The following is a 230,686-nucleotide window of genomic DNA, read 5'->3' on the forward strand; positions in this document are numbered from 1 at the left end:
AAGTTCTAAACTAACTACGTTATAACAAGTAGGGCTATTCACATTCTCAACACGGACAAACACCATGTCTAAACCAGCCACCTGGTTGGTATAGGCGTTGTCTGGCATAATTGGAAAAGCACCAGCCTGCGCCTGTAAAAAAGTCTCATGATACGTGACAACTGCTTCTGGATTCCCACCATCAATTTCAAAATTCTTAGAAGTCAAATCAAAAACAGCAAAGCCATCATACGGTAGATCGTCACATATAGTATATTTTGTAGGAGGTGTTGCTGCAGGAGCAACCCAAAGACTTACATCAAAACTTGATGTTTCGTAGCAGGTACCTTGTGCCAGACTCTCCACACGAACCCAAATCGTTTCACCAGGAGCAGTCACATCATATGGCATGGTAAGAGCACCGACATCACCATCTGCATCTGCAAAACTGTTGTGATATGTCACTACAAATTGCCCCGGGGATTGTCCATTAAGAGCTTCAGCATCTTTTAAAATATTGAAGTTAAAAGAAACCATACCATCACCATCCTGGTCACAAACATCATCAATATTAGTCATAGGGCCGGCGGCAACAGGTCCAAATGTGATGGTAAAATCTTCTAAAGCATAACAAGAACCCGAATTATCCTCAATACGCACATAAATGATTTGCGTAGGAAGAGTCATAATTGGATACGCAGCATCTAATGGAGGTAGAATTTGATTCATATCCATCTGACTATCAACAAATGATTCATAATATTTAACCACAAACATGGTAGGGTCTTGAGCCCCAAGTATATCATCATCATTCTGAGTTAAGTCAAATTCACCCACATTTGTTCCATCATCACATATAAAAAAATCTTCAGGTTGATTGGCGATAATTGGTTGTGGATAATAATTTATTATGATTTCATCAGAAACTACACACGTAGGATCTGCTGGGTCGAAAACTTCCACACGGTAAGTTCCCGAATTAGGAGCTACAACATTGAAGGTGTCGTCATTTATCGTAGAAGGCCCTTGTGATCCACCATTTAAAAACCATTCATAAGAAAGACCAGCAACACCTGGATTTGCATCCAGTAAAATAGGATCTGTATTACATGTATCTATATCTGGCCCTAAATCAACAGTAAAAGGAGCAACAGCAGTCACAGTTACATCATCGGTTAAAACAACAACATCACCATTACAAACATTTGTATAAGTCACGCGAGCCGTGTAAACCTCAGAGCCAACAGGGCATACCGTTATGTTTGGATTGGTTCCAATAACAGATCCCGTTGAATCAAGCCATTCAAAAACATAAGTTGGAGGCCCAACTGGGCTAATACTCCAAGCTTCATTATTTGTGGTCCAAGGCGAATCAGATGTATTTCTTCCAGGTGGAACATACGCAGTAGTACCATCGTTATTTTGAATACCTAAAGTGGCATTCCCTCCATTCCAACCAGGACATGACGGTTTATCTTTAATATAAAATTCTATAACATTAGAAAACTCATAGAATACAACCATATGAGTCGCCAATAAACTATTACAGGCAGCTGAAAACATAGGAACTTCAAAATACGAAACCACTAATACACGATTCGGAAAAGTACCTAAAACTTCATAACCTATTTCCTCAGAACCTGACACAGAAGGATCAATATCATGACCAGGGGTGAAAACATTCGCTTCCCCAAGAGCATCATCTGTATTGTTTGGCAAATCATCAGTAAAACTCCAATCGTTACTCGCAGCCCCAACATCGGTTGGATCTACATCAAAACGTATAACACCGTTCGAACCTACTTGAAATTGTGTTTCTTGGTTTCCAAAAAAACAAAAATCGAATGGCAACACATCTACTGGAGACCAAGCATCATCAATATTGGGGTTCAACGGATTCGCAAGACCATTAAAAGGAAAAGGCGGAGCATATGGTATTGCATTAATTACATAGTTTGAACCCGAAGTATCAAAGGTTTCAAGAAAATCGGCGGAAAGGTTAGCACAACCACCCGTTCCACAAGGTATCGATTGATCTGATCCAGCATCCACGAACAAGGCGCCTGGCCCTTGTGCCTGAGCACTAAACACAATAGATAACAATAAAATAATAACAACTGGGTAGTTGGGGACAATAGTTTTCATGTTGGTATGGGTATAATCCGCGAAAATTAAGAAAATTTTGTGATATTTTCTCCATTCTTGGAGTAAAAATAATAAGAGTCAATTTTTTCTGAGAAAAGTCGAATCCCTATCTTTGCCCTCTGTATTATAAAAGATACTACATACTTTATGTCCACAGATTTAGATAAGCAACTACAAGCAATCCAAGAAGCGGGAGATGATCACATTAGTGGATCAACAGACACACCCTTGCGGAAGGATGCTTTTGAGTTAAGTGATATGGAAAAAATCGCAGCCATTAAAGGTGATGTTAAGAATATTTTGGAAACACTTGGTCTCGATTTGTCAGATGACAGCCTCAAAGGAACACCTACTCGGGTTGCCAAGATGTTTGTGCAAGAGATCTTCGGCGGACTCCATCCAGACCGAAAACCGAAGGCATCAACTTTTGACAATAAGTACAAATACGGGGAAATGCTCGTAGAAAAAAATATTACACTCTATTCAACCTGCGAACATCATTTACTTCCTATCGTTGGAAGAGCTCATATTGCCTATATTTCTAACGGGAGCGTTGTGGGCCTTTCCAAAATGAATCGCATCGTTGATTATTACGCTAAGCGTCCCCAAGTCCAGGAACGTCTTACCATGCAAATTGTAAAAGAACTACAATTGGTTCTCAACACAGATGATGTTGCCTGTGTAATCGACGCGAAACACCTTTGTGTAAATTCAAGAGGCATCCGCGATATCGACAGTAGCACGGTAACTTCAGAATTTGGCGGCGCATTTAAAAATGCTGAAAAGAGAAGAGAGTTTTTAGACTATATTAAGCTTGAAACAGAGTTTTAAGGAAGGATGTATCAATTTCTTAGAGAAATGCTATGCTTTATCCGAAAATAAATGTAAATAATTACGTGATGAAGGCATTTGCAATAGACTCAGGTAACATTTTAATAACCTAGCTAATTTATTTCCGAAAGTAAGCAGTATTTAACTTGAATTCTCAACTAGACACCTCCCTGCTTCTATTGCATGGTAACTTTCAAAAGATAGTATTGACCAATTGAATTTAAAGTAGAAATTTTTTTAGCATATACCATTCAATAGATAACAGAAGTTGTTATGGGCCTAAACAATTCAAAAAGAAGAAAATATATTACCTTCGAAGCGTTCAATACATAACACGACAAATCATTCCGTTTGATGAACACAGCCGTTACCTTTAGTAAAAACGTAAAATAAAAACTTTGGTCTCCGTCATCGGTCATCAATATTTAAAACCATTATGAAATTATACGAAACCCAAACTGTAAAACTGTACAACTCACTCTCTAAAGAGAAGGAGATCTTCACTCCTATTCATGAAGGCGCGGTAGGCATGTATGTTTGTGGACCAACAGTCTACAGCAATGTACATTTGGGAAATTGTAGAACGTTTCTGTCGTTTGACATGATCTTCAGATACTTAAAACATTTGGGCTATAAAGTGCGTTATGTACGTAACATAACTGATGCTGGACATCTTGAAAATGATGGCGAGAGCGGCGATGACCCCATACTAAAGAAAGCGCGTCTTGAACAAATAGAACCAATGGAAGTGGTTCAAAAATACACGGTAGATTTTCACGAAACCATGGCAAAATTCAATGCATTGCCACCAAGTATTGAACCAACCGCTACAGGGCACATTATCGAGCAGATCGATATCATAAAGAGCATTATATCAAAAGGCTACGCCTATGAAACCAACGGATCTGTTTACTTTGATGTTTACAAATTCAATAAAGACTACGATTATGGTGTTTTAAGCGGAAGGAACCTGGAAGACATGATCGCCAATACGCGTGAACTCGCAGCCCAATCTGAAAAGAAGAATCCGCAGGATTTTGCGCTTTGGAAGAAAGCCGAACCCCAGCATATTATGCGCTGGCCTTCACCATGGAGTGATGGATTTCCAGGTTGGCATCTGGAATGTACTGCAATGAGCACCAAATATCTTGGAAAGTCTTTTGACATCCACGGCGGGGGAATGGACTTAAAGTTTCCGCACCACGAATGTGAAATTGCACAAGCCGAAGCATATAACGGTAAAGCGCCGGTTCATTATTGGCTACACGCCAATATGCTTACCCTAAATGGGAAAAAGATGTCAAAATCTACAGGTAATAATATTTTACCTAATGAAATTATTTCGGGTGAGAACAACATCTTAAGCAAGCCATTTTCGGCTACGGTGACCAAATTTTTTATGTATCAGGCACATTACCGAAGCATTTTAGATTTTAGTAATGATGCATTGGAAGCTTCTGAAAAAGGATTTAATCGTTTAATGGATAGCTTCCGAAGTCTTTCAGAAATAAAAACTTCAGCAAACAGTAGTTTCGATATTCAGACTTGGAAGCAGTCTTGTTACGATGCTATGAACGACGATTTTAATAGTCCTATTTTGATCGCTCAACTTTTTGAAGCCACTAAGTTTATCAATGGTCTAAAAGACGGAAGCGCGACCATTTCCGAAGAGGACTTAAAGACACTTCACGAGACAATGCGGGCGTTTATTTTTGATGTCTTGGGACTTGTTGACGAGGTTGCTGCGGGTTCTAACAACGGAAATAAACTAGATGGCGCTGTTCATTTGCTGATAGAGCTAAGAAATCAGGCGCGAGCCAATAAAGATTTTGCTATGAGTGATCATATTCGGGATGAATTGCAAGAAGTGGGCATTCAGCTAAAAGACGGAAAAGACGGAACTACTTTTTCAATAAATTAACCAGCCTTCTACTGTGAAGAAGCTCCTTACATATCCTTTTATTTTTCTTATAAGAGTGTATCAGCGTGCTATTTCGCCTATATTTCCATCAACCTGCAGATATACCCCTACCTGTTCTCATTACGCGGTTGAGGCGCTGCAAGTACACGGATTAATAAAAGGGAGTTGGCTAGCTATAAAACGAATAGGAAGTTGTCATCCTTGGGGTGGTCAAGGATTTGATCCCGTACCTCCCAAAAAGAAATAAGTTTGCTGTGTTACAATGTAGCTTTTAGTATCTTTAACACGCCTTACGGCAAACCAAGTAATATTTCAATTAATAAAAAAATATGCACTATTTAAGTATCGTCTGGGATCCATCAGCGGGTATAGACCTCGGTTTCTTTGTGATCCGTTACTACAGTTTGATGTTTGTCACAGCCTTTGTATTGGGCTGGTTCATCATGAAGAAGGTCTTCAAAAATGAAAACGAACCCATTGAGCGCTTAGACAGCCTTTTTATTTATATGGTATTGGCAATCCTTATTGGGATGCGCCTAGGCCATGTTTTTTTCTACCAAACCGAACTTCTTTGGCAGGATCCCCTATCGGTGATCTTACCCTTTAGCTTTGTACCTGAATTCAGATATACTGGTTTTCAAGGTCTTGCCAGTCATGGTGCGGCAATTGGCGGTATCATCGCTATGTACTTTTACAGCAAGCGTGTTTCTAAAAAACCAATTCTTTGGATCTTAGACCGCGTGGTTCTTGCCGTAGCCAGTGGCGCCGTCTTTGTACGAATTGGAAATTTCATTAATTCTGAGATCATCGGAAAACCAACAGGAAGTGACTTTGGTGTGATCTTTAAACAACTAGGCGAGACCTTTCCACGCCATCCGGCGCAATTATACGAGGCTGCTGGCTATGTATTGGTCTTTCTCGTTCTGTGGTATTTTTATTGGAAAACCAATAAAAGCGAGTATTTAGGTTTCCTTTTTGGTCTGTTTTTTGTCCTTTTATTCACTGTGCGTTTTATCGTCGAATTTGTTAAGGAAAGTCAGGGTGGATTTGAAGACAAGCTTGGTAATATTCTTACTACAGGGCAATGGCTAAGTATTCCATTTGTTATTATCGGCGCCTATTTTATGTGGCGATCCTCATCAAAAAAGTATGACAACCCTTCCGCGAAAGCGTAACAAAATATATCATTGCGAATGAAAAATTTATATATTATAACGCTTTTGCTAGCGTTCTTGGTTTTCTTCGGAAGTTGCAAGGAAGCGGTTAAAGACGAAAAAGTACTCACAAAAGAAGTTGTTTTCACCAAAGAAGGCGAGCTCCAATTAAAAAAGGCGGTGACAGATTCGGTGATCGCAACTATCGAAATTGAAATAGCCGACGACGATTACGAGACGCAAACAGGCCTTATGTATCGTAAAAATATGATGAACAACCGCGGGATGCTATTTGTATTTGATGCCTTGCAGACCCGTTCGTTTTATATGAAAAATACCGAATTCGCACTCGACATTATTTATATTGATGATACCAAGCGAGTGGTTAGCATTCAAAAAAATGCCAAACCATTAGACCCAACTTCTTTGCCTTCTGAAGGAGCTTGTCAATATGTACTGGAAGTAAATGCCGGTCTCAGTGATACTTGGGGCCTTGAAAAAGGTGATCAGATCTTTTGGACGCGCATTTCGGAATAATTATTGATTCTACAGAATTAACACTACCTAAGTGAAAACACCAAATGACATATTGCATGGTATAATTCCCTCAATAGTAGTTTGGTAATTCACTTTTAGCGCGTAGTTTTAATCAAAATTCTGTACGATGAATAAAACACTAACCACACTCGCATTACTTGTTATTTTTCAAATATCGTTCGCGCAAAATTGCATGAACATTGAGTACAAACGGAGCGGCTACTTCAGAGCAGGCTCTAGTCTACAGGACACAGTATCTCCAGGAGGATATGCTTCTTCCGAGAATCATCCAAAATCTATAAATAAGAAAGTTGCTCGACGATCAAAAAAAGACATTTTTCAAATTATAGCATTGCCAAAAAGCGACGCTAATTTTGTAGAAAACACTAAAGGTTTCCATGTATGGGTTGTCAACAAAACAGACTCAGTTATTAGCCTATCGGCTCAGGATAGTAGAATTGACATGATACGTCAGGTATTTTATAACGGCTCCTGGCAAGATATTGAATACTTACCGAGCAGTTGGTGTGGTAATAGCTATCACCAGGTGTATATCAACCCGAATGAATATTGGGACTTTGTAGCGCCTTGCATGGAAGGAAGCACCGAAGGGAACTTTAGGTTTACATTGTTTCTCGATGAGGACACGGTGTTGTATTCTAATGAGTTTTCAGGTACGTTTAACCCGAAGCAGCTAATACAGGAGGAAGGACACACGCCCAATAATCTTATGGATCCGTACGAGAATTAAAACATTACTTCGGAAGAAATATCCAGTTAAATACAAAAGCCGCATCCATTGGATGCGGCTTTTATGCTATTGAAACTAAAACTAATTAGTCATTGCCAAGTCCAGCATGGCACGTCATGCACCTCGCTAAACATATACACTGAACATTTTATTCTAGCTCAGCTTCTTCTTCTTCTTTTTTCACTGTTAAATCAATACCCTTTTTCTTTACAGTATCAAAGAATACCGGAGTAGCAATAAACAAAGATGAATACGTACCTACAATCACACCTACCATTAAGGCGAAGATCAATCCACGGATCGATTCTGCACCAATAAAGAAGATACATAACAATACGATCAAGGTAGTAAGCGATGTATTTAATGTTCTACTCAATGTACTATTTAAGGCAGAATTTATAATACGATTCATTTTCCAAGAAGTATGTTCATTAAAGAATTCACGTATACGGTCAAACACAACCACAGTATCATTCAACGAGTAACCAATTACGGTTAGAATCGCCGCAATAAACGCTTGGTCAATTTCCATACTAAAAGGCATGATATTGTATGTAAGTGAGAATACACCCAGTACGATCAAAACATCATGGAATACAGCCGCAACCGCACCCAAACTAAACTGCCATCTTCTAAAACGCAATAAGATGTATAAGAACACAACTACTAACGAACCTAAAACGGCCCAGAAAGAGGCTTTCTTGATGTCATCGGCAATTGTTGGACTTACCTTATAATACTCCATTCTACCTGCTACCTTACCTTGGTCATCTTCCGTAAAGTTTGCAAGTGTCATTCCTGCTGGTAAGTTTGGTTTTAGACCTTCAAAAAGCATGCTTTCGATCTCCGCATCTACTCCTTCGCCGCTATCATCAACCTTATACTTTGTTGTAATTTTTAGTTGATTATCACTACCATAGGTTTTTGCTTCGACACTTTCGAACACAGAAACCAGATCATTCTCGATCAGCTTAGCATCTACATCTTTATCAAAACGAACAGTATATGTACGTCCCCCTACAAAGTCAACCCCTTGGTTTAATCCGTTGGTGAATAATGAAAATACACTCACTAGAATTAAAAGACCTGAAATCACATAAGCGATCTTACGTTTTTGAAGGAAGTTAATGTTTACATTTTTAAACAAGTTTTTGGTCATTGGCGTTGAAAAAGGAAGTGGTTTTCCATTCTTCGTGTAACGGTCAATAAACAAACGTGTGATAAAGATTGCAGTAAATAACGAAGTTAAAATACCGATCAATAATGTTGTTGCGAAACCTTGAATTGGTCCTGTTCCGAAGACCAATAAAATAAGACCTGTAAGTCCCGTAGTTATATTCGCATCTAAAATAGAAGACAATGCATTACTGAAACCATCTTTAATAGCGTCCTTTTGCGCTTTTCCTTTAGCAAGCTCTTCTCGAATCCTCTCAAAGATAAGTACGTTTGCATCTACCGACATACCAATGGTCAATACAATACCTGCAATCCCAGGAAGTGTCAATACAGCACCAAGCCCTGCTAGGATACCAAGAATGAAAATAATGTTTACTATCAATGCAACATCGGCAAACGCTCCTGCTTTTCCGTAGTAAAAGATCATCCAAAGCAATACAATTAAAAGTGCAATACCAAAAGATAACATACCACTATCAATAGCTTCTTGTCCTAAGGTTGGTCCAACAACTTCCGCCTGAATGATATCTGCTGAAGCTGGTAATTTACCCGCACGTAAAACATTTGCTAAATCTTGACCTTCAGTAATATCAAAATCACCTGTGATCTGGCTACGTCCTCCAGCAATAGGACCTGTAGTTACACCTGGAGCTGAATAAACTGTGTTATCTAAAACAATTGCTATCTGGCTTTGTGTATTAAAAGCTTTTCCGGTCATTTCTTCCCAGATCTTCGCTCCTGTTCCGTTCATTTGCATGTCTACAGAAACGGCTCCTCCTTGCGTATAAGACTGTTGCGCATCTGTTACAACGCCACCAGCCAATGGAGGCACATTATCACGACCCGCCTTAATAGCGTACAATCCAGTGATGTTTGTGATCTCACCTGTTTCAGGATTTTTACTTTCCTTCGGAAGTTCCCACATAAATTTGACATAACGCTGCTCACCTTGTAGCAATGCTCTAACCTGAGGTGCATTTAAATAGCCCTCAATTTCTTCAGTATCCTTTACGTTAAAGTACGCAAGTACCGGACTTCCTTGACTTCCACCAATAACGATTTTATCGAGAATCGGACTTAATTCGGCTGCTTCTTCTACATCATCACCTCCTAAAAGATCACTAATATCGTCATCTTCGGCAGTTTCGGTTGTATCAGTTACTTGTTCAGCTTCCACTACTTCTGGAGTTACAGTCTTTTTAAGGTCTTTAATCACCTCATCAGCCTGACGAATAAAGTCGGCCATCTCTTCCGCCTTATAAACTTCCCAAAACTCTAATTGAGCTGTACTTGATAATAACTTTCTGATACGCCCAACATCTTTCGCTCCTGGTAACTCGACCAAAATACGAGCCGATTTCCCTAAACGCTGAATGTTTGGTTGTGTTACACCAAATTTATCAATACGCTTTCTCAATACTTCAAAAGCCGAAGTAATAGATTCATCAATCTTACGCTCAATGATAGGCTTTACCTGCTCATTGGTCATACCATCTTCGATATCTTCTTCTAAATTTTTATTAAAAAAGATACTCGGAGAAGCCAAGGTATTTTCACCTGGAAGCGCTTCAAAAGCCTCAAAGAAAGACTCTAAATACGTATCTTGACTCTGTGTTTGCAATACATCGGCATTAGCCAATGCTTGTCTAAAAGCAGGGTCTTTAGAGTTGTTTGCCAACCCACCTAAGATATCTTTTACAGAAACTTGTAAGATCACGTTGATACCACCTTTTAAATCGAGACCTTTATTTAGCTCTTTCTCCTTGGCAGTATTATAGTCGATCCCCATAAAAACTGGAGCCTCTCCTAATGAATCTAAATAACGCGCTTCCGCGATATCACGTTCCTTATGTTGTGTTTCGTCAAATTTACTATTGGCGAAATCCTTCGCATCCTGCTCTACAGAGCCAGAAATGAATGTAAACGATAATTGGTACAAACTCACCAATCCGAATAGTATCGCAAACACTGTTATTAATCCTTTATTTTGCATTGTTATATTTTTTGGTCAAATTTTTAAACGGGCAAATATAGAATTTACCGTATGATCTGACAATTATATTTAGTGATTTATAGCTTTGTTTTCTACTGAATTAAAGCCTTATTTTAAAGAACGAGTGCTTCTTAAAGAAATAAAACCTTAAGCAATCATCGCTTTAAAAGAACGGTTATATGGGAAGTAATCTGAAAAGAATTAAGCCATCCCAACAAGATTGGGGCCAGCCCTAACTTCAGGAATGCAATGTGTGTTGTGATCGATGCCAAGCGCTACCTGACTATAAAACGAATACGCAATAACATCAAACACGTTTTGTGAAAAACCATCAATTCGAACAGCAGAGAAAAACAGATCTGGGATCACTAGACGATCGTTGGTTGGAAGTAGCTCGGCTAGCATCCCATCTACGTCGTATCCGGCATCAAAACTGCTTTGAATCTCACATATATTTAAGGTATATGTATCTGAACTGCTTAAAGGAATGTCCTTAGACTTTTGGTCACCTTGAGCGGTATAGTCTATTTTGAGTTTTTCTTCGGAAGAAAGTATTTCTTTGATACGAGAAATATCAAAGTCACTGTAATAGGTGATTTTTACATTTCCCCCAACAGATGCCTGTACATGAATATTGTCAACACCAGCGCTTTCTAATTGTCTTTTAACCAATGACACAGCGTGTTGAACAAAATCAACCGCTGCTTCATCGTCGTTAAATTGAACAACAATTTCCTGATTAGGAGAGGTAACTTGGTACCTACTAACGCCAAATACTGCAAGAATAAAAAATAAAGTACTTACGTACCATTTTGTTTTCATGCGTCAAATATAAAAAATTAAGGCTGATTAATGCTTTTCTGAAAGCTTATATCCTGCAAAATACCGAATTATATAGGCTATTTCGTAAAGACCAAAGCAAATAGCTGCGTTTAGAGTTTAATGGTATGGTGTAAGATCTTAAACTTTGAATCTTCAAACATGCTGCGAAAAAAAGTCGATTACATTGATGGTTTCAGATTTATTAAAAAAAGAGCGACTAAAAAGCCGCTCTCATATATTTATATAAAATATCTTTCTATAATTCTAAAAGACCATTAGTCTTTTTAACCCCTTCAGCACTTTGTTGCATATGAGCTTTTTCGGCATCGTTGAGTTCAATCTCTACAATACTTTCAATACCATTTCGTCCTAAAACCACAGGAACACCAATACAAAGATCGTTTAATCCGTATTCACCTTCAAGCATGGTTGAACATGGGTAAATTTTCTTTTGATCACAAGCAATCGCCTGAACTAGCCCCGAAACGGCTGCTCCTGGTGCGTACCAAGCTGAAGTACCTAATAATTTAGTAAGCGTTGCGCCTCCCACTTTGGTATCTTCCAACACTTGACCAAGTCGTTCTTCCGAAATAAACGCAGAAACAGGAACACTATTACGAGTTGCCAAACGTGTTAAAGGTACCATTCCCGTATCACTATGACCACCAATCACCATTCCGTCAACATCACTAATAGGAGCTCCTAAAGCTTCAGCTAGACGATATTTAAAACGGGCACTATCTAATGCTCCACCCATACCGATGATACGACTCTTTGGAAGACCCGTAGTTTTATGCACCAAATATGTCATTGTATCCATTGGGTTACTTACCACAATAATGATAGTATTTGGAGAGTGTTTGATCAGGTTTGATGAAACTGTTTTTACAATACCTGCATTAATACCAATAAGTTCTTCACGAGTCATTCCTGGCTTACGCGGTATACCACTTGTGATCACACAGATATCGCTATTCGCGGTCTTACCATAATCATTTGTAGACCCAACAATTCGGGTGTCAAAACCATTCAAAGAAGCGGTCTGCATCAAATCCATGGCCTTACCTTCGGCGTAGCCTTCTTTGATGTCTAATAATACTACTTCACTTGCAAAATCTTTAATGGCAATATACTCGGCACAACTTGCACCTACAGCACCTGCTCCAACAACTGTTACTTTCATCTTATTGTTTTAATGGGTTATTTTTTCTGAAATTGTTAGTAATCGTCTAACGCGACGCAAAAATACAATTATCTGTTAATTAATGCCGTACAATTTTTTATAATCTATTGCTAAAATTCTAATGAGCTTGAAGCTTCAGGATCGAAGCAGAAAGCACGCAGCGTGAGGTTAATTGTTAGTTATTAGGTGCTGGATGCTGGACGTTGGAAGTAAAAGCCTAAAACTTTAAACTTTGAACTGTAAACTTTGAACTATAAACTTTGAACTTTGAACTACAATCGATAATGCGCTCCTACGTTAAGATTAGCAAACTTTCCAAGAGTTACGTTGGAAGACAGATAAAAATTTCCGAAGTAATAGTTAACCCCCAGATCTCCTTTAACGCCACTTCTTGTTTCCTCAAGAACAACTAAGGTTCTATTAAAAAGATCAATAAAAGTACTACCATCACCTAGGATGGTATAATCAATGGCACTTGATGTATAGCCAATAGCACCTTGAACTTCTAGGTTATTCCATCGTTTTGACGCAATACCTTGAAATAATAAAGCATCGGCGTGAACCATTAGTCCTTTTATCACTGCCAAAGGCTCTTCATTTCCATTGGTAGGTGTTAGTTCAAGGGCGTCAAACAAAAGATTGGAATCAAATGCAGAATATGATGCTAATACAGCAAATTCAATAGGACTCACAGTTTCTTCTTTTCGGAAATACTGACTCACACTATGCTTTAGCGCTACTCCAAATATGCTATAATCTGAAACATCAATTTTAATTTTTGGAGAATATCGTACAGTAAAATCGGTTTCTTTCCACAAACCTACCGATGCCTGAATATAAGGATGATATACTACAGATTCTTTGACACCTTCAAAAGCCTGCATTTCGTAGGTTTCACCATCAATAACAAAGTCATAGAATTGCTCAGTATCTCCACCTACTGCCGTGGGAACTTCAGCAGTTGACGCATCGCGAATATCGAGGTTAGTGAATTCAGAATCTCGCACTGTAAACACTTTTTTTCCTTCGGAAATAGGCAAGGCATTAAAATGCAATGAAACATCAAATTCGAATTTATCTAGAGATTTCGCAGAACTATACCAAGCTGCTGTTGACTGATAAATAGAGGCGTCAGCAGCTGGTGTGATATAACGTTCGGAGACGATCAAAAGGTCGCCCAACACGTTTTCAATGTCAACAATAGCTTGACCAAATGAAAATTGCGAGCAAAGGCAGAAGACAATTCCGAAGAAAAATCCTAAAGATTTACGCATCGATGTTTGCGTAAACTGCATTCTTTTCAATAAACTCACGACGTGGTGGCACCTCATCTCCCATAAGCATTGAGAAGATACGATCTGCTTCGGTACCATTATCAATAGTCACTTGTCTTAAAGTTCTAAAATTAGGATTCATTGTAGTATCCCACAATTGTTCCGCATTCATTTCCCCTAGACCTTTGTAACGTTGAATTGCCGCACTTCCACCAAATTTCTCATTCAGATCATCACGCTCCTTGTCATTCCATGCGTATTCTTTCTTAGCTCCTTTTTTCACCAAATACAAAGGTGGCGTTGCGATATAAACATACCCAGACTCAACTAATTCTCGCATATAACGGAAAAAGAACGTCAATATCAAGGTAGAAATATGACTACCATCTACATCGGCATCACACATGATCACTACTTTATGGTAGCGCAGTTTTGCCAAGTTAAGTGCTTTACTATCTTCTTCAGTACCAATAGTAACTCCTAAGGCCGTAAAAATATTACGGATCTCTTCATTTTCAAAGACCTTGTGTTGCATGGCCTTTTCTACGTTTAAGATCTTACCTCGTAAAGGCAAAATTGCTTGGAAATTACGATCCCGACCTTGTTTGGCCGTTCCACCTGCCGAATCTCCCTCGACAAGGAATACTTCACATTTTTCAGGATCTTGTTCAGAGCAATCAGACAGTTTACCTGGTAATCCACCACCACTCATCACCGTTTTACGTTGCACCATTTCACGGGCTTTACGCGCTGCGTGTCGTGCTGTTGCCGCCAAAATAACTTTTTGAACAATGATCTTAGCATCATTTGGATTTTCCTCCAAATAATTTTCAAGCATTTCAGAAACAGCTTGGCTTACTGCCGCTGTAACCTCACGGTTACCAAGTTTTGTCTTAGTTTGCCCTTCAAATTGTGGCTCCTGAACTTTTACTGATATAATCGCGGTTAGACCTTCTCGGAAATCATCTCCAGAAATATCAAATTTCAGTTTATCAAGCATTCCTGAAGCATCTGCATACTTCTTTAAGGTAGAGGTAAGTCCACGTCTAAAACCAGACAAGTGAGTTCCCCCTTCATGGGTATTGATATTATTTACGTAAGAATGAAGGTTTTCGTTAAAAGAAGTGTTATAAACCATGGCAACTTCCACAGGTATATCATTCTTTTCCCCTTCCATAGAGATCACATCACCGATAAGCATTTCACGATTACTATCTAAGAATCGGATAAATTCCTTTAATCCTTCTTCACTGTGAAATGTCTCTCCAAGAAACTCTCCTTTTTCGTCGGTATGACGGCGATCTTCCAAATGGATTGTGATTCCTTTATTTAAGAAAGAAAGTTCGCGTAAACGACTCGCTAACGTATCGTAGTTGTATTCTAAGGTTTGTTGAAAGATCTGCGGATCTGGCTTAAACATCACTAATGTTCCGCGTTCATCTGTAGTACCTACCGATTTTACTGGGTACATAGACTTACCACGTTCATATTCCTGCTCATAGACAGTGCCGTTGCGATATACAGTAGCCTTCAAATTCATAGAAAGCGCATTCACCACAGAAACACCTACTCCGTGCAGTCCACCTGACACCTTATAAGAATCTTTGTCGAATTTACCCCCTGCTCCAATCTTGGTCATCACAACTTCAAGTGCCGAAACACCCTCTTTTTTGTGCATATCAACCGGAATTCCACGCCCGTTATCTTTTACGGTAACCGAATTATCTTCATTAATCCAAACATGAATGGTATCACAGTGTCCCGCTAGCGCTTCGTCAATGGAGTTATCTACAACTTCATAAACCAAGTGGTGTAACCCACGCACACCAACATCTCCAATGTACATGGAAGGACGCATGCGTACATGTTCCATTCCTTCCAATGCCTGAATACTATCAGCACCGTAACTACCTTTTTTCTGTTCTTCGCTCATATATTTTATATTCTATTACTTCTTTCGTTTTAATCAAAGCAACCCTAGAAGCGGGTTTCTTTACACAATCTTTTTCCGATTGTCTAACAAGACTTTTTCAGATAAAAAATTTAACAAACAAATATAACAAAACACCTTATAAAACATAGGGATTCGGACGTTCCATAGCGGTAAGTTATTAACAAATGATTGTGAAAAAAAGATACTTTAAACTTGCGTTTAGACTTTCACTTAAAAGGCCTATTAGTTCCTCGAACGAAAACAAACCAAGAGTAAACAACTCAGCATTAAAACTTTCACAATATTTTTAGATTTTTTTGGTTTCTGAAGGTGTATATTTAAACAAAAAATAAAATTGCTATGAAAAATACCCGCTTATTATTCGTTTTTATCTTTATGTGCTTTGCTTTTTCGGAATCAAATGCTCAAGAATTTCCGAAGATGGATGCGAGCCCTATGGATCTTACTATGGCACGTCCAGACAGAAACACCCCTCCAATGGCTCGTGTGATCTATAGCAGACCATCAAAAAAGGGAAGAGATATTTTTGGCGACCTTGTACCCTACGGAAAGGTTTGGCGCACAGGAGCTAATGAAGCAACCGAACTTACCTTATACACCCCTATGCTATTTGGAAAAACCAAATTAGCCGCGGGAACTTATACACTGTACACTATTCCAAATAAAGATACTTGGACCATTATAATTAATGGAGACACTAATGTCTGGGGATCTTACAGTTATAAAATTGAAAAAGACGTTGCGCGATTAACAGTTCCTGTTCGTGACGCAGCAGCTCCGGCTGAAATACTTTCTATGGTATTTAGACCCGAAGATGACGGCACTACGCTTATGATTGGCTGGGATAGTACGTACGTCGAAATTCCGTTTAAAAAGATCTAAGGTATATTCAGATATTTATGGGTTTGCAATGAAACTTTCCATTGTGGATTGCGCATTACGTAATCTACAATAAGCGGAATAACAGTTTCTCTTTTGCTCCATTCAGGCTGCAAATATAAGATACAATCACTGTTAACTTGAGTTGCTTGTTCTTCAGCAAATCGAAAGTCATCTTTATTATAAATGATCACCTTCAATTCATGAGCTTTTTTATACACTTCTGACGTAGGTAATTTGATTTTTTTAGGAGACAAACAGATCCAATCCCATATTCCCGTGAGTGGATAGGCTCCAGATGTTTCAATATGTATCTGCATCCCCTTCTCCTTTAAAATACCCGTGAGTGGTCCCATATCCCAAGTCAAGGGCTCTCCTCCTGTTACCACAACAGTTTTGGAGCTCAAAGCTGCATTATTTGCTATTGTTTCGATCTCAGTAGGTGGATGTAGCGCCGCATTCCAGCTTTCTTTAACATCACACCAATGACATCCAACATCACAGCCTCCAATACGTATAAAATACGCGGCCGTTCCTTTGTGAAAACCTTCTCCTTGAATGGTGTAAAATTCTTCCATTAAGGGAAGCATTTTACCTTCATCAACTCGCTTTTTAGTTGTTTCTAACATGCTGCAAAAATAGGGATATTATACCTAGAAAACATCTTAAAAATTAGGATTGATGCCATACAAATAAAAGTCTCTTAAAATTACGTTAAGACCCATGGTAGTTCATCGGTAAAAAGCCAATGTCAACGAAAACACGTATTTTAAAAAGAGAATTGCCCTACAAAACTTGGAATCACTACGTAGTAGCAATTACCTTTGGGATGTTAATCTCCCCTCTAATGAAAATTACGTATTATTTTATTTGCTTTTTGTTATTTCCCTTAATGGCTTCAGCCCAAGTAGGGATTGGCACTACAAGCCCTCAAGCTCAATTAGATGTCGATGGAGGCACCGTTCGATTTTCCGCCTACGGAACAGGTAGTATTAGAGGTTCTCAAACTTATTTATTAGGTGTTGAAGCCGACGGAGATATTATTGAAGTAACTAATTTACAAGGCACGCAAGGAGCTCAATATTACGCATGGGACACGGCAAGTGTTTCACAGCCCAATATTGATAACCCTCGTACTTTACGTGTACCTACAACTGCCGGAAGATACGCTGGCCCTCTAAACGATGCAGCGCGCGCAGCGGCAGATCCTTCCTCTAATGACGAAGGCTATATTTTACGTTTTGTAGCCACACTAAGTGTTCAAAATACCTGGAGTTTTACATTTAATTCAGATTCTGATGACGGATCGAGAATTTATATTGACAACATGCTAATTTTGGAAGATTGGATAGATCAGGGCCCCGGATCAATTGCATCTGCCTCCGTAAATTTATCTGCTGGAAATCACAGTATTGAGTTTTGGTATTACGAAAACTCTGGTGGTGATTTTATGAATTTTACTTGGGGAACGAATCCAGATGGCTATACAGTAAATAGTTCTATAAACACCAATGATCTGTTGGTGCAGTAGTAAATTGAGAGTACCTTGCTCTCAATTTAAAATACTAATACAAGATAGAAAGTATTGACAATTTTATTAACGAGTTAAACTGTAAGCTCCATAAAAAATAACGATCTCAAAAAAACTAAAGACAAAATTTCTTTCCCCTCATGAAACATACATATCACATTATCTGCCTTTTATTATTCCCATTACTGGCTTCGGCCCAAGTTGGAATTGGAACATCCTCACCAGATGTATCAACCGTACTAGATGTTAGCGCTACAGACAAAGGTGTACTTATACCCCGAATGACTACCACAGAAAGAGACGCGATTCTGAGCCCTGCTAACGGACTCATAATTTATAATACAGATACCGATCGGATTCAATTAAACACGAACACTCCTGCAACACCTATCTGGCAAGCCCTTAGCGCGGCTCCCGTTGCTGCCGCAATAATTGGTGACTCAATGAAATATTCTAATAACGACGTGACAACAAATGTAAATCCTGCCTCCTCAATAGATCTACCGCTCTTCGGAACAAATAACTGGAATGATAATACAGCGCTCTATGTTGTTAGCGGAAACCAAGTAGTCATCACTCAAACTGGACGCTACGAGGTCATTGTAAATGCATCTTTACAAAATGCAACCACAACAGATAGAAATGCTCCCGAAATTAGAATAGAATTGAATGGCGCAGGCATTGGATCTTATGGATCTACAGGTTATATGCGAAGTGCCAATAGTCACGAAGAATCTTCTTTGCATATTCGGGAAATTATTGAGGTAAGCGCAAATCAAATTTTAACAGTGGGTATTGTTCGATCTGCTAACTCAGGCGCTGTAAATCTACGCTCGGCAGGAACATCCAATATCTATATAGAAAAAATATTATAATGAAATTATTCTTAGCCTATTTTGCCCCGGTATTCCTAATCAGCTTGAGCACATTTGCTCAAGTTGGTGTAGGAACCACAGTAGTTGACGACTCAGCTATTTTAGAGATAGAATCAAATAATACCGGTGTATTATTACCGCGACTTGACAATAGTGATCGTGCCTCGCTTCTTACTCCTGCAAATGCTTTGATCATATTTAATAGCGACTCGCAGACGCTAGAATATAATAGAGGTACGACTATAACGCCTGCCTGGGTTGCAATCCAAACTGGCGCAACTGTCACTTCCAATACGCTACAATCTGCAAAATATACCTACGATGCATTAGCTATCGCAAATCTCAATACAACGGGGGGAGTGAATGCCCCCTTATTTACAACTGAACTTTGGAACGACAACACATCTTTATATGTCCCCAATACTGATGAAATAACAATTTCAGAAACTGGTCGGTATAAACTAATTAGCAACATATCTATTCAGAGCTCCAGTAGTGGAAGTAGGAAAGCACCCGAAGCCTATTTTACAGTAAATACGCTGCAAGTAGGAACTTTTGCAAGTACAGGTTATATGCGCGAAACTAATAATCATGATACTAGTTCGCTTCATTTAAACGAAATATTAGAACTCTCTGGGGGTGATGTTGTAAGTGTTCGAGTACGACAGGCGGCAAACGGTAACTTAGTAACTTTTAGAGGAGCCGAAGCATCTAACTTCTATATTGAAAAAATAGATTAATTAGATTTTACGGCTATAACTTCTATTTCAATTTTAGCATTGCGCGCTAAAGATTCAACAGCAAATGTAGTTCTTGCTGGTTTCTGCGGAAAGTAAGTAGTATATATAGCATTAAAACTTGAAAAATCATCTATATCATCTAGAATCACGGTGGCTTTGATCACATCAGTCATTTTGAGATCATGCTGTGCCAATACTTCTTTAATGTTTTCTAAAGCCTGTTTTGTTTCAGTTTTAATACCTCCAGATACTAACTCGCGTGTATCGTGATCCATGCCTATCTGACCCGATAAGAAATATAGATCTCCAACCTGCACAACATCGCTAAAAGGTGATCCTTGTTTTTTTGGCTCATGCGACTTGTGAAAAATCGGATTGTTATTCTGACGAATTGCTTCGGAAGAATGTTGTGCTTCTTCACTCCTGGCAGGTTCGTCGCAGCTTAGCATTCCGAAGAAAAACAAAACAGAGAGAAGTGCGTATAATTTCATAGTTTATTATTAATATGGAAAGGCTGTATTTCTAAAATTTAAAATACGTAATATTTCAATAGCTTGACTACAATTGTTATTTTTAACCAAAATTTCCACTATGGCAAATAAAGACGATTTCTTTAACTACATCAATGAAGGATATAAAACCAAAGGCGATGCAATAGATCTTGGAGCAGCAATGCTCGATGGTGAAACCGTTACCAATGCTATAGTGCGAATTCCTTTAAAAACATTAAACCGTCACGGCTTAATTGCGGGAGCTACAGGAACTGGAAAAACGAAAACTCTTCAGGTCTTAGCCGAGAATCTTTCAGAAAAAGGTATTCCCGTTTTATTGATGGATATGAAAGGAGATCTTAGCGGGATCGCCCAAGCCAGTCCGGGACATGCCAAAATTGACGAACGTCATGAAAAAATTGGCTTTCCATTTACGGCAAAGGCATTCCCCGTGGAAATTTTATCTATCTCAGATCAAGGTGGTGTGCGAATGCGTGCAACGGTAAGTGAATTTGGACCCGTTTTGCTTTCTCGAATTTTAGACCTAAGTGAAACCCAAGCAGGAATCGTCTCCGTGATCTTTAAATATTGTGACGATAATAAGCTGCCTTTACTCGATCTTAAAGATTTTAAAAAGATATTACAATATACAACCCAAGAAGGAAAAGCCGAATTCTCTAAAGACTACGGGAAAATTTCACCGTCATCAACAGGGGCTATTCTACGTAAGATCGTAGCATTAGAACAACAAGGCGGTGATCTCTTTTTTGGAGAAAAATCGTTTGATACCGATGATCTTTTACGTGTAAATGAAGAAGGCATGGGATATATTAACATTCTTCGCCTTACAGATATTCAAGATCGACCCAGCCTGTTTTCAACTTTTATGTTGAGCTTACTTGCAGAGATCTATGCAACCTTCCCTGAACAAGGTGACAGTGGCAGACCCGAATTGGTAATCTTTATTGATGAAGCCCACCTCATCTTTAACGAAGCTAGCAAAGCCTTACTAAACCAGATTGAAAGCATTGTAAAATTGATTCGTTCAAAAGGTGTCGGACTCTATTTCGTAACACAAAATCCAACCGATGTACCAGATGATGTATTGAGTCAATTAGGGCTAAAAATACAACATGCACTTCGTGCTTTTACAGCAAAAGACCGAAAGGCGATCAAACTTACTGCAGAGAACTACCCACTTTCCGATTACTATAAAACCGATGAAGTTCTTACTTCCTTAGGTATTGGTGAAGCTTTGGTTTCAGCATTAAACGAAAAAGGGATTCCTACACCTTTGGCAGCCACCATGCTACGCGCTCCAATGAGTCGTATGGACGTTTTGGAAGATGACGAGCTTAAAGATCTTTTAGATTCATCAAAACTCATTAATAAATACAATGAGGTTGTTGATAGAGAAAGTGCCTATGAAATGCTTAACAAAAAAATTGAAATTGCCGATCAAGAAGAAGTAAAGGCAAAAGCAAAAAAAGAACGCGAAGCTGCCTCTAGTAGTTCATCCAGACGATCAACCTCAAGAAGACGAAGCAGTTCTACCCAAAGCACCTTAGTAAAAACATTAACAAGCCCTACGGTAATACGCAGTGTATTAGGTATTCTAGGAAAAATGTTACGCTAAATACATTTCAATTAAAGTTTAAAAAAATAAAGTAAATTATAAATATGAAAAAGACCCTTTTTATTGCTGCCTTAGCCGGCCTCTTATTTGTACAATGCGGAAAAGATAAAGATCCATTTGCGATCACCAATGGCTCTATTGGACATTTGACCAAAGAGATCAAAATGAAACAACTCGATTCTATTTTTGCTCAAGATTCTATTGTAAAACTAAATCCCAGTGTAGACGCAATAGGTACGCAAGGGGAGGTTGAGATCTACGAAAAAGGAGGTAAAAAGCTTCTTCTGATCTCTCCAGATGATGAACGAGATCCAGAATCACCTATTACCTATATTCAGATCTTTGACGAACGCTTTACTACAGAAAAAGGGCTTAACAAAAACAGTACCTTTAAAGACATTAAAGCAAACTACGAAATTGCGGGCATTGAAAATGCTATCAATAGTGTTGTGGTCTTTTTAAAGAATAGTGATGTTTATATTACGATCGATAAAAAGGAACTTCCTGAGGATATTCGTTATAATTACAGTGCCAAAGTCGAAGCCACACAGATCCCCGAAACGGCTAAGTTTAAATATTTTATGGTTGGCTGGGATTTAGAAGAGCCTGCCGAAACTGAAGAATAACAAAAACTTAAACCCTCCCAAATGTGGAGGGTTTTTTTATACCTTAGTGCGGAAAGTTAATTATTAGAACTTTGCCTTATGCTTAACGCCACTGAAAAAAATACCTACCGCGAAGAACTCTTCCGTCATCTCGATGGAATTGCCGTTGCTCCTATTGCTTTTTCTTTAAAGGAAAATGGATTCTTAGACACTTTACTTGCTAAGAAAACTGCTTCGACACTTCAACTTTCCGAAGCATCTAACACTAATGAAGGATATCTTAATGTTGCGCTACGCGTTATAGCATCACAAGGATGGATCGATTATGAAGTTGACAATAAGCAGGATCTTGTCATGATTTCAACAAATACCAAGAGCGCCATTGCGTTTGAACATATTTCGAGATATGCTGATGTAGTGCACTTTATGAAGATTTCGGAAGCATTTCATCCACGGAAATTTGATCTTGAGCAATTTCAAGTGCTCGATAAAATTTACAAAAAGTACGTTTCAAAAGCCTATGCGCCCACTTCCGAAGAAAAAGAAATTTATACCATAGAAGCGCAAATTGAAAAACATATTGAAGGGGTTCTTGTGGGCCCAATGACGGTCTTTCTTGGCATGGACGGAATGTTCCACAAATATTTTATGGAAGCCTCTTTTAGCGCCGATGAGTTTCACGAAGATCCAGTGAGTTTTAGCAAGATCCTTGACTTTTTCACCTTCCTAGGGTGGTTCAGCAAAAAAAACGATCATTACCGTTTTACTAACAAAGGACTCTTCTTTGCAAGACGATCGTCTGCTTACGGCGTGACCGTATCGTATATTCCTACATTTCGGCGTGTAGATGAATTGGTCTTCGGAAATGCGAACATACTGCGTAGTTCCCTTCCACAAGCGACAGAAATTCATGTAGATCGAGAAATGAACGTTTGGGGAAGCGGTGGTGCACACGCGGCATATTTTAAAAAGATCGATGAAATCGTTATCGCTCTCTTTAATAAACCTATTGACGAACAACCCAAAGGCATTTTAGATATGGGGTGTGGAAATGGTGCATTTCTTATTCATCTATATGAAGTGATCGAACAACGAACCAAACGCGGACAAATACTGGAAGAGCATCCATTATTCCTTGTAGGGGTAGATTATAACAAGACCGCCCTTAAAGTCACGCGGGCTAATTTGGTCAAGGCAGACATTTGGGCAAAGGTAATCTGGGGTGACATTGGCGATCCAAAGCAGTTGGAAGAAGATATTCAGAGCAGCTATGAGATCGATCTTTCTGATCTACTAAATGTACGTACGTTTTTAGATCATAACAGACCATGGAGCGACCCTATAAAGGTTGAAAGCATCCCGCGAAGTACGTCTTCTGGTGCTTTTGTAAGCAGAGGCAAGCGCTTAAGTAACTCTATAGTAGAACAAAACCTCCGTGAACACTTTAGTAAGTGGGTACCCTATATTAATAAATTTGGACTACTCCTAATTGAGCTGCACACCTTAAAACCAGCACTTGTTTCAAAAAATTTGGGTAAAACAGCTGCCACTGCCTATGATGCTACACATGGATTGTCTGATCAATATATTGTTGAATTGGAAGTTTTTGAAAGCGTGATCGAATCAATTGGATTACATTCAAATCCTGATTATTTTTCTAAATTTCCAAATAATGAACTCGCTACAGTTAGCATACATTATTTAACAGGAAAAGCTATTTAAACATTACTTATGAGCACATTAAGACCTTTTCATCTGGCCATTCCTGTAGACGATCTGTCGGCTTGCAGAAAATTTTATCGTGACATCCTAGGGTGTGTCGAAGGCAGAAGCAGCGATCATTGGGCAGATTTTGACTTCTTTGGACATCAACTGGTTCTTCACATAAAAGCCACGACTTCTTCTGAAGAAAGCAGCAACCCTGTAGATGGACATGATGTTCCCATTCCACATTTTGGTGTTGTTTTAGATATGAATACATTTTGGAAACTTTCCGAAGCGCTCAAGGAAAAAAACATTACTTTTATCATTGAGCCCTACCTAAGGTTTAAGGGTCAAACCGGTGAACAGGCGACCATGTTCTTCAAAGATCCCTCGGGAAACGCTTTAGAGTTTAAAGCTTTTAAAAATATTGATCAATTATTCGCAACCTAACTATGTCTAAAGATAGCATTTCGCCAAAAATCATCCGACAACTCTTTATTTTGTTGCTCATCCTCTTTATGGGCATTCTCATATTCAGAGAGCTTCTACCCTATTTATCGGGTGTTTTAGGAGCCATCACCATTTATGTTATAATGAGACCTCTGATGGCTAAATTGCTTCGGAAACGTTGGAAACCTAATCTTGCCGCGACCTTACTCATGCTTCTTTCTTTTATAGGAATCTTAGTTCCAGTAACGGGTATTATTTTTATGCTCGGAAATAAGATAGGTGAGGCAACTCAAAACAGTGAACGTGTATTAACGGCTTTAAAGTCACAAATATCAACACTTGAACAAAAAGTAAACTACGATCTTAGCTCCCAGATTGATGTTGGTGCTATCTCAGGCTGGGTTTCTGAAAACCTACAAAGTTTTGCCGGCGGCACTTTCGATGTTTTTATCGCTGTAGGACTAATGTATTTTATGCTCTTTTACATGCTCACTAATCGTAAAATGCTTCGTGAATCTTTATATGAGTATATTCCTATCAACCGTGAAAATCTCAAAACCATTGGGAAAGAGGTTCAAAATATGGTTCGGTCAAATGCATTAGGAATTCCGATGGTTGCCATTGCGCAAGGTATCATTGCCTTAATTGGATTCCTAATCTTTGGCATTGAAGATCCTTTCTTTTGGTTTGTTATTGTAACCATAGGATCTATGATTCCCTTTGTGGGAACACTCATTGGAATACTGCCTGTGTTTATTTTAACCTTGTCTTCAGGCGATAGCTTTCAAGCATGGGGAATTCTTATCTATGGCTTGGTAGTGGTAGGATCAACCGACAATATTATCCGTCTTTATGTGCTTAAAAGAATTGATAACGTACACCCGCTTATTACCTTGATAGGCGTTATTGTTGGCGTACCTTTATTTGGGTTTATCGGACTTATTTTTGGACCCTTGTTAATAAGCCTGTTTATTGTTGTTGTACGTATATATCGCCAGGAATATGGCAAGCCTGTGCCAGTAAAGGAGGAAGAAGAATTATAGAATTTATAACAAAATTTTAAAAGACTTTAAATAAATTCTCTGCTATCTTTACGTAAAACTGCTTATATGCGCTTCGGAAAAAACAAAAAAACAGAAAAAGATAAAACCAAATTAGAACGTCTAATCGACGAAAAATTTGTGGGCGAAAAGGTCTCAAAAGTGGAAGACGGTGATGTTGAGATTCTTCTTGACAACCAAGAAGCTATAGAGAAAAAGCTAGCCGGGGCCAATTCTTTGACCAAGTATCTTGAACTAGGAAAAATCATGTTGGGTATGGTAAAAGATATCAAAAAAGGAGCCTATCAAAACGTTCCTTGGTTTACAATTGCAACCATTGTTATGGCTTTGCTCTATGTTTTAAACCCTATGGATCTTATACCTGATTTTATACCTGGCATCGGTTACTTAGACGATATCGCAATATTGTCTATTGGGGTTGGCTGGATAGAAACTGATCTCCATCGCTATCTCGATTGGAAGATTTCCGAAGGAAAAGGTATCTAATATTATTTAGCGCGTTGCTCTCTAGCAAGTAATGTATTTTTCAATAACATAGCAATAGTCATAGGGCCAACTCCGCCTGGAACGGGTGTGATAAAACTCGCCTTTTTACTTACGTTCTCAAAATCTACATCCCCGGTAATTACATAACCCTTTGGATGTGTGTCATCTTCTACGCGCGTAATACCTACGTCAATGATCACGGCATCATCCTTAACCATTTCAGCCTTTAAGAAATTAGGCACACCTAACGCAGAAATAATAATATCTGCCTGACTCGTAATTTGTGTAATATTTTTTGTATTGCTATGTGTTAAGGTTACCGTACTATTTCCTGGCCAACCTTTTCGGCTCATTAAGATACTCATAGGCCGCCCCACTATATGACTTCGGCCAATTACAACGGTATGCTTTCCTTTAGTATCTACATTATAACGCTCTAGCAATTCTAAGATCCCAAATGGAGTTGCAGGAATAAATGTACTCATATCCAGTGCCATTCTTCCAAAGTTTTCAGGATGAAATCCGTCAACATCTTTACTTGGATCAACCGACATCAATACCTTTTGTGTGTTGATCTGCGGCGGAAGCGGTAACTGAATAATAAAGCCGTCGATCTCATCGTTCTGATTTAAATCTTCAATAGTTTGTATCAATTCAATTTCACTGGTCGTGTGCGGCAACCGAATCATTGTCGATTCAAACCCTACACGTTTGCAGGAACGAACCTTACTTCCAACGTACGTCAAACTTGCACCATCATCACCCACGATAACCGCAGCCAAATGCGGCACTTTCTCTCCGTTCGCTTTCATTTTTGCAACTTCCGCAGCAATTTCATCTTTAATATCGTTGGATATTTTTTTACCGTCGAGAATAGTCATAGTTTCAGTTTTCAGTTTTAGTTGACAGTCAAAAGACAATTATTCAACATTAAACGTATTAGGATTATTTATCATGAAGTGTATTAACGTATCCTTTGCAAACCGTTTACTGCAACCGTTCACTTAGGCGAAACAAACGCTCTTGTTTATTTCATTTTCCCCATCATCTGCATCATCTTACGACCACCGCCGCCTTGCATCATCTTCATCATTTTGCTCATTTGGTCAAATTGCTTCAGTAGTTGGTTTACTTGAGTAACTGAAGTACCGCTTCCTTTTGCGATACGTTTTTTTCTTTGTCCATTGATCACTGAAGGTGTACTGCGCTCATGTGGTGTCATCGAATGAATAATCGCTTCAATATGTACAAAAGCGTCATCATCGATATCAACATCTTTAAGCGCCTTTCCAGCACCAGGGATCATTCCTACAAGATCTTTCATAGACCCCATTTTCTTAACCTGCTGTATTTGTTTTATAAAATCATCAAAGCCAAATTGGTTCTTAGCAATTTTCTTCTGAAGTTTTCTAGCTTCTTCTTCATCAAATTGTTCTTGAGCACGTTCAACTAAGGAAACAACATCTCCCATCCCCAGAATTCGATCTGCCATACGATTTGGATAGAAAACATCGATAGCATCCATCTTCTCACCTGTACCAATAAACTTGATCGGTTTATTTACCACAGATTTAATCGAAATAGCAGCACCACCTCGAGTATCACCATCTAGTTTGGTAAGTACAACTCCATCAAAATCGAGACGTTCGTTAAATGTCTTTGCAGTATTAACAGCATCTTGCCCTGTCATCGAATCGACCACAAAAAGTGTTTCCTGCGGATTGATCGCTTTATAAACATTTTCGATCTCGGTCATCATCTGCTCATCTACAGCCAAACGACCTGCGGTATCGACGATAACCACATTATGTCCGTTGGCCTTGGCATGCGCAATAGCATTGGTTGCAATGGCTACCGGATCCATATTGCCTTCTTCCGAATACACCTCAACTCCAATTTGATCACCAACTACATGCAACTGATTTATCGCTGCTGGTCTGTAGATATCACAGGCTACCAATAATGGTTTTTTTGATTTTTTGGTTTTCAGATAATTAGCCAGCTTCCCAGAAAAAGTAGTTTTACCACTACCTTGAAGACCCGACATTAATATGACCGATGGAGAACCCTGTAAATTAATTCCCGCGGCATCGCCCCCCATAAGCTCCGTAAGCTCGTCTTTTACGATCTTGACCATCAACTGCCCTGGCTGTAAGGTAGTAAGTACATCCTGACCTAGGGCCTTTTCCTTTACACGAGCCGTAAAATCTTTAGCGATCTTAAAGTTAACATCGGCATCAAGTAATGCACGGCGCACTTCTTTGAGTGTTTCGGCTACATTAACTTCTGTTATGCTACCGTGACCTTTAAGAACGTGGAGCGCTTTATCTAACTTATCACTTAAATTATTAAACATGTTGAATGATTTTTATCGGATTGCAAATATAATGATATGCCAAAGGGAAAGCAAGTGGGTTTTAATGAAAGTTATATGAGGAAAGTCTAAACTTTGAAGCATGAATAATCATTTGTATCTTCCTATCATGAAAATAACATTGCTTTTACTTACTACTTCGTTATTTTTATTTGCTTGCAAGCAAGACAAAACATACAATGCAATTGAGAGCCAAGGAATCAGTTTTGCAACAGTTAGACCCATTCAAGATACTATTGGGTTTGCTCAATATTCTTGGCAACTGGACAGTATTATCGACAGAATTGCCGCTGAAGACAAAACACCTATAGCAGCAACATACAAAGCAGCTATTTCTCCGCACGATGATTATGCGTATGCTGGCGGACTTTTCTACAAAACACTTAAAGGTATTAAGGCTAAAACGGTTATATTGATAGGTGTCGCTCATCGCGCTACAAATTTTGACCTACAAGACAAACTTATCTTTGACAGCAACACCTATTGGAATGCTCCCAATGGACATATTAAAATTTCACCCCTTCGCGATTCGTTGATCGCAAAGCTTCATGCCAATACCTTTATCGTTCATGATTCAATGATGGCTTTAGAACATTCATTGGAAGCCATAACACCTTTTCTTCAGAAAATGAATCCGCAAGTGGAAATTGTACCAATACTAGTTCCATTTATGAAATTTGAGGATATGAAGCGATTTTCCGAAGACCTTTCAAACGTTTTGGCGCAACAATTGAAATTGCAGAATCTGGCGTATGGCAAAGACATAGCCATCGTAATTTCTAATGATGCCATCCACTACGGAAATACAGACTGGGGAGGGGGCGATTTGGCTCCTTTTGGAGTTGATGAAGCAGGCAATAAAAAAGCGCTTGAAAAAGACAGACGTATTATTGACTTTTGTTTATTAGATCCCATTTCCGAAGAAAAAATAAGAACTTTCAATCTATTTACTGTGAACCCAAATGATTACAAATCTTACAATTGGACCTGGTGTGGCAGATATTCTGTGCCCTTCGGGCTCCTAACCGCAAATAAATTAAACCAAAAACTTTATGGAGAACCACTCTTTGGAACTCTTGTCGATTACCGTTCGAGTCTTACCGATCCGCACATTGAAGTAATTGATATTGGCATGGGACATACAGCACCAGCCTCAGAAACACATTGGGTGGCGTTTGTAGGTGTTGGTTATGAGTAGAATTGAGATTGAGTAAGACAACACTTTCCGACTTGGCATTTTTGCGAGAAAAAATATTTGAAGGCTGGGTATTAGGCCTTAGTTTTAAATAATATAAACTATCCATATTTCGTTCTCAATAACCAAAGCCTGGATCTTCCGTCATCCGCCTTTTTCCCCTTTCGAATTAGCTGATAAAATTTTAACGATTTTTTTCTAATACGTGATCCGTACTCTTATAAAAATCATATATCCAAAACTTTACGTATCTTAGGTAAGAATTGTACCCGCAAAAAAGATGTTTCGCGCTAAGAACTAAACGCCTTCAATTATAATTTTTGCAATGGGATGCCACATCACTAACTTTTAGGGTGATTCTCACTATTTTAAGTTTGCTTTCTTCGGAAGTCAAATTTACCCGCTACAAACCAAATAACACACTTTTATCATGAAATTTCAATTCACCTCTATGTTGTTGCTCGTTATTGCGGCAAGTTCTCCCCTAGTTCTTTTAGCACAGTCTAATACCGAATCACAGGCATATTGGGTTCATGAGGACCCTGTTTATCCCGCCAAAGTCGCTGAATATGAAGCATACTGTGAATCTTTAGCAGAAAATTGTGCTAAATACAATATTCAAAAAGCCAATTGGTTTACCGTTTCTACTGAAGACCTGCGCTATTTTCACCTATCTCCTATTTCCAACATGGCCGATCTAGATAAGAGTCGGTTTTCGGTCTTAGAAAATAAAATGGGAGCCGAAGAATTTGATGCTCTTTTTGAAAATTTTGACAGTTGTTACGACTCCCACAGTGATTATATTATTCATCTAGACCCAGAGCTTTCATATATGCCAAACGGCCTACAAGTCATTACAGAAGGCCAAGAATTTAGGGAACTTCAATTTTGGTATTCTACAGCTCAAAACTACAACAAACTGTTAGACATGGCCAGACAGTTTAAGGCGCTATACGAAAAGAAAAACTCTCCAGAACACTACCGCGTATATCGCAGCGGATTTGGTGCTCCAGGGCAGTTTATCATCGTTTCAATTTCTGCCAAAAACGCAGCAGAGTATGCACGCATATACGAAGAAAACAAGGTCTTGCTTGGCGCCGAACGCGATCAAATTTACAACAAGCTTTTAAGCTCCATTATTCGAGTTGACAAACTCAATGGTTATATGCGCATGGATTTGTCTTATTCGCCAAAATAAACAGCTGAAATATGCAGTAATCCATACTTAACTGGCTTACTGCATATTTTTTTTTCGCTAAATACCATGAGGTTTAACGCAGTTTTTTTCTAAAAACAAATAACAACCCAATTAGAACTAAAAAGAGTGGCCAAATGTGAATACAAAAAAGGACAATCGTCTCTATTATTTCCCACCCAAATGCAAATCCTTTTTTAGATTTATCGCCAAAGCTTTTCTCGTAACTTGTAGGCTCCTCTTTATATTCTACAGTTTCGAAAAGATCAACTTGAATGGTGCTATACGCAACTTTTCCGCTTAGGTATTTAAGTCGACCTTGTGCAGATTCAATTTCTTCTTGGAGCAAACGCAACTTATCTTCGGTTGCCAAAATATCTTCAACGGTCTTGGCGTTTCGTCTTAAAATATCCTCGTAACGCGCTTTAACTTCAAGCTTCGTTTTTAGGCGGGCTTCTATATCTACATACTCTTCTGTAACATCTTTGGTGCTAATATTTTCGAATTCAACAAAGAACGCTACGCTTTTAATTGAATCTATAACGGCATCGAAATGAGCTTGAGGAATCTTGATAGTAAACCGATTTTGCTTTTCATACAGAGTATTCTCAAAACGCAAGTCGGAAATATAGCCACCATAATCTGTAGCGATATCCTTCACTATTTTTGTAGCATCCTTAACGTTCTCTACTTTATAACGAGCATTGGCAGTTTTAATGATCTTAAGTTCCTTCGGAACAAATTGGGAAGGTTCATCTGTCGTTACATTAGGACTTGGGCTCATTTCGGCTCCCTCGAAAGAATCGGTTATATCAACTTCAGAAATTGCCATAGACTCTTTATAACTTCCCTGTTGATTACATGCGTGTAATGTGATTAACACCAAAATAACCATCCCCATTTTAGCAATTGATTTCATACCATTTGTCTTCATAATTTTATATTTTTAAGAATTATTAAAACAAACCTAGCCAATGCAGCGTGCGACCCTTTGTATAACAATTGCAAAACGATTGTAAACTATTTTACAATTTTTAATCATCTTATTTTCAACACCTTAAATTCATTTGAACGCAGCAGATTCACATCTCTTTTCTTTATTAAAACAGGCTGTTGCGCGTGTTTTTTTGGAGAAAAACCACGCGCCAAAAAACATTAGTGATTGGAAAGGAGAAGATATTATTGCTTTTCAGGAAGACCTGTTTGCAAAAACCAATGGTCGGGTGAGCGAAAAATGGTTCTACACCTATTTTAAAAACAAACCTACCAAGCTTCCGCGTATTGACATGCTCAACTTGCTTTGTACTTATTCCGAAGAACAAAACTGGCATGCCTTTCAGGCAAAACATTCCGAGTCGCAAAAAACCCTTCCGAAGAATAGACGCAGAGCACAATGGCTAATTTTTAGCGGACTCCTAATCGTTTTATTTACAATGTATTTCCTTCGAAAGAAAAATAATACCTTCCAATTTTGTATGATAGATGAGGATCGAAAAGAAGCGATCACCCAAATCCCTATCGATATTAAGATCCTTCAAAAGAACCTATCACCTATTTATATAAAAACCGATAGTTTAGGCTGTTTCACTTATGTTTCTTCGGAAGAGATCATTCATTTTGTAATACAATCACCCTATCATAAAACAGACACAATAATACGTCACATCAACGGGAACGCAAACAGCGTCATACCAGTTAGAACCGATGATTATGCGCTGATGTTACAATACTACAGCAATGGCAACACGGGCGAGGTTCAAAAGCGACAAACGCAACTGCGACAACTGATAGCAGCCGATGCAGAAATTTATCAATTATTCCCGCAGCACAGTGGTGTTGAGCTTTACTCGAAAGATGATTTTATAGCAAAGCTGTTGATCCCAACCAGTAGTTTAAAACATATTAAAATTTTGGATAAGCGCTATACAAATGGTAAGATCACCAAACTTAAATTTATCATTCAATGAAAAAAATAATGCTGTTCGCTTTTCTCCTGATCACCATTTCGTGTAGCAATAACCGTAAAATGGAGGAAACTATGACTATCAATGATGCCGAAAGCGCACCGGCCATTGAAACACTCGATCAAACCGCACGTATGGCCCTTGATTACAACTTTTTAGCAAAGCAAAAATTTCAAGACTATCTCGATCTATTGACACTACAAATAGCGCATCCAGAGTTTAATGAAAGTACTGAGGTCTTGCTGAATAAGATCGCTCCAAACACTTTGACAATACCTGCTTCGGAAGAAATAACACTTCAAAAGTTTGATGTTATACGCTCGGAATCAATAATAGCAAAAGAAAATATTTCACTTCTTTTTGAATACGAAATACAAACACCACAAGGCACTTATTTGGATACTATTGTAGGTGATTTTAAACGCACCCAAATTGTGTTAGATGATAAAACGACGACAAATACGCAATTGACATTACACAATTACAACAAGCAGAAAAATGTTCCTTAAGCAAATATTAGCTTCTATTTCTACTGCGATTGTTTCTACCTTGTCCTTTAGAGCCAGCAGGTTTTTTGTTGCGTGATTGTTGTCTTCCTCGTTGATTTTGAGCTTTGTTTTCAGCCTTTTTCTCTAAAATTTCATGTAGAGATTCGGTTGGTTCAAACCCTGACAGCACTTCACTTTCCAAGCGCTCACCCAAGAGTTTTTCGATCCCGCGAACATATTCATTTTCATCTACACTCACGATAGAAATCGCTTCACCGCTAGCTCCTGCTCTACCTGTACGACCAATTCGGTGTACATAGTCTTCGGGAATATTTGGCAATTCGTAGTTAATTACATGAGGCAATAACGGAATATCGAGTCCGCGTGCAGCAATATCGGTAGCAACTAAAACGTTAACGCGACCACTTTTAAAACCCGCAAGTGCTTTTGTGCGTGCACCCTGACTTTTATTACCGTGGATGGCTGCAGAAGAGATCCCAGCCTTATCGAGTTTTTCTGCCAAACGGTTTGCACCGTGTTTGGTTCTTGTAAAGATGAGCACTTGCTGCCAATTTCCTTCGGAAATAAGCTTGATCACAAGATCTGTTTTCATTGCCTTATTGGTACGATAAACGATCTGATCTATTTTATCTACCGTTGTATTCTCTGGGGTTGCTTCCACTAGCACAGGATTGTGAAGGAAGCTATTTGCCAATTGTTTGATCTCTTTCGAAAAAGTAGCTGAAAACAATAGATTTTGACGTTTTTTTGGCACAAGCGCCAGAATTTTTTTAATATCCCTCAGGAAACCCATATCGAGCATTCGGTCTGCTTCATCCAATACCAGTATCTCAACCTTAGATAAAGACAGGGCATTTTGATTTTCCAGATCTAATAAACGACCGGGAGTCGCTACCAGAATATCAACTCCTTGTCGCAAGGTTTTAATTTGTGGATTGGCGTTAACACCTCCAAAGATCACCATGGATCGAATATCGATAAATTCACTATATGTTTTTACATCTTCTAGAACCTGTGCCGCCAGTTCGCGTGTTGGAGTTAAAATAAGGGCACGGATAGGACGATTGCGAAGTGGTGCTTCACTACTTAATATTTGTAGCATAGGCAAGGTAAACCCAGCAGTTTTACCAGTTCCTGTTTGCGCCGATGCCAAAACATCTTTGCGTTCTAATATTTTTGGGATGGCTTTTTTTTGAATTGGAGATGGGGTAGTGTATCCTTTTTTGCTTACAGCTTTAAGCAGGGCAGCAGACAGGCCCAACGATTGAAATGACATAAAAATTGTTTGTAGCGCGACACCATGTAGGTGGTGCAATGCCTAATTGAAGTGCAAAGATACAGCTAATTTTCTGCGCAAACATTTTAATCAGTTCACAGTCGGATAACTTTACTTATATTTATTGAATGATTTTCCGCTTACGTCTAGCTTCAGAAATCAAAAAACCATACCTATAATTATGAAACAAATTGCATTTTTTAGCTTATTTCTTCTTTCGTTTTCAGTCCTTTTTGGTCAAACAGAAAAACAAAAAGTGATCCAAACAGTAAATAAAAGTACCATTGAAGGTCAAATTTATTTTTTAGCCGATGATCTACTCAAAGGTCGCGAAACGGGAACTCCGGAAAACAAAATCGCCGCCTCATATTTGGCAAATACCTTACGTGGATATGGTGTAAAACCCAGTCCGGTAAATGGGACCTACTATCAGACTTTTCAACTGGAAAAGGTGACTCCGCCACAAAAAATGAGCATGAAAATTAATAATATTACCTACAGCGATTTTGTAGCTATCCAACCGGCCGGATTAAATTTTAAAGGTGATGCGATCTATATGGGTTATGGCCTGGAGGATGATTATGCAAAAGCGAATGTAAAAGGAAAATTGGTTGTTATTGACGCTGGAAGTCCAACTACCAAAGATACCCGTGATGCATTTGACATAAGAGGAAAAAAGGCTGAACTTGCTGAAGCAGCCGGTGCTGCCGGTCTCGTAGAATTTGTAGATACGAATGAAAATATCTGGAACTTTATTCAACATGATTTCAACTCAAGCAAACTCAGTTTGTTAAAAGGTGCGAGTGATCCTTCTCAGAAAATGAATGGCTTTACTCATATTTGGGCGCTAAATCCAAATGGAGGTTTTACTCAAAAGATGAAGCCGCAAACCGATATGCTGGCAACGATACAAGTAGATGCAGCTAAGAAATCGCGTGTCACAACACAAAATGTTATTGGCGTTGTAGAAGGAACAGACCCAACTCTAAAAAATGAATATATCATCTACTCTGCGCATTATGATCATGTGGGTGTTGGTACGCCTGATGAAACTGGCGATACAATTTATAATGGCGCTCGCGATAACGCCATAGGAACAACAACCGTGCTTAGTATGGCCGCAAATCTCGCAAAATACCCTACCAAACGTTCCGCTCTTTTTATATTATTTACGGGGGAAGAAAAAGGATTATTGGGAAGTGAATATTATGTTGAGCATCCTGTATTACCTTTAAAACAAATGGTTTTTTGCTTTAACAGTGATAATGGCGGATACAATGATACTTCTTTGGCAACTATCATTGGGTTGCCACGAACCACCGCTGCTGCCAATATAAAGGCGGGGGTTTCAGCATTTGGCCTCACCGCTATTGATGATCCAGCGCCCGAACAAGGTCTCTTCGATCGAAGTGACAATGTTCATTTTGCAGCCAAAGGAATCCCAGCTCCAACGTTTTCATTAGGATTCACGGCTTTTAATGGCGATGTGACCAAGTATTATCACAGGCCCGGTGATCATGCGGATAATTTGGATTATGACTATTTAGAAAAATTTTTTAGAGCCTACGTGATGACAGGGCGTATGATTGGTAACGATCCGGTTACTCCTGTGTGGACCTCAGGGGATAAATATGAGGCAACGAGTAAAGCACTTTACAAAAACTAAAGTTTGAAAAAGAAACCACAACCCTATATTTTTCTGATCCTTCTCGGATTTCTTATACAATGTACTATGCCTGCTTCGGATTCAATAATTTATTATACTGATCAAAACAACAATAGGTACACGATCAGCCCTGACACCCTAAGCTATCTTCCTATTAAAAAAGAAAACAGTTCTTCCGGCGAATATGATGGTGGTGATTCTGCTACGGTAGCCTTATCGAAAAAGGAGTATAAAACGATCTCAGAAAAAGCATTAGAATTACTCGCCGACACATCAAAACACACTAATAAACGCATGATGATGACTTCTATTATTGCGTTAAAAGAGCCTTCGGAAAGAGCCACTTTAGTGAAATCAAAAAAACGAACCGACTTTGAGAACCTACTAAACGAACTGCTGAAGACAGATTGACTTGCCTTCCTTTTCGATCTTTAATCTAAAACCGCCAACAATTTTGTAAGGCGGTTTTTTTATTCCGAAGAAAAACAAATCCTTGAAATATCCTATACTTCATAAGGCTCAGAGGGCTTTTTATACATCAAAAAAGCCTCTAAGGGTTTTCATACATTTTTAAAACCTCACAGAATTCTTTGATACAGAGATGATTATGTGGTTGTAGTTTAGCACCAGAAATAATAATCAAATTATAATCTTTAAACCTTACATTATGAAATTAAGTATCAAATTAACAATCGTCGCATTCATTTTTGCAGCATTCACATTTCAAACACAAGCACAATCATCTTGCGCCAGAGTATTGAAATCAAAAACAGGAAAAGTATATTCGGCAAATCCTGGAGTTTTATCAGCCGTAGCAACTTCAAATCAAGTAACCGTACGTGTTCGTAAAACGGGAGGTAAAGCTGAAACCCAAATTAACATCTTAGTTAACGGGCAGATGCAACCAAACCCGATGGAATACGATAACGGGAAACTAATTCCTTCAGGCTGGAAAACTAGAACCATTAATAACGCCAACGGAAAAACCATTAAGGTGCAAATAGTAAACCAATCTGTTGCCAACACCTTTAGCTATGAAGCTAAGATTGAAGGTATGAGCGGAAACATCACAACAACTGGAGCTCCCGTAACAGGAACACTTTACGGACAAACAAACAAAACTATTTACACCAATGCTTCTTGTACCGGAAAAGCTCGAATCATTGTTCGTAGAACAAGTGGAAAAGCTAGAGGAAACATTCGTGTGTGGGAAAAAGTAGGGAGCAGTTGGAATTTAAAAAACGGAGCTGGCGAAATGCTAGAGCAAAATGAGGCTAACGACATTTTTGTAGTAAACTCAAGTCGTCCGTTAAAAATTGAATTGCGTAACGTATCAGTTGGAAACAAGGTAGGATACAAAATGAATGCAGTAGCAGCCAACTAATTTAGTTAATGCATTATTAGAAATCGGTTTTCAATGCATCTTGTTGGAAGCCGATTTTTTTCTTCGGAAGTATTTTAGAATAATACCAAAAGAACCTCATTATGAAAAATATACTCACTTTAATCATTTTGCTTTTTGCAATGCAAGCCGTGATCAACGCACAGGAATGTAGTAAAGATCTCGCCCTTGTCAACTCACTTTTTGAAAAGATTTCACTGGAACAAGCCCTTACCGATCCAGATGCCATTATCGCAGAATTTGACAATCTTAAAAGTTCGTTAGGTGGTCTATCGGCTATGAGCCTTAAAAAAGATACTCCTAAAATGCTTTTCCTAAATGGAAAGGAGAAAAAAGGAGCCATTAAAAAAGGTAAAAAACGTGTTTATGTTACTTCCTTAATTCCGAAGGAATCATTACTAATCACAGTTTCAAATCCGCTGCAAATTACGCAGGCCAACATTGTGATCTGCGCACATAGCAAAACTGGAAAGACCGAAAACCTTGAATACTACCAAATCACTGAAGAAACCGTGCTCGAAACGATGGAATTTCCTTTAAATAATATCAAAGGTAAGATCATTAGCATCACCATTAATAATAATCAAAGCGACGAAAAGCTCGCATTCACTATCAAAGCTAACTATATACTGTAAGTTAAAGACTACATGAAAACATGTAGTTTTTACCACTCATAGAATTCTTTGATAATCAATTCAATACCAAACGCTACCTTGTGGTAGCCTATAAATTTTACATTATGAAATATGCAATCATTCTTTTAATGTTTCTCCCTATGTTAACAAATGCACAACCACAGATTTACGCTATTGAACCCGTTCCAAATAATGAAGTTGCTTATACTGGTGATCTTTCTGAAGGAATTGTTTTAGACGATCTATCTTGGGCATGGGATAGCTCAATCGCTTGTTTTCCTGAAACCCAGCGTAGTAAATTTACCGGAAAACATTTGTTCTTTACGGGCATTATTCCAAAATACAGTGAAATGACCGTTACTGTTGTGCCAGATGACCCAACGGCAAATTTCAGTATCTATGCTTACGAAATTGGCGTAAACAACACCGACTTGGTTCCAAATCTGTCTAGTTGTATTCGTTGCGAAGCCGATCATAAACGGGAACGTAATTTTGTTGGAAAGGAACCGCAAAATCACACGAGAACAGTATCCAATTTGGTAGCGATCAATAGGGAATACCGTGTGGTTATTGGTGTAACAGGTGCTGATGGATTGGAAGAAGGAACGTTTACGTTGATCGTAGCAACGAAAAGCAGATAAACACATAACATTTACGACCTAAAAATTCATATCTTTTAAGTATGAATATTTAATGAAAATTTTAAAATCACATATTGCTATTAACTTCGGGTTGGCCCTTTTTTTAGGATGCCAACCCATCGTTTTGTTTGGCCAGCAAGATGCTAAAGCTCATATTGACAGTGTTCTTACCATAGTAAAAAAGCAAAATATAAAAACGCAGGATCAGACCTATGAAGATCTGGGTATTTTTATTCTTCGGAAATACAAACCCGACGACGCAACTCCATTATATCAATACTCGTTACAAAAAGATAGCACTGACCGTGCGAAACTTTGGTTATACGACTCCTATTCTAAAAATCTATCGCGACGAGGTTATCTTGACGAGGCTATTGCCCTAAAAGAACAAGGAATTGCCTTAGCAGAAAAACTTGAAGCAGAACGAGTCTATATATTTTACCATATTTCGTTAGCAAACTCCTATCTCTCAAAAAATAAGCCCGATAAAGCATTACAGCTTCTCAATCTGGTAGAACCTATTGCAGAAAAAGACGTAAATCGAGATCTACTTAGCAACATCTATTACAATAAGGGTATAGCATACAGTAATTTAAACGAACTTGATAAAGCCGAGTCCTTCTATCTAAAGATGTACGAGGTTGTTAAGAATTATGAAAATAATCCACGTAAACGATTTGCCATCTACGTCTTGGTCGATTTTTATGCTCAAATAGACAAACCGTTACAACTTACTAAGTTTACCGAACTGCTGTCACAATTATATCTCGACGCTCATCCCGATATGCCTGCGGGTCATATGCCCATAAAGCAGATCTTTGCCAATAAATTAGATCCTGAAAACATCCCCAGATATCAAAAAGCTATTTGGGTAAGTGATAGTTTAAAGAGCTACAACTCATTTTTACACACAACAGCAGCGCTAACCAATGTTTACAATTATATGGGGCAACCGCAAAAGGCGATCCCCTATCTCAAACATGCCGAAACCGTATTCAAATCTATCAACAAGCCATCACAATTATTAGATGTCTATACGCTGTTAACCACAACAGAAGCAAATGCTAAGAATTTTGAAGAGGCGTATAATTACAAGCTCTTACAGGCTTCCATGCAGGATAGTCTAACTTCGGAAAAAATGCAGCAAAATATTGCCGAGTTGGAAATTAAGTTTGAAACCGAGAAAAAAGAGCGAGAACTTGTTGAGCAAAAAATCGACCTTGATAATAAAACAAGAGAAAGTAATCAATCTCGCTATGCGCTAATTGCTCTGGGTATACTATCGCTGATATTATTGGTCTTCTTTCGGTATCGCTTAAAATCACAAAAGACTATTGCGTCACAGACCGAGGCGCTTCAGTTACAAAAAATAACCGATCTCCAGCAAAAAAATAAGTTACTCGCTATGAGTAGCATGATTGAAGGACAGGAGGCAGAACGTCTTCGTATTGCAAAAGATCTTCACGATAGTCTCGGTGGCTTGCTCAGTACGGTGAAAGCTCATTTTACAACCATACAAAATGAGATCATTCAGCTTGAAAAATTTAACCTAACCGAAAAAACCAATGTACTAATAGACGAAGCTTGCGCCGAAGTTCGCCGAATCTCACACAATATGATGCCGCAGGCCTTAAGCATTTCTGGCTTAAAAGGTGCCATAGAAGATCTAGGAGATCAATTACAAGAGCAAGGGTATATAACCACGGTCGAACTCACCAACCTTCCAGAGAAGATAGATCCCACAAGGGAAGTCATGATCTATCGGTTATTACAAGAGATTTTATCGAATATTCGAAAACATTCAAATGCAAAAACCATCCTGCTACAACTTCTTGGACATCAAAACGAAATAAACATTATTGTAGAAGATGATGGCGAAGGCTTTGACTATTCCGAAGAAATCAAAAAAGGAGGCCTTGGCCTTAAAAGTATTAATAGTAGGGTACAATATCTTGATGGAACAATTAATTGGGATACAAAACTAGACAAGGGCACAACCATTAACATAACCATTCCTGCTGATGTTTCATAAATCCAAATACCGTAGGACGCCCAATTCTTTAATTGCCTTTTATAGCGCAATTGCAATTATGATTTATACTTGCCCTAGCGCGCTTGCACAGACCAATAAAGTGGAAGATAGCTTGCGCATTCTATTAACTAATGCTGAAAGTGATTCGATACGAATAAGTATTTATAACCAACTTCGCAGAGCGACTTATTATAGCGACCCTGTTGCCTCTCAAGAATATACATTTCATTATTTAGAAACCGCAACAAAAGTCGAAGACTCACTGCAAATGGCACTAGCTAATTACTATGTTGGAAATTCATATGTAACTAGCGGTGATTTTGATGATGCATTGACCTATTACTTAAAAGCGGCCGGATATTTTGAAAACAAAGAAGATGCAAGCAGATTAAGTTCGGTTTATAACGGTGTTGCGGCGGCATATGAAAACAATGGGAATGATTCTTTATCGCTCAAATATTTTACGCTGTCTTATGACTTAAGCAGTAAAGCAGGTGACCCAAAACGCATGGGAATTTCTCTTAACAATATTGGTAATATATATAAAAATCGGGGTGAACCAAATAGAGCTATTGAGCATTTTGAAAGAGCCAGAATTCATTTAAACCAACCAAAATTTGAGATCTATTATAAAACGATTTCGCTCAATTTAGCTAATATCTATATTGATGTTAATAGAATTGCCGAAGCGAAGACCATTTTTAATGAGGTCATTGCAAAAACCGATACGCTTCAGGACGTTTACAATTATGCAACCGCCTTACGTGGACTAGGTAATGTGTATTTTAAAGAAGGTGACTCGAAGAACGCGCTTAAATATATGGAAAGTGCTTTCAACAAGTACAGTCAGCATAATTTTAAAGATGAACGTTATGAGACCATGCGTGATCTTATAGATCAATACCATAAAAACAAACAAAACACAAAAGCCGTGACGCTCTTCTATGAGTACAACACGATCAAAGATTCTATCTTTAATGCTGACAAAGACAAAAATTTGACAGAGGCACTTCAAAAATATGAAGCTGCCAAAAAAGACAAGGAGATCTTTGAGCAGAACCTCACTATTGAAAAGAAAAATCAGCAAAAAAATCGTATTCTATTTGGCCTTATAGCCGCCGCAGTAGCCCTGGTTAGTCTTTTTGTTTTCTTTCGGAAACGATTACAATATCAAAAAACCATCGCATTACAGCATGCCGCCCTTCAGAAGCAAAAGATCACAGATCTACAACAAAAAAACAAACTCCTCGCCATGAGTAGTATGATTGAAGGACAAGAAGCAGAGCGTTCGCGAATTGCCAAAGATTTACATGATAGTTTGGGCGGATTATTAAGCACGGTAAAAGCACATTTTACCACTATTCAGAACGAGATCAAACAATTGAGTGAGTTTAACCTTACGGGAAAAACCAACAATCTTATTGATGAAGCCTGTATTGAGGTACGTCGTATTTCGCATAACATGATGCCTCATGCATTAAGTATTTCTGGCCTACAAGGCGCTGTTGAAGATTTGGGAGAACAACTCAGCGAACAGGGTTATAACACCACTGTCGAGATTTCCAATATGCCCAAAAACCTCGATTCTACAAAGGAAGTAATGATCTATCGTTTGATTCAAGAAATTATTTCAAACATAAGAAAACACGCTAAGGCAGAGAATATCTTAATTCAACTTATAGGTCATGGCAATGAGATCAATTTGATCGTGGAAGACGACGGAATTGGATTTGACCATGATAAGGCAACTGCTAAAGGAGGGCTCGGTCTAAAGAGTATCAACAGTCGAGTACAGTACTTAGATGGCGCTATCCACTGGGACACTCAAGCGAATAAAGGAACATCATTAACCATTAATATACCCACATCATGATAAACGTGTACATAGTTGACGATCACAAAATGGTCATTGAAGGCATGCAAATGCTCTTAAAAAATGAAACCGACATCACTGTTGTAGGCAATGCCATAAGTGGTGAGGAGGCGATCGAGAATATCTCTGATCTAAAAATTGATGTCGTTTTGCTAGACATTAATATGCCCGGCATCAACGGAATTGAAACTTGTAAGGAGTTGCTAAAAATAAATGGAGACCTTAAGATCATCGCGATCTCTATGCACAAAGAAAGTAGCTTGATCAAGTTAATGCTTAGCAATGGAGCTAAAGGTTATGTGCTCAAAAATGCAGGACAAGACGAAGTTATTGAAGCGATCAAAACCGTAAATAAAGGAGATATGTATTTAGATGATACTGTGAACAGCATTGTGGTTAATAGCGTTGCAAACGGAAATCGTCAAAAAGTAGAAAGTCCCTTTCCAACACTCTCAAAAAGAGAACGAGAAATTCTTGGGCTCATTTTGGAAGAGCATACTACTCAGGAAATTTCAGAAAAACTTTTTATCAGTTTCGGAACGGTAGAAACCCACCGACGTAATATGCTTATAAAAACAGGGGCTCGTAACACTGCCGGCCTTGTAAGAATTGCTTTAGAATACGAATTAACATAACTAAATAACCATATCATGAAAAACACCATCACAGTATGCCTTGTAGTACTTCTTTTCGCTGCCTGCGCATCAGACTCAGAAAAGAAAAGTCTTGACAAAATCGCAGAGATCTACAATGCTAAAACCTCATATACCAAAAGTTTTAATAGCTCTGTAGGTACAGAAACCATGAAATCTTTTAATGTAAAAGTTTCTGAAAGTGTTATGATAGACAGCTTAGCCGCCACAGTGACTACGGCCAATATCGCCATGCTCGTCTACGAAGGATTAACTTCCGAAGAAAAAGACAACTATACCATCATTGACGTGGAACTTGTCAATGCGAAAAATGATACCGTTGCGTACAATTACCCTCTAGATGTACTTAAAGAAATAAGTGACAAGTCAACCTACTTTAAGACGTTTTCCGAAAGTATCATGAATAAAAGCTACAGTAAGATCGATGAAATTAAAAATGCACAGGACATTCCAGATCCACTGGGTGAAACAATTGCTAAAAAAATGGCCTATTTAGAGCAGGAATATGGAGCGCTGCAAGGATATAAGCCCTTTGGCGTAGCCGAACAAAAAAATGCAGCTGGCCAAACAGCCTTTCAATATCAAGGGATCCTCATGTTTAAAGATAAGGATATCCCATATTTAATTACGGCAGATGCCGACCCGAACGTAAAAGGCTTTGTAGGCGTTCGCTTTTTTAACTAATTACATCCGTTCAGGCACATTGATTCCTAACAGCGAAAATGCTGTTTTTATCACTTCCGCGACTGCCCCACTTAGGCAAACGCGGAAGTTTTTTTCTCTTTCAGAGTCTGCAGTAAATATGGGCACGTTTTGATAGAACGAATTAAATTCTTTAACCAATTCATAGGTGTAATTTGCAATCAACGCCGGACTGTAATTTTCAGCAGCTTGTAGCACCGTTTCTGGAAATAATTTCAAGGTCTTTAGCAACGCCTTTTCCTTTTCATGCAGAACAACTTCCTTCAAATCAGGTTGCACTAAGGTTCCCGCAGTTCGTAAAATAGATCGAATTCTAGCGTAGGTATATTGTATAAATGGTCCCGTATTGCCTTGGAAATCTACACTCTCTTCTGGATCGAATAAAATTCGTTTTTTAGGATCAACCTTTAGGATATAATATTTTAGCGCTCCTAAGCCAATGGTTTTATAGAGCGCGTTCTTTTCTTCTTCGGAAAAATCATCGGTTTTGTCAAATTTTCTTTCTTCGGAAATAGCTTTCGCCGTTTCTGACATTTCAGCGATAAGATCATCGGCATCAACTACGGTCCCTTCTCTACTCTTCATCTTTCCCGAAGGCAGATCAACCATACCGTAGCTCAAATGATATAAGTTTTTTGCCCAATCGAATCCGAGTTTTTTGAGTATTAAAAACAATACCTGAAAGTGATAATCTTGCTCGTTTGCAACGGTATAAATCATTCCGCTAACATCTGGATGATCTTTTGAACGTTGAATAGCAGTACCAATATCTTGGGTCATATAAACAGCTGTCCCGTCGCTTCGAAGCACTAATTTTCTGTCTAGTCCGTCCTCAGTAAGATCACACCAAACAGAGCCATCTGAATCTTGTTCAAAGACTCCTTTTTCCAGTCCAAGTTGTACAAATTCCTTTCCTAATAAATAGGTCTCGCTTTCGTAATAAAGCTTATCAAAATCAACACCCATCGTCTCATAGGTTTTTGCAAAACCTTCATACACCCAACCATTCATTTTTTTCCATAGCGCTACCGTTTCAGGATCACCAGCTTCCCATTTGAGAAGCATTTCTTGAGCTTCCACGATAACCGGAGCGGTTGCTTTTGCTTCTTCTTCGGTTTTACCTTCGGAAACAAGCTGTGCAATTTCTTCTTTATATTTTTTATCAAATTTGACGTAATAATTTCCAACGAGCTTATCTCCTTTTAGTCCGGACGATTGTGGAGTTTCACCATTTCCGAAGTACTTCCAGGCAAGCATACTCTTGCAAATATGAATTCCTCTATCGTTTATGATCTGTGTTTTATAGACTTTTTTCCCTGCTGCGGCTTCAATTTCTGCTACGGAATAGCCCAAAAGAATATTTCGAACATGTCCTAAATGCAAGGGTTTGTTGGTATTTGGCGAAGAATATTCAACCATCACCGCTTGATCGCCAACGGCTACTTTTCCGAAGTTAGAAAAATCGGTTACACTTCCGAAGAAATCTAAATAATAAGCGTCACTCAGGACCAAATTAAGGAACCCTTTAACCACATTAAATTTAGATACCACATCCACATTGGCCACCAAATAGTCACCAATAGTTTCCCCTATTTGCACAGGATTGCCTTTGACCGTACGAAGCATCGGAAATATCACAACGGTAACATCGCCTTCAAAATCTTTACGGGTTGCTTGAAATTCAACAGTTTCTAAAGATACATTGTAACTAGCTTCTACAGCTTTTTTGATGTGTTCTGAAAGGGTCTCTTGCAAATTCATGTGTTCATTTATTGAATAGGCAAAGGTACGTTTTTAACTATTTTAAGCGAAATGATTGCTATCTTTATACAATTACGAATCATACTATAGATTTATATCCTCAAATTTGCTTGTAAACGTTTCATATACTAATAAAGATACCACGCGTAAAGTGGACGCCCTTGTTGGAAAACCCTTTACAATTCGGGAGCGTTTTAAAATGGATGGCATTGGTTCTCCCCGACTCGTCATCGCCGAGGCAAGTATTCAGATCAATAATTTATTGCTATTAGACAATAATCGGAATTACTGTAATATCGAAATGCGCCCTGAAGGGATTATTATTGGTTTTCGTTCGCTCTTGGAATCGTATGCTCTGGTCATCCCATATTACAAACTTGTAATATACAAGGGAGATACTCAAATATATTCCCTTCATATAGACACCTATTTTATAAAGATCGAAACCCGACAAAATGGAAAGGCTATACATAAATTTATGACAAAATTGTTAGCCGCAAAGGCAGAAACATTACCCACACGCTTAGAAGATCTGTAGCTATCTTCTGTTCTTTAAAAAAGTGCCCGCCAATAGCGTGAGTACTCCTAGGCCTATCATCGCCAAAGTTTGATTATTTAAGCCCTCAGTTGCATTGACTTCTAACGGGCCAATATCTAATACTTCTTTTGGTACAAAAGCATTATAGAGGCCGAAAGCTATCAAACCAACACCTACAACTATCAATACTACTTTTAAAATTTTCATGATTGGGTTTCTTTTGTCAATGAAAGATAATGAATAAAATATAGCTTAACTACGTTTTAACGTATGTGCAACTTTTAGATTGTATCTTTAAACAAAATTCAACTTTTGAAAATATTACTTACAGGCGCAAATGGTTATATTGGTATGCGACTTCTACCTTTACTTCTAGAAGAAGGGCATGAAGTGGTGTGCTGTGTACGGAATGCAAATAGACTTTCACTTGACCCAAGCCTAAAGGAACAGATTGAGATCGTTGAGATTGATTTTCTTCAAGAAGCCACGCAAGATGTACTTCCCAAAGATATTGATGCCGCCTATTATCTTATTCACTCCATGAGTGCTTCTACAGATGATTTTGATGAAAAAGAGGAACTCGCGGCAAAAAACTTCAATACATATCTCAATCCAACGCAATGCAAGCAAGTGATCTATGTAAGTGGAATTGTAAATGAGACCAACCTTTCTAAACATCTGCGGTCACGTAAAAATGTTGAAAAGATTTTATACGAAGGCCAAGCACAACTTACCGTATTACGAGCTGCGATCATAGTGGGCTCCGGTAGTGCATCTTTTGAGATCATACGGGATCTATGCGAAAAACTACCTATTATGATCACACCAACCTGGGTTAAAACTCGCTGTCAACCTATTGCAATACGCGATGTATTAAGTTATCTAACCGGCGTATTGGGAAATAAGGCCTGCTATAATGATTCATTTGATATTGGTGGCCCTGACATACTATCTTATAAAGAGATGATGCTAGGTTATGCAAAATTTAGGGAATTAAAACTTTCAATAATTGATGTTCCTTTTCTTTCACCCAAACTTTCTTCGTATTGGCTGTATTTTGTCACATCAACCTCCTATAAACTCGCGTTAAATTTGGTCGATAGTATGCGAATAGAAGTAATTACGAATGATACTCGTTTGCAAAATCTCCTTGGTATTCAGCCCATTTCGTATGTCAAGGCGATCGAATTGGCCTTTAAAAAGATAAAGCAGAATCAAGTTGTTTCAAGTTGGAAAGACTCAATGGTAAGTGGACGTTTCAGACAAGATCTTAAAAAGTATGTACAAGTACCCGACGAAGGCTGTGTAAAAGATAAACAAACCATAAAACTCGATGATCCAAAACTTGCGCTTGAAAACATTTGGTCTATTGGTGGCAATAAAGGTTGGTACTATGGAAATTGGCTCTGGAAAGTACGGGGTTATCTCGATAAACTCTTTGGAGGGGTAGGTTTAAGACGTGGCAGAACCCATCCAGATAAAATTTTTGAAGGTGACGCTTTAGATTTTTGGCGCGTAATTTTAGCTGATAAAGAAAATAAACGCCTGCTCTTATTTGCCGAAATGCGCGTTCCTGGTGAAGCTTGGTTAGAGTTTGAGATCACCGATGACAACATGCTTCATCAAACGGCGACTTTTAGACCCAAGGGTCTTATTGGCCGCTTGTATTGGTATACTATGCTACCTTTTCACTACTTTATTTTTGCTGGAATGATCCGTAATATCGCTAAAACAAAATAGCGTTATTCTTTCTTCGGAAGAAAAACTTCAGCCATCATACATCGTGCACTGCCGCCACCACAAGTTTCAATAGTTTCAAGATCGCTACTTAAAATCCTACAATGTTTTTGAATAGCTTTCACCTGATCACTCTTTAAGCTATTTCTTGCAGCTTCACTCATGACCATAAATTTATCTTCTGCGCCTTGTACCTGTAACATATTACCAGCAAATTGGTGCATTTGAGCCTCGGTGATGGTTATGATCTCCTTTTTTGACTCTTTTAAGTGCCTTATAACATTTTTCTTTTCATGCTTATCATCAATACTATCTAGGCAGATCACCGCAAAATTTTCGGCCAAAGCCATCATCACATTGGTATGATAGATAGGCATTCGCTGCCCATTTACGGTTTGATTGGCAGTAAAAACAACCGGATCACATTCAAAATCTTCGCAAAACTCAATAAACAATCCTTCATCGGCACGCGGTGACAACGCACAATACGCTTTGTTATTAACACGATCCATTAAAATACTTCCAGTACCTTCTAAAAAGTAGCCTTCTTTTTCAGCCTCGGTATAATCTATAATATTTTCTATACGGAAACCTTCTTTCTCCAAACGCATAAAAACTTCTTCACGTCTTTCTCTACGTCTGTTTTCAGCAAACATCGGATAAATTCCAATATCGCCATTTGCGTGAAAACTCACCCAATTATTTGGAAAGATCGAATCTGGCGTGTCCATCAAAAGATCATCATCCTCAACCAATACATTTACCCCAACGGCGCGCAATTTAGACACAAAAGTATCAAATTCGACTTGTGCCTTTTTGTTGATCTCAGAATTTTTTAGGTCCAAATCTTCCTGAAAATAATTGTTTACAGCCGTTTCTTCGTTCATGCGAAATGCAACAGGGCGAATCATTAGGAGCGTGTTGGTAATTTGTTTCATGCTATTGTTCTATATACTTAGGGTAAGTTTGCGTTTTTTTTTCTGAAATAACACCTTCCAACATGCTATCTTCAGCTTGCAAATTTAAACGTTTTTCGCATGTAAACTTCAGCAGAATTGAACTAACTTTGCAGCCCCTAAATAAAACTAAATTTTTAAAGTAAAAGTTATGAATATTCACCCTTGGCACGACGTATCTATTGGCGAAAACACACCTCATTCTGTAAATGGAATTATTGAGATTCCAAAGAATTCAAGAGCCAAATACGAGCTTGACAAAGCTTCTGGAATGCTAATTTTAGACCGCGTGCTCTATTCATCAATCAATTATCCCGCAAATTATGGTTTTATCCCACAAACCTATTGTGATGATAATGACCCGTTAGACATTTTGGTCTTGTCACAAATAGAGGTTGTACCTATGTGTATTGTTGAAGCCAAGGTAATTGGAGTGATGCGTATGATCGATCAAGGAGAAATGGACGATAAGATCATTGCCGTTGCCGCTAACGACATGAGTGTAAATCACTTTAACGAAATTGAAGATCTACCTATTCATTGGATCAAAGAATTGCGTAGCTTTTTCGAAAACTACAAGGAATTAGAACACAAAGAAGTGGTTGTTGAAGAATTTCAAAACCGACAAGTAGCTATGGAAGTTATCAATCAAAGTGTGATTGATTACAAGAATAAGTTCGGCAAGTAATAGCCACTAAATTAATCCCTGATCAAAGGCATCGTGGTGCAGCGAAGTAAACCTTCTTGTTTCGAAATTTCGAAGTAAGGAACTTCCTCTACCGTAAAACCTTCAGAACGCAACCAATTATTTAATCGTGTAAAAGTTTTTTCGGAAATAATCACATCTTCAGAAATAGAAAAAATGTTGCTATTCATGTGGTACATTTCGGTTTTATCAATGTGGAAGCAGTTCTCTTTTCCGAAGAAATCAACCAACCACTGATACTCTTCTTGTTCCAGAAAGCCTTCGCGATGAATGATACATTTCCCTTTGCCAATAGGCTGAAAACAACAATCTAGGTGCAAGGCGTTGTCTTGAGCGACAGTAGCCGATTTACGTAAATTAAACGACTTGATTGTTTTCTGCGGAAAGATCTTCCGAAGATAATCTACTGCGATTTCGTTAGTTCGTGCCGTAATATAACTTGCATAATCTGCCTCTCGATAGGTGCCAACAAAGATATGATCACCATAAGGCATGACGTCGCCACCTTCAATATGAGCTTCTTCAGGAAATGTGATCACCTTTGATGGGTCAACTTGATCGATGACATATTGTATGGCATCGATCTCCTTTTCACGATCAGGCAGAATATTGGACTTAAAAAATTTGTCTTCAATTACAAATGCGATGTCTCGTGCAAATATTTGATTGTAGTCTTCTATGATTTTGGGACGAAATACTTTTACATCATACTTTTCAAATACCGCAGCAACCGCTTCCATTTCTTTGATCATATCGGCTTCCTTCGGATATGTACCAGCAGCGATATGAATAGCCGATTTTGGATCGTAGGCATCTTCCAAAGCAGGTGTTGGACCATTACTCTGTGCAGTGCCCAAAATTACGGCGCGTAATCTGGAGAATTCATTTGTAATATTTAAATCTAACATGGCGTAAATATAAAAAAAAGCACCTCCATTACGGAAGTGCCTCTCAAAATATATTTTAAGATGATCTATCTATTTTCGACAGATTTAAAAGGTCTTAACGTTTCACCAATATATACTTGTCTTGGACGACCAATTGGTTCCTTACGTTGGCGCATTTCTTTCCATTGAGCGATCCAACCTGGCAATCGACCTAATGCAAACATAGGTGTAAACATTTCAACTGGAATACCAAGAGAACGGTAGATAATACCTGAGTAAAAATCTACGTTAGGATACAGTTTTCTATCTACAAAGTAAGGATCTTCCAACGCTTCCTTCTCTAATCCCTTAGCTATGTCTAATACTGGATCGGCAATTCCTAAACTTTCTAACACATCGTCTGCAGATTTCTTGATGATCTTAGCACGTGGGTCAAAATTCTTATAAACACGATGACCAAAGCCCATTAAACGGAATGGATCATTTTTATCTTTGGCTTTTGCCATAAATTTCTTCGTATCTCCTCCATCTGCCTTAATCGCTTCAAGCATTTCAATCACCGCTTGATTTGCACCACCATGTAGTGGTCCCCAAAGGGCGTTGATCCCTGCTGAAATTGAAACAAACAATCCTGCATGTGAAGATCCCACAATACGAACAGTAGAAGTTGAGCAATTTTGCTCATGATCTGCATGCAGAATAAGTAATTTATCGAGTGCATCAACCACCTTTTTCTGAGGCTGGTAAATACTATTTGGCTTATTGAACATCATCTTAAGGAAATTGTCAACATAACCTAAAGAATCATCTCCGTAATGTAATGGCAATCCAGCTTGCTTTCTATATGCCCATGCCGTAAGCACAGGAAACTTTGCCATGATGCGCACGATCGCATTGTACATATCTTCATCACTATCAACATTGACAGAAGACGGATTAAAAGCAACTAGCGCTGATGTCAATGACGACAACACTCCCATAGGATGTGCTGTTTTAGGAAAACCATCTAAGATCTTCTTAACATCTTCATCAACATGAGACTGTGCTTTAATATCATTATGAAATTTATCAAGTTGTTCTTGAGTAGGTAATTCACCAAAAATCAACAAATAAGCGACCTCAAGAAAGTCTGCTTTTTCAGCCAGTTCTTCAATGGCATAGCCACGATAACGCAAAATACCTTCTTCACCATTTAAAAAAGTAATGGCACTTTCGCAAGAGCCTGTATTTTTATATCCTGGATCAAGTGTGGTTACACCACCTGTGACCGCACGGAGCGTTTTAATATCAATGGCAATTTCTTTTTCAGTACCTTCAATTAGCGGAAATTCATACTTTTTACCATCAATTTCTAGTGTAGCTATTCTCGACATATATCTTAATTGGATTGTTATTAAATTAAGGAACGCTAATTTACAAAATAATGACTTAATTTTTTAACATATCCGAACGTTTGTTAGGTTAAATAATCCTTAAAAAAATTGGAACGTCTTATTCCCTTTTTAAAAGTCGCATAAATAGCAAAAGCCCGCTGTATAATATACAACAGGCTCTGTTTTTTAATTTGAAATAAATTATATTTTAAACGCGGTACGACCCGGATAATAAGCTGTTTCTCCCAGTTGTTCTTCAATACGTAAAAGCTGGTTGTATTTTGCCATACGATCACTACGCGATGCAGATCCAGTTTTAATTTGACCACAGTTTAATGCTACTGCTAAATCGGCGATGGTATTATCTTCTGTTTCTCCAGAACGATGCGACATCACTGAAGTATACCCTGCGTTGTGTGCCATATTTACCGCGGCAATTGTTTCTGTAAGAGTTCCTATTTGGTTCACTTTGATCAAGATTGAATTGGCAATATCTTCGGAAATACCTCTTGAAAGTCGTTCAACATTAGTAACAAATAGATCATCTCCAACAAGCTGTACAGTATCTCCAATTTTTTCCGTCAATGATTTCCAACCAGCCCAGTCGTTTTCATCCATACCATCTTCGATCGAAATAATTGGATAATTGGCAGCTAAATCGGCCAAATAACTCGCTTGTTCTTCACTACTTCTGATCTCACCCGAAGCACCTTCAAATTTTGTGTAATCGTATTTTCCATCAACATAAAACTCGGCAGCGGCACAATCTAAAGCAATCATTACATCTTTACCCAACGTATAACCAGCATTAGACACTGCTTTTGAAATTGTATCTAAAGCATCTTCTGTCCCGTCTAAGGTAGGTGCAAACCCTCCTTCGTCTCCTACAGCAGTACTTAAACCGCGCTCGTGAAGTACTTTCTTTAAATTATGAAAGATCTCAGAGCCCATCTGCATCGCATGGGTAAAGCTTTTAGCCAATACTGGCATGACCATAAACTCTTGAAAAGCAATGGGAGCATCACTATGTGAACCACCGTTGATAATATTCATCATTGGAACAGGTAGCGTTTTAGCACTTACACCACCCACATAACGATATAACGGCAAGCCTAGCTCGTTGGCAGCCGCTTTGGCACACGCCAGAGAAACGCCTAGAATGGCATTGGCTCCTAATTTAGATTTGTTCGCCGTTCCATCAAGTTCAATCATGATCTTGTCGATAAGCGCCTGTTCAAAAACCGAAACCCCCATTAAAGTACCAGCGATCTTACCATTTACATTTTCTATAGCTTTTGATACTCCTTTACCCATATAAGCCGTTCCGCCATCACGAAGTTCAACGGCTTCATGTTCACCTGTTGAGGCACCTGAAGGTACCGCGGCGCGTCCCATAAATCCATTTTCAGTAATAACATCAACTTCTACTGTTGGGTTCCCCCGAGAATCAAAAATTTGCCTTGCGTGAATGTCTATAATAATACTCATAATTGAATGATTTAAGGGGTGGATTAAGTTTGTGGATTATAACGCCATCGTTTATTAATGAATCTCTAAGCAATTTGCAATGAATGTTTTTTCATATTGGCAATAAATTCATCAAACAGATAACTTGCGTCATGTGGCCCAGGGCTTGCCTCTGGGTGATACTGCACTGAAAATACAGGCTGATTTTTCATTCTAATTCCAGCTGCAGTATGGTCATTAAGGTGAATATGCGTAATTTCTATTTCAGGGTGCGCTTCTGCTTCCTCTCTATTGATCGCAAACCCGTGGTTTTGTGAAGTGATCTCACCTTTACCGGTAAGCATATTCATGATGGGATGATTGATTCCGCGATGCCCGTGGTGCATTTTATACGTAGAAATACCGTTGGCCAATGCTAATACTTGATGCCCAAGACAGATTCCAAATAATGGCGCCTTCGTTGCTAGAATTTGTTTTGTGGTTTCAATTGCTTCGGAAAGTGGCTCTGGATCACCAGGGCCATTTGAAAGAAAATAACCATCTGGGTCAAACGCTTTCATTTCTGAAAAAGAAGCGTTGTATGGGAATACTTTTATATAGCAATCACGTTCGGCTAAATTCCGAAGTATATTTTTCTTTATACCAATATCAAGGGCTGAGACTTTAAAAGTAGCATTCTCGTTTCCGAAGAAATAAGGCTCTTTGGTTGAAACCTGACTCGCAAGCTCAAGACCGTTCATATTTGGCACAACTGCAAGTTGTTTTTTGAGTCCGTCGATATTGTCAACTTCCGTAGAAATAACCGCATTCATAGCACCATGATCCCGAATATAGTTTACTAAAGCGCGTGTATCTACATCGCTAATGGCCAATAAATTATTTTTTGAAATAAAATTTTCTAAAGAATCGTCGGCTACTGGACGCGAGGTGTGATAACTAAAATTTCGACAGATCAGACCCGCAATTTTTACAGAATCAGATTCGTTTTCGTCGGCATGTGTTCCGTAGTTACCAATATGGGCATTGGTTGTTACCATTAATTGACCGAAATAGGATGGATCAGTAAAAATTTCTTGATATCCTGTCATCCCGGTATTGAAGCAGACTTCACCAAAAGCTGAACCTTCTTTCCCTCCCACAGCCTTTCCGTAGAAAATAGTGCCATCGGCCAAAAGAATGAGCGCCGATTTACGTGTTTGATATTTCATAGTATATATTAATTATGCAAAAATACTTTAATTGAAGCAGGTTTACAATGAAGGGTTTATAACTTTTGAAAAATAATCAAACATTCTATTGGGAATCATTCATCGAAAAATAGAAAATATAAAATGGATCATTTAGTGATTAAATGATCCATTTTATATTAAGGTTATTATCTATTAAGAAGTTTACTCTTTAATAAATTTTCCCTTTTGTATAATTTCATTGCTGTTTTTACTGGTGATCGTATAAAAGTAGATACCTGTTTCTAAGAATGCAATGTTTACATTTTCCTCCAGTGTATTTTTTTCAAGTACTAGATTACCATGAATATTAGCAATTGAGATTTCATAATGATCAATAGCATCGTATTTGAAATTGAGGGAAGTAGTCGCAGGGTTAGGAGATAATATTATTCGGTCGGAATTCAACATCGAATTATTATCTTCCACTAGTGCTGATACACATATCCCGCCAGGATAGTCTTCAAAAACAGCAACTCCGTAGGTTCCATCAATATCACAACGCATTATTAATTTGGCTTTTGTAATTGTGCCTAGACAGTTTCCGTATATTATTGGCGTTCTAACTTGACTATTAAAAGGGGTGCCTCCTTGAAAAGTCCAAAAATAAGAAATATTCGCCGAGTCAGGACTTTCTGGAAGAGCCTCAAATTTGAGATTACCATTACCTACATTTGTCTCTTGAATCCAATATTCAGTAAAATCACAAGCCGGTTCTACCACGGTAACTGTTCTACTACAGCTAGAACAACCGCTTTCGGTTAGCATATTTATTGAGAGGGTAAAAGTACCGGCACTGACTCCCGTAACTTGTAAAGTAGCGACTTGATCATTTGTTATTGATACTACTGAAGACGAAACATCCCAGTCATAACAATTAGAACATTGAGCTCCAGAATGTGAATAGGTTACTGTTTGCCCCACCTCAATCGTACCAGGACCATTAAAAGAACATCCCGGACCTTTATATGCATCATCTTGTGAATACGCATTGAGACTCAGTAGTGTGGAAAGCAAAAAAAATATAAACTTTGTTTTCATAATTAAATAAGTTTTAAATTAATTATTTAAAACTACCGTATATACAAGTTTTGAACAATAGCAAATACATAAGCGCAGTCTTATTTTGTATTACTGCCCCCTACGATGGTATAAACGCAAAAAGAGGAATAAACCTCTATGTTTATTCCCCTTTTATTTATTTTCTAATTACTTGTAATCCAGATCTAGCTTTAAGAAAGCTTACTTTTTGATAAATTTTTGAGTTAGAGTTCCTTCCGAATTTTTTATTTGAATGAAATAAATCCAGCTTTCTAGCTCTGAAACATTCATCGAATTAGAAACTTCTTTAAACTGTTTAACCAATTGTCCTAAACTATTGAAAATTGAAATGTGTAAATCATTTTCCGCTAGGTTTATATTTATTGTGTTAGCAGTTGGATTTGGGAACACTACTTATGGCAAAAAAAACCAGAGGGACTGTAAATCCAGGAACAACCCAAACACCTCCATTCTTAAAAGATGTATTACTTACCAAATTTTGGTATAAGCTATTTGGTGGGCTCAAATTGTACACACTTTGTGCATTGCCTAAATGAGCACAAAATACTAAGATCAGGCTAAGTTTTATTTATTTGATATTTTCGATTTATTAACAATTAAATAAAAGTCTCTAAAAGCTGTTTTAAGTTTAGTTTAATTGTCAATGCAAAATATAAATTGATGGTTATAAATTTCTAAACATCATTCTTGTGAAATTTTCAATAAAAAAAAGGGATAAACTAAACAGCTTATCCCTTTTTTATTTATTTCAGAAAAATTATTTATTCTTCTTCTTTTTTAGCTTCTGCCTTTGCTGGCGCTGCCGCTGCAGGCTTACTTCCACCTCGACGACTACGACGTGTCGTTTTCGTTTTAGTTGCTTTTCCAGCATTGTAGATCTCGTTGTAATCTACCAACTCGATCATTGCCATATCTGCATTATCTCCTAGTCGGTTACCCAACTTGATGATACGCGTATAACCACCTGGACGATCTCCTACCTTTACTGCAACATCTCTAAACAATTCTGTTACTGCATCTTTTTGACGTAAACGCGCCATAACGATACGACGATTGTGCGTAGTATCTTCTTTAGATTTAGTAATCATTGGCTCAACAAAACCTTTAAGGGCTTTTGCTTTGGCAACGGTAGTATTGATTCTTTTGTGCTCAATTAAGGAACAGGCCATGTTAGCCAACATAGACTTTCTGTGCGCTGTTTTTCTTCCTAAGTGATTTACTTTTTTTCCGTGTCTCATGACATTTATTTTAGTGCATCATCTTGCTACAACTCACTTTGAGGAGCAAACTATGATGACATTTGTAATTAATCTTTATCTAATTTATATTTTGAAAGATCCATTCCGAAGTTTAGTCCTTTCACATTAACTAGTTCTTCCAATTCGGTCAATGATTTTTTACCGAAGTTTCTGAATTTCATCAAGTCGTTTTTGTTATAAGATACTAAGTCTCCCAATGTATCTACTTCTGCTGCCTTTAAACAATTTAGTGCTCGAACACTTAAGTCCATATCTACTAATTTAGTTTTAAGCAACTGACGCATATGTAAAGATTCTTCATCATACGTTTCCGTTTGAGCGATCTCATCAGCTTCAAGCGTAATACGCTCGTCACTAAATAACATAAAGTGGTGAATAAGTGTCTTAGCGGCTTCAGTTAAGGCATCTTTCGGGTTGATCGATCCATCGGTAATGATTTCAAAAACCAATTTTTCATAATCCGTTTTTTGCTCAACACGGAAGTTCTCGATGCTATACTTCACATTTTTGATGGGAGTATAGATAGAATCTGTAAAGATAGTTCCAAGAGGCGCATTTGCTTTCTTGTTCTCTTCCGCAGGTACATAACCTCTACCTTTTTCAACAGTGATCTCAAAATTAAGATTCACTTTGCTATCCATATTACAGATAACTAGATCAGGATTCAAAATTTGGAATCCAGAGATAAACTTCTGAAAATCGCCAGCGGTCAGTTGATTACCACTATTCACAGAAACGGTTACCGTTTCATTGTCGATCTCATCAATTTGTCTCTTAAAACGAACCTGTTTTAGGTTTAATATGATCTCAGTTACGTCCTCTACAACACCTGCGATAGTTGAAAACTCGTGATCAACACCTTCAATACGAATCGAAGTAATTGCAAATCCTTCTAAGGAAGAAAGTAAAACGCGTCTTAATGCGTTACCAACAGTCAATCCATAACCAGGTTCCAAAGGGCGAAATTCGAATTTCCCTTCAAAATCGGTTGAATTGATCATGATAACTTTATCAGGCTTCTGAAAATTAAATACTGCCATAGTGTAGCTCCTGTGTTTTTATTATTTAGAATATAATTCAACGATAAATTGCTCGTTGATGTTTTCTGGAATCTGAAGACGTTGCGGCACAGAAACATATGTTCCTTGCTTGGTTTCAGTATTCCATGTGATCCACTCGTATACCTGACTTGCATTAGCCAAAGAATTCTGGATAGCTTCAAGAGATTTTGACTTCTCACGAACAGCTACCACATCACCTGCTTGAAGCTGGTATGATGGGATGTTTACTTTTTCACCATTCACAGTAATATGACGGTGAGAAACTAATTGACGTGCAGACGCTCGACTAGGTGCAATACCCATACGGAATACAACATTATCTAAACGTGATTCGGCCAATTGAAGCAAAACCTCACCTGTAATTCCAGGAGCAGCTGTTGCTTTCTTAAACATATTACGGAACTGACGCTCAAGAATACCATATGTATACTTTGCTTTCTGCTTTTCAGCTAACTGAATTGCATATTCCGATTTTTTTCCACGACGACGGTTATTTCCGTGTTGCCCTGGAGGGTAATTTCTTTTTTCGAAGGATTTGTCTTCTCCGTAGATCGCTTCCCCGAATTTACGGGCGATCTTAGTTTTTGGACCAGTATATCTTGCCATTTTAAATGTGTTTTGAAGGGAAAAACTAAATTAAGGTCTTACGTTAATCCTTTAGCTTTTAATTCCTTCAGATTGATATTCGTTATTTATTATTTCTGAAATGTCCCGTAAACGGAAACATCTTATTATACTCTTCTACGTTTAGGTGGGCGACATCCATTGTGCGGCATTGGAGTTACATCAATGATCTCAGTAACTTCGATACCTGAATTATGGACAGCACGGATAGCAGATTCTCTACCATTACCCGGACCTTTAACATATACTTTTACTTTGCGCAATCCTGCTTCATGTGCAACTTTTGCACAATCTTCTGCAGCTAATTGAGCAGCGTAAGGAGTGTTCTTCTTTGATCCTCTAAAACCCATTTTACCGGCTGATGACCATGAGATAACATCTCCCCCTTTGTTTGTCAAAGAGATGATGATGTTGTTGAAAGATGCTGTTACGTGTGCTTCACCAACAGACTCAACATTAACCTTACGTTTTTTTGTACTTTTTGAGCTAGTCTTTGCCATATCTCTAGTGATTATTTAGTTGCTTTTTTCTTGTTAGCAACTGTTTTACGTTTTCCTTTTCTCGTTCGTGAGTTATTCTTCGTACGCTGTCCTCTTAAAGGAAGACCTGCTCTGTGACGAATACCTCTGTAACATCCAATGTCCATAAGACGTTTGATGCTCAATTGAACTTCACTACGTAATTCACCTTCGATCTTGAAAGACCCAACAGCTTCACGAATAGCACCGATTTCATCATCGTTCCATTCGTTTACTTTTTTGTCTTCGCTTACTCCGGCTTTCTTGAGTATCTCTTCAGAACGGCTTTTGCCAATTCCAAAAATATACGTTAACGCGATTACACCCCTTTTTTGCTTAGGAATATCTACACCTGCGATTCTTGCCATAATTATCCTTGTCTTTGTTTGAACCTAGGGTTCTTTTTATTAATTACATATAATCTGCCTTTTCTGCGAACAATCTTGCAGTCGGCACTTCTTTTCTTAACTGATGCTCTAACTTTCATCTTAGTATCTATAAGTGATTCGAGCCTTAGATAAATCGTAAGGACTCATTTCTAATTTTACTTTATCGCCGGGTAGCAATTTAATATAGTGCATACGCATCTTACCCGAAATATGCGCTGTTACCACATGACCGTTTTCCAATTCTACACGAAACATTGCATTTGATAATGCTTCGATGATGCTTCCATCTTGTTCTATTGCGGACTGTTTTGCCATTCTTTTTATAAATTTTTAATATTAATATGAACTGTTGTATTCAATAGTCATACCAATATCTCAGGGCATGTATTATGCTACTGCTTTTCTGTTTTTACCTGTCTTCATTAGACCGTCATAATGACGATTCAATAAATACGAATTAATTTGTTGCATGGTATCAATGGCCACACCTACCATAATAAGTAGAGAGGTACCACCGTAGAACAATGCCCAGCCTTGCTGAATTCCAATAAACTTAACTACGATCGCTGGAAATACAGCAACTAATGCTAAGAATACAGATCCTGGTAAAGTGATTTGTGACATGATTCTATCTAAAAATTCTGCCGTATCTGTTCCCGGTTTGATCCCTGGAATAAAACCACCACTACGCTTAAGATCATCTGCCATTTTGTTCGTTGGAACAGTAATAGCCGTATAGAAATACGTAAAGATAATAATTAGAATAGCAAAGGTTATATTATAGGTCAATCCGAAGATATCAGCATAATTTACTTGTAACCATTGACCAGTGGCTGTATCTTTTAAGAAACTAGCACCACCAATAAGGTTTGGTACAAACATGATTGCTTGCGCAAAGATAATCGGCATTACTCCAGAAGCATTTAGCTTTAGAGGAATAAACTGTCTTGCACCAAAAATATTCTTTTCGTAATCTCCACTTGCTGTACGTCTCGCATACTGTACCGGAATCTTGCGAACCGCCATAACAAGCATAATACAAGCTAGAATTATTACAAACCAAATAACCAATTCAATAAGGATCATAATCATTCCACCATTCGACTCAACTACACGAGAAACGAATTCCTGTACAAATGATTGAGGTAATGTAGCGATAATACCTACCATAATTAAGATAGAGATACCATTACCAATTCCTTTATCAGTGATCTTTTCACCCAACCACATAGCAAATACACAACCAGTAACCAAAATAAGTACTGCAGGAATATAAAACATGGCTGTTTGACCTAAGATAAATGCTTCAGCCGGAACCCCTAAAGCTGGTAAACCAGCAAGGTAACTAGGCGCCTGAACCAAACAAATACCAATAGTCAACCAACGTGTGATCTGGTTGATCTTCTTTCTTCCGCTTTCCCCTTCCTTCTGTAATTTCTGAAGATAAGGAACAGCGATTTGCATTAACTGTACTACAATAGAAGCAGAAATGTAAGGCATAATACCCAAGGCAAAAACTGATGCATTCGCAAAAGCTCCACCGGTAAATGCATTTAATAAACCTCCCAGACCTCCGTCAAAATTTCCAGAGAATGCAGCAAGCTTATCAGCATCAATACCTGGTAGAGTTACCTGCGCACCAAAACGATACACCAATAACAATCCCAAGGTAACCATGATACGGTTTCTTAGCTCTTCTATTTTAAATACGTTCTTAAGGGTATTAATAAACTTCATTGTGTGTCTTATATTACAACGTTACTACTTCACCACCAGCCGCTTCAATTGCTTTTTGAGCTGTAGCAGTAAATTTGTGACCAGATACAGTTACTTTTGATTTCAATTCCCCTCTTCCTAATATCTTCACAAGTTCGTTTTTACGTGCAAGACGTAAACTAACTATCGTATCAAAATCAAGTGTATCTTTTATTTTCTTTTCGTCAACCAACTGCTGAATTGTATCAAGATTAATTCCTTGATAATCCTTACGGTTGATATTCGTAAAACCAAATTTAGGAACACGACGCTGTAATGGCATCTGACCACCTTCAAATCCTAATTTCTTAGAATATCCAGAACGAGACTTGGCTCCTTTATGACCACGAGTTGCAGTTCCGCCTTTACCAGAACCTTGACCGCGACCAATGCGCTTTCCTTGGGTTTTAACCGCACCTTTTGCAGGCTTTAAGCTACTTAAATCCATTGTTTATATCTTAAACGGTTTCAATAGAAACCAGGTGTTTAACTTTATTTACCATACCAAGAATGTTTGGCGTGTCTTCATGCTCTACAACTTGACCGATCTTACGAAGGCCTAAAGCTTCAAGTGTTCTCTTTTGGTTTTTAGTACGGTTAATCGCACTCTTCACCTTTTTTACTTTAATTTTTGCCATCTTGTTATGTATTATCCTTTATACAATTTCTCTAGAGAGATACCACGTTGTTTTGCAACGGTATGTGCGCTTCGCAATTGTAACAAGGCATCAAATGTTGCCTTCACTACGTTGTGCGGGTTCGAAGAACCTTGTGACTTAGAAAGTACATCATGTACTCCCACAGCTTCCAAAACAGCACGTACTGCACCACCGGCAATCACCCCTGTACCAGGAGCTGCTGGCAAAAGATTCACTCTTGCTCCACCGTATTTACCTTTTTGCTCATGCGGAAGAGTTGATTTATTCAACGGAATACGAACTAAGTTCTTTTTAGCGTCTTCAATTGCTTTTGCTATAGCACTAGCAACGTCTTTAGACTTTCCAAGACCGTGTCCTACTACTCCATTTTCGTCTCCAACAACTACAATAGCTGAAAATCCGAAGGCTCTACCACCTTTTGTTACTTTCGTAACACGTTGTACACCTACTAGACGGTCTTTTAATTCAAGACCTCCAGGTTTTACTAACTCTACGTTTTTATAATCTTGATACATAGTATTTAGAATTTTAGCCCTCCTTCGCGAGCGCCTTCAGCTAATGATTTTACTCTTCCGTGGTATAAGTAACCTCCTCTGTCAAATGAAATGGCTTCAACACCTTCCTTTTGAGCCTTTTCGGCGATTGCTTTTCCAACTAATTTTGCCGCTTCCGTTTTGTTTACTTTGGAAGCGTCTATGTCTTTATCTCTTGAAGATGCAGCAGTAATGGTTTTTCCACTTACATCGTCAATAAGTTGTGCATAGATCTCTTTGTTGCTTCTGAAAACAGCCAAACGTGGACGCTGTGCTGTTCCAGTAATTGTTTTACGTATTCTATTACGCAAACGAGTTCTTCTATCTTGTTTTGATAATGCCATAACGTTATTTCTTATGCAGATTTACCTGCTTTTCTTCTAATTTGTTCTCCTACGAAACGCACACCTTTTCCTTTGTAAGGTTCTGGCTTACGGAAGCCGCGAATCTTCGCTGCCACTTGTCCTACCAATTGCTTATCGTGAGATGTTAATTTTACGATCGGATTTTTTCCTTTTTCTGAAATAGTCTCCACTTTTACCTCTGGCGCAATGTCCAATACGATATTATGTGAAAAACCAAGTGCTAAATCTAATTTCTGCCCTTGATTGCTGGCTCTATAACCAACCCCTACTAATTCTAATGACTTTGTCCATCCAGTTGTTACACCTTCAATCATATTAAAGACCAATGATCTGTATAGACCGTGCTTTGCACGATGATCTTTATGATCTGTAGATCGCTCCACAATCACGCTATCGTCTTCAGTTTTAATAATAACATCTGAATACTCCTGCGTTAATTCTCCTAATTTCCCTTTAACCGTAATTACGTTGTCTTTTACATCAACTGTAACTCCTGCTGGGATTGCTACCGGGTTCTTACCTATTCTTGACATCTTTTGTCTATTTTTAGTATACGTAACATAATACTTCTCCACCTACATTCTGCGCTTGCGCTTGCTTTCCTGTCATAACTCCTGCTGAAGTTGAAACAATAGCAATACCCAAACCGTTTAAGATACGTGGCAGCTCTTTCGAACCTGCGTATTTACGTAAACCTGGTTTACTAATTCTTTGAATTTTCTTGATCACGGGATCTTTGGTGAGCTTATCGTATTTTAAAGCGATCTTGATAGAACCTTGTGGTCCGTTATCCTCTTCAAATTTATAACTCAAGATAAAACCCTGATCGAACAAGATTTTTGTGATCTCTCTTTTTAGATTGGAAGCTGGCACCTCTACTACGCGGTGTCCTGCTTTCACTGCATTTCTAACTCGCGTTAGATAATCTGCTACTGGATCTGTTGTCATTTATGTTAATTTGCGGAAGTGGTTTTCGCCGGATTCTTTCCGAAGCGAACCTTCAACCAATTTATATTTTTACCAACTTGCTTTTCTAACTCCCGGGATCAAACCTTGATTGGCCATCTCTCTGAACATTACACGAGAAACACCAAATGTTCTCATATAACCCTTAGGTCTTCCTGTTAATTTACAACGATTATGTTGACGAACTGGAGACGCATTTTTAGGTAGTTTTTGCAAACCTTCCCAATCACCAGCTTCTTTTAAAGCTTTGCGTTTTGCGGCATATTTCTTCACCGTTGCAGTTCTTTTACGCTCGCGGGCTTTCATTGATTCTTTAGCCATATCTTAGTTCTTTTGAAAAGGTAAACCTAGTTCAGTTAATAATGCTTTTGCCTCTTTATCTGTATCAGCAGTAGTTACAAAGGTAACATTCATTCCCTCAATTTTCTTTACCTTATCGATATCGATTTCAGGAAAGATGATCTGCTCGGTAATACCCAAAGAGTAATTTCCTCTACCATCAAAGCCAGTAGCTTTGATTCCGTTGAAATCACGAACCCTAGGCAATGCACTTGTTACGAGTCTGTCTAAAAACTCATACATACGCTCCCCACGAAGGGTAACACGCGCACCAATTGGCATCCCTTTACGAAGCTTAAAGGTTGCAACATCCTTCTTAGAAATAGTTGCCACTGCTCTTTGCCCTGTAATATTTGTAATTTCATCGACAGAATAATCTATCAATTTTTTGTCAGCTACAGCAGCCCCTACACCACGAGACACAACAATGCGCTCAAGTTTTGGTACCTGCATAATATTTTTGTAGCCGAACTCGTCGGTAAGAGCATTTACTATTCTGCTCTTGTATTCCTCTTTAAGTCTTGGTGAATATCCCATAACTATAATACTTGATTCGATTTTTTGGAAAATCGTACTTTTTTACCATCTTCCATTCTATATCCTACACGTGTTGCATCACCTGACTTAGGGTCTACTAACGATAGGTTAGAAATATGAATTGGAGCTTCTTTTTCTGTAATTCCACCTTGAGGATTAGCCGCACTTGGCTTCTCATGTTTCTTTACAGTATTTACTCCCTCTACTATTGCTTTATTCTTGTCAGCAAATACAACCATCACCTTACCTTCAGATCCTTTATGATCTCCAGCAGTAACAACAACCGTATCGCCCGATTTTATTTTAAGCTTTGCCATCTTACTTTCGTATTAAAGCACCTCTGGTGCCAATGATACTATTTTCATAAATTGCTTATCACGAAGTTCTCGAGCAACCGGACCAAATACACGTGTACCTCTCATTTCCCCTTGAGGACCTAATAATACACAAGCATTGTCGTCAAAACGGATATAAGATCCATCAGGTCTTCTCACTTCTTTCACGGTACGCACCACGACTGCTGTTGAAACAGCCCCTTTTTTGATGTTTCCGTTAGGAGTTGCCTCTTTTACAGTAACAACAATTTTATCACCGATAGAAGCGTATCTTCTTTTTGTTCCACCAAGTACTCTAATAACTAAAACTTCTTTAGCACCTGTGTTGTCTGCGACTCTTAATCTTGATTCTTGTTGTAACATAATTACTTCGCTCTTTCAATGATTTCTACTAGTCTCCAACTCTTGGTCTTCGATAAAGGTCGTGTTTCCATGATCTTTACAGTATCCCCTTCGTTGCAATCGTTCTTTTCGTCGTGTGCTACGTATTTCTTCGTTTTTAAAACGAACTTTCCATACATAGGGTGTTTTACTTTCTTTACTTCAGCAACAACAATAGATTTCTCCATTTTGTTACTAGTAACAACACCAATACGCTCTTTTCTTAAGTTTCTTTTTAATTCTTCCATCTTACAGTGGGTACTATTGTACGTCTCTTTTAGTTAGTTCGGTCGCAATACGAGCAATGGTTCGTCTATGCGCTCTTAATTGAACTGGATTCTCCAACGGTGAAATGGTGTGAGCCATTTTTAAGTCTGAATACATTTTACGTGATTCAGCAAGTTGTTCTTGAAGTTCCGCTGTTGATGCTTCGTTTATCTCTGATTGTTTCATCTGTCAAAAAATTAAGCTTGGTAATCTCTAGAGATTATGAATTTTGTTTTTACAGGAAGCTTTTGAGCTGCAAGTCGTAATGCCTCTTTGGCTGTTTCCACAGGTACTCCAGACACTTCAAACAACATTCTACCAGGTTTTACAACAGCTGCCCAATATTCAACTGCACCTTTACCTTTACCCATACGTACTTCAAGAGGTTTCTTTGTAATTGGCTTATCTGGAAAAATCATGATCCAGATAGAACCTTCTCTCTTCATAAAACGTGTGGCGGCAATACGTGCTGCTTCTATTTGACGCGCTGTCAAGAAATTTGAATCTAAAGACTTTATACCAAAGGTACCGTAGGCAAGCTGGTTACCACGACCGGCGTTTCCTTTCATACGGCCTTTTTGTTGTTTACGGAACTTTGTTCTTTTAGGTTGTAACATCTTCTTCTATTTAAAAAATTACTTTCTACGACGTGGTTTGTTGTTGCCACCTCGTCCTCCGGAATTACCACCTTTTCCTCCTTTTTTGTCTAAACCGACTAGGGGAGAAAGTTCTCTTTTTCCATATACTTCGCCTTTCATGATCCATACTTTAACACCCAATCTACCATAGGTAGTGTGCGCCTCAACTAAAGCATAATCAATATCGGCTCTAAATGTTGATAAAGGAATACGACCGTCTTTATAAGACTCCGATCGTGCCATTTCAGCACCATTTAAACGTCCAGAAATCTGAATTTTGATTCCTTCTGCATTCATTCGCATTGCTGCGGCAATAGCCATCTTGATTGCACGACGGTATGAAATTCTATTTTCAATTTGTCTTGCAACACTAGCTCCCACTAAAAATGCATCAAGTTCAGGTCTCTTGATCTCGTGGATGTTGATCTGTACTTCTTTACCTGTAATCTTCTTGAGCTCTTCTTTTAACTTGTCTACCTCTTGACCACCTTTCCCGATAATAATACCAGGTCTTGCAGTAGTGATAGTAACGGTTACAAGTTTAAGCGTACGCTCAATGATTACTCTAGACACACTAGCTTTTGATAAACGAGCGTGAACATATTTTCTAATCTTATCGTCTTCGGCTAATTTATCGCCGTAGTCGTTTCCGCCGTACCAGTTGGATTCCCAACCTCTAATGATACCTAAGCGATTCCCGATTGGATTTGTCTTCTGTCCCATTTATTAATTACTTTGTGTGTTATCGTTAGCTCCTAAAACCAATGTAACATGGTTGGAACGTTTTCTAATTCTGTGTGCACGACCCTGAGGCGCAGTACGAAGTCTCTTCAACATCGTGCCACTATCTACTCGGATCTCTTTAATGAAAAGATCTGCATCTTCAACAGAAGCATCTTCATTCTTCGCTTGCCAGTTTGCAATTGCAGACAATAGCAATTTCTCTAAACGTTTTGAAGCTTCTTTTGAGCTAAATCTTAACAAGTTAAGCGCTTTATCTGCCTTCTCACCGCGAACTAAATCTGCCATAAGACGCATTTTTCTTGGTGATGTAGGACAATTATTCAATTTAGCGAAGTACTGAGTTTTCTTTGCCTCTTTGATTTGTTCTGCTCTTTCTCTTTTACGAACTCCCATGGCCTATTATTTTTTACCTTTATTTTTTGCACCAGCATGACCACGGAATGATCTCGTAGGTGAAAATTCTCCTAGTTTATGTCCTACCATGTTTTCTGTAACATATACAGGAACAAATTGTTTCCCGTTATGTACCGCGATGGTTTGCCCAACGAAATCTGGAGTTATCATAGAAGCTCTTGACCAAGTCTTGATCACGGTCTTCTTATTTGAATCCACATTTTGTTGTACTTTCTTGTCTAACTTGTAGTGAACGTACGGTCCTTTTTTTAATGATCTTGCCATAGCTTATTTCTTTCTACGTTCAATGATATATTTATTACTCGCTTTTGTTTTAGAACGGGTTCTAAATCCTTTAGCTGGAATACCGTTTCTAGAACGTGGATGCCCACCTGAAGATTTCCCTTCACCACCACCCATTGGGTGATCAACTGGGTTCATCACAACTGGTCTCGTTCTTGGTCTTCTACCTAACCATCTAGATCTACCCGCCTTACCAGAAACTAACAACTGATGATCACTGTTTGAAACAGCACCAATAGTCGCCATACATGTTACTAATATTAAACGTGTTTCTCCTGAAGGCAATTTCACTGTAGCATACTTACCATCACGTGCCATAAGCTGTGCAAAAGCACCAGCACTACGTGCTAATACAGCACCTTGACCTGGATGTAATTCGATACATGAAATAATAGTACCAAGTGGAATACTTGACAATAACATTGAATTTCCAATTTCTGGAGCGGTTGATTCACCTGAAACAATATTTTGTCCTACTTGAAGACCGTTTTGTGCAATAACATAACGCTTTTCACCATCTTGATAGTTTAATAAAGCGATAAATGCTGTACGGTTTGGATCGTATTCTATAGACGCTACAGTTGCAGGAATTCCTGCCTTTTCGCGTTTGAAGTCGATAATTCGATATTTCTTTTTGTGACCACCACCTATATAGCGCATGGTCATTTTTCCTTGACTGTTTCTACCACCAGATCTCTTGTTCGGAACGAGTAAACTCTTTTCCGGCTTATCAGTTGTAATGGCGTCAAAACCGTTAACAACTCTAAAACGCTGACCTGGGGTGATAGGTTTTAATTTTCTTACTGACATTTTTGTCTAATTAGATCTAAGCAGAGCTTAGATGTTATTGTAAAAATCTATTGTATCACCTTCCGCCACCTGTACAATTGCTTTTTTATAAGCATTTGTTTTACCAGTCTGGACACCCGTTTTTGTATAACGAGTCTTCCTGTTAGGGCGGACATTTAATGTGCGAACTTTTTCAACAGAAACACCGTAAGCAGCCTCAACTGCTTTCTTGATTTCTACCTTATTCGCCTTTGGGTTTACAACAAAACCGTAGCGGTTGTTAACTTCCGCATCGTTTGTCGCTTTTTCCGTAATAATAGGTTTTATTAAGATACTCATCTTGTTTCTATTTACTTAAGTTTGACTCAATTCCTTCCAAAGAACCTTCAAATAACACAACGCTATTTGCATTCAAAATTTGATAAGTACTTAAATGTGAGTTAGTTACAACTTCTGTACCTTTCAAATTTCGCGAAGACAAATATACATTATTATTCGACTCTCCCAACACAAACAAAGATTTTTTATTGTCAAGACCTAAGGTCTTTAAAACAGTAATGAAATCTTTTGTCTTTGGAGCATCAAAATTTAGATCCTCTAACACCATGATGGCCTTGTCATTAGCCTTCATACTGAGGGCAGATTTACGAGCAAGACGCTTTAGGTTTTTATTCAATTTAAATGAGTAATTTCTAGGTCTTGGTCCGAACATACGTCCACCCCCTTTAAATACTCCAGATTTGATACTTCCCGCACGGGCAGTACCAGTTCCTTTTTGTTTCTTAATCTTTCTGGTTGAACCAGTGATTTCAGCACGCTCTTTTGCTTTGTGCGTTCCTTGGCGCTGATTTGCCAAGTACTGCTTCACATCAAGGTATACAGCGTGATTATTAGGCTCAATTCCAAACACATCTTGAGAAAGTTCAACCTTTCTACCTGTGTCTTTTCCGTTAATATCTAATACAGCTACCTTCATTATTTCTGAATCATTACATAAGCGTTCTTATGTCCAGGTACACACCCTTTCACAACAAGTAAGTTCTTTTCAGCAACTACTTTCAACACTTTTAAGTTTTGTACTTTCACCTTTTCATTCCCCATTTGACCGGCCATCTTCATTCCCTTGAAAACTCTCGCAGGATATGATGCCGCACCAATAGAACCCGGCGCTCTTAAACGGTTATGTTGACCGTGCGTCGCTTGACCCACACCACCAAAACCATGGCGTTTTACAACCCCTTGAAAACCCTTACCTTTTGAAGTTCCTGAAATATCAACGAACTCTCCTTCAGCAAAATGATCTACAGTGATTGTATCACCTAATTTGTACTCCGCATCAAAACCTTTGAATTCGGCGACTTTCCGTTTTGCAACGGTTCCTGCTTTTTTCGCATGCCCTTCAGCAGCTTTGATCGCAGTCTTTTTGTCATCGAAACCGAGTTGAAGAGCTTCATAGCCGTCAACTTCGTTGGTTCTGACTTGGGTAACAACACAAGGGCCCGCTTCAATAACGGTACAAGGCATATTCTTACCTTTCTCGTCAAAGATGCTGGTCATCCCTATCTTTCTTCCAATTAACCCAGACATAATTTATTATTTATTGATTATTACTATTTTTTATTATTGCTTCTGAAATCTTCGCTACCGAAACCTTTTCAGAAAAAAACAGGGTCAAAATAAATTCAACCCTGAATGTTATTTTGTTACCGTTTTTCCCTCGCACGCAGCTCAGGACATGTCTTCCGAATTGCTTCGGAAAGCAATTACACTTTGATCTCTACTTCTACACCACTTGGCAACTCCAATTTCATTAGAGCGTCAATTGTTTTTGAAGAAGAACTGTAGATGTCCAATAAGCGCTTGTAAGAACTCAATTGAAACTGCTCTCTACTCTTCTTGTTTACGTGCGGTGAACGCAATACTGTAAAGATTTTTTTATGTGTTGGTAAAGGTATTGGTCCTGTTACTACAGCACCTGTACTCTTTACGGTCTTTACGATTTTCTCAGCAGATTTGTCCACTAAATTATGATCGTACGATTTTAACTTAATTCTAATTTTTTGACTCATTGCTGAAATATTATACGTTAGCGGTTCCTCTTGCTGCTGCGATCACTTCTTCTGAAATATTAGAAGGTGTTTCAGCATAGTGTGAAAATTCCATAGTTGATGTTGCTCTACCTGAAGATAACGTTCTCAATGTGGTTACATAACCGAACATTTCAGAAAGTGGCACTTCAGCTTTAACAACTTTGGCTCCTGCTCTATCGCCCATGTCATTTACTTGACCACGACGACGGTTTAAGTCACCAACAATATCACCCATGTTTTCTTCTGGAGTAATTACCTCCAACTTCATGATAGGCTCAAGAATTACAGCTCCTGCTTTTTTAGCTACTGCTTTAAAGCCCATTTTAGCTGCAAGTTCAAAAGAAAGTGCATCTGAATCCACAGGGTGGAAAGATCCGTCTTTCAATGTAACCTTTAAACTATCAACTTCAAATCCAGCTAATGGTCCATTGACCATTGCCATCTTGAAACCTTTCTCTACTGATGGAATAAATTCTTTTGGAACGTTTCCACCTTTAATTTTATTTTCAAATTCAAGACCTTCTTTACCATCTTCTGCTGGTCCTAATGTAAATACGATATCAGCAAATTTACCACGACCACCAGATTGTTTCTTGTACACTTCTCTGTGATCCGCTTCACGGGTTACAGCTTCTTTGTACTCAACTTGTGGTGCTCCTTGGTTTACTTCAACCTTGAATTCACGTCTAAGACGGTCTACAATAATATCTAAGTGAAGTTCACCCATTCCAGAAATAATAGTCTGGCCAGATGCTTCATCAGTACGCACTGTAAAAGTAGGATCTTCTTCAGCGAGCTTTCCTAAGGCCATACCTAGTTTATCAACATCGGCTTTTGTCTTAGGCTCAACAGCAATACCAATTACGGGATCCGGGAAGTCCATACTTTCAAGAACAATTGGGTGCTTTTCATCAGACATAGTATCACCAGTCTTGATATCTTTAAATCCAACTGCTGCTCCAATATCACCCGCTTCGATAAAATCGATCGCGTTTTGTTTATTAGAGTGCATCTGATAGATACGAGAGATACGCTCTTTTTTTCCTGAACGGTTGTTCAAGATGTAAGAACCTGCATCAAGTCTACCTGAATAAGCACGGAAGAATGCCAAACGACCCACAAAAGGATCGGTAGCGATCTTAAATGCTAAAGCAGCGAACGGCTCATTAACATCTGGCTTACGCAATTCTTGTTTTTCAGTATCAGGATTAATACCAATGATACCTTCTTTATCTGTAGGAGATGGCAAGTAACGACAAACAGCATCCAATAAGAATTGAACTCCTTTGTTTTTAAATGCAGATCCACAGATCATTGGAATGATAGACATATCCATTACAGCAGCACGAAGAGCAGCATGCACTTCATCTTCAGTAATAGAATCTTCATCCTCCATATATTTTTCAAGCAAGCTCTCGTCATACGCAGCAACTTCTTCAATAAGAAGACCACGATACTTTCTTGCTTCAGCTTTCATATCGTCCGGAATATCTACTACATCAAAAGTAGCTCCCATAGACTCATCATGCCAGATGATCGCTCGGTTTTTTACCAAATCAACCACACCTTTAAAGTCACCTTCATCACCAATATTCAATACAATTGGCACAGCATTAGACTTCAACATATCTTTAACCTGCTGACAAACTGCCAAAAAGTTAGATCCTTGACGGTCCATTTTATTAACAAAACCAATACGTGGTACTTTGTAGTTATCAGCAAGTCTCCAGTTAGTCTCAGACTGTGGCTCAACGCCATCAACCGCACTAAACAAGAATACTAAACCATCTAACACACGTAACGATCTATTTACCTCTACAGTAAAATCAACGTGACCAGGAGTATCAATAATATTAAAGTGGTAATCTTTTGTATCTGGTGTTGGCTCTGCATTTTCCAAAGGAAACTTCCAAGTACAAGTTGTTGCAGCAGACGTAATAGTAATACCACGTTCTTGCTCTTGCTCCATCCAGTCCATCGTTGCAGCACCATCGTGTACTTCACCAATCTTATGACTTACCCCTGTATAATAAAGGATACGCTCTGTAGTTGTAGTTTTACCAGCATCAATATGCGCAGCAATACCTATATTTCTCGTAAATTTTAAATCTCTTTGTCCCATTTTTTAGAATCTGAAATGTGAGAATGCTTTGTTTGCTTCAGCCATCTTGTGAGTATCTGTACGTTTCTTCACTGCAGCTCCTTCTTCTTTAGATGCAGCTAAAATTTCAGCTGCCAATTTTTGCGCCATCGACTTTTCGTTTCTCTTACGAGAGAAAAGGATCAACCACTTCATAGCAGTTGAGATCTTGCGATCTGGACGTATTTGCATAGGAATTTGAAAGGTTGCCCCACCAACTCTACGACTACGAACCTCTACGTGAGGCATTACATTTGAAAGTGCGTCTTTCCACACTTCCAAACCTGATTTTTCTTCGTCTGTTTTTTTCTCTTCTACAATGTCAATTGCATCGTAAAACACTTTAAAAGCAACCGATTTCTTACCATCCCACATCAAGTTATTTACAAAACGTGTCACCAACTGGTCATTAAACCTTGGATCTGGTAAAAGCGGTCTCTTTTTTGCTGCTCTTTTTCTCATGTCTTCTCTTTAAAAGTTTTTTTTACTTCTTTGGGCGTTTTGCACCATACTTAGATCTACGTTGTGTTCTACCTTCAACACCAGCGGTGTCTAAAGCTCCACGAACGATGTGATATCTAACTCCTGGCAAATCTTTTACCCTTCCACCTCTAACCAATACTATCGAGTGCTCTTGTAAATTGTGACCTTCACCAGGGATGTATGCGTTTACTTCTTTACCATTAGTCAACCTTACCCTTGCTACTTTACGCATAGCTGAGTTTGGTTTCTTTGGTGTAGTAGTATATACACGCGTACAAACACCTCGTCTTTGAGGGCACGAATCTAGAGCGGCCGATTTACTCTTCTTGGTTATTTTGGACCTTCCTTTTCGTACTAATTGTGAAATTGTTGGCATATAAAATATGTATTATACTTAATTTAATATAAAATACCCCTTTTTAAGGGCTTGCAAAAATAGAAATAATATTGGAAGTATCAAACCATTACAGACTAATTTTATCATACAAATTATTATTTTCTGATAACCATATTAAAAAACAAGTTGAAGCGTTAGCTTTACAGACAAAAACTACCGCTTTTTGAAGTACATATTTTACATATTTTTATACCTTAATATATATACTATTTTTTCTTCGGAAGGGATAGCGCAACAACTTTATCTTGAGATCAAGGCAGAAACCGATGTTTCAGAAGCCCTCTTAGACTCCCTTTCGGTTACACGAAATTTTGAAAATTATATTGCTTTAAAGTCTGAGACCGATTCTTTACAAGTTCGATTACTGCGCTATGGTTATATTGAAAGTCGTTTAGACACACTGGTCAAATACAATGATTCTGTTTACACGGCCAACTTCTTCTTCGGAAGGAAATTCAATGTCGTTAAGGTGTATTACAATTCGGATGAATTTAGCAAAAAGGAACTTCAGCGAGTCACTTCCGATATCACAGATACCTATTTTACGATCCCCTTTAGCGAAATAGAAATCGCTCTTCAGAAGTTAAACGAAATCAAAACTGAAAAAGGAGACGCCTTCGCCTCTACTCGTCTCAAAAATATTTCCGTAGAGAACAATACTTTGGCCGCAACCATAGACCTACAATCTGGAACCCAAAAAACAGTTGATGCTATTGTTGTAAAAGGATATGATAAATTTCCAAAATCCTTCCTTAAATATTATGCGGGAGTTAAAATAGGTAAGCCCTTCAGCAAACAAAAGATCATTAGCCAAAATGCCGTGATCAACAATCTTGGTTTTGCAACAAGCATCAAACCCCCAGAGACTCTTTTTGAAAAAGACAGCACAACCGTTTATTTTTACTTTAAAAAGCAACCTAACAATCTATTTGATGGTGTGATCGGGTTTGCAACAGACGAGGATACAAACAAATTAATCTTTAATGGTTATTTAGACCTTGTTTTAAACAACAACCTCAATTTTGGCGAACAGTTTAGCTTAAATTATAAGTCGGATGGAAACGATCAGCAAAATTTTAAGGTAAACACCAAATTACCCTATCTTTTTAAATCACCTGTTGGACTCGAACTTGAATTAAATATTTTTAAACGAGACACCACTTTTGTAACTACAGAGCAAAAAGCTTTGGCTACCTATCAACTGAACACTTCGTCTACAGCCTTTGGCGGCTATAAAAGCTATGAGTCGAGTAATCTTGCAGACGCAAATTTAGGCGGAACTGCAGTAACCGACTACAAGGCTGATTTTGTTGTTACCGGACTTGATTACAAGAAATCACAACCCTCTACGCTATTTCCTTTTAAAACGAATGTGATAATTACTTCGGAAATAGGCAAACGTGCTTCTGAAGGGATGTCTGAAAATCAGCAAAAATTTAGCGCAACAGCCAGCCATATCATCAACTTAAATTATAAGAACTCGGTTTATCTAAAAAGCAGCAGCAGCATTTTACTGAGTGAAACCTTTCTAACGAATGAACTATTTCGTTTTGGTGGAATTACAAGTATTCGGGGATTTGACGAAAATAGCATCGATGCTTCCCTCCTGTCTGTTCTAAATACAGAATACCGATATCAAGTAAACGAAGGCGCCTATATACACAGCGTTATTGATTTTGGATATTTTAAAAATGAAGTTGCTATAATTACCGAAAAATTGTATAGTTTTGGCGCTGGAATTGGCTTGGCCACCAAAGCCGGTGTATTTAGGCTTATTGTTGCTAACGGAAATACAGAAAAACAGACCTTTAGCTTCAATAACACCAAAATTCATCTTAGCTTATCTTCGCGATTTTAAAACTTAGATAGGTAAAACCCGATAATATGTATAGGGGTTTTTCCTATATTTTAACGTTTAAAAAGTTGCAAGACTAAGAATTTATGGTCAAATTTGAACTGAATTAATTTAAACAACAAAAGTATGAAACAAAAGTACACAGTTATGCTATCGGTGTTATTGTTATTTTTTGTGCAAATCTCTTTTGCTCAAGACAAAACAGTTACCGGTACAATAACAGACGACAATGGCGTGCCGCTCCCTGGAGTGAACATTATTATTAAGAATACCAGCTCTGGTACGCAAAGTGATTTTGATGGAAACTATTCCATCACAACCGCTGTAGGAAAAACATTAGTTTTTAGTTATGTGGGTTTTGAAACCCAAGAAGTTAAAGTAAATGTTTCTAATACAATCAATGTCACCTTAAAAGAAGGGGCTTTATTACAAGAAGTAGTGATTACAGGTTACTCAAGTAATAAGAAAGATGTACTTACATCTGCCGTTTCATTGGTAACGGCTGCCGAAATTGAAGAATTGGTTTCAACCACATCGGTGGATAACCTTATTCAAGGTAAGGCTGCTGGGGTTCAAGTAACCGCAGCAAACGGTAAGCCTGGTGCTACCGCTTTCGTTCGTATACGGGGAACAACTTCGCTTACTGCTGGTGCTTCTTCACCTTTATATATTGTTGATGGTGCTCCTCTTGACGAGCAGGATCTTAACGGTATTTCTAGTAACGAAATTGAAAGCATCTCTATCCTTAAAGATGCTGCTACAACTTCTATCTACGGTTCACGTGGATCAAATGGGGTTGTTTTGATTACTACTAAAAAAGGTAAAAAGAATAAAGAAGCTACTATTAAAGTAAGCTCTAGATATGGTATTACATCAAAGATCGAAGATAACTGGACGATGATGAATGCCGAGCAATTATTGCGTTATGAAGCTGAAATGTATGCTTTAGGAGTTGGACAAGCTAGTCTTCCGGGTGTTTCAGCAACACCAGAAGAAAAAGCCTTCTTAATTGCTAATCAATTAGACTGGGAAGACCGCATCTTAAGACAAGGTGTTGTTCAATCAAACAATGTATCTTTTTCTGGTGGTGAAGAAAAGAGTGATTATTACTTCTCTCTTGGTCATGACAGAAACACAGGTATTATTGACGGTGTTAGTGGTTTTGAAAGACTTAGTGGACGTTTAAACGTAAACTTCGAAGCTAAAAAATGGTTAGACGTTGGTGCTAGTATTGGTTATTCAAGATCTATTTCTGATGAGCCACGTGATAGAAACAACGTGCAGAACCCATTTAGAGCGATGTATGATTACAATCCGTATGAAACAGAATTCTTACTTGATGAAGACGGAAATGTTATACTAGATGAAAACGGTGACCCACAGTATAACTTTGGTAGTACTGGTTTCTTAGTAACAGAAGCAATTGCAACAACACCAGAAGTTGAAATTCAAAACTTAACGTTGTTTAGTACTTATGCAACTGCTAAATTTTCAGATCGATTGAGCTATAGAGTTCAATTCTCTTTAAATCATGAAAACTATCGTAGAGAATACTACGTACAACCAGGAAACAATTTGGATATCATTGTTGGAAATCCAAACTTCCCAGGGATTAAAACAGACAACGGTTTTCAAGAAGTAGATTATACAATTAGTAATACTTTGAACTATAACTACACTAGTGATACTCACAACTTAAATGCTTACGGTTTATTCGAATTCAATCAAAACGAAGAGAATAGATATAGTGTAAGAAGTAGTGGTTTCGCGTCATCTTTATTAACTACGCAAACAAACGCTGGACGTGTGGATGCAGGTAGTACTAATAGAACTCGAATCACATTATTATCTTATGGTGTATTTGCTAACTACGATTACAAAGAAAAATACTTATTGGCTGCTTCAGCAAGAATAGATGCTTCATCTAACTTTGGTACTGATAATCAATACGGACTTTTCTATAGTGGTAGTTTAGGTTGGAACATCGCCAAAGAAGATTTCTTCGATGTTAGTTGGGTAAATGACTTTAAAATTCGTGCTTCTTACGGTACCGTTGGTAACAGAGGTGCATTAGGTAACTATGCTTCTCAAGGAACTGTAGCTTTTGACTCATATGTTGGAGGAAGTGGAAGTCGCCCAGAAAACATTGCGAATCCTAATTTACAGTGGGAAGAAACAGCTATTACTGATATCGGTATTGAATTAGGTCTTTTTAACAATAGAGTGTCGGCAGTGTTCGATTACTTTGAAAAGACAACAGACAAGCTTCTTTTCAGCGTTCCTGCTCCTGATGAATCGGGTATCCCTGGTTTTTCTATCAACAGTAACTTAGGTAAAATTGAAAACAAAGGTTTTGAAGTTGAATTAACTGCAGATGTTGTACGTAATGACAACTGGAAATGGACAGTTGGTGGAAACGTTGGATTTATTCAAAACAAAATTTTGGAGCTTCCTGACAATGATGGTGATGGTGTTGGTGACGATATTGAACCAAACACATTCAACACTTTGTTTAGAGAAGGTGAAGAGATCAACGCATTTTTCTTAACACGTTATGCAGGTATTGACCCGCAAACTGGTCGCCCTATGTATTATAACGCTGCTGGTGAAATTGTTACTGCTGATCTTTTAACTGATGACGATACAGTTTTATTAGACAAGTCTCCAACGCCAGATTTTGAAGGTGGATTCTTTACTAATGTTACTTACAAAGGATTTGGATTACGTACTGACTGGGTATTTAGAGGTGGTAACTACATCAACAACTTCGTAAGAAGTAACATTACCGCTGATGGAACAAACCCTGGATTCAACCAAGCTACAGCAGCATTTAACTACTGGAAAAAGCCTGGTGACACCAATGTACTTCCAAACCCTATTTATGGAGATGAAGCACAAACAATTGTTAGTGATCGATTCCTTGAAAAAGGTGATTTCATTCGTTTACGTAACGTAACTTTATCTTATACTGTACCAAGAAAGTACTTAGAGAAAGTTCCATTTAATTCATTTAGAATCTACGCACAGGGTCAGAACCTATTGACATTCTCAGATTTCTTCGGAGATCCTGAAGTTGGTATTTCATCTGGTGAAACGATTGATCAAGGTGCTGCGGTAGCTCCAGGTGAAGCTACTTTGTATAGCTACCCAACTTTGAAGTCAGTTTCTGTAGGAGTAGATATCTCATTCTAAAAAAAAAAAATTATGAAAAACATATATATTAAAATAACAGCAGTATTGGCCTTGGCCTTTGCTGTCAGTTCATGCGAAAATGAATTGAACCAGATTCCGTTCGACGAATTTGGTGTTGAAAATGCCTATGTTACCGCAGCAGATTTCGAGAATGCAATCAGAGGTAATTATTTAGGCCTAACAGGAACTTCATATTATGGAGGAGCGTTTCTTTCTGTACCAGATGTACTTTCAGACAACGTAACTTTATCTGAATATGGCCGTCAAACTAAAACTATCCTTCACGAATGGCGTTATGACGCAAATTCAGGATACAGAGGCTTGTACCAAAACTGTTACACTACTATATATCGTGCAAACCTTATATTAGAGAACATTGAAAGTTTTGAAGGTGATAACAAAAACAACATCACCGGAGAAGCATTAGCTTTACGTGCCTTAGCACACTTTGACGTTGCACGTACTTTTGCTAAAATCCCTACGCAATCAGCTGATGCAAACGGAAGCTTAGGTGTTGTTTACAGAACAGATACTGATCCATTGGCACAATTGCCAAGAATTTCAGTTGCTGAATCGTACCAAATGATGGTAGATGATCTTGAAATGGCTAAAACGTTAATTAACGATAGCAATCCAGACGCGCGAATGAACAAAGAAGCAGTTTCGCTAATTTTGTCTCGTGTATACCTTTACATGGGTCGCTGGCAAGATGCTATTGATGCAGCAAATGAAGTAACAACAGATGTTGCAGCTAGAGATAATGTAGTAGACGTTTGGACAGACGATAGTAGAGATGGTTTGATATTTTACATTGAAAATGCTGAAGATGTTCTTAACCTTGGTTTAGGGGTAGAATGGAGTCAAGCAGGTCAGAATAACCTGATTCCTGAATATGTTGCTTCTTTCCAATTGAATGCATTATATGACAATGGAAATGACATCCGTAGAGATGCTTATATCTTTGATGGAACTGAAGCCGGTGGAAACCCTGTAAATGGAATTAAAAAGTTGTTAGGAAAAGGAACTACTTTTTCAGGAAAAGTTGATATTAAGCTTTTCCGTGCGGCTGAAGCATCTCTTAACAGAGCTGAAGCACATTTTGCACTTGGTCAAGAAGGACCTGCTCGTGCAGCTTTAGATGAAGTTAGAACACAACGTTACCTTACCCCTCCAGCAGGAGAAACGGGAACAGCTTTACGTGATGCTATTCGTTTAGAGAGAAGATTAGAATTTGCTTTTGAATCACAAAGATTCTTTGACCTTAAGCGATGGGGACTTCCAATCGTAAGAGGATCTGAAGGAGGTAATGCAGATGGAACAGGACAACCATCTAATGCATTATTACTTGACGCAGGTAACTTTAGATTTCAATTACCAATCGATTTATCATCGATCATTGTAAATCCAAATCTTCAACAAAATCCAGGTTACTAATCTTTAAAATATTCTATTATGAAAAATATTAAATTCATACTATTCACAGCTATCCTTGCATTAGCAACGGTTTCCTGTGAAACTTACGACGAGTTTTCAGATTTAGACGTAGCAGACAGAGAGTTATCTGTTGGCTTTACTAAAGGTTCACAAAACGTAACCGTAAATGGAACTAAAGACCAAGCATTACAGGTTTTTGTTTCAGACTTCGCTAGCGTTGATAGAACATATAACGTTGTAGTTATAGCTGAAGGAAGTGAAGTTGCCCCAGAAAACTATACGTTTGACCCTGCGGTAACAATTCCAGCTAACGAAAAATTCGGAGAGTTTGTAATGAGCTTTACAGACGTTTCACTTCAAGCAGAGGCTCAGCCTTTGATTGTCGCTTTTGAAGAATCTTCTGAATACTTTTCAGCAGGAAGAACAACAATGAACGTTAAGAAGAACTAGTCTTTCTAGATTTAACTATCATATTGAAAAGCACCTACATTATGTAGGTGCTTTTTTAGTTTATGTCAATACCATCCAACATCCTATCACTAACTTACAGTAGTCGCCCTCGTTATAATAATTCCGTATAAACCTAAAAAATAACAATTAATTAAACTTATAATTGCCTGCAATCTCAAAAACCAACACCTACTATTATCTCTTTTAAAAAAATATTATAAGCAATTATTACAGTACCACGCATAGAATATAGTCATTCGACAGATTGCTACTTACAATACCCTAAACCAAAATATACTCGTAAAAAGTTGTGTAATTAACTTTTTATTAAGATTTTTGACATTGGCTAATTCAAATAATTTATAAAATGAGAACAAAGTTTAGTGGAATTTTGACGCTATTATTGGCGTTTGTAGTGCAAATATCCTTTGCACAAGAAAAAACTATTTCGGGTAATATCGCTGATGAAAGCGGTTTACCGTTGCCCGGGGTAAACGTAATTGTAAAAGGCACAAGTACGGGAACACAGTCTGACTTTGATGGTAACTACACCATTCAAGCGAATGTTGGACAAGCTCTCGTATACAGCTATGTTGGGTATCAATCGCTTGAGCGCCCAATTACTGCAGGTTCTTCAACAATTTCGATATCGATGGAACCTGACACTGCGGTGTTAAATGAAGTAGTTGTTACTGCTCAGGGAATTTCCAGAGAGAAAAAATCGCTTGGTTATGCTGTTAGTACAGTTTCCAACGAACAAATTGAGCAACGATCCGAAGGTGATGTAGCTCGAGTACTTGAAGGTAAAACTGCTGGGGTTTCTATTACAAACCAAAGTGGTCTTTCTGGATCAGGTACTAGTGTTGTTATTAGAGGATTTAGTTCTTTTAGTAGTAGCAACCAGGCTTTGTTTATTGTAGATGGTGTTCCTTTTAGTAGTGACACTAACTCACAGTCTCAAAATGGTACTGCCGCAAGTTTTGTTGATGGTAACACTGGATCAAGTCGATTTTTAGATTTAGATCCTAACAACATTGAGAGCATCAGTGTTCTTAAAGGTCTTGCAGCAGCAACACTTTATGGTTCTGCTGGACGAAATGGAGTTATTCTTATTACTACCAAAAATGGTAAAACAAAAGAAGGTCCTGCCAAAACAGAAATTGAGATTACACAATCTGTGTTCTTTAACAAGATCGCTTCCTTACCTGACTACCAAAACAGATTTGGTGGTGGTTTTAACCAAGGAGAGGCAGACGGATTTTTCTTCTCAAATTGGGGTCCTGGATTTTACGCAGACGGTTTAGGAGGTTATAACGGAGATCCAACCGTTGACGAAAACGCTACTCTTCCACACCCTTACCTTTCAACTAACTTTACAGAAGATCTTCCTGAAGGTTTTGTACCGGAACGTTATGATTGGAAACCACGTGAAAACGTAACTGAGTTCTTTAGAACTGGTATCATTTCAAATACGAGTGTTAACATTCGCGGTGGTGGTGAAAATGTAACTTATAACACAAACTTTAGTCACTTAGACGAGGTTGGTTTTACACCTGGAAATGGTTTACGCAGAAACACTTTTGGTGTTGGAGGACGTGCTAAATTATCTAACAAATTTACTGTATCGGGTGCGCTTAACTTCGTAAAGAATGATTTTAAAACGCCTCCAGTTGCTGCAAGTGGTGGTAGTGGAGCTCTTGGAACTGGTTCATCAGTTTTTGGAGATGTATTTTATACTCCACGTAGTATTGATCTTATCGGACTTCCATATTCAAACCCCAAAGATGGGTCTAGTATCTACTACCGTACAGGTAACGATATTCAGCATCCACTTTGGACCGTTAACAACGCATCGAACAGTCAGTTGACTCATCGTGTTTTTGGTAACGCAGCCATTCAATATGACTTTACTGATAATTTAAACTTAATCTACCGTGTTGGTGTTGATTATTACAATGAGCGTAATACAAACTATCAGAACAGAGGGGGTCGTAATGACGACGCTACTTACGCATCTGGAGTTTATGCCGTTTGGGATAACAACAATACTATATACGATCACAACGTAATCTTTAGTGGTGATTTTGACCTTTCAGATAAAGTTGGAATGAACTTTAACTTAGGTGGAACTACCAGAGGTACAAGTTTTGATCAAAACGGTTTATTCAGTTCAGGTCAAGTAGTATTTGGTGTGTTACGTCATAATAACTTCCAGAATGTTCAACCTATTCAATACACTGAAGAGAAAAACATTCTTGGTGTATACGGTTCAACATCTTTCGACTACGACAATGCTGTCTATGTTACTGTTTCAGCACGTAATGACTGGGCATCAAACTTCAGTAAGGAAAATCGTAGTTTATTCTATCCTTCAGGAAGTTTAGCGATCATACCAACGCAAATTTTTGACGGACTTCGTTCAGACGGTGGAATTAACTTTCTAAAGATTAGAGCTGGTTACGGTACTTCCGCTAACTTCGACTCTAGTGCTTATCCAGTATTTAACGGATTACAAACTAACACTACAGGATTTGATGCACCGAACTTCGGACAATTAACTACGAATTCAACTTCTAGTTTATTATCAAACCCGAATCTAAAACCAGAACGTCTTTCTGAATTAGAATTTGGTGTTGAAGCAAATCTTTTTAACAGAAGAGTTAATTTAGATGCATCTTACTACGAAAGAACAACTGAAGATCTTATTGTAAATCAACCATTACCTCCATCATCAGGATATACTTCTACGAATACCAATATTGGTAAAATTGAAGGTGACGGTATAGAAGCTTCTATTAACGTTGATATCTTTAAATCTGAAGGAAATGGCTTCTCATGGAACTCAGGTGTAAACTTTACAAAAAGTGAGTCAATTGTAACAGAACTTGTAGAAGGTACAGATCAAATTGTATTTGCTGGTTTCACCAACTTAGGTAATGCTGCTCAAGTAGGACAACAATTAGGTATCATGGTTGGATCACAAATACAACGTGTAGATCAAACAAACCCTGCACTTATTGGAAATGCAATTGTTAACTCAACGGGTGATTATGTTGCTCTTGAACAAACTGAAGATGGTTTAATCCCAATCATTGGAGATCCTAATCCAGATTTCATCATGTCTTATAACAATACTATGAAATTCAAAAATTTCAGTTTAGGCGTATTGGTTACACATCAAAGTGGTGGAGACATCTACTCAGAAACAATTGCTACCCTATTAGGTCGTGGTTTAACTACTGATACACAAGATCGTTTAGGAACTTATATTCTTCCTGGTGTGAATGTTGATGATGATGGCGTTGTAACAGGTGCTAATACCACTAACATTAATAATGCAAACTTCTACTTCAATAATACTTTTGATGCTCCAGATGAGGTTAAAGTATATGATGGGTCTATTATCAGACTTCAGGAAGTATCTCTTGGGTATTCATTCCCTGCAAAAATGCTAGAAAAGACTCCTTTTGGATCTTTCTCTATCAAAGTATCAGGAAACAACCTTTGGTATGATGCATATAATACTCCAGAAGGAACAAACTTCGATTCTAACATCGCAGGTTTAGGAGTTGGAAATGGACGTGGATTTGATTATCTTAACGGACCTAGCTCAAAAAGATATGGTTTCAGTGTAAAAGCTACCTTTTAATAATTTAATTTATGACAACGATGAAAAATTTATTTAAAATATTTTCTATTGCACTGGTAGGATTGCTCATGTCTTGTGAGACAACCGAACTAGACCTTAGAGACAACCCAAATGAAATATCACCAGATCAGGCTGATGTTGAATTCTTATATAACTCAGTACAAATTGAGTTTGGTGATTTTGTTGATCGATTAAGCGAGATCTCAGGAGAATTGGTTCGTATTAATTATATGTTTGGTAGAAACTATCAAAGTGCTTACTCTCCTGCTAATTTTGACACTCGCTGGAGTCAAGCATACCAAACCATGTTTACTGATATGGATATTTTAGAGCCATTAGCTATAGAACAACTGAAATTTTACCACTTAGGGCAAATTCAAGTTATGAAAGCCTACACCCTTGTGTCGCTAGTAGATATATTTGGTGATGTGCCATTGAGTCAAGCTGGAAACCCTGCTGAATTTCCAAATCCAGTAGCAGATCCAGGTGCAGAAGTATACGCTGCAGCGATCGACCTTTTGGATTCAGCTTTAGCAAACCTAAATGGTGAATCTACAGTTGGACCAGAAGTTGACCTTATGTATGGTGGAGAAACCGATAAATGGATAAAAGCTGCAAATACATTGAAGTTAAAAATCTATTTAACAACTCGTCTTACAGATGCAAGCGCAGTTTCTAAATTCAATGCGATTATAAACAGCGGAAACTATATTGCTAGTTCAGCAGATGACTTCCAATTTAACTGGGGTATTAATCCTGTAGAGCCAGGTGTTTCGGCACATCCTAGATATCTTGCTGATTATTCAGCGAATGGTCCTGGAAACTATCGTTCAAATTCACTTATGAGTTATATGTTAGGTCCAGACAAAGAAGATTATTCTGATGATGACCCAAGAATCCGTTATTATTTCTATCGTCAAAGAGGAGATACTCCTGGTCAACAAGGTGTTCCTGCAAATGCTTCAGCATTACCATGTAGTACACAAACAAAACCAAGTCACTACGGTCCAGAAAATTCATTTTGTGCACCACCAAATGGTTATTGGGGTAGAGATCACGGAGATGATGACGGGATTCCACCAGATAATACAAGTAGAACTGCTATTGGTGTTTATCCAGCCGGAGGTCGCGTAGATGCAGACCAATTTGCTAATGCAAGAGCTGGCGAAGGTGGCCTAGGTGGTGGTATTACACCATTGATCCTTGCTTCTACCGTAGATTTTTACCGTGCTGAAATTGCATTGTTTGTAAATAACAGCCCAGGAAATGCGCTTAACTTTATGAATGCGGGTATTACAAAATCTGTTGCTAAAGTTCAAGGATTTCAATCTCTTGATACTAGCTTAGATGCTGATGACCAAGCAGTATTGGATACAGTTCAATCTGTTGGTGACTTTATCACACAAGTACAGAATGCATACAATGGAGCAAACGACAATGGAAAGAAAAACGTTTTGGCAAATCAGTTCTTTGTGAACTTATACGGAAACAGTTTTGATGCCTATAACTTCTATAGAAGAACTGGCTTCCCAACAAACATTCAGCCAAATCTTGAGTCAAATCCTAGTGGATTTATTCGCTCATTTTTCTATCCAGCAAATGAAGCAAACACAAATCAGAATATTAACCAAAAACCAGATCAGACGGTACAAGTATTTTGGGACAACAACCCAGGATCTCCAAGTTTCCCTGTAGGTAATTAATATCAAAAAGTATAAAAATTATGAAAAATATAATTTTCAAATGTATGTTAGTTGCTTTAACACTAGGCGTTGTGTCTTGTAGTGAAAGTGATAACACAATCGATAACCTGTTAGATCAAGTTGAAACAGGTGCAATTGTTAGAACATTAGAGGAAATCTCTGATGAGCTTAACTTAAATGACCCTAGTAGCAGCTACGCTATTCGTGTAGAAGAGCAAGACGAAGAGTTTGGTGGTTTATTTGGTAGTTTAGATATCTATGTAACTTTTGTTGGTGACGTAGACGTTCCTGAAACTCTACTTAAGACCTATACTCCGGCAGATGCTACACAAAGTGATAACGGTTTACCAGAATTAATGTTATCATCAACTTATGCTGAATTTCTTACCGCACTTGGTATAGATCCTGCAATTGTGCAAAATAATGACCGTATGGACTTACGTTTAGAGCTTAAGTTAACAGATGGTCGTGTTTTCACAAATGATGATGTAAATGCTGACGTTTCTGGAGCTGGTTACTTTAATGCTCCAATGGAATATACACTTCGAGTTAAAGACCTATAGTCTTAACGATTCGTATATATAATACTAACGGGATGTTCTTTACAGAACATCCCGTTTTTCTTTGTTTATAACTACATTTGCATCATGAAAAAAGAAAAACACATATTCGGTATCCATCCAGTGGAAGAAGCGTTAAAATCTGACGTTAAGCTTGATAAGGTTTACATTCAAAAAGATATTCCCAATCAAAAGATCACTAATTTGATTGCTTCTTTGGAAGCAAAGAATGTTACCATAAATGTTGTTCCTGAAGAAAAACTAAACCGACTTACACGCGGAAATCACCAAGGTATCGTTGCAGTGACCTCCCCTATCACTTTTGCATCACTTGAAGATGTTGTAGAAAAAGCGCTTGAAAAAACTGAAGCACCTCTTTTTATCATCCTTGATCAAATAAGTGATGTGAGAAATTTTGGCGCTATCATTAGAACCGCAGAATGCACTGGAGTTGACGCCATTATTGTACAGAAAAAAGGCGGCGCACCAATAACCGGAGATACGGTAAAAACATCTGCTGGCGCAATATTTAATCTGCCCATATGCAAGGTAGATCATATCAAAGATGCAATCTTTTATTTACAAAGCTCAGGGATTGCAACGGTTGCAGCCACCGAAAAAACAGAAACCACCATTTACGATATCGATTTCAAAAAACCTGTCGCCATTATAATGGGTTCTGAAGGAAAAGGAGTCTCAAAATCGGTGCTTAATTTAGTTGATGAAAAAGCAGCACTTCCGCTTCTTGGAGAAATTAACTCGCTAAATGTTTCGGTTGCTTGTGGTGCTTTTCTTTATGAAATAGTTCGTCAAAGACGCTCATAAAAGGTCATTGTCTTTGGGTAATGAATCCTTTTTAAAGGTATAGACAACTCGTATATTAGTTGTATTGGTATCATCTGTATTTAGTAATTCCGACTCCTCAGGATCTGGTATCCGCTCTATAAAATTCCCGTTTTCATCAAAATGCTTTAGGAAAGGATCGTTTTCGGGATCATAATCTTCTCGTTCCCATGCATACTTCGTATTCTCAATAGGATTTCTTCGGAATACAAAGGCAAATAGTAATCCCACGGCAAATCCAGACAAATGCCCTTCCCAAGAGATCTTTGGATCTATAGGAAATAAATACCACACCAAACTTCCGTAGAGAAATACAACCACAAGAGACAAGGCAATTAGTTGATATTGCTTCGAAAGGATTCCTTTAAAAAACAAAAAAGAAACAAGCATATAAACTACCCCACTCGCCCCTATATGCACTGCTGGCCTCCCAATGATCCAAGTCATTAAACCAGTTAGCAACAAACCACCTAATAACACCCTCCAACGAATACCCCTATAAAAATAGAATAAGGAAGTTGTGAGCACAAACAGCGGCACCGAATTATTAAAAATGTGTTGAAGATTACCATGTATAAAAGGACCCAATACAATTCCACGTAGTCCTTCCATTTTCAGTGGATAAATCCCCAGGTAATTAAAATTAAAATTGAATCGCGATTCAACCCAAAAAACTAGCCAAAGCATAGACACAAAGAGTAATGGATAAATTATTACATCTTCTGAAAACCACAATCCCTTCTTCTTTCCCATGAACTTCTTAATTCAAAAAATACGCCCTTTCGTAAATGTATGATAAATTGTCAGTACTCCTGATAATCAATTTTAAAAGAACTTAAGTTTTTCGCATAAAAATTTGTAACTTAATCGAGCGTTCCCACCCTTAAAACTTGTTACTATGAGATTACCTTATAAAGCCCTTATTGTAATCTGTACATTTTCTTGGTTCTCTAATGCTCAAGTAATGTTAACAGATGATTTTGAATCTTATGATCTTACATTTCTGGCGGCACAGGCCGATCATTGGAGGATGTGGTTTCCGAACTTCGACGGACCCGAAGTTTCTACTTACAACGGTCCAAACCAAGTTCTTAAGATGCAAGGATTTGCAGGAGACGGCGATATATTATTGTTAATTCCAGAAAGACCACAAACAGAAGTCCACGCAATTCAATGGGATATGTTGATCCCAGAAGGCCAGGAAGCTTTTTTTGGTATGGAAGGCAAATTTTTTCCTAGTAATGGTGATTGGGAAACTAATTTAAACGGTGGGCCCGTATTTTTTAATCGAGATGGTGCAACTCCTGGAGTTGGAACTATCACTGGTATTCCTGGTCAAGCATTTCTTTATCCCGAAGACGAATGGTTCACAATAAGAGCTGTATATGACCTTGACAGTGGCTTTTGGGCTATGTATATCAATGATGTTTTACAATTTAACGATCAGGTGATAGATGACTCGATACAATATCCATTTGTGGAACTTGCAGCAATTGATTTTTATGGTTTTGATAGTAATAATGAATATTATTTAGACAACTTTAATGTAGAAACAAATCCAGTGGCTGGAATTGAGGATCAAACTCTTCCCCAAGTATCTGTGTTTCCCATCCCAATGAAAAACACAGTACATATTTCTTCCAATGGAAATATCTCATCAATTACCATACTTAACCTACTAGGGCAAGCATTAGTTGAAAAAAAGATAGACAATGTCTTGGAAACTTCTATTGAAACTACTCAATTAGCTGTTGGCACTTACTTTATTAAAGCCACCGTAGATGGCACAGAGCGCATCGTCAAAGTGATCAAAGAATAGTTATTCATTCTTCTAGATTACAAATATTAGAAAATATTTGAAGTATATTTCATAAAAGTACGAGACAAATATTTGTACTTTTATCCCCTATGAGTGCACCCCTAGCCGAACGTATCCGCCCCAAAACCCTTGACGAATATTTAAGTCAACAACATCTTATCGGACCTAACGGCGCTTTAAGTACACAAATTAAAAGCGGTGTACTTTCCTCTATGATCTTTTGGGGACCACCTGGAACTGGAAAAACTACCCTTGCTACAATTATTGCACAACAATCTGAAAGGCCATTCTATACATTAAGTGCAATTGATAGCGGTGTTGCCGCTGTTCGCGAAGTGATACAAAAAGCTAAAAAAGGTGACGGACTCTTCACAACAAAAAATCCTATTTTATTCATTGATGAAATTCACCGTTTTAGTAAATCACAGCAAGACTCCCTTTTAGGTGCCGTTGAAAAAGGCTGGATCACGCTCATTGGGGCAACAACAGAAAACCCAAGTTTTGAGGTTATTCCGGCCCTACTCTCACGTTGCCAGGTTTATATATTAAAAGCTTTTAGTAAAAGTGATTTAGAAGCCCTTTTAAGACGCGCTCTCAAGAAAGACGAGGTATTGAGTAAAAAGAAGATAAGCCTTGAAGAAACAGATGCGTTATTGCGTCTATCTGGCGGTGATGCACGAAAGCTACTCAACATTCTCGAATTGGTCATTCTTTCTGAAAATAAAGAAGATGTTATTGTTACCAACGAACTCGTCTTACAAAAGGTTCAAAAAAACACGGTACATTATGACAAAGCTGGTGAGCAACATTACGACATTGTTTCAGCATTTATAAAATCAATTAGAGGAAGCGATCCCAATGCCGCTGTTTATTGGCTGGCTAGAATGATCGAAGGTGGCGAAGATATTAAGTTTATAGCCAGACGTCTGGTTATTCTCGCTTCCGAAGACATAGGAAACGCCAATCCAAACGCACTTTTACTTGCAAATAGCACCTTTCAGGCGGTAACTTCCATTGGCTTTCCCGAATCGCGCATTATTTTAAGTCAGTGTACCATTTACCTTGCAACTTCCGCAAAAAGTAATGCTTCGTATCAGGCCATCAACAAAGCTCAGCAATTAGTTCGTCAAACAGGCGACCTCTCTGTGCCGCTCGCTATTCGAAACGCGCCTACTAAACTTATGAAAGAATTAGGATACGGCAAAGATTACGAATACGCTCATAACTACGAAGGAAATTTTGTTCCGCATGAATTCCTTCCTGAGGAGATCACTGGCACCACTTTGTACAAACCCGGTAAAAATGCTAAGGAAAACCAATTAAGATCGTACTTAAAAAGTCTTTGGAAGGATAAATACGATTTTTAAAACTAACGCTTAAAAAGCATGGTAATTAAACTCTTTAAGCCTTCAACTTCGCGCTCAACAATAAAAGTATTACCGCTTTTATAAGCAACTCCATAAAATTGGGTGGTCTTAACCAAAAAAACGCCCTCTTTAGAGGTGGTGATCAAAGCTCCAATTAACGTATCGTCATAAACAATTAGATAGTTACTGTTATTTTTAACGATAGCATAGCTCTCAAAAGAGTAAACTTCATCTTCATCATTTTTAATGATATCTTCTTCCACTATCTCAATTGGCATCTTTTTTTCTTCGGAAACTTTAGTGTCTATTTCTACTTTTGCCACACCAGGTTCTTGAATACCTATAGGCACCGTGATTTCGGAAGATTTTGGCAGCTCAATAGTCGTTTCTTCCATAGGAATTATTGTCAATGCACTTTTTGTAAAGTCTTGTAATGCATTTCGAATAGCTTGGTGATACGCTTTTTTATAATCTTTAAGCTTACTCTTTCCTGTATTAGTCCTAACTACTTCGGCTCCTTTGCAATTCCGAAGAATCAGGGTTGCTTTCGTAAAAATCATTTTGTTCTCCATCTCCAGATCTGCAAAAAGCGCTTCGCATCGATCATAATTAGTTAACTCTTTTGGAGATACAACATTAAAGCCATTCTTTTTCAGCAAGAATCTGGTAAGATCATTGATATCATAGCTATTTTCTGCCTTTTGAAAATCAAATTTATCAGGCACGATAACGTATGTAAACTCAGGAACTTCTACCTGAGCAAATACCCCTAAAGTGCACACCATCAAAAGACAAATTAATCCTAGTTTCCGTATCACTCTTCTGCAATTTTAATGTTAAATCCGAATTGTAAAGATACGCTTTTTGCCTTGGCAATATTGCCGTAGCTCAAGAGGTTATCGGCTGCAAAGTAAAAATTGAACTTTCCAATATCAGTAACAAAACCCAGCCCAACATTTGAGTTGGTATATGGATCAACTGTATATGTAGCCTTAGCTGAAAGAAATTCAAAAAGATTTCGATAGTAAAATAATGTTCCTGCCATTTGAGGACCTTTAGGCCTAAACTGACTAAAAAATTGGAGTCCGATAGCTTGATTGCGATCTAAGCCGCCACCCATATTTTTACAATCGCAAGGTGCGCCCTTCCCTACTACCCGACCAAAAGAATATTTTAAACTGGCATTCACTTTGACAGGACGCATTTGTGTATATCCCCCTTTTAATGTGTCAATAGGTATTTCACGCTCCAAAGTATCCTCCAGATCATCATAATATGGAAACGTGGGTTCTCCAGGCTCCAAAGGTGGAAAAATTAGCTCAATACCATTAAGGGTGTAATCACCTTTAGCATGGTAGGTTTCCACATCCTTTTGATGAAAAATTGCCCCTAGGTCGAGAATGCTAGCACTAGCGGTAAGATTTTCTGTTACCTCATAGGTAGCTCCAAGGTCAACCCCAACACCAACATTTCCACCAAATAATGATCTCCCGAGTATTTCACTAGTCACTTGATTTGCACCATCAAAATCCCGAAGCGAAGCATATCCTGAGGTTTCTACTGTAATATCGGCATTTTCTATGGTGTGATCGTAAATGTTCACACCTGTGTCATTTAACCGTGTTACAAATGAGCCGCTATTACCCGTACTTCGATAGCTAAACATGCTTGCATACAATTTGGCTCTCACACCAACCGTTAGTCTATTGTTGATCTGCTTGTTTGCACCAAAATGATACACCATTAATAAATCTCCTGTAGTGCTTACTTCTCCCAAATCAAACTCATAATCCAGATACTGCTGATTGCCTTCCCAAAACAAAATTGCCAGATCGCGCGGAAAGTAACTAATGAAATCGAGTTCTTGATAAACCCCTCCCGAAAAATAGATCTCATTACGCGCCCGCCATCCAAAACTGATCAGTTCCAGTTGTTGGGTAGCAGTAAAGAAGTCGGTATTCTTCATTTCGAAGATCTTATTTCGAATACGGGTATTTATGTCGATATCACTCTTTCCGAAGATATCATAAACAGACACCCCAGACGCTCCCCCATTAATGTGAACCTGAGATAAAAAAGGAATACCAAAATGAGCTTTTTGGTTAACCTTTATTCCGGGATTGAGCATTAATGATTGTGGCGCCTCCTCAAAACCGTATAAAACCTGCTTGTTTTGAGCAATAGCGGTCACTCCCATTAGGGCTAAAGTATATATAATTAAAATTCGCATGGTATTATAGCTCCAGGTAGTAGGTCGTTTTAGATTGAAGATTTAGGGCGCCACCTAAACCTGTATCGGTTGATGCTATGGTTACAGAAACAACCACTTTACTTGCCTGTGTGAGATCTAACAAGCTTTCTTCCAAAACATCTTCTATAAAAATTGTTTGAACAGCAGAATCTACCGAACCACTATTTACCAGTGTTTGAGTAGTATATGTAGTATCGTTTTGTTCACTTAAAAATTGAAAATCTACTTGAAAATCGCTTGAAATGCTATTAGTAAATTTAAATAGAAATTCTGCCCGCTTTAATTTGTCTTGAATTTCAGAATCATCTAAAAATTTGATTTCCGTGGTATCTCGTACGGTTAATCGGGCTGTATTGGTTGTTGCGTCATAAAAGTCGCCGCCATTGAGGTCGAAAAATATCAAATCCAGTTCTACTATTGGAGTAGGTGCAATAGCATCGGCTTGATCAAAATCAACATCCTTGATACATGAAACTGTCAGTAATAAAACGAATAAGCCTAAAGTAGGTATAGCCAGGTTTGTTTTCATTATTTGGGGGGATTTAAATAAATAACGCCTCAAAACCCGCAATCGTATGCTATAAAATATTTTTTATTTCAAGTAAATGATTAACTATCTGATATTTGGACGGAATAGACTCACTTCGATAATTATAAAAAATGGTCTCCATCCCAACCGATTCTGCACCTAATATATCGGCTTCAAACGTATCTCCGATCATTACACTTTGTGTGGCGTGTACTTTCGCCTTTTCTAAAGCCTTTTTAAAAACTAAGGGGTTTGGTTTTTTTACGCCAACTTCTTCCGAAGAAGTAACCGTTCTAAAATAGCGTTGAATCTCACTTTTCTCCAATTTTATGTGCTGCACCTCGTGAAAGCCGTTGGTAATGATGTGAAGCTTATAACTGGTAGCAAGGTATTCTAGAATTTCTAAAGCTCCGTCAAAAAGATAGTTATTACCCGGTAACTCTTCAATATATGATTCAGCCAACACATCTATTTCTGCTACTGAATACGATTGACCAAAGACAGTAAAGGTATCAACAAGTCTTCCTCTCCGCAATTCTTGCTTTGTTACGCGTTCTTCGCGAAAATGCTTCCAATAATCAAAATTGATGGGCTCATACACACTCATAAAGGCATGTATATCTAATTTAATACGATGTTTGTGAAAGACCCGTTGAAACGCTAACGCTGAATTTCGATCAAAATCCCAAAGGGTATGATCTAAGTCAAAAAAAACATCGGTGATCTTACTTTTCATGTGCGTGGAGTTTTTCTGAAAAAAGGGTTCGCCAGTATTTTGTATGGTTTTCCTCGGAAAAATCACGATTTGAAAACAATACTGTAAAAGTTCCATTAACTGATGCCACGGCATCAAAAAGTGCATTAACCGTATGCATCGTTTTTACTTCCGAAGTATTCTTAAAAGCATGGGTTGTTGTGGCAATAGGATGAATAGTTAATGGTGTTTTAATTTCGTAATCTAAATCATAAAAAAGGAAAGGAGTACAGGTGCCAGCCCTAAAACCAGAGGTATTGGCATAGGTCATCGTAAAATCACGTTGCACTTCCAGTTCGACCAAATTCCTATAAATATCTGGCAGATCTACAAGCAATTGAGCATTCATTGTACTAGAAAGCGTTCTATTAGTAATTTCTTCAATATGCTTTTTTTGTTGTTTTAACTTTTCAAAATCTGCCAGTGCATCAAACGAAAATAAGAGACCGATCTCCTTATAGTCACCTACATACTTTACTAGCATTTTATATTTTTTACGATTGGAACTAACTCCATCAACAAAATTTATAGACTCTCCCAGCATAAAAAATACGGTGACTTTAGCCTTATTTCTACTTGAGGCAGAAACCATCCATTTAAAGCGATCATAAGGGTCGCGACGCATCCCAATGATCACTTTAGTACGTTCCATGATATCCCGACCTCGCAATTTTAGGGCATCAGAAACATACCCTAGTATATTCCTAAATATTCCCTTTTGCGAATAGGCGAACGGTTGACTCGCTTCAACCACCGAATGTACGGTCATGGATTTCTTTGGAAAAGCAAGTTCAGGAAAGTTTTCTAGTAAGAGCTGTTTCAATTTATACGCCCAGATGTCAACCACGGGTTGCATCAAAAAATTATTCTTTCCTGCGATACTTTCGGAGGCCACAAATCGTCCTTTGTCATCTTTGACATGTGGAAGATATTCTTCATAACGACTCAAAAGATAGAATGATGCTGCAAAGATATCGAAAGGTAAGGCACTACGGGCGCTCACCGGAAAGAAGCCATAGGTCTCCTCCCACTTCTTTACGGAAATATCAACACTTTCAATCCCTTGCTGACTAAGCAAATCAACACTTTGAAAGAAAAGTTCATTACCCATGGGCTGCTTACCATACGAAATTTTTGGTCCCGCATGCCCCAACCATTCTTCTAAGGTTGACGTAAACTGAATCTCAATACCTAAAACACGTGTAATCAAATGTTTAAAAACATAAGTGATTCGAGCAGTAGGTTTTTGAGTGAAGATTAATAGCATAAAGACTAGAGCAGGTTTTCATCTGCAAAGCTAAAATACGCATTTTCGGTTATGATAAGGTGGTCTAAAACCTTAATATCAAGACTCTCTCCTGCGGTTTTTAATTTCCGTGTCAAGTTTTTATCAGACTCACTAGGCACCAAAGTACCGCTAGGGTGGTTATGTGCTAAGATCATAGCCACAGCTCCCAATTCTAAAGCCATTTTCAAAGCGAGTCGTACATCAACCACAGTACCCGTCATTCCTCCCTTGCTCAACTGGCTTTTCTGAAGGATTTTATTAGAATTGTTGAGATAAATAATCCAAAACTCTTCGTGGTACAGTTCGCCCAAAATAGGCTGTAATAATTCAAAAACTGCCTTGCTAGATTGTATTTTTTTCTTCTGAAGGGCTTCAGATTCACGTCTGCGTCTTCCTAGTTCTAAGGCGGCAGAAATGGTTATTGCCTTCGCTTCACCAATGCCACGAAATTCCATAAGCGACTTTAACGACATCTTACCCAAGGCATTTAGATTGTTTGAGGCGGCCGACATAATACGTTTACTCAAACCAACTGCAGTTTCATTTCTGCTGCCCGAAGCGATCAATATCGCTATCAATTCGGCATCGGTAAGAGCAGCTTTACCTTTCAGTAAAAATTTTTCTCGCGGACGATCGTTTTCATTCCACTGTTTAATAGAAAAGGAAGTGTTCTCTTTCAAAGGTGTATATTTCACTTGAAAGATAATCTGTATATTTATAGAACAAAAATATCTTCATAAAGTACTACAGCTAATTCATGAATAACGATTCTTAAATACGACACTATGAAATCCCTCTTTGAACCTGAAGTCCTCACCGAAATACGTACGCGATTACACCAATTTTCAGAAGACAAACCACGTCAATGGGGCAAAATGTCACATGGACAAACCATGGCGCATTGTCAAGGCCCCTTTAATATTATGCTAGAAAAAAAAGATTATGGGATGAAACCCAATTGGCTGATCAATCTATTTTTTAAAAAATCGATGTATAATGATAAACCGTGGCGCAAAAATTTACCAACAGCTAAATTCTTAAAACAAACAGAGCCTCGTGACCTTTCTGAAGAGAAAGCGAAACTCTTAGCCCTTCTCGATGAATTCGAATCACAGCGTGAACGTAATGATTGGAAACCTCATCCTGGTTTTGGTCATTTTACAAAAGAGCAATACGGACAAATGCAGTACAAGCACTTAGACCATCATTTAACCCAATTTGGCGTCTAGGCATCGTGGTTTTCAATGCATTTAGATCTTAAAAAACAAAAGTCTGTGACCTATCCACCTCCACATCATCAATCGGAAGATAAAGATAAAATGATTGCTCTTATAAAAGCATATCCCCTGGGAATGCTAGTAAGCGCTTCAAAAGAAAAACCTTTTGTAACCCACATCCCAATTATTTACAATGAAACCTCGGGTAAGTTGGTGGCGCACATTGACAAGTTTAATCCGCAATTAGAAACATTGCAAAATGGCGATCAAGTCACCGTTGTATTTAAAGGGCCAGACACTTATATTTCGCCTAGCATATATACCACTAAGCAACTACCCACTTGGAATTATATCATCGTACATATTACAGGCCATATTTCTCAAATTAATGACCCGGAAGCAGCCAAAGACACTATGATCGCCATGACCGAATTTTTGGAAGAGCCAGACCAAAAATTTGTATTAAAGAAAGATAATAAATCAATGGATCGTTTTGTAAATTACATTCAGGCCTTTGAAATAATTATCGAGCATTGGGAGGGCAAATTCAAATTATCTCAGGATAAGAACCCTCAAGATCGTGAAAACGCAATGAAGGAAATGATGCTTCAATCTTCCGAAAGATCACGTAAATTCATCCAAAAGTATTTCAGTTAGCATCTCGATAAATTCACCTTTCATAAGTCATAACCCCTTTATCCTATTGGGTTTATAGAGTTTTAAAAATTTCTATAAAACATTTTTCTCAACTATTTATACCTATATTTATAATCTAACTCTAAACATAGATTATGTATAAAAAACTACACGCTATAGTTGTATTGTCCCTTTGTACGCTAGGTATGACTGCACAAACTATTGTAAGCACTACCGCCGAGAACCGCAAAGTCGTTCTTGAAGAATTTACAGGAATTTATTGTGGCTTTTGTCCAGATGGTCATGCCATTGCACAAGCCATCAAAGATGCAAATCCAGATAATGTGTTTTTAGTTAACATTCACCAAGGGGGTTTTGCTTCACCAACAGGAACGGATCCAGATTTTAGAACTCCTTGGGGTGATGCAATTGCCAATCAAACCGGACTTTTAGGCTATCCTGCTGGCACAGTAAATCGTCAAAATTTTCCAGGATTAGAAATGGGTGATGCTGGTACAACGGCTATGGGCCGTGGTGATTGGGCTGAAGCCGCTAATATTACATTAGCTGAAAACTCATACGTAAATCTAGCAGTTGAAGCGACCGTAGATATTCCTACAAATTCTATGGAAATTCATGTTGAAGGTTATTATACAGGCAACAGCCCAGAACCAAGTAACTTTTTAAATGTTGCTATTTTACAGAATAATACTTTAGGACCTCAAAGTGGTGGAAATCAAGGTAACAATTACAATCATCAGCATCGTCTTATAGACCTAGCTACCGGACAATGGGGTGAAGAGATTACAACTACTACACAGACAACATTTGTTGACCGAACGTATAACTACACCTTCCCTCCTAGTATTAATGGTATAGCAATTGACTATAACGAATTAGATGTAGTTGTCTATATGACCGAATCAACTCAGAATATCATAAGTGGAAATCAAACAACACCTGTTGTCAATCCATTAACTTCAAATGACGATACAGCATTGCTTGGTTTAAACGAAATAGTAAGTGCTTGTGGCCCTTCTGAAGTTACCCCTGTAGCCAATATCTTAAATTCAGGATTAAATGCAATTACAAGTGTTGATTTTACGTATTCAGTTAATGGTGGAACTACACAAACCTATACTTGGACCGGAAATTTGGCTTCCCTTGAGTCTGCAACTGTGGAGCTCCCTGCCATCGCATATACCGCACAAACGGTAAATACAGTAGATGTTTCGTTAGACAACGACGATTTTAATGCAAACAACACGACATCGGGTTCATTTGATGATATTATTGATTCGGCTGGAACCGTTATCCTTACTATTACTACAGACCAATATGCCGATGAGATTTCGTGGGAATTACTTAACAGTGCGGGAACAGTCTTATTTTCTGAAAGCTTAACAGCCTCAGACAATAATCAAACGCTAGAATTTGAATACGATCTCCCTTTAGATTGTATTACTTTTAATATTGTTGATTCTTACGGCGACGGCATCCTTGGAGGTGGCGGAGTTTCGCTAATCGACTTTGAAGGTGTAGAGATCTTTCCTTTTAGCGGAAACTATAGTAGTGGAGCAACGGAGCCATTTTATTCAAATGGTGTTTTAGGTGTTAATGACACAACTTTAGATACTGTTTCCGTGTACCCGAATCCAGCAAGCGATATTCTAACAGTTACTAATGCTGAAGGTTCAAATATTGAGATCTTTAATATGCTTGGACAACAATTGAATCTCCAGAACAATATTAGCGCTCAGGAAGATGTAAACGTTTCAAACTTAACTACAGGTGCATATTTTATTAAAATTACGAACGGAACTGCGATCACTACAAAAAAGTTTCTTGTAGAGAAATAAGTTCTCATCAATTCCCCTCTGCCAAAAACTCCAAGTATATGATTGCTTGGAGTTTTTTTTATTAGATCTTTTTAATTGACTTCGGAAATGAGCACAGCATGCAGCACGGTCTTCTCATACAATTTAGATCAATTGCTTGAGCTCTTCTAGATCTAGCCCACCATAATCACCACTACTCATTAGCAATAAGGCCGTTCGGTCAAATTTTTGAGTGTAAAGATAGGTTTTGAAATCGGCTGGATTTGTAAACACCATCAGATCTTCGCGCTGAAACGCTTCTGTGATTTGTGACTCTTTTATCTCGGCCAGGTCTTTGATCATAACCGCATGAGGTGAATAAAATACAATAGCAACATCGGCTGCATCTAAAGCACCTTTATATTCGCTTAAAAATTCTGGATTCAAACTACTATAGGTATGTAGTTCTAAACAGGCGATCAATTTTCTATCAGGATACTGACCCTTAACTGCCTCTGTAGTTGCTTTTACTTTGGAAGGTGAATGGGCAAAGTCTTTAAACGCGATCGTAGTTTCACTTTCGGCAATTTTCTCTAATCGTTTGCTAGCTCCCTTAAAAGTTGCAATCGCCTCATAAAAATCGCTCGCATCGATCCCCATCAACTGACAGATCCATCGAGCACCCTCTAAATTGTTTAGGTTGTGTTTTCCGAAGACTTCTATAGGCATAGAGCCTTCTGGAGTATCTAAAAATGTAACACCATCTACTACCTCATAATTGGGCGTGTGATACGGGTACTTTTTAATAAGACTGTCACTCGCCTCAACCACGCGCTTTACCTCAGCATCTTCCTCATTGTAAATAATGGCGCCACCGTTTGTGATTTCGGTTAAGAAGATCTCAAATTGCGCTACATAGTTTTCATAGGTTGGAAACACATTGATATGATCCCAAGCAATTCCGCTAAGCAGTGCTATATTAGGCTTATACAGATGAAATTTAGGTCGCCGATCTATGGGCGATGATAAATATTCATCGCCTTCAAGCACCATAAAATCGTTTTCTTCTGTGAGGTGTACCATGGTATCAAACCCTTCTAACTGGGCACCCACCATATAATCTACCTCTTTATTGTGATAATGCATTACATGCAAAATCATTGAAGTAATAGTTGTTTTACCGTGAGAACCGCCAATAACCACACGCGTTTTATTTTTTGACTGCTCGTACAAAAACTCGGGATAACTGTAGATTGTGAGTCCGAGTTCTTTTGCCTTCAACAACTCCGGATTATCAGCTTTGGCGTGCATTCCTAGAATGATAGCGTCAATATCTTCGGAAATTTTTTCAGGAAACCATCCGTATTCATCAGGCAAGAGCTCTTTGGCTGCTAATCTACTTTTGGAGGGATCAAAAATTTCATCATCACTCCCAGTTACTTCTTCGCCTTTGTTGTGTAGCGCTAACGCCAGATTGTGCATGGCGCTTCCGCCGATAGCAATAAAATGTATTTTCATAATGTGTACCGCGATTGCGGAAAATTTATTGATATAAACGTGTTTCTTCGGAATTCTTCTACGAAGGTAAATATAATAGCCGAAGCCCGCAAAAGGGATAGAGGCGGCATCTCGCGCCCGAGGAACGAGCGGCGGGAATACAGCCGAAAGCCCGACCCATAGCGCCCGCTTCCTATTACATTTGAGCATAAACGTAGTAAGCGTATGGGATTTGCCCTAATACTTTTTCAAAAGCTTTTACAGACTGAGAATATCTGCTTTCTCTTGCTTGGCTTCTTTAAAATCTGGACGTTTTGAAAGCGCCTTATTGATCCAGCTCAGGGCTTGATTTTTCTCACCTAAGTTTTTATAGATCTGTGCGAGTCGAAAATACGCCCAATCTTTAGGCACCCCGTCTTTTGCTGAATGATTTTGGATATAAGCCTGCAAGCAGTTGATACCCAATTCGGCATCGAGATTATATTGAGCGGCGATCTTTCCTATTTGATAGTTGAGTTGATTGCGTTTGTGAATCTGTAACGATTTTGCGGCGGTTGCAATTGCTTCCTTTGGTTTGTTGCGCTTTTCGTAATGTTCGGAAAGTTTTTCGTAGGTATGTGGAGAACCGCCTACATCGATCGCTTTTTTATAGAAGCGTTCGGCGTCTTCAGAACGATCACTGTATTCTGCAATATAGCCATTTGCCAAATAGCCATCTACCTCACTAATGCGACCGAGTTCATTAGCATATTTTATCGCTTTGCTTTCGCTTCCACCAATGATACCTGGCAACTGAATGTAGAATTCAACCAGTGCCCAACGGACTTCTATATGCTTGGGATCAAGTCGCGCAGCGATTTCAAATTGTTCTCTGATATCGCCAATATAGGTCGCCGCGCGAATTCGACTAATTGAAAGCGCTTTCATGCCAAGTGCACCACCATATTTAAAATGGTAGTTTGCGTTGTTATCGTCTTTTTCAACCAATACTTCATAATGGTCTATGGCCGTGTCCCAATCTTTTTCATAGCCTGCAATATCACCAAGATATTCATGTGTTTTATCATGTCCGGGGTGCTCCTTTAAATATGTCTGGAAGATTGGTTTTGCTTTGCTGAATTGTTCGGCTTGAAAATACTGCTCAGCGCGCTCAAACGATGTTTGAGAAAAAGCAATTGCCGGGATACAGAGAAATAGAAAAATTAAGTTTTTCATAAATTTTTAAAACCTGAATATTAAATATGACAACGAGATTATAGGATCTTAATTGTTTATTGTTCTGGTGGGTATTTCTTTAGCATTTTGGAAACTACATTGAAGTAATAAGCATCTTTTTGCGCTGGGGTGGCTTTTTCTTTAAGTTCACCATCATAAATCGCTTGCCAAAGTAATTTTCTGCCCGAGTCAGCTTCGTAAAATTCCATCGTGAAACGCTGATTAATGATCTTACCACCAATAGGGATGCCAATACCGCCACCTACGTTCACATTTCCGCCTCCACTTCCCAAACCAATACCGATGGTATTTCTAGAATTGCTTAGGTATTCTTCTACGAAGAAATCGATATAGAATTGATTATAATCTGTTTTTTGGTAGCCTCGTGCCTGAAAAACGCTGTCTATAGCACGAATTACACGCTTATCGTCTAATTCATTTAAGCCTGAAGATACCTGTTCTTCACCATTTGGTCCCGCGTGGGCTTGGGAGAATTGGTAGGCTGTAAATTGCGACCAATCGGTTCCTTTTTCATAATCGAGAGCTACTGATGATCCACATGAGACAAACACAATAGAGATCAAAAACATGTACATAAATTTCATAGCAAGATATTTCTAGTAAATTTACGCAAAAAACACGCCAAGGGATTGCGAGGCACTATTCTTTAACTATTTTTTGGGTGATGAGTCCTTCGGAAGTGTTTAGGTAAACGAGGTCGTCTTACTGTTGAACCGAAGTTCCATTGAGCATTTCCCAAAGCTTGTCTTTGAGTTCCATAAGACCTTGCTGTGCTACAGACGAGAAAAATAAATACGGAATTCCTTTAAAATCTTTATCCAGCTGTTGCTTCATTTCGGCTTTCAATTCGTCATCAAGCATGTCGCTCTTCGAAATTGCAACCAAACGATCTTTATCAAGCATTTCAGGATTATAGCGACGAAGTTCATCTAAAAGAATATCATATTGTTTTTTAATATCGTCTGCATCTGCAGGAATTAAAAAGAGCAGGGTAGAATTGCGCTCTATATGACGTAAAAAATAATGTCCGAGACCTTTCCCTTCTGCAGCACCTTCAATGATCCCAGGAATATCGGCCATCACAAAGGTTTGATGATCGCGATAATCAACGATCCCTAAGTTAGGCTTCAGTGTTGTAAACTCGTAATTTGCAATTTTTGGCTTGGCAGCTGTAATTACAGAAAGTAAGGTAGATTTTCCTGCATTCGGAAATCCTACAAGCCCTACATCAGCCAAAACTTTCATCTCTAATGTGATGTTTGCTTCTTGGCCATCCATTCCGGGTTGTGCGTATCTAGGGGTTTGATTGGTTGACGACTTAAAATGTGCATTTCCACGACCTCCCATACCACCTTGTGCAATGATAAGCTCTTGGCCGTGTTCCAAAATCTCCAAAATAATTTCTTGGGTTTCTGTATCTCTAACTACTGTACCCAGCGGCACCTCAATATAAACATCGGCACCATCTGCACCCGTACTGGTAGATTTACTTCCTGCACCACCTTGATCAGATCTATAATGACGTTTATGCTTTAAATGCAACAGCGTCCACATATTCCTATTCCCCTTGAGTATGATATGACCTCCTCGACCTCCATCACCTCCGTCAGGGCCTCCTTTCGGAATGTATTTTTCGCGACGCAAATGCGCACTTCCTTGTCCTCCCTTTCCGGAAGTTACATGAATCTTAACGTAGTCTACAAAATTTCCTTCTGTCATATCTGTTTCCCACGAAGGGAAGAATCTTTAATTATAATTTTATTGGATACAAAAATCTCAATAAGCACTTTGGCAGTATTTAAAGCGAATACGCATCAAATCTCTGCTGATGGTGTTTTTAAAGTTTATCTATAACCGCGCTTAAACGGTCGGTAATTTCTTCAATGCTTCCCACTCCATCTACACCAAAGTATTTATCTTCTTTCATATAGAATTCTTTTAGAATGTCTGTTTTACGATAGTACTCTGCAATACGCTCACGGATCACTTTTTCATCAGCATCATCGGCACGACCACTAGTTTTACCCCGTTCTAATAAACGTTGCACCAAGATCTCATCATCTACTTCCAATGCAACCATTGCATCTATATTGGTATTTTTCTCTTCTAAAAATTCACGTAGCACTTCTGCCTGTGCTTTGGTACGCGGATAACCGTCAAAAATAAAGCCATTTGGTTTAGTTTCTAGGCGTCTATTCACTTCGTCCTTAAGCATGTCGTTTGTTACACTATCTGGAACCAAATGTCCCTTTTCAGTATAACTTTTTGCCAAAGTTCCTAAGGCAGTGCCGTTTTTCATATTATAGCGGAACATATCACCTGTTGACAAATGTATCAAGTGATACTTTTCTTTTAACACATCGGCTTGTGTTCCTTTTCCAGCACCTGGAGGGCCAAATAATACAATGTTTTTCATAGCTTTTGTACCCGATTTCGAGTCACTAATTTTTGCTGCTCTATGCGCTTTTCCGAAGAAATTCAAGATCCAATTCCACATAAAAAAGAGCTAATTGCAAAGGTTAATATTCAATAAGCTGCAAAGATAACATTTACAAAGAAGATTGTACCTTTGTGACATGGCAAATTATTTTTCTTCCAAATTCACCTTAGGTATTTTAGGCGGAGGCCAACTGGGCAAAATGATGCTCTATGATACCCGCAAATTTGATATCACCACGCATGTTTTAGACCCAAGCGCCGAAGCACCATCTCGTATTTCCTGCGATCATTTTGAGCAAGGAGACCTAATGGACTTTGACACTGTGGTTAACTTCGGAAGGAAAGTAGACGTACTTACTTTTGAAATTGAGAATGTAAACATTGATGCTTTAGCTGCCCTCGAAGCGGAAGGAAAAAAGGTATACCCTTCGTCCGAAACCTTGCGCAATATTAACGACAAGGGGGTTCAAAAGCAATTTTATAAAAAACATAAGATCCCAACGTCGCCGTTTGTTTTGTTTACCGACAAAAACGCGCTCAACGAAGCGATCGTTCGAAAAGAATTACACTATCCCTTTGTTTGGAAGAGCTGCACAGGTGGCTATGACGGAAAAGGCGTAAGTATTATTCGTGATGCTGAAGATATTATTCCGCTGCCAGACACGCGCTGTATTGCTGAAAAGATGATCCCTTTCAAACACGAATTAGCGGTGATCGTTGCTCGTAACCCAAGCGGTGATGTGCGAACCTATCCTGTGGTTGAAATGGAATTTCACCCAGAAGCCAATCAGGTGGAATACGTTATCTGCCCTGCACGTATTGATGATGCGGTTGCAGAAAAAGCAAGAGCCGTGGCTACGCAAGTTTCCGAAGCATTTAAACATGTAGGTTTATTGGCAGTAGAATTATTTCAAACACAAGACGATGAGATCTTGGTGAATGAAGTCGCTCCAAGACCACATAACAGCGGTCATTATAGCATTGAAGCCAGTTATACCAACCAGTTTGAACAACACTTACGCGCTATTTTAGATCTTCCTTTAGGAAAAACAAGTAGCAAGCTTGGTGGAATTATGGTCAATCTAGTCGGTGCCGAAGGTCATACAGGAGAAGCGATCTATGAAAATATCGATACTATTCTCGCTATGGATGGCGTAACACCACATATTTATGGCAAAAAACAAACCCGTCCGTTTCGAAAAATGGGTCATGTAACTATTGTTAACGAGAATATTGAAGAAGCGCGTAGAATCGCCCAAGAAGTAAAGAAAACAATACACGTTATTAGTAAATAAATACTGAAATTTAAACATATGAAAGTAGCAATCATTATGGGAAGTACGAGCGACATGCCTGTTATGCAGGATGCCATCGATATTTTAAAAGGCTTCGATATTGAAGTAGATGTAGATATTGTATCTGCTCATCGCACACCCGATAAACTTTTCGATTATGGTAAAAACGCCCATACTCGTGGTATTTCGGTAATTATTGCCGGGGCCGGAGGCGCGGCGCATCTCCCCGGAATGATCGCTTCACTTTCGCCCTTGCCTGTTATTGGTGTACCCGTAAAATCAAGTAACTCTATTGATGGCTGGGATTCTATCTTATCGATCTTACAAATGCCTGGCGGTGTTCCTGTAGCAACGGTCGCTTTAAATGGCGCTAAAAATGCGGGTATTCTTGCCGCACAAATTGTTGGCGTTGCAGATAAATGCGTTTTAGACAAAGTTATCGCCTATAAGGAAGGCCTAAAAATGAAGGTCGAAGAAGGAGCAGCACAAATCCGCAGTAAACAGTAGCCCCTTTTCTTAATCCAAATTACTTTCAAAACCTCAAACGCTTACAGCACTTATGAATTCGTTATTAGAAAAATTTGACATCGCCCCATTTTCAAAAATTAAAAATCAAGATTTTCTCCCTGCCATTAAAAAACTCATTGAAGTAACGAAAGCGGAAATTGATACAATCACGAAAAATACGGCTATTCCTACTTTCGAGAACACTGTTGAGGCTTTAGAAAACACAGGACTTCAATTAGATCGAGCCACGAGCATTTTTTTTAATCTGAATAGCGCCGAAACCAATGACGAAATTCAGAAGATAGCACAAGAGGTCTCTCCTTTACTTTCAGATTTTTCAAACGACTTGCTTCTCAATGAAGCACTTTTTGCACGTGTCAAGACCGTTTACGACCAAAAAGACGCTTTAGACCTCAACGCCGAACAGCAAATGCTGCTCGATAAACAGTATAAAAGCTTTGCTAGAAATGGCGCTAATCTTTCAGAAGAAAAGAAGAAGCAACTGCGCACTATTGATGCCGATCTGGCCAAACTAAAGCTCACCTTTGGTGAAAATGTACTCGCTGCAACTCAAGCTTTTGAAATGCACCTTACTTCGGAAGAGGATCTTGCCGGCCTACCAGACGGTGTAAAAGAAGCTGCGGCTCAAACAGCCAAAGAAAAAGACAAAGAAGGTTGGGTGATCACCTTAGATTATCCCAGCTATATTCCGTTTATGACCTATGCCGAAAATCGGGCACTTCGGAAGGAGCTTTCGCTCGCATTTGGGTCTCGCGCCTTTAAAGGCGATAAAAACGACAATCAACAAAATGTTTTATCGATTGCAAATCTGCGTCATCAGCGAGCGCAGTTACTGGGTTATAAAAGTCACGCTCACTTTGTGCTCGAAGAGCGAATGGCCGAAACTCCAGAGAAAGTACAATCTTTTCTTCAAGAATTGCTTGAAAAGGCGAAACCAGCCGCAGAAAAAGAGTTTGACGAATTGGAAGCATTCGCTAAAGAATTGGACCAAATCGACCGACTTGAAAAATGGGACAGTTCTTTTTATGCTGAAAAACTAAAACAAAAGAAATTTAGTCTCGACGACGAACAGCTAAAGCCTTATTTTAAACTTGAAAACGTCATAAATGGTGTGTTTACCGTAGCGCAAAAGTTATTCGGACTGAAGTTTAAACTTGACGAAACGATCGATGTCTATCATAAAGACGTAAAAACATATCGCGTTACTGACGCAGAAGGTGAATTTGTGGCATTGTTTTATGCCGATTTCCATCCGCGTGCAGGAAAGCGTGGTGGTGCCTGGATGACAAGCTATAAACCACAACAATTGATCAATACAAAAACAGGCGTTGTAAATGATCGTCCGCATGTGTCGATCGTCTGTAATTTTACAAAACCCACTGCAACCAAGCCATCGCTACTAACCTTTAATGAAGTAACCACGCTCTTTCATGAATTTGGGCATGCGTTACACGGAATGTTGGCGAATACGCAATACAAAAGTCTAAGCGGAACCAGCGTATATTGGGACTTTGTTGAATTACCAAGCCAGATGTTAGAGAATTGGTGTTATGAAAAAGAAACGCTTGAACTTTTTGCGACTCATTATGAAACTGGAGAAGTCATTCCGATGGAACTAATTTCAAAAATCAAAGAATCGGCTGCGTTTCACGAAGGAATGCAAACGCTACGCCAGCTAAGTTTTGGTATGCTTGATATGAAATGGCACGGACAAGACCCTTCCGAAGTTAAAGATGTTAAAGCCTTTGAAACGGAAGCATTTAAAGAGACTAGTTTATACCCAGACACGCCAGAAACTTGTATGAGCACAGCTTTTTCACACATCTTTCAAGGAGGCTATTCGGCGGGATATTACAGTTATAAATGGGCTGAAGTATTAGATGCAGATGCTTTCGCTTATTTTCAAGAAAAAGGAATTTTCAACAAAGGAGTTGCAGACAAATTTAAAGCCTTCGTTTTGTCGCAAGGCGGAACACAAGATCCCATGGAACTTTATGTAAAGTTCCGCGGAAAAGAACCAAATCCAGATGCATTGCTAAAGCGCGCGGGATTGATACAATAAAAAAAGCTGCCTAAAAAGGCAGCTTTTTTCTTCCGAAGAAATTGGATTTATTTTAAAATGACCTTTTTACTAATTGTTTTGTTGTTGGCTAATTGAAAGCTAACTACATAAACACCATCAGCATATTTTGCCAAGGAAAGCGTTCCCTTATTATCATGAACGTTCGTTGAGACCACTTCTTTTCCTGAAATATCATACACTGAAATACTTTTAAGTGCTGAAGCGTTATTGAGCACTTCATAAAGCAACACTCGGTTATTTACAAACAAGGTGTATTCATTATTAGGAAATTCAGATACAGAAAGTTTATCTTCTCCTTTTGAAGTTTCAATTAAATATTCGGCACAGAGCTTTGCAAATTTAGTAGCGTGATCTGCCGTTCCCGAATATGTATCATTTGGCGTGTGAATATTAGGGTTGTGTTGTCCGAAGTTAGCTTCAAATGGAAAAGCCGCCATATACCCTTCATTGGTCCAGCTAGCATGATCTGAGCAGCCATAATTACAAACAGATGTTCCGTAGCTAACTTGATGCGGTGCCGTGGTGTTGTAATGATCGAGAAGTTGCATAAGGTAACTATTCAGTGTAGCATCAGTAAAATCTGTAACAAAGGATACATCGTTTGCAGAACCGTTGTAGTTGGTCATATCAAATTGAACTGCTGAAATTACGTTTACACTATTGTCATCGTATTCATCAGCGATTTCCGCAGAACCAACCAAACCGATCTCTTCCGCAGCATAAGCCATCACTTCGATCGTTCTTTTAGGTACAAAGTTAACTTCAAAAAGAGCACGGATAGCTTCCGTAATGGTTGCAATACCTGAGGCGTCGTCATCGGCTCCTGGCGCATCGTTATTTCCTTGGTTTGATGTAGAATCTAAATGTCCACCAACAACTACATATTCATCGGGGAATTCAGATCCTTCAATAGTCATAATAACAGAAGGCATTGGCGTATTTTGATGTGTAAACAGACGAACACTTACATCGGTTCTTCCGTAGGTTGCCGCCATAGCTTCCCATTTGGCTTTTAATTCGGTTGCCGCTTGGGTTGCGGCTGCTCTGTTATGAAAACGTGTTCCATAATCTTCCAACTCCATAATATGATCTTCAATATTCTGTGTGCTTATTGCATTCATCGCATCATACACCCAAATATCTTCAGTGATCGTAAAAGGTAGTAAGACACGTTGCGGACGAGCCTTATCTTCAAGCAAAGACTCTAATGCATCTTCAAGAGAGGCTTTAAAAATATATCCTGGTCCGTGCATTAAAACACGTTCATGTAATTCATGACCGGCTTTTTGGGTCATGTGAACCACAGCTTCATTCTGTTTGGTTTGTAAAATGTCAACTTCATTGGGGAAATCGGCTTTTAATTCTTCTGCATCTCCTAATGCCATCATGGCATAAAATCGCCCGTTTTCTTGAGCAAATACTGAGAGAGAGATAAAAAGTGCAAAAACACTAGTAAGGAGTAATTTCATAGCATATAGGGTTTTATAAAGAACCAAAGCTACTTAATTTTACGCTTAAATATCATGTTCTGCACACACTTTAACGTTAAAGTTTCAATTTTTATTGAAACTTTAAAATAATATGGTATATTTGCCTTATGGATTATAAAGAAGCGAAGAATAAATTTATAAGCACTTGGGGTGCTTTGGGCACGTTATGGGGAATCAACAAAGCTATGGCGCAGATACACGCTTTGCTTTTTATTTCGCCTCATCCTCTATCGATGGAAGACATCATGGAAGACCTTGGAATCTCTCGAGGTAATACTAGTATGAACCTTCGTCATTTGATGGAATGGGGTATTGTGCATAAAGTGAATATCCCAGGAGAACGCAAAGAATTTTTCGCAAGCGAAAAGGATGTAACCGAGCTTTCAAGACAAATAGCGAAGGAACGCAGCCGACGAGAACTGCAGCCAACTATTAAAGTTCTGCGCGACGTTTCTAGCATCAAAGATGACGGGTCCGAAAAAACAAAAGAACTTATTAAACAAACCAAAGCCATGCACGATCTGGCCGATACGGCAGATACCATGCTTAACCGAATTGTTAACCAAGAACAAAACTGGATCACAAAAACGCTGGTGAAATTTCTGAAATAAAAATTTTCAAGAAAGCTTTATAAGGGAACATTCCCTTATATTTTTAATATATAATTTCAATTATTATTGAAACTTTTAAATATCTAAAATAAAAACACTCTATCAAATCAATTTAATCGCACTTATAACCACTGTGGTACTTTATATCCCTGCATTATTAGGTATGTTTCTTCATCCATTATTAGGGCTTATTCAAATCATCTCATTACTCGTTATTCTCAGTAAATATCAGTCGGTTTCATCAGTTATTAAAAAACATATAACGATATATATGATTTTAGTGACGTTAATAAGCATACCCATGTTATTTGGTGGCGACATTGTTCTTATGGTCTTTTTTATTGGTTCCCTGGTCCTAGCGATCTACTTTGTCATCATCACCTACTTACTGTATAAAAGCAAAAAATCATGAAAATCGAGCTCCTTAAAATTGCCATCATTTTGGCTGGTATTGGACAGATACTGACCGCTATTATCTATCCTTTTGTACGCTACCGTGTTCTCCACTGGTTTGATGACCTAAAAAATTTAAGTCCGTTGAACCACGCTATCGCAAAGACCTACGGATACTATATTCAAGGAATCAACTTCTCTTTTGGGCTGCTTTCGGTGTTTCTAGTTAAAGATCTTTTGGTTACTAATAATCTTACTACAGCATTAGCTGGTTTTTTAGCAATTTATTGGATTGGCCGAATCTCCTTTCAGCTAAAAGATTACTCTTTTCGAGAACTTAAAAATCAAAAGAACTATCGCGCCGGAATCTGGAGTATGAACTTACTAATTACCTTTTTTGCAATAAGCTATATGGCTCTTTTTGTTAATCATCTTTTAAACATTTTATCATGAGCAAATTAATCATTGCCGGCGGAAGTGGTTTCTTAGGAAATGTGCTTATTGAACATTTTAAAGATTCTTTTCGCTCTATAATTGTTCTTACCCGTACAAGTCAGCCAGATAGAGGCATTGTAAAATACGTGCTTTGGGACGCTAAGACCTTAGACGCTTGGGCCAAAGAGATCGATGGAGCCGATGTTTTGATCAATTTAACGGGAAAATCTGTCGACTGCCGCTATAGCGAAAAAAACAAATCGCTTATCCTCTCTTCCCGTCTAGATTCAACCAAAATCTTAGGTGAGGCAATTATTGCTGCTAAAAACCCTCCGCGAATCTGGCTTAATTCGTCAACCGCTACCATTTATAGACATTCGCTTGATATGCAAATGAACGAAACAACTGGCGAGATCGGAGATGGCTTTTCGGTAGATGTTGCTAAAGCCTGGGAGAAAGTCTTTTTCAGTTTTAAACTTAAAAACACGCGTCAAGTGGCGCTTCGTACTTCTATTGTCTTCGGAAAAAAAGGCGGCGCATTTGTACCTATCAAAAAATTAGTCAAGCTTGGCTTTGGCGGGAAGCAAGGTGGCGGAGATCAAAAAGTAAGCTGGATCCACCAAACCGATTTTGCTCGTAGCATTCAATTCATAATCGAAAATAAAGCACTCTCGGGTTATGTAAACATTGTTTCACCTCAACCCACCACCAATAAAATTTTAATGGAGAAATTGCGCAATGCTGTTGGTATGCCTTTCGGAATTCCTATGCCTACTCCGCTATTAAAATTTGGCGCGAAACTTATAAAAACCGAAACCGAACTCATTTTAAAAAGCCGAAATGTAATTCCGCAGAAATTGCAAGAAAGCGGTTTTCATTATTCCTTCGGAAGTTTAGATGAAGCTATAAACGATTTAATATAAACCATGACAACGCTCCATTTAGAAACAGAGATCGAAGCGCCCATTGAAAAAGTTTTCGATTTAAGCCGAAGTATTGATTTTCATATAAATTCTGCTTCTCAAACTCAGGAAGAGGCCATTGGAGGTAGAACATCTGGTCTAATAACTTTGAATGAAACGGTCACTTGGCGCGGGAAACACTTTGGGGTATTTCTAAAACATACGAGCAAGATCATTTCGTTTCAGCAACCTACACAATTTACCGATATTATGATCAAAGGACACTTTACGTATTTTGCGCATCAGCATTTCTTCCGAAGTGAAAATGGTATAACGCTTATGGAAGATGTCATAAAATATAGAACGCCTTATGGTTTCTTCGGAAGATTTTTTGATCGATTTTTTCTAAAAAACCACCTTTTGCGATTTATCAAAACACGAAATCAGGCGATAAAAGCACATGCTGAAGCCTCTCAAGACTGCTAAAAGCATCACAAAATGAAGGCGGTAACGGAATAATTATTAAAACTTCATTATTTTTGGTATTGCTGAAAAGAAAAATAAAAAATGTCTAAACATTCCATTGATGCTAACAAATGGGTTGACCGCTACTCTGACTATCTCTATAATTATACGATCGTTCGGGTAAATGATCACGAAATTGCTCAGGATCTAATTTCTGAAACTTTTTTTGCCGGATTAAAATCGATGAACAATTTTAAGGGGGAAGCAAGTGAACGTACTTGGCTGATCTCTATTTTAAAACGAAAGATCATTGATCATTATCGTAAAACAAATTCCAACAAAGGCAAGGCCGAGGTTAGAATCAATTATAATGATGAAGATAGTGAAGGTGATTGGTTGGAAGAACGTGTAAGCGATCCATATGATATCAATGCTGAAGATACCTTTGAAAATGCAGAGTTAGGATTGGCTATTCAAGCGTGTTTAGATAGACTCAATGAAAAGCAAGCCACGATCTTCAAAATGAAAACCATTGATAATTTTGACACCGAAGCTATTTGTAATGAATTTAAAATTACTCCGTCTAATCTTTGGGTTATCATCCATCGCGCAAGAACATCGATGGCCGATTGCCTAGAAAAGAACTGGTTAAATTAATTATGAAGATATTTTTGAAATGCGACGAAGCCAATCATTCTTGTGATAAAAATCAATACAAGGAGGCTTCATTTATGGAGTTGATCAAGTTGAATATACACTTGATCTACTGCAGGGCATGTCGCAAATACACAGCCCGAAACACAAAATTGAGTAAAGCATTAAGACGCAATACACCAAAGGGTATGCCTTTAAGCGCAAAGCAAACGCTCAATGAGCGCTTACGAAAAGAAATAAACAAATAGTAAATAAAGGCCGAGCCATAAGATCGGGATGCCCTCAACAAAAAAAGACGCAAAATAGCGTGATTGTTTCATCTTAGAAACAACAAGCAAACCACCTAACAAGACACAAACAAGAAAGAGACTCCATAGATGCGGAGAGGCAATGGGGTGCTTAAAACCTTCAAGTAACATGCAGATGACCAACAGCATAATGCCTATTCCTTTTACTTTTTTTATTCCAAATTGCTGCGGAAGCGTTCTTAAAGCGGCTACATCAAATGCGAGATCCCTAACTTCAAAGGGCAAGATCAATACAATGACTAAAAGTATCCGCTGAATAAAACTGAGCCAAATCGATGTACTCAATAGCATGCTTTCAGATACAACAGGAACTATAACTGTTACTCCCGCCCACACAACAGCTACGATAAAAATTTTAAGGCCGCCTTGCCTGCGTAGATTTTTATACTTCGGAATTGGAACGGCGTAAAAGAAGGTAAGCGCAGCGAAAAGTGCTGTAATTAAAAGAGTAGCTTGAGTTAATTGCAATGCCACATATCCTAATATTCCGAAGGAAACAAAGGAAAAGATCTGAATCGACTTCAACATTCTTGTTAGGCTGCGGTGATGCAATCCCGCAATGCCTGCATACTTGACAAAGTTATAGCCCGTAACTGTTCCGAAGAAAATAAACAACCAAAGTGCATTAGAAATTTCTAGCTGATATTCCAAAACAGTAATACCTGTTAAAGCGCAAACAGCCAAAGCAACGTGAACACTGCCGTTTATATAGAAATCAAAAATACGCGCCAAAAGCTTCATCGCGTAAAAATAACGAAAGTGTTAGTAACCTTGTTTTTTTGGTTGAAAAGTTATGAGCGAGGCACTCACTTTTAACCGATTTTTGTGACTTAAATATCGTAATTTTGCACTGCTTATTACGAGCATAAAACAGGGTTATTAATTTGAAACACCCACTATCGGGTATATCCTATGAATACAGATTCTTTTGCCTATCGACATATTGGTCCGCGTAGATCAGACCTAGATTCCATGCTAAAAACCGTTGGTGCTTCTTCTATGGAGCAGCTTATTTCTCAAACCATTCCAGATGATATCCGTTTAAAGGAAGATCTGAGTTTGGATACAGCCATGAGCGAACACGAATATTTGGAACATATCACTGAATTATCTTCAAAGAATCAAGTATTTAAAACCTACATTGGTTTGGGATATCACCAAGCCATCACGCCTCCGGTTATTCAGCGTAATATTTTAGAAAACCCGGGTTGGTATACCGCTTACACGCCTTATCAAGCTGAAATAGCTCAAGGTCGTTTGGAAGCCTTGCTCAACTACCAAACCATGATTACCGATCTTACTGGTATGGAATTGGCAAATGCCTCGCTATTAGATGAAAGTACGGCTGCTGCCGAAGCTATGGCTTTATTATTTGCAGTGCGTGAGCGGGAACAAAAAAAGAACAACGCTAATAAGTTTTTTGTTTCTGAAGAGATCCTTCCGCAGACATTATCCTTATTGCAAACTCGATCAGAGCCATTAGGCATTGAACTTGTTATTGGAAATCATGAAACATTCGATTTTTCTTCGGAATTTTTTGCAGCTATTTTACAATATCCAGGGAAATCAGGACGTGTAGTTGACTATAAAGAATTTGTCGCTAAAGCCAAAGACGCACAAATAAAAGTAGCAGTTGCTGCCGATATTTTAAGCCTTGTAAAACTAGAAGCGCCAGGACATTTTGGCGTTGACGTTGTTGTTGGAACTACACAACGTTTTGGTATTCCTTTAGGTTACGGCGGACCGCACGCAGCCTATTTTGCCACTAGAGAAGAATATAAGCGAAGTATTCCAGGTCGAATTATTGGAGTAACCAAAGACACCGATGGAAACCGTGCTTTACGTATGGCGCTTCAAACACGCGAGCAACATATAAAGCGCGATAAAGCAACTTCTAATATTTGTACTGCGCAGGTTTTACTTGCTGTTATGGCGGGAATGTACGCTGTATATCACGGTCCAAAAGGATTGGAATTCATCGCAACAAAAATTCACAACTTAGCAGCAACACTTGCTGATGCCTTAGAAAAAATAGGACTACAACAAGTGAACGAAACCTACTTTGGTACCGTAGCTGTAAAAATTGACATTAATAAAGTAAAGTATATCGCTGAAACAAACGAGATCAATTTTTATTATCCCGACGAAGAAACTGTTTCTATTTCGATCAATGAAACAACAACACTTCGTGACTTAAATAAGATCCTTGCGGTTTTTACAGAAGCCTTGGCTCTTAATTTTGACAAGATCACAGAAGTTATTGTTGGTAACGCTATTCCTAAGTCGGTTGCACGTAAAACAACATTTCTAGAAAACGAAGTGTTTAATAGCTATCATAGCGAAACCGAGTTGATGCGTTATATCAAAAAGCTAGAGCGCAAAGATCTTGCTCTAAATCATTCAATGATCTCATTAGGTTCTTGTACAATGAAATTGAATGCCGCTGCCGAAATGCTTCCGTTAAGTGATCCTATGTGGGGCAATATGCACCCCTTTGCTCCTACCGAGCAAGCAGGCGGTTATCAATATATGCTTCAGAAACTAGAAATGCAACTGACCGAGATCACAGGTTTTGCAGGTACATCACTACAGCCCAACTCTGGCGCACAAGGTGAGTACGCAGGTTTAATGGTAATTAGAGCGTATCACGAATCGCGTGGAGATCACAATCGTAATATTTGTTTAATTCCCTCCTCTGCCCACGGAACAAACCCAGCTAGTGCCGTGATGGCAGGAATGAAAGTAGTAGTGACCAAAGCTACTGAAGATGGAAATATTGACGTTGATGACCTTCGTGCAAAAGCGGAAGAACACAAAGACAGCTTAGCAGCTTTAATGGTAACATATCCATCTACCCATGGAGTTTATGAATCGGCCATTAAAGAGATCACAAGTTTAATTCACGAAAATGGAGGTCAGGTTTATATGGATGGCGCCAACATGAATGCACAAGTTGCCCTCACAAACCCTGGTGCTATTGGTGCCGATGTTTGTCATCTAAATCTACACAAAACATTTGCTATTCCTCATGGAGGTGGTGGCCCGGGAGTTGGACCTATCTGTGTTGCAAAACAGCTTGTTCCATTTTTACCGAGCAACCCAATTATTGAGACTGGAGGAGATCAAGCGATCACCGCCATTTCAGCAGCACCTTGGGGAAGCGCCTTAGTTTGCCTTATCAGCTATGCCTATATCTGTATGTTGGGTGAAAACGGACTTAAAAAATCGACCCAATACGCTATCCTAAATGCAAACTATATTAAAGAGCGCTTAAACGGTCATTATGATGTATTGTACGTAGGTGAAAAAGGACGCGCAGCCCACGAAATGATCATTGACTGCCGACCTTTTAAAGAGAATGGTGTTGAAGTTACGGATATCGCAAAACGCCTTATGGACTATGGTTTTCATGCCCCTACGGTATCTTTCCCCGTTGCAGGAACGATGATGATCGAACCCACCGAAAGTGAAAGCAAGCAAGAACTAGATCGCTTTTGTGATGCCATGATTTCCATTCGTAGAGAAATTAATGAGGTAAATGTAAATGATGTAAATAACGTACTCAAAAACGCACCTCATACTCAAGCAATGGTGACTAGTGATGTTTGGGATTTTCCATATACCAGACAACAAGCAGCATTTCCATTAGATTATATCAGCGATAATAAATTTTGGCCTTCGGTACGTCGTGTAGATGATGCTTACGGCGATCGAAACCTTATCTGTACGTGTGAGCCTATTGAATCTTACATGGAACTAACAGAGTAAATCATTTACGGTTAGCTATTTACACAAATTCTATTCGTATAGTCTTAAAAGCCTTTCTCTGGAAAGGCTTTTTTTATGAGGCTTACTGGAATATTTGCGTATGTTTGCAACCTTTGCCCCCGTACCATTGAGACTACTATTTATATACATATTATTGCCTTTCCTCATGCCCTTTCAGGGAATGGCGCAGGAAATTCCTATAAAATACACTCCAGACGATCAAGAGGCATTACAACAGTATCTCACTAAAATTACCAACCAAAAAATAGCGACATACCAAGGTTCATACCGCAAACAAGCTGAGGAACATTGGAAGAAAAGAACCGAACATTTTTTAGATAAAATAACCGACAGTGTCTTTCTATTCGACCAAGAAATCACGACCGAATTACAACCTATTCTTGACGAAATTTACATATCCAATACCGAGATCGACCCAAGTAATTTTCGATTTTTCATCAACCAATCACCAGTGCCAAACGCGGCCTGCTATGGAAATGGGGTTTTTGACATCAACAACGGACTCTTCTCATTGACAGAAACCGACGCCGAACTCGCGTTTATTCTCTGCCACGAGATCGCACATTATCAATTGAATCATGTGGAACTTGCAGTAGAACAATATTTCGATGCCTTAGAATCGAAAGAAGGAAAAGCAAAGATCAAAGCAATTTATAGAGAACGCTATGGTCGAACTACAAAGGCACTAGAATTCTTTAAAGATTTTGAATATGCTCAATACGAGACTTCGAGAAAAGCAGAATCGGAAGCAGATTCTTTAGGACTCCTCTATTTCAAAAAAACGAAATACGACGGTAGCGCAAGCATGAAGATCTTGGCAAAACTCGATTTTGAAGACAAAGCTATTTTAGACGCACCCATCGCCATAGAAAAACACTTAAACACCAAAAACTATCCCTTTAAAAGCGGATGGTTAAAAAAGGAAGACAACACACTTTTTGATCTTGATGAAGTTTCTAATGATTATGCTTTCGATAAAGATTCACTCAAAACTCATCCCGATATTCCGAAGCGATTAGAAATTTTAAAAGCTTCCTTAAATACTTCGGAAATTTCAGGAGAAGCCAAACTGTTAAGTCGAGTTAAATTACGAAGCCAGCAAAATAGCATTACAGCAGCCATGGACAACAACAAACTCGATGTGGCTTTATATTTTCTGCTTTCGTTTTATAACAGTGAAAAGCTAGATGCTGAGACCTATTATTTTAAAACAGCTCTACTGCTTCGGAAGTTGTACGAATCTAAAAAAGACCATACCCTCGGAAAGCATGTGGCTCCTATTAGTCCTTTTTCCGACGAAGAACAACTCAATGCAATTCGACGATTTTATGAAAATATCGAATTAAAACATCTGCGGAAGTTGGGATATTGGTTCTGTATAGAAAACAAAGAGCATTTTCCTTCCGAAGAAGAATACAACACTATTTTTAAATTTTTCAAATCACTTAATCCAAACATACAATCAAATTAAATCTCCTTATGAATAAATTTTACATTTCCGTACTTGCTGTTTGTTGCTGTTTTGGTGCCATAGCACAGTCTAAAAAGATCAATGAGATCACCGAATTCAAATTGCGAAATTCTGGTGCTATCATGACCAAAGAAAATAGTGTTAATGGCTACTACTTCTTCTACCTTATTGATAAACTCAAAAAAGGTGAAGCAGAATACGGGATTAAAATTCTCGATAACAACCTTAATGAAGTGGCTCTTAAAAAGCATGTTGCCTCTAAGCATCTTTACTTGATGGAAACTAAGTTCAACAATGACGCCCTTATGTTTTCATTTATTGATAGAAAAGAAAAGATGATTCATTTGGTGGGTTATGACAATCAAGCCAATAAACTAAAGACAGAAAAGGTTGAACTGAGTAAAAAGGAGCTCATTTATATGGCGCAATTAAATCAGTCGAACGATTATAATATGTTGTTTCCCGTTCCTAATGGAGGTTTTCTTCTGAATCGTATTAAAGACAACCGCAAACTAGGTTATGTTATTGACTATTTCCCAACAAATGGAGGAAAATCTTGGTCGTACGGTTCTCCCGAAGAATCAAAAGAGATCATTATGGCAAACCCAATTGAAGTAAACGAGCGCTATATGGTGCTTATGGAATTCTCTCGTCCGGGAATGCTTTCTCAAAAGGTATCCCTAACCACGAAAGTTATTGACGTAGTAACTGGAAAATTGATCACGCAAATTGATCATGATGACGAAGAACCTAAACTAATTACGAATGCTTTTCTTGATGCCGATGACCAATTGGTTCTCTTAGGCGAATATTTTGAAGCTGGTGATAAGATCATGAAAGCCGAAAGTCAAGGTCTTTTTGTTCAAGTATTGAACAGCGAAGGAACTGTGGTAAAGCAAAGTCGCTCGAGTTGGAAAAATGAAATTGCTCCCAAGCTTAAAAACGTGATTGAAAAAGAAAACTACTATGTTTACTTTCACGATATCGTACCTACAGCAAATGGTCATTATTATGCCATTGGGGAAAAATTTAGAAAAACGGCAAGCGCTGGCGGAATTGCCATGGCAGTACTTTCACGCGGCCAGAGTCCAGTGACACAGCTAACGATTACCGATGCGCTTATTTTCGATTTCGACGCAGATTTTAATCTTCAGAAAGTTGATCTGTTTGAAAAAGGAACTTCCCGCGCCCCAAGTGTATCAGATTTTGGGAGTCCTCAGTTAAATGCTCACGCCTTGGTTAATTTAGGTGGTTTTGATTACGAATACACTCAAATTGATCGTGAAAACGATCGTTTTTACGCTTGTTTTACTGATTACGAAAGACTGAAGGGTGAAAAGAACAAGATGGCCTTTAAGACGATTATTTATGATGAAGGTGAATTTTCACAAGATAAAATCTATCTTGATGAGAAGGGGAAATTTGTAAGAATTTTACCTGCTAAGATTGGAAATGTGGTTCTTTTAGAATACGATCGGAAAGCAAAGGAGCTTGAAATTCATATGGAAAAACTGAATATCGAGTAAAATTTCTTCAGAAAAAGCTAATTGCAAAAAACCTGAAAATTAACTCTTTTCAGGTTTTTCATTTTCACGACCACCTTTTTAAGAAAATTGGCAAAAGGAGTCTAAAATTGTATAATTTTGTAATTATTATTCAAATAATTTCAGAATACATTAGAATACAAGCATTTCCTCGCTTTTACGATAATTACGTTCGAAGTTTTCAGTATTTTTATCAAAATTTTGACACATGAGCACTAAGATAATAGGCGTTGGCAGTTATATCCCCCAAGGCGTCGCAAAGAATGAATCTTTCGAGAATCATCGTTTTTTTAACGAAGACGGATCGGAATTCGGTCATGAAAATGATGTGATCATTGAAAAATTCAAAGCCATTACGGGTATTGCCGAAAGACGCTACATTCAAGACAACCTCACAACCTCAGAAATCGCGGCAGTCGCAGCACAGAAAGCAATTGATAACGCAGGGATCGATAAAGAAACCCTTGACTATATAATCGTAGCACATAACTATGGCGATGTAAAACACGGTCATGTTCAAAGCGACACGGTTCCTAGTTTGGCTTCCCGTGTCAAGCATTTACTGAAAATTAAAAATCCATATTGTGTAGGATACGATGTGTTATTTGGTTGTCCAGGTTGGGTAGAAGGAATGATTCAGGCACATGCCTTTATAAAAGCTGGCATGGCAAAAAGATGTCTTGTTATTGGTGCCGAAGCACTATCGCGGGTAGTTGATCAGCATGATCGCGATTCAATGATTTATAGTGACGGGGCGGGAGCTACTGTGGTAGAAGCTCAAGATGGTTCATCTACTATTCTTGCTCATAAAACAGCCACGTACGCCTATGATGAAGCACATTTTATATATTTCGGTGAATCAAATAACCAGGAAGTTACTGATGCGCGGCGTTATATTAAAATGTACGGACGTAAGATTTACAATTTTGCATTGAGTAATGTTCCGGAAGCAATGAAAGCGGCTTTAGACGAAAGTGGTGTGTCGATAAAAGATCTCAAAAAGATCTTTATTCATCAGGCCAATGAGAAAATGGATGAAGCCATTATCAAACGCTTCTACAAACTGTATGAGTTAGAAACTCCAGACAATATTATGCCAATGAGTATTAACAAGCTTGGAAATTCTAGTGTAGCAACTATACCCACGCTATATGACCTTGTGCTTCAGGGAAAGATGAAAGGACATGAAGTAAAAACAGGAGATGTTATTATGTTTGCCAGTGTTGGCGCGGGAATGAATATTAACGCTATTGTTTACAGGGTTTAGATTATGTATGAACATATTCCGAAGAAACGCTACAGACACACCCTTGAGTTTGTTCAGAATCATATAAAGACAAACGAAAAAATTTTAGATCTTGGGGTTAAAAACCCGTTTTCAGAAATTCTACAGTCTCAAGGCTTTCAAGTTATCAATACAAAAGGCGAAGATCTCGATCTAGAAACTTCCGCAGTTAAAACAAACGATTTTGATGTTGTTACCGCTTTTGAGATCTTTGAACATCTCGTTTCTCCTTTTAACGTGCTCAAAGATATTCAGGCTAAAAAACTCATTGCTTCTGTGCCATTAAAGTTATGGTTTGCATCGGCATATCAAAGTCCGACTGACGAACGCGACCGCCACTATCACGAATTTGAAGATTGGCAATTCGATTGGCTTTTGGAAAAAGCAGGCTGGCGTATCAAACAACGCGAAAAATTTACCAATCCCGTTCGAAAAGTTGGTATCCGCCCCATATTAAGAAGATTTACGCCACGTTATTATTTGGTCTATGCCGAACGTGTTTAGATGAAATACTACATCGTCATACCTGCACACAACGAAGAGGCTCATCTTAAAAAGACGCTAGAATCACTTGTGGCGCAGACCGTCTTACCAACAAAAATTGTAGTGGTGAACGATGGCTCAACAGATGGAACACAACAAATTATTGATAGATTTTCTCGAGATCACCCTTTTATTTCGGGCGTTGTAAATGCTTCGGAAACGGAACACGCACCAGGCAGCAAAGTAATTTCTGCCTTTTATAAAGGCTTTGAGACCCTAGATACCGATTTCGATGTAATCTGTAAATTTGACGCAGACTTGATCTTTCCGAAGAATTACCTAGAAAAGATCACTAAATTATTTCAGAAAAACAACAACTGTGGCATAGCAGGAGGTTTTTGCTACATTGAGCGCAACGGAAATTGGGAACTAGAAAACCTAACCAATAAAGATCATATTCGCGGAGCCTTAAAAGCCTACACAAAAAAGTGCTTTAAAACGATTGGCGGATTGAAAAACGCGATGGGCTGGGATACAGTTGACGAGTTGTTAGCGCAATATCATGGATTTACTATAGCCACTGATGAATCTTTACATGTAAAGCATTTAAAACCCACAGGCAAGGCTTATACCAAGGCAGCCAGATATAAACAGGGCGAGGCATTTTATAAAATGCGCTACGGAACAACGCTTACTCACATCGCTTCACTAAAATTAGCACTTCGGAAAAAGAACCCTAGTTTCTATTTTGACTGTATTAGCGGTTATTCAAAAGCAAAAAAAGAACAACTCCCCTTTCTAGTTTCTGAAGAAGAAGGCGTCTTTATTAGAAAACTTCGTTTTGATGGTATTAAAAGAAAGCTTTTCTAAATAGCTAACCTTACCGTAATACAAGTATCAGAGTTTCTTGTTATTTTTGCACCACCTTAAGGTCACTTTCATGAAAACAATCCCTACACTTATTCTCGTTGCGCTTCTTGTGGTTTCTTGTAGTTCGCAACAAGCAATCGTTTCAAGCCCAGAAAACGGCTCACAACCATCACAAATCGATGTAAAATATCCAAAAAACATCATCTTGCTCATTGGTGATGGTATGGGGTTAAGCGAGATCTCGGCCGGATTGTTTTACAATGATGCCCCTTCAAATTTTGAACGTTTTCAGACCATCGGACTCATAAAAACATCTTCTTCAAGTGATTTGATAACCGACTCTGCCGCTGGAGCAACAGCGTTTTCCGCAGGAATAAAAACATATAATGGAGCCATTGGAGTTGACAAAGATCAAAACGCGGTCGAAACTATTGTTGAGATCGTTTCCAAAAAAGGTTTAGCCACGGGTGTCGTTGCAACTTCATCTGTGGTTCACGCAACACCTGCAAGTTTTTACGCACACGAAAACAAGAGAAGACTGTATGAAAATATAGCGAAAGATCTCGTCTCTTCAGATATCGATTTTTTTGCCGGAGGAGGTTTAAAATTTTTTAATCAACGAAAAGACGGATTGGATCTTTTAGCTGAATTAAAGCAAAAAGATTTTGAAATCCACACAACACAACTACCAACTTCTATGTCAAATAAAAAGCAAGCCATTTTGCTAGCAGAAGACGGGATGCCTAAAATGATAGAAGATCGAGGGTCATTTCTGCAAGATGCCACAACTTTGGCAATACAGAAAATGTTGGAAAATAAAAATGGGTTTTTCTTAATGATAGAAGGATCACAAATAGATTGGGGCGGACATAATAACGAAGCCGATTATCTTATTGGAGAGCAAATTGATTTCGATAAAACCATTGGTGCCGTGCTAGATTTTGCTGAAAAGAACGGTGAAACTCTCGTTATTGTTACCGCAGATCATGAAACAGGCGGATTCACCTTAGCGACAAAAAATGGCGATTATAATCAAATTGAGCCTGCTTTCTCAACGGGAGGGCACTCTGCCACGATGGTTCCGGTATTTGCGAAGGGACCAATGGAATCCTATTTCGCCGGAATCTACGAAAACACGGCTATTTTTCATAAAATGGTGGAACTCTTCAATCAAAACAAAAAACAATAGGAATCTGTTCAAGAATCATCCTAATCAGCAACTAACACTCACGTAATTTTGTTACTTTAGTGCATCGTAAGAATACTTAAAAACAATTCCACTTGAAGTACATTGAAGATATTGGTTCTTATTTCATCATGCTTAAGAAGGTCTTCGGAAGCTTTACTAAAAGATCGGTACTTCGCGAGCTCATTTTTAAAGAAATTGATGATCTGATCATTGGTTCCTTAGGAATAGTGGTATTTATTTCCTTCTTTGTGGGAGGTGTAATAGCCATTCAGACCGCCTTAAACTTAGAAAATCCGATACTGCCAAAATCACTAATTGGCTTCGCAACCAGACAATCTATTATACTTGAATTTGCCCCAACTTTTATGTCGATCATCATGGCCGGAAAAGTTGGCTCTTTTATCACCTCAAGCATAGGATCCATGCGTGTTACTGAGCAAATAGATGCCCTTGAGGTCATGGGGATAAATTCATTGAATTATCTGGTTTTTCCTAAAATTGTAGCCTTGATGCTCTACCCTCTTGTTATCGCTTTATCTATGTTTTTAGGAATATTAGGAGGATGGGTAGCTGCTGTATATGGCGGATTTTCTAGTTCAACTGCTTTTACGAGTGGACTTCAGGAAGATTTTACAACTTTTCATCTCGTTTACGCATTTTTAAAAACCTTTGTATTTGCCTTTATCTTAGCTACTGTACCTTCTTGGCAGGGTTATTACATGAAAGGAGGGGCCCTAGAGGTTGGAAAAGCCAGCACTAAAAGTTTTGTATGGACCAGTGTCTTGATCATTCTATCTAATTTTATAATAACCCAACTTCTTCTAAGCTAATGATCAAAGTAGACAATGTAAAGAAGCGTTTTGGCGATGAGGAGATTCTAAAAGGGATCACCACCGTCTTCGATAAAGGAAAAACCAATCTTATTATTGGACAAAGTGGTAGTGGAAAAAGTGTATTGCTCAAGTGTCTTTTGGGCCTTTTTCAACCTGAGGAAGGAAAGATCTACTATGAAGAGAATGCCATACAAGACATGAACGATGATGAAAAACGGGCGCTGCGTGAAGAAATAGGGATGTTATTTCAAGGCGGAGCTTTATTCGATTCTATGACCATCGAAGAAAATGTTATGTTTCCTCTTCGCATGTTTACTAAACAGCGAAAAAGCGAAATGTTAGACAGGGTGAATGACGTGCTTAATCGTGTTAACCTAGAGAACGTTAATAAAAAATATCCCGCCGAAATTTCTGGAGGTATGCAAAAAAGGGTTTCTATTGCTCGGGCAATAGTCAATAAGCCAAAATATCTTTTTTGCGATGAACCTAATTCAGGTCTCGATCCAAAAACAGCCACGGTAATCGACAATCTCATTCAAGAAATCACCCATGAGAACAACATTACAACAGTTGTGGTAACTCACGATATGAATTCGGTAATGGAAATTGGTGAAAGTATTGTTTTTCTGAAAAATGGTCTTCTGGTTTGGCAGGGAACTCAGGAAGACATTTTTAAAACCGACAATAAGGATGTAACCGATTTTGTGTATTCTTCCGATCTTTTTAAGAAAATAAGACAGATTCAACAACACGATTAATTCAGACCTAAGTTTGTGCCCCTTAGTTTTTTACAGTACATTTAAACTCTAAAAAACACATTTTATATGAAAAAAAGCGTACTTCTGGGTTTTGCCCTCTTATTGAGTGCTACCCTTCTTGCACAAGTCTCGTTTACTAACCAAAGTGCATTATTAGGCAATTACCCCGACACTTCGGAAGTTGCTGTTGACATGAATGGTGATGGACTAGACGATTATGTTCGTGTTTCAAACAGCGGCGTTGGTATTGATTATCAACAAGCTGATGGATCATTTACATCAACTTTATACAATATAACCATTGCCAATGTACCCAATTGGAGTGTTGCCGCGGGTGACCTTGATGAAAACGGCTTTAACGACCTAGTTCTTGGTAACGGCCAACGTGTTTCCTTCCTGATGGCAAACGCAACAGGAACAGATTATACCGAAGTAACACATCCAGAATTTATTTTTTCTCAACGTTCAACGATGGCCGATATTGATAATGATGGCGATCTAGATTCGTTTGTATGTCACGATATAGATCTTAGTCATCCATATCGCAACGACGGAAATGGAAATATGACCCTAGATCAAACTCTTATCGAAACCTTAGACCGCCCGGGTAATTACGCGGCGATCTGGGTTGATTACGATAATGATGGAGATAGTGATATGTATCTCACCAAATGTCGCGGTGGTGCTGCACCAGGTGATCCAAATCGTGATAACGCCATGTATACAAATAATGGTGACGGAACTTTTACTGAAAACGGACTCGATATCAACATGCGTGACAATGCACAATCTTGGGCAACAGTATTTGAAGATTTTGACAATGACGGCGACTTCGACGCATTTATAGTAAATCATGATTTTGAAAACCGATTGATGGAGAATGATGGTACTGGCATGTTTAACGATGTTATCAATGGCTCAGGTATCAATCCACTTGATCTAGGTGCATGGGAAAATCAAAGTGCCGATTTTAATAATGATGGATTTATTGATATTTTTTCTGAAATGTCTCAGGAATTATATCTCAACAACGGCGATATGACTTTTACAGGTCAGAATCTTTCTTTTGATGAAGGCGCTATTGGTGATTTCAATAACGACGGTTTTCTTGATGTTGTTAACGACGGAAACTTATATATGAATGATGGCAACAGCAATAATTATGTAAAATTCTTATTAGTTGGAACAGACAGCAACCTAAATGGTATTGGAGCTCGTATCCAGATCAATGGTGACTGGGGAAGCCAAATTCGCGAAGTACGCTCAGGACAAGGTTTTAGTCATATGAACTCCTTAGTTGCTCATTTCGGACTTGGAACAAGTACAACTATAGATACTATCATTGTAAACTGGCCTTCTGGCAACGTTGACCAATTTGACAACCTTGATATCAATGCACAACATGTGTTAGTGGAAGGTAGCGCACCATTAGCGGTAACCGACTTTCAGAAAGACGGTATTTCAATTTACCCTAATCCAACAGCTGATATCATTAACTTCTCCTTAAAAGGGCTAGAAACGACTCCAGCTTCTGTTGTTGACATTAACGGTAAAACAGTTTTGAATACGGTGATATCTGCAGATAATAATATCAATGTTGCGAACCTAAGCAGTGGTGTTTATTTTGTGCAGTTTGAAATTGAAAAACAAGCCGTTCAGTATAAATTCATTAAGAACTAAGATTGTTTAAAATATAAAAAAGGCGCCAATTTGGCGCCTTTTTTATTGTTCTACAATTTGTAACGTATCCAATTTCAAACGAATTTTCAGCAAAGCTTCCATCTGTTTCATTTGGACCTGTTTATCTTTTACTCTGATCTTTTTATTCCACTCAACAATAAATATTGGCACCGTATCTACACGTTCAAAGTTAGTGATGACCTTACTGGCATAGCCAAAACGATCTAAGTTTTCATAAGATACTTTAAGCTCTTTGCTCACTTCTTCAAAAGGGATATCCTTAACTTTTAAACGAGCCACTTCGTTCTCTAGGAAATCAATTCGATCATCTTTATCTCGAATACGCTGTTCGTTATTTACATAAAGTTCACTCAAAATATCAGCTTTTAGATCGCCCGATATCTTTTCTGCCAGTTCACCACTTTGATCTGCCCCTTGATAAACTCGCAAATTAGCTTCCTCCAATTTATCTGTTTCTTGTAAGTTTTTTAACCAAATGTTGATTTCCGCCTGAGGCACCGGACGCCCAATAAGGTATACATCAATATTCTTGGTTTCATAATTTTGGGTGAACTTTACAACCTCCGCACCGTCATACTGAATAACCTCATTCACAAATTGCTTGGTGCGTGTCTCAAATAGCTGCTCATCCAATAGATTGATAAACAACCAAACACTAGGCACCATAACTATCAGGGCAACCAAAGACGCAATCTGTGCGATGCGTCGACGTCGTTGAGAATTTGCATATCGTACCAACGGAAAACGCAGGATCTTCGCCACAATAAAGGTTGCCAAGGCAATAAACACAGCGTTAATCGAAAAGAGATACATAGCTCCTCCTGCGTAATTCAAATTGTTTATGGCCAGTCCGTAACCTACGGTACATAATGGTGGCATTAAGGCCGTTGCAATTGCTACTCCAAAGATCACACTGGCAATAGTACCACTCTTTGTTTTAGCAACAATTAACCCCAAACCACCAAAAATAGCTACCAATACATCCAGAATGGTTGGATAAGTACGAGCAATTAATTCGGGAGTTTCTTCTGTAAGTGGTGATAATTTGAAATAGAAAAATGCTGTGAGCACACTCAGCACAACCATGATTGTTAAATTAATAAATGAACGCCGCATGGTTTCAACGTCGTTGATTGCCACTGAAAGTCCGATACCAACAATAGGCCCCATCAATGGAGAAATTAACATGGCGCCAATTACAACCGCTGTGCTACTAACGTTAAGTCCAATAGAAGCAACAAAAATTGAAAAGATCAAAATCCAGGCCGTATGCCCTTTAAAAGGGATATCCTTTTTTACGGCTTCAATCGTAGCATCGCGATCTGTATCCTTATGGATATCAAAAAGTTCTACAAAGAACTGCTTAATACTATCCCAAGTATTCAGTTTTACGTGCTCAAACTCCTCATCATTAGGAGTGATATTTATATCATTATTGGGATCACTCATCTTAGGTATATTTTTTTCCGAAACTTTTAGAAATTTCAGCTAGTAACGTTTTGATCTCTTGTTCTTTCTTCTTCGGAAACAGCAAGAGTACATCTTCCTTGTCAACAATGATGTAATCACTAATACCATCAACAACCACCAATTTGTCAGTGGCGGTATAGATCATATTACCTTTTGCATCTGTTAAATGGGTTTTGGCTCTAACACAGGCATTTTCTGATGCTTCCGAAGTCATTTTATCATGTAAAGCTCCCCAAGTTCCAAGGTCATTCCAATCGAAGGTAGCTTTCTTTACAAATACATTCGCCGCCTTCTCTAAAATTCCGTAGTCAATAGAAATATTTTCAGCTAATTCGTAATTCATAGCGACAAACGCCTTTTCCTTCTCAGTATTATACACCGGACCGCCTTCCAAAAAAAGTGCATTCATTACAGGTAAATAATTTTCAAAAGCGTTTGTAATGGACGCAACGCTCCAAATAAATATCCCCGCATTCCACATAAAATTCCCTGCCGCCAAAAATTGTTTTGCGGTTTCGTAGTCTGGCTTTTCTCTAAACTGTTTTACTTTCTGTATTGAAGTTCCTTGAGTTTCTTCTGATTCGATATAACCGTATCCTGTATTAGGAAATGTAGGCTGTATTCCCAAAGTCATTAAAATATCTTTACGCTGTGCAGCGTCAAAACAAACTTGCACATCACTTATAAAAGCCGCTTCATCTTCGATCCAATGGTCACTAGGCGCCACGAGCATAAGGGCATTGGGGTTTTCTTTTTGGATTTTTAGTGCTGCCATCAATATACAGGGAGCCGTGTTTCTCATGGCAGGTTCTAAAACTACTTGCTTTTCTGAAATTTCTGGCAGTTGCTCTAATGTTAGATCTAGGTATCTATCATTGGTAAGGATATAAATATTTTGTGATGGAATGAGCATATTAAGACGTGAAAAAGTCTTTTGCAATAAAGTTTGCCCTGTTCCAAGCATATCGTGAAATTGCTTCGGAAGATCAGTAGTGCTTACTGGCCAAAAGCGAGAGCCGATACCGCCGGCCATAATTACTGCGTAATAATTGGTATTCATATTTAGGTCGATTTCAAAAATTCTACTTCAGCATTTGGATTAAATAAGTACATCCGTCCTGTAGCTACTTCCAAACATTCATAACGTTTTACACGTTTATTCCCTCGTTTAAAGACTTTCCCATTATACAAACGAAACAATCCACCAGCGGGTATTTCAAAGATATAGTTTTTATCATTGGGTGGGTCGTATTGTTTTAAGGCAATGGCTAACCTTGCGTCTGTATCGCTCGTGGCCTTAGGATTTTTAAAGTGTAAGGCTAGTAATGGTAATAACTCCTTCGGAAACACCTGCGGTCTTATAAAAGGCAGCATCAAGACCTGAAAGCTGTGCTTCCATTCCTTTCCGTGCGGCTTGATATTTCTCCCGTACTTTTGAAATGCCACAAGATGTGCAATTTCATGAATAAGTGTGATAAAAAACCGATACGCATTAAGGTTGGCATTCACTGTTATTTGATGCTGTCCGTCGGTTAACTTGCGGTAATCTCCGTGCCGTGTAACGCGTTCATTAACGATCTTGAGATGTACATTGTTTGCTTTGATCAATTCAAATGTTGAAAAAACGGCCGCCTGCGGAATATATTTCTCAAGTACTTCTGTCATAGATATTAGGGAGTTGAACTAGAAACTTCAAGCACTTTTCCGTTATAGAATTTTTGCCCATTAATTGAAAAATCCATAATATAATTTGCCATTTCCCGAGCCGTTAAGGGCGCTTCATATCCTGGAAAAGCCTCTTCCAGCATTTCAGTCTGAACAGCGCCAAGAGCAAGCGCATTAAAAGACGGCCCAGTTTCTTTGTATTCTTCAGCAAGCACTTCAGTCAAAGTGATAATAGCTCCCTTACTGCTACTATACGCAGCCAGACCAGGAAACTTTGCACTGCCTTGTACTCCACCCATACTACTAATATTAACTACATGCCCATCCTTTTTCATAAATGGCAAAACGGTTTGCGTAAGCATGGCCGCTCCAAAAACATTTACAGCGTAGCTGTCTTGAAAGTCTTCCAATTTTAATTTTGAAAAAGGTTTACTAACTAAATAGCCCGAATTATTAATGAGTATATCTACATGTTTCCATTGCTCTTTAATAAAAGTAGCTACTTTTTTAATGTCTCGAGCATCGGTGATATCACAAGAAAAGCACTGACAGTTTGAAATATCTAAACCCGATACAGGCGCCGCATTTCGGGATAATGCCAATACATTATGGCCAGCATCGGCTAACAACGGAACCAATTCATAGCCTATTCCACGGCTTGTTCCGGTAATAATAATATTCTTCTTCTTCATATTCTAAATATACAAAATCCCGCTAGCAACAATATGATGATAGCGGGATTATTATTTTCAATTTCGTGTGTTTAGTACTCACTATTTCCGAAGGAAATCCTTACACAAACATCGTAACTGGATTTTCAATATAGTTTCGTAAGGTCTGTAAAAACTGTGCTCCCGTGGCTCCATCAACCGTTCTATGATCACAGGCTAGGGTTACAGTCATTGTGTTTCCAATAGCAATAGCGCCATTTTTTACAACTGGCTTTTGAATGATCGCTCCAACCGATAAAATAGCCGAATTTGGCGCATTAATAATAGAGGTGAACTCTTTAATACCAAACATCCCTAGGTTGGAAACTGTAAAAGTACTTCCATCCATTTCTTGCGGTGTGATCTTTTTATTTCTTGCCTTACCAGCTAATTCTTTTACATTCGCTCCAATTTGTGAAAACGTCATTTGATCTGCAAATTTGAGTACAGGAACTAACAAACCTTCATCTACCGCCACCGCTACTCCAATATGGATATGTTTCGCTATACGAATAGCATCTTGTGTCCACTGACTGTTCACCTGAGGGTGTTTTCGCAATGCCATGGCACAGGCCTTTACAATCATATCGTTATACGAGATCTTAACATCCGGATCGCTATTGATCGCTGCACGCGAAGCCATAGCATTATCCATATCCAACTCGATAGTCAAATAATAGTGTGGTGCCGTAAATTTAGATTCTCCCAGACGTTTCGCAATTGTTTTGCGCATCTGCGAGTTTTTGATTTCTTCAAAACTCTCGGTTCCCACAGGCTGATACGAAGCCGCTCCCGAAGCACTTGGCTGGTAACTTTCAATATCGCTCTTTACAATACGACCATTTTCACCACTTCCTTGTACATTGCTGAGCGAAATACCTTTGTCCTCAGCCATTCTTTTAGCTAAAGGTGAGGCAAAAATTCTTTTCCCATCTGAAGCAGAAACTTCTTTCGATTTTGTGACTGGTGTTGCTGTTTCTTTATTTTCTTTAGCTTCTACCTTTTTCTCTTCGGAAGGTTTTGCCGCTACTTTTTTCTCTTCGGTTTTGGTTGGTTTTCCTGAAATACTAGAAACATCGGTTCCTTTTGGCCCAACAATGGCGAGCAAAGCATCAACTTTAGCGGTTTCGCCTTCGGCGATCCCAATTTTTAGAAGCGTACCCGAGTAGAACGATTCAAACTCCATCGTTGCTTTATCGGTTTCTATTTCTGCAAGAATATCACCTTCTTCAATGGTATCTCCTTCTTTTTTTAACCAACTTGCCACAGTTCCTTCTTCCATGGTATCGCTTAAGCGCGGCATAGTGATAATCTCAACACCTTCGGGAAGATCATTGCTTGTATTTTCTTCTGAAGACTTTTCGGCCTTGTCATCTTCTTCTTCAGAAGATGGTGAATCATCTTCCTTTTCTTCAGAAGCACTTTGAGTATCCGTTTCCGAAGTACTTCCACTACCTTTTAAAATATCAGAAATATCTTCTCCTTTTTTACCAATGACAGCCAAAAGCGTATCTACTTTAGCAGTTTCCCCTTCTTGGATTCCGATATGTAGAAGCACACCTTCGTGAAAGGATTCAAACTCCATCGTTGCTTTATCGGTTTCAATTTCAGCAAGAATATCACCTTCTTCAACGGTGTCTCCAACCTTTTTTAACCATGTTGCAACGGTTCCTTCTTCCATGGTGTCGCTAAGACGCGGCATATTGATTACTGTTGCCATAGGTTATAATTTATGCGGTAAAAATGGATAATTCTCTTGGTCATAGACAACGTCGTACATAACATTCTTCTCAGGATATGGAGATTCCTCAGCAAATTTTTCACATTCGCTTACCATCTCTTTAACACGTTTGTCTATTTTTTTGATATCAGCTTCTGATGCCCATTTATTTTCGTAAATGGTGTGTAAAACATAAGAAATAGGATCTTCCTCTTGTTTTTTAGCCACTTCTTCTTTTGTTCTATAATGTTGTGCATCACTCATAGAATGACCACGATAGCGATAAGTTCTTATTTCTAAAAATGTTGGTCCGTCGCCACGTCTTGCACGTGCAATGGCCTCATCCATTTCCTTTGCAACAACATCGGGTTTCATTCCATCAATAGGTTTACAAGGCATCTCATACCCTAAACCTAGTTTCCAAATATCTGTATGGTTGGCTGTACGTGCTACTGAAGTTCCCATGGCATAACCATTGTTTTCAACACAAAAGACAACTGGTAATTTCCAGAGCATGGCTAGATTAAATGTTTCGTGTAATGAACCTTGTCGTGTAGCTCCGTCACCCATATAACATAAAGTTACCGAATCTCGGTCGTGATATTTATCACCAAAAGCTAATCCAGCCCCTAGTGGTATTTGTCCACCAACAATCCCATGTCCGCCATAAAACCGATGTTCTTTCGAAAAAATGTGCATAGAACCACCTAAACCTTGCGATGTGCCTGTTCCTTTCCCATAGAGCTCTGCCATGACGCGTTTAGGATCAACACCCATACCAATAGGTTGAACATGGTTTCGGTAAGCCGTAATCATACGATCTTTGGTAAGATCCATAGCGTGCAATGCGCCCGCTAAAACGGCTTCTTGTCCGTTATATAAATGAAGAAATCCTCTTACTTTTTGGTTGATATATACTTGAGCTAATTTATCCTCAAACTTGCGCCAGAACAGCATATTTTCGTACCAATCAAGGTAGGTCTTTTTTGTAATTTTTTTCATCTACTACAGTATGTACATTACTGAAAAAGGCTTCAGTAAATTTTTCGCAAGTAACAAAAATACTATAATAAAATTTTCTATGAAACTTTAAATGCCGAAAGTAGAAAAGCGAGCTGTAAAAGTCAAAATTACAAATACTACAAGTATGAGCTGTCGAAGATAAAAGGCAATAGATCTTGAACCGAATTGGCTTTAACCACTTTTCCTGTCTCACCCATAAAGTAGATCGCGATGGGTGTTTTTTGGTTGCTTTCATACTCGGCGAGCGCTTGTCTGCAGGCTCCGCAAGGAGGCGTAGGCTTATCGACCGTGTGATTTAAAGATTTTACGGTAATCGCCATATACTTTACCGTCATATGCGGATAAACAGCACCCGCGTGATAAATAGCGACCCGTTCTGCACACAATCCAGATGGATATGCTGCATTCTCTTGATTACTTCCGAAGATGACCTCTCCTGTTTCTAATTCAAGTGCAGCGCCCACTTTAAAAGACGAATAAGGCGCATAAGCATTTTCACGTGCTTGCTGCGCCTTAGTCATTAGATTTTGTATCTCGGAGGGTAATTCAGAAATTGTATCGTAAACTTCCAGATACGTTTCAATTTTTATTTTTTTCAAGGTATTTAGTATTCGCTATACTCGTCTCCAAAATTGAAAGTTAGTCCAAAACGAAGTGTACCTTCCAAAGGACTCACCACTTTCGAAGTAGAGAATAAGTATGAAATATCAATATTAATGGTAGTATACTTAAATCCAGCTCCTAAAGAGGCAAACTTTCTAAATCCTTTTTCTTCGCTTTCATTGAAATATCCAAGGCGAAATGCAAAGGCATCTTGATACCAATACTCTGCACCTAATGCCCAAGTAAATTCTTTTAACTCTTCGCTAAAGCCATCTGGAGCATCTCCAAATGATGAAAAGATCCCACTAAAAAAGCTTTCATTGTAATAATCATCCTCGCGGTCAATTGTACCATCATTGTTGGAATCACTAGGAGTTGGAACTAATAGTTTATCAACTTCCATTGTAAGACCTACTCTATTGTACTCATCTAGGATAAAGTCGAAACCACCACCTAAAGACATGTTTGTTGGCAAGTTATTTTCTTGACCTGTTTCGTCATATTTAAACTTCGGACCAATATTCGAGAAATTAAAACCTGCTCTCCAGCGCCCGTCGAAGTCATTATAAGCTACTTCTTCACTTTGGTAATAACCAGAGATATCAACTGCAAAGCTACTAGCCGCAGTTGCATCTTCATTAGAAGCTTGAATTTTCAAGTTAGAATTAAGGTATCTACCAGTAACCGCCATAGAAAAACGCTCACTTAATCTCAATGCATAGGTAAGATCAAAAGTAAATTCGTTAGGTTTTTGCAGAAGCGGTAGCTGGTCTATTGTTTGTCTCAACTCAACTTCTCCTAAACTAAAGTAGCGAAAACTCGCTGCTACAGCGCTCTGCTCATTAAGTCTGTTGTAATATGTTACATTTCCTAAGAAAATATCATTTACCAATTTGCTTAAATAAGGAGTATATGTAACCCCAATACCTTGCTTTGAAATTGCAAAGGCGTATTTAGATGGATTCCATTGTTGTGAAAATGCGTCTGTAGAGGTTGCAACTCCCATATCTCCCATTCCGGCGGAACGAGCATCGGCTGCAATAAACAGGAACGGAACTCCTGTGGTAATCACTCTATTATCAACATTTGAATTGGTTGGTGGATCATCTTGCGCAATTGCGTTTAGCGCAAATAAGCCAATGAATATTGGCATTAAAACTTTCTTCATGAGGTCAAATTTTGGACAAATATACTTTTAATTTTTAAAGGATAACAAGTTTTTCAAATTTTTCAACTTGCTTGTTTGTTAACGTAGATTTAACAGTAATCTTATATACATAGACACCTTTTCCTATGCGATCACCAAAATCATCTCGGCCATCCCATGTAATTTTTCTAGATAAGAAGCCTTCAGTTGTATCAATATCGTTTCTGGTCCAAACCACCTTACCAGTGATGGTAAACACCTGAACCTGTATCTCTAAGGGCTCAAAAGGCCGGTTGTGATTGAACCAAAACTCGGTGTAGTCAACAAACGGATTCGGATAGTTTAGAACACGTGTAATTTTTAAGCTATTATCACCCGCTACAATAAATTGAATTTCGGCAGTTGAAGAATTATTATAGACATCCCACGCCTTAAATGTCAAGGTATGTAGTCCTTCTTCCAGATCACGCAATCGATACGACATGTTTCCCCGCATATAGTCATCTACATCTGCTTGGTAATACTCATTTAAAACAATAGGATTGGCTTCATCTCCATCTAAGATCGCGATCATGTCATGACCAATTCCACTTGCCGTATTCAAACCATTTTCGTCTTCCAGTTTAGCAATTAAAATAGGAGAATCATTGGTGTACCCTCCAGACGCAAAACTTTCGTCATTCATAAAAAGACTTATAAGTGGTCCCTGATTATCTTCCGCTGCGTTTTCATTTAAGCCTCCTACTTTAATAGCCAAATTAAAACCAGCCTGATCTTCAAATTCATTTTCTTTTTGAGAATACAAACTAACTCGGCCGCGACCTACAGGTATTTGAATATCCCTTGGCACTACAAAATCAAACTCAAATAAGCCATTTGTAACAGAAGCCTTTCCGTTGAACAACCCTTCACCAAGCGTCTTAAAGTTTAGTTTTACAACGTTGTTCGTATCGCCGTCGCCATCATAATCATTCGCATCATCTTTTGTTCCGTCATTTCCCAAAGTTTCGCGCTGAACGTATTTGTCATATACTTTAGCTTCCAATGTTCCATTATAGTTAGTCAAAAGATTACCAACCTCATCAACCACTTCACCCCCCATTCGAACTTTGCTTAAGGCCTTCAAGGTATCTGAAACTAAACTAATAGGCTCTCCATTTAATGTTGTTAGGCGAATACTGGGTTTAGGGAAAGCCAATTCCATGGCCGGATCCCCTATATAAAAAACCACGCGTTTTAAAACATCGCTACTCAGTTCATTTTTCGAAAGCATTAACGCTTCGGCTGGCGTTACGTAATCACTTGTTCCGTAGCCAAAAAGAATAGGAGCTAAAACTTTATTAAAGGTCACACCAAGAGTAACTCTTATGGACCGGGTTGTAGTAATAAGACTTACAGCCCCACCCTCCCGGTTGTCGTACATCAATTCACCTGCTGTGATACGGATCGGGTTATCAAATCGGGTATATTCACAGGTTACTGTGACAAATAATGGCAACCTATCTCTATTTTGGAGTGATTGGGCGTCGGTTTTAGTAAATATATATTCTTTAGCCAATCCATCTTCACCTCCATGACCAAAATAAGTAATGATCAACGCCCCTACATCGATCGCACTGTTCATAGCCTTTGTCACTTCAGGATATCGATCTCCTCCGGCAGAAGCTTCTTGCTGAAAGGCATCGGTATGGATCTTTTTTACATTGATAAACCCCTTATTATCACCAATATCATCTCCAATTTCATCGAGTGTAACTTCTAAAGATCCGTATTCGTATAGTTCATCAACATCATCTGAAACCAATAAAAAGTTATTTCGCCAGTTTCCATAAGAGCGTTTTGTACTGTAATTAATGATCTTATCGACCATCGCATTGGCAGAGGCCACATCATCACACAATATACGGCCAACAGCAGCATCCATTCGATCACTAGCTTCCATCTCACCAGAAGTTGGATCAAAACATACAAAAAAGTCATCCGATACAAATGAAGTTGTGGTACTGATACTTTCTAAGGTATGCCAAGACGGAACAATATTATCGTTACCTGCAATTCGATCTTTATAGTCTACGGAAGTATCTCCCAAGAGACCTACATATTTCAATTTATCGGTTACTCCGTTGTCATATACATATTTAAGAAAGTTACGAATAGCCGAAATATCTTGCTTCCCAGAACTGAATTCTTCATAGATCTTTTCAGTAGGAACAACTTTTACACGTAAACCCCTCAGATCTTTATGATGTTTAGCCAACCTCAAAGCTGGTTGAATCAAAAAAGAAGGTGCTATAATGATATAATCTACATCTTGAAATGCCCCAGAGGCATCCTGAAAGATAGTCCCCTTTAAATTCTGATTTGCAACCTGTGACTGAGCTATTTTGATGGGAGTATAAAAATCTGTCTTGTGAACAGCCACATAATCCCGGATCTCTCCAAGATTAGCTTTAAAAGAAATACTCGATCCATCTTCATTGGGTTTAAATCCAATATTTCCTTTATTTGTCACATCCCACACCGCTTGATAATCGGTCATATTTCCTAACTCGTATGCCCCAACACCGCTCAAGGTTTGTGCATTATTATAGCGAAAATTGAATTGAGACCCTGTACCTATAAGCTGTGCCAAAGCCCTAATTCGAATATAATCAAGGTACGCAATGCTTGAGGGATTACCCGCATTACTGTATTCTAAGTCTACAGTAACTTCTCCAGAATTTGGAGCTGGTATCTGCCCTTCATAACTCTTTACACTCAAAATATCAGAAATTGAAAACATTAATGGGTTTACGCTAGTACCATTAATAGAAATAGCCATTGAAGTTGAAGTTGCCGAAACTGCACCAGCTTTCACCGTGACATCCATCTGAGAACCCCCTACCAGATTTTGAAAAGCAAAAGAATACGACTGGCTACTCTCAATGTCAAAACGATTCCCAAACCATTTTCTCCCTACTTTACCTGGGCTTTCTTCATCCAACTCATGAAATTGATATGCATCATAGCTCGTAATAGTAGTAGTTGGAGCGGCTGATGGCTCAACCATGGGTTGTATTCGCAAACCCGGATCGCCGTCGGCTGTAATATAATAATAGGCTTCATCACTATACGGATTAATATGTGAATCAATGTTTTCGTCGGTCTTTCGGTCAAAACCCAGTGTTCCTATTCCGTAGAATAACACATAATCTTCATTATCAAATGAACCATCTTCTTCGCCGATGACCTGAATAGCATTTTGAGGAAGATCGTATTCACTATTTCTTGAAACTAAGAGAGGAAGCGGCTTTCCACCATGTCCGTACACCTTTAATCTTCTGGGATCAAGGTTAGATGTATTCATTCCGAGGTCATTTAAAAAACTTTTGCTCAAACGATAGATTCCTGTTTCACCAATTTGAAACTTGTACCATGCTCCCGTAGCTAATACTGAATTTGAAATAGGCATTCTAACGTTTTGTGGCGCACTAGACCTATATGAATAGGAGATCTCAAAGGAAGTGACCTTCTGAAAAATTCCGTTTCTTTTTACCACAGGCGAAATACTCACCATAGTATAAATAACCCCACGCCCTTCTGTACTAATAATATCGTAAGATATGGTCTCTGGCACTAGCGTTACATCGATCTTTTGTTGTTCTTCCGAAGAAAGCGCAGTGTATTGCACATTGCTGAGCTGCAATGAATTTTCATTAGCATACCCGGTGTCCCCCCATTGCTCGCGATACGTAAACACACCATTTGCGTATGAAAGATTTAATCGGGCAATGGCATCCTTACGACGCTCTTGATATGTTTTCTTATCTGTTAATTGAGTCGAATTATTAGCGTCCGCAGATAGCGGCAGCGTCTCTGAAATCGAATTCCAATCGATAGAAATACGCTTTACCTGAGAAAAAGCAAATAGCGGTAAGCATAGTAAAGTAAGTAAAAAGAATGTTTTTTTCATTATAGTAGTAACGTGTCAAATATACACTTAGTATGAAGGTTTTTTCAAAAGTTTTATATGAAAAAAGGTATTTGTGCATACTAATTAAAAAAGTAATACGTTTGCAATTGGGTTAGTGAGTAAAAATCACTAGACCTAACAAGCAATATTCACAAAATAATATTGCAATTTTATCGTTAATTACTATATTGCGAACCCAATTTCTTCATAATTGAAACTATGAACTTGACAAAAACTCTGGCCCTTAGGCTACTTATGGTAGTAATTTTTTCTACCGTTTTAATCAGTTGTAACAAGTCACGAGACTATAAAGATAGTTCCCGTGCTACAGGATGGAAACTAAACTCTAAAGACGGCGGATTTCAGTACAATCCGAAAGCCAAAGAACAAGAAACTGGCCCTGGCCTAGTCTTCATTGAAGGTGGAACGTTTACCATGGGTAAAGTACAAGATGACCCAATGCACGATTGGAACAACTCTCCTAATCAGCAACACGTTCAGTCCTTTTATATGGATGAAACAGAGGTGACCAACTTAATGTACTTACAGTATCTGGATTGGATCAAGAGTGTATTCCCTCCGGAAAACGAAAATTATCGTAAAATTTACGAAGGCGCACTACCCGACACTTTAGTTTGGAGAAACCGCCTAGGTTTTAACGAAGTGATGACCAACAACTACTTACGCCACCCTGCATATGCCGAATATCCTGTTGTAGGAGTTAGTTGGGTGCAAGCTGTTGAGTTTAGTAGCTGGAGAACAGACCGTGTAAACGAATTAATCCTTGAAGAAGAAGGAATTACTGCTCGTGGCGCCCGTTATGACGTGGAGCCTGGTCAAACTTTTAGCACAGAAACTTATTTAAATTCTCCAACATCTGCCTACGGCGGAAGCGACTCTATCACACGTGGTGGAAAACGCTCAGAAATGTTAGCGAAGAAAAGTAAAGACAGTACCAATTTATACATTCAACGTAAAGACGGTCTTTTGTTGCCCGGATACAGACTTCCAACGGAAGCTGAGTGGGAATATGCCGCTTTAGGTATGTCTAGTTTACGCAACTATAATGTTTATAGAGGAAGAAAGAAATATCCTTGGGACGGTCAATATACACGTTCAGGAGCTAGACGATCACGTGGTGACCAATTAGCTAACTTTAAGCAAGGTGATGGAGATTACGGTGGAATCGCTGGATGGAGTGATGACGGCGCTGATATTACTGCTGAAATCAAATCATACGAACCTAATGATTACGGTTTATATGACATGGCAGGTAATGTTGCCGAATGGGTAGCTGATGTATACCGCCCGATTGTAGATGACGAATTTAATGATTTCAATTATTACCGTGGAAATGTTTATACCAAAAACGCTATCGACAAAGACGGAAAAGTTAAGATCGTAACCACCGATTCTATAGTATTTGATACTTTAAGTAACGGAAAGATCGTAGCTCGTAACCTTCCTGGTGAAATTCTACAGGTTCCAGTTGACGAAAACGAAACGTACTTACGTACAAACTTCTCAACAAGTGATAACAGAGACTATCGTGATGGAGACAAAAGCTCAACACGCTACTATCAGTCGTTTGGTGAAGAAGATGAACCAGAGGATGAGAACAAGCGTATGTACAACTCACCAAAACACAGAGTTGATTCGGATAGCACAGGAACTATGGATCGTCAATTTGACCAAAATACAACCCGTACTACACTTGTAAACAATGAGGTGCGAGTTTACAAAGGTGGTTCATGGAGAGATCGCGATTACTGGCTAGACCCAGCACAACGTCGCTATTTCCCACAAGATATGGCTACCGATTATATTGGTTTTAGATGTGCAATGTCACGTGTTGGATCAAAATCTAAAAAAGGAAAAACGCCTAGAGATTAATTAGGCACACTAGCAAATAAACAAACCCTCTCTAGCATATGCTTCAGAGGGTTTTTTTGTATCTTTAATTTAAGCTGAAAATTTTAGTTTATAATCTTTAATCGCAAAATTATATTGAAAATAGAAACTCTTCACCAGCATTTCCTCAACAGCAGCGGTATTTGCACTGATACGAGAAACATCAAAGAAAACTGTCTTTATTTTGCACTAAAAGGCGACAATTTTAACGGCAACCAGTTTGCTCAAGAAGCCTTAGACAAAGGTGCATTAAAAGTAATTATTGATGAAATAGGCTCACACAAGAACACAGGCGAAACTATATTGTGTGCAAATAGCCTAAAACTACTGCAAGAGCTTGCCACCTATCATCGGGAATATTTAAAGGTGCCAATCATTTCACTCACCGGCAGTAATGGAAAAACCACAACAAAAGAACTCATTAGTTGTGTACTGTCGAAAAAATATCAAACCGTCGCAACCAAAGGCAATTTAAACAACCATATTGGTGTACCTCTTACCCTTCTTTCAATGGATTCACAAACTGAAATTGGAGTTGTTGAGATGGGCGCTAATCATATCAAAGAAATTGAAGCACTTTGCAAGATCGCAAAACCAAATTACGGTTATATTACCAATTTTGGGAAAGCTCATCTTGAAGGTTTCGGAAGTATTGAGGGAGTTATTCAGGGGAAAAGTGAACTATATCAATTTTTAATAAAAAACAAAGAAGCTATTTTTCTGAATGCCGATGATCCTATTCAGAAAAAATTATTGCTCAATTATGCTAAAAAGTACGGCTTTAGCGAAAGCGATCCGAAATATTTTAAAATCAGTTATAAAACAGCAGATCCTTTTGTTGTTCTGGAAGTTGATAACACTGTAATTACCTCCAACTTGATCGGTAAATACAATTTCACGAACATAGCTGCAGCAATTATCATAGGACATTTTTTTAACGTTCCAATTGCCCACATCAAAGATGCAATAGAAGAGTATATTCCTACAAACAACCGGTCACAACTTATTGAAAAAGCTGGACATAAGATCATACTCGATGCCTATAACGCAAACCCCAGTAGTATGATGGCTGCATTGGAGCATTTTGAAAAAAATGCAGGTGACAACAAAGTTGTTTTTCTTGGTGACATGTTTGAATTGGGCAATGATGCAGCGCAAGAACATCAAAAAATCTTAGATTGGTTAAAGGAGCATTCATTTACCCAATGCTACCTTATTGGTCAAAACTTCTACCGTACCAAAACAGAGACTCCTTTTTTGCATTTCTTTAAAACTTTTGATGATCTAAAAGCGCACTTAGGCACGGTATCATTGACACAAAGTGACATCCTCATCAAAGCATCTCGTGGTATGGCGTTAGAACGGATATTAGATCTATTAAAATAATTGAAATAATTTTAAATTTATGTTTGCCAAATAATAAAACTACCTTATATTTGCCCTCGCTAACAGTGAGGGCGCTTAGCTCAGTTGGTTCAGAGCACTTGGTTTACACCCAAGGGGTCGGGGGTTCGAATCCCTCAGCGCCCACTTCATTTAGGAAATCCCGATACAAATTTGTGTCGGGATTTTTTTTTGCATTCACCTTACCCGAACGATATAACAACAGAGGCAGTCATTTAGAAAAAAAACATGACTTAATCATTTCAATATTACGTACTAAATAGTTTATTAAAATAATTTGACAAAACTTTAAACTATTCGACCTACAAAATTGTACTTTAGTACTACTTATTCGTACTCGTATAAACGGCGAGAAAAAGTATTCGGAGTGTTAGCTCAGTTGGTTCAGAGCACCACCTTGACAGGGTGGGGGTCATTGGTTCGAATCCAATACACTTCACTGAAAACCCAACGCAATATTACCTAAACAACTTCAGCAACAACAAAGGTACTTCCTCCTATAAAAATAAGGTCGGTTAATTCAGCGGTATCTAACGCTTGTAAATATGCGTCATTTACAGAAGTAGAGACCTCTCCTACAAGATCAAAAGCTCGCGCCCTTTCTTTTAATATCGCTGCTTCCATACCTCTTGGAACATCGGGCTTACAGAAATAATACCGTGCTGTTTTAGGAAATAATGGCAATATCTGATCCAGATCCTTATCACTTACAACACCCAGAACAATATGCAAGTGTTTATAATTTTGTTCTAATAACTGCGGAATCACCCACGACAGCCCCTCAGCATTATGAGCCGTATCACAAATCACCTTCGGGCTCTCCCTTAGCGTTTGCCATCGGCCAAGTAAGCTCGTATTCTTAACCGTTTGTAACAGACCCTGTGTGATGTTTTCTTCCGAAATAGCCCAACCCAGCTTTTGAAGCATTTGTATTGAAGCTAAGACGGTCTGTTTATTTTTCTTTTGATAGCCACCTTTTAGATCAGCATTATACGGTTTAAACATTATGTCTTCAGCAAAAAGGATAGCAGCTTCTTTTTCTTCGGCAATTGCAATGAAAACTTTTGCTGTTTCGGGATGGCGTTCACCTATAACCACAGGAATCCCCTTTTTGATAATGCCCGCCTTTTCCGTAGCAATTTCAGGCAGCGTATTCCCTAAAAATTGTGTGTGATCTTTTCCAATATTGGTGATCACAGAAATTTCAGGTGTGATCACATTGGTACTGTCCAGACGACCGCCCATTCCAACTTCAATTATAGCAATATCAACTTGCTCTTTTCTAAAATAATCAAATGCCAAACCCACAGTCATTTCAAAGAATGAGAGTTTATTCTCCTCAAAAAATAATTTGTGCTTCGATATAAAAGACGACACCGCTTTTTTTGGCATCATCTTCCCATTGATCTTAATACGTTCTCTAAAATCTTTTAAGTGTGGCGAGGTGTACAAACCTACCTTGTATCCCGCCTCTTGAAGCACTGATGCCAACATATGACTCGTACTCCCTTTCCCATTGGTGCCTGCCACATGAACGCTCTTAAAGGCATTTTCTGGGTGATCTAAATATGCCGATAAAACTAAGGTATTTGACAAGTCGGCTTTATAGGCTGTTTTCCCTACTCGTTGGTACATGGGCAACTGGGCATACAGCCATGCTATCGTTTCTTTGTATTTGATGAGCTTATTTTTTTAGAAGTTTTTTAATAATTTTTGTGTCACCATCTGTGATCTCAACGAAATATTGCCCTGAAGCCAAGTGTGCTATATCAATCTGGCTATTGTTTCCTTCGGAAATTATAGCGCGAAGAGCGGTCCGTCCTAATACATCAAAGAAGATCATTGAATTCGCCTCAAATGATTCAGGCCAAGATACATTTACATAAGTTGATGCAGGATTGGGCGCTATTCGTAGATCTATAGCAATAGTTTCTTCAGAATTACCTAAAATCACACTAGACAGGTCGATCTTATAACTTGAGCGTCCATAAGTAGCTATATAAAGTTGTTGTGATCCTTCGTGAATATGCATATCATTAACAACCACCGACGGTAAATTACCGCCAATTACCTCCCAAATACTTCCTTCGGTACCACTTCCGAAAACACCTACATCGGTTGCAACATACAATCTTCCTTCACTATCGCGAACAATATCATTGACAGGAATATCTGGTAATCCAGCGGAAATATCATACCAAAAAGCACCTCTATCTAAGCTTCGATATACATGCCCCGTATCTTCACCATACCGATAGCCAGAATAGGTCACATATACCGCATCTTCATCATCCCTCGATGCCAAAACCGAAGTCACCCAGCGGTTCGGAAGGCTTGCTGAAATATTCTCCCAATTGTCTCCGCCATCTTCAGTAATCCATACGTTACCGTCATCTGTTCCTACATAGATCAAATCACCATTAAAAGGAGAAACGCTAATACTTGTGATCGTTCCATAAACCAAATTCCCTGTATATGGCCCACCTGTAAGCTCCGGACTTATTGCAGTCCAATTTCCAGCGCCATTTGTTGTTTTGTACAGCCTATTAGCGCCGTAATACAATGTCTGAGAATTGGATGGATCAAATGTTATTGGCGTATCCCAATTTTTTCGATCTCCATTTGGAATTCCATTGGTTGCATTACTGAAGTTTATACCGTTGTTAGTAGATTTCCCGAGGTTTCCATATTGCGATAATGCATAAATAACATCCGTGTTTTCTGGATCCACTAAGGGCTGGAATCCATCGCCTCCAAAAATAACATCCCAATCGTCATCGTTCCCTGTAACCGTTCTAATCGTACTATTATCTTGCGCTCCCCCATAGATCTTATCATCGTTCTGTGCGTCAACATAAAAACGATAAAACTGTGTGATAGGTAAGGTTTCATCTTTTACTGAAGTGGCTCCGTTATTATCGCTAAGATAGAGTCCGCCGTCATTTCCAAGCAATACTCCACCAGGAATCATGGTGTTAAAAGCAAGCGCATGCTGATCGACATGTACATTCGGAAAGGCGGCGCTCCAGTTCATTCCCCCGTCGGTTGACTTTTGCACTTCAAAATCTACGTTATAGAGCACATCTTCATCGGTTGGATCAATATATATTCCTCGAAACCACCAATGAAAACCTACATTGCTCAATTGATTTGAATTGCGTTCTGTCCAGATGTCTCCACCGTCATTTGTGCGATAAACACCTTGAATGCTTCCGTTGGCATCGGCATATCGCGCAAAAAGCACATCGGGATTCGATTGCGAGATATCAATACTAATTCGCCCTTTCTCTGTTGGATTCGATGGCAAACCATTGGTCATTTCATCCCAGGTATCACCTCCATCATTAGAACGCCATAATCCTGAGGTTTCACCACCATACTGACGTGCAGCAGGTCTTCGAATACGTTCCCAGCTAGCAGCATAAAGTAGATTTCCATTATTTGGATGAATTACCATATCGACAATGCCTGTAGAATCACTAATAAATAATTTCTGTTCCCAGCTTGCACCGCCATCCGTTGTTTTATAAACACCTCGATTTGTATCTTTTCTGAATAGCGGCCCCATGACACCAGCATAAACCACATCATTATTGGCTGGATCAATAAGTAACTTTCCTACGCTACCCACATTGGGGAGCCCTTTGCTTTCCCAAGTAAGTCCGCCATCAGTTGATCGATACATTCCATCGCCATCATACGCTAGTGATCCTCCTCCTGCATTTACTTCACCAGTTCCAACCCAAACGATATCTGGGTCTGTTTTTGAAAGTTCAATATCGCCAATAGACAACATTTCCTGTTCATCAAAAATAGGAAGCCATGTAGCCCCTGCATCGGTAGTTTTAAAAATTCCTCCGGAGGCAGCACCAACATAAAAAGTAGCACCATCATCAACTGGAATTTCAATATCAGTAATACGACCACCTACGTTTACAGGCCCTACAAACTCCCAAAGAAGACCGTTTGCCGCACGTTTCGTTTGTTGCTTTTTCCATTGCACTGCCTTGCGATAGGCATCAGTTTTTAGCTCACCTGTGGGGTAAGCTCGCTGTGCAAACATAATATCGTGTGGTTTTTTTTCGAAATTTTCTTCGGAAATTTTAATGCTCCCTTTTTCGTGACAGGCGAACAATATCAAAGATGGAACAAGAAGGAGTATAAATTTTTTCATGATGGCAATTTTCTAAAAATAAAGATAGTGAAAAAGACAGAAGGATGACAGATGTTAATACTGCAGGTAAGGTGTTGGGTGCTGGGCGTTGCTAGATGTGTCATTCTAAATAGCATAAGAAAAAAATCATCCACGACTTGCTTATAAAGCACAGTTCGAAAATTACAAAACATTCATAGTCTCCAAAGCATAAAGCGTAATGCCTAAAGCCACCAATTGATCAATTTCGTTATCTTTATGCTTAGGAAACAGCACTATAAAAAACGATTAAAATGAACAGAAATAAAATTGCTTTAGTAACTGGTGGAAGTCGGGGTTTGGGAAAAGACATAGCCATAAATCTAGCTAAAAGAGGTGTCGATGTGGTACTAACATATCATTCTAACAAATCCATGGCTGAAGAAGTTGTTAAAGAGATCACTGCTATAGGGCAACGTGCTCACGCTTTTCAATTAGACACAAGTAAAGTAGACACCTTTGATACTTTTTTTAAACAATTAAGCACCTATTTAGGGCAAGAATACGGAACATCGCATTTTGACTTCTTGATCAATAATGCTGGAACGGGAATCTACAAACCCTTTATGGAAACTACCGAAGAACAATTTGATGAAATGTCGAATATTCATTTAAAGGGTGTGTATTTCCTTACGCAAAAAGCATTGGCCTTTATGCCAGACGGTAGTAGCATTATAAATATTTCATCTGGTTTGGCGCGTTTTACCTTTCCGAATTCTTCCGCTTACGCAGCAATGAAAGGCGCTGTAGAAGTCTTTACACGTTACCTCGCAAAAGAATTAGGCTCACGTAAGATTAGAGCAAACGTAGTTGCACCAGGAGCAGTTGCGACCGATTTTGGAGGAGGAGAAAATAAATCGAACGACCAAAAAAGAGCACTTGTATCTAATGTAACGGCTTTGGGCCGTGTGGGTGAACCCGAAGACATTGGAAGCGTGGTTGCTTTTTTATGTAGTGATGATGCAAAATGGATCAACGGGCAGCGTATTGAGGCTTCTGGAGGATGTATGCTTTGATTAGCTAAAAAGCTAAAAAATAGGCTTTCAAAAGTTGATTAGAATTTACCAATCACTAGTCACTGTTCACTGTTCACTAAACTATAGTGTATGGAAATAATGCCTTTAGAAATAGAAGCTCATCAAACCCACTACTCCCCTAACTTAAAATTATAGATGATCTTACCGATCTGTTTGGCAGGAGCATTGGCATCTTGGTTAAACTTGGTAGCGCGTGCATTTTCCTCTGCCTTTTGAATAAGACAGCGCGTATTATTAGTTGTACCGCGAGCGCCACCTTTGGCAGAGATGACCTTTCCGTTGCGGTCTACTTCAATACTAACCACAACCAAGCCCGCTTCATTACATTCTTGCGGGTTTCTAATTTTATTAACGGCTTTTCGACCGCCTAAAAGATAATTTCCATCGCCATCTAAACCTTTTCCCGTTCCGTAGTAACTCTGTGCGTTGGGATCACCATTTGGATTCCCTTTGTCACCAGGTTTTGTGTCGTCACCTTCTCCGCCTTTAGCGGTTCCGTCACTTTTTGGTCCGTTAATTAGATTAGACAAGGCATCGCTGGTGGTTTTGTCTGGTTTTGGATCTGGCTTCTTTGGAGGATCCTTTTTAGGTTCTACCTTTACGGGCTTTTCAACCTGCTCGGTTTTGGGTTTGTCTTTTTTAATTACTGGCGCGTCCTCGGTATCCTGGGTAACTACATCTTCCTTAATGTCGCTTTTGGGTTGCTCAACCGGTGGTGGTGTATTTTGTTTGGGTGCAGATTTGATCGCTTCGGTAGGTTGAATGTTTCCGGAGCCTTCATCTGTGGTTCCAAAGTTAACAGCGATACCATTTTCTGGCGCTGGATCGAGATATGTTAGTCCGACGAAAAAAAGCAATAGCAAAATGATCACGTGTAAAATTACCGTGATGGTCATGCTCTTTTTCTTATGTTTTGTATCTAAAAGACTCATTATATTATTTAGTACCAAAAGTTATACCGAAGCCGAAACCCGCGTTAGGGATTGAACGATGCTACCCCGCCTTCACGTTCATTGGACGGGCAGGCGTGTAGCAGTGAAAGCCCGACGCAGACCAAGCGTAGCGAGCGTCTGGGTAACGCCCAAAAACTTAATTAGGACGTACTGCTAAAACGACTTTAAAGTTATTTTTATTGGCGATGTCCATTACAAAAACGGCATCTTCAATAGGCACGCCTTCTTCGGCACGCAAGATCAAGGTTGGTTCTGTTTGTCCGGCCAAAGCACTTGTTAAAGCTGACTCGAGGGTGTATTCGCTTACACGTTCTTTATTGACATAGTAGGCACCGTCTTTTGTAATACTGACGGATGCTTTTTGAGCATTGGTGCTTTTTCCTTTAGCTTTAGGTAAAATAAGGTCTAAAGCGTCTGGGGTGATCGCCGGTGAGGTCAATAAGAAAAATACCAATAACAGAAATACGATATCGGTCATGGAGCTCATGCTGAATTCTGGGCTGACTTTATTTCTTCCGCGCAAATTCATACTAAGCTGGCTCGTTTAAAAGGTCTAAGAAATCTACTGCTGTGGCCTCCATTTGATGAACGACCTTATCGGTACGCACGACCAAGTGGTTATACCCCATATAGGCAATGATCCCTACGATCAATCCTGCTACAGTGGTTGTCATTGCTGTATAGATACCTTCAGCAAGGGAACCCATTTCTGCTTGTCCGCTACTAGTTGCCAATTGATGAAAAGCCAATACCATTCCGATTACGGTACCAAGGAAACCGATCATGGGTGCTGCTCCTGCAATCGTTGCAAGAACACTAACGTTCTTTTCTAGTTTGTAAACTTCGAGACGTCCCGCATTTTCGATGGCTGTATTGATATCTTCCAAGGGGCTACCTATACGAGAGATTCCTTTTTCGGTAAGACGTGAAACGGGACTATTTTGTTGGGCGCACAATACTTTTGCACCTTGCAGATTTCCTGTCGCTACGTGATCACGAATTTGATTCATAAAGTTACCATCCATTTTGGAGGCTGCTTTGATCGCAAACAAACGTTCAAAGTAAATATATACAGCTACAAACAGTAAAATAAAAAGTACTCCAATTATAATTTGTCCGCCAAGGCCTCCATTTACGAGGAGTTCCATGATGGAAAGGGTTTTTTCGGTTACTTCCGGTTCTAGTAATTCAGCATCTTGTGCAGTTTCCTGCAAAAGGGTATTTAGCATAGTGTTTAAGTTTAGGTCAATAACGAGATTTGGCGGCTAAAATTGTTAGGCATGGTGAAATATAACTCGCTCGAAAAGCAAGAAAACACCAGCACCAGCGATAAAACCAACGAAAGCCAACCAAGCAATTTTTTTAAGGTACCAGATAAAGTCGATTCGCTCCATCCCCATAGCAGCTACACCAGCGGCAGAACCAATGATAAGCATACTTCCACCTGTTCCTGCAGAATAGGCAATAAAGTGCCATAGCACCGAATCGGTTGGACTGTCGTACATTCCTATAGAAGCTGCTACTAGCGGTACATTATCAATAACTGCTGAACAGATTCCAAGTAGAATAACCACAATATCTTGGTTTGGTATTGCAGCCTGTAATACCTCAGCTAAATAGCGAAGGGTTCCCACCGGGTCGCCATTTTCGGCAACGCCATATACCAAACTTTCCAATCCAGCTACCGCCATCAATATTCCTAAAAAGAAAAGAATACTAGAAATTTCGATACGTGATAACGCTTTATGAGCCGAATATAAATGTCTTCTTTCTTTGCTAAAATCTTCTTCTGGATGGATATATTCTGAAACCAACCAAACAATCCCTAAGGCAAACATCATCCCAACATAGGGTGGTAGATGTGTAATTGTTTTAAAAAGCGGAACAGAAACGATCATTCCTAACCCTAAAAAAAGCATAGTTTTACTACTTAATAAACGTTCTGCATCTTCATCTTCTGTGTTATCAACCTCTATTTGCCCTTTAAAAGCTGGTAAATAACTTGCAATTAAGAACGGTAATACAAAACATACGATAGATGGCAATACTACAAATTCGATCAATCCTGCTGCGGTTACCTTTTTGGCAATCCAAAGCATGGTTGTAGTAACATCACCAATGGGTGACCAAGCACCACCAGCATTGGCTGCAATAACAACCATCGCGGCATACCAAAGGCGATCTTCACGTTTTACAATAAGCTTTCTTAATAAGGTAATCAATACGATCGTTGCGGTAAGGTTATCGATGATCGCTGAAAGAATAAACGCCAAGATCCCAATGATCCAAAGGAGTTTTCGCTTACTCTTTGTTTTTACAGCTCCTTTAAGGATCTCAAAACCACGATGGAGGTCGATAATCTCGACAATAGTCATGGCTCCAATAAGAAATATGAGAATTTCAGCAGTTTTTCCTAAGTGATGTAAGAGTGTATTCTCGAATCCTTCCGAGGCCACCTCACCACCGCTTAAAAAATTGAAGGCTCTTTCATGAGTGTCTATTACATCAAACCAACCTGCATGAAACCCAACGGCTAAAACAGCCCAAATAAGCGCTGCCATGATAAGTGCAGGTACCGTTTTGTCTAGCTTTAAGGGATGTTCTAACGTTATAGAAAGGTATCCAATGACAAAAATTAAGATGATAATTGATTCCATAGTGTGAGGTTATTATGACCCAAAAATTGAGAAATTATTACTTATAGTAACTCCTTCAAAGCAATTTCGAAGGCAGTTTTGCTAATATTTGTTTTAGTGCTGTTATTGTCGAATGTATTCTGAATTGCATTCTTTATGGTGATCGACGTATCGTTAAAGATAGCCTCGTCGGTCATTTGTACTTTTCGCTCCATAAAATAGGCAAAAACACGTGCCATCCCGCAGTTACTAATAAAATCGGGGATCAAACTAACACGTTCGTCTGTTGACTCCATAATACTTCCGAAGAAAATTTCTTTATCGGCAAAAGGCACATTGGCACCACAGCTAATCACTTCCAGCCCTGTATCGATCATCCTCGATATCTGGTCTTGTGTGATCAAACGGGAAGCCGCACAGGGTGCAAATACCTCACATTCTAATGACCAAATTTTGTCATTGATCTCTTCAAACGACATCATATTATCTGCAACAAGGGTATTTCCATCCTTCTGAAGAAATAATTGTTTAATTTCCTCAAATGTAAATCCGTCTTTGTTTATAATTCCACCAACACGGTCTATAATTCCAACCACTTTAGCTCCCATTTGGGCCAAATAATAAGCGGCCGCAGCTCCCACATTTCCGAAGCCTTGTACGATTGCGCGCTTTCCTACTACATTTCCACCGTAAATATCATAATAATGACGAACTGCTTCGGCTACCCCGTAACCGGTTATCATATCGGCTACTGTATATTTTCTAGAAACATCGGGTGAATAATTGGTGTTTTCTAATACTTTGATAACACCTTGGCGCAACTGACCAATACGATTGATCTTGTCTGCCTCAGTTGGCGCAAAATGACCTGTAAAAACACCCTCTTGCGGATGCCAAACGCCACTCTGCTCTGTTATTGGAATCACCTCATGAATTTCATCTACGTTTAGATCGCCACCTGTGCCGTAATACGACTTTAACAAGGGCGAAACCGCCTTATACCAGCGCTCTAAGACTCCCTTTTTTCGCGGATCACTAGGGTCGAAATTAATTCCACTCTTTGCACCCCCAATAGCAGGACCAGAAACGGTAAATTTTACCTCCATGGTTTTAGCAAGTGATAACACTTCATTTTCATTTAGACCAACACGCATACGTGTTCCACCGCCAGCAGCACCACCTCGCAAGGAGTTGATAACCGTCCAGCCTTCGGCTTCGGTTTCGGGGTCATTCCAGTGAAAAACAATTTCGGGTTCTTTATTCTCGTACTTTTTAAGAAGTTCTTTCATGTAGTAGATTAGTTACAACTCTCCAAATTCTAATTTGGGAATAACACGACAAATATAAAAAATTGAAAAAGGGTTTAGATTGATTTTAAGTAAAATTTGACAAAAGTATCGTTTAGCAAAAAAAAGCCCCCTAAAGAACGCAAGAGACGCCTAATAATTAGCATAACCTTCTTCTATCTCTTCCATTAACTTTGAAGCTCTTTGTGTAGCCTCCGAATTTCGAGAAAGGTCTTTCCAAATTTTTTCTGATTCGGTTTTGTGAGATTATTCCCTTCCTCTACCAAATTATCCAAGAGCTCCACAGCATCGGCGCGCTTTCCGTGGTCTTCCAGAAATTTTACTAAAACAAGTCGCTCTTCGTAATTTGAATACCGCCGATCTATCTTTCGAAGAATTTCTTCAGCTTTATCTGTTTCCCCTAATTTGAATAATGCTTGGCCGTATAAAAAATTCCCGCGTGATTTTTCAAATTCTTTATGAGTCTCAATTTTTTTGGCCACTGCAACAGTTTCCGCATACTTTTCTGAAGAAAACAATGCCTGCATTAATTGAGCATTTCCATAAAAATCGTCACGATGGCTTCCGCTTAATGCTGTTTCGTAATGTGACACCGCATTCGCAAAGTCGTTTAACTCCATATAGGCATCAGCCAGATCCAATCGATTTTGAAAAGTATCTGAAAACGCGACTTTCTTCTCAAGATTCTGAACTTTTTTTGTAGGATTTATAACTGCAGTTACCTCCTGCTGCACCTTGTCAACATCTCGCTTTGTAAAGACTTGTGTAACCAGATAAATAGCAGATCCAATTCCCGGCGCCAATATTATTGCCAAATACCAATACGCATTATTTTTCGTGGAATACACATGATAAGCACAATACAATTGCAAGGCAATAAGTAAATAATAGATCATTTTTCAAATGTAAAGAATCAGCCGCTATAATCAAGATACTTTTAAGCATCCTTTACCCTTCATATAGAATTACTGCCGTTTTATAGAAATAGTAATATTAAAGAGAAAATTATATTGGTGCATAGATCTTCCCAGACGAATGATCTCGCTTTGCTCCTGTAACAGTGGCCAAACAATTTATATCATCGCGTAGCTTTAACACACCCAACAAACCAAAGATCAAAGCTTCTTTATACTCAACCATTGACGCAGTAGGCACAACCAACTCTACATCCTTAGATTGCTTTATTTTTTCGAGCAAATACGTATTATAAGCGCCTCCACCTGTAACGAGCACTTTTGATCCTTTCTGAAATTGCCTAGCAATCACCGAAGCAATATGATCTGTAACGGTTCGTAATTTATATTGATCGCCAAACCGACTATCATTGAGAATTGGTAAAAAGTTATTCTGAACCCACTCCAACCCTAACGATTTTGGCGGGCGTAGCTTATAGAAGGGTATTTCTCGCAAGGCAGAAGACAAAGTCAGACTAAATTTTCCTTGTCGTGCCATGGTTCCACCATCATCATAAGGCTTTCCGTAGGCTTCGGCTAAAGGATTGAGCACAATATTTACAGGACAAATATCATACGCAATACGTTCTCCATCGCGCTCAAAAGAGCAGTTGGCAAAACCCCCTAGATTTAGACAATAGTCGTAATCACCAAAAAGCAGCCTATCGCCAACAGGAACCAAAGGCGCTCCTTGTCCGCCAAGCGCCACATCAGCGACGCGAAAATCACAAACAACCGTTTGGTTTATCTGTTGCGCTATTTCCGGTAGGTTTCCAATTTGCAGCGTCAATCCGTTTTCGGGTTGATGCAAAATAGTATGTCCATGACTACAAACCGCATCTAGATCTTTGATGTCGTTGGAAGCGATAAAGGTGTTGATCACTTCGGAAAGCAGCTTGGTATAATCGGTATTCAGTTGCTGCAATTGTTCTTCGGAAAAAGAAACCGCTTCTTTCAATCGCAATCGCCATGTTTCGGAATAAGCAACAGTTTCCAAACTTCCGAAGGCAAAAGACCAGCCTTCTTCCGAAGAAAATTCAAAAAATATTTCAGCTAGATCAATTCCGTCAAGAGAGGTTCCGCTCATCACACCTAGCACGTGATATGTTTGTTTATTGCTCATAGTAATTTAAAAAACAGCTATTTTCAAAGATAGTATTTTGCACTGTTTAATTCAGATTTCGCAATTTGAGTTTTGAAATGAAAAAAGCTATCTTTGCACGACTTAAAAAAAACACCCTATAAATAATAATTGCTATGGATTTCAGTCTTTCCGAAGAACATTTAATGATACGTGACGCAGCACGTGATTTTGCTAAAACCGAATTACTTCCGGGGGTTATCGAACGTGATAACAAACAGGAGTTTCCGAAAGAGCAAGTAAAGAAAATGGGCGAACTTGGATTCTTAGGAATGATGGTCGATCCTAAATACGGCGGTGGCGGTATGGACACGGTTTCTTACGTGCTCGCCATGGAAGAACTCAGCAAGGTAGATGCCTCGTGTTCTGTGATCGTTTCAGTGAACAACTCATTAGTATGTTACGGGTTACAAGCCTACGGATCTGAAGAACAAAAGCAAAAATATTTGACAAAATTAGCAACAGGTGAGTCTATTGGCGCCTTTTGTTTGAGTGAGCCAGAAGCTGGAAGTGATGCAACTTCACAGAAAACTACTGCGATCGACAAAGGCGATCACTACATCCTAAACGGAACAAAAAACTGGATCACAAACGGCGGTACAGCCGATTATTATTTAGTTATCGCGCAAACCGATAAAGAAAAAAAGCACAAAGGAATCAACGCTTTTATCGTTGAAAAAGGTTGGGAAGGTTTTGAAATAGGACCAAAAGAAGACAAATTGGGAATTCGCGGAAGTGACACCCACTCCCTGATCTTTAACGACGTAAAAGTGCCTAAAGAAAATAGAATTGGTGAAGATGGCTTCGGTTTTAAATTTGCCATGAAAACATTGGCTGGCGGACGAATCGGTATCGCTGCGCAGGCCCTCGGAATCGCTTCTGGCGCTTACGAATTGGCTAGAGATTACTCGAAAGTACGCAAGGCATTTGGGACTGAAATTTGCAATCACCAAGCCATCGCTTTTAAATTAGCCGATATGCACGTGAGCATTGAAGCTGCACGTCATATGGTCATGAAAGCTGCATGGGACAAAGACCAAGGCAACAATTATGATATGAGCGGCGCTATGGCAAAATTATACGCTTCGCAAGTGGCCATGGACGTTTCAGTAGAAGCAGTGCAGGTTCACGGTGGAAACGGTTTTGTAAAAGAATACCACGTAGAACGTATGATGCGTGACGCTAAGATCACACAGATCTACGAAGGAACTTCAGAGATCCAAAAAATTGTGATCTCAAGAGGGTTATTAAGAGACTAACAAACCTAACTTAGTAAACTTATTTAAACCCGGCAGCTGTCGGGTTTTTTGTTTTTAGGGCGAGCCGCAGACCCTCGCAAGGCTCGGTCTGGGCCGCGCTTTCGGCAGTCGCTTCCAGACAACATTGTCTGGAGAGCTCCAACAAAGCCTCAATCGCTCTCGCGAGCTCGGGCATTTCCGAAGAAATTGTAACAAAAAATAACCTCTTGCGACTAATCATGCAAAGCTTTTCAGATTTGGGTTTTCAAACTCAAATTTTTTACCGAAATTGACACTCCATAATTTTATTGTTCAACACACTTAATATAGCCATACCTATGTCTGATGATTTCGATTTACTAGAAACCGACGCCTCCGAAAAAAACCAAAAAGTAGACGTAAACTGGGGCAAAGCCGTAGACCAGATGAAGTCGAAGCTTGCTCAAGAAGATGATCCAGAAGCACGCCAAAAAATATTGAATGCCACCCTCGATGATGTAGTAGGAATGGCCGAAAAAGACCGAACTTCGCTACTCGATGCCATCAAAGACCTAACCGACTACCAAGACGAGGTAGGAATCATTTTTGAAAAGTTCTCAACACTTAATGCCGATGAGCAAAAGGTGATCGACAGTGCACAGAAAGCTTTAGAGCGTGCAAAAATGGAACTTGAAGATGCCGAAAATGTAAAAGATAACTGGTGGAATAACCTTTGGGGTCGTAAAGCGAAAATTCGAAAAAGCCAGGAAGAGGTGGTTGCAGCACAAAAATTACGTGATGGCGCAGACATGAAAGCAAAGCAGATGTTTCAGGAACGCATTGAAACAGCCGACGTTAAAACACTTCTAAATGAACTATCTTATAAGAGTCAGGCAGCCGTAACACGTTTAAAAAATCGTGAAGTTGAGATCAAAGAGGTTGAAGAAAAATTACAAGTAGCTATCGTAGAAGCCAGTAAAAATCATACCAAAGCTTTAGAAAAGAAGAAAGAAACCGAAACAGAACTCGAACAACAATACGCCCTACTCAAACAAGCGCGTCAAGAGTTGGAAGAGATCTCAGACAAACAATCTACTGCCTATTCCGAAGCCATTGGAAAAGTAACTACCATCGAGCAAAAAGTGGAAGAACTAGAAGGTCTAAAAAATGCTTACACTACACTGGCTGCAAGTAAAGACAGCTTTGTACATAAGCATAATCTTACCATTAAAGTACTTACTTCCTTACGAAGTAACTTACAAACACATCGTGCTAAATTAAAAAGTGATACTGATGAACGTCTTAAATATTACGACGGTTATGTAGTTGCTTTAAAAGCACGTACCGACCAAGAATTTGCCGCGATCTTAGAACATTTGGGTGTAAAAACTGATGAGCACATTGGAGTAACGCTTGCAGCAATGCATTCGGCGAGTGCAAAAGCGCGCCAGGAGATGATGGACAATATTCCTGTACACGAAAAAGTGATGCAGGGTGTCTACGGAAGTTATGCCGAGTCGCTTCAAGAAATTCGTCAGAAAGATCAAGAAATTCAAAAGAATTTTGCAGATCGCTATGGTATTGACATGAAAGAGATCTTTGAAGAATACTATGCCGACAAGAACAAACCTGCGCCTAAGGGTGATGATGGTAAGAAAGATGCTCCAGCACCACCTGCACCACCAGCTGAGGATGATCTGTTAGGGTAATCGTAGTAGTTATAATAGAAAACGCCCTCCCTTAATTAGGGAAGGCGTTTTACCACAGCCAAACAAAAGGGTGACCGAGCCCTATGATCACATATTAATTCTGCTCATTAAATCACAGAACTTTGTCCATAAACAACATCGTTACACCACTTGATAGTGCCGTACTGGAAACAAAGGAGCAGTACGTGACCTACTTTAGTATCATTCAACATGCGTTTGAGCATTTGGTAGATCGCATTGCCAAGCAGCAACTCTGCAATGAAGCGGAAGCGCTGTATATTGAACAATACTGTGAACTAATAACCTATTCACTCGAAGCATTCCGATTAAAATACCTCTTCGACGATGAAGAAAAAATGCGCCTAGATCTAACCGAATCTGGTTTACCCAATTTTCTTGAATTTCGGTATTTATTAAATGATCTGGAACTAAAGCACGAACATATCAGTAAACTTCCAAAGGTGGAAGAACTCAAAGCTGAATTTCTAGAAACGCTGATCAAAGATCGACAGCCTATTTCAGATAGAAAATTACACCAAGCATCATCTATTGTGTATTATTCTTCCGTAGAGAAAAACTATATTTTTAAGCGTTTTGTCCAAGGAAAGATAACACCAAATAAAATGGACGACAGTGCTCAATTTATGGTAAGCTGGGCATTTTATGACATTGCTCACAACAGACCGCTTATCTGTTTTATGTACTTTGACATGCATAACACAGAAGTTTCTGAGTATACCGAGCAAATTTACGATGTGTTAGAAACAGTAGCCGATAGGGACATGAGTCTCGATATGATGGCATTCGCCATTGATAAAAAACTTCCGAAGGTACTTCCGAAGAAATTGAGAAAAATTGATCTAGGACCACTGCATAACGTCTTCGCAAAAGACGAATTGGAAATTACGCACACCTTGCTAAAGGCCATATTTGACAAGACTTTAGATCTTACTTCGTATGCCATTACCTTAAAAATTGACGAAACCAATTCAACTGGATCGTTCACCGAGGGAAGTTTCTTTAACAAGCAACATTTACAAGTATGGAATGAAGAAAAACCTGAACGCTATTTATTGACCTCGCATCGTGCCATGCAAGTTTTGTATGATACCATTCCGGAAACAATTCATGCGCTCACGCGGAACCCCATAGAAATTCCTGCCTTAAAACAATAAACATGGAACACAACAGTACTTTTCCTATAAAACACAATGAACTTGAAGCCCTTCGCGATGAAGCGACTTCATACTTAAAAGGCGTACAATGGGAACAGGGAAGCAAAGCAAAAAGTAGAGATAAAGATCAAAAAGACACCTCTATCCTACTCTATCTTTCAAAGGCTAACGGTAATTCTTCAGGAAATTTAGTTTCCGTTTCAAAAACCATTTTAGCCCTTAAAAAACGATTACTCCCAGATTCGGTTGCGATCCCTCTAAAACTAAATCAAGCCCTGCTTGCGTTGCAAGAAGGACTCACCATGGGAATTTGGCTTAAAGATAATTACTACGACTCATCTGGCTTTTCGCATTTGCAGGAACGTAAAGATATGTTAGACGGGCCACAAAGACACGAATTTGACGCGAAGATGCAAACGGCTACGGCTTTTATGCTCTACGGAACCGCCTATCGCATTTTATTTGATCTGCAAAACGCCGTAAGTGATGATCTATCTGTCATGAAAAATAAGTTTGCGGGTATTCCCGAATTATCGCTTATGTCGCCACTTAAAGGGGTTTCGTGTATGTTATTTTACTATGACAAGTATCTCAATCATCCTGAGATCATCACGAGCGATGCCGATGTTGTTAACTTTACGGCTGTATTTTTCCAAGCAGTTGTTGCGGAAATTCAGCAACGCATAGCTGCCTTAGACTATACTGAGACCATTACAGACCGAACATACAAACTTGAAAAAAGTGATTTCGCTGTTGCTGGCTGGGAAAACGTATTAGAAGGTACCGCCAAAAGTGTTGAATTCAATAAGATTGAATTTGAAGAAATTGTGGGAAATCGCGATGCAAAACACTTTGCGCGTCGCCTTACGGAACGGATGTTGAGCTACGATTTTACCGCCAAAAAGAATCCATTTCTAGAACTCGGCGGATTTATGCCGGTTTTTATGGGCTACGGAATTCCAGGTACGGGTAAAAGTATGTTGATCGCAGCAATTGCTACCCGACTCAAAAAACACTGTGAAGTTTTAGATATTCCATTTTTATTTCATCCCATGCCAGACACGTTAATATCTACGTTTCAAGGAGGTTCTGCCGAAAAAATGGTGCAATGGATGAAACCTTTGCAAGATCCCACAAAACTTATTTTCGCGCCCATTGATGATGCCGAAAACAATCTACAGGAACGAACCGCACAAGGTGTTTCAGCAGGTGTTAAAGAAGTCATTGGTGTGTTTCTTCGGTATACCGAAGGTGCTTACGCAATCAACTACGGAAACAGTTCCATCGGACTCTTTACCAATTTACCAGAAATGCTCGACAAGGCGGTGATCAATCGTGTGCAGGGCCGCTTTAAAATTGACGGTGCTCAAACGATCCCTGATTTTATTGATCAAGATTATATTTGGTGGCGTAAGTTCGAAAAAACCATGCCCGATTTTGTAAAAATGAAAAACCCGAAAGATTATGATTTTCTTTCGGCTCAAGGCCTTGCAAAGAATTTAGGTGAAATTCTCAATGTAAATGAAAAGCCTTCCGAAGCAAAAGTGCTCGAGATCTATGAAAAGACCGAAGCTGCATACAAAACAGACGAGCATTTATTTTATGCTGAATTGTATAAAAACATTCAGAAAGAATTTCCTTTCTTCTCGTCTCGAGATATTCGGAATATTCAGAGTGCCATTTCGTTACGCCTAACCGATTTTGACCTTCCCGAAGCTTGGTTTGAAGATCCGTTACTATACTTTAAAAAAGATTACGACACAAAGTATAAAATGTTACAGGATTTGATGAAACAAAACATGAAAGGCCTTGATTTTAGTGACATCAGAAGGCAGGAAGTTGTTCGCTACTTAGACAATGTTGCCACCATTGCAGATACCGACTTTAAACGTAAAGTTGAAGGTCGCGTGCACGATATGCAGATTCAGATGGAAGCGCGACGCATCATGGAAAATAATTAATAAACATGCAAAAACTCAAGGATGCAGGATTATTTGGAGGCGCATTAGTACGCGTGACCGGTTCGTTGGCAAAACGCTATAACGAATGCTTGGCTATGCTGGGCGTTGCACCAACCTCGCTTTCGGACTTCTCTATTGACGTTATGGGCTGGAGTCCTGAAATTGCCGAAGAAAAACAAGAGAATTATTATCTAAATACCGGCGAGGCCAACACTAATGCCATTATTCTCTCTCCATCTCAGCAAGGTAAGCCTTCACATATGCCGTCACATAGTTTTGATCGCGACCTTATGAACGCTGTTTTTGTAGCATATGAACGACCTATTCGAGATATTACTAAAGATTCGGCTCTTTGTGTTCACTTAGATCAAAAGATCGATGCCTTTTATGAGGCTTTTGATCTGCTTCGATACAATACCATTAGTATCCAATTTCAGTTACTTCACCAATTAGATAAAAAGCAAGACGAACAACTGGCATTGATCGATCAGTTTAACAAGGGCAACCATTTTATTGATCGTAATTTGCATCATAAAATTCTCGAATCTGCCAAAGCATATGGTGATTTGCGTAGCAGAAAACTAGATCTACAGCCTATGTCGCTAAAAGTAAGTTCCTTTTATACGAGGGCTTTTGGCGGCGTTTTTGTGCTGAAAGATTTTATCAAGGACATTCTTATTTTTGAATCTAAGGAAACATTTAATCAAGCAATTAAAAATGATTCGGTAGACGTTATGTTATTTCATATTGAACATGACGAACTCATACCTACATTGATTGATCATCTTATTCTTGAAAGTGATCTTAAAAAATCAATTAAGAGCAAGCGATTTGATCGTGTTAAAAAGCATTTGTTTGCAACACATATTAAAAATCTGGAACATCCTTTAAAAGAAATTTTATCGAGCCATTTTTTATTTCTGAAATATTTGAACACTTTAGATATTGACATTCAAAAGAAAATAACTGGGCCCGAATTGTATTTTCAGAAACTAATTATAGACAAAGCGATCAAGCAGGCAGACTATATTGATCCTATTTATTTAAAGGCTTTACAGCAGCCCCATTCTTCTTTGGAAGAAGAACACAAAGATCTAATTTGGAAACTTTTAGTAAAATTGGCTCCCCTCGATCCCGTTCACCTTTTTTGGTATGATAAGAGTACTTTTTACAAGGAATATCAAACCTGGGATACGAGCTATCAAAATTGGGTAATTGATTGTATCTTAGAGGCTAACCAAAACGAATCGCACACTTAAAATAAGGCATATGACACTCGAAATTATCATATTTATTCTAGCCATTCTCTTCGGAATTGTTTGGTATTGGAGAGAATCAAAAAACAACACCATTTATCGTTTCTTTAATAAAGTAACGCACTCAAAGGAGCTTCAAATGAAGCCCGAAGACCAAAAGGGTTTTATTCACAAACAAAACTTACTAATCCGTCTTGTATGGATCACCTTGTTATTGGTCGTGGTTAGCGGCATTATAACTTTTGTGATCCCTATTGATATGTCGTTCATACAATTCTTTGCTTCCGCCGTAGTAGGTATTCTTATAGGAACCTATATCGCATCCGTTTTCCTTTTTGCTAAAGAAAGCACCAAAAAAGAAAATCTTTCCAAAGCATTTGATAAAGGCAAGGATTTCGTGGAGGATATTTCCGAAGATATTCAAGATCGGTTTGATAAGGATGATGTTACTCAGGCCGAACCAGAACCTCTTAAAAAAGACGAACCCACTAAAAAAAGTGCGCGCGATCGTTTTAAGGATAAAGGCATGATCAAGTAAATGCTTAAAGCCAATAAAACGATTAAAATTTTAATACCTAAAAAATAATCAAATGAAATTAGTAAAAACAGCAACTGCTCTTGCCCTTTTAGCTCTCGTATTTGCATGTGATAAAACTGCTAATTTGAATGAAGCAAAAAAGCAAGAGAAACATTTCTTACAACTAGAACCTTCGCCAATAGGTATTGAACTTATTGAAACTCAAGCTGAGTTTGTGAGTCCGCCATTTAAATCAAATAACCAATTTGTAATCGAGTATGAACTCTCCATTGTAAATAATTACAAGCGTAGTTTGACATTGAATCAAATTGAAGTGCTTCATGCTGATATTAAAAAGACACCAATACTCACTTTTGACAAGAACTACCTAAAGGATCATTTTAATCTCTTAGGAAATAGAAACGAATTGGACAGCATCTCCATTGAACCCGGAAGAAAAGGAGTTGCGACACTTCAAATGACCTTTGAAAAGGCTGACGACGTTCCAAAAAGTATATTTCATCGTTTATTTGTAGGTATTTCCAATAAAAATGGAAACGTTATGGATGTTCCTTTTGAAGTAGCCATAACGGAAATTCCAGATCCTACAACAATTACGTTAGGTCTTCCTTTTAATAAAGGAAAATGGTTTTACTCGGCAGAAAGTCACAAAGACTCCAGGTTTATTTCACAAGGAAAACCTTCGTATCCACAGCGATATGCGATAGATTGGGCGTTTATTGAGGACGACGGCACATTTGTAAATGGTGATTTTAAAAAAAACGAAAGCTATCCAACCTACGGAAAAGAATTACTTGCCGTTGCCGATGGCGTAGTCAAAGAAATTAAAGATGGTATTCCAGACAACGTTCCGAAGCAAATTGATATAAAAATCGATCGCGAAACTATTTGCGGTAATTATTTGGTTTTAGACATAGGAGATAACACAAATGCAGTCTATGCGCACCTCATTCCGAAGAGCTTTTTAGTAAAAATTGGCGATACAGTCAAACAAGGACAAGTACTTGGATTACTAGGAAACAGTGGCAACTCAGACGATCCTCACCTCCATTTTCATTTGGAAACCGATAGCCCAATGACCTTGGGTGGAGAAGGGATTCCTTATGCATTTGAAAAGTATAAAATGTTGAAATCATTTACTTCGGAAGACATGAATCGTATTTTCGAAAGTGAAAAACTTGAATTAAAAGATGTGACAAACGATGATGTTAGGCTGAATGAAATCCCAATTGGTAATGGCCTTATTGAATTTGAATAAGAACAGATTGAAGCGCATATTGAATTAGAGTAACGAGCAAAAAGGAATCAACATGATAAAAAAATATTGGCAAAAAGGTGGTAAGCAAAAGCGAATTGTGATCATTAGCGGGATCGTGCTTGTATTGCTTTTATTTTTTCTTAGAGATGATTATCAACCTGCCTTACTCTTTCTTCGGAAGTATATCTTTATGATCCTACTAGCCGGATTATTTTTAGGATTTACCCTAACCAAGTTCCGAAGTGCTGCCAATAGTGGGAAACGCATCCTTATTCTTCTCGGAATTCTAGCATTCTTTGCCACCGGCTGGTTCTTCGGATGGAAAATAGAATTGTATAAATACATGCAAACCTATAATGTATTTAACAACCTGAATCTTGTAGAACTTCAAGAACTTCCACTTACCCGCAATGAGCGTATTCAGCCATATAATAATATTGTTACCATGGCCTATGAATCTATTGGCGAAACACAGGAAGTATCACCACCGCAACTGGTTCGCGTTGATAGCACCAACCAATGGACCATGGCTGTGCAACCTGCCAAAGAGTACAGTTGGCAGCGTATGAATGATAATACGGAAGAAATTTTCTCAGTGGAAAGCACCTCCCCGTTTCCACGGTTTTCAGACACCAACCGGATTCCTGTCACATTTTCTATTGGCGAATCCCTCGCGTTTAGCCGAAATACCTACAATGCCGTAGTTCAACGTTTTAACTTTTTTCAACTCTTCACGATGGAGCCTAGTGAGGTTTTTTATATGAAAGACGATAGTGGTCGCTGGGTACAAGTGGTAAGCTTGATCAAATGGAAAGGCTTTTTCTTCCCCTATCCATCTTATGGTGGTGTCATGGTCATTGAACCAGGCATCCACGATGTAGGAGATTATTTTGAACGAATTACCATAGGAAAAGGTACCTACATACCTCCTTCGGAAATAGAGAATCATCCGTTTTTAACACGTCAAAATACCCTCGCGGAACAAATTTCACGCCTCGAAGCACAGTCGTTGCAATTTTTAGGTGGCTTTACCGATCCGCTTCCGTGGAATATGGAAACGGCCGTTAAGATCCCCGATTTAAAAGATGATCAGAATCAGCAACCCTTTGTAACCGATTTCGATTTTACAGGAATGAATATAGATGCAAACAATGGGCTTCATCATTGGTTCGGACTCGAGCCTATTGGCGAAGAACGTACGAGCTTATCTTTTAGCGTACTCATTCCAGCTGACGGAACCGACAAAGTATATTATTATAATCACGGGGCGAAAAAAGAAGGGTTAGCGGGCGTTTCGGCGATGCCATTAAAAGTTATTGAATCGAGAAAAGAATATGATTGGTCGGTTAATAAACCGGTAGAATTTAGACCCTTCGTAAAGAAAATAGCCGGCAGAAAACGTTTGTTTGTAATTAGCACCATTGCCGCGGTACGCGATGATAGTAAGAAATTTGACGGAGCGGCTACGCCCGATCTCGCGTTGGTTGATACCGAGTATCGGGATGTGATCTGGGTTGATGCAAAGCATCCTTCTAATTGGGAAGAAACCATTTTAAATCAATTGGGCGAAACATGGAAGGCTTCAGAGCGATTAACCGATGAAGATCTTTACCCGAATAGAAAGGACATTGATGTTATTCCACCTACGGAAACAGACTCGATCAACATAGATACCATGCAACAGCGCATTCCTGTGAAGGCGTTAGATTCTTTAAGACAGTAAAGCGTTGCTTTCGGCAGTATTTATCGATAGACTCAAAGTAAATATATTATGCTATAAAATCGCAGAATATATTTCAGAAGAAAAGGCAGAACATCTTATATTTTGGTAAAACATTAAAAAAACGTTAAACGGAAACATTATTACTAAACGATTGTTTAGTTTTGTTGTGTACTTAGAATTAATGGCTAGAAAGAAACAATATAAAGAAGAAGAGGTTATTGAAAAAGCAATGCATTTGTTTTGGCGAAATGGATATGAAAATACCTCAGTCCAAATGCTTGAAAAAGAAATGGGCATCAATAAATTTTCTATTTATTCTAGTTTTGGGAGTAAACATGGCGTTTTTTTAGAAAGCTTAAAAAGTTATAAAGCGAAGACTAAAGAAATGTTTGATAAGTTCAAAAAAGCGTCCAACGGTGTTGAAGACATCAAACAGTTTTTTTATGATTCGGTTCATATAGGATATCAAGATGGTTTTGAAAAAGGGTGTTTGGTAACAAATACTTATAATGAATTTTCAGAAAGGGAAGATTCAGAAATTAATGATCAGATGACCTTATTTATGGATAATCTAAAAAGCCTATTCATCGAAAAGTTGAAGATAGACCCTACTAAAGATGAAGATACCATATTAAAACAAGCCAATTTTTTAGTAGTAGCCAAGCACGGTTTAGCCGCTGCAACGCGAGTAAACAGTAAAAAAGAAATTGAAGATTATATTGAAATGACCTTCAAAAATTTATAAACATTTTTTTTAAATAATAACTAAACTATCGTTTAGTTATTTCAGAATAACCTTAAATAAAAAAGAAATACTATGACAACTTTAAAAGTTCACAACCTTGAAACGGCGCCCCAAGAGAGCAAAGCATTATTAGAGCAATCGCTAAAAGCCAACGGAATGATCCCTGGCTTACATGGTGTATTGGCCGGATCTCCAGGAATTTTAGAAGCATATCAAACATTGCACAAGCTTTTTACTGAATCTTCATTCAACAATGAGGAATTAACCGTTGTATGGCAAACCATCAACGTAGAACACGCTTGTCATTATTGCGTGCCAGCGCACACTGGTATTGCTAAAATGATGAAAGTAGACGATGCTATAACTGAAGCGCTCCGTAACGAAACACCGCTAGAAAATCCAAAATTAGAAGCCTTACGCACCCTAACTCTAACCGTAGTTCGCAATCGCGGACATGTAACTGCAGAAGACCTCAATTTGTTTTATGCGGCTGGCTACGAAGAAAGACAAGTATTAGAAATTATACTCGGACTAGCACAAAAAACCATAAGTAACTACGTAAACCATATCGCAAACACACCTGTGGATGCTCCCTTTCAAAAATTTGCTTGGTCTAAAGAAAGTGTAGGAGTCTAATACTCCTCTTGTTTGATTGATTAATCAATTGATTGCAATAAACCTTCCGTTTTCTGCGGAAGGTTTATCTTAAAAAAAAAGCTATAACTCAAAATATGACTGATAAATTAAAAATTGATATCGTTTCCGACGTGGTTTGCCCATGGTGTACTATTGGTTACAAACGGCTAGAAAAAGCCATCTCAGAATTAGGCATAGAAGATCAAATTGAGATTGAATGGCAACCTTTTGAACTCAACCCCAATATGCCCGCGGAAGGACAGAACGTACAAGAGCATATTGCAGAAAAATATGGTACTACTTTAGCCCAGCAAAAAGAATCACAGCAGCGCATGATAGATGCAGGTGCTGAACTTGGGTTTACCTTCGATTATTTTGACAATATGCGCATGGCAAACACCTTTGACGCTCACGTGTTACTGGAGTACGCAAAAGATTTTGGTAAACAAACCGAACTAAAAATGCGTCTAACCGCTTCCTTTTTTAGTGAGCGTAAAGACGTTTCCAAAAGAGCAATTTTAAAACAAGCCTTACTTGACGTAGGCCTAAATGCTGAAGAAGCCTTAGCGAAACTTGATGATGACAATGCCCGTAGCGCAGTTCGCACCAAGGAAGATTATTGGAAAAGTCTAGGTGTAAATTCTGTACCAACCATTGTTTTCAACAGAAAAAGTGCGGTGACCGGTGCGCAACCTATCGATGTGTTTAAACAAGTGCTAACAGAATTACTTGAGAATAAATAAAACTAAAAAAAATGGAAATAAATAAAGAGGAAGTTGCATTGGATGCCTTGCTAGAACTTCAACGTAAAGCAGGTGCCGCAAAATTTTCAGAAGAAAAAAAGCAGATTTATGCCGATGGTATCGCAAGTATAGAAGATTCTGGAATTCTTGACAAGGCCTTAAAAGTAGGAGATAAAGCTCCAAATTTTACGCTAAAAAATGCGCTAAATAAACCTGTTTCTTTATATAATGAACTAGAAAACGGATCTGTAATTTTAACTTGGTATCGAGGTGGTTGGTGCCCGTATTGCAATATCACATTACGTCAATTACAAGCAAAATTGCCAGATTTTAAAAAAGCGGGAGCTACACTCATAGCATTAACTCCAGAACTACCAGACAACTCTTTAAACACTTCAGAAAAACACAATTTAAAATTTACAGTTTTAAGCGACATAGGCAATAAAACTGGAAAAGAATACGGGCTTGTTTTTAAACTAACTAAAGAGGTCGCGTCCATTTATGAAACGGCATTTGGCTTAAATGAATACAATGGCGATAAAAGTGACGAGTTACCTCTAGCAGCAACCTATATCATCGATCAAAACAGGCTAATCCAATATGCGTTTTTAAATGCAGATTACAGAAAGCGAGCAGAACCGAATGATATCATAAAATTCTTAAAGGAGATGAAATGAAAAACGATCGAAGAAAATTCATTAAAAACATAGGAATTATGGCAACAACAGGAATATTACTCCCTAACCTAGCTTTAGGAAGCACACAAGACAAACAGAATGATACAAACGAAAAGACACGTCCGAAAGTTTTATTTTTTGATGTAAACGAAACCCTCCTCGATCTTACCGACATGAAAAAAAAGGTGAGTGACGCTTTAGGCGGAAGAGAAGATCTACTATCATTATGGTTTACTACCATGCTACAATACTCCCTAGTTACTACGGCAAGCGGTCAGTACGAACATTTTGGATACATCGGAGCCGCAGCACTACAGATGGTAGCGGCTAATAACGGACTTTCAATTACCGAAGCAGATGCTAGAAATACAATTGTAAATGCATTACGCGGACTCCCTGCGCATCCCGAAGTAAAAACTGCACTAGCCCAATTAAAAAAAGATGGATACAAATTAGTTTCATTTACCAATTCATCTAATGAAGGAGTAAAAAAGCAATTTGAAAGTGCTGGTTTAACCGAATATTTTGACGAAAGATTAAGTGTTGAAGACGTGGGCAAATTCAAACCCTTTTCAGACACCTATGCGTGGGGCGCTCGAAAGATGGGCGTTAAACCCGAAGAATGTATGTTGATAGCTGCTCATGGCTGGGATGTTGCAGGAGCGCTCTGGGCTGGATGGCGGGCTGCTTTTATTAACAGACCCGGACAGCAAGCCTTTCCGCTAGCACCAAAAACAGAAATTGTTGCATCTAACCTAAAGAAAGTGGCAGATATTCTCGTTACTTATAAATAGCTTTTAAGTATTTCCTTCGGAAGACAATTACAAAAAGAAATTCCAAACCAATCCGAAGCGAATTACAGGATCGCGATAAGGATAGCCCGGTGCCGAAAAATATTCATTTGTATTGCCAAACAAGGCATTAACATGCTCAAATTTTACATAAATTCGGGTTTGACGAATCTTTGCATTAAAGAAAATATCAACCAAAGGGAAAGCTCCAAATTCCTCGCTATTTTGAACATAAAATTCTGCGAGAACAGGATCATAAGCATTCATATTATAAGATGAAAAATACTTAAAATTAACGCCCGTTTGCAAAAACAAGGCTTTTTTAAACCACTCATCTTCGTAATACACCGTGTTTCTTGTTACTATTTGCGGTACGTTAAAAACATCTTCTCCGTTAGCAACTTGCTGAAATAACACTGTATTCACCAGACCAAATTTACCATAACGAAACTCCTTCCCTACTTTCACTTTTAAATAATCAACGCGTTCTTGTGATTGTATAGGCGTAGGCGTAGAATCATTTGGTTTGAGTCCGAAATACACATAATCATCAATTCCCGTATAGCTAACCTCAGCATCAAATAATTTCTTCGATTGTAATTCGAATTTCAATTCCTGACGCTTCACATTGTCTAAATTATTCTGCCAATTGTAGTTTACATAATCACTTTGATAAAGCAAAAAGTTAAAATTTGGCGCCACCGAATGTGATGTGATTGTTCCTTTTAATTGGTTTTCGGCATCTAGTTCGAAACCTGCTCCAGCGCTGATATAATTTCCATCAAAATCACCAGACACATTCACCGCCGCTTTTCCGAAGAGCTCAAACCCGCGATATTTCTTTTCGTACTCTGCACCAGCCTCAACCAGATTTCCTTTGAGTCTGTTATTAATACGACCCTCATCTAGTATTAAAACCGAATTATACCCATAATTATAGTCGGTATAACCAACAAATCCCCTGATTTTTCCGAAGATATTATTATTGAATGACACAAAGGCCTTCGCGTTAAAGTCGTCTAGCGACACTCTATCATTAAGATCGGCTGTCTTATAAGAGTCTCCAAACTCGCTAAAAGGGGCCGTTTGAGAGTATCGATAATATTTTTCTTCAAAGCTGATACTATTTCCCAATGTAAGTATCGTGTAACTTAGACTGTCTTGTTTCCTGATCAATTCGTATTGGTGATCCATATAATAGCGCACCCCTTTGATGATATTCTCAGCATTTTCAAAATTCACTTCCAACCTCCCGCGGTCTTCAAAATCTGGATCGTCATTGACAAACAAAGGAATAGACACATCTTGCAATCCGCCATTCTCCTCATTCGTAAAATCCTGTGAAGTTACGTGTGCTCTAATGTTGTAGCGCTTATCTTTTGTGTGGTAGTTTGTGGTAAAGCGGAAATTTCCTGTACTCGTTAAAATGTGCTGATAACTACCCAACGAGCGAACTCCTTTATATGCCACCGAAAAATTAAATTGTTCGGTAGTATTTACTGTAAAAAAAGCATCCAATTGCTGTCCTTGTTGAAAGGCGGTTTTAAAGTACAATTCTGTTAGCGGAGTAGGTACGTGATAATAGCTTATATCCTTGGCATCTAAGTAATTAAAATGATGCGACTGTGCTACAAACTTGGGTTTTAAATTGAGATCATCAAACGTGTATGCCAATGAATTATAGGTTTGACCAACATTTGAAAAAGGTAACAACTCAAAATTATCTCGGCGTAAATAGTTGAATTTGTATTCTTTTTCTATACTTAGCGTAGTGTCAACAAAAGTAGTATCTCGTACTGCGGAAATAATTTTATAAAGGTCAATAGGTGGTTTTTCAATCTCCTGTGTTGATTTAGCACTGTTCTCAGCAGGTCGAGAACCGTTTTGAGGCTTTGTAAGTTGAGCGAACACTGATGCCGTAACGCATAAAAAAGAAAGTAGCAAAAGAGTGTTTCTCATTCGAAAGGAATTGTTGACAAATATAGCAGATTGCTTTTAAAACCGATAGTCTTTAACGGCTAGAATATACGTAATGTTGTTTTCTTCGGAAATAAAACATCAGCTTATTTTTGTTGGGAATTAGCCGCGCTTCTTTGTATTTTGCTTGCTAGATGCTCAAATTAAAAATACATCATCACCTGTTAGAATGTGGCACAGACGAAGCTGGGCGTGGCTGCTTAGCTGGTCCCGTTACAGCTGCTGCTGTGATCCTACCAGATGATTTTACTCATCCGTATTTAACCGATAGCAAGCAACTTTCAGAAAAAAAAAGGCTCCTGCTAAAAGATATCATAGAAGCGGAAGCTTTATCGTATGCTGTAGTGCATGTTTCTATGGAAGAAATTGATCAAATAAATATTCTAAATGCATCTATCTTAGGAATGCATCGATCTATAAAAGATCTAAAATTAAAGCCACAGTTCATTGCCGTTGATGGGAATCGTTTTAAACCCTTCGGAAAAACGCCATACGAATGTGTTGTTAAAGGCGATGCAAAATTCTTACATATTGCCGCTGCCTCCATTCTCGCCAAAACCTATCGCGACGCCCATATGAAAATGCTTCACGACCAATTTCCAATGTATAATTGGCAGAAAAACAAAGGTTATCCAACGGCAGAGCATCGAGATGCCATCCGAAAATACGGTCCTACAGACCTGCATAGAAAAAGTTTTAGATTACTGCCAGAGCAGTTAAAACTAAAGCTCTAATAATAGTTCACTATTGTACAATTTCAGAATAATCTTAATTTCTGAATGTGTGGTTCCATGTTCGCAGGCCAGTCTCCTACTTCCTAATCTTATTTCGCTCGTGCTTTGACTCGATCAACAGTATTTCTGCTGCTTGATTACCTTCTTATGCATTTTAAATACTCAGAACAACATGCCTAAAATCACATTAACGTGTGATTGACTCGTACGCACTTAACAAGTAATTTTAAAACTAGAATTACACTATCAATATACATTACTAACTAACCAAGTTAATTATGAAAAAAGTAGGTATTATTGGTGGCTCAGGCTTTATTGGAAGTCATATCACCAAGAAAATTTTAGAAAATAACCTGCAGGCCAAAGTGGGCGTAACAGATATTTTTAAAAAGGAAAAATATAAGCACCTAATTGCCCTCGATCCAAACAATTTGTTAGAATTTTTCGAACTCAAAGTTGAAAACAAAGAACAACTAAGAGAATTTGTTGCCGATTGCGACATTGTTATTCACGGTGGCACACCTTTCCAGTTAGATGTTACCAATCCACAAATCGAATTATTTGACCCAACAATTAAAGGCACAGAAAATTTTCTGGAAGTCGTAAAGCAAACTCCCACCATTGAAAAGGTTGTTTTTATAGCATCTGTAGCAGGCTGGAACACCAATTTTCCTATGCCCGCAGGAGGTAAAGATTTTTCAGACCTTTACGATGAGAACGACGAGCGATTTACAAGTACGGAGAGTCATCCATATGCTCAAGCAAAATTTATCGCCAATCAGGTGGTATTAAAGTTTATGGAAGAACACCCTAAACTGCATTTCGAGATCACTACAGTTTCTCCTGTGGGAGTGATGGGGAAATCCTTGTCAAATCGTGAAGATTCAACCTCTTCCGGACTTCAACATTTGATCAAAAACAAAATAGCTCCTAACGATTTTATTCAAAGTTTGTACGATAATAACGTGCCTTTTGCACTTGTAGATGTACAAGATGTTGCCAATGCTATTTATAAAATTGCTACAAAAAACGGACTCCATGGTAAAGATTATTTGCTAAGCAGTGAAACCTATCCTATTAGTGATATGCATCAAATGCTCAATGGTAATCCGCCCAAAGGAAAAGGTGTGATACGTTATAAGAACGATCTGGCGAAACGCGACTTAAACATTGACTTCAGACCCGTTTTCGAAACCCTAAAAAATTACTCTGAATAATGAATCGCTACCTCTCTATACTCAAAGCTATCGTTGTACTACTTTTTATCAGTAATACAATGTATGCACAAAATGCAGATCCGCATCAAAATATTGGTTCAGAAATCACAGGATCACCTCTTGAAAAGACACTCCTTATTCTAGACATATCGGTGCATGATTCAATTCAATACAAACAATACCAATCACACCTTAAACCCATTATTAAAAACTATGGTGGAACTTATTTAGTGCACTCAAGCGGAATAGGATTAGAGAACGAACCAAAGAGGCAAATAATTCCTGCCGAAGGGAATTGGAATCCAAATCATTTGATCGTATTACAATGGAATTCGATGGAGGCGCTTCAAAATTTTTTAAGTTCAGAAGCTTATCGGAAGATCGATCCACTACGAAACAATTCAACAACAATACGATCACTCATCGTTTCAGAATATAAAAACTAACTAAAACTTATAAAATGAAAACATTACTTAAACTAACTTTTACAACTTTATTATTAGGTAACATTCTTCTTAGTTGCGAACAACCTAAAGAGGAGATGGCCAAGAACGAAATGAACACTGCCGAAGCTGTGGTAGAAGCTAAAAATCATTCCGAAAAACCAGAATATTTTTTACTGCGACCCGAAGTTGAAAAAGCGTATGGGTATTCGCACGCTGTAAAAATTGGCAACTCCATAAAAGTTTCGGGCGCTGTAAGTATGGATAACGAAGGAAACCCTACAGCCGTGGGTGATTTTGAGCAACAGATGAAAAATTGCTATGCCGATCTGGAAAAAGTTCTAGCACATTATGGAAGCACCTTCGACGATGTCGTCGTCGAAAATATTTTCACCACCGATATGTCGAAATTTCTAGAGGTAGCTGCCTACCGAGCAGAGATCTACAAAAATCAATTTCCTACGGGCTCTTGGTTGGGTGTAAAAGAATTAGCATTACCCGAATTTTTAATCGAAATAGAATTGGAAGTTCACCAATCTGAAAACTAAATAAACCATAAAAACAATTATGAAACATCTAAAAAAAACACTCGTTTTAGTCTGCTTCTTAGGACTCGCATCTTTCACGTATCAAGCCAATGCTCAAAGTGATGCAATAGCCGAACTACATCAATTGTATATCACCACGATAAACACTTCGAATATTAACAATATTGACGCACTATATACTAAAGATGCCTCCATTAGAAATTCTGACGGAAGTATGATTTCGGGCGTAGACAATATTAAAAAACAATATGCTGCCACCTTTGCAGCGGGAGAATATGATATTACCCTAACAAGCATAGACGAATCTGTTTTGGGAAAGGATTATATGTTTGTTAGTGGCAGCTTTGTTTATAACAAACTTAACGAACCCAAAATGGTTTTAAGAGGCGAATTTGTAAACACCTTAAAAAGGGTGGATGGTCATTGGAAAATCTATAAAAGCTCTAGATTTCTAACCCCCACAAATAATACGAGTGTAGTTGAAGGTCTATACAACGCATTCGCAACGGGTGATATTCCAGCCGCCTTAGGCGCTATGGATGCTAAAATTGTTTGGAATGAGGCTGAAGGAAATGCTTTAGCGGCCGGGAATCCGTACATTGGCCCAGATGCTGTGTTACAAGGTGTCTTTGCAAAACTTCCCGTTGATTTTAACGATTTTAAGTTGAGCGATATCGAATTGCACGAAATGAGCAATGATCAAGTACTCGCTACTCTTCGCTACAATGCCACATCAAAACACAATGGCAAAACTTTAGATGCACAAGCAGCTCACCTTTGGACCGTAAAAGACGGAAAATTAACAGCATTTCAGCAATATGTTGACACCAAACAGCTAAATGAGATGATGATGAAATAAGGTGATTTTTATACTATATAAGCCAACTTCAGTAATTGAGGTTGGCTTTTTTGTTTTAGACTGCTTTAGAAATGCTAGTAAACTTCATACATTTAAAACTCTTTTAAAAGGCTTTTTGTCTGTTCACCCCCCAAGAATTTCCGTTCAAACAATTGTTTTTTCGCGTGTTTGTGATATGATGTAATTTCAGTCATAATCAAAAAACACTACTATGAAATCAATCTTACTTTTTATTCTTTTAAGTGGTTTACTCTCTACTACAAAGGCAGCAGATCTATTAGTCCCATCTCAATACGTCACAATACAATCGGCTATAGATGCCGCTTCCAATGGTGATGTGATCATTGTATCTCAAGGCACCTACTTTGAAAACATCGACTTTCTTGGAAAGAGTATTATAGTAACTAGTAACTTTCATACTTCGGGAGATGTTCTAGACATTAGCAGAACTATCATCGATGGCAGTATGGCCACCGATCCAGACAAAGGCAGCGTTGTATCGTTTATTACGAGTGAAAATGCCGATGCGGTTTTAAAAGGCTTTACCATCACTGGCGGAACAGGAACCAAAACCTACAATCCTGCCGATGATGCCTACTTTAGAACTGGCGGAGGAATTATTATCAATCAGTCATCTCCCACAATTATTTACAACATCATTACCGATAATGTCTGTGTTGCTGAAGCTGGTGTCACAGGTGCTGGTGGCGGCGGAATTAGAATGGGTTTCGGACTCCCAACGATAGAAAATAACATTATTCAAAGGAACACCGGTGGTTACGCAGGCGGGATCATGATCGCCTATTGCGGTGGTGCCGTGCTAAAAAATAACGTGATCTCAAATAATACAGCAACCGGTTCGTTTAACGGCGGTGGCGGTGTGTATGTAGACTGGGAAGCAATAACATTAGAAAATAATACCATTGTTAACAATCATTCTGGCGATCGCGGTGGTGCGATCATCTCTACAGGCACGTCAACAATTATCATCAATTCAATTATATACGGAAACACCTCAGACAATGGTTTCCCGCAAATTTATAAGCGTTTTGGTGGAAATGCGACCATGACCTACACTAATATTGAAGGCGGATTTGATGGTATTGGTGACGAAGAAGGTGTTATTGATAACAATCCCGATTTTGATAGTGACCGAACCTTTATCTTAAAACCTACCTCTCCCTGCGTTGATGCAGGAGATGCCACAAATATTTACAACGATATTGAAGACCCCGCGTCACCAGGAAATGCACTTTATCCTGCCTTCGGAACCATCAGAAACGACATGGGCGCTTTTGGCGGACAAGGCGCTGAGGCCATACTTTCGGTCAACGATACCGTTTTACAGAAAAAGATAATTAATATTACCTATCAAAACCCGTATGAGAACAACGGTCTGTTTATAACATCAAAACTGGCAATGACGCTTGACATTACAGTACATTCAATCGATGGTAAGCTGCTACTAAAGCAGCCCGGGCATAGCATTAAAAGTGGTTTAAACATAGTTCCACTAAAAACTGATTCGATGGCAATAGCCGTTTTACATTTCAGCAATGGATCTACCCAAACCATCAAACTTATTAAACAATAATTATGTTTGTCTAGAGATAGTTTTATCGCGCTTCAGTTAGAGCTACATTTAGGTTGTTAAAACATCCTTTATGTAGCGCTTTACTTATGATATCTACCTTTCAAAATCAAACCCAAATTCAGCCGCGTTTTAAATCGCGATTCTTTGCAAAGATCAATCACACAGTATATTCGATTGCAATAGAAGACATCAGCTATTTTGTATTTGAAGATCACGTCACCATTATGACCACGAATACCAAACAGCGCTTTGTGATCAACCAAAGTATTGAATCGTTGGAAGCGGTTTTAAACCCGATGAATTTCTTCAGAATTAACCGAAGGTGTATAATTCACATAGCAAGTATTAAAAAAATGAATCTTCTTTCTAAAAGTCGCATAGAAATAGAACTCTCCACAGGCTTAAAGGACATTGTTAGTCGGTCGCGAACCACCCCATTCCGTTCGTGGCTTGACCTGTAAATACTAAGTTTCATTCTTTTTTGAATCTAACGCCAACTCACCAAATATCGTAATTAGCGTCGCCTGCAATTGCAATATTCTATTGTTAAAAACCCGTCAATAAACATTTCAAAGAATTTTCTATTTAGCGATCAAATCATGCTACTTTTGTTTTATGAAATTGTTTCAAAAAATCTTTGTCCTTTTCGTTAGTATCTTATTCCTTTTGGGTTGCGAAAGTACAACTCCAAGGCAGGGATCACTTATCGATTATATTCCCGAAAATGCAAAGATTGTCTTCAAGGTTCAAAGTATCGACCGACTCACATCAGATATTAAGAACAACGATTTTATTGCTGCTTTTAACAAGACAACTGCGTTTTCCTTTTTTTCTGAAGAGGCTTCGCTATTAAAACACCTTCATCCATCGGGAGAAAGTGTGATCGCTATTTCAGAAGTTAATGATAGTACTACTGTCTATACTTACATTACAAAACACACCCCTACGCTGTTTGTAAGTGATTCTATTAAAGACAAAACAATAGAAACACTAACATATGGTGACAAATCAATACAGCGTGTTACCATCGCTAAAAAGATAGCCTTTACCGCGATCCAAGACAGCGTGTTTATCGCGAGTTCGTCTCAGCAAATTTTAGAAGGAATTTTAGATAAAAAAACACTGAAGGAACCCACATTTGCGAAGGTTTATGGTATGAATACAACCTCAGATTTCAATATTCTATTACGATCTAATGAGGTACCCCTTTCAGATAGCACACAAGTTGTCTTTGCTAATTGGACAGCTCTAAAAACACAGATCCTTCCAGATCGTATCACCGCAACTGGTGTGTCTTTAGCGCGTGACACTATCCCACAATTGCTTTCTGTTTTTGAAGGGCAAATTCCTCAGCAAAACGATATACAGAATATCACACCCCGAGAAACACTTGATGTTATTTCCTTTACTTTTAACGATGCCGAAAAGCTTATCAAGAATCTTAAAACATTCCGAAGTGATAAAACAAATTTTCAAACCAACGGCTTATTTGATTCAGCGAGCGAAATAGGCTATATTACTCTAAGCACAGGTAATGCTGTGGTATTAAAAAGTATCGATCCGCTGATCACAAAAGAGGCATTGGCCCGGTTTATTTCAGAAAAGGAAACCTTTAGAGAGGTTGTTTTATATGATTTTAACCAACCTGATCTTTTCCATAAAGTATTTGTTCCACTACTTCCGGCAACTTCGTTAAGCACCGTATTTCAGGTCGATAGTTTCTTTGTTTTTACGGACACCGAGGGCACTGCGCAACAGATCATTTCGGCATATAAAAATAATGACTGTCTCAATAAAACGCCCTATTTTGAAAGTACGAGCACAGAAATAAGTAACGCTTCTTCCTTGTTTATCCTCAAAATGAAATCGGCTATTTCTCCCGCTTTGGCAGCTTTCTTCGGAAGCGGATCACGTGATGAAATTGCGAGAATTCAAGTAAATGCATATCCTTTGGTAGCGCTTCAATTTAGTTATGATCGTGATTTTGCTCATGTCAATTTAGTGTGTAAATCGGCTTCAGAAAAAGTGCAATCCATAGGTACGGTAAGGGAACAATTTAATGTGAAACTAGACGAAGCTGTGATGGGGAACCCAGTATTCTTCAGTAATTATACAACGCGAGAAAAGGATATTGCTGTTCAAGATATTGCCAACACCCTCTATCTGCTTTCAAATAGCGGAAAAACACTTTGGAAAAATAAGCTCGACGGACCTATTTTAGGTGAAATTCAAGAAGTTGACCTTTTAAAGAATGGAAGAAAGCAACTAGCTTTTGTGACCAAAAATACATTTTATATTCTCGATCGTAAAGGTAAAACGGTAAAGCCATTTCCGCTAAAATTTAAGGATCCCATAACCCAGCCATTGGCGGTTTTTGATTATGACAACAAACGTAATTATCGCTTTGTCATTACGCAAGGTAAAGAGGTTTTTATGTACGATAATGAAGCGAAAATTGTCAAAGGATTTACGTTTAAAACTGCAAAATCGGAGATTGTTTTGGCGCCAGAACATATTCGTATGGGCAACAAAGATTATATTGTCATTGCTGAAAGTAATGGTTTACTAAATATTCTGAGTCGCGTAGGAAAATCACGTGTTAGCGTTAAAGAAAATATCAATTTTTCTGAAACTCCCGTGATGAGAGAAGGCAAAAATTTTGTGATCATCACTAAAGACAAGGAGAAAAAATCCATTACCCAATCTGGCAAAGTAAGTACACAAAAACTAGATGTCACGGCTTCTTATAGTTTTGCTGTTTTAGGAAACACCAAGGTAACACTAGATGATAATTTACTTAGAATTAATGGCGTTTTGGTTGAATTACCCTTCGGAATTTATTCAAAACCTGCGCTCTTCCAGATAAACCGTAAAACCTATATTGCTATCACCGAAACACAAGAAAACAAGGTGTACGTTTTAGATCGATCAGGGAAGATTGTAAAAGGATTTCCCGTATACGGAACAGACGCAGCACACTTGAGCGATGTAAAGAACAATAAAAAGATAGGTGTTGTGGTTAAAGGCGCCACCGATGAGATCTTACTTTATAGCGTTGAGTAAGTTGTGACAATGTAACTAGCTTTTGTTACAATAGTCCTACAGCTAAACAATTGAATGACATATTATTGCGTATCTTTAAGTTACTAGCTAACTTAGATGATGTATCATCCCTAAAGCCACTGCAATTGGTAATGTCTATAGCATTCTCTTATAAATTTAGATTTCAACTGATTTTAGTCTTGGCTTTTTTCGGTGCAATTTTTACAACCGAAGCCCAGTTAAATAGCATTCCGGATGAAGAAACCTTATACGATTTAAAAGAGGTCTCGGTATATCTCGACAGCAGCAGAACGCAAAGCTTTGAAGCCATAAAAGAACAGCAATTTGCAACCTTCCTAGAGCCTAATGATGACACTCAAGCAATACATTGGTATCGATTTCAACTTGAACATGCTTTTGACAGCAATTACCTAACTATATATTTTTGGGGAAGTGATCTGGCCGATGTATATGTTCCTTCTCAAAACGGATATTACAAACTGCAAACGGGGAGAATCGCTAAACAACAGATCAATTTTCATCGTTATGAACGTTCATCAGTTACGCTAGCCATAAGGTCTATCGATTTCTCAAAACCCTTTTACGTAAACAAACAACCCCTGTCATTTTGGGGAAAAAAGAACCTTCAATACCCCATTAGCGTCTTCTTTTCTAAAAATAAAATGTATAGTAAAAATGCGCTGTCACAAGATAATAAGGTGCTTCGCTATTACAGCTTTTTAAGTATTTTCTTAATATCATTTATTTTGCTATTGGTCACTTTTTTTATAACCAAAGACAAGAATTATCGCAATTACAGCTTCTATTTACTAGCGTTGATTTTACTGTTTATAGGGCGTATCCCGTTCTTTTACAATTTGCTGAATCAACTACATCCCAAGATCTACTTATATCTAACACAAAGTATGCACATTGCTGCTGCTGGGCTCTATCTCTATTTTGTGGATTGTTTTGTAGACTTTAAAAGTAAATCCCTTCGTTTGTATAAACTCTCGCGCCTCACGCTAAAAGGTATGATCGTATTGGGAGTTATCGCTTTGGTCATTATGATCTTCTATCCGTATTTTAAGTTTCGATATATACTTGCTATTGGTTTCGAAATAATCTTTACAAGCATCAGCTTTTACTTATTTACACGACTATTATTTAAAAAGCCGAGCCTGATAGAGATCATCGTTCTTGTAGGGAGTCAACTACTTGTTCTTGGCAATATCCTAACTGTAATTTATAACAATAATTCGCTTTTTATTATCACTGCCATTGCGGAGATCATCGTATTCTCTTCTGCTTTAACCATTCGAAACAAGGCCAATGAGCAAAAACGGCTTGAAACCAAATATTCTTTGGAAAAAGAACGAGATGAGAAACAGGCCATGAAGGCCCTGAGTGATCTTAAATCATCCTTTTTTACAAATATTTCTCATGAATTTAGAACGCCTCTATCACTTATTAAAGGGCCGTTGGAAGATCAACTAAACAAAAATGATCTATCTGAAAGCGAGGTGCGTAATTTAAAAATAGCACAGCAAAATACGGCTAGAATGGAACGACTCGTTGCTCAGTTACTGGCGTTGGCAAAACTAGAAAGCGGAAAGTTAAAACTTAACGTACAACCTGGTACAATAGATACCTTTGTAGCAGCTCAAGTTGCTGCTTTCGACTTCCTTTCGGCAGAAAAAAACATTTCACTTGTATCAGATCTAAAACCGTCAAATACTTCAGTATGGTTTGATCGTGATGCACTAGAGAAAATACTATCAAACTTGTTAGGCAATGCCGTTAAGTACACCCCAGAACATGGTACCATTGAAATAAAAGGCGAACTTATTCAAGACAGCTATCATTTCATCATTAAAAATGCGTACAACAAGAACACGGTTGTTCAATTAGACCAACTTTTCAATCGATTTTATCAAAGTAGTGATTCAAATAACGGTAGCGGAATCGGATTAGCTTTAACGAAAGAATTGGTTGAACTTCACCACGGCAAGATCACCGCAACGATTCCAACAAAAGGAATCCTTCAATTTAACATTATCCTTCCTATGCTTGCTTCGGAATTTTCAAACGACGAAAAACTTTCCAGCGAACTGCACTCTAATGTTGATTTTGAGGAAATTTCAGAAAATACTTTCCAAGAAAATGAAAAACAAGAACTGGATGCTCCTGTTCTGCTCATTGTTGATGACAATAAAGACATTCGAATCTACCTCAGCGGGATTTTTGAAAATGAATATCAAATTCACACTGCAGAAAACGGTGATATAGGCTTTAAGAAGGCTCAAGAACTCATTCCCGATCTCATTATAAGTGATATAAAAATGCCCGTATCCGACGGCTATACCTTAACAAAAAAATGTAAATCTGCCGAATTCACCTCTCACATTCCTATTATTTTACTCAGTGCCAAAGACGAAAATAGCGACCAACTAAAAGGTCTTGAATTGGGTGCAGATGCCTTTATTTCAAAGCCCTTTAGCTCATCGTATTTACAAGCAACCGTGGCGAGTTTGCTTCAAACAAGACGCGCTTTACAGGAGCGCTTTTCAAACGAAGTGATCCTAAAAACAAAGGATATAGCAATTTCTTCTTCGGAAGAACAATTCTTAACCAAATTACAAGAGGTCCTGGATGAATATCTCACAGACTCCGATTTCTCTGCGAGTCAGTTTAGCGAAAAAATGCTGATGAGTAGGATGCAATTGCATAGAAAACTTAAAGCATTAACCGGGCAATCAACTTCAGAATTTTTACGAACTCAGCGTTTACGATCAGCCGCGCAATTAATACGTCAAGGTAAAATATCTATTTCTGAAGTTGGCTATAGCGTTGGCTTTAATGATCCATCCTATTTTACCAAGTGTTTTAAACAAGAATTCGGTGTTTCCCCTACTATCTACGGAAAAAACAATCAATAAACCTACTCCAATTCAAGCTTTTTAGCCGCTGTTACATAGATCACAGTCTTTGTTACATGGTTTATAGTCAACCCTTTGATTCACAACTACTTTTACCAAAGGGTACTTCCTCAGCATTATGAAAAAAAAAAGACTTACACATTCGGGCGACCTACCTACGATGCCTTCAGAGCGCATCTTACTCAATGTGAACTATTTAAAAAAAGGAGTGTACACCCTTAGTATTATGCACAAAAATAAAGTTATAAAACAAATAACCTTTAAAAAATGAAACACTTTCGCAACTTCACGCTCATCATCTTAATACTCATCAGCTATAACATTATGGCTCAAGTGGGTATTGGAACAGTATTGCCAGATCCATCTGCTGCTTTAGATATTACGGCTTCAGATCAAGGACTATTAATTCCAAGAGTTTCTTTAAACGATGTTAGCAACACTATGCTTGATGGTGTAAATACCGCTGCCGACGGACTCCTAATCTGGAATTCGAACGCTGCAACAATTGGCGGCTCGGGTGTTGGTTTTTATTATTTTGAAGGAGGCACATGGATCGCTATAGGATCCAGTACGGGAGGTGACGCCGATTGGTTTGAAGAAGGAACAACGAGTCCGCCAAACTCTATAGCTGATAACATATTTACCAATGGAGCTGTGGGAATCAATACAAATGCAGTCGTATCCCGTGGATTAAATATTTTATCATCAACTACTGAAACTGGATCAAATTGGGGAATTTTTAACCAAAGTCTGAATAACCTCGCGGGAGAACATATTGGTATTGAAAACCGAATGAGCGGTACAGGAAACTCTCGAAAATACGGTACACTTAATGAAATCACCGCTAACGGTTTCTTTCCTAGTTATGGTACTTTTAATCGAATAAGTGGAACGGGTGCAGGCTTTATGTATGGTTCGTACAATGAAATTAATGGCGCAGGTACAGGCTCGCACATTGCAAATTATAATGCTGTAGCGAGCATCTCAAATGATAATTTATACGGAAATTATAATTCGATAAGCGGAAACGGTACAGGACCACACTTCGGCGCGTATAATGTGCTTAGCGGAAGTGGTAGCGGTGCGCAGTTTGCTACTTATAACGATGTAAACGTGGCTGGTAATGGTATCCATTACGGATCTCAAACTGTGATTTCAGGTAGCGCAGATGCTGAAAAATACGGAAACTCGGTAATTATTGATAACACTGGTGGAGGCGCTCACATAGGAAGCACAAATTCATTAGAAGGTGCGGGCACGGGCACACAGACGGCTACAAATAATATTATTAACAATACCGGCAATAGTATGCATATTGGAACAAGAAACACGTTGATTGGAACAGGTTCGGGTAGTCATTATGGAACTCGAAATATATTACAATCAAGTGGTACAGGTTCGCAATACGGAATTTTCAACGAGGTTCAAAATTCAGCAAATGGCATTCATTATGGCTCTAGAAACCGCCTCACAGGAACAGGTACTGGTGCAAAATATGGCTCTCACAATTATATTGACCCCGCAGCGGGTGGCAATCACTATGGTGTATATTCCGATGTATTTAGTGCAAGTGGTTTTTCAGGTTATTTTAAAGGAAGGCTCGCCGTTGGCACAAATGACGCCACAGATCCTGTTCCAGATTTTTACACATTACCTCCAAGCAGAGGAATGGCTAATCAAATTATAGAAACAGATGGATTGGGCGCGAGCTACTGGACAGACAATCCGGCTATTTTAACTGCCGAAAACGGATTAACAGAAGCCGCAGGAGTTGTGCGCCTAGGTGGGACCCTCAATCAAAATACCACCGTTGCACAAAGTACATTCGATATTAATTTTAACTTATCGAGCACGGGAGATTTCAATGTGCAGGATAACGGGATAAATCATTTTCAAGTTCGTGACAATGGTAACAGCTATTTTGGTGGTGAAGTTATCGTAACCGAAAATAATAACGTCACTGGTGCTAATATAGGGCGTATGTTTAACATCGCTGCACAAGATGGCGCCTTATACCTATACCGCAATGGGACTCCGCAACACAGATTAGATGCTGGGTTTATCACCGTCTTTAACGAACAAGGTATTAATGTAGATTTTAGAATAGAGTCTGAAAACAATCCCGAAGCCTTTGGTGTCAGTGCTGCCGAAGATATTATGTTTGCTGGGACAAGTACCGCTAGTCTTACCAATAACGGTGCAACTGTTAACGGCACCACGCTCGAATACGTGGCGTCATTCTACCGAAATGATCTAACAAATGGTACCGCTATTGGTATTGGTTCAACAGAATATATCAGTGATTTTGGCAATCTCATTAGTGGACCCTTTGGCGCATGGGCTCCTATTGTTGACAATACCTATGATTTAGGAACAAGTACCTTCCGCTGGGATGACGTCTATGCAACTGCAGGGGTTGTTAATACCAGCGATATTCGGTTAAAGAAGAATATTAAGGAATTGAATTATGGTTTGGCGGAAGTGATGAAACTGGAACCTATTAGCTATCAATGGAAGCATGATAGAAATCCTTCCGAAGTAAAATTAGGGTTTTCAGCACAACAACTTCTTGAAGTCATTCCCGAAGTGGTCAAAACCCATGATTACATATATCCCGATGAAAAAAACCCAGGTGTTTTAACTCCAAATGAAAATTTAGGAGTGTATTACAGTGACATCATTCCCGTATTGACAAAAGCCATTCAAGAACAACAAAAGATAATCAATGCATTGGAGCAACGACTTAACGCACTTGAAGGTAAATAAAACTCAAAAATTTAAGGTTTTTCCCCTGTTAATTATCATGTATTCACTTCCAAAATTACAAAGCAACTTAGCCTACTTTTATAAACACAAACAACTCATTAACAAATAAATAAACAGATGAATCCTATCAAAATTATAGTTACTGTCGCCATTATTTTGTTGAGCTCTTCAGCAAATGCACAACTCTTTAAAAAATTGGGAAAGCGAGCAGAAAACGCTGTTGAGAAAACTGTCGAGCGACGTGTTGAAAACGAAACACACAGGAGTACCGATCGTGTATTAGACTCAGTTATCGACGCTCCGAAAAAAAAGAAACGTCGGAAAAAACGTAACAAAAAATCTAAAAATGTGATCGGTTCAGAAACAGAACAACAATCAGATAGCATTCAAACATTTTATCCACAAGAACTCTTAAACCAGTAAATCATGAAAAATCGTACGTACTTCTTATGGCTTCTTTGCAGCATTTCATATATAGCTAATGCCCAATTGCCAGATAGTAACGCCTCTGAAAACAAAACAGAAACCACTACTAATTTTATGGATCTACAAGCCAATGTTTATGGAGATATCTTCGGAAATATGATGAACATTGAAGAATTTAAAGGTATCGAAGATTTTACGACGCTTGTCAATAAAATGGACGCTACTCCTGAAATGAAAGCAAAACTCACCGAACAATACCAAGCCTATAACAACAGCTTGGATCCCCAAAAGAAGGAACTAGCAAAAACTCAGTTTAACACTCTTTTGTTAAAGGCGATCCAAGAAGGTCAAGAAAAAGAAAAACAAAACCCCTAACCCACTATTATGAAAAATATTTTCGCTTATTGTCTTGTTGTATTATTCGTAGCCTGTGATTCTTCACAGAAGAAGAACGTCGATACTACTTCAGAAAAAAAAGAGAACAAAGAGATCACCACTGAAGCAAAAAGCAATGCTAGCAAAGACGATATCTCTCTATCACAACATGGAGATTACAGCACGCTCTTTAAGCTACAGAAAGGCGACTGCAGTTTTGTAAGCGCGAAAGATATTGCAACTGCGTTAGATCTTCCAGAGGGCAACATTGACGAAGTCATAAAGTATAATCGCTGTTCTTATGAAATAACACTCGCTGATAATTCTAAATGGATCGTTTCATTGCAATGGCATCCTTTCTCAAAAGACGATATAACACGAGAAATAGAAAACTATAAAGAAGAAGGAAGTCCGTTAACCGCCATTCTAAGTGATACTAAAGACACCTACTTATGCATCCATCCATTCAATAGATTTTTGATGATATTCAATAACAACTATGATGGAACCATACAAATTCAGTATTGCGAAACAGAATGTAAGAAATTAAGCAAAGAACAACAGGAAGCTCGTAAGCAATTAGCGATTACGCTGAGCAATTACCTCTTACAAAAACATAAAAAGTAAACATTATGAAACCACTATATTATTTATTTGTTCTTGCCTTCCTTTTTTGCTCAAAGATAAGCGCACAGCCGTTTTCAATGGATAAGAAGATAAAACCCGTCAAGCTTGAATTGATTGACGACAAAGAAGTTGAAGGCGCTTCTGGAGTCATTACCAACGCAACTATAGACAAAGATCCACAATATTGGTTTGCCAAAGTTGATATGTTTCGACCCATCGATGTGTATCTTTTCAGTAATTATGGAGACCCCGATTTTGAAGTAGAAATTGCCAATACCAACTGGGAAGATATTGTTGAAACGCAAAAAACAAGTACTTCGGAAAACGGCATCATTCACTTTAAAGTTCGAACCGAAGGTGACTTCGGAATTCATGTAAAACCCGGAAGTGAAGAGATCAATTATACACTTATTATCTACGCAAATCCACCGGTAAAAGAATTTCTCGGATCTGCCTTTAGGAAAGCCCGTCCTGGCGAATTTAAATTAGAATCTGAAAGTAGTAATGGAGCTACAAACGACAACTCTGGAGGTTCAAATAACATGCTTTTATACATCGTAATTGGTGTTGCCTTATTAGTTATTGGCTTTCTATTAGCCATGGTACTAAACAAAAAGAAATCTGCCACCATCCTTATTTTCTTTTTATTGGGAGCTACTCAAATAGGATATTCTCAAATGCACGGAGGAACTACTTGGGGACCCAATAGTCAGCAACAATATGAAGATTGGCTACGAGATCGTACGGCCGAAGAACGTCCAGGTGGTTATCAAGGCGCACAGGATGTGATGACCGGACTCAAACGATTGGGGTCCTTAGGTGATGGCGTAAATAAGGGCTTAGGCACATACAACGCCGCTAAAGGCGCCTATGATGCATATACTGGGCTTAACAATTGTATGAACAGCGCCGCACCTCCAGGCATGCCAAAAATTCCGAGTTTTTGTGAAACCGATGAATGTGAACAATGCTTTGTTGATGCACGCGGACGATTTAACGAAAATCGATACACCTTTGAGCGCCTAAAAACGATCTATACTTGTACTAAAAATTTTACAGATAGAATGATCGCCTTTGGAGATAATGTTTCTGGATATCACGGCGTTTCTGGCCTCGCATGGCAATCGCAAAAAATTGGTGTGATAAAATCGGTAAATGATCTTAAAACTGCTTATGATAAGAAATATGCAGAACTTATTGAATCGCAACACGACATTCTTATGGAACTCAACGATTGTGAGGCAGCTCACGGCATTGAGGATTGGTATGATCGTTTTGGCTATTTGTATTTTGAGTTTACCAAAATGAATTATGCACGTAAAGATTAATACCATGAAAAGCATTTACATTGTTGGAATATGGATAATGCTTTTATTAGCTGGTTGCGGAAATACTTCGGAAGAAAAAAAAGCAGACGAAACAACAACCTCAGAAGCTGAATTTGCTGGAGCAGAAGATACCGACGACGGATTTGCTATGACCGATTTTGTAGGCGATGCCGAAGAAGATGGCTGGGAGATAGACGACCAAACGAAGAAAGGCTTAGAAGGCTTTGAAAAAATGCTGGAAGGAATTGAATCGCTTGCCACCGAGATGAACTATGAAAGGCTCTTAAGTAAACATCAACTCTCCCGTGCACAATTTGACCAAGCCTTAGAAACGGCCCAGGCAAAGGTGATCAATACCCATGGCAAAAAAAGTGCTCAGGATGAAGCAGCCGAAATGGTGACGGCCCTAAAAGAAACCATGAAAGGTTCAGGACTAGAAATGACCCGCGAAGAAGCCGAAGCACTTATTGCGGCAAATATGGCAAGCGAGCAAAATATGCTGAGCAATAAACACAACGTGCAAGGCACTGAAAAACAAGTGACAAAACTACTGGCTAAAAACGATTTAAATTCCAAAGAAAATTTTTTAACTGAAAATCTCAGCACATATAATAAGGACAACAATAAAAAACGAATGACCACTCTACTGAAGCTAACACAGGCTACTTCCAAAGAAGAAACACTCGCCATTATTGTAGATCATTATGGCATTACTGAAGTTGAAGTAGAATTACTCCAAGAATTTCCACGTATGATGGAAGCCGTTCCGTCCTCAAAAGTTGCCGATGCGTATCTAAACTACCAACCACCCGCTGCAATACAGTCATTTTTAAAAAGCGGGAAAGCTTCCGAGAATTTCAAAAAACTAATTTCCGAAGCAATCGCAAAAAAAAGGCATCTCGCTAATCAATTTAAGCTGGAAGCTAAAAAAGCAGCTACAGCGTTCGCAAAGGCAAATCCGGCTTGGATAAAAGACGGTAATACCTTAGAAAATACGTATGTCGATGAAAGGGGCAACTATGTCTACCTTCCTTTAGGTGATGCTTCGTTTGCCGATGTTGTAATTGATACAAAGTTTGGACCTTCAGGATTGCATGCTAATGGGGCTCTTCATGCTCCAGACATGAGTACCAAAACATTTACTGAAGTAGATGAAAAGATATGCAATTTGGGACTAAAAGGACAAATAACACTTGCTTTTACCAATAATGCACTTTCAAATGTGAATGGTCCAGATCTGTATGTTTTTGAAATGGGCGCCATTGAGCCAACGAATCTCGAGATCTCAAAAGATGGAAAAAGCTGGATCAAGGTTGGGAAAATCGATGGTGGAACAGCCATGGTAGATATAGCCCCCTTTGTAGTTGAAGGTGATTCCTTTAATTATGTACGCCTCACCGACTTAGAAACATCCAGTGGCATTCCTGGAGCCGATATTGATGCAGTAGCAGCAATTGGGGGCGCCATGTTGTTAAATATTGACAGCGCTGTTCTTTTTGACACAGGAGCGTTTTCCTTAAAGCCTTCTGCCCATAAAGCATTAGATGATTTGGTAAAATCTATCGAAGTGTTTCCATCGGGCACCATTACCATTCAAGGGCATACAGACAATGTAGGAAGCCCGTCAACTAATCAAAAGCTCTCCCTACAAAGAGCTCAAGCAGTGAGTCGTTACATTTCAGAAAAACTCTCTAAAAAGTACCGTTTTAAGCAAGTAGGATTTGGAGAAACGCAACCCGTTGCAGCCAATGATACCAAAGAAAACAGACAAAAAAACCGAAGGGTAGAAATTCTGGTTAGCCCATCAAATTAATTATAAATATAAAAAATAACAACAATGAAAATTTTAAAATTGACCTTAATAGCCGTGCTGCTGCACGTATCGGTAGTTGCACAAGATTGTAGCACCTTTTATCCGTTTACAGAAGGGACTGTATCAACCGTGACTTCTTATGGCAAAAGAGGAAATGTAAGCGCAAGTCAAGAAGTAACAATCATGGGTGTAAGTACTGTAAATGGACTAACTACAGCTAACGTTCAAGCTCGCCTAAAAGACAAAAATGGAGATCTTATAACAGAATCTACCTTTGACGTGTTTTGTAACGGCAGCGAACTAGAAATTGATTTTAAATCAATGATGAGTCCAGACCTATTTGATCAATTTAGAGGAATGGAAACCGAAATCTCCGGAACCAATATCATCATGCCAAATAATTTAACGGTTGGCGATGAACTACCCGATGCTGAGATGAACATGAAAGTCAATATGGGTGGCATCAATATGAATATGGAGGTTACGGTAACAAACAGAAAAGTGATTGCCCAAGAAAACCTTACCACACCCGCAGGTACATTTGATTGTTATGTAATCGAATACACTACGATGACAAAAATGGGGATGGCTCGCACAGGACAAGCAAAACAGTGGGTTGCAAAAGGTGTTGGCATGGTAAAACAGGAAGATTATAATAATAGGGGGAGGATCTTAGGAAGAAATCTACTTACCTCCTTTTCAGAATAAAACAACAGAAAGCTAAAGCAGTCACCCAGAATACTAACTTTTTTAAACATTTAATTATGAAAAAATTAATTTTTGGATGCATTATGCTAAGCTTAATCTGTTTAGGATGCAAAACGACAGCCGATCAAGAAGACGGCCAAAGACCTTCATACCGTATTAGCTTTTTGGATGCCCAAGGCAATATTGTAGGAGTTTTTGACTCTGATGAACCTAGCTCAAATGTGATGCTTTTAAAGGCTGGGGAAAGGTTTAATATGTTTTATATTACTAGAGATCCTGGAGGAATCCAGAAAGCAAGATTAACCTATCCCATTGCTATGAATGTTATTGAGCCCATGACCGACGACGAAGATCCACCACGTTCATGGGTTGATGTTTCAAGTCCTCTTTCTTCAAACAAAGAATTTGAATATACTGGTGATCCGCTCAATAGGTACAACGGTGCCGCATACGGAATTGTATTTAACTCCCAGAATGCAGGTGAATCACATATAATATCGGTTCGTTCAGAAGATTATGGAAGCGGTGGTATAAGCACTGATGGCCTTATTAGAAGTGCACAGATCACCATCAGATATACAACAAATACAACTGGTGTAGAATAAAAAATCCCCTCGATAAATTTGGTGAATTAACGAGCCAAATTAGAAATTCCGAAGTTACACTGCTTCGGAATTTTCTTTTAAATTAGCTTCAAAGAGTACAGCAAAATGTTTTAGGAGCTTTCCTTTTACTTCAGACATAGAAATTTCAGCCTTGCCTAATTCAACGTTTAATGACGTAACTGCCTTATCTTTAATTCCGCAGGGAATCATATGATCAAAATACCCAAGATCAGAATTGACATTCAACGCAAAACCATGCATAGTTACCCAGCGACTCGCACGTACACCCATAGCGCATATTTTACGCGCAAACGGCGTGCCCACATCCAGCCAAACACCTGTTTCCCCTTTTGATCGCTCTGCTTTTAAACCGTACTCAGCTAACGTTAGAATCACCATTTCTTCTAAGAAGCGAAGATATTTATGAATATCTGTAAAGAAATTTTCTAGATCCAAAATGGGGTATCCTACAATCTGACCAGGACCGTGGTAGGTAATATCACCACCACGATTGATCTTATAAAAGCTAGCTCCAATTTCGGCTAGTTTCGCTTCGGGGATCAAAAGATTTTCAAAATCGCCACTTTTCCCTAGAGTGTAGACATGTGGATGTTCTACCAATAAAAAATAGTTAGGCGTTTCTAAACTAAGTGACTCGCGACGATTTCTAATTTTAAGGTCAAGTATTTCTTTAAAGAGCGATTCTTGGTAATCCCACGTGTCCTTATAATCTTTTAACCCTAAATCCTGTATGTGAATGTTTTTATTCAAATTTATTCTTCTAAAGTGACTTCAAAATTTTTCAACATGTCTTTATTTTCTAGTAATGTCTTCCAATCAATGGTATAGGTAACTGTTTTACCATCATCAGAGATCACGGCATCCTTATGAGAAACCGATTTGATCTTCTTCGGAAAAGTGTACTCAAGGGTCATGTCAGACTCTGCAAGCATATCGTCAAACTCTGCCATCATCCCTTTCATCATATTTTCTTCGGCGGCTTCCTCTTCTGTTTCATCAAGCGACTCCACTTCTTCCCCTTCTTCTTCGGCGAGTATTTGTGGATCAACGCGCCTAAAAACATTATTTTCAAAGGTATAACGCACCTTATCTGTCTTCATCATATCGCCACCGGGTCCGCCTGCTTGAGACGATGAATTTTGTTGCTTTACCTGCTTAAAAACTTCGTCCATTTGATAAGAGACAAATTCTACTTCGCTGAACTCAGCAAATGATTTAGTAGCGGTAAACGTAAAAACATTTTCAGCATCATCCATAACCATATGTATGCTCATGTTTCGCATTTTTTCAAGTTCAGCCTGCTTTTCTGGTGAAAGCGTCGCAATACTGTCCTTCATACGTTCTAAAATATCATTAAAAACGATCAACGTATCAACTTTTTCTTGTTTGCGTTCATCCGACTCTTGACCACCTCCAGGCACCATGGCCAACATAGATGAAAGATCAAAAGCACTTTCATAAGTGCCTCCCATATTATTATCAAAAACTATACGTTCCTGCACGGTGCAACTAGAAATAGCAAACACTAAACAGCATAATACAAAGAGGTATTTCATAGATTATTTATTTGGATTGTTAATAATAATTAATGCTGCAATCACGCCCGGTATCCAGCCACAGACGGTTAAAATTAAAACAATTAAAATAGACCCACAGCCTTTATCAATGACCGCCAAAGGTGGAAAAACGATTGACAGCAATACTCTCCAGATACTCATAATACAAAGTTACAATTAATATTTAGGGTATAAGTCGAGATATTTTGCTTTTGTTACAGCCGCTGAATATGCTATCTTCGTATAGTGAATAGCTTAAAAACCCCTTTTCTTTTTTTCTTCGGAATTATCTTGTTACTGCCTTTCGTTTGCGCAGCCCAATACCAATTTTCCGGCCGTGTTGACACCGAACATCAAGAAGGTTCGATCTATCTTTCGGTTGTAGACGATTACAGAAAGATTTCGGGCGTATATCCCGAACAAATTCTAAAAAAAACAAAGGCAGACAGCACAGGTTATTTCAGTTTTAACGGAAATAATCTCCCAACAGAAAACAGGATCTACCGTATTCACATTGATCTGTGTTCCGAAGACACACAAAACACTGAACACTTTACAGGGCATTGCTTAAGAAGCAAAGAAATTGTCTTTGTCGCCAATAACAACACAACCATTGAGCTTCCGTTTTCATTTGCCAACGAAATGTTTTGCAGTGTGGTTTCTGAAAATGAAAAAGCACATACTTTTTTAAAGATCGATTCGCTTAAAAACGATATGAAATTTGCTTTTGGTACCTACCGAAGTGAAGCCAATAAAAAATTGAACACAAAAAAATGGTTTAGTATTTTTCAACAATATGGTGAACAACTTCAGGAACCATTGGCAGAATTATACAGCTATACTTTTTTTAGTGATCGGTCCAATAATTTGCATGCCTACTACCTTGAAGATCTAAAAACCAATTCGTATTACGACGATCTCCTCGCGCGTTTAAAAGCGAAATATCCAGAGAGTAATTATGTAAAACAATACGAATCTGAGCTCAACGCAGATCGCTATCTCATTGCTTCATTACCCGAAGACCAACTGCCTTGGTGGGTTTATCTTGCATCGGCAGTTGCTGTTATCTCCTTGTTTGGAAATTATTATTTCTTCGGAAAGGTTAAAAATCTGGAAAATCGCGCGGCCTCAAAAGCATCCTTATCTGCACAAGAGCAAAAGGTACTCGATCTCATTCTCCAAGACAAATCAAATAAAGAGATCGCCGATACACTTTTTGTTAGTACCAGTACGGTAAAAACACACATCAACAACCTGTACAAAAAACTTCAAGTCACATCACGCGCAGAAGTAAAAGCGCTTTATGCATAAATTACAATCTTACCAACGCTGACTCAAATTCCATATTTTAACCTTCCAGCATCATTCTTTTGTCTTCCTCTCGTTCGTACTTCACTCGTTGGATACTGCAGTAACCCAGCACCCAACATAATACATTTCCTCCGGGTTCTAGTCCTATTTTCAACCCTTGTATTCTTTAGGTTCTTTTGAATTCGTCGCACTTTCGACCTTTCACTAAAACCAATAAAATATGAAAACCTTACCTCTTTTTACTGCCTGCATTCTATTTGCAATGATGGCTGCAAATGCTCAACCATTTAATGTGGAAGTCCAACCTCAAGACAATCCAACGCTCCTCGGAAAAATAAACAAAGAAGCGCTTTCTGGACCGCATTACGCCTCGTGGTTTACTAAAAACTATGATACTTATACACCAAAATCAGAAACCATTAAAGCACTAAAACCACTCTTAGCCGAATATACCATCACCGCTTTTTTAGGCACTTGGTGTGGCGATAGCAAAGCCGAAATTCCTAAATTTTACAAGGTTTTGGAGGCGGCCGATTTTCCTTTAGAACGGCTCACAACCATTGCTCTAAGCAGAGATCGAGACACCTATAAACAAAGCCCTGGCGGCGAAGAAGAAGGTTTAAGCATTCATCGGGTGCCTACTTTTATAATTTATAAAGACGGGAAAGAGGTCAATCGAATTGTAGAACATCCTATTGTTTCGGTTGAAGCAGACCTGCTGCAATTACTCAAAGGATCGTATACGCCCAATTACGAATCTGTAATAGTAGTGAGTGAAGCACTTGCTGCAACAGACCTCAAAACTTTCCGAAGAAAATCTAAAAAATTGCTTCCGAAGTTAAAAAAGGTCACCAAAAATATGTATGAACTCAACACCTACACCAATGTACTATTCTTTGCGGAAAAGCGAGAAAAGGCGATTGCCGTGGCAGAATTAAATGCTAAATTATTTCCCGAAGAGGTCGGTGTCTATCTCAATCTTGGCAATAAACTCGCTCAAATGGATAAAATCGAAGAAGCGCGTAATTTCTTTAATAAAGCACTCATTATTGAGCCAGAAAACACCAAAGCAAAAGCAGCACTGGAGGCCATAAAAGGATAAAAAGTAGCATTCAATTAACTTTTTGGAAGTTTTAAGGATTAAAATGTCGGAATTGGCTAATTTTGCAGCTTAAATTTAAACGCATGCAACTTTCTGAACAAGAACAGGTACGACGTGAAAAACTCGTGCAATTACGCAACTTAGGGATCAATCCGTATCCACCAGAATTATTTCCGGTAGATCATACTTCGGCAGCAATTAAGAAGAATTATGAAGAAGGAAAAAAGGTGATCATTGCTGGTCGTTTGATGCGTAAAAAGGTTCAAGGAAAGGCTGCTTTTGGCGAATTACAAGATAGTGAAGGTCGTATTCAAGTTTATTTTAACCGCGATGAGATCTGTTTAGGGGAAGACAAAACCCTCTATAACGACGTGTTTAAAAAACTGATCGATCTTGGAGATTTTGTTGGAATCGAAGGGGAATTGTTTACAACGCAGGTTGGCGAAAAAACAGTTTTGGTAAGAGATTTTAAATTACTATCAAAAACGCTTCGCCCTTTACCACTTCCGAAGACAGATGCCGAAGGTAAAGTATACGATGAATTTAATGATCCGGAACTTCGTTACAGGCAGCGCTATGTTGATCTCGTTGTTAACCCGAAGGTAAAAGATACTTTTGTAAAACGTACAAAGATCAATAATGCCATTCGTTCGTTTTATAATGACATGGGTTTTTTGGAAGTAGAGACACCTATTCTTCAGCCTATTCCTGGAGGTGCCGCTGCACGTCCGTTTGTAACGCATCACAATGCGTTAAATATGCCGTTGTATCTTCGTATTGCCAATGAATTATATCTGAAAAGATTGATCGTTGGAGGTTTTGATGGGGTTTATGAATTCTCTAAAGATTTTAGAAACGAAGGAATGGACCGTACACACAATCCAGAATTTACCGTGATGGAAATGTATGCAGCCTACAAAGATTACCACTGGATGATGGATACTACCGAACAATTATTGGAAAAGATCGCGATCGAATTACACGGCACTACAACAGCTCCTTTTGGTGACAATATCATTGATTATAAAGCGCCTTATGCGCGTGTGGGTATTCTAGATTCCATAAAAGAACACACGGGTTACGACCTTTATAAAAAGAATGAAGAAGAAGTTCGCGAAGCTGCCAAAGCAATGGGTCTTGATGTTGACGAAACCATGGGAATTGGAAAAATGATCGATGAGATCTTTGGCGAAAAATGCGAGCATTTATACATTCAGCCAACATTCATTATAGATTACCCTGTTGAAATGAGCCCTTTGACCAAGAAACACCGAAGCAAAGAAGGACTTACAGAGCGTTTTGAACTTATGGTAAATGGAAAGGAACTTGCCAATGCCTATACCGAGCTGAACGACCCAATTGATCAACGTGAACGTTTTGAAGATCAGTTAAAGTTATCTGAAAAAGGCGATGACGAGGCCATGTTTATTGATCAAGACTTTTTACGTGCTTTAGAATACGGAATGCCTCCAACTTCGGGAATTGGAATTGGAATTGACCGTCTTACGATGTTTATGACCAATAACCAATCCATTCAGGAAGTATTATTCTTTCCACAAATGAAGCCAGAAACAAAACAAGTTCCGCTTTCCGAAGAAGAAAAAGCAGTGTTTGCCATCTTAAAAGATGCATCATCAATGACCTTGGATGCGCTAAAAATTCAGAGCGGATTGAGCAATAAAAAGTGGGACAAAACCATTAAAGGACTTACAAAAAATAATCTAGCTAAGGTTAACAATACAGACGATGGTTTGTTTGTTGAGGTGGTTAAGTAACTAAAACAAATCTTAAATGACCACGAAACTCTTTATCATGTTCTTATGTATTTCTTGTGTGGTTCAAGCACAAAGATTTAAACAGGGAACGCTTTTAACACATGATGGAAAAACGGTAACTGGATATATTGAAGATGTAGATCAAACGCGTCCCGTACAAAGAGTAGCGTATCGTATGAGCAAAAATGGAGATACACAACATTTTAAAGCCAGCGATGTTCAGGAAATTCTGTTTAAACGAGAACGTATCATAATTGCCACGGTTCAAATAGACAACAGGTCTAATGAACTTGGCCAATTGCGGTTTCAAGACAGAACACCCGACTTTCATTTTGAAGAAAGAACACTTGCTCTTAAAGTAATTGTTGATGGAGAAGCCATGCTATATCGCAGCTACCTGGGAACGGTAGAAAAATTCTTCTTTTCAACACCAAAGCAACCTTTAACGCAATTGCTTTATAAAAAGTTCTTTATGCCTAGACCTGCTTTTTATGTAGGAAGTGATGCCGCACACCATAATCGCGAGTATTATCAACAGCTTTTTGAATATGTTCGATGTGTTTCTAAAAAGGGAATAGTAGATTATCCCGATTATGATCGTCCTAGTCTGAGAAAATACTTTGAAAAATACAATAACAATGAATGCTAAGTGATTCCTTCATATAATTGACAAAAGAGAAGCCCCTTGAACATTCGGCACAACTAGCTAAAGTGCATAAGAGCTAAAAGGTATTTGACATCCTGAATATGATTAAAAACGACCCGTTAAAACGGGTCGTTCCATCATCAAAAGGTGTCGGGATCAACAACCCTGCACCTACTTTTGGATTTCTTCTACATAATCTTTGATAGAAATATCATCAACAAAAACATCAGCCAATACCGACCGCCCTTCTTTGATATAAACCAATCCATAGCAATTATTTATTAAGGTGTCTCTTCTTGCTTGACGCACAACTACCTCGGCGTCATAAGCTTTATTTTCGTCCATATAATACACATTAAAAGGCAAATTAAAACGAACTGTATCATTGTAAATTCCCTGAGATCTAACTTTTACATAATTCTGACCAGACTTATCTAATGTTTTACTCGCATGTGTTGCTATGGCAAAGCCAGCGCTATCTTTGGCGATATAGACATACATATCGTTATAGTTGATCGTGGTGTCCTTGGTAAACGCTTTATCCACTTCATAATTGAGGTAAATATATTTTCCTCGGAAGGGATCTGAAGGATCTAAAGGTTGTGTTCTAAACTTGTATGCCACGCCCTCTCTAATTACTTCTTCTTGCTTATAGATCATCTGCCCAGGTACAAACCATTGTGCTAGAAGCATCGCTGCAAATGATATGGTGATTATTATTTTATTCATGATCATTAGGTATTAATTTTTGTTGTTTTCTATACATTAAATAATTGGCGATAAAAAAACCTACGCCCATAAGCACAAAGAGGAGTCCGCGTAATACAAACGAAATATCCATGTCGAAAAAGCGGCAGGCTATTAGTGAGGTTATGATAAGCATTCCGTAGTTCAGAAGGCTAAATTTTTCGGCCTTAGCACCTTTTCGAACGATATCAATTCCCAATGCCAGCACTAAGAGATTTGTAAGTATTTTAGGTACTTCGGAAGCAACTGGAGTTAGAAAAAAGATAATTCCGAAGAGAACAAACGCATAACGCATCCAACTGTAATCTTTTGAATTTTGTCTGAAATGTGAATACACGATCACAATAATGGTCATGATCGCCAGAGATACGGCGAGAATAACATCCTGATCCTGCCCACGCATAGAATCAAAATCATCCCACACCCAACTAAATGTGGTGAACAATAAGGTGATTATAGTTCCTAAAGACCCCAATAAAACATAACCATTCTTGCGATCGCTTAAATGATTCAAAAAAGACAACTTCCCAATATTATAGAAGAGCCCGAATAAGGTTACATATAAAACAAAACCCGTAAAACCCGACGTGATAAAACCACCCATGACGATCAAAATGCTTAAAGGCACCAAACCATGATATAAAGCAGTCATTGCATTCGTGGCGTTTGTTTTGATCTGCTGAAAATAAAAAGGACCAATTACCGCTAGCAGCGCGATATAATACCACGGACTCGCATCATTAAAGTACCCAACATTACATGCGTAAATAGTACTAAAAAGAAGAAACAGTATAGCAGCTGCATGAGAGCGCAACAAATAAATGAGCGGCGTTCCCAAAAGTATCCACGCTAAAAGAAAATCTTGCATGGAACCCGGAACATTATATACCTGACTGATCAAGGAGATACTCGCTCCAATGGCAAAAAACAAAAAGGTAGCTGATGCTTCACGCCATACCACGGTTTTCTTTCTAAATAAGGCTAGCGCTGCAAACAACTGACCAATAATAAGTGGCACGAATGAAAACAATGTTTTGACCGGGCGTGAAAAGGCATCCCAATTATGCGCAAGGATCAAAATCACTCCTAATCCCACGAGCAAAGATCCTAAGATCCCAAAAATAACAAGCAAGGTATTTGTATTAGTAGCTCCCGGTTTTTTTGATTGATAATAAGTTGAAATGTCACTTGCAATTTGTGGTGTGATTACTTCGGCTCGAAGTAGTTCGGAGATATCTTTTTTTAGTTTAGAACTCATAATTTTTATGTTTGAAGTAGATAATAGATAAGTTTAAAAGACGAAGGCCGCCCGTTATAAAACACAACGGCCTTGTCTTAAAAACACCCAACCACAAGAAGCTATTCTTGTTTAGTACTTAAGAATTTGATGTCTCTTGTATTTTTCTGAACAGCGACCGCTCCAAACAAACCTAAGGTAAAGGACATTCCGTAGAAACCCTTTTCGCTAAGGTCGATGTCTGCATTCCAAAGTCCGATAACGAGTAATAGTATAGACGCGATTGTCGTGAACCAGCTTATTCCGTAGTAAATATCGGTGACAGGAATTCCTTCCAAACGGTCACGCACACTTTTTTGTACCGAAACTACCGAGAACAATCCAAAGAGCAGAATAGTAAAGTAATACCCTTTTTCGTTGAGTAGCATATCGGCATTCCAGAGTCCGATGCAATAGGAAACCATCCCAATAAACAGCCCTGCCCATGATGCTGAAATAAATGCGGGTGTTGGTTTACAATTAAATGGTTCTTTCTCTTTTTTGATCACGTCAATCAATGGTGCATTGACGGGTTTCTTTTCTTTTATTGTTTGATTTTCCATAATAAACGATTTGATGATGCCGTCTTTTAAAACCGACGATCGGTCGAGACGGTATATGTTAATTACAAGTCAAAGATGGTAAAGGAGGTTCTCTTCGGAAAAACAATTTTTATAAAAAACTTACGATTTAATTAGTACCTTTATCTATAATAAATTAAGTTTTATAGTATTTTTAATAAAATTATCTTTTGTTTAAATGAAAGCAATTAAGACTATTATTTCGTTGCTTTCCGAAGAAGAGAAGCGAGAATTTCTACTTTTCCTTCAAAAGAAGAACCGCAGAGGTGACACTAAGAATATTAAATTGTTTAAGCTGATCAATGCTGGAAAGACAAAAGACCTTAATCTGTTGCTCTACGGAAAACCGTCAAAAAATGCTTTTCATGGGCTTTGTAAACGACTACAGGATAGTCTAATAGATTTTGTGGCCACCCGGAGTTTTGCTGGTGAAACTTCCGAAGAGCTAGAGATCCTAAAACTTTTACTTGCCAGTCGTATATTTTTTGAACATAGACGTTATCCTTTAGCCTTTAAAACACTAACTCGCGCTGAGCGTATGGCTCAAAACCTTGATGTGTACTCCATCTTAACCGAAATTTATCACACCAAGATCCAATACGCGCATCTAAATCCAAAATTTGATCTTCAGAAGATCATTGATGAAGCGCAAGCTAACATACGCTTGTTTCAGCAAGAACAGCAACTCAATATGGCTTATGCGAGTATCAAGGCAAGCCTAAAAAAGAAGCATTATGCAGCTATCAATGAACTTATCGTAAAAACTTTTTCAGACTTTAATATTGAACTATCAAAAACGTTGACCTACAAATCGCTCTTTCAATTGATGAATCTAACAGCAACGGCAGCGCGTTTGCAGAGTGATTATTATGAGATCTCACCGTTTATGTCGCAATTGTACCATATTATCAGTGAAAAACAAGCAAATGAGATCAACCCTCACAAGCATTTGTTTTATCACATAGAGATATTGAATTTAATGGGAATCATGGAGTTCAGAAACAAGAATTTTAAACGGTCAATTCATTTTGCCAACCTTATGGAGTTGCAGATGGTAAAAAACAAAAAAGCGTATTTCAATCGTTTTTCAGAAAAGCTAACCGTTTTAAAAGCACATAATTTTCAGTACACAGGACAACCCGAACAAGCGCTAAAGACCTTAGATACTTTTCAGCATGAATCTTTAGATCTCGACCTTACTCGCGTGATGATCCTTTTTCAGCAAAATCAATTTACAGAGGCGTACCAAATTATTAAGAATAACTACCACAGCGATAATTGGCTGGAGAAAAAAGCCGGCTGGATCTGGGTTTTAAAAAAGAACATTATAGAAATTCTTTTGCTCATGGAGTTAGATCGACTCGATCTTGTGCTTTCAAGGTTGAAAAGTTTCCAAAACAAATTTACAAAACGCCTAAAAGCAATTGATGAATTGCGGGTCCTTGAATTTATGCGTCTCGTTTCACACTACTACCAATATCCCGAGCAAGTAACCTCTGTGGCTTTTAAAGCTCGTGTGGAGGAGTCTTTTGACTGGCTTGGCCCAGAACGGGAAGATATTTTTGTGATGAGCTTCTATGCCTGGCTAAAATCAAAAATGGAACAAACCCCACTCTACGAAACAACTCTATCATTAGTTAATATGCATAAAAACACCGCCCAAACCCCAATGGAGTAAGGACGGTGCACACCAACCTAAAAAACTACTTTTCTGAGAGAAGTTATTCTCCCATTTTACTTAAAAACTTGATATCATTCTCCACAGTAAGCAAGAGTACGCTTGTAGCTGTACAGAACACCGGACTGGTAATACAGTGATGTCCGTTCCAGCTTCCGTCATTATTTTGTATTTTCAGGATTCGTCCGCTCATCGCGTCGTACCATGATTTCCACTCTTGGTCTTTATTTACAACCAATGATTCACCTGTTTGAAGAAAGCTTAAAAACTCCTCGCCTCCATTGTTTCCAAAGCCGTTCAAAACATCTTGACGTTGTGCTGCAGTTTTTCCAGACTCGTAAACATTATACGAGGTATTATATTCGGCTGCCTCACTTTCTGCATATCCAATCTTTTTCAAATTGGCCGTTGAGACAGGGGCATTTTGGGGTAATTTTCCTTCACGAATCGCTTTATTGATATCCTCCTTTACTTTTCGCGCTTCTTTTGCGCTAGCACGAACACTCCCGCTTACCGCATACAACATAACTCCTGCGCCATCTTCGGTGTTAATTGTTCCAGTTTTATCGTTGTAGTTACCTTTTTGATAGTCGCGAGAGCGTTGTATAATTGCTTCATCCACATCAGCACCTACAGATTGTGCCGCTTCAAGAGCGCTAGTTGCCAGTCCGCTTTGCAAAACACCAGCCCATCCAGCTCCTTTTTGTTTGCCAGAAGCATCTGTCCCGTCTTGTATTTTTGCGATACAGATATCGAGACATCTCTCAACCCGTTTTTTGTCTACTCCTTTTAAATTGCGATCTAATAAGGTTGAAAATAACTGAGCGGTTAGTACAGCGTCTATATTATTTCCAAGTTTCGACTGGATCTGAGTTCCGCGCACATCAGTAATATAAGGGTCATTTTTGGGAGCATTTTCTACCGTCTCCAATAAATAATTGATAGCGCCCTGGAGATTTTTAGCGTATTCCCCTTTTTTGAGTGTCGTTCCGCTGCGCAAGAATGCCATAGCAACCATTGACGTGGTGGCGGGATCAGCCTTTACCGCATGCGGATCAAGAACATTTTGTGCGCTGTGACTTCCGGCACCATAACCTCCATGGGCTCCTTGTGCTTCGGAAAGCCATGCGAGTCCGTCGCGAACTGCAAGCTGTACATTTTCATCGGTTTTAAAGATCTCAAAGCCTTCGGAAGACTGCTCTCCCATGGTTGTCATAAAGACACAACCACTTTCTGCCTGTAAGGTGCGTTTAGTTTCCGGGTATTTTTCCGAAGAAAAAAAGGAAATCGCTGTTCCTATAAATAGGATAGGAAGCGCTACAAATAACATTCTTGTTTTCATAAGAGTTTGTTTTAATTTTTATCGAATCTACAACGAACAATAGGCGCACAAAACCTACGTTTAGGAAACACATACTCTTGATGAGTGAAGACAGCTTTTGGGCGAGTTTAGAATTTAACAAGCAAAATCGAACCCATTAAAAGTAATTTTATATTTTTGAAACAGAAAAAATTGAAAATGAAGCAACTACACACAAGCTTTTTACTTGCTGCAGCCCTTATTCTGACTGGTTGTGGGACAGACGACAGCCCTAAGGGAGATAGTGAAAGCCCTTCAGCACCTCTTAATTTAACAAGTACTGCTGCTACAGACACAAGTATTGAACTTACCTGGCAATCTGCTACCGACAATGTTGGTGTGACGGGATACAATCTATACCAAGATGGCGTAGTGACACAAGGTAATCTCAATGCCACATCGATATCCATAAACGGACTCATAGCCGATACCCCGTACGCTTTTTACGTAACTGCCTTAGATGCTGCCGGAAACGAGTCTGTGGCTAGTAACGCTGTGACCGTTAATACAGCATTAGAACCGTTAGAATTTCTTCAGAATTTATCTGACATGGGCGTTTTTGCAGGAACTTTGTCTGATCTTGAACCAGCAACTGGCGTACAACTTTACGAACTGAACAGTACCCTCTTTACAGATTACGCTTCCAAGCAACGTTTGGTAAGGCTTCCCGAAGGAACTAGCATGCAGTTTAACAATTCAGACCTGCTGCCTGATTTTCCTGATAATACATTAATAGCCAAAACATTTTATTACAATATTGATGATCGTGATCTATCTTTAGGAAAACAGATCATTGAGACCAGAATACTTTTAAAGATCGCTGGCGCATGGGAGGCAAACGATTATGTATGGAATAATGCACAAACCGAGGCAACCCTTCAAATTAACGGAGGTTTGGTTCCTATGAGTTATATAGATAGCGAAGGAACAACACAGAACGTAGATTATTTAATTCCTTCGCAAACCGATTGTCGCACTTGCCACAACAATAATGGAAGCGCATTCCCAATTGGTATGAAACTGCGAAGCATGAACTTTGTGCCCAGTTATACTGGCATGAATCAAATTGATTACTTTAAAAGTATAGGTATTTTGAACGGCTTGGTCAATTCGGGAGATATTAGTGTTTTACCAGACTGGACCGATGATTTGACCTATGACATTTTTGAACGCGGAAGAGCTTATATTGATATTAACTGTGCGCATTGCCATCAACCTGGTGGTGAAGTAAGTAACTTTAATCTCGATTTTCGCTATGAAACTCCATTTGAAGAAACTGCTATTTATGCCAATCGAGGTGAAATAGAAGCACGAACTCAAAGTACACTTCCAACCTATAGAATGCCACAACTGGGTCGTACTATAGTGCACGATGAAGCTGTGACCATGCTATTAGAGTATTTACAAGCTATAGAAGATTAAAATAGAAACGAGGAGTCTCAAAATAAGAAGTAAACTATTTTATGGCTTAATTCTTGCTTATTAATTATAGAAATAGTTACATTAGTAACCTTAATCAAAACAAACAAAATGAAAAATTTATTGACTTTATGTGCTTTTGCTGTAGTAATGATGCTCGGCATGACCAATGTTTCAGCGCAGAGTTTATCTCAAGATCAAGAGCGACCAGAAGTAATTGCTAAGACGAAAGTAGCAGAACTAAGCAGTACGTTAGATCTTAGTGGCGATCAGCAAAGAACGTTATTTCGTTACTATGCTTCTCATATCTCAAACATGCAAAAGTATGTTGATGGAAAAGACGTTGCAAATGCGGCAGTTGCGGCAGACAAGAAAAAATATGACGCTGTTTTTATGGAAGGTGTAAAGAAAACACTTACTGCAGATCAGTATAAAAAGTGGAGCTCATTGCAAAAGCAATAGGTAACGCACGTACAAAAATAGTAGAAACGTCCTTTGAGAAATCTTAGGACGTTTTTTTATACCCAATTCTGCGTGACCTTATCGCAAGCTGCGATGGTCTTATCTAAATCTTTATAGGAAAGCGCATCACATAGGAACCAAGTTTCAAAGGCACTAGGTGCAATATAGATTCCTTCCTGAAGCATTCCGTGGAAAAATTGTTTAAAACGTTCTCCGTTTGCGTTAGCAGCTGTTTCAAAATTTGTCACAGGTGTTTCTGAAAAATGTACCGAGATCATTGAGCCTACACGATTAATGGTATGCGCTATCTCGTTCTTAATTAGCACTTCGGAAAGTCCTTTGTGCAAGTAGGCGGTCTTTTTTTGAAGTGACTCAAATATTTCGGGATGATCGTTTAGTTCAGTTAACATAGCAAATCCTGCAGCCATAGCCAACGGATTTCCACTTAAGGTCCCCGCTTGGTACACAGGCCCCAAAGGCGCCAGATGATTCATAATTTCTTCTCTCGCAGCAAAAGCTCCCACTGGGAGTCCGCCGCCAATCACTTTTCCGAAGCAAACAATATCTGCATTCACCCCGTACAATTCCTGCACACCTCCTTTTGCCAAGCGAAAGCCAGTCATTACTTCATCAAAAATGAGCAATATATTATGTGTTGTGCAGAGGTCTCGTAATCCTTGAAGAAAGCCTTCGGAAGGAGGAATACATCCCATATTACCTGCGACGGGTTCTACAATTATACAGGCGATTTCGTTTTTATTTTCTGAAATGATCTGAGCTACATGCGAAAGATCGTTATAGGTAGCAAGTAAGGTGTCTTTGGCCGTACCTTTTGTAACGCCAGGACTGTTGGGCGTTCCAAAAGTGACTGCCCCACTACCCGCTTGAATTAAAAATGAATCGCTATGCCCGTGATAACAGCCAGCAAATTTGATGATCTTATCTTTAGCTGTAAATCCGCGTGCTAATCGAACAGCACTCATACAGGCTTCGGTTCCACTATTTACAAAACGAATTTTATCTATATTGGGAACCATAGAAACCGCCAATTCTGCGATCTTTGTTTCAATTTCAGTAGGCATTCCGAAGGAAGTTCCTTTTCGGGCCTTTTCAACAATAGCATCTATTACAGGTTTGTGAGCATGTCCTAAGATCATAGGACCCCACGAATTAATATAGTCGATAAGCGTATTTCCGTCGGCATCATATAGATAGGCCCCTTCGGCCTTTTCGACGAAAATAGGATCGCCACCAACAGCTTTAAATGCGCGAACTGGTGAATTCACTCCTCCTGGAATAACTTTTTGTGCTTCAGCAAATAAAGCACTGCTGCGTTTGTAGATCATGATAAAGACTAATTTTTTGTAGCGTGCAAATATAACACTTGCCCAATAGATATATCGTTTGACACTAACCCATTATATTCCTTTAAGGTATCTACCGAAACGCTAAAACGTCGTGAAATAGCATATAAAGTATCTCCTTGTTGCACGGTATACGTACTTATTTTGTCTTCATCAGGAGCAGAGGCTCGCGCGGGTTTACCCAGAACAGCCTGATCGTATTGAGTGAGATCATAGCGCTCAATAATACTTATTAACTTATCTGGATATTTGGGATCTGTGGCGTAACCCGCTTTACGCAAACCACGCGCCCAACCTTTGTAATCACTTTTATTAAGTTTGAATAGATCCTGATAACGGCTACGCTGTGTTAGAAACAATGAATGATCACGATAAGAGTATTTTGGGTCTTTATACTTCCGGAAACATTCCTGAAGTTCGTCATCATCGTGATAGACCCGTTCTCCTGTCCATTGACTATGACATTTAATTCCGAAGTGATTATTAGCGCGTTGCGAAAGCTCTCCTCTTCCGGCACCACTTTCTAAAATACCTTGTGCAAGTGTTATACTTGCCGGGATTCCGTATTGCAGCATTTCTTCGGAAGCGATTTCGTGATAGCTCATCACATAATCAGAAACTACCTCGGTATAACTTGCATTTTTCTTTGATTCAACAACGACTGTAGGATTTGACTCCTCTTTCTTCGGAATTACAACACGTGTCGGTGGTTTTTTAACAACTCGTTCCCTTTTGGGATGTTGCCTTTTTGAAACGGTAGTTTTTTTACTCTTACAACCTCCAAGTACGAGGATAGCGAGTAATACTATTGTGAAATAACGAGCGTAATGAGTTTTATTCAATGTGAGGTAATTGTTTTTTTAATAATCGTTTATTCATTCCGGCGATACCTTGTAAGCCTCCAGTATGTATGGCTAAAATACGCGAATTTTGTTTGAAATCTCCATTTTTAATGCCTTCAAGAATTCCATACATCATCTTAGCGGTATAGACGGGATCTAGTGGAATTCCTGTTTTTGCTTTAAAATTATTCATAAAACGAACCAATTGCTCGTTAACTTTTGCATAGCCTCCAAAACAGTAATCATCTACTATGTGAACGTTGCGATTCTGAGAATATTTTACCACTTCTTTAAGCTGAAAAGTTCCTTTTAGAGCCGAATACCCGATGATCTTCTGCTGCTCTTGTGCACCTTCGGCAAGCCCAGCAAGTGTTCCTCCAGTGCCAACTGGGGCACAAATAATATCATAACTAGCATCTGCTTCAGAAAGGATTTCGGCGCAGCCTTTAACCGCAAGCGCATTGGTTCCGCCTTCTGGAAGGAAATAGAAATCGCCAAATTGATCTTTTAATTCTGATAAAAAATCAGTTAATTCCTTCCGTCTATATATCTCCCGTGTCACATAATGGAGGCTCATTCCACAATTTAAGGCATATTGTAAAGTATCATTTTCGGTTATTTTGCCTGCTAGTTCTTCTCCCCGAATTATTCCAACAGTTGCTAAACCTATTTGCTTGCCTGCAGCTGCAACGGCAGCGATGTGATTAGAAAACGCCCCTCCGAAAGTGAGCAATTGCTTATCTCCTTCTGCCTGAGCGGCTTCTATGTTGTATTTCAATTTTCGAAATTTATTTCCAGAAATATAAGGGTGTATCTCATCCTCCCTTTTTAAAACCAACGAAACCGACGAATCCAGATCGAAAAGTGAAAGATCAATAGGTTGATACCTTATTTCTGAAGGAAAGCGTAGTATAGAACTCATATTTAAGGTCAAAAGTACTGTAATCTAGTCGATTTTCGAAGTAATTAACAACGAACCACTATATCAAACGGGTCGCTTTTAAGAGTACGAATGGGGCCCATTTCGACGAATTTTAGCAGCAAAACACTGATGTATTTCGTCGAAAACACAACTTGACAAGCTTATCGTTTACTATAAAATAGCCTTATTTATGAAAATGACTAAATTTTAATATACTGATACCTAGTATTTTATACAAATTCAGAAAAACTCCGAAAAAAATGCCGATTTAATCCTATTTGACTAAATTTCCACAAATACTTGATTTTTAGATACTTAACTGTATTTGACTGTTTTTCAGCTTGTTAAAATGTTAAATTTTTAAGCACTTAATCGAATTTAGTTGCAGTTAATCATTTGTTTGTCGTACTATCGTAGTCCTAAATCATAAATACCCCGGCTTATGAATCTAAAATACTTTAAGAATCTATTACCTGTTCTTTCACTATTAATTTCCTTTTCAACGATTGCCCAAGTAGGAATCAACACAACTACACCAAATGGCATACTTGATGTTTCAAGTGCTACCTCAGGTATTGTTCTTCCGAGAGTTGCATTAACTGCAACTAATATCGCTTCCCCCGTACTAAATCCACAAGGTGGATCACTGTCGGTTGGGACTGTGGTCTACAACACCAATACTACCTCAACAGGCTCTAATGACGTATATAAAGGAATCTATGTATGGACCGGTTCAGAATGGTTTAATAAATTCACAAAAAAACATGCTGAATTATTCACCCAAAGTGCTTTCTTTCAACCTGCCGCAAATGCAGGCTGGCAGAATATTCCAGGATTAGATAACAAAAGTTTTGTTGCGAAATACACAGGAACATATAAAATTGAAGTGAGCGTAAATTTTGGCGGTGGTTATGCAAAAAACAAATCGACCGGTACCGATGTTGCAGCTCACGAAGGAAACTTTCGATTCCTATTCAATGGAGACACCGAAACTATTCCGGCAAAGACATCCGTAACTCGTACCGATACAGGCACCCAGTATTATGCAATCTGGGAACAGGCATCTATTGTAAAGTATGTTGAGCTTGTTGCTGGAAGTACTTATACACTCGATCTAGATTTCGACTTAATATCGAATACAGCAATTGTGAACAATGGAAACAGCAGCACCGGACTTGGCTATATAGGTATTCCAGACCACGTTCCTTGCACCGTTGAATTCACATATATAGGAGACTAAATAAACGCCCCCCAATATCCCTAATATCATGAGAAAACATTTACTTTTTAATCTAATCATTACATCATTCTTACTAGCCACAGGTATGTTGGCTGCACAAGTAGGAATAGGAACCACATCACCAAAAGGCGCTTTAGACATTGAAAGCAGCACGTATGGTGTAGTTTACCCCAGCGTAGCTCTTACTGCCACTGATGTAGCAGCACCAGTTGTGAATCCGCAAGGCGGAGCCCTAGCTATAGGAACAACTGTTTACAATACAGGTACTACTTATTCTGGCTCAAAAGATGTTGAACCAGGTATCTACGCCTGGGACGGAAATAAGTGGGTGATCCACTTCTTTAAAAGACAATCTGAACTCTTTGAACAAACCACTGCACTACGAACCTCGTCCAACCCAACATCACCATTAGACGGTTATGAAGATGTTCCAGGATTAGGTCCTTCAGACGGAAATTCGATAACAGCAAAATATTCTGGACTCTATAAAATAGAGATCAAGGTTAATTACGGTGGCGGTTCAATGATTGACAATGGCGATGTAAATACCGCCATGGCCCAGGGCGATTTTCGTTTCATCTTTGACGGCACAACACATATCATGAATGTAAAGTCTTTTTCAACCTATAACTTCCATGTTGATACGGGTACATATTATGATAATATATGGGTGGAAACCTATAAAACGATCTACCTAAATTTAGTTGCTGGTCAAACCTACGACCTATCTCTTGAGTTCAATCAAGCAGATGGACCTGGTTTTGAGGCTAATGGTGACACTTCAATGCTTGGCGATGATGGTCGCGGTTATGTGGGCGAAGGAATTCCTTGCTTTGTAGAAATCACTTACATCGACGAATAGATCTGTGATTCCATTTATAACCATTAAGAAATTTATCATGAAAATACTATATACTCTATTTATAACATGCATTCTATTCCTTTCTGCAAATTCCTCTTTATTTGCGCAGATAGGTGTAGGGACTGTAGCGCCACAAGGAATATTGGATCTCAGTAATAATAATTCTACCGGCTTTGTTTTTCCGAAAGCCGCCTTGACCGCATCAAATGTTGCCGCACCTGTTATTAACCCAGACGGCGGCACCCTAGTTGCCGGTACCGTTGTTTTTAACACTAATAGTACAGCAACCGGTAATTATGATGTTTATCCAGGCATTTATGCTTGGGACGGAACACAATGGAATCCCCAATACCTGCGAGAAGATTCAGCACTTTTTGAACAATCAACCCTCGATTTCCGAACCGTCACTGGTGACCAAACATATAACAGTGGAACTTCAGATTGGGCAGCCGTACCTGGTTTGGGAGCAGGAAGCTTTACACCGAAATACTCGGGTACTTATAGAATTAAAACATCCTTTAATTTTGGCGCTGGAAAAGTGATCTTACCAGTTACTGGAATTATTAACATGGCCACTACGGAAGGTTTATTCAGATTCACCTTTAACGGTACGCCTAGACTATGTTATACGCACTCATATTCACTATACAATGGTGGAATAGGCGGAGGAACATATTACGACTCATTTAAACATGATACTTCTATAGTAGAATACGTAGAGTTAACGGCTGGCGTAACCTACAATTTTAGTCTAGAAGTAGATATTTTCGTTGCTACTCACTTTGAAGACACCGGAAACTCTGGTGATGGAAGAGGTCATGTTGGTATCGATACACCTTGTACTGTTGAATTTACTTTTACTGAAGAATAAATACTCTCCCTACTATGAATACAAATAATACAAACCCCGCATTTATGAAAAACATCATACTAACCACCCTATTATTCGTTGGAACCCTATCTTTTGCCCAAACACCATGTAGCAGTGGTACAGCTGCAGGTTACGACTGTGATGGCCTAACGCTTCAATCAAGGCTTAGTTTAGGACAACTAGGAGCATCTTCAGGAAATGATTCTTGGGGATGGACAGATCCAAATGATGGGAAAGAATATGCTATTGTAGGCTTAAACAACAGCACCTTCTTCATTGATATCACTGACCCTGTAAACCCAAGAAGATTGGGCCGCTTAATGAGTCACAATAATTCTTCCAGTTCATGGAGAGATGTAAAAGTATACAATAACCACGCCTATATTGTAAGTGAAGCAAGTAATCACGGCTTACAGATCTTTGATCTTACAAACTTAAGAGGACTCTCTACAGATGCCAATCGAACCTTTGCCGAAGACGGTTATGACGGTCGTTTTGGTGATGCTCACAATATTATCATCAATGAAGACACTGGTGTTGCATACATTCTTGGATCTAGACTAGATAGCAATCCAGGAACTGATACAGTTATTTTCTTCGATTTAACAGTAGACCCTGAAAACCCAACACTCCTAGGAGACTACACGGCACAAGGATATACGCATGATGCACAAGTAGTGACGTACAATGGCCCTGACACAGAGCATACTGGAAAAGAAATATTTATTGGAAGTAATGAAGATGAGGTTGTTATCTTAGACGTAACAAATAAAGCCAGCATAACCTTATTAGGAACTATAACATATGCTAACTTTGGCTATACACACCAAGGATGGTTTACCGAAGATCAACGATATTTCTTATTAGGTGATGAGCATGATGAGATGGACAATGGTTTTAACACAAAAACAATTGTTCTTGACCTGAGTGATCTTGATTCTCCAGCACTGCATTTCAATTATTACGGTCCTACATCTGCTATTGACCATAATGGCTATATACGAGGAAATAGATTCTATCAAGCAAGCTACTCTGCAGGAGTAAGAATTCTGAAAATAGATGATATAGCAAATCAGAATATGACCGAAGTAAACTCGTTTGACACCTATCAGGCAAGTAACTCAAATAGCTTTCACGGAGCATGGAACGTTTATCCTTATTTTGAAAGTGGCAATATCATTGTTAGTAATTATGATGAAGGTTTCTTTATCGTTAAAGACCCTTTTTATGACAATATCCCTCCAACAGCAGTTTGTCAGGCGTATACCGCTACATTAGATCCAGATTTGGGTACTGTTACTGTTACGGCAGCCGACTTAGACAATGGCTCTTCAGACAATATGCCAATGAATCTTACCACAATGACTATTGATGGTCAAGATGAAATGACTTTTACATGTGAAGACGCAGGAAGCACCTTTAATGTGACATTTGAGATTGAAGATGACTACGGACTCAAATCAACCTGCGCAACAACAATTACTGTTGAAGCTCAAACTACTGAACCTATAGGTGCAGGACTTTGGACCAACGGAACTCCAAACATAGGATCTCACGTAAAAATTAGTGACAATTACGACACTTCTGGTACAGGCGCAGCAAGCATAACGGCCTGCTCATGTGAGATTGATGCTACCAAGACCTTAACAGTTAATGCGGGTGACTTCATTCAAATTGAAAGAGACATTGTTGTAAATGGAAACTTAATTGTGAAGCATCAAGGAAGTGTAGTTCAAACAGACCCAACTGCCACTGTTACTAAAAATGCAGGTGCAACTATTAATGTTGAACTTACCACACCTGTACTTAGTAACCGAGATTTTATGGTCATGGGAAGCCCTATGGATGCCGAAACTAGAAACGATGTATTTACAGATGCATTCCTAGTTCTGAAAAACACACCTGCCAATTTCTATCCACTTGCTGGAGTGCCTTCAGGAGGAACAAACTTTGTAGATGATAAATTCACTAACGGGAAATGGCTTGAGACATACAACGGAAATATCAATGTAGGTGAAGGATATATAGTTCGTCCTCAAAATAGCTATAACGACCCAGCAGTTACTTCATATGACATGACCTATACATTAGGAACTTTAAACAATGGTGATGTCAATATGCCACTTACATATAACGGACCTATTGATAATCCAACAGGGACACCGCATTTAATGGCTAACCCATATGCTTCACCTATCAATGCCCAAGCATTAATTAATAACAATACATTAATTAACGAAGTTTATTTTTGGGAACATTTAACGCCGCCAAGCACTAGCTTGCCTGGTTCAAATGCCATGAATTTTGATATGGACGACCTATCAATGTACAATGGCTCTATGGGAATTCCTGCACCAAACGATCCAGGGACAAGTACAACACCAAATGGTGTTATCTCAACAGGACAAGGGTTTCTAATTAAGTCTCAAGGAGCAGGAACCATGTCTTTTATTAATGACATCCGACTTACAAGTGGTAATACAACACTTCGTAATGCTAGCGAAGAAATGAATATCGACAGACTAACACTTGAAGTACGCAATGCAGAATATGGTGTTGGTAGTTATACTGGTGTTGCTTTCAATCCTGCTGGAACAGAAAATTTCGACGCACGTCTTGATACGGAAAGATTAGCAACGGTGGTATCTATTTTCTCTCATCTTCAAGATGGTAGTGAACAATTAGGTATCCAAACCATGCCACAATTTGAGACTAGTATGAAAATTCCAATGGGATTTACCACTCAGGTACCAGCAGAACTTGAATACACAATTTCTATTGCTAAGCTGGAAGGGGAGCGTATTTCTAACGTTATCGTTAATTTAATTGACAATGAGTTGGGTATTATTACAGATCTAACAAACTCTGATTATACTTTTAAGAGTGATAAAAACACCTACGAAGGTAGATTCACACTTCAGTTTGAAGAAGAAGTTCTTGGGCCAAATGACAATATGCTTAATACCATTGCCATTTTCCCAAATCCAACAAAAAACATCATCACTATCGCTTCTCCAAATACAACGATCAAAAGCGTAAAAGTTTCTGATCTACGTGGAAGACGAATTGTAAATATTATTTCTGAAGAAGATCACGAATATAAACTAGACCTTTCTTCACTAGAAACAACTGTTTATTTTGTTGAAATCCAAACCGAAGCTGGTTCGATCACTAAGAAAGTGATTAAGTACTAATTCACTTTAAAATAATCATATAAAGCCTTCAGTATACAATACTGAAGGCTTTTTTTATATCCATAACCCTATGCGGTTAATATGTACTAAGCTTACAAGTTTTTGATATGATATTGCAGTAATATCCAGAGCAACACCTTCTTTAAATATTTCGGCATCTACCTTTCCAAGTACACATCATCTAACATTGTCGGTAGTGCATTAGGCCGTATTATATTTCAAAAAATTCCAAAAGGATCTCTTTTTTAAATAATTGAGGTCTCTTTCATTGGCATAAGCCTCTCGTTCAAAACTTATATTTCGGTAAGCAGTTCTTCTATCTTTATATTGAAATAACCGGTAAGCATATTCAACAATATACCATATGTAAAAGAAAATAATCAATAATTCAAGCTGTTGACGTAAATGAATACGTTCGTGATTCATCAAAACAACATCTACTCGAAGCGCCTGATGTCTTAAGATCACAAAAGGCCAAAGGGTGATTCCGTTAAAACCCTTCCGAAGTAAAAAACTACTTATGACAACTATCATTCAATCAAGATAAGAAAATGTTATTTTTGTACTATGCTGTTTCCGAAGAAAAAAATAGAAATCGAAGAAGGAGATTATTACCTCACCCCTGAAGGCTACAAATGCTTTACAGAACAATACCACTTAAAGCGTGGTTATTGCTGCGAAAGTGGTTGTCGCCATTGCCCATACGGATTCGACAAAAAAACGAATACGCAGTCTTAGTTCTTGCAAGAAACAGAAATATTGACACTCAATACTGAAAAAATGACGTTTAAAGAAGAAATACAACAAGGCATTCCCCAGCAACTTCCAAAGCTAAAACCCTACGATACTAAGGTAAATCATGCTCCCAAACGTAAAAAAATTCTTTCTGCGGAAGAAACCAAGCTCGCCCTTCGCAATGCGCTTCGGTATTTTGATAAAGAACATCACGCCACACTCCTACCCGAATTTCGCTCTGAGCTAGAAAATTATGGTCGTATCTACATGTACCGTTTTCGCCCAGATCACAAAATATACGCCCGTCCCGTTTCCGAATACCCTGGAAAATCTGATCAAGCCAAAGCGATCATGCTTATGATCCAAAACAATTTGGATCACGCCGTAGCACAACATCCGCACGAGCTGATCACCTACGGTGGAAATGGCGCCGTATTTCAAAATTGGGCACAATACCGATTGGTTATGTACTACCTCTCGCAAATGACCAATGAACAAACCCTCGTTATGTATTCTGGACATCCTTTAGGATTATTCCCATCGCATAAAGACGCACCTCGCGTGGTCGTTACCAATGGAATGATGATCCCAAATTATTCACAGCCAGATGATTGGGAGAAATTTAATGCCTTGGGTGTAACACAATACGGGCAAATGACAGCAGGAAGCTATATGTATATTGGTCCGCAGGGTATTGTACACGGAACAACCATCACGGTTTTGAATGGTTTCAGAAAAATAAAAAAATCTCCGAAAGGCGGACTTTTCGTCACTTCGGGTCTTGGCGGAATGAGTGGCGCTCAACCTAAGGCAGGAAATATCGCAGGCTGCGTTACCGTTTGTGGTGAAGTAAACAGGAAAGCCACGCATACACGCCATTCGCAAGGCTGGGTTGACGAAGTAATTTCAGATCTCGACCAATTATGCGAACGGGTTCAAGCGGCCTTAAACCAAAAGGAAACAGTTTCTATCGCTTATGACGGGAACATCGTTGACGTATGGGAAGCCTTTGACAAGAAAAATATTCATATTGACCTTGGAAGTGACCAAACATCCCTTCACAATCCATGGGCGGGAGGTTACTACCCCGTAGGACTTACCTACGAAGCCTCAAACGAAATGATGGCTAATGACCCCGAAGCCTTTAAAAAAGAAGTGCAACGGTCGTTAAGACGTCATACCGAAGCGATCAATAAACATACAGCCAAAGGAACCTATTTCTTTGACTACGGAAATGCCTTCCTCTTAGAAGCTTCTAGAGCTGGCGCCGATATCATGGCAGAAAATAAAATAGATTTTAAGTATCCTAGCTATGTTCAGGATATCATGGGACCCATGTGCTTCGATTATGGCTTTGGCCCCTTTCGTTGGGTTTGTGCTTCTGGAAAACCTGAAGATCTGGCAACCACCGATGCGATCGCTTGTGAGGTTTTAGAGACCATGAAGAAAGATGCGCCTAGCGAAATACAGCAGCAAATGGCCGATAATATTCAATGGATCAAAGGAGCCCAAGAGAATAAATTGGTCGTAGGAAGCCAAGCACGGATTCTTTACGCAGATGCGGAAGGTAGAATGAAGATTGCTTCAGCATTTAACAAAGCTATTTCCGAAGGAAAAATAGAAATGGTCATTTTAGGAAGAGATCATCACGATGTGTCAGGTACCGATTCTCCCTTTAGAGAAACGTCAAATATTTATGATGGCAGCCGATTTACAGCCGATATGGCCATTCATAATGTTATTGGAGATAGCTTCCGAGGCGCCACTTGGGTAAGCATTCATAACGGCGGTGGCGTTGGCTGGGGCGAGGTTATAAATGGTGGTTTCGGTATGGTTCTTGATGGTAGTGATGATGCACAACGACGCTTAGAATCTATGTTATTTTGGGATGTAAATAATGGTATCGCAAGACGTAGTTGGGCACGAAATGACGAAGCTATTTTTGCTATAAAAAGGGAGATGAAAAGAAATCCTAATTTAAAGGTCACGCTTCCTAATTTTGTTGATGATGATTTACTTAATTAAATAAAAACGCTATGAAAATTTTTAAATTTGTACCCGCATTATTAGTAGTGCTTGTGCTTACATCGTGTTCTTCGGTGCGTGTTGCCGCAGATTACGACAGAGAAGCGAATTTCAATAATTACAACACATTTGCTTTTTATAAACCAGGAATTGATAAAACACAGGTCTCAGATCTAGACAAACGCAGAATTTTACGTGCTATTGAATCTGAACTTGTTCTAAAAGGAATGAGCAAGTCTGAACAACCCGATCTTTTGGTGAGTATTTTTACCAAAGAACGTGAACGAGTAGATGTGTACAACAATAATTTTGGTCCGGGATGGGGCTGGAATCCTTTTTGGTATGGCGGTTACTACGGAAATCAAGTTTCGCGAACTACCGAAGGATCGTTGTATATTGATCTTATTGATGCAAAAAACAATCAACTCGTTTGGCAGGGCGTTGGCACAGGAAGTCTTGTAACAGGCAATGTAGAAAAGAAAGAAGCCCGTATTCGAGAGATCGTTCGGGAAATCATGGAGAAATATCCTCCAGGAGCGGATAAAAAATAAAACACAAAAGGCTGTCAGATTACGACAGCCTTTTTTTATCTGTATTTTTTATTTATAGCTATTGCTTCACCAGTTTTAGACCTTCAGACTTGCCAGCTTCCGTAGAAACAGTCATTAGATACAGGCCAGATGTCCAGTTTTCTGTATGAATTACGATGTTATTTTCGTTATTATATATTGAATGAAACACTAGTTGTCCTAGTAGATTATAAATAGAAATTTTGTCAATCGCGCTACTACTTTCTAAAGTAAATATGTCATTGACTGGGTTTGTGTAAACCATGGAGCTTTTAGAGATATCATCAACCCTTAAAACTTCTTCCACTGCGCTCTGTCCGTATATTTTTGAACCATTCCCCTTATCTTCAACAAAGACAGTGACACTTTGGCCATTTGCAGGAGCTGTATAATGAATTCTACTTTTATTTGCAGCAAAGGTGGCAAGCGGTCGCGTTTCTTCAGGCCAGACAAATGCGCCATCACTATCGAGATAAACGGCTTCCAGAGTGACCGGAGACACTCCGTTATCAAAGCCATTTTTTATAAGAAACCAGGGTTGGTTATTTAATAGGTGAAGTTTACCGGCATGAACTTTTTCATCGCCAATAGCATAAATCTCCTTAGCCGTTTCGGTAAACATTCGGGCACCCGTTTCAGGGTCAAATTTTTGAATATACTCACCTTTCATATTCTGACTCCCATCTGAATAATTTGCTACCACATATATGGCTGAGGCATTATCATTGATCGCTATGGACGATGACATTTCATTGTCGGTTGTATTCGTGCTAAAATCGGCTCCATTTGCTCCCCAAGGAAGCGATCCGTCGGGATTGATACGTTGCACATACGAGTCAAACCGACTTCCATCGGGACCAAAATAAGCCATATAAACCACATCACCATTTTGAACACCTTCGTAACTTCTGTTAAAGGCTGTGCTCTTAGCTGAAATTTGCACCGCATTGGTCCATTGTGCATCTCCGCTAGCGTTATAGCGTTGCGCATATAAATTACTAGTGATTCCACCCGTTAGTAGGTGAAAAACCGCAATATAATCGCCTCCAGTAATTTCAAAAAAGTTCGCTGGCGCAGTCACTCCACTTCCTGTAGTTATGGTTTGTGTCGTTGGCCAAACTGTTGTCCCATTGTTATCGTACTTCTGCATAACAGCACCCGTAGATGACAGCCAACTTACTATTGCCTCACCAGAAGTGAGTGGCAAAACAGTAACGATATTTCCGCTACCTACATTCACTCCATTAGCATTCCACAAGTGATTTCCTAAGGAATCTAATTTAAAAACAAAAGCAGGGTCACCCCCACCCGTTCCAGTGACACCTATGTATATATTATCATTTGCATCTAAAGTTACGCTCCAAAGTACCGTAAATGTACTCATAGGGATTTGATCACTGATCAACATACCTTCAGTACCCAGTGTTAGATTACCACCGGCATCTAAAATTTGCATTCTAAGTTCAATGTTGACTGGAGCTGGAACCACTTTCCAAAAAACCACATATGTTTTACCATTTGAAGTTCCTACAGCTTTCATATCGACAGCTTCTGAATCTGCTACTAAAGTATTTATATCAGTATCTGTGGTCCATTGCGCCTGCGCAAAGCAAGAGACCATTAAGCACAAAATTGTAGTAAGTATTTTCATAAAGTTCGGTTTTCGAACAGAAAAGGTACTAAAAATTAATAGGCTAACAATTCTTCAATCTTTGCTTTTACTTTTTCCACGGAAGGGATCATGGTTTGCTCTAAAACCGAGTTAAGCGGAATCGCAGGCATATTTTCAGAACCAATGATCATTACGGGTGCATCTAACTGCTGAAAACACTCCTCCTGAATACGACCTTGCAACGCTCTACTGAAACTATTTTCTGAAGGTTCTTCGGTCACGACCAAACATTTTCCGCACTTTTTGACACTTTTAAAAACAGTGTCATAGTCTAAAGGATGTAACGTACGTAGGTCAACAACTTCAATTTTGTCTTTCATCCCTAAGGCTTCGGAAGCGTTCATCGCCCAATGAACTCCCATTCCGTAGGTAATAATAGAAAGCGTTTCGTCTTCCTCTTGCGGCCAAATTTCTTGTAATACCCAAGCTTTTCCGAAGGGCAACATATAATCTTCACTAGGCTCCAAAGAAGTGGCTCCTTTCGTGCCTTTCACCTTACTCCAGTATAACCCTTTATGTTCAAAAATCACCACGGGATTAGGGTCATAATATGCCGCTTTCAATAAACCTTTTAGATCGGCTCCATTACTCGGATACGCAATTTTGAGTCCGCGTATATTAGTCACCACACTTTCCATCGAAGAAGAATGATACGGTCCGCCGCTTCCGTAGGCGCCAATAGGCACGCGAAGAATCATCGAAACAGGCCATTTTCCGTTCGAGAGATAACAACTTCTACTCACTTCCGTAAATAATTGGTTAAGCCCCGGCCAGATATAATCGGCAAATTGTACCTCAACAATAGGTTTTAAACCTACGGCACTCATTCCAACGGTAGATCCAACAATAAATGCTTCCTGAATAGGCGTGTTAAAAACACGGTTGTCGCCAAATTTTTGTGCTAGCGTAGCAGCTTCGCGAAAAACACCTCCCAAACGACCACCTACGTCTTGTCCGTACAACAGACATTCCTTGTGTTTCGCCATCAATTCTTCGATCGCAAATAGCGCACAATCAACCATAACTACTTTCTCACCGCCTTCTGGCGAGCGTTCACCAACCTCTTCGGTGATAGGTGTTGGTGCAAAATCGTGCGTAAATAGATCTTCAGGTTTTGGGTCCTCAGCTTTAAGAGCACGGTCTAAACTTGCAGCGACTTCGGTCTCTGCCGAAGTGACCATTTCGTTAATTTCTTTTTCAGAAAAGCCATTGTCTAAAAGTAATTTTTGCAGCTTCGGAAATGGATCACGACTACGCGCTTCCTCCAGATCATCGCGATAAAATTCCATACGCACCCCCGAAGTGTGGTGGTTAAGCAAGGGAACTTTGGCGTGTATTAAAAAAGGCCTACGCTCGGTACGGATCTTTTCAATAACCTCCTGAATGGTATTATAGCTTTCTTCAAAGTTGGTTCCGTCTATAGAAATAGCTTCCAAACCATGAAATCCCGCCGCGTATTCCGCCGCGTTCTGCGCACGTGTTTCTGCCGCGTTTGCGCTAATATCCCAACCGTTATCTTGTACTAAATAAAGAATAGGTAATTGCTTTAAAGCTGCCATTTGAAAGGCTTCAGCAATCTCCCCTTCAGTCACAGAGGCATCCCCTAAAGAACACACTACGATTGGCCGGTCATTGCGAACTTGTTGTGCAATCGCTTCGTCTTTTCCAAGACTTTCTTTATACCAAAAGCCCATCGCGACACCTGTTGCTGGAATGGCCTGCATCCCTGTTGCACTACTTTGATGCGGAATTTTAGGCTTATCGTCATCGCGTAAACTTGGATGCGAATAGTAGGTACGACCCGCAGAAAACGGATCATCTTTTTTAGCCAAAACCTGCAACATCAACTCGTACGGTGTCATTCCAATAGCCAACAATATAGAGTCATCGCGATAATACGGAAAGGCATAATCTTGCGGCTTAAGTTGCATTCCTAATGCAGTTTGAATGACTTCATGACCACGAGATGTAGCATGAACATATTTAGAAACTACTTTAAAATTTTCCTCATAGATCTCGGTCATGGCCTTGGCCGTTGCAACATTTTTAAAGGCTTTTTTAAGAATATCTTTTTCCATTTTTCTTTTCAAATCAGTGCGAATGCAATTCACATTCAAAATCGTACTTATACCGTCCTTTTTATAGCGGTCTTGACAGTATTTGACCCCTCGTTTTAATAGGTTCGAGAACTATCAAACTGCTCCATATAGTCGGCAATCCTCCGCAAGAATGAACCAGCTAAATAACCATCTACTATGCGGTGATCAAAAGACAGGGAGAGATACATCATACTGCGTATTTCAATGGTGTCACCTTCTGGTTTTTCTATAACCTCCGCCCGCTTTTTAATAATACCTGTGGCTAGAATTGCAGCTTCCGGCTGATTGATAATTGGAGTTCCCATTAAACTTCCGAAGGTACCTACGTTACTAATCGTAAAGGTGCTGCCCTTCGTATCGTCTGCTTTCAACTTATTATCTCTTGCTTTTCCAACTAAAGCATTAGTAGCAGCCGCAAGTTCTTTTAAATTCTTCTTATTAGCATCTTGCACAACAGGAACGATCAAATTTCCGCTAGGTAGGGCCGTAGCCATCCCTATATTGATATTTTCTTTAACGATAATATTTTTACCGTCTAAAGTCGAATTGATCATTGGGAAATCTTCAATCGCTTTCGCAACTGCTTCAATAAAAAGCGGTGTAAAAGTTAATTTTTCATTGTGTTTTTCCTGAAAAGCGATCTTATTGGCATTTCTCCAGTTTACCATGTCGCTAAGATCTGCCTCAACATACGCAGTAACGTGTGGTGACGTATGTTTACTATAAACCATATGATCTGCGATCATTTCGCGCATACGATCCATTTCCACAATTTTCCCTGTTCCCTTGTCAAATTTTAGATCTGGAATTTTGAATCCGCTATTTTCTGAAACCGCTTGGGCAAACTGAAAAGGTCGTCCTTCGTTAAGATAATGAGTTACATCACTTTTTCGCAGCCTGCCATCTTTCCCTGTTCCCGTAATTCTTGCGAGTTCTTCATACGAAATATGGTTCTTTCTCGCGATGGCATCTACCAAGGGTGAGATAAACAGATTTTCGTTTACCTTATACGACTTTGAACTAGCACTTTGAACTTTTTTAGGTTGCTTATTAGCAGAAACTATCTTTTTCTGAGGTGTTTTTTCTTCGGAAACTTTAGCACTCGAAGAACTTTCAGACAATTCTAAAAGAGCGATCACAGCTCCTACAGGAACCACGTCTTTTGCTGAAACGTGATGCGAGATCATGGTTCCTGCGGAAGGTGCAGGCACTTCGTTATCTACTTTATCGGTTGCGACTTCCACGAGGATGTCGCCTTCTTCAAAAGATTCTCCTTCTTGAACCAGCCAATTAAGAATGGTTCCTTCGGTGATAGACTCTCCCATTTTGGGCATTGTGAATTCAATTTTTGACATGCAGTCTTTTATTTTTTTATTCTGAAAACGTCTTAAAACGTTCTTTGTTTCTTATTTATATCCTAGCGCGCGTTAGGGATTGAGGTAAGGTACCATGTACCACCGAAAGCCCGACGCAAACCGAACGCAGTGAGTGTTTGGGGAACGCCCAAACAATTTTCTTATTCCTTATTTCTCTTCATATCTTGAAGCGTTTTATAAAAATCTTCTTGTACGGGTCGGTTTTTTGGAATTTCCCGTAGCGGTGCTACCTCACGCAAACTCTCATGACAATCTGTTGGTAATTGCTGATACAACTTGGTTCCAGCTGTTTTCCAAGCGATCATTTCTTCTGAAACCTCCTTAATGGCTTTTGCTGGATTTCCCACGATCAATTGACGCTTACCAAAGATCGTTTCAGCTTTGACAAAACTCATGGCACCTACAATACATTCATCACCAATTTCGGCATCATCCATGATCACACTATTCATTCCAATGAGACAGTTTTGACCAAGATTTGCCCCATGAATGATGGCTCCGTGGCCAATATGTGCTCCTTTTTTAAGTACAATTGACTTCCCTGGGAACATGTGCACCGTACAATTCTCTTGTACATTCACGCTATCTTCCAAAATGATCTCACCCCAATCGCCGCGTATCGCAGCGCCCGGCCCAACGTAACAATCTTTGCCAATAATGACATTGCCAGTAACGGCAGCCAAGGGGTGCACAAAGCTTGATTCATGAATTACGGGTATGTGACCTTTAAAGGAGTAAATCATTTATTTAGAGTGTTTTTGTAGTGGATAATTTTTATTTAAATCGTTTCAGTGTTTCTTTTGTAAATTCTGAAAGCACCAATCGGCCGCTAATAGCGGCGCGTTCTGCCAATAAGGTATCCCAATCTTCGGTACCTGCCCATAGGATCTTTTTCATTTCTTTCATTGCTTCTGGATTGTAGGTACATAAATTTTCAGCAAAAGCCTGAACGGCCTCATCGAGCGCTTCAGTAGAATCATAAACTTGTGCATACAACCCTTTTTGACGTGCCCATTCGGCATCATAAAATGTATTTGCATCAATCGCGATTTGCGACATCCCTGTGAGTCCGAGTTTACGCTCCACTGCCGGCCCAACAACAAACGGTCCGATCCCAACATTCAATTCACTCAATTTAATCGAAGCAAATTTGGATGCCATGCAATAGTCGGTTGCCGAGGCAACACCTACACCACCTCCTACGGTTTTACCTTGTACGCGTCCGATAATGAATTTAGGACATTTCCGCATGGCGTTGATCACATTTGCGAAACCGCTAAAAAAGACACGTCCTGTTTCGGCATCATTGATATTGATCAGTTCCTTAAAACTAGCTCCCGCACAAAATGTACGTTCACCGCCACTTTTAAGGATGATAACTTTTACATCCTCGTTCGCTCCAGCCGCATTGATCTCCTCGACCAATTTGGCTAGAATATCACCTGGCAAACTGTTGTGCGCTGGGTGAAAGAACTCTATGGTTGAAATTCCGTTTTCTATCTTTTGATTTACGTAAGGATCACTCATGTTTTTTTAATTGTCAATACGCATCATTCATTGCGCATTCGTTTTATATTAAATTAAATTGTTCAAAATGATGATTTAAATGTTTTCGTTCCATCAAATACCATTCATACCTATTAAGCTCACCAAAAACTACATTTTTGAGGATTGCATCGGGATGCTTCTTAAAATACGCCAAATAGGCATTTCGAGCTTCGAGCATTTTGGCTTTTGCCGTTTCTAGATCAGGATGTTTTGCTTCTGAGATCTTTGATTGTTCGGCCAACGGAAAGTCATATTCCTTTGGCATTGGTTCATAATTATAAAGTGTTTCTTGCACCTTATCTAGAATTTTCTCGGGAGTAGCAATTTCAAAATCCTGAATTTCACCAGAGGCAATTCGGTAAGTATACTCCAAATGCTCGATCATCAATTGCGGCGTGAGACTTCCCCATTTTGGTTTTGCATCTTCGGTTAATTTCCGAAGAGAATCTTCAATCGTTTCCGCGGTCATCTCTGTAAAAACGGTTTGTTTCTTTTCTACCATCGTTAAAATGGTCGCTATAGCAACCAAAGGTTCTTGGTCTTCGGAAGGGTTTACATCAAAAACCTCAACATACCACTTTACAATACCACTAGGCAGTTCCTTTCCTTTAGGATCGCGATCGATCTTTTGCTTACATGTTAAGCGCACATATAGCGTGTCATTGTGATATATTGGACGTAAAAATCGAATTTCCTCCAAGCCGTAGTTGGCAGCTACAGGTCCTTTGTTTGGATAAACAAATAGTCCGGCCGCCATAGAAATAATAAAATAGCCGTGTGCGGTTCGCTGTTCGAAGATACTTCCGTCGAGAGAAGTAATATCGGTATGGGCGTAGAAGTGATCCCAAGTGATATTTCCGAAGTTAACAATATCGGTATCGGTGATCGTACGGTTATGTGTCTTTAAAGACATACCTGGCTCAATATCGTCCCAATGATATTGAAACGGATGTTTTGGCGCTTCTTTATAATCGGCATTGGGTTGATAAATCCCTGTAATTTCGGTGAGCGTTGTTGGGGAACCTTGAATCGCGCAACGTTGCAAATAGTGTTTTACACCGCGCATACCGCCCATTTCTTCACCACCACCCGCGCGTCCTGGACCGCCGTGGATCAAATTAGGTAATGGCGAACCGTGACCTGTACTTTGTTTAGCACTTTCACGATTTAGCACTAAAATTCTTCCGTGATGTGTTGCTGCGGAAATCGTATAATCTCGCGCAATTTTATTGTCATTTGTAATGATCGAACTCACCAATGATCCCTTCCCCATTTTAGAAAGCGTGATCGCTTCGTCCAAGTTTTTATATGGCATGAGCGTACTTACGGGTCCGAAGGCTTCGGTAATATGCGCACCCTCATTTTTTAGCGGCTGGTCTTCCCGAAGTAAAATTGGTTTAATAAATGCTCCTTTTTGTGCATCGGCACCTACCGTTTCAAAATCTGATGTATTTCCGTAGACAACTTGCGCTGTCTTTGTAATTTTTGCTACTTGTTCATTTACTGAATTTCGCTGTGCGTCGTTTACCAAAGCACCCATACGAACTTCTTTGAGTCTTGGATCACCTATAGTTACTTTGTCAAGCGCCTTTCCTAAGGCAATTTGAACATCTTCCATTAATTTTTCAGGAACGATAATTCGACGAATCGCGGTACATTTTTGACCACATTTAACGGTCATTTCGTTTCTTACTTCTTTTATAAATAAGTCGAATTCTAGTGTTCCGGGAACAGCATCTTCACCTAATATCGAAGCATTTAGTGAATCGGCTTCCATGGTAAAAGGAACCGATTCTTCGGTTAGCTGCGGATGATTTTTAAGCAGTCTCCCTACTTTAGCAGAACCTGTAAAGGTAACAACGTCTTGTGATTGAACGGTATCTAATATTGTTTTTGCGGTACCACTAATAAGTTGTAAAGCACCTTCGGGAAGGATTTTTGAGGCAATGATCTCTCTTACAACAGCTTCAGTTAAATAAGCGGTTTGTGGTGCAGGTAAAACTACTGCTGGCATTCCGGCCATCCAATTGACAGCACATTTTTCAAGCATTCCCCAGACAGGGAAATTAAAGGCGTTTATATGTACCGCAACACCTTCGCGTGGTACCATGATATGATGCGCCATAAAGCGTCCGCCGCGAGAAAGGTCAATTGGATCACCTTCTACGTGGAAGGGCTGATTTGGAAACAGTTTCCGAAGCGAGGCATTTGCAAATAAATTTCCGAAGCCACCTTCAATATCGATCCAACTATCGATCTTGGTTGCACCTGTACGATAGCTCAACTCATAAAAATCGGCTTTTCGCTTGGTGAGATACATCGCCAATTTTTTAATCATATTGCCACGCTCCTGAAAAGTCATCTTCCGAAGTGTTTGGCCTTTATCGCGTCCGTATTGCAAGATATTAGCAATATCGAGGCCTTCCGTAGTGACATTTGTAAAATGTTCTCCAGTAACTGAATCTAAGATAGGAGTTCCATCACCTTGTCCATCCAGCCATATTCCTTGTACGTAATGTTGTGTTTTTTGCATCATTAAGCTCGTATTCTAATTATTTTACCGTTGTTTTTACCCATGACCGATTTTACATAGCCATCAACGATCTTATTCATTGGCACGGGTGTATTGCCCGGGAAATAGTTTTTATATTTTTCATAAGCGGCGTCAACCAGATCTGCAGACACACAATTAATTTGCAACCCGCGTTCCAATTCCATAGCAACAGCCATGGTAAAACTCTGTATCGCTCCATTTACCATCGCCGCACTGGTCGTCATAGCTACAGGTTCATCGGCTAAAATTCCTGTTGTGAGTGTTATTGAACCGCCATCGTTCAGATATTTTCTTCCAATACGCACTAAATTTACTTGCCCCATCATTTTAGAACGGATCCCAATATAAAAGTCGTCTTCAGAAAGTTTATTAAAGGTGTCCCACTTCGCGTCTCCAGCCACGTTAATCACGGCATCAACTACACCAACCGATTTAAACATTTTTTCGATGGAAGTTGACGAAGAAATATCGACTGTAACATCGCCAGACATGCGTCCAGCAACAATCACTTGATGTTCTTCTTTAAAACGTTCAGTAACGGGTTTACCGATTGTTCCGTTTCCTCCTATTATTAGTATTTTCATATCTGAAACTGAAGATTAAATATTGTTGATTTTCGAACTTTACTTCTGAAATCCTAAATCAAAAAATCTCAAATCGTTAATTAATTACACACGTTCAATAATAGCAGCATATCCCTGGCCAACACCAATACACATGGTTACAAGGGCGTAGCGTTTATTTTGTTCCTTTAATTCTATTGCTGCGGAATAGGCAATTCTCGTACCTGTTACCCCCAAAGGATGACCAATAGCGATAGAACCTCCATTAGGATTTATACGTGGATCGTCATCTTTTAAACCCCAAGCTCTTATACATGCCAAAGCTTGTGAAGCAAAGGCTTCATTGAGCTCAATAACATCCATGTCTTCCATTTTAAGGCCTGCTTTAGCTAGAGCTTTATTGGAAGCCTCCACAGGACCAATACCCATGATACGTGGTTCTACGCCAACCACAGCCGAACTTACAATACGCGCAAGTGGCTTTAAATTGTATTTTTTAACTGCCTCTTCGGAAGCAATGATCGTTGCAGCGGCTCCATCATTTAGTCCAGATGAATTTCCTGCCGTTACACTTCCGCCCTCTTTTTTAAAGGCGGGACGTAGTTTAGCTAAAATCTCTGGTGTGGTGCCAGATTTTATAAATTCATCATCTTTAAAAATAATAGGGTCTTTTTTTCGCTGCGGAATTTCTACTGCGACGATCTCTTTTGCTAAACGTCCACTTTTTTGTGCCGCGGAAGCTTTCATCTGACTCTTATATGAAAATGCATCCTGATCTTCACGAGATATATTGTATTTCTCCACAAGATTTTCGGCGGTATTTCCCATACCATCGGTACCATACAATTCTTGCATCTTCGGATTGACAAATCGCCATCCAAAGCTAGAATCGTACATTTTAGCATCATTTCCGAAGGCAGAAGAAGGTTTTGCGATCACGTAGGGTCCGCGTGTCATATTTTCAACGCCACCCGAGATAAATACGTCGCCGTCTCCTGCCTTGATTGCTCTATTGGCATGGATTATTGCTGAGAGTCCGCTGCTGCACAGTCTATTGACTGTTTCACCGGGAACGGTGAAAGGCAGACCTGCCAGCAGCAGCGCCATACGCGCTACATTTCGGTTGTCTTCACCTGCCTGATTTGCACACCCCATGATCACGTCTTCATAAGCATCTTTTGGAATATTTGGATTACGAGCTACAAGTTCTTTAATAACCATAGCTCCCAAATCGTCTGTTCGCACAGCGCTGAGCGTTCCTTTGTAACTTCCTATGGGTGTTCTGATCCCGTCAATTATATATGCTTCTTTCATATGTATAAAATATTTTATAAAAAGGAAAATGGAATGCCTAATTTTATTATATCGGTTGGTTTACCAATTGTAAATAGACATTTCATAATTTAATCTTCCCAATCTTTATTCGTTCTATAAACAACACCTTTAAAAAGTGCCACTAATTCGTCACCTCGTTTAACTTCAACGATGTTAAATCCTACTTTCGTTCTTTGCTCATCTAGCGTGGCTTCCGCTGTAATATAATCTCCTTCGTCTAAAGCAGATATATGGTTTATGGACGTTTCAATTGAAACGGCATACTTTCCATGTGTATTTGCCGTAAACCCGAAGGCCGTATCTGCCAGGGTATAACTTACACCACCGTGAGCTTTCATCATGCTATTGAGCATATCCCTTCGAATGGTCATCCCTACTTTGCACCTACCAACTTCGCATTCTAGAATTTCTATACCCATCGCCTGACTAAAAGCGTCTTGCGAAAGCATTTTGTGTGGTATATCTTCGCCTTTTATCATTAAAAAAATGTTTTGTTCTCACGATTCATCTTCCGGAGCAATGGTGAACATCGATAACGATCCTCGTGATATTCTGCATACATCGCGTCTAGTTTTTCTACACACCAATCGATTCCTTTTTCATCTGCCCAAGCTAGTAAGCCTTTCGGATAGTTGACTCCTTTGGTCATGGCGTTATCGATATCTTCAGCGGAAGCAACATTTAAAAACATGGCATCTGCTGCTTCGTTGATAAGCATGACGAGAATGCGATTAAAAATTTTTTCTCCTACTTCACTCGTATGAGATTTCTCACTTTCATTCGAAATGACATGGCCGTTTTCATCATATCTGTAATAACCTCGACCGCTTTTTCTCCCTAAATAACCTGCTTCGCTAAAACGTTTTTGCGTAAAGGCTGGCTTATAACGGGGATCGTAATAAAAAGCTGCGAAAACCGATTCGGTCACAGTATAATTTACATCGTTTCCTATAAAATCCATTAGTTCGAACGGTCCCATTCTAAACCCGCCGTGCGTTTTCATAGCCCTATCAATGGTGGCAAAATCTGCTATTCCTTCTTCGTAGATACGCAGAGCTTCTCCGTAAAACGGACGTGCAACACGATTTACAATAAAACCAGGCGTGTCTTTAGCGACTGCCACCGTTTTTC

217 protein-coding genes, 2 tRNA genes and 1 pseudogene (1 of these 220 cut by a window edge) are annotated in these 230,686 nt (G+C 38.8%); 113 read left to right on the plus strand and 107 right to left on the minus strand.

All coding sequences use genetic code 11. The features are described 5' to 3' along the window. Nucleotides 1–2,124: pseudogene (locus tag ACY2RU_RS14890) on the minus strand (hypothetical protein); the annotation flags it as partial. A 147-nt stretch (nt 2,125–2,271) separates the two neighbouring features. Between ACY2RU_RS14890 and folE the strand changes: the two are divergent. From folE to ACY2RU_RS14920, 6 genes are all read left to right on the plus strand, one after another. Further along, complete coding sequence (folE, locus tag ACY2RU_RS14895) at nt 2,272–2,955, plus strand: GTP cyclohydrolase I FolE (RefSeq protein ID WP_490139278.1); 684 nt, start codon at nt 2,272–2,274, stop codon at nt 2,953–2,955. A gap of 436 nt (nt 2,956–3,391) precedes the next feature. After that, nucleotides 3,392–4,876 carry a cysteine--tRNA ligase gene (gene cysS / locus ACY2RU_RS14900; RefSeq protein WP_490139279.1) on the plus strand — a complete coding sequence of 495 codons (1,485 nt, stop codon included), beginning with the start codon at nt 3,392–3,394 and terminating at the stop codon, nt 4,874–4,876. A gap of 13 nt (nt 4,877–4,889) precedes the next feature. Beyond that, nucleotides 4,890–5,123, plus strand: a complete 234-nt coding sequence (gene yidD, locus ACY2RU_RS14905; RefSeq protein WP_490139280.1) for a membrane protein insertion efficiency factor YidD — start codon at nt 4,890–4,892, stop codon at nt 5,121–5,123. An 82-nt stretch (nt 5,124–5,205) separates the two neighbouring features. After that, a complete protein-coding gene (gene lgt / locus ACY2RU_RS14910; RefSeq protein ID WP_490139281.1) occupies nt 5,206–6,051 on the plus strand; it encodes a prolipoprotein diacylglyceryl transferase in 846 nt (281 codons plus the stop codon). An 18-nt stretch (nt 6,052–6,069) separates the two neighbouring features. Then, the gene (locus tag ACY2RU_RS14915; RefSeq protein WP_490139282.1) at nt 6,070–6,567 is read left to right on the plus strand and encodes a DUF192 domain-containing protein; all 498 of its coding nucleotides are present in this window, start codon (nt 6,070–6,072) and stop codon (nt 6,565–6,567) included. A gap of 127 nt (nt 6,568–6,694) precedes the next feature. Then, nucleotides 6,695–7,318: a hypothetical protein gene (locus ACY2RU_RS14920; protein ID WP_490139283.1), complete on the plus strand. Its 624-nt coding sequence runs from the start codon at nt 6,695–6,697 to the stop codon at nt 7,316–7,318. Nucleotides 7,319–7,466: 148 nt separating this feature from the next. Here ACY2RU_RS14920 and secDF read toward each other — a convergent pair whose 3' ends face one another. From secDF to gyrB, 5 genes are all read right to left on the minus strand, one after another. Beyond that, on the minus strand, nt 7,467–10,487 hold the full coding sequence (gene secDF / locus ACY2RU_RS14925; RefSeq protein WP_490139284.1) for a protein translocase subunit SecDF: 3,021 nt from the start codon (nt 10,485–10,487) through the stop codon (nt 7,467–7,469). Between the two features lie 201 nt (nt 10,488–10,688). Further along, nucleotides 10,689–11,309, minus strand: coding sequence for a hypothetical protein (locus tag ACY2RU_RS14930; protein ID WP_490139285.1), 621 nt, complete (start codon nt 11,307–11,309; stop codon nt 10,689–10,691). Nucleotides 11,310–11,565: 256 nt separating this feature from the next. Then, nucleotides 11,566–12,492 carry a malate dehydrogenase gene (gene mdh / locus ACY2RU_RS14935; RefSeq protein ID WP_490139286.1) on the minus strand — a complete coding sequence of 309 codons (927 nt, stop codon included), beginning with the start codon at nt 12,490–12,492 and terminating at the stop codon, nt 11,566–11,568. A gap of 272 nt (nt 12,493–12,764) precedes the next feature. Next, the gene (locus ACY2RU_RS14940; protein WP_490139287.1) at nt 12,765–13,766 is read right to left on the minus strand and encodes a DUF6588 family protein; all 1,002 of its coding nucleotides are present in this window, start codon (nt 13,764–13,766) and stop codon (nt 12,765–12,767) included. Then, nucleotides 13,759–15,699: a DNA topoisomerase (ATP-hydrolyzing) subunit B gene (gene gyrB, locus ACY2RU_RS14945; protein WP_490139288.1), complete on the minus strand. Its 1,941-nt coding sequence runs from the start codon at nt 15,697–15,699 to the stop codon at nt 13,759–13,761. Before gyrB ends, ACY2RU_RS14940 begins: the two co-directional genes overlap by 8 nt. A 360-nt stretch (nt 15,700–16,059) precedes the next feature. Here gyrB and ACY2RU_RS14950 point away from each other — a divergent pair, with 360 nt between their 5' ends. Beyond that, nucleotides 16,060–16,602, plus strand: a complete 543-nt coding sequence (locus ACY2RU_RS14950) for a DUF2911 domain-containing protein (protein ID WP_490139289.1) — start codon at nt 16,060–16,062, stop codon at nt 16,600–16,602. Here the strand turns inward: ACY2RU_RS14950 and ACY2RU_RS14955 are convergent. Beyond that, a complete protein-coding gene (locus ACY2RU_RS14955) occupies nt 16,599–17,228 on the minus strand; it encodes a 7-carboxy-7-deazaguanine synthase QueE (protein WP_490139290.1) in 630 nt (209 codons plus the stop codon). The genes ACY2RU_RS14950 and ACY2RU_RS14955 overlap by 4 nt on opposite strands. Nucleotides 17,229–17,347: 119 nt before the next feature. On the opposite strand from ACY2RU_RS14955, the gene ACY2RU_RS14960 reads away from it, so the two are divergent. The 3 genes from ACY2RU_RS14960 (at nt 17,348) to ACY2RU_RS14970 (ending at nt 19,745) form a co-directional block, all read left to right on the plus strand. Beyond that, nucleotides 17,348–18,130 carry a PA14 domain-containing protein gene (locus tag ACY2RU_RS14960; RefSeq protein WP_490139291.1) on the plus strand — a complete coding sequence of 261 codons (783 nt, stop codon included), beginning with the start codon at nt 17,348–17,350 and terminating at the stop codon, nt 18,128–18,130. A 140-nt stretch (nt 18,131–18,270) separates the two neighbouring features. Then, nucleotides 18,271–19,005, plus strand: a complete 735-nt coding sequence (locus ACY2RU_RS14965) for a phage tail-like protein (RefSeq protein ID WP_490139292.1) — start codon at nt 18,271–18,273, stop codon at nt 19,003–19,005. Next, nucleotides 19,005–19,745 carry a phage tail-like protein gene (locus ACY2RU_RS14970; RefSeq protein WP_490139293.1) on the plus strand — a complete coding sequence of 247 codons (741 nt, stop codon included), beginning with the start codon at nt 19,005–19,007 and terminating at the stop codon, nt 19,743–19,745. The genes ACY2RU_RS14965 and ACY2RU_RS14970 overlap by 1 nt, the downstream gene beginning before the upstream one ends. Here the strand turns inward: ACY2RU_RS14970 and ACY2RU_RS14975 are convergent. Beyond that, complete coding sequence (locus ACY2RU_RS14975) at nt 19,742–20,236, minus strand: RidA family protein (protein ID WP_490139294.1); 495 nt, start codon at nt 20,234–20,236, stop codon at nt 19,742–19,744. The two genes, ACY2RU_RS14970 and ACY2RU_RS14975, sit on opposite strands and share 4 nt — an antisense overlap. A 100-nt stretch (nt 20,237–20,336) precedes the next feature. Here ACY2RU_RS14975 and ACY2RU_RS14980 point away from each other — a divergent pair, with 100 nt between their 5' ends. From ACY2RU_RS14980 to ACY2RU_RS15005, 6 genes are all read left to right on the plus strand, one after another. Beyond that, nucleotides 20,337–21,872 carry a helicase HerA-like domain-containing protein gene (locus tag ACY2RU_RS14980; protein ID WP_490139295.1) on the plus strand — a complete coding sequence of 512 codons (1,536 nt, stop codon included), beginning with the start codon at nt 20,337–20,339 and terminating at the stop codon, nt 21,870–21,872. 44 nt (nt 21,873–21,916) lie between these two features. Further along, nucleotides 21,917–22,498: a hypothetical protein gene (locus ACY2RU_RS14985; RefSeq protein ID WP_490139296.1), complete on the plus strand. Its 582-nt coding sequence runs from the start codon at nt 21,917–21,919 to the stop codon at nt 22,496–22,498. Between the two features lie 78 nt (nt 22,499–22,576). Beyond that, nucleotides 22,577–24,199, plus strand: a complete 1,623-nt coding sequence (locus ACY2RU_RS14990) for a class I SAM-dependent methyltransferase (protein ID WP_490139297.1) — start codon at nt 22,577–22,579, stop codon at nt 24,197–24,199. A gap of 9 nt (nt 24,200–24,208) precedes the next feature. Then, entirely contained in the window at nt 24,209–24,631 is a 423-nt protein-coding gene (locus ACY2RU_RS14995) for a VOC family protein (protein ID WP_490139298.1), read from the plus strand. Between the two features lie 2 nt (nt 24,632–24,633). Continuing rightward, entirely contained in the window at nt 24,634–25,674 is a 1,041-nt protein-coding gene (locus tag ACY2RU_RS15000) for an AI-2E family transporter (RefSeq protein ID WP_490139299.1), read from the plus strand. Nucleotides 25,675–25,740: 66 nt separating this feature from the next. Then, on the plus strand, nt 25,741–26,178 hold the full coding sequence (locus tag ACY2RU_RS15005) for a YkvA family protein (RefSeq protein WP_490139300.1): 438 nt from the start codon (nt 25,741–25,743) through the stop codon (nt 26,176–26,178). Nucleotides 26,179–26,180: 2 nt separating this feature from the next. Here the strand turns inward: ACY2RU_RS15005 and ACY2RU_RS15010 are convergent, their stop codons facing one another. Both ACY2RU_RS15010 and ffh read right to left on the minus strand, forming a co-directional pair. Then, nucleotides 26,181–27,059: a bifunctional 5,10-methylenetetrahydrofolate dehydrogenase/5,10-methenyltetrahydrofolate cyclohydrolase gene (locus ACY2RU_RS15010; RefSeq protein ID WP_490139301.1), complete on the minus strand. Its 879-nt coding sequence runs from the start codon at nt 27,057–27,059 to the stop codon at nt 26,181–26,183. A gap of 146 nt (nt 27,060–27,205) precedes the next feature. After that, nucleotides 27,206–28,534, minus strand: coding sequence for a signal recognition particle protein (ffh, locus tag ACY2RU_RS15015; protein WP_490139302.1), 1,329 nt, complete (start codon nt 28,532–28,534; stop codon nt 27,206–27,208). A 100-nt stretch (nt 28,535–28,634) separates the two neighbouring features. Between ffh and amrB the strand changes: the two genes are divergently transcribed. Beyond that, on the plus strand, nt 28,635–29,750 hold the full coding sequence (gene amrB / locus ACY2RU_RS15020; RefSeq protein WP_490139303.1) for an AmmeMemoRadiSam system protein B: 1,116 nt from the start codon (nt 28,635–28,637) through the stop codon (nt 29,748–29,750). Nucleotides 29,751–30,177: 427 nt separating this feature from the next. Beyond that, complete coding sequence (locus tag ACY2RU_RS15025) at nt 30,178–30,945, plus strand: hypothetical protein (RefSeq protein ID WP_490139304.1); 768 nt, start codon at nt 30,178–30,180, stop codon at nt 30,943–30,945. A gap of 73 nt (nt 30,946–31,018) precedes the next feature. On the opposite strand, the gene ACY2RU_RS15030 is transcribed toward ACY2RU_RS15025, so the two are convergent. Beyond that, nucleotides 31,019–31,876, minus strand: a complete 858-nt coding sequence (locus ACY2RU_RS15030) for a DUF4349 domain-containing protein (protein WP_490139305.1) — start codon at nt 31,874–31,876, stop codon at nt 31,019–31,021. A 133-nt stretch (nt 31,877–32,009) separates the two neighbouring features. Here ACY2RU_RS15030 and ACY2RU_RS15035 point away from each other — a divergent pair, with 133 nt between their 5' ends. Continuing rightward, nucleotides 32,010–32,909: a hypothetical protein gene (locus tag ACY2RU_RS15035; RefSeq protein WP_490139306.1), complete on the plus strand. Its 900-nt coding sequence runs from the start codon at nt 32,010–32,012 to the stop codon at nt 32,907–32,909. Then, the gene (locus tag ACY2RU_RS15040) at nt 32,906–33,415 is read left to right on the plus strand and encodes a hypothetical protein (RefSeq protein WP_490139307.1); all 510 of its coding nucleotides are present in this window, start codon (nt 32,906–32,908) and stop codon (nt 33,413–33,415) included. Before ACY2RU_RS15035 ends, ACY2RU_RS15040 begins: the two co-directional genes overlap by 4 nt. A 7-nt stretch (nt 33,416–33,422) precedes the next feature. Here the strand turns inward: ACY2RU_RS15040 and ACY2RU_RS15045 are convergent, their stop codons facing one another. Beyond that, on the minus strand, nt 33,423–34,691 hold the full coding sequence (locus ACY2RU_RS15045) for a DEAD/DEAH box helicase (RefSeq protein WP_490139308.1): 1,269 nt from the start codon (nt 34,689–34,691) through the stop codon (nt 33,423–33,425). A gap of 181 nt (nt 34,692–34,872) precedes the next feature. On the opposite strand from ACY2RU_RS15045, the gene ACY2RU_RS15050 reads away from it, so the two are divergent. The 9 genes from ACY2RU_RS15050 (at nt 34,873) to ACY2RU_RS15090 (ending at nt 44,277) form a co-directional block, all read left to right on the plus strand. Continuing rightward, entirely contained in the window at nt 34,873–36,357 is a 1,485-nt protein-coding gene (locus tag ACY2RU_RS15050; RefSeq protein ID WP_490139309.1) for a M28 family peptidase, read from the plus strand. A gap of 3 nt (nt 36,358–36,360) precedes the next feature. Next, nucleotides 36,361–36,768: a hypothetical protein gene (locus ACY2RU_RS15055; protein ID WP_490139310.1), complete on the plus strand. Its 408-nt coding sequence runs from the start codon at nt 36,361–36,363 to the stop codon at nt 36,766–36,768. Nucleotides 36,769–37,024: 256 nt separating this feature from the next. Then, nucleotides 37,025–37,741, plus strand: coding sequence for a hypothetical protein (locus ACY2RU_RS15060; protein WP_490139311.1), 717 nt, complete (start codon nt 37,025–37,027; stop codon nt 37,739–37,741). A gap of 101 nt (nt 37,742–37,842) precedes the next feature. Continuing rightward, entirely contained in the window at nt 37,843–38,394 is a 552-nt protein-coding gene (locus tag ACY2RU_RS15065; protein ID WP_490139312.1) for a hypothetical protein, read from the plus strand. Between the two features lie 104 nt (nt 38,395–38,498). After that, complete coding sequence (locus tag ACY2RU_RS15070; protein ID WP_490139313.1) at nt 38,499–39,035, plus strand: hypothetical protein; 537 nt, start codon at nt 38,499–38,501, stop codon at nt 39,033–39,035. Between the two features lie 52 nt (nt 39,036–39,087). Beyond that, a complete protein-coding gene (locus tag ACY2RU_RS15075) occupies nt 39,088–41,067 on the plus strand; it encodes a tetratricopeptide repeat-containing sensor histidine kinase (RefSeq protein ID WP_490139314.1) in 1,980 nt (659 codons plus the stop codon). Between the two features lie 58 nt (nt 41,068–41,125). Further along, on the plus strand, nt 41,126–42,940 hold the full coding sequence (locus ACY2RU_RS15080) for a tetratricopeptide repeat-containing sensor histidine kinase (RefSeq protein ID WP_490139315.1): 1,815 nt from the start codon (nt 41,126–41,128) through the stop codon (nt 42,938–42,940). Next, nucleotides 42,937–43,575, plus strand: a complete 639-nt coding sequence (locus ACY2RU_RS15085; protein ID WP_490139316.1) for a response regulator — start codon at nt 42,937–42,939, stop codon at nt 43,573–43,575. The genes ACY2RU_RS15080 and ACY2RU_RS15085 overlap by 4 nt, the downstream gene beginning before the upstream one ends. 15 nt (nt 43,576–43,590) lie before the next feature. Then, the gene (locus ACY2RU_RS15090; RefSeq protein WP_490139317.1) at nt 43,591–44,277 is read left to right on the plus strand and encodes a hypothetical protein; all 687 of its coding nucleotides are present in this window, start codon (nt 43,591–43,593) and stop codon (nt 44,275–44,277) included. Here the strand turns inward: ACY2RU_RS15090 and argS are convergent, their stop codons facing one another. Next, nucleotides 44,278–46,056 (minus strand): arginine--tRNA ligase, encoded by a 1,779-nt coding sequence (gene argS / locus ACY2RU_RS15095; RefSeq protein WP_490139318.1) that lies wholly within the window; start codon nt 46,054–46,056, stop codon nt 44,278–44,280. Between the two features lie 106 nt (nt 46,057–46,162). Between argS and ACY2RU_RS15100 the strand changes: the two genes are divergently transcribed. After that, on the plus strand, nt 46,163–46,594 hold the full coding sequence (locus ACY2RU_RS15100; protein WP_490139319.1) for a hypothetical protein: 432 nt from the start codon (nt 46,163–46,165) through the stop codon (nt 46,592–46,594). Here ACY2RU_RS15100 and ACY2RU_RS15105 read toward each other — a convergent pair whose 3' ends face one another. Then, the gene (locus ACY2RU_RS15105) at nt 46,595–46,801 is read right to left on the minus strand and encodes a hypothetical protein (RefSeq protein WP_490139320.1); all 207 of its coding nucleotides are present in this window, start codon (nt 46,799–46,801) and stop codon (nt 46,595–46,597) included. A gap of 105 nt (nt 46,802–46,906) precedes the next feature. On the opposite strand from ACY2RU_RS15105, the gene ACY2RU_RS15110 reads away from it, so the two are divergent. Further along, the gene (locus tag ACY2RU_RS15110) at nt 46,907–48,334 is read left to right on the plus strand and encodes an SDR family oxidoreductase (RefSeq protein WP_490139321.1); all 1,428 of its coding nucleotides are present in this window, start codon (nt 46,907–46,909) and stop codon (nt 48,332–48,334) included. Nucleotides 48,335–48,336: 2 nt separating this feature from the next. Here the strand turns inward: ACY2RU_RS15110 and ctlX are convergent, their stop codons facing one another. Continuing rightward, a complete protein-coding gene (ctlX, locus tag ACY2RU_RS15115) occupies nt 48,337–49,269 on the minus strand; it encodes a citrulline utilization hydrolase CtlX (RefSeq protein WP_490139322.1) in 933 nt (310 codons plus the stop codon). Between the two features lie 169 nt (nt 49,270–49,438). Here ctlX and ACY2RU_RS15120 point away from each other — a divergent pair, with 169 nt between their 5' ends. Then, entirely contained in the window at nt 49,439–49,975 is a 537-nt protein-coding gene (locus tag ACY2RU_RS15120; protein WP_490139323.1) for an inorganic diphosphatase, read from the plus strand. Between the two features lie 11 nt (nt 49,976–49,986). Here the strand turns inward: ACY2RU_RS15120 and ACY2RU_RS15125 are convergent, their stop codons facing one another. The 6 genes from ACY2RU_RS15125 to ACY2RU_RS15150 all read right to left on the minus strand — a co-directional run bounded on the left by ACY2RU_RS15125 (nt 49,987) and on the right by ACY2RU_RS15150 (nt 56,398). Next, nucleotides 49,987–50,901 carry a dimethylarginine dimethylaminohydrolase family protein gene (locus tag ACY2RU_RS15125; RefSeq protein ID WP_490139324.1) on the minus strand — a complete coding sequence of 305 codons (915 nt, stop codon included), beginning with the start codon at nt 50,899–50,901 and terminating at the stop codon, nt 49,987–49,989. Between the two features lie 65 nt (nt 50,902–50,966). After that, the gene (locus ACY2RU_RS15130; protein WP_490139325.1) at nt 50,967–52,253 is read right to left on the minus strand and encodes a citrate synthase; all 1,287 of its coding nucleotides are present in this window, start codon (nt 52,251–52,253) and stop codon (nt 50,967–50,969) included. 201 nt (nt 52,254–52,454) lie between these two features. Further along, nucleotides 52,455–53,741, minus strand: coding sequence for a phosphopyruvate hydratase (gene eno, locus ACY2RU_RS15135; RefSeq protein WP_490139326.1), 1,287 nt, complete (start codon nt 53,739–53,741; stop codon nt 52,455–52,457). Nucleotides 53,742–53,806: 65 nt separating this feature from the next. Next, entirely contained in the window at nt 53,807–54,928 is a 1,122-nt protein-coding gene (gene carA / locus ACY2RU_RS15140; RefSeq protein ID WP_490139327.1) for a glutamine-hydrolyzing carbamoyl-phosphate synthase small subunit, read from the minus strand. A gap of 183 nt (nt 54,929–55,111) precedes the next feature. After that, nucleotides 55,112–55,963 carry a T9SS type A sorting domain-containing protein gene (locus tag ACY2RU_RS15145; RefSeq protein WP_490139328.1) on the minus strand — a complete coding sequence of 284 codons (852 nt, stop codon included), beginning with the start codon at nt 55,961–55,963 and terminating at the stop codon, nt 55,112–55,114. 225 nt (nt 55,964–56,188) lie between these two features. Then, nucleotides 56,189–56,398 (minus strand): T9SS type A sorting domain-containing protein, encoded by a 210-nt coding sequence (locus tag ACY2RU_RS15150; RefSeq protein WP_490139329.1) that lies wholly within the window; start codon nt 56,396–56,398, stop codon nt 56,189–56,191. A 5-nt stretch (nt 56,399–56,403) separates the two neighbouring features. Here ACY2RU_RS15150 and ACY2RU_RS15155 point away from each other — a divergent pair, with 5 nt between their 5' ends. Continuing rightward, nucleotides 56,404–56,544: a hypothetical protein gene (locus ACY2RU_RS15155; RefSeq protein WP_490139330.1), complete on the plus strand. Its 141-nt coding sequence runs from the start codon at nt 56,404–56,406 to the stop codon at nt 56,542–56,544. A 225-nt stretch (nt 56,545–56,769) separates the two neighbouring features. On the opposite strand, the gene rplQ is transcribed toward ACY2RU_RS15155, so the two are convergent. The 32 genes from rplQ to rpsL form a co-directional block, all read right to left on the minus strand. Continuing rightward, nucleotides 56,770–57,246: a 50S ribosomal protein L17 gene (gene rplQ / locus ACY2RU_RS15160; RefSeq protein ID WP_490139331.1), complete on the minus strand. Its 477-nt coding sequence runs from the start codon at nt 57,244–57,246 to the stop codon at nt 56,770–56,772. A 68-nt stretch (nt 57,247–57,314) separates the two neighbouring features. Next, nucleotides 57,315–58,307 (minus strand): DNA-directed RNA polymerase subunit alpha, encoded by a 993-nt coding sequence (locus ACY2RU_RS15165; protein ID WP_490139332.1) that lies wholly within the window; start codon nt 58,305–58,307, stop codon nt 57,315–57,317. Between the two features lie 21 nt (nt 58,308–58,328). Beyond that, nucleotides 58,329–58,934, minus strand: a complete 606-nt coding sequence (gene rpsD / locus ACY2RU_RS15170) for a 30S ribosomal protein S4 (protein ID WP_490139333.1) — start codon at nt 58,932–58,934, stop codon at nt 58,329–58,331. A gap of 125 nt (nt 58,935–59,059) precedes the next feature. Beyond that, complete coding sequence (gene rpsK / locus ACY2RU_RS15175; protein ID WP_490139334.1) at nt 59,060–59,452, minus strand: 30S ribosomal protein S11; 393 nt, start codon at nt 59,450–59,452, stop codon at nt 59,060–59,062. An 11-nt stretch (nt 59,453–59,463) separates the two neighbouring features. Then, nucleotides 59,464–59,838, minus strand: a complete 375-nt coding sequence (gene rpsM / locus ACY2RU_RS15180; protein ID WP_490139335.1) for a 30S ribosomal protein S13 — start codon at nt 59,836–59,838, stop codon at nt 59,464–59,466. 2 nt (nt 59,839–59,840) lie between these two features. After that, the gene (ykgO, locus tag ACY2RU_RS15185; protein WP_013305171.1) at nt 59,841–59,957 is read right to left on the minus strand and encodes a type B 50S ribosomal protein L36; all 117 of its coding nucleotides are present in this window, start codon (nt 59,955–59,957) and stop codon (nt 59,841–59,843) included. Between the two features lies 1 nt (nt 59,958). After that, nucleotides 59,959–60,174, minus strand: a complete 216-nt coding sequence (infA, locus tag ACY2RU_RS15190; protein WP_013549436.1) for a translation initiation factor IF-1 — start codon at nt 60,172–60,174, stop codon at nt 59,959–59,961. A gap of 72 nt (nt 60,175–60,246) precedes the next feature. Beyond that, the gene (gene secY / locus ACY2RU_RS15195) at nt 60,247–61,596 is read right to left on the minus strand and encodes a preprotein translocase subunit SecY (RefSeq protein WP_490139336.1); all 1,350 of its coding nucleotides are present in this window, start codon (nt 61,594–61,596) and stop codon (nt 60,247–60,249) included. Between the two features lie 13 nt (nt 61,597–61,609). After that, nucleotides 61,610–62,062 (minus strand): 50S ribosomal protein L15, encoded by a 453-nt coding sequence (gene rplO / locus ACY2RU_RS15200; protein ID WP_490139337.1) that lies wholly within the window; start codon nt 62,060–62,062, stop codon nt 61,610–61,612. A gap of 10 nt (nt 62,063–62,072) precedes the next feature. Further along, nucleotides 62,073–62,252, minus strand: coding sequence for a 50S ribosomal protein L30 (rpmD, locus tag ACY2RU_RS15205; RefSeq protein ID WP_490139338.1), 180 nt, complete (start codon nt 62,250–62,252; stop codon nt 62,073–62,075). Between the two features lie 11 nt (nt 62,253–62,263). Beyond that, nucleotides 62,264–62,788: a 30S ribosomal protein S5 gene (gene rpsE / locus ACY2RU_RS15210; RefSeq protein WP_490139339.1), complete on the minus strand. Its 525-nt coding sequence runs from the start codon at nt 62,786–62,788 to the stop codon at nt 62,264–62,266. 5 nt (nt 62,789–62,793) lie between these two features. Further along, the gene (gene rplR, locus ACY2RU_RS15215) at nt 62,794–63,150 is read right to left on the minus strand and encodes a 50S ribosomal protein L18 (RefSeq protein WP_490139340.1); all 357 of its coding nucleotides are present in this window, start codon (nt 63,148–63,150) and stop codon (nt 62,794–62,796) included. 11 nt (nt 63,151–63,161) lie between these two features. Further along, on the minus strand, nt 63,162–63,704 hold the full coding sequence (gene rplF, locus ACY2RU_RS15220) for a 50S ribosomal protein L6 (RefSeq protein ID WP_490139341.1): 543 nt from the start codon (nt 63,702–63,704) through the stop codon (nt 63,162–63,164). A gap of 13 nt (nt 63,705–63,717) precedes the next feature. Further along, nucleotides 63,718–64,119, minus strand: coding sequence for a 30S ribosomal protein S8 (gene rpsH, locus ACY2RU_RS15225; protein ID WP_490139342.1), 402 nt, complete (start codon nt 64,117–64,119; stop codon nt 63,718–63,720). Nucleotides 64,120–64,188: 69 nt separating this feature from the next. Then, entirely contained in the window at nt 64,189–64,458 is a 270-nt protein-coding gene (rpsN, locus tag ACY2RU_RS15230; protein ID WP_490139343.1) for a 30S ribosomal protein S14, read from the minus strand. Between the two features lie 3 nt (nt 64,459–64,461). Then, entirely contained in the window at nt 64,462–65,013 is a 552-nt protein-coding gene (gene rplE, locus ACY2RU_RS15235) for a 50S ribosomal protein L5 (RefSeq protein ID WP_490139344.1), read from the minus strand. Between the two features lie 2 nt (nt 65,014–65,015). Continuing rightward, nucleotides 65,016–65,330, minus strand: a complete 315-nt coding sequence (rplX, locus tag ACY2RU_RS15240; protein WP_490139345.1) for a 50S ribosomal protein L24 — start codon at nt 65,328–65,330, stop codon at nt 65,016–65,018. Nucleotides 65,331–65,342: 12 nt separating this feature from the next. Beyond that, nucleotides 65,343–65,711, minus strand: a complete 369-nt coding sequence (gene rplN / locus ACY2RU_RS15245; RefSeq protein WP_490139346.1) for a 50S ribosomal protein L14 — start codon at nt 65,709–65,711, stop codon at nt 65,343–65,345. A gap of 2 nt (nt 65,712–65,713) precedes the next feature. After that, on the minus strand, nt 65,714–65,977 hold the full coding sequence (rpsQ, locus tag ACY2RU_RS15250; protein ID WP_490139347.1) for a 30S ribosomal protein S17: 264 nt from the start codon (nt 65,975–65,977) through the stop codon (nt 65,714–65,716). A 13-nt stretch (nt 65,978–65,990) separates the two neighbouring features. Beyond that, a complete protein-coding gene (rpmC, locus tag ACY2RU_RS15255) occupies nt 65,991–66,182 on the minus strand; it encodes a 50S ribosomal protein L29 (protein ID WP_490139348.1) in 192 nt (63 codons plus the stop codon). An 11-nt stretch (nt 66,183–66,193) separates the two neighbouring features. Beyond that, nucleotides 66,194–66,613 carry a 50S ribosomal protein L16 gene (rplP, locus tag ACY2RU_RS15260; RefSeq protein ID WP_490139349.1) on the minus strand — a complete coding sequence of 140 codons (420 nt, stop codon included), beginning with the start codon at nt 66,611–66,613 and terminating at the stop codon, nt 66,194–66,196. 18 nt (nt 66,614–66,631) lie between these two features. Continuing rightward, a complete protein-coding gene (rpsC, locus tag ACY2RU_RS15265; protein WP_490139350.1) occupies nt 66,632–67,357 on the minus strand; it encodes a 30S ribosomal protein S3 in 726 nt (241 codons plus the stop codon). A gap of 3 nt (nt 67,358–67,360) precedes the next feature. After that, nucleotides 67,361–67,771, minus strand: coding sequence for a 50S ribosomal protein L22 (gene rplV / locus ACY2RU_RS15270; protein ID WP_490139351.1), 411 nt, complete (start codon nt 67,769–67,771; stop codon nt 67,361–67,363). 6 nt (nt 67,772–67,777) lie between these two features. Further along, the gene (rpsS, locus tag ACY2RU_RS15275) at nt 67,778–68,056 is read right to left on the minus strand and encodes a 30S ribosomal protein S19 (protein ID WP_490139352.1); all 279 of its coding nucleotides are present in this window, start codon (nt 68,054–68,056) and stop codon (nt 67,778–67,780) included. A 3-nt stretch (nt 68,057–68,059) separates the two neighbouring features. Continuing rightward, a complete protein-coding gene (gene rplB / locus ACY2RU_RS15280; RefSeq protein ID WP_490139353.1) occupies nt 68,060–68,884 on the minus strand; it encodes a 50S ribosomal protein L2 in 825 nt (274 codons plus the stop codon). Nucleotides 68,885–68,911: 27 nt separating this feature from the next. Continuing rightward, a complete protein-coding gene (gene rplW, locus ACY2RU_RS15285; RefSeq protein WP_490139354.1) occupies nt 68,912–69,202 on the minus strand; it encodes a 50S ribosomal protein L23 in 291 nt (96 codons plus the stop codon). Nucleotides 69,203–69,209: 7 nt separating this feature from the next. Then, nucleotides 69,210–69,839 carry a 50S ribosomal protein L4 gene (gene rplD / locus ACY2RU_RS15290; RefSeq protein ID WP_490139355.1) on the minus strand — a complete coding sequence of 210 codons (630 nt, stop codon included), beginning with the start codon at nt 69,837–69,839 and terminating at the stop codon, nt 69,210–69,212. Further along, a complete protein-coding gene (gene rplC / locus ACY2RU_RS15295) occupies nt 69,839–70,450 on the minus strand; it encodes a 50S ribosomal protein L3 (protein WP_490139356.1) in 612 nt (203 codons plus the stop codon). Before rplC ends, rplD begins: the two co-directional genes overlap by 1 nt. Before the next feature lie 176 nt (nt 70,451–70,626). Further along, on the minus strand, nt 70,627–70,932 hold the full coding sequence (gene rpsJ / locus ACY2RU_RS15300; protein ID WP_010181931.1) for a 30S ribosomal protein S10: 306 nt from the start codon (nt 70,930–70,932) through the stop codon (nt 70,627–70,629). A gap of 10 nt (nt 70,933–70,942) precedes the next feature. Then, the gene (fusA, locus tag ACY2RU_RS15305; protein ID WP_490139357.1) at nt 70,943–73,075 is read right to left on the minus strand and encodes an elongation factor G; all 2,133 of its coding nucleotides are present in this window, start codon (nt 73,073–73,075) and stop codon (nt 70,943–70,945) included. Nucleotides 73,076–73,078: 3 nt separating this feature from the next. Beyond that, a complete protein-coding gene (gene rpsG, locus ACY2RU_RS15310) occupies nt 73,079–73,555 on the minus strand; it encodes a 30S ribosomal protein S7 (RefSeq protein WP_490139358.1) in 477 nt (158 codons plus the stop codon). A gap of 22 nt (nt 73,556–73,577) precedes the next feature. Further along, the gene (gene rpsL / locus ACY2RU_RS15315; RefSeq protein ID WP_114492605.1) at nt 73,578–73,952 is read right to left on the minus strand and encodes a 30S ribosomal protein S12; all 375 of its coding nucleotides are present in this window, start codon (nt 73,950–73,952) and stop codon (nt 73,578–73,580) included. A gap of 184 nt (nt 73,953–74,136) precedes the next feature. Between rpsL and ACY2RU_RS15320 the strand changes: the two genes are divergently transcribed. From ACY2RU_RS15320 to rlmB, 8 genes are all read left to right on the plus strand, one after another. Next, complete coding sequence (locus ACY2RU_RS15320; protein ID WP_490139359.1) at nt 74,137–75,831, plus strand: BamA/TamA family outer membrane protein; 1,695 nt, start codon at nt 74,137–74,139, stop codon at nt 75,829–75,831. A 123-nt stretch (nt 75,832–75,954) separates the two neighbouring features. Next, nucleotides 75,955–79,020, plus strand: a complete 3,066-nt coding sequence (locus ACY2RU_RS15325) for a SusC/RagA family TonB-linked outer membrane protein (RefSeq protein ID WP_490139360.1) — start codon at nt 75,955–75,957, stop codon at nt 79,018–79,020. Nucleotides 79,021–79,032: 12 nt separating this feature from the next. Next, on the plus strand, nt 79,033–80,454 hold the full coding sequence (locus tag ACY2RU_RS15330) for a RagB/SusD family nutrient uptake outer membrane protein (RefSeq protein ID WP_490139361.1): 1,422 nt from the start codon (nt 79,033–79,035) through the stop codon (nt 80,452–80,454). Nucleotides 80,455–80,472: 18 nt separating this feature from the next. Next, nucleotides 80,473–80,904: a hypothetical protein gene (locus ACY2RU_RS15335; protein ID WP_490139362.1), complete on the plus strand. Its 432-nt coding sequence runs from the start codon at nt 80,473–80,475 to the stop codon at nt 80,902–80,904. A 367-nt stretch (nt 80,905–81,271) separates the two neighbouring features. Then, nucleotides 81,272–84,553 (plus strand): SusC/RagA family TonB-linked outer membrane protein, encoded by a 3,282-nt coding sequence (locus ACY2RU_RS15340; protein ID WP_490139363.1) that lies wholly within the window; start codon nt 81,272–81,274, stop codon nt 84,551–84,553. Nucleotides 84,554–84,573: 20 nt separating this feature from the next. Next, complete coding sequence (locus tag ACY2RU_RS15345; RefSeq protein WP_490139364.1) at nt 84,574–86,256, plus strand: SusD/RagB family nutrient-binding outer membrane lipoprotein; 1,683 nt, start codon at nt 84,574–84,576, stop codon at nt 86,254–86,256. A gap of 71 nt (nt 86,257–86,327) precedes the next feature. Continuing rightward, nucleotides 86,328–86,819, plus strand: a complete 492-nt coding sequence (locus tag ACY2RU_RS15350) for a hypothetical protein (RefSeq protein ID WP_490139365.1) — start codon at nt 86,328–86,330, stop codon at nt 86,817–86,819. An 84-nt stretch (nt 86,820–86,903) separates the two neighbouring features. After that, nucleotides 86,904–87,641: a 23S rRNA (guanosine(2251)-2'-O)-methyltransferase RlmB gene (rlmB, locus tag ACY2RU_RS15355; RefSeq protein ID WP_490139366.1), complete on the plus strand. Its 738-nt coding sequence runs from the start codon at nt 86,904–86,906 to the stop codon at nt 87,639–87,641. On the opposite strand, the gene ACY2RU_RS15360 is transcribed toward rlmB, so the two are convergent. Then, complete coding sequence (locus ACY2RU_RS15360; RefSeq protein WP_490139367.1) at nt 87,636–88,412, minus strand: rhomboid family intramembrane serine protease; 777 nt, start codon at nt 88,410–88,412, stop codon at nt 87,636–87,638. The genes rlmB and ACY2RU_RS15360 overlap by 6 nt on opposite strands. Before the next feature lie 145 nt (nt 88,413–88,557). Between ACY2RU_RS15360 and ACY2RU_RS15365 the strand changes: the two genes are divergently transcribed. Both ACY2RU_RS15365 and ACY2RU_RS15370 read left to right on the plus strand, forming a co-directional pair. Then, a complete protein-coding gene (locus ACY2RU_RS15365; protein WP_490139368.1) occupies nt 88,558–89,478 on the plus strand; it encodes a T9SS type A sorting domain-containing protein in 921 nt (306 codons plus the stop codon). An 89-nt stretch (nt 89,479–89,567) separates the two neighbouring features. Next, on the plus strand, nt 89,568–90,845 hold the full coding sequence (locus ACY2RU_RS15370) for a replication-associated recombination protein A (protein WP_490139369.1): 1,278 nt from the start codon (nt 89,568–89,570) through the stop codon (nt 90,843–90,845). Between the two features lie 2 nt (nt 90,846–90,847). On the opposite strand, the gene ACY2RU_RS15375 is transcribed toward ACY2RU_RS15370, so the two are convergent. Genes ACY2RU_RS15375 through radC form a run of 6 tightly spaced genes read right to left on the minus strand, consistent with a single transcriptional unit; the run spans nt 90,848 to nt 96,347 of the window. Then, entirely contained in the window at nt 90,848–91,663 is an 816-nt protein-coding gene (locus tag ACY2RU_RS15375; protein ID WP_490139370.1) for a hypothetical protein, read from the minus strand. Then, entirely contained in the window at nt 91,660–93,075 is a 1,416-nt protein-coding gene (locus ACY2RU_RS15380; RefSeq protein ID WP_490139371.1) for a DUF5723 family protein, read from the minus strand. The genes ACY2RU_RS15375 and ACY2RU_RS15380 overlap by 4 nt, the downstream gene beginning before the upstream one ends. A 4-nt stretch (nt 93,076–93,079) precedes the next feature. Then, nucleotides 93,080–93,625 carry a hypothetical protein gene (locus ACY2RU_RS15385; protein WP_490139372.1) on the minus strand — a complete coding sequence of 182 codons (546 nt, stop codon included), beginning with the start codon at nt 93,623–93,625 and terminating at the stop codon, nt 93,080–93,082. A gap of 49 nt (nt 93,626–93,674) precedes the next feature. Next, nucleotides 93,675–94,361: a YjjG family noncanonical pyrimidine nucleotidase gene (locus ACY2RU_RS15390; protein ID WP_490139373.1), complete on the minus strand. Its 687-nt coding sequence runs from the start codon at nt 94,359–94,361 to the stop codon at nt 93,675–93,677. Continuing rightward, a complete protein-coding gene (locus ACY2RU_RS15395; RefSeq protein WP_490139374.1) occupies nt 94,351–95,646 on the minus strand; it encodes a polysaccharide deacetylase family protein in 1,296 nt (431 codons plus the stop codon). Before ACY2RU_RS15395 ends, ACY2RU_RS15390 begins: the two co-directional genes overlap by 11 nt. A gap of 5 nt (nt 95,647–95,651) precedes the next feature. Further along, complete coding sequence (gene radC, locus ACY2RU_RS15400; protein WP_490139375.1) at nt 95,652–96,347, minus strand: RadC family protein; 696 nt, start codon at nt 96,345–96,347, stop codon at nt 95,652–95,654. Between the two features lie 105 nt (nt 96,348–96,452). Between radC and ACY2RU_RS15405 the strand changes: the two genes are divergently transcribed. From ACY2RU_RS15405 to ACY2RU_RS15415, 3 genes are all read left to right on the plus strand, one after another. Beyond that, nucleotides 96,453–96,896 carry a DUF1569 domain-containing protein gene (locus ACY2RU_RS15405; protein WP_490139376.1) on the plus strand — a complete coding sequence of 148 codons (444 nt, stop codon included), beginning with the start codon at nt 96,453–96,455 and terminating at the stop codon, nt 96,894–96,896. 45 nt (nt 96,897–96,941) lie between these two features. Next, nucleotides 96,942–97,541, plus strand: coding sequence for an FMN-binding negative transcriptional regulator (locus ACY2RU_RS15410; protein WP_490139377.1), 600 nt, complete (start codon nt 96,942–96,944; stop codon nt 97,539–97,541). Nucleotides 97,542–97,675: 134 nt separating this feature from the next. Beyond that, a complete protein-coding gene (locus ACY2RU_RS15415; RefSeq protein WP_490139378.1) occupies nt 97,676–99,379 on the plus strand; it encodes a T9SS type A sorting domain-containing protein in 1,704 nt (567 codons plus the stop codon). 123 nt (nt 99,380–99,502) lie between these two features. Here the strand turns inward: ACY2RU_RS15415 and ACY2RU_RS15420 are convergent, their stop codons facing one another. The 5 genes from ACY2RU_RS15420 to ACY2RU_RS15440 all read right to left on the minus strand — a co-directional run bounded on the left by ACY2RU_RS15420 (nt 99,503) and on the right by ACY2RU_RS15440 (nt 104,567). Further along, complete coding sequence (locus ACY2RU_RS15420; protein ID WP_490139379.1) at nt 99,503–100,855, minus strand: UDP-N-acetylmuramate--L-alanine ligase; 1,353 nt, start codon at nt 100,853–100,855, stop codon at nt 99,503–99,505. A 237-nt stretch (nt 100,856–101,092) separates the two neighbouring features. Beyond that, nucleotides 101,093–102,049 (minus strand): tetratricopeptide repeat protein, encoded by a 957-nt coding sequence (locus ACY2RU_RS15425; RefSeq protein WP_490139380.1) that lies wholly within the window; start codon nt 102,047–102,049, stop codon nt 101,093–101,095. Nucleotides 102,050–102,105: 56 nt separating this feature from the next. Further along, nucleotides 102,106–102,654: a DUF4136 domain-containing protein gene (locus ACY2RU_RS15430; protein ID WP_490139381.1), complete on the minus strand. Its 549-nt coding sequence runs from the start codon at nt 102,652–102,654 to the stop codon at nt 102,106–102,108. A 118-nt stretch (nt 102,655–102,772) separates the two neighbouring features. Further along, entirely contained in the window at nt 102,773–103,789 is a 1,017-nt protein-coding gene (obgE, locus tag ACY2RU_RS15435; RefSeq protein WP_490139382.1) for a GTPase ObgE, read from the minus strand. A gap of 118 nt (nt 103,790–103,907) precedes the next feature. Next, a complete protein-coding gene (locus ACY2RU_RS15440) occupies nt 103,908–104,567 on the minus strand; it encodes an adenylate kinase (RefSeq protein WP_490139383.1) in 660 nt (219 codons plus the stop codon). Nucleotides 104,568–104,646: 79 nt separating this feature from the next. On the opposite strand from ACY2RU_RS15440, the gene ACY2RU_RS15445 reads away from it, so the two are divergent. Genes ACY2RU_RS15445 through ACY2RU_RS15455 form a run of 3 tightly spaced genes read left to right on the plus strand, consistent with a single transcriptional unit; the run spans nt 104,647 to nt 108,394 of the window. Next, the gene (locus ACY2RU_RS15445; protein ID WP_490139384.1) at nt 104,647–105,804 is read left to right on the plus strand and encodes a 5-(carboxyamino)imidazole ribonucleotide synthase; all 1,158 of its coding nucleotides are present in this window, start codon (nt 104,647–104,649) and stop codon (nt 105,802–105,804) included. Nucleotides 105,805–105,822: 18 nt separating this feature from the next. After that, nucleotides 105,823–106,311, plus strand: a complete 489-nt coding sequence (purE, locus tag ACY2RU_RS15450) for a 5-(carboxyamino)imidazole ribonucleotide mutase (protein WP_490139385.1) — start codon at nt 105,823–105,825, stop codon at nt 106,309–106,311. Between the two features lie 52 nt (nt 106,312–106,363). Continuing rightward, complete coding sequence (locus ACY2RU_RS15455) at nt 106,364–108,394, plus strand: M3 family metallopeptidase (protein ID WP_490139386.1); 2,031 nt, start codon at nt 106,364–106,366, stop codon at nt 108,392–108,394. A 47-nt stretch (nt 108,395–108,441) separates the two neighbouring features. Here the strand turns inward: ACY2RU_RS15455 and ACY2RU_RS15460 are convergent, their stop codons facing one another. Next, entirely contained in the window at nt 108,442–109,884 is a 1,443-nt protein-coding gene (locus tag ACY2RU_RS15460; RefSeq protein WP_490139387.1) for a M20/M25/M40 family metallo-hydrolase, read from the minus strand. 128 nt (nt 109,885–110,012) lie between these two features. Between ACY2RU_RS15460 and ACY2RU_RS15465 the strand changes: the two genes are divergently transcribed. The 5 genes from ACY2RU_RS15465 (at nt 110,013) to ACY2RU_RS15485 (ending at nt 113,368) form a co-directional block, all read left to right on the plus strand. Next, nucleotides 110,013–110,516: a GbsR/MarR family transcriptional regulator gene (locus tag ACY2RU_RS15465; protein WP_490139388.1), complete on the plus strand. Its 504-nt coding sequence runs from the start codon at nt 110,013–110,015 to the stop codon at nt 110,514–110,516. Between the two features lie 408 nt (nt 110,517–110,924). Continuing rightward, complete coding sequence (locus ACY2RU_RS15470) at nt 110,925–111,362, plus strand: hypothetical protein (RefSeq protein ID WP_490139389.1); 438 nt, start codon at nt 110,925–110,927, stop codon at nt 111,360–111,362. Then, entirely contained in the window at nt 111,359–112,267 is a 909-nt protein-coding gene (locus ACY2RU_RS15475; RefSeq protein ID WP_490139390.1) for a TIGR01777 family oxidoreductase, read from the plus strand. Before ACY2RU_RS15470 ends, ACY2RU_RS15475 begins: the two co-directional genes overlap by 4 nt. Nucleotides 112,268–112,270: 3 nt before the next feature. Further along, nucleotides 112,271–112,732, plus strand: a complete 462-nt coding sequence (locus ACY2RU_RS15480) for an SRPBCC family protein (RefSeq protein WP_490139391.1) — start codon at nt 112,271–112,273, stop codon at nt 112,730–112,732. A gap of 81 nt (nt 112,733–112,813) precedes the next feature. Beyond that, nucleotides 112,814–113,368 (plus strand): sigma-70 family RNA polymerase sigma factor, encoded by a 555-nt coding sequence (locus tag ACY2RU_RS15485; protein WP_490139392.1) that lies wholly within the window; start codon nt 112,814–112,816, stop codon nt 113,366–113,368. Between the two features lie 221 nt (nt 113,369–113,589). Here the strand turns inward: ACY2RU_RS15485 and ACY2RU_RS15490 are convergent, their stop codons facing one another. Further along, nucleotides 113,590–114,414: a UbiA prenyltransferase family protein gene (locus ACY2RU_RS15490; RefSeq protein WP_490139393.1), complete on the minus strand. Its 825-nt coding sequence runs from the start codon at nt 114,412–114,414 to the stop codon at nt 113,590–113,592. Nucleotides 114,415–114,585: 171 nt separating this feature from the next. Here ACY2RU_RS15490 and gcvP point away from each other — a divergent pair, with 171 nt between their 5' ends. The 10 genes from gcvP to ACY2RU_RS15540 all read left to right on the plus strand — a co-directional run bounded on the left by gcvP (nt 114,586) and on the right by ACY2RU_RS15540 (nt 127,575). After that, entirely contained in the window at nt 114,586–117,441 is a 2,856-nt protein-coding gene (gcvP, locus tag ACY2RU_RS15495; RefSeq protein WP_490139394.1) for an aminomethyl-transferring glycine dehydrogenase, read from the plus strand. Between the two features lie 100 nt (nt 117,442–117,541). Beyond that, nucleotides 117,542–118,933 (plus strand): M48 family metallopeptidase, encoded by a 1,392-nt coding sequence (locus tag ACY2RU_RS15500; RefSeq protein WP_490139395.1) that lies wholly within the window; start codon nt 117,542–117,544, stop codon nt 118,931–118,933. Nucleotides 118,934–118,941: 8 nt separating this feature from the next. Next, complete coding sequence (locus tag ACY2RU_RS15505; RefSeq protein ID WP_490139396.1) at nt 118,942–120,459, plus strand: DUF6770 family protein; 1,518 nt, start codon at nt 118,942–118,944, stop codon at nt 120,457–120,459. Nucleotides 120,460–120,685: 226 nt separating this feature from the next. Next, nucleotides 120,686–121,744 carry a 3-oxoacyl-ACP synthase III family protein gene (locus tag ACY2RU_RS15510; protein ID WP_490139397.1) on the plus strand — a complete coding sequence of 353 codons (1,059 nt, stop codon included), beginning with the start codon at nt 120,686–120,688 and terminating at the stop codon, nt 121,742–121,744. Between the two features lie 3 nt (nt 121,745–121,747). Then, entirely contained in the window at nt 121,748–122,266 is a 519-nt protein-coding gene (locus tag ACY2RU_RS15515) for a class I SAM-dependent methyltransferase (RefSeq protein WP_490139398.1), read from the plus strand. Next, the gene (locus ACY2RU_RS15520) at nt 122,267–123,115 is read left to right on the plus strand and encodes a glycosyltransferase family 2 protein (protein ID WP_490139399.1); all 849 of its coding nucleotides are present in this window, start codon (nt 122,267–122,269) and stop codon (nt 123,113–123,115) included. A 70-nt stretch (nt 123,116–123,185) separates the two neighbouring features. Beyond that, nucleotides 123,186–124,304 carry an alkaline phosphatase gene (locus ACY2RU_RS15525; RefSeq protein WP_490139400.1) on the plus strand — a complete coding sequence of 373 codons (1,119 nt, stop codon included), beginning with the start codon at nt 123,186–123,188 and terminating at the stop codon, nt 124,302–124,304. A 128-nt stretch (nt 124,305–124,432) separates the two neighbouring features. Further along, nucleotides 124,433–125,134, plus strand: a complete 702-nt coding sequence (locus ACY2RU_RS15530) for an MlaE family ABC transporter permease (RefSeq protein ID WP_490139498.1) — start codon at nt 124,433–124,435, stop codon at nt 125,132–125,134. Further along, nucleotides 125,134–125,895, plus strand: coding sequence for an ABC transporter ATP-binding protein (locus ACY2RU_RS15535; RefSeq protein ID WP_490139401.1), 762 nt, complete (start codon nt 125,134–125,136; stop codon nt 125,893–125,895). The genes ACY2RU_RS15530 and ACY2RU_RS15535 overlap by 1 nt, the downstream gene beginning before the upstream one ends. Nucleotides 125,896–125,961: 66 nt before the next feature. Next, nucleotides 125,962–127,575 carry an FG-GAP-like repeat-containing protein gene (locus ACY2RU_RS15540; protein WP_490139402.1) on the plus strand — a complete coding sequence of 538 codons (1,614 nt, stop codon included), beginning with the start codon at nt 125,962–125,964 and terminating at the stop codon, nt 127,573–127,575. Between the two features lie 42 nt (nt 127,576–127,617). Here the strand turns inward: ACY2RU_RS15540 and ACY2RU_RS15545 are convergent, their stop codons facing one another. The 9 genes from ACY2RU_RS15545 to porU all read right to left on the minus strand — a co-directional run bounded on the left by ACY2RU_RS15545 (nt 127,618) and on the right by porU (nt 139,886). Beyond that, nucleotides 127,618–129,045 (minus strand): DUF389 domain-containing protein, encoded by a 1,428-nt coding sequence (locus ACY2RU_RS15545; protein ID WP_490139403.1) that lies wholly within the window; start codon nt 129,043–129,045, stop codon nt 127,618–127,620. Nucleotide 129,046: 1 nt separating this feature from the next. Further along, nucleotides 129,047–130,126, minus strand: a complete 1,080-nt coding sequence (locus ACY2RU_RS15550; RefSeq protein ID WP_490139404.1) for a mannose-1-phosphate guanylyltransferase — start codon at nt 130,124–130,126, stop codon at nt 129,047–129,049. 2 nt (nt 130,127–130,128) lie between these two features. After that, entirely contained in the window at nt 130,129–130,731 is a 603-nt protein-coding gene (locus tag ACY2RU_RS15555) for a SprT-like domain-containing protein (protein ID WP_490139405.1), read from the minus strand. A gap of 5 nt (nt 130,732–130,736) precedes the next feature. Next, a complete protein-coding gene (locus ACY2RU_RS15560; RefSeq protein ID WP_490139406.1) occupies nt 130,737–131,423 on the minus strand; it encodes an SDR family NAD(P)-dependent oxidoreductase in 687 nt (228 codons plus the stop codon). 100 nt (nt 131,424–131,523) lie between these two features. Continuing rightward, nucleotides 131,524–133,161, minus strand: coding sequence for a pyruvate dehydrogenase complex dihydrolipoamide acetyltransferase (locus ACY2RU_RS15565; RefSeq protein WP_490139407.1), 1,638 nt, complete (start codon nt 133,159–133,161; stop codon nt 131,524–131,526). A 3-nt stretch (nt 133,162–133,164) separates the two neighbouring features. After that, on the minus strand, nt 133,165–134,163 hold the full coding sequence (pdhA, locus tag ACY2RU_RS15570) for a pyruvate dehydrogenase (acetyl-transferring) E1 component subunit alpha (protein WP_490139408.1): 999 nt from the start codon (nt 134,161–134,163) through the stop codon (nt 133,165–133,167). Between the two features lie 137 nt (nt 134,164–134,300). After that, the gene (cdd, locus tag ACY2RU_RS15575) at nt 134,301–134,783 is read right to left on the minus strand and encodes a cytidine deaminase (protein ID WP_490139409.1); all 483 of its coding nucleotides are present in this window, start codon (nt 134,781–134,783) and stop codon (nt 134,301–134,303) included. A gap of 5 nt (nt 134,784–134,788) precedes the next feature. Further along, on the minus strand, nt 134,789–135,955 hold the full coding sequence (porV, locus tag ACY2RU_RS15580; protein WP_490139410.1) for a type IX secretion system outer membrane channel protein PorV: 1,167 nt from the start codon (nt 135,953–135,955) through the stop codon (nt 134,789–134,791). 34 nt (nt 135,956–135,989) lie between these two features. Further along, nucleotides 135,990–139,886: a type IX secretion system sortase PorU gene (gene porU / locus ACY2RU_RS15585; RefSeq protein ID WP_490139411.1), complete on the minus strand. Its 3,897-nt coding sequence runs from the start codon at nt 139,884–139,886 to the stop codon at nt 135,990–135,992. A 219-nt stretch (nt 139,887–140,105) separates the two neighbouring features. Here porU and gldJ point away from each other — a divergent pair, with 219 nt between their 5' ends. The 4 genes from gldJ to ACY2RU_RS15605 all read left to right on the plus strand — a co-directional run bounded on the left by gldJ (nt 140,106) and on the right by ACY2RU_RS15605 (nt 143,640). After that, complete coding sequence (gene gldJ / locus ACY2RU_RS15590; RefSeq protein ID WP_490139412.1) at nt 140,106–141,779, plus strand: gliding motility lipoprotein GldJ; 1,674 nt, start codon at nt 140,106–140,108, stop codon at nt 141,777–141,779. A 114-nt stretch (nt 141,780–141,893) separates the two neighbouring features. Next, complete coding sequence (locus ACY2RU_RS15595; RefSeq protein WP_490139413.1) at nt 141,894–143,183, plus strand: UDP-N-acetylmuramoyl-tripeptide--D-alanyl-D-alanine ligase; 1,290 nt, start codon at nt 141,894–141,896, stop codon at nt 143,181–143,183. Between the two features lie 69 nt (nt 143,184–143,252). Further along, a tRNA-Val gene (locus ACY2RU_RS15600) sits at nt 143,253–143,327 on the plus strand. Between the two features lie 238 nt (nt 143,328–143,565). Beyond that, nucleotides 143,566–143,640: transfer RNA gene (locus ACY2RU_RS15605), tRNA-Val, on the plus strand. Nucleotides 143,641–143,663: 23 nt separating this feature from the next. On the opposite strand, the gene ACY2RU_RS15610 is transcribed toward ACY2RU_RS15605, so the two are convergent. Both ACY2RU_RS15610 and ACY2RU_RS15615 read right to left on the minus strand, forming a co-directional pair. Next, the gene (locus ACY2RU_RS15610) at nt 143,664–144,881 is read right to left on the minus strand and encodes a bifunctional folylpolyglutamate synthase/dihydrofolate synthase (protein ID WP_490139499.1); all 1,218 of its coding nucleotides are present in this window, start codon (nt 144,879–144,881) and stop codon (nt 143,664–143,666) included. A gap of 4 nt (nt 144,882–144,885) precedes the next feature. Then, nucleotides 144,886–147,375, minus strand: a complete 2,490-nt coding sequence (locus ACY2RU_RS15615) for a VPS10 domain-containing protein (protein ID WP_490139414.1) — start codon at nt 147,373–147,375, stop codon at nt 144,886–144,888. Between the two features lie 272 nt (nt 147,376–147,647). On the opposite strand from ACY2RU_RS15615, the gene ACY2RU_RS15620 reads away from it, so the two are divergent. After that, nucleotides 147,648–148,409 (plus strand): SDR family oxidoreductase, encoded by a 762-nt coding sequence (locus ACY2RU_RS15620; RefSeq protein WP_490139415.1) that lies wholly within the window; start codon nt 147,648–147,650, stop codon nt 148,407–148,409. A 131-nt stretch (nt 148,410–148,540) separates the two neighbouring features. Here ACY2RU_RS15620 and ACY2RU_RS15625 read toward each other — a convergent pair whose 3' ends face one another. The 7 genes from ACY2RU_RS15625 to ACY2RU_RS15655 all read right to left on the minus strand — a co-directional run bounded on the left by ACY2RU_RS15625 (nt 148,541) and on the right by ACY2RU_RS15655 (nt 155,402). Then, nucleotides 148,541–149,362 (minus strand): energy transducer TonB, encoded by an 822-nt coding sequence (locus tag ACY2RU_RS15625; RefSeq protein WP_490139416.1) that lies wholly within the window; start codon nt 149,360–149,362, stop codon nt 148,541–148,543. Nucleotides 149,363–149,519: 157 nt separating this feature from the next. After that, nucleotides 149,520–149,912: an ExbD/TolR family protein gene (locus tag ACY2RU_RS15630; protein WP_490139417.1), complete on the minus strand. Its 393-nt coding sequence runs from the start codon at nt 149,910–149,912 to the stop codon at nt 149,520–149,522. Nucleotide 149,913: 1 nt separating this feature from the next. Then, entirely contained in the window at nt 149,914–150,612 is a 699-nt protein-coding gene (locus tag ACY2RU_RS15635) for a MotA/TolQ/ExbB proton channel family protein (RefSeq protein WP_490139418.1), read from the minus strand. Between the two features lie 45 nt (nt 150,613–150,657). Continuing rightward, nucleotides 150,658–152,040, minus strand: a complete 1,383-nt coding sequence (nhaD, locus tag ACY2RU_RS15640; RefSeq protein ID WP_490139419.1) for a sodium:proton antiporter NhaD — start codon at nt 152,038–152,040, stop codon at nt 150,658–150,660. A gap of 41 nt (nt 152,041–152,081) precedes the next feature. Continuing rightward, a complete protein-coding gene (locus tag ACY2RU_RS15645) occupies nt 152,082–153,308 on the minus strand; it encodes a Glu/Leu/Phe/Val dehydrogenase dimerization domain-containing protein (protein ID WP_490139420.1) in 1,227 nt (408 codons plus the stop codon). A 185-nt stretch (nt 153,309–153,493) separates the two neighbouring features. Then, a complete protein-coding gene (locus tag ACY2RU_RS15650; RefSeq protein ID WP_490139421.1) occupies nt 153,494–154,222 on the minus strand; it encodes a tetratricopeptide repeat protein in 729 nt (242 codons plus the stop codon). A 109-nt stretch (nt 154,223–154,331) separates the two neighbouring features. Next, nucleotides 154,332–155,402: an anhydro-N-acetylmuramic acid kinase gene (locus ACY2RU_RS15655; RefSeq protein WP_490139422.1), complete on the minus strand. Its 1,071-nt coding sequence runs from the start codon at nt 155,400–155,402 to the stop codon at nt 154,332–154,334. Nucleotides 155,403–155,536: 134 nt separating this feature from the next. Between ACY2RU_RS15655 and ACY2RU_RS15660 the strand changes: the two genes are divergently transcribed. The 13 genes from ACY2RU_RS15660 (at nt 155,537) to ACY2RU_RS15720 (ending at nt 169,852) form a co-directional block, all read left to right on the plus strand. Then, the gene (locus ACY2RU_RS15660; RefSeq protein WP_490139423.1) at nt 155,537–156,679 is read left to right on the plus strand and encodes an acyl-CoA dehydrogenase; all 1,143 of its coding nucleotides are present in this window, start codon (nt 155,537–155,539) and stop codon (nt 156,677–156,679) included. Nucleotides 156,680–156,996: 317 nt separating this feature from the next. After that, on the plus strand, nt 156,997–158,346 hold the full coding sequence (locus ACY2RU_RS15665) for a microtubule-binding protein (protein WP_490139424.1): 1,350 nt from the start codon (nt 156,997–156,999) through the stop codon (nt 158,344–158,346). A gap of 122 nt (nt 158,347–158,468) precedes the next feature. Further along, nucleotides 158,469–159,521 (plus strand): hypothetical protein, encoded by a 1,053-nt coding sequence (locus ACY2RU_RS15670; protein ID WP_490139425.1) that lies wholly within the window; start codon nt 158,469–158,471, stop codon nt 159,519–159,521. 2 nt (nt 159,522–159,523) lie between these two features. Next, nucleotides 159,524–161,482, plus strand: coding sequence for an AAA family ATPase (locus ACY2RU_RS15675; RefSeq protein ID WP_490139426.1), 1,959 nt, complete (start codon nt 159,524–159,526; stop codon nt 161,480–161,482). A gap of 5 nt (nt 161,483–161,487) precedes the next feature. Then, nucleotides 161,488–162,741, plus strand: a complete 1,254-nt coding sequence (locus ACY2RU_RS15680) for a DUF6638 family protein (protein ID WP_490139427.1) — start codon at nt 161,488–161,490, stop codon at nt 162,739–162,741. Nucleotides 162,742–162,751: 10 nt separating this feature from the next. Continuing rightward, nucleotides 162,752–163,276 carry a hypothetical protein gene (locus ACY2RU_RS15685; RefSeq protein WP_490139428.1) on the plus strand — a complete coding sequence of 175 codons (525 nt, stop codon included), beginning with the start codon at nt 162,752–162,754 and terminating at the stop codon, nt 163,274–163,276. A 52-nt stretch (nt 163,277–163,328) separates the two neighbouring features. Continuing rightward, entirely contained in the window at nt 163,329–164,534 is a 1,206-nt protein-coding gene (locus ACY2RU_RS15690) for a M23 family metallopeptidase (protein WP_490139429.1), read from the plus strand. A 52-nt stretch (nt 164,535–164,586) separates the two neighbouring features. Beyond that, nucleotides 164,587–166,257 (plus strand): hypothetical protein, encoded by a 1,671-nt coding sequence (locus ACY2RU_RS15695; protein ID WP_490139430.1) that lies wholly within the window; start codon nt 164,587–164,589, stop codon nt 166,255–166,257. A gap of 181 nt (nt 166,258–166,438) precedes the next feature. Further along, nucleotides 166,439–167,002: a TetR/AcrR family transcriptional regulator gene (locus ACY2RU_RS15700; RefSeq protein ID WP_490139431.1), complete on the plus strand. Its 564-nt coding sequence runs from the start codon at nt 166,439–166,441 to the stop codon at nt 167,000–167,002. A 72-nt stretch (nt 167,003–167,074) separates the two neighbouring features. Beyond that, complete coding sequence (locus ACY2RU_RS15705; protein ID WP_490139432.1) at nt 167,075–167,638, plus strand: carboxymuconolactone decarboxylase family protein; 564 nt, start codon at nt 167,075–167,077, stop codon at nt 167,636–167,638. A gap of 95 nt (nt 167,639–167,733) precedes the next feature. Next, on the plus strand, nt 167,734–168,381 hold the full coding sequence (locus ACY2RU_RS15710; protein WP_490139433.1) for a DsbA family oxidoreductase: 648 nt from the start codon (nt 167,734–167,736) through the stop codon (nt 168,379–168,381). Between the two features lie 11 nt (nt 168,382–168,392). Next, nucleotides 168,393–169,058, plus strand: a complete 666-nt coding sequence (locus tag ACY2RU_RS15715; protein ID WP_490139434.1) for a peroxiredoxin-like family protein — start codon at nt 168,393–168,395, stop codon at nt 169,056–169,058. Further along, nucleotides 169,055–169,852 carry a haloacid dehalogenase type II gene (locus ACY2RU_RS15720; protein ID WP_490139435.1) on the plus strand — a complete coding sequence of 266 codons (798 nt, stop codon included), beginning with the start codon at nt 169,055–169,057 and terminating at the stop codon, nt 169,850–169,852. The genes ACY2RU_RS15715 and ACY2RU_RS15720 overlap by 4 nt, the downstream gene beginning before the upstream one ends. A gap of 27 nt (nt 169,853–169,879) precedes the next feature. Here the strand turns inward: ACY2RU_RS15720 and ACY2RU_RS15725 are convergent, their stop codons facing one another. Then, the gene (locus tag ACY2RU_RS15725; RefSeq protein ID WP_490139436.1) at nt 169,880–171,808 is read right to left on the minus strand and encodes a putative porin; all 1,929 of its coding nucleotides are present in this window, start codon (nt 171,806–171,808) and stop codon (nt 169,880–169,882) included. 152 nt (nt 171,809–171,960) lie between these two features. Between ACY2RU_RS15725 and rnhB the strand changes: the two genes are divergently transcribed. The 17 genes from rnhB (at nt 171,961) to ACY2RU_RS15810 (ending at nt 191,850) form a co-directional block, all read left to right on the plus strand. Further along, nucleotides 171,961–172,560: a ribonuclease HII gene (rnhB, locus tag ACY2RU_RS15730; protein ID WP_490139437.1), complete on the plus strand. Its 600-nt coding sequence runs from the start codon at nt 171,961–171,963 to the stop codon at nt 172,558–172,560. A gap of 278 nt (nt 172,561–172,838) precedes the next feature. Continuing rightward, nucleotides 172,839–173,777, plus strand: a complete 939-nt coding sequence (locus tag ACY2RU_RS15735) for an NAD-dependent epimerase/dehydratase family protein (protein WP_490139438.1) — start codon at nt 172,839–172,841, stop codon at nt 173,775–173,777. After that, nucleotides 173,777–174,223: a DUF1330 domain-containing protein gene (locus ACY2RU_RS15740; protein WP_490139439.1), complete on the plus strand. Its 447-nt coding sequence runs from the start codon at nt 173,777–173,779 to the stop codon at nt 174,221–174,223. The genes ACY2RU_RS15735 and ACY2RU_RS15740 overlap by 1 nt, the downstream gene beginning before the upstream one ends. A 14-nt stretch (nt 174,224–174,237) precedes the next feature. Beyond that, a complete protein-coding gene (locus tag ACY2RU_RS15745; RefSeq protein ID WP_490139440.1) occupies nt 174,238–174,768 on the plus strand; it encodes a RidA family protein in 531 nt (176 codons plus the stop codon). A 19-nt stretch (nt 174,769–174,787) separates the two neighbouring features. Beyond that, the gene (locus ACY2RU_RS15750; protein ID WP_490139441.1) at nt 174,788–175,627 is read left to right on the plus strand and encodes a DUF4440 domain-containing protein; all 840 of its coding nucleotides are present in this window, start codon (nt 174,788–174,790) and stop codon (nt 175,625–175,627) included. A 211-nt stretch (nt 175,628–175,838) separates the two neighbouring features. Further along, nucleotides 175,839–177,221 carry a right-handed parallel beta-helix repeat-containing protein gene (locus ACY2RU_RS15755; RefSeq protein ID WP_490139442.1) on the plus strand — a complete coding sequence of 461 codons (1,383 nt, stop codon included), beginning with the start codon at nt 175,839–175,841 and terminating at the stop codon, nt 177,219–177,221. An 86-nt stretch (nt 177,222–177,307) separates the two neighbouring features. Continuing rightward, nucleotides 177,308–177,682, plus strand: a complete 375-nt coding sequence (locus ACY2RU_RS15760) for a LytR/AlgR family response regulator transcription factor (RefSeq protein WP_490139443.1) — start codon at nt 177,308–177,310, stop codon at nt 177,680–177,682. 154 nt (nt 177,683–177,836) lie between these two features. Next, nucleotides 177,837–180,284, plus strand: a complete 2,448-nt coding sequence (locus ACY2RU_RS15765; RefSeq protein ID WP_490139444.1) for a hypothetical protein — start codon at nt 177,837–177,839, stop codon at nt 180,282–180,284. Between the two features lie 50 nt (nt 180,285–180,334). Beyond that, a complete protein-coding gene (locus ACY2RU_RS15770) occupies nt 180,335–183,202 on the plus strand; it encodes a response regulator (protein ID WP_490139445.1) in 2,868 nt (955 codons plus the stop codon). A 267-nt stretch (nt 183,203–183,469) separates the two neighbouring features. Further along, on the plus strand, nt 183,470–185,968 hold the full coding sequence (locus ACY2RU_RS15775) for a phage tail-like protein (RefSeq protein ID WP_490139446.1): 2,499 nt from the start codon (nt 183,470–183,472) through the stop codon (nt 185,966–185,968). A gap of 117 nt (nt 185,969–186,085) precedes the next feature. Beyond that, complete coding sequence (locus tag ACY2RU_RS15780) at nt 186,086–186,391, plus strand: hypothetical protein (RefSeq protein ID WP_490139447.1); 306 nt, start codon at nt 186,086–186,088, stop codon at nt 186,389–186,391. A gap of 3 nt (nt 186,392–186,394) precedes the next feature. Next, nucleotides 186,395–186,769, plus strand: coding sequence for a hypothetical protein (locus ACY2RU_RS15785; RefSeq protein ID WP_490139448.1), 375 nt, complete (start codon nt 186,395–186,397; stop codon nt 186,767–186,769). A 9-nt stretch (nt 186,770–186,778) separates the two neighbouring features. After that, entirely contained in the window at nt 186,779–187,396 is a 618-nt protein-coding gene (locus ACY2RU_RS15790; RefSeq protein ID WP_490139449.1) for a hypothetical protein, read from the plus strand. A gap of 77 nt (nt 187,397–187,473) precedes the next feature. Further along, nucleotides 187,474–188,724 carry a hypothetical protein gene (locus ACY2RU_RS15795; protein ID WP_490139450.1) on the plus strand — a complete coding sequence of 417 codons (1,251 nt, stop codon included), beginning with the start codon at nt 187,474–187,476 and terminating at the stop codon, nt 188,722–188,724. 4 nt (nt 188,725–188,728) lie between these two features. After that, on the plus strand, nt 188,729–190,537 hold the full coding sequence (locus tag ACY2RU_RS15800) for an OmpA family protein (RefSeq protein ID WP_490139451.1): 1,809 nt from the start codon (nt 188,729–188,731) through the stop codon (nt 190,535–190,537). A 24-nt stretch (nt 190,538–190,561) separates the two neighbouring features. After that, complete coding sequence (locus ACY2RU_RS15805) at nt 190,562–191,245, plus strand: TapB family protein (RefSeq protein ID WP_490139452.1); 684 nt, start codon at nt 190,562–190,564, stop codon at nt 191,243–191,245. Nucleotides 191,246–191,301: 56 nt separating this feature from the next. Then, nucleotides 191,302–191,850 carry a hypothetical protein gene (locus ACY2RU_RS15810; protein WP_490139453.1) on the plus strand — a complete coding sequence of 183 codons (549 nt, stop codon included), beginning with the start codon at nt 191,302–191,304 and terminating at the stop codon, nt 191,848–191,850. Between the two features lie 54 nt (nt 191,851–191,904). On the opposite strand, the gene lipB is transcribed toward ACY2RU_RS15810, so the two are convergent. From lipB to ACY2RU_RS15825, 3 genes are read right to left on the minus strand one after another with little or no spacing between them, the layout of a single operon-like run. Beyond that, complete coding sequence (gene lipB, locus ACY2RU_RS15815) at nt 191,905–192,621, minus strand: lipoyl(octanoyl) transferase LipB (protein WP_490139454.1); 717 nt, start codon at nt 192,619–192,621, stop codon at nt 191,905–191,907. A gap of 2 nt (nt 192,622–192,623) precedes the next feature. After that, a complete protein-coding gene (locus tag ACY2RU_RS15820; protein ID WP_490139455.1) occupies nt 192,624–193,427 on the minus strand; it encodes a hypothetical protein in 804 nt (267 codons plus the stop codon). A 3-nt stretch (nt 193,428–193,430) separates the two neighbouring features. Next, on the minus strand, nt 193,431–193,589 hold the full coding sequence (locus ACY2RU_RS15825) for a YqaE/Pmp3 family membrane protein (protein WP_490139456.1): 159 nt from the start codon (nt 193,587–193,589) through the stop codon (nt 193,431–193,433). Nucleotides 193,590–193,673: 84 nt separating this feature from the next. Here ACY2RU_RS15825 and ACY2RU_RS15830 point away from each other — a divergent pair, with 84 nt between their 5' ends. The 4 genes from ACY2RU_RS15830 to ACY2RU_RS15845 all read left to right on the plus strand — a co-directional run bounded on the left by ACY2RU_RS15830 (nt 193,674) and on the right by ACY2RU_RS15845 (nt 198,264). Next, on the plus strand, nt 193,674–194,738 hold the full coding sequence (locus tag ACY2RU_RS15830; protein ID WP_490139457.1) for a response regulator transcription factor: 1,065 nt from the start codon (nt 193,674–193,676) through the stop codon (nt 194,736–194,738). A 220-nt stretch (nt 194,739–194,958) separates the two neighbouring features. Then, entirely contained in the window at nt 194,959–195,840 is an 882-nt protein-coding gene (locus ACY2RU_RS15835; protein WP_490139458.1) for a TlpA family protein disulfide reductase, read from the plus strand. Between the two features lie 83 nt (nt 195,841–195,923). Next, nucleotides 195,924–197,615 carry a lysine--tRNA ligase gene (gene lysS / locus ACY2RU_RS15840; protein ID WP_490139459.1) on the plus strand — a complete coding sequence of 564 codons (1,692 nt, stop codon included), beginning with the start codon at nt 195,924–195,926 and terminating at the stop codon, nt 197,613–197,615. Nucleotides 197,616–197,631: 16 nt separating this feature from the next. Continuing rightward, nucleotides 197,632–198,264 carry a hypothetical protein gene (locus tag ACY2RU_RS15845; protein WP_490139460.1) on the plus strand — a complete coding sequence of 211 codons (633 nt, stop codon included), beginning with the start codon at nt 197,632–197,634 and terminating at the stop codon, nt 198,262–198,264. Between the two features lie 168 nt (nt 198,265–198,432). On the opposite strand, the gene ACY2RU_RS15850 is transcribed toward ACY2RU_RS15845, so the two are convergent. The 3 genes from ACY2RU_RS15850 to yiaA all read right to left on the minus strand — a co-directional run bounded on the left by ACY2RU_RS15850 (nt 198,433) and on the right by yiaA (nt 200,847). Next, nucleotides 198,433–198,990, minus strand: a complete 558-nt coding sequence (locus tag ACY2RU_RS15850; RefSeq protein WP_490139461.1) for a GDYXXLXY domain-containing protein — start codon at nt 198,988–198,990, stop codon at nt 198,433–198,435. Then, nucleotides 198,983–200,266 carry a DUF2157 domain-containing protein gene (locus ACY2RU_RS15855; RefSeq protein WP_490139462.1) on the minus strand — a complete coding sequence of 428 codons (1,284 nt, stop codon included), beginning with the start codon at nt 200,264–200,266 and terminating at the stop codon, nt 198,983–198,985. The genes ACY2RU_RS15850 and ACY2RU_RS15855 overlap by 8 nt, the downstream gene beginning before the upstream one ends. Before the next feature lie 101 nt (nt 200,267–200,367). Further along, nucleotides 200,368–200,847, minus strand: coding sequence for an inner membrane protein YiaA (yiaA, locus tag ACY2RU_RS15860; protein ID WP_490139463.1), 480 nt, complete (start codon nt 200,845–200,847; stop codon nt 200,368–200,370). 196 nt (nt 200,848–201,043) lie between these two features. On the opposite strand from yiaA, the gene ACY2RU_RS15865 reads away from it, so the two are divergent. Further along, nucleotides 201,044–202,543, plus strand: coding sequence for a hypothetical protein (locus tag ACY2RU_RS15865; protein WP_490139464.1), 1,500 nt, complete (start codon nt 201,044–201,046; stop codon nt 202,541–202,543). A gap of 43 nt (nt 202,544–202,586) precedes the next feature. Here ACY2RU_RS15865 and ACY2RU_RS15870 read toward each other — a convergent pair whose 3' ends face one another. Continuing rightward, nucleotides 202,587–203,885, minus strand: coding sequence for a hypothetical protein (locus tag ACY2RU_RS15870; RefSeq protein WP_490139465.1), 1,299 nt, complete (start codon nt 203,883–203,885; stop codon nt 202,587–202,589). Nucleotides 203,886–204,062: 177 nt separating this feature from the next. Here ACY2RU_RS15870 and ACY2RU_RS15875 point away from each other — a divergent pair, with 177 nt between their 5' ends. Then, nucleotides 204,063–205,325 (plus strand): fibronectin type III domain-containing protein, encoded by a 1,263-nt coding sequence (locus ACY2RU_RS15875; protein WP_490139466.1) that lies wholly within the window; start codon nt 204,063–204,065, stop codon nt 205,323–205,325. Between the two features lie 108 nt (nt 205,326–205,433). Beyond that, on the plus strand, nt 205,434–205,784 hold the full coding sequence (locus ACY2RU_RS15880; protein ID WP_490139467.1) for a hypothetical protein: 351 nt from the start codon (nt 205,434–205,436) through the stop codon (nt 205,782–205,784). A gap of 56 nt (nt 205,785–205,840) precedes the next feature. Here the strand turns inward: ACY2RU_RS15880 and hemL are convergent, their stop codons facing one another. The 3 genes from hemL to ACY2RU_RS15895 are packed head-to-tail and all read right to left on the minus strand — an operon-like array spanning nt 205,841 to nt 208,912. Beyond that, nucleotides 205,841–207,130, minus strand: coding sequence for a glutamate-1-semialdehyde 2,1-aminomutase (hemL, locus tag ACY2RU_RS15885; RefSeq protein WP_490139468.1), 1,290 nt, complete (start codon nt 207,128–207,130; stop codon nt 205,841–205,843). Nucleotides 207,131–207,138: 8 nt separating this feature from the next. Beyond that, nucleotides 207,139–207,990 carry a glucosaminidase domain-containing protein gene (locus tag ACY2RU_RS15890; RefSeq protein WP_490139469.1) on the minus strand — a complete coding sequence of 284 codons (852 nt, stop codon included), beginning with the start codon at nt 207,988–207,990 and terminating at the stop codon, nt 207,139–207,141. Beyond that, nucleotides 207,983–208,912, minus strand: a complete 930-nt coding sequence (locus ACY2RU_RS15895; RefSeq protein ID WP_490139470.1) for a 1-aminocyclopropane-1-carboxylate deaminase/D-cysteine desulfhydrase — start codon at nt 208,910–208,912, stop codon at nt 207,983–207,985. Before ACY2RU_RS15895 ends, ACY2RU_RS15890 begins: the two co-directional genes overlap by 8 nt. Before the next feature lie 442 nt (nt 208,913–209,354). Here ACY2RU_RS15895 and ACY2RU_RS15900 point away from each other — a divergent pair, with 442 nt between their 5' ends. Genes ACY2RU_RS15900 through ACY2RU_RS15915 form a run of 4 tightly spaced genes read left to right on the plus strand, consistent with a single transcriptional unit; the run spans nt 209,355 to nt 215,079 of the window. Further along, nucleotides 209,355–210,152 (plus strand): phage tail-like protein, encoded by a 798-nt coding sequence (locus ACY2RU_RS15900; protein WP_490139471.1) that lies wholly within the window; start codon nt 209,355–209,357, stop codon nt 210,150–210,152. 28 nt (nt 210,153–210,180) lie between these two features. Then, entirely contained in the window at nt 210,181–211,014 is an 834-nt protein-coding gene (locus tag ACY2RU_RS15905; protein ID WP_490139472.1) for a phage tail-like protein, read from the plus strand. Nucleotides 211,015–211,051: 37 nt separating this feature from the next. After that, the gene (locus ACY2RU_RS15910; RefSeq protein ID WP_490139473.1) at nt 211,052–211,885 is read left to right on the plus strand and encodes a phage tail-like protein; all 834 of its coding nucleotides are present in this window, start codon (nt 211,052–211,054) and stop codon (nt 211,883–211,885) included. Between the two features lie 44 nt (nt 211,886–211,929). Next, the gene (locus tag ACY2RU_RS15915) at nt 211,930–215,079 is read left to right on the plus strand and encodes a choice-of-anchor B family protein (protein WP_490139474.1); all 3,150 of its coding nucleotides are present in this window, start codon (nt 211,930–211,932) and stop codon (nt 215,077–215,079) included. 201 nt (nt 215,080–215,280) lie between these two features. On the opposite strand, the gene ACY2RU_RS15920 is transcribed toward ACY2RU_RS15915, so the two are convergent. Next, complete coding sequence (locus ACY2RU_RS15920; RefSeq protein WP_490139475.1) at nt 215,281–215,613, minus strand: hypothetical protein; 333 nt, start codon at nt 215,611–215,613, stop codon at nt 215,281–215,283. Nucleotides 215,614–215,646: 33 nt separating this feature from the next. Here ACY2RU_RS15920 and ACY2RU_RS15925 point away from each other — a divergent pair, with 33 nt between their 5' ends. Genes ACY2RU_RS15925 through ACY2RU_RS15935 form a run of 3 tightly spaced genes read left to right on the plus strand, consistent with a single transcriptional unit; the run spans nt 215,647 to nt 218,390 of the window. Further along, entirely contained in the window at nt 215,647–215,817 is a 171-nt protein-coding gene (locus ACY2RU_RS15925; RefSeq protein ID WP_490139476.1) for a C1orf53 family protein, read from the plus strand. Nucleotides 215,818–215,859: 42 nt separating this feature from the next. After that, nucleotides 215,860–217,839: a urocanate hydratase gene (gene hutU, locus ACY2RU_RS15930; protein ID WP_490139477.1), complete on the plus strand. Its 1,980-nt coding sequence runs from the start codon at nt 215,860–215,862 to the stop codon at nt 217,837–217,839. An 11-nt stretch (nt 217,840–217,850) separates the two neighbouring features. Beyond that, nucleotides 217,851–218,390, plus strand: a complete 540-nt coding sequence (locus ACY2RU_RS15935; protein ID WP_490139478.1) for a DUF4136 domain-containing protein — start codon at nt 217,851–217,853, stop codon at nt 218,388–218,390. A gap of 58 nt (nt 218,391–218,448) precedes the next feature. Here the strand turns inward: ACY2RU_RS15935 and ACY2RU_RS15940 are convergent, their stop codons facing one another. The 10 genes from ACY2RU_RS15940 to ACY2RU_RS15985 form a co-directional block, all read right to left on the minus strand. Beyond that, complete coding sequence (locus ACY2RU_RS15940; RefSeq protein ID WP_490139479.1) at nt 218,449–220,059, minus strand: T9SS type A sorting domain-containing protein; 1,611 nt, start codon at nt 220,057–220,059, stop codon at nt 218,449–218,451. Between the two features lie 35 nt (nt 220,060–220,094). After that, entirely contained in the window at nt 220,095–222,158 is a 2,064-nt protein-coding gene (locus ACY2RU_RS15945; RefSeq protein ID WP_490139480.1) for an alpha-ketoacid dehydrogenase subunit alpha/beta, read from the minus strand. Nucleotides 222,159–222,253: 95 nt separating this feature from the next. Continuing rightward, nucleotides 222,254–223,534, minus strand: a complete 1,281-nt coding sequence (locus ACY2RU_RS15950; RefSeq protein WP_490139481.1) for a dihydrolipoamide acetyltransferase family protein — start codon at nt 223,532–223,534, stop codon at nt 222,254–222,256. Nucleotides 223,535–223,695: 161 nt separating this feature from the next. Beyond that, the gene (locus ACY2RU_RS15955; RefSeq protein WP_490139482.1) at nt 223,696–224,298 is read right to left on the minus strand and encodes an acyltransferase; all 603 of its coding nucleotides are present in this window, start codon (nt 224,296–224,298) and stop codon (nt 223,696–223,698) included. A gap of 31 nt (nt 224,299–224,329) precedes the next feature. Beyond that, a complete protein-coding gene (locus ACY2RU_RS15960) occupies nt 224,330–225,082 on the minus strand; it encodes an enoyl-CoA hydratase/isomerase family protein (RefSeq protein WP_490139483.1) in 753 nt (250 codons plus the stop codon). A gap of 43 nt (nt 225,083–225,125) precedes the next feature. Next, the gene (gene paaZ, locus ACY2RU_RS15965) at nt 225,126–227,636 is read right to left on the minus strand and encodes a phenylacetic acid degradation bifunctional protein PaaZ (RefSeq protein WP_490139500.1); all 2,511 of its coding nucleotides are present in this window, start codon (nt 227,634–227,636) and stop codon (nt 225,126–225,128) included. Nucleotides 227,637–227,638: 2 nt separating this feature from the next. Then, nucleotides 227,639–228,241 (minus strand): short chain dehydrogenase, encoded by a 603-nt coding sequence (locus tag ACY2RU_RS15970; protein ID WP_490139484.1) that lies wholly within the window; start codon nt 228,239–228,241, stop codon nt 227,639–227,641. A gap of 84 nt (nt 228,242–228,325) precedes the next feature. After that, nucleotides 228,326–229,534: a 3-oxoadipyl-CoA thiolase gene (gene pcaF, locus ACY2RU_RS15975; RefSeq protein WP_490139485.1), complete on the minus strand. Its 1,209-nt coding sequence runs from the start codon at nt 229,532–229,534 to the stop codon at nt 228,326–228,328. Nucleotides 229,535–229,623: 89 nt separating this feature from the next. Then, the gene (locus ACY2RU_RS15980) at nt 229,624–230,034 is read right to left on the minus strand and encodes a PaaI family thioesterase (protein WP_490139486.1); all 411 of its coding nucleotides are present in this window, start codon (nt 230,032–230,034) and stop codon (nt 229,624–229,626) included. Continuing rightward, nucleotides 230,034–230,686, minus strand: partial view of a 3-hydroxyacyl-CoA dehydrogenase NAD-binding domain-containing protein gene (locus ACY2RU_RS15985; protein ID WP_490139487.1) — the 3' portion only. It continues 526 nt past the right edge of the window; 653 of the gene's 1,179 nt are visible here — the last part of the coding sequence; its start codon lies beyond the right edge, outside the window; its stop codon occupies nt 230,034–230,036. Before ACY2RU_RS15985 ends, ACY2RU_RS15980 begins: the two co-directional genes overlap by 1 nt.

This window comes from Ulvibacter sp. 2305UL32-6, assembly GCF_058148545.1.

Coding starts and splice junctions, on each gene's coding strand:
- folE (WP_490139278.1), top strand. CDS start 2,272: ATGTCCACAGATTTAGATAAGCAACTACAAGCAATCCAAGAAGCGGGA.
- cysS (WP_490139279.1), top strand. CDS start 3,392: ATGAAATTATACGAAACCCAAACTGTAAAACTGTACAACTCACTCTCT.
- lgt (WP_490139281.1), top strand. CDS start 5,206: ATGCACTATTTAAGTATCGTCTGGGATCCATCAGCGGGTATAGACCTC.
- ACY2RU_RS14915 (WP_490139282.1), top strand. CDS start 6,070: ATGAAAAATTTATATATTATAACGCTTTTGCTAGCGTTCTTGGTTTTC.
- ACY2RU_RS14920 (WP_490139283.1), top strand. CDS start 6,695: ATGAATAAAACACTAACCACACTCGCATTACTTGTTATTTTTCAAATA.
- secDF (WP_490139284.1), bottom strand. CDS start 10,487: ATGCAAAATAAAGGATTAATAACAGTGTTTGCGATACTATTCGGATTG.
- ACY2RU_RS14930 (WP_490139285.1), bottom strand. CDS start 11,309: ATGAAAACAAAATGGTACGTAAGTACTTTATTTTTTATTCTTGCAGTA.
- mdh (WP_490139286.1), bottom strand. CDS start 12,492: ATGAAAGTAACAGTTGTTGGAGCAGGTGCTGTAGGTGCAAGTTGTGCC.
- ACY2RU_RS14940 (WP_490139287.1), bottom strand. CDS start 13,766: ATGCGTAAATCTTTAGGATTTTTCTTCGGAATTGTCTTCTGCCTTTGC.
- gyrB (WP_490139288.1), bottom strand. CDS start 15,699: ATGAGCGAAGAACAGAAAAAAGGTAGTTACGGTGCTGATAGTATTCAG.
- ACY2RU_RS14950 (WP_490139289.1), top strand. CDS start 16,060: ATGAAAAATACCCGCTTATTATTCGTTTTTATCTTTATGTGCTTTGCT.
- ACY2RU_RS14955 (WP_490139290.1), bottom strand. CDS start 17,228: ATGTTAGAAACAACTAAAAAGCGAGTTGATGAAGGTAAAATGCTTCCC.
- ACY2RU_RS14960 (WP_490139291.1), top strand. CDS start 17,348: ATGTCAACGAAAACACGTATTTTAAAAAGAGAATTGCCCTACAAAACT.
- ACY2RU_RS14965 (WP_490139292.1), top strand. CDS start 18,271: ATGAAACATACATATCACATTATCTGCCTTTTATTATTCCCATTACTG.
- ACY2RU_RS14970 (WP_490139293.1), top strand. CDS start 19,005: ATGAAATTATTCTTAGCCTATTTTGCCCCGGTATTCCTAATCAGCTTG.
- ACY2RU_RS14975 (WP_490139294.1), bottom strand. CDS start 20,236: ATGAAATTATACGCACTTCTCTCTGTTTTGTTTTTCTTCGGAATGCTA.
- ACY2RU_RS14980 (WP_490139295.1), top strand. CDS start 20,337: ATGGCAAATAAAGACGATTTCTTTAACTACATCAATGAAGGATATAAA.
- ACY2RU_RS14985 (WP_490139296.1), top strand. CDS start 21,917: ATGAAAAAGACCCTTTTTATTGCTGCCTTAGCCGGCCTCTTATTTGTA.
- ACY2RU_RS14990 (WP_490139297.1), top strand. CDS start 22,577: ATGCTTAACGCCACTGAAAAAAATACCTACCGCGAAGAACTCTTCCGT.
- ACY2RU_RS14995 (WP_490139298.1), top strand. CDS start 24,209: ATGAGCACATTAAGACCTTTTCATCTGGCCATTCCTGTAGACGATCTG.
- ACY2RU_RS15000 (WP_490139299.1), top strand. CDS start 24,634: ATGTCTAAAGATAGCATTTCGCCAAAAATCATCCGACAACTCTTTATT.
- ACY2RU_RS15005 (WP_490139300.1), top strand. CDS start 25,741: ATGCGCTTCGGAAAAAACAAAAAAACAGAAAAAGATAAAACCAAATTA.
- ACY2RU_RS15010 (WP_490139301.1), bottom strand. CDS start 27,059: ATGACTATTCTCGACGGTAAAAAAATATCCAACGATATTAAAGATGAA.
- ffh (WP_490139302.1), bottom strand. CDS start 28,534: ATGTTTAATAATTTAAGTGATAAGTTAGATAAAGCGCTCCACGTTCTT.
- amrB (WP_490139303.1), top strand. CDS start 28,635: ATGAATAATCATTTGTATCTTCCTATCATGAAAATAACATTGCTTTTA.
- ACY2RU_RS15025 (WP_490139304.1), top strand. CDS start 30,178: ATGAAATTTCAATTCACCTCTATGTTGTTGCTCGTTATTGCGGCAAGT.
- ACY2RU_RS15030 (WP_490139305.1), bottom strand. CDS start 31,876: ATGAAGACAAATGGTATGAAATCAATTGCTAAAATGGGGATGGTTATT.
- ACY2RU_RS15040 (WP_490139307.1), top strand. CDS start 32,906: ATGAAAAAAATAATGCTGTTCGCTTTTCTCCTGATCACCATTTCGTGT.
- ACY2RU_RS15045 (WP_490139308.1), bottom strand. CDS start 34,691: ATGTCATTTCAATCGTTGGGCCTGTCTGCTGCCCTGCTTAAAGCTGTA.
- ACY2RU_RS15050 (WP_490139309.1), top strand. CDS start 34,873: ATGAAACAAATTGCATTTTTTAGCTTATTTCTTCTTTCGTTTTCAGTC.
- ACY2RU_RS15060 (WP_490139311.1), top strand. CDS start 37,025: ATGAAATTAAGTATCAAATTAACAATCGTCGCATTCATTTTTGCAGCA.
- ACY2RU_RS15065 (WP_490139312.1), top strand. CDS start 37,843: ATGAAAAATATACTCACTTTAATCATTTTGCTTTTTGCAATGCAAGCC.
- ACY2RU_RS15070 (WP_490139313.1), top strand. CDS start 38,499: ATGAAATATGCAATCATTCTTTTAATGTTTCTCCCTATGTTAACAAAT.
- ACY2RU_RS15075 (WP_490139314.1), top strand. CDS start 39,088: ATGAAAATTTTAAAATCACATATTGCTATTAACTTCGGGTTGGCCCTT.
- ACY2RU_RS15080 (WP_490139315.1), top strand. CDS start 41,126: ATGATTTATACTTGCCCTAGCGCGCTTGCACAGACCAATAAAGTGGAA.
- ACY2RU_RS15085 (WP_490139316.1), top strand. CDS start 42,937: ATGATAAACGTGTACATAGTTGACGATCACAAAATGGTCATTGAAGGC.
- ACY2RU_RS15090 (WP_490139317.1), top strand. CDS start 43,591: ATGAAAAACACCATCACAGTATGCCTTGTAGTACTTCTTTTCGCTGCC.
- argS (WP_490139318.1), bottom strand. CDS start 46,056: ATGAATTTGCAAGAGACCCTTTCAGAACACATCAAAAAAGCTGTAGAA.
- ACY2RU_RS15105 (WP_490139320.1), bottom strand. CDS start 46,801: ATGAAAATTTTAAAAGTAGTATTGATAGTTGTAGGTGTTGGTTTGATA.
- ctlX (WP_490139322.1), bottom strand. CDS start 49,269: ATGAAACAAATTACCAACACGCTCCTAATGATTCGCCCTGTTGCATTT.
- ACY2RU_RS15120 (WP_490139323.1), top strand. CDS start 49,439: ATGAATATTCACCCTTGGCACGACGTATCTATTGGCGAAAACACACCT.
- ACY2RU_RS15125 (WP_490139324.1), bottom strand. CDS start 50,901: ATGTTAGATTTAAATATTACAAATGAATTCTCCAGATTACGCGCCGTA.
- ACY2RU_RS15130 (WP_490139325.1), bottom strand. CDS start 52,253: ATGTCGAGAATAGCTACACTAGAAATTGATGGTAAAAAGTATGAATTT.
- eno (WP_490139326.1), bottom strand. CDS start 53,741: ATGAGTATTATTATAGACATTCACGCAAGGCAAATTTTTGATTCTCGG.
- carA (WP_490139327.1), bottom strand. CDS start 54,928: ATGAAATATCAAACACGTAAATCGGCGCTCATTCTTTTGGCCGATGGC.
- ACY2RU_RS15155 (WP_490139330.1), top strand. CDS start 56,404: ATGGCAAAAAAAACCAGAGGGACTGTAAATCCAGGAACAACCCAAACA.
- rplQ (WP_490139331.1), bottom strand. CDS start 57,246: ATGAGACACGGAAAAAAAGTAAATCACTTAGGAAGAAAAACAGCGCAC.
- ACY2RU_RS15165 (WP_490139332.1), bottom strand. CDS start 58,307: ATGGCAGTATTTAATTTTCAGAAGCCTGATAAAGTTATCATGATCAAT.
- rpsD (WP_490139333.1), bottom strand. CDS start 58,934: ATGGCAAGATATACTGGTCCAAAAACTAAGATCGCCCGTAAATTCGGG.
- rpsK (WP_490139334.1), bottom strand. CDS start 59,452: ATGGCAAAGACTAGCTCAAAAAGTACAAAAAAACGTAAGGTTAATGTT.
- rpsM (WP_490139335.1), bottom strand. CDS start 59,838: ATGGCAAGAATCGCAGGTGTAGATATTCCTAAGCAAAAAAGGGGTGTA.
- ykgO (WP_013305171.1), bottom strand. CDS start 59,957: ATGAAAGTTAGAGCATCAGTTAAGAAAAGAAGTGCCGACTGCAAGATT.
- infA (WP_013549436.1), bottom strand. CDS start 60,174: ATGGCAAAACAGTCCGCAATAGAACAAGATGGAAGCATCATCGAAGCA.
- secY (WP_490139336.1), bottom strand. CDS start 61,596: ATGAAGTTTATTAATACCCTTAAGAACGTATTTAAAATAGAAGAGCTA.
- rplO (WP_490139337.1), bottom strand. CDS start 62,062: ATGGATTTAAGTAGCTTAAAGCCTGCAAAAGGTGCGGTTAAAACCCAA.
- rpmD (WP_490139338.1), bottom strand. CDS start 62,252: ATGGCAAAAATTAAAGTAAAAAAGGTGAAGAGTGCGATTAACCGTACT.
- rpsE (WP_490139339.1), bottom strand. CDS start 62,788: ATGTATCAAGATTATAAAAACGTAGAGTTAGTAAAACCTGGAGGTCTT.
- rplR (WP_490139340.1), bottom strand. CDS start 63,150: ATGGCATTATCAAAACAAGATAGAAGAACTCGTTTGCGTAATAGAATA.
- rplF (WP_490139341.1), bottom strand. CDS start 63,704: ATGTCAAGAATAGGTAAGAACCCGGTAGCAATCCCAGCAGGAGTTACA.
- rpsH (WP_490139342.1), bottom strand. CDS start 64,119: ATGACAACAGATCCAGTAGCAGATTATCTAACGCGAGTTAGAAATGCA.
- rpsN (WP_490139343.1), bottom strand. CDS start 64,458: ATGGCTAAAGAATCAATGAAAGCCCGCGAGCGTAAAAGAACTGCAACG.
- rplE (WP_490139344.1), bottom strand. CDS start 65,013: ATGGGATATTCACCAAGACTTAAAGAGGAATACAAGAGCAGAATAGTA.
- rplX (WP_490139345.1), bottom strand. CDS start 65,330: ATGGCAAAGCTTAAAATAAAATCGGGCGATACGGTTGTTGTTACTGCT.
- rplN (WP_490139346.1), bottom strand. CDS start 65,711: ATGTTACAACAAGAATCAAGATTAAGAGTCGCAGACAACACAGGTGCT.
- rpsQ (WP_490139347.1), bottom strand. CDS start 65,977: ATGGAAGAATTAAAAAGAAACTTAAGAAAAGAGCGTATTGGTGTTGTT.
- rpmC (WP_490139348.1), bottom strand. CDS start 66,182: ATGAAACAATCAGAGATAAACGAAGCATCAACAGCGGAACTTCAAGAA.
- rplP (WP_490139349.1), bottom strand. CDS start 66,613: ATGTTACAACCTAAAAGAACAAAGTTCCGTAAACAACAAAAAGGCCGT.
- rpsC (WP_490139350.1), bottom strand. CDS start 67,357: ATGGGACAGAAGACAAATCCAATCGGGAATCGCTTAGGTATCATTAGA.
- rplV (WP_490139351.1), bottom strand. CDS start 67,771: ATGGGAGTTCGTAAAAGAGAAAGAGCAGAACAAATCAAAGAGGCAAAG.
- rpsS (WP_490139352.1), bottom strand. CDS start 68,056: ATGGCAAGATCATTAAAAAAAGGACCGTACGTTCACTACAAGTTAGAC.
- rplB (WP_490139353.1), bottom strand. CDS start 68,884: ATGTCAGTAAGAAAATTAAAACCTATCACCCCAGGTCAGCGTTTTAGA.
- rplW (WP_490139354.1), bottom strand. CDS start 69,202: ATGAGTATCTTAATAAAACCTATTATTACGGAAAAAGCGACAAACGAT.
- rplD (WP_490139355.1), bottom strand. CDS start 69,839: ATGAAGGTAGCTGTATTAGATATTAACGGAAAAGACACAGGTAGAAAG.
- rplC (WP_490139356.1), bottom strand. CDS start 70,450: ATGTCTGGGTTAATTGGAAGAAAGATAGGGATGACCAGCATCTTTGAC.
- rpsJ (WP_010181931.1), bottom strand. CDS start 70,932: ATGAGTCAAAAAATTAGAATTAAGTTAAAATCGTACGATCATAATTTA.
- fusA (WP_490139357.1), bottom strand. CDS start 73,075: ATGGGACAAAGAGATTTAAAATTTACGAGAAATATAGGTATTGCTGCG.
- rpsG (WP_490139358.1), bottom strand. CDS start 73,555: ATGAGAAAAAGAGCAGCAAAAAAGAGACCGCTTTTACCAGATCCAAGG.
- rpsL (WP_114492605.1), bottom strand. CDS start 73,952: ATGCCAACAATTTCACAATTAGTACGAAAAGGAAGGTCCAAAATAACC.
- ACY2RU_RS15325 (WP_490139360.1), top strand. CDS start 75,955: ATGAAACAAAAGTACACAGTTATGCTATCGGTGTTATTGTTATTTTTT.
- ACY2RU_RS15330 (WP_490139361.1), top strand. CDS start 79,033: ATGAAAAACATATATATTAAAATAACAGCAGTATTGGCCTTGGCCTTT.
- ACY2RU_RS15335 (WP_490139362.1), top strand. CDS start 80,473: ATGAAAAATATTAAATTCATACTATTCACAGCTATCCTTGCATTAGCA.
- ACY2RU_RS15340 (WP_490139363.1), top strand. CDS start 81,272: ATGAGAACAAAGTTTAGTGGAATTTTGACGCTATTATTGGCGTTTGTA.
- ACY2RU_RS15345 (WP_490139364.1), top strand. CDS start 84,574: ATGAAAAATTTATTTAAAATATTTTCTATTGCACTGGTAGGATTGCTC.
- rlmB (WP_490139366.1), top strand. CDS start 86,904: ATGAAAAAAGAAAAACACATATTCGGTATCCATCCAGTGGAAGAAGCG.
- ACY2RU_RS15360 (WP_490139367.1), bottom strand. CDS start 88,412: ATGGGAAAGAAGAAGGGATTGTGGTTTTCAGAAGATGTAATAATTTAT.
- ACY2RU_RS15365 (WP_490139368.1), top strand. CDS start 88,558: ATGAGATTACCTTATAAAGCCCTTATTGTAATCTGTACATTTTCTTGG.
- ACY2RU_RS15370 (WP_490139369.1), top strand. CDS start 89,568: ATGAGTGCACCCCTAGCCGAACGTATCCGCCCCAAAACCCTTGACGAA.
- ACY2RU_RS15380 (WP_490139371.1), bottom strand. CDS start 93,075: ATGCGAATTTTAATTATATATACTTTAGCCCTAATGGGAGTGACCGCT.
- ACY2RU_RS15385 (WP_490139372.1), bottom strand. CDS start 93,625: ATGAAAACAAACCTGGCTATACCTACTTTAGGCTTATTCGTTTTATTA.
- ACY2RU_RS15390 (WP_490139373.1), bottom strand. CDS start 94,361: ATGAAAAGTAAGATCACCGATGTTTTTTTTGACTTAGATCATACCCTT.
- ACY2RU_RS15395 (WP_490139374.1), bottom strand. CDS start 95,646: ATGCTATTAATCTTCACTCAAAAACCTACTGCTCGAATCACTTATGTT.
- ACY2RU_RS15405 (WP_490139376.1), top strand. CDS start 96,453: ATGAAATCCCTCTTTGAACCTGAAGTCCTCACCGAAATACGTACGCGA.
- ACY2RU_RS15415 (WP_490139378.1), top strand. CDS start 97,676: ATGTATAAAAAACTACACGCTATAGTTGTATTGTCCCTTTGTACGCTA.
- ACY2RU_RS15420 (WP_490139379.1), bottom strand. CDS start 100,855: ATGAAAATACATTTTATTGCTATCGGCGGAAGCGCCATGCACAATCTG.
- ACY2RU_RS15425 (WP_490139380.1), bottom strand. CDS start 102,049: ATGAAAAACTTAATTTTTCTATTTCTCTGTATCCCGGCAATTGCTTTT.
- ACY2RU_RS15430 (WP_490139381.1), bottom strand. CDS start 102,654: ATGAAATTTATGTACATGTTTTTGATCTCTATTGTGTTTGTCTCATGT.
- obgE (WP_490139382.1), bottom strand. CDS start 103,789: ATGACAGAAGGAAATTTTGTAGACTACGTTAAGATTCATGTAACTTCC.
- ACY2RU_RS15440 (WP_490139383.1), bottom strand. CDS start 104,567: ATGTGGAATTGGATCTTGAATTTCTTCGGAAAAGCGCATAGAGCAGCA.
- ACY2RU_RS15445 (WP_490139384.1), top strand. CDS start 104,647: ATGGCAAATTATTTTTCTTCCAAATTCACCTTAGGTATTTTAGGCGGA.
- purE (WP_490139385.1), top strand. CDS start 105,823: ATGAAAGTAGCAATCATTATGGGAAGTACGAGCGACATGCCTGTTATG.
- ACY2RU_RS15455 (WP_490139386.1), top strand. CDS start 106,364: ATGAATTCGTTATTAGAAAAATTTGACATCGCCCCATTTTCAAAAATT.
- ACY2RU_RS15460 (WP_490139387.1), bottom strand. CDS start 109,884: ATGAAATTACTCCTTACTAGTGTTTTTGCACTTTTTATCTCTCTCTCA.
- ACY2RU_RS15465 (WP_490139388.1), top strand. CDS start 110,013: ATGGATTATAAAGAAGCGAAGAATAAATTTATAAGCACTTGGGGTGCT.
- ACY2RU_RS15470 (WP_490139389.1), top strand. CDS start 110,925: ATGAAAATCGAGCTCCTTAAAATTGCCATCATTTTGGCTGGTATTGGA.
- ACY2RU_RS15475 (WP_490139390.1), top strand. CDS start 111,359: ATGAGCAAATTAATCATTGCCGGCGGAAGTGGTTTCTTAGGAAATGTG.
- ACY2RU_RS15480 (WP_490139391.1), top strand. CDS start 112,271: ATGACAACGCTCCATTTAGAAACAGAGATCGAAGCGCCCATTGAAAAA.
- ACY2RU_RS15485 (WP_490139392.1), top strand. CDS start 112,814: ATGTCTAAACATTCCATTGATGCTAACAAATGGGTTGACCGCTACTCT.
- ACY2RU_RS15490 (WP_490139393.1), bottom strand. CDS start 114,414: ATGAAGCTTTTGGCGCGTATTTTTGATTTCTATATAAACGGCAGTGTT.
- gcvP (WP_490139394.1), top strand. CDS start 114,586: ATGAATACAGATTCTTTTGCCTATCGACATATTGGTCCGCGTAGATCA.
- ACY2RU_RS15500 (WP_490139395.1), top strand. CDS start 117,542: ATGTTTGCAACCTTTGCCCCCGTACCATTGAGACTACTATTTATATAC.
- ACY2RU_RS15505 (WP_490139396.1), top strand. CDS start 118,942: ATGAATAAATTTTACATTTCCGTACTTGCTGTTTGTTGCTGTTTTGGT.
- ACY2RU_RS15510 (WP_490139397.1), top strand. CDS start 120,686: ATGAGCACTAAGATAATAGGCGTTGGCAGTTATATCCCCCAAGGCGTC.
- ACY2RU_RS15515 (WP_490139398.1), top strand. CDS start 121,748: ATGTATGAACATATTCCGAAGAAACGCTACAGACACACCCTTGAGTTT.
- ACY2RU_RS15520 (WP_490139399.1), top strand. CDS start 122,267: ATGAAATACTACATCGTCATACCTGCACACAACGAAGAGGCTCATCTT.
- ACY2RU_RS15525 (WP_490139400.1), top strand. CDS start 123,186: ATGAAAACAATCCCTACACTTATTCTCGTTGCGCTTCTTGTGGTTTCT.
- ACY2RU_RS15530 (WP_490139498.1), top strand. CDS start 124,433: ATGCTTAAGAAGGTCTTCGGAAGCTTTACTAAAAGATCGGTACTTCGC.
- ACY2RU_RS15535 (WP_490139401.1), top strand. CDS start 125,134: ATGATCAAAGTAGACAATGTAAAGAAGCGTTTTGGCGATGAGGAGATT.
- ACY2RU_RS15540 (WP_490139402.1), top strand. CDS start 125,962: ATGAAAAAAAGCGTACTTCTGGGTTTTGCCCTCTTATTGAGTGCTACC.
- ACY2RU_RS15545 (WP_490139403.1), bottom strand. CDS start 129,045: ATGAGTGATCCCAATAATGATATAAATATCACTCCTAATGATGAGGAG.
- ACY2RU_RS15550 (WP_490139404.1), bottom strand. CDS start 130,126: ATGAATACCAATTATTACGCAGTAATTATGGCCGGCGGTATCGGCTCT.
- ACY2RU_RS15555 (WP_490139405.1), bottom strand. CDS start 130,731: ATGACAGAAGTACTTGAGAAATATATTCCGCAGGCGGCCGTTTTTTCA.
- ACY2RU_RS15560 (WP_490139406.1), bottom strand. CDS start 131,423: ATGAAGAAGAAGAATATTATTATTACCGGAACAAGCCGTGGAATAGGC.
- ACY2RU_RS15565 (WP_490139407.1), bottom strand. CDS start 133,161: ATGGCAACAGTAATCAATATGCCGCGTCTTAGCGACACCATGGAAGAA.
- pdhA (WP_490139408.1), bottom strand. CDS start 134,163: ATGAAAAAAATTACAAAAAAGACCTACCTTGATTGGTACGAAAATATG.
- porV (WP_490139410.1), bottom strand. CDS start 135,955: ATGAAGAAAGTTTTAATGCCAATATTCATTGGCTTATTTGCGCTAAAC.
- porU (WP_490139411.1), bottom strand. CDS start 139,886: ATGAAAAAAACATTCTTTTTACTTACTTTACTATGCTTACCGCTATTT.
- gldJ (WP_490139412.1), top strand. CDS start 140,106: ATGAACTTGACAAAAACTCTGGCCCTTAGGCTACTTATGGTAGTAATT.
- ACY2RU_RS15615 (WP_490139414.1), bottom strand. CDS start 147,375: ATGAAAAAATTTATACTCCTTCTTGTTCCATCTTTGATATTGTTCGCC.
- ACY2RU_RS15620 (WP_490139415.1), top strand. CDS start 147,648: ATGAACAGAAATAAAATTGCTTTAGTAACTGGTGGAAGTCGGGGTTTG.
- ACY2RU_RS15625 (WP_490139416.1), bottom strand. CDS start 149,362: ATGAGTCTTTTAGATACAAAACATAAGAAAAAGAGCATGACCATCACG.
- ACY2RU_RS15630 (WP_490139417.1), bottom strand. CDS start 149,912: ATGAATTTGCGCGGAAGAAATAAAGTCAGCCCAGAATTCAGCATGAGC.
- ACY2RU_RS15635 (WP_490139418.1), bottom strand. CDS start 150,612: ATGCTAAATACCCTTTTGCAGGAAACTGCACAAGATGCTGAATTACTA.
- nhaD (WP_490139419.1), bottom strand. CDS start 152,040: ATGGAATCAATTATCATCTTAATTTTTGTCATTGGATACCTTTCTATA.
- ACY2RU_RS15645 (WP_490139420.1), bottom strand. CDS start 153,308: ATGAAAGAACTTCTTAAAAAGTACGAGAATAAAGAACCCGAAATTGTT.
- ACY2RU_RS15650 (WP_490139421.1), bottom strand. CDS start 154,222: ATGATCTATTATTTACTTATTGCCTTGCAATTGTATTGTGCTTATCAT.
- ACY2RU_RS15655 (WP_490139422.1), bottom strand. CDS start 155,402: ATGAGCAATAAACAAACATATCACGTGCTAGGTGTGATGAGCGGAACC.
- ACY2RU_RS15660 (WP_490139423.1), top strand. CDS start 155,537: ATGGATTTCAGTCTTTCCGAAGAACATTTAATGATACGTGACGCAGCA.
- ACY2RU_RS15665 (WP_490139424.1), top strand. CDS start 156,997: ATGTCTGATGATTTCGATTTACTAGAAACCGACGCCTCCGAAAAAAAC.
- ACY2RU_RS15675 (WP_490139426.1), top strand. CDS start 159,524: ATGGAACACAACAGTACTTTTCCTATAAAACACAATGAACTTGAAGCC.
- ACY2RU_RS15680 (WP_490139427.1), top strand. CDS start 161,488: ATGCAAAAACTCAAGGATGCAGGATTATTTGGAGGCGCATTAGTACGC.
- ACY2RU_RS15685 (WP_490139428.1), top strand. CDS start 162,752: ATGACACTCGAAATTATCATATTTATTCTAGCCATTCTCTTCGGAATT.
- ACY2RU_RS15690 (WP_490139429.1), top strand. CDS start 163,329: ATGAAATTAGTAAAAACAGCAACTGCTCTTGCCCTTTTAGCTCTCGTA.
- ACY2RU_RS15695 (WP_490139430.1), top strand. CDS start 164,587: ATGATAAAAAAATATTGGCAAAAAGGTGGTAAGCAAAAGCGAATTGTG.
- ACY2RU_RS15700 (WP_490139431.1), top strand. CDS start 166,439: ATGGCTAGAAAGAAACAATATAAAGAAGAAGAGGTTATTGAAAAAGCA.
- ACY2RU_RS15705 (WP_490139432.1), top strand. CDS start 167,075: ATGACAACTTTAAAAGTTCACAACCTTGAAACGGCGCCCCAAGAGAGC.
- ACY2RU_RS15710 (WP_490139433.1), top strand. CDS start 167,734: ATGACTGATAAATTAAAAATTGATATCGTTTCCGACGTGGTTTGCCCA.
- ACY2RU_RS15715 (WP_490139434.1), top strand. CDS start 168,393: ATGGAAATAAATAAAGAGGAAGTTGCATTGGATGCCTTGCTAGAACTT.
- ACY2RU_RS15720 (WP_490139435.1), top strand. CDS start 169,055: ATGAAAAACGATCGAAGAAAATTCATTAAAAACATAGGAATTATGGCA.
- ACY2RU_RS15725 (WP_490139436.1), bottom strand. CDS start 171,808: ATGAGAAACACTCTTTTGCTACTTTCTTTTTTATGCGTTACGGCATCA.
- rnhB (WP_490139437.1), top strand. CDS start 171,961: ATGCTCAAATTAAAAATACATCATCACCTGTTAGAATGTGGCACAGAC.
- ACY2RU_RS15735 (WP_490139438.1), top strand. CDS start 172,839: ATGAAAAAAGTAGGTATTATTGGTGGCTCAGGCTTTATTGGAAGTCAT.
- ACY2RU_RS15740 (WP_490139439.1), top strand. CDS start 173,777: ATGAATCGCTACCTCTCTATACTCAAAGCTATCGTTGTACTACTTTTT.
- ACY2RU_RS15745 (WP_490139440.1), top strand. CDS start 174,238: ATGAAAACATTACTTAAACTAACTTTTACAACTTTATTATTAGGTAAC.
- ACY2RU_RS15750 (WP_490139441.1), top strand. CDS start 174,788: ATGAAACATCTAAAAAAAACACTCGTTTTAGTCTGCTTCTTAGGACTC.
- ACY2RU_RS15755 (WP_490139442.1), top strand. CDS start 175,839: ATGAAATCAATCTTACTTTTTATTCTTTTAAGTGGTTTACTCTCTACT.
- ACY2RU_RS15760 (WP_490139443.1), top strand. CDS start 177,308: ATGATATCTACCTTTCAAAATCAAACCCAAATTCAGCCGCGTTTTAAA.
- ACY2RU_RS15765 (WP_490139444.1), top strand. CDS start 177,837: ATGAAATTGTTTCAAAAAATCTTTGTCCTTTTCGTTAGTATCTTATTC.
- ACY2RU_RS15775 (WP_490139446.1), top strand. CDS start 183,470: ATGAAACACTTTCGCAACTTCACGCTCATCATCTTAATACTCATCAGC.
- ACY2RU_RS15780 (WP_490139447.1), top strand. CDS start 186,086: ATGAATCCTATCAAAATTATAGTTACTGTCGCCATTATTTTGTTGAGC.
- ACY2RU_RS15785 (WP_490139448.1), top strand. CDS start 186,395: ATGAAAAATCGTACGTACTTCTTATGGCTTCTTTGCAGCATTTCATAT.
- ACY2RU_RS15790 (WP_490139449.1), top strand. CDS start 186,779: ATGAAAAATATTTTCGCTTATTGTCTTGTTGTATTATTCGTAGCCTGT.
- ACY2RU_RS15795 (WP_490139450.1), top strand. CDS start 187,474: ATGGATAAGAAGATAAAACCCGTCAAGCTTGAATTGATTGACGACAAA.
- ACY2RU_RS15800 (WP_490139451.1), top strand. CDS start 188,729: ATGAAAAGCATTTACATTGTTGGAATATGGATAATGCTTTTATTAGCT.
- ACY2RU_RS15805 (WP_490139452.1), top strand. CDS start 190,562: ATGAAAATTTTAAAATTGACCTTAATAGCCGTGCTGCTGCACGTATCG.
- ACY2RU_RS15810 (WP_490139453.1), top strand. CDS start 191,302: ATGAAAAAATTAATTTTTGGATGCATTATGCTAAGCTTAATCTGTTTA.
- ACY2RU_RS15820 (WP_490139455.1), bottom strand. CDS start 193,427: ATGAAATACCTCTTTGTATTATGCTGTTTAGTGTTTGCTATTTCTAGT.
- ACY2RU_RS15825 (WP_490139456.1), bottom strand. CDS start 193,589: ATGAGTATCTGGAGAGTATTGCTGTCAATCGTTTTTCCACCTTTGGCG.
- ACY2RU_RS15835 (WP_490139458.1), top strand. CDS start 194,959: ATGAAAACCTTACCTCTTTTTACTGCCTGCATTCTATTTGCAATGATG.
- lysS (WP_490139459.1), top strand. CDS start 195,924: ATGCAACTTTCTGAACAAGAACAGGTACGACGTGAAAAACTCGTGCAA.
- ACY2RU_RS15845 (WP_490139460.1), top strand. CDS start 197,632: ATGACCACGAAACTCTTTATCATGTTCTTATGTATTTCTTGTGTGGTT.
- ACY2RU_RS15850 (WP_490139461.1), bottom strand. CDS start 198,990: ATGAATAAAATAATAATCACCATATCATTTGCAGCGATGCTTCTAGCA.
- ACY2RU_RS15855 (WP_490139462.1), bottom strand. CDS start 200,266: ATGAGTTCTAAACTAAAAAAAGATATCTCCGAACTACTTCGAGCCGAA.
- yiaA (WP_490139463.1), bottom strand. CDS start 200,847: ATGGAAAATCAAACAATAAAAGAAAAGAAACCCGTCAATGCACCATTG.
- ACY2RU_RS15865 (WP_490139464.1), top strand. CDS start 201,044: ATGAAAGCAATTAAGACTATTATTTCGTTGCTTTCCGAAGAAGAGAAG.
- ACY2RU_RS15870 (WP_490139465.1), bottom strand. CDS start 203,885: ATGAAAACAAGAATGTTATTTGTAGCGCTTCCTATCCTATTTATAGGA.
- ACY2RU_RS15875 (WP_490139466.1), top strand. CDS start 204,063: ATGAAGCAACTACACACAAGCTTTTTACTTGCTGCAGCCCTTATTCTG.
- ACY2RU_RS15880 (WP_490139467.1), top strand. CDS start 205,434: ATGAAAAATTTATTGACTTTATGTGCTTTTGCTGTAGTAATGATGCTC.
- hemL (WP_490139468.1), bottom strand. CDS start 207,130: ATGATCTACAAACGCAGCAGTGCTTTATTTGCTGAAGCACAAAAAGTT.
- ACY2RU_RS15895 (WP_490139470.1), bottom strand. CDS start 208,912: ATGAGTTCTATACTACGCTTTCCTTCAGAAATAAGGTATCAACCTATT.
- ACY2RU_RS15900 (WP_490139471.1), top strand. CDS start 209,355: ATGAATCTAAAATACTTTAAGAATCTATTACCTGTTCTTTCACTATTA.
- ACY2RU_RS15905 (WP_490139472.1), top strand. CDS start 210,181: ATGAGAAAACATTTACTTTTTAATCTAATCATTACATCATTCTTACTA.
- ACY2RU_RS15910 (WP_490139473.1), top strand. CDS start 211,052: ATGAAAATACTATATACTCTATTTATAACATGCATTCTATTCCTTTCT.
- ACY2RU_RS15915 (WP_490139474.1), top strand. CDS start 211,930: ATGAAAAACATCATACTAACCACCCTATTATTCGTTGGAACCCTATCT.
- ACY2RU_RS15920 (WP_490139475.1), bottom strand. CDS start 215,613: ATGATAGTTGTCATAAGTAGTTTTTTACTTCGGAAGGGTTTTAACGGA.
- ACY2RU_RS15925 (WP_490139476.1), top strand. CDS start 215,647: ATGCTGTTTCCGAAGAAAAAAATAGAAATCGAAGAAGGAGATTATTAC.
- hutU (WP_490139477.1), top strand. CDS start 215,860: ATGACGTTTAAAGAAGAAATACAACAAGGCATTCCCCAGCAACTTCCA.
- ACY2RU_RS15935 (WP_490139478.1), top strand. CDS start 217,851: ATGAAAATTTTTAAATTTGTACCCGCATTATTAGTAGTGCTTGTGCTT.
- ACY2RU_RS15940 (WP_490139479.1), bottom strand. CDS start 220,059: ATGAAAATACTTACTACAATTTTGTGCTTAATGGTCTCTTGCTTTGCG.
- ACY2RU_RS15945 (WP_490139480.1), bottom strand. CDS start 222,158: ATGGAAAAAGATATTCTTAAAAAAGCCTTTAAAAATGTTGCAACGGCC.
- ACY2RU_RS15950 (WP_490139481.1), bottom strand. CDS start 223,534: ATGTCAAAAATTGAATTCACAATGCCCAAAATGGGAGAGTCTATCACC.
- ACY2RU_RS15955 (WP_490139482.1), bottom strand. CDS start 224,298: ATGATTTACTCCTTTAAAGGTCACATACCCGTAATTCATGAATCAAGC.
- ACY2RU_RS15960 (WP_490139483.1), bottom strand. CDS start 225,082: ATGAGTGATCCTTACGTAAATCAAAAGATAGAAAACGGAATTTCAACC.
- paaZ (WP_490139500.1), bottom strand. CDS start 227,636: ATGCAAAAAACACAACATTACGTACAAGGAATATGGCTGGATGGACAA.
- ACY2RU_RS15970 (WP_490139484.1), bottom strand. CDS start 228,241: ATGAAAATACTAATAATAGGAGGAAACGGAACAATCGGTAAACCCGTT.
- pcaF (WP_490139485.1), bottom strand. CDS start 229,534: ATGAAAGAAGCATATATAATTGACGGGATCAGAACACCCATAGGAAGT.
- ACY2RU_RS15980 (WP_490139486.1), bottom strand. CDS start 230,034: ATGATAAAAGGCGAAGATATACCACACAAAATGCTTTCGCAAGACGCT.